The organism is Enterovirga rhinocerotis, from assembly GCF_004363955.1.
GTDB classification, from domain to species: Bacteria; Pseudomonadota; Alphaproteobacteria; order Rhizobiales; family Beijerinckiaceae; genus Enterovirga; species Enterovirga rhinocerotis.
Genome location: NZ_SNZR01000013.1, coordinates 108,471 through 338,206 on the forward strand (window position 1 = coordinate 108,471; position 229,736 = coordinate 338,206).

Below are 229,736 nucleotides of genomic sequence, written 5' to 3' on the forward strand. Positions count from 1 at the left end.
TGCGTCGTGATGGCCGTGGAGACGTCGGACGGCATGAGATCGAAGGCGACCAGCTTCTCGGGATCGAGCCAGACCCGCATGGCGTATTGCGAGCCGAACAGCTGGAAATTGCCTACCCCCGACGTCCGGGAGATCGGATCCTGCGCGACGGAGCCGATGTAATCGGCGATGTCGTTCACCGTCAGGGTCCCGTCCGTGGACACGAACGAGATGATCATCAGATAGCTCGTCGCGCCCTTGCTGACGCGGACACCCTGCTGCTGCACGGCCTGAGGCATGCGCGTGAGCGCGAGCGCGAGCTTGTTCTGGACCTGCACCTGGGCGGTGTCGGGATTGGTGCCCTGGGCGAAGGTCAGGGCGATGCGGGCGGAGCCGTCGCGGTTGCTCTGCGAGCTGAAGTAGAGCAGCCCGTCGAGGCCGTTCAGCTGCTGCTCGATGATCTGCACCACGGTGTTCTGCACCGTCTCGGCCGATGCCCCGGGATAGACGGCGTTGATCTGGATCGTCGGCGGGGCGATGGTCGGATATTGCGAGATCGGCAGGCTCCGCAGGGCGAGCAGCCCGACCAGCATGACCCCGAGAGCGATCGCCCAGGCGAAATTCGGGCGGTCGATGAAGAAGCGGCTCATCGCTCAGATGCCGCGTCCGGCCGCGGGGGCCTCGACGCGGCCCAGGACCGATGGCCCGCGCCGGTCGAATTCGCGGGCCGAGATCTCGCGGACCTCCGGCTTCACGCCGTCGCGCACGCGCTGGACCCCTTCGACGACGACGCGGTCGCCGGGCGACAATCCTTCATCGACGAGCCATTTGTTGCCGATCGTCTGCCGCGTCCGGATCACGCGCTGGCGGACCACCCCCTGCTCGTCGACCATGAGGGCGGTCGCTTCGCCGCGCGGATTCCGCGTGACGGCCTGTTGCGGCACGAGCAGAGCCTGATCGGCGACCCCGACCTCGATCCGCGCCCGGACGAAGAGCCCTGGCATCAGGATGCCGTCGGGATTGGGGAAGGTGGCGCGAAGCGTGACGGAGCCCGTATCGGACGCGACAGTGACCTCCGAGAACTGGAGCCGTCCGGGATGCGGATATTCCGTCCCGTCCCCGAAGACGAGGCGGACCTGCGCGGCATCGCCGCCCGTGCGGCGCAGGCGTCCCTCCTGCAGATCGCGGCGCAGCCGCAGCATCGTATCCGCAGGCTGGGTCAGATCGACGAGGACGGGATCGAGCTGCGTGACGGTCAGCAGGGCGGTCGGCTGGTTCGCCGTGACCAGGGCGCCGACCGTCAGCATCGACCGGCTCGCGCGCCCGTCGATCGGCGACACGATCCGTGTGCGTGCAAGGTCGATCCGCGCCGCGTCGAGCGCCGCCCGCGCCGAGGCGACGTCGGCTTCCGCCTGGTGCTGGTTCGCCATCGCCGTCTCGTGATCGAGCGCGCTGATGACGTTCCTGCCGACGAGCTGGCTGTAGCGGCTCGCCCTCGCCTTGGCGGCTTCGAGCGAGGCTTGCGCGCGTGCCAGTGCAGCCTCCGCGGTGCCGAGGGCTGCGCGATACGGAGCCGAGTCGATCTGGAAGAGCTCCTGGCCCGCCTTGACCTCCTGCCCTTCGCGATACAGCCGCTCTTGCAGGACGCCGCTGACCTGAGGGCGGATCTCGGCGGATTGGAAGGGTGACACACGCCCCGGAAGCATGGCCTCGATCACGACGGGCTCGACTTCCAGACGGATCACGGTGACGGGAGGGGCGGGAGCCTGGGCGACGGGCGTTGTCGCTTGGCTCGGCTTCGGCGCGCCGAGCAGCCACGCCGTGGCGCCGAGCGCCAGTGCAATCGCGCACAGCAACGCGATACTCCGACGCTTCGGCAGAACGCTCCCAGCATGCCGCGCACGCATCAACCCGACCCTCTGAGTTCAACGGACGCCTGGCGGAAGTGTCGCCGCACGGGAGCAGTATCTCGGCATGCAAATGAGATACCCTTTATGATCCGGTGTCGCGACTTTCGGCAAGGGGACGATCTGGCGCAGCGCCGGTTCGTCCGCTGAGATCGTCCGGTCTATGACACTGCTGCAACAGGGTATCTGCGCATTCGAGCGCGGGAGCGACCCGGGGCAGGACGTTCCCGCGCCGGACCTGCGGATCTGGACACCGCTTCTCTACATCTGGGGTTTCCCACAGGTGTCTGAGCGCTAGATGTTGCGGATCATCCGCCATGCCGTAGTCTCGGGGCGTCGAGGTTCCTGTCGGTTTCGGCCGGCAGGCTAAGATGGAATCCGGTGAGTGGCGGTCCTTCGGGGCCACGCAAATCCGGAGCTGCCCCCGCAACTGTAAGCGGCGAGCTCCCGTCCACCATGTCACTGGGCCTGCAAGGGTCTGGGAAGACGGACGGAGGTGACGACCCGCGAGCCAGGAAACCTGCCCCGACCTGTTGACGTCTCTCGGGCGGGGTGCCCCGACGGGTCGCTGAGGCTTTTGCCGCGCCCGTCGGGATTGCGGCCGGGCCTGCGTCCTTTCGGCACGAAGCCCCCAACATTTTGGGGTTGCCGATGTCTCTCTCAGTCCAGTCCACGGCGGGCGATCACGATGCTCGCCTACCTTTCGCGGGTCCATCCCGCGATCCGGTCGCCGCGATGCCGGCATTCAAGGTCATCCGCCGGAACGGATCGTCCTCACCCTTCGATCCGGTGAAGATCACCGTCGCCGTGACGAAGGCCTTCCTCGCCGTCGAGGGGCAGGCGGCGACGGGCTCGCGCCGGGTGCATGACGCCGTCGAGGCGATCACCGAGAGCGTGGTCGCCGCGCTGACCCGGCGCGCGGATTCGGAGCGGATCCTTCACATCGAGGACATCCAGGACCAGGTCGAGCTCGCCCTGATGCGGGGCGGCCATCACAAGGTCGCTCGCGCCTACGTGCTCTACCGCGAGGAGCGGGCGAGGGCCCGCCGGGCGGAGGAGGCCGAGATGCCGTCCGCCGCGCCGGCTCTCGGCGTGAAAGGCGCGGACGGGCAGCTGCGCCCCCTCGACGAGCGGCGGCTCGCCGCCCTGCTGGCCGAGGCGGCGTCGGGGCTCGACGGCGTCTCGGTTGACGCCATCGAGGCGGAGACCCGGCGCAACCTCTATGACGGCATGAGCGCGGACGAGCTCTCGCTCGCGACCATCATGGCGGCTCGCACGCTCGTCGAGCGCGAGCCGAACTATGCCCGCGCCAGCGCGCGCCTCCTGCTCGACAAGCTGCGCCGGGAAGCGCTCAGCCACGTCTTCCGCGAGCCTCGCGAGGCCGGCGGGGCGGAGATGTCCGATCTCTATGCCGAGTACTTTCCCGCCTATCTCGGACGGGCGGTCGAAGCCGGCCTCGCCGATCCCGAGCTGCAGCGCTTCGACCTCCCCCGCATCGCGGCCGCGCTCAGGCCCGAGCGCGACGGGCTGTTCGAGTTCCTCGGGCTCCAGACGCTCTACGATCGCTATTTCCTGCACGAGGGCGGCGTGCGCTTCGAGCTTCCGCAGGCCTTCTTCATGCGCGTCGCGATGGGGCTCGCGCTGCGCGAGATCGACCGCGAGGCGAGGGCGATCGAGTTCTACGAATTGCTGTCGTCCTTCGACTTCATGTGCTCGACGCCGACGCTCTTCAATTCGGGAACGACCCGGCCGCAGCTCTCGTCCTGCTTCCTGACGACGGTGCCGGACGATCTCGACGGCATCTTCAAGTCCGTGAAGGACAATGCCCTTCTGGCAAAGTATTCGGGCGGGCTCGGCAACGACTGGACGCGGGTGCGCGGCCTCGGCGCGCATATCAAGGGCACGAACGGCGACAGCCAGGGCGTCGTGCCGTTCCTCAAGGTCGCGAACGACACCGCCGTCGCCGTGAACCAGGGCGGCAAGCGCAAGGGCGCGGTCTGCGCCTATCTCGAGACCTGGCACGTCGACATCGAAGCCTTCCTCGACCTGCGCAAGAACACGGGCGACGAGCGGCGGCGCACCCATGACATGAACACCGCGCATTGGGTGCCGGACCTCTTCATGCAGCGCGTCGCCGAGGACGGTCCCTGGACCCTGCTCTCCCCCGACGAGGCGCCCGACCTGCACGATCTCTACGGGCCGGCCTTCAAGACCGCCTACGAGGCCTACGAGGCGAAGGCGCGCGCGGGAGGCATCAAGGTGTGGCGGGAGGTGCGGGCCCTCGACCTCTGGCGGCGCATGCTGACCATGCTGTTCGAGACCGGCCATCCCTGGATCACCTTCAAGGATCCCTGCAACCTGCGCTCGCCGCAGGGCCATGCCGGCGTGATCCACTCCTCCAACCTCTGCACGGAGATCACGCTCAACACCTCCGACAGCGAGGTCGCGGTCTGCAATCTCGGCTCGGTCAACCTCGCCGCGCATGTGACGCCGGAGGGGCTCGACCATGACCGGCTCGCCCGCACCGTGAAGACCGCGATGCGGATGCTCGACAACGTCATCGACATCAACTTCTACACGATCCCCGAGGCGCGCCGCTCGAACCTGCGCCACCGTCCGGTGGGGCTCGGCCTGATGGGGCACCAGGATGCGCTGCACAGGCTGCGCCTGCCGGTCGCCTCCGAAGCCGCGATCGCCTTCGCGGACGAGAGCATGGAGGCGATCTCCTTCCACGCCATCTCGGCCTCGGCCGATCTCGCCGCCGAGCGCGGGCGCTACCCGTCCTTCGAGGGTTCGCTCTGGTCGCGTGGCGTGCTGCCGATCGACTCGGTCGAGATCCTGGCCGAGGCGCGGGGCGGCCTCGACCTCGATCGCTCGCGGCGGCTCGACTGGGAGCGGCTGCGGGAGCGCGTGACCCGCACCGGGATGCGCAATTCCAACGTCATGGCGATCGCGCCGACGGCCACGATCTCCAACATTTGCGGCGTCGCCCAGTCGATCGAGCCCGCCTACCAGAACCTCTACGTCAAATCGAACATGTCGGGCGACTTCACCGTTGTGAACGCCGCGCTCGTCCGCGACCTCAAGGCCCGTGGGCTCTGGGACGAGGTGATGATCTCGGATCTCAAGTATTTCGACGGCAGCCTCGGCCAGATCGACCGCGTGCCGGACGATCTGAAGGCGCTCTACGCCACCGCCTTCGAGATCGACACGGTCTGGCTGATCGAGGCCGCGGCGCGCCGGCAGAAATGGATCGACCAGGCCCAGTCGCTGAATCTCTATATCGCGACGCCGTCCGGCAAGAAGCTGGACAGCCTCTATCGCCTCGCCTGGGAGCGCGGTCTCAAGACGACCTACTATCTGCGCTCCCGGGGCGCGAGCGCGGTCGAGAAATCGACGCTGAAGGGGACGGACGGCAAGCTCAACGCCGTTTCGGCGACGGCCCTCGCGGCCGCGCCGGAGCCGATCCTCCTGCCGGAGCGGGCGGCCCCTCAGGTCTGCTCGATCGACGACCCGACCTGCGAAGCCTGCCAGTAAGGGCAGCCCGCCGATCCGTCATGGCCGGGCTCGACCCGGCCACCCCATCGCCATCTCGCCGTCATTGCGAGCGGAGCAAAGCAACCCAAGGGGCCGTGTGCCGCCCCTGGTTTGCTTCGTCGGCTCCGCCTCCTCGCAATGACGGACAAGCGAAAGCAGACATCATGCTCGACTGGTCCGAACCCCAAGCCCCGAAACCCGCCCCTCTCCATCCGGCCTTCGCGCCGCCGCTGGCCGATGCCACCGGCCTCGGCGCCATCGATGCCGGCGCGGCGCGCGTCCGCGTCGACGAGAAGGCGATGATCAATGCCCGCGCGGACGTGAACCAGCTCCTTCCGCTCAAGTACAAATGGGCCTGGGAGAAGTACCTGGCCGGCTGCAACAATCATTGGATGCCGACGGAGGTCGGGATGCAGGCCGATATCGCGCTCTGGCATTCGCCGTCCGGACTGACCGAGGACGAGCGCCGGGCGGTGAAGCGCAATCTCGGCTTCTTCGCCGCGTCGGAAAGCCTCGTCGCGAACAACATCGTGCTGGCGATCTACCGCCACCTCTCGAATCCCGAATGCCGGCAATACCTGCTGCGGCAGTCCTTCGAGGAGGCGGTGCATACCCACACCTTCCAGTACATCGTCGAAAGCCTCGGGCTCGACGAGGGCGAACTCTTCAACATGTATCGCGAGGTGCCCTCGATCACGGCCAAGGCGGCCTGGGCCCTGAAGCACACGCAGAGCTTGGAGGATCCGGGCTTCCGGACCGGCACGCCAGAGGCCGACCAGGCCTTCCTCCGCGATCTCGTCGCCTTCTACGTCGTGTTCGAGGGGATGTGGTTCTATACGGGCTTCGCCCAGATCCTCTCGCTCGGCCGGCGCAACAAGATGGTCGGCATCGCCGAGCAGTACCAGTACATCCTGCGGGACGAGAGCCTGCATCTCAATTTCGGCATCGACGTCATCAATCAGATCAAGGCCGAGAACCCGCATCTGTGGACGCCGTCCTTCCAGGAGGAGATCCGATCCATGCTGCGGGAGGGTGCCGAGCTCGAGGCCGCCTATGGCCGGGACACCATGCCCCGTGGCTTCCTCGGCCTCAATGCCGGGCTGTGCGAGCAGTACATGCACGTCATCGCCAATCGCCGCTGCGCGCAGCTCGGGCTCGGCCCCGTCTTCGCCGAGACCGAGAACCCGTTCCCCTGGATGAGCGAGGCGATGGACCTGAAGAAGGAGAAGAACTTCTTCGAGACCCGCGTCATCGAGTACCAGAACGGCGGCGCGCTCGCCTGGGATTGATCGTCCCGCGCCGTGATGGACGCTCCTCGGCGTCGGCTGCCGGGGTGGAGTGCGGGGGATGGTGCGGAGCCGGGCGGCACCGCACCATCCGCGGATATCAGTGCAGTCCGCCGCCGCAGGCTTCCCGCATCTTCTCGATCGCCTGGTCGACAGTGAAGCTGTTGGGCTTCTGGATCGGCGGGAACTCGGCGAAGGTCTCCGCCCATTTGCCGACGATCGCCTGCGCGCCGAGCAGGATGAACAGGTGCCTCATCAGCCACTCGTTGTACGAGTTCGAGGTCCGGTCCGCCCTCTCATAGGGGTCTGTCCGCAGGTTGAAGAGCTTCGGCAGGCGCAACCGCACGAAGGGCTCCGCCCAGACCTGCAGCGTGCCCTGGCAGCGCTGCTCCATGAACACGACCTTCCAGTTGTCGTACCGGACCGCCAGCACGTCTCCGTCGTCGCTCAGATAGACGAACAGGTTGCGGGGGCTCTTGTCGGTCTCGCCGGTGAGGTAGGGCAGCAGGTTGTAGGCGTCGAGATGGTTCTTGTAGGTCCGCCCGATCGCTTCGTACCCCTTCTTGGCCTTTTCGATGATGTCGGGCTCGCCAGCCATGGCGAGGAAGGTCGGGAACCAGTCGTGATGCTGGACGATGCCGTTGGCGACCGAGCCGGGCGCGATCCTGCCGGGCCAGCGCACCATCATCGGCACGCGGAAGGCACCCTCCCAGTTGGTGTTCTTCTCGGAGCGGAACGGCGTCGTCGCCGCATCCGGCCAGCTGTTCATATGCGGGCCGTTGTCGGTCGAGTACATCACGAATGTATCGTCGGCGATGCCGAGTTCTTCGAGATAATCCAGCACCTGGCCGACCAGCTTGTCGTGGTCGATCATCGTGTCGTGATAGTCGGACTGCCAGCGCCCGGCCTGCCCTTTGTTCTCGGGCTTGGGATGGGTGTAGAGGTGCATGTGCGTGGTGTTGAGCCAGACGAAGAACGGCTTCTCGTCGTCATGCGCCCGCTTCATGAAGTCCTTGGCGGCGTCCGCGAATTCGTCGTCGCAGGTCTTCATGCGCTCGGCGGTGAGGAAGCCCGTATCGACGATCTTCTGCTTGCCGACGCGGCCCCAGCGCGGCTCCTCGGTCGGATCGTCGACATCCGTCGCCCAGGAATGGATCACGCCGCGCGGCCGGAAGGCCTTGTGGAATTCGGGGAAGTCCGCCTCGGTCGGATAATCCTCCATCTCCGGCTCCTCGTCGGCATTGAGATGGTAGAGGTTGCCGAAGAACTCTTCGAAGCCGTGGTTCGTCGGCAGATGCTCGTTCCGATCGCCGAGGTGGTTCTTGCCGAACTGGCCGGTCGCGTAGCCCTGGTTCCTGAGCGCCGCCGGGATCGTCAGCAGCTTCTCCGACATGCCGGCCCGGGCGCCGGGAACGCCGACCTTGGACAGGCCGGTGCGCAGCGTGCTCTGTCCGGTCAGAAAGGACGAGCGACCGGCGGTGCAGGATTGCTCGCCGTAGCAGTCGGTGAACAGCATGCCTTCCTGCGCGATCCGGTCGATGTTGGGCGTCCGGTAGCCCATCAGGCCCTGCGTGTAGCAACTCAGGTTGGAGATGCCGATGTCGTCACCCCAGATGACAAGAATATTCGGCTTTTTTCCTGCTACCATATCTTACGACTCCCACTGAATCGATCGAGGGCTAAAGGCGTCAACTAAGAGGGCCTATGTGAAAGACCATGCTGGCGATGGCCATGATGCCGATCGCGAGCAGGAGAGCGGCGGCGATCAGGGTCAGGGATGGCGGAAAGCGGCTTTCGCCGTGGATCAGGCCGTCGGCCACCATGGCCGCGCGCTGGCGGCGCAGTTCGAGCATGAACCGGACATGATACGCGATGCCGAGGGCGAGCATCGCGATCCCGAGCATGACGAGCGCCGTCCCGAAGTTTCGGCCGGGAGCCGAGCTCGCCAGGAAGGCCTGATCCTTCAGCTTCTGGAAGAGCTGGAAGATCGTGAAACCGAACGAGATCAGCGAGAGCGAGGTCCTGATGACGGACATGAGCGTGCGGTCGGCGCTCAGCCGGGTCCGCTGGAACGACATCCCCGTCCGGCGCGCCGACAGCTCCTCCGAGACGGTGAAATCGCTCAAGCCGCCCATGATTCACGTACCTGCCCGCAGTGGCTCGGCCCGAACGAGGACGGTGTCGGCGCCGAAGTGCCTCGATGACGGATCATTCGGTGGGCTCATCGATCAGAAATTCGGCAGCACCCTCGCATGGAGCGCGGTCGTGAATTGTCCAGAAGGGGACAATCGGCCAAAAAAGGCCGCTGTCGTAGCCGAGATGAGCCAAACGTGATCACGCGCGCCCGGGCGGAAGCCGTCCTCACCGAAACCGGCTGGCTTTCGCATCAGCCAGCGAGCGTCCAGAGCGAGGTTCTGCGCAGGTCGATCCTCGTCTTCTTCGCGGGCGGCGAGGCGATCTATCGCTTTGGGGACGATCCCGGCGGCATCTTCGGCCTGGTGGCGGGAACCTTGAGCGTGAACACGTCGCCGCGCGAGCACGCCCCGCAGTTGATCCATGTGGGTGCCATCGGCTCCTGGACCGGCGAGGGGGGCTTCATCGTGCGCGAGCCGCGGCGGATCGAATTGCGCGCCCTCGTCGACACCTGGATGATGCATCTGCCGCTCGACCAGATGGAGCAGATGGCGCTCGCCGACCCGTCCGTCGTCCGGAACTTTGCGAGCATCCTGATGCTGAGCGCCGAGACGCTGATGCACGTCATCCACGACCTGCAGAAGCCGGTCGCGGCCTGTCGCATCGCCTCGGTGCTGGTTCGCGCCGCCGGCCCCCTTGCCCGCGCGATCCCGCTGACACAGAGCGAGATCGGCCTCATGGCCAATGCCTCGCGCAAGCAGGTGAACGCGGCGCTCCGTCGGTTCTCGGAGGCCGGCTGGGTCAAGGCGGATTATCGGTCCGTCACGATCCTGGACTCGGATCAGTTGAGGCGCTTCAGCAACAGCGAAGTGTAGGGCGAACCGGGCGCGGATGGGCCGCGTGCGTTTCTCACCCCCGAGGGCGCAGGATCAGCCAGCCTGCGAAGGAGGCGGCCATGGCGGCGAGGGCGAACCAGGTCAGCGCATAGACGAGATGCGTGTTGCGGAACGCGACGACCGTCAGCCCCCCGACGGGGAAGCCGCCGGGGTTCGGCGTCGCATCCGCATCGACGAAATAGGGTGCGATGCGATCGAGGCCTCCAGCGGCCGCGATCGCCGCGACGTCGCGGGAATACCAGCGGTCGGCATCGGGATCGTTGGATCGCAGGAAGCCGCCGCCCGGCTCGCTCAGCCGGAGCAGTCCCGCCACCGCGGTGGATCCTTCGATCTGGCCCGTGCGCCGGTCCGCCGCCGCGCGCCGGTCGGTGGGCACGAAGCCGCGATTGACGAGAACGGTGAAGCCTCGATCGCTCCGCAGCGGCGTCATCACCCAGAAGCCCGGCCCGAGCTCGGTCACGGCCTGGACGAGCGCCTCGCGGCCATGATCGAACGTGCCGCGCAGGAGGATGCGGCGGTATTCGTCGCGCTGGCGCTCGATCGTCGGCCAGACATCTGGCCCGGGAGCGGCGGCGGGTTCTGCGCCGAGGCGTGCCTCGACGCGCGCGATCAGATCGAGCTTCCAGGCCCGCCTCTCGATCTGCCAGATCCCCAGACCGAGGAAGAGAAGCGAGGCCAGGGCCACCAGGGCGACGGCGGCCCATCTCTTCGTCAGGCCCGGCGCCATGGTGTGGCTCGGGCGCGGATCAGGGCCGGACGCGCATGTCCGGCAGGTGGGACGGCATCATGTTCGTGTTGAGGTGGTACATCACCCAGAGCGAACCCGAGAGGGTGATCACGACGACGACGATCGTGAACATGAAGGCGAGCATGATCCAGCCGCCTTCGGACTTCGTGTTCATGTGCAGGAAGTAGATCATGTGGACCACGATCTGGATCGCGGCGAGCGCCATGATCGCGAGGGCGGTCAGGCTCGATTTGCCGAGCACGTTGCTCATCACGAGCCAGAACGGGATCGCCGTCAGGATGACCGACAGGACGAAGCCGGTCATGTAGCTCTTGAAGGAGCCGTGGCCGGCGCCCTCGTGATGGTCGCCCTGATGGGCGGAATGTCCCTCGTCCGTGGGCGTCGCCGCGCCGTGCGTCGTGCTCATGGCAGCACTCCCATCAGATAGACGAAGGTGAAGACGCCGATCCAGACGACGTCGAGGAAGTGCCAGAACATCGAAAGGCACATCAGGCGGCGCCGGTTCGCGGCGATCAGGCCGCGCTGGTGCACCTGCGCCATCAGCGTGACGAGCCAGAGGATGCCGAAGGCGACGTGAAGCCCGTGCGTCCCGACCAGCGCGAAGAACGCCGAGAGGAAGGCGCTGCGCTGGGGCGTCGCGCCCTGGTGGATGAGATGGGAGAATTCGTAGAGTTCGATCCCGAGGAAGGCGAGGCCGAACAGGCCCGTGACGGCGAGCCAGATCTGGGTCGTCCGGGTATCGTTCCTGTCCATCGCCAGCATGGCGAAGCCGAAGGTGATCGAGGACAGGAGCAGCATCGCGGTGTTCACCGCGACGAGCGTGAGGTCGAAGAGGTCGGCGCCCGACGGGCCGGCCGCATAGGAGCGGCCGAGCACGCCGTAGGTCGCGAAGAGGACTGCGAAGATCAGGCAGTCGCTCATCAGGTAGATCCAGAAGCCGAGCGTGGTCGAGCTTTCCTGATGCTCGTGCTCGTCCCGGACGTAGAAGTCGACGGGCTCGGCAGCCGTGGCCGCCGCCTTGACGTGTTCGCTCATGGTCAGGCCCGCCCCGTTACGCGCGTCCGAGGAGGCGCGTCCGCTCCTCCTCCGCCCGGACGACCTCCTCGGCCGGGATGTGATAGTCCCGATCGTAGTTGAAGGTGTGAGCGATCGTGGTCGCGATGATGGCCGCGAAGGAGAGGGCCGCGAGCCACCAGATGTACCAGATCAGGGCGAAGCCGCAGACCATCGCGAGGCCGGCCAGCACGATCCCCGCCCAGGTGTTGTGCGGCATGTGGATCGGCCGGAAGCCCGTCAGCGGCCGCTCGTAGCCGCGCCGCTTCATGTCGTACCAGGCGTCGTGGTCGTGGATGACGGGCGTGAAGGCGAAGTTGTAGTTCGGCGGGGGCGAGGAGGTGGACCATTCGAGGGTCCGGCCGCCCCACGGATCGCCGGTCGTGTCGCGCAGCCGCTCGCGGTCGCGGATGCTGACGACGATCTGGATCAGGAAGCAGGCGATGCCGAGCGCGATCAGGATCGCGCCGAAGGCGGCGAGCAGGAACCAGATCTGCAGCGACGGGTCCTCGAAGCGGTTGAGCCGCCGCGTCACGCCCATCAGGCCGAGCACGTAGAGCGGCATGAAGGCGAAGTAGAAGCCGATGACCCAGAACCAGAAGGAGCACTTGCCCCAGAACGGGTCGAGCTTGAAGCCGAAGGCCTTCGGGAACCAGTAGGCGATGCCGGCGAACATCCCGAACACGACGCCGCCGATGATCACGTTGTGGAAGTGGGCGACGAGGAACAGGCTGTTGTGCAGGATGAAGTCGGCCGGGGGCACCGCCAGCAGCACGCCCGTCATGCCGCCGATGACGAAGGTCAGCATGAAGGCGATCGTCCACATCATCGGCAGCTCGAAGCGGATGCGGCCGCGATACATCGTGAAGAGCCAGTTGAAGATCTTCGCTCCCGTCGGGATCGAGATGATCATCGTCGTGATGCCGAAGAAGGAGTTCACGCTCGCGCCGGACCCCATCGTGAAGAAGTGGTGCAGCCAGACGAGGTACGACAGGATGGTGATGCAGACGGTCGCGTAGACCATCGAGGTGTAGCCGAAGAGGCGCTTGCCGCTGAAGGTCGAGACCACCTCGGAGAAGATGCCGAAGGCCGGCAGGATCAGGATGTAGACCTCCGGATGGCCCCAGATCCAGATGAGGTTGACGTACATCATGGCGTTGCCGCCGAGATCGTTCGAGAAGAAGTTCGTGCCGACGTAGCGGTCGAGCGTCAGCAGCGCGAGCGTCGCGGCGAGGACGGGGAAGGTCGCGACGATCAGGACGTTGGTGCAGAGCGCGGTCCAGGTGAAGACCGGGATCTTCATCATGGTCATGCCCGGGGCGCGCATCTTCACGATGGTCGCGACGAGATTGATCCCCGACAGCGTCGTGCCGACGCCGGCGATCTGGAGCGCCCAGAGGTAGTAGTCGACCCCCACCCCGGGCGAATAGGCCGGCCCCGACAGCGGTGGATAGGCGAGCCAGCCCGTGCGTGCGAACTCGCCGACGAAGAGCGACATCATCACGAGGATGGCGCCGCTCGCCGTCATCCAGAAGCTGAAATTGTTCAGGAACGGGAAGGAGACGTCGCGCGCGCCGATCTGGAGCGGCACGACGTAGTTCATGAAGCCCGTGACGAGCGGCATCGCCACGAAGAAGATCATGATCACGCCGTGGGCGGTGAAGATCTGGTCGTAGTGGTGCGGGGGCAGGAAGCCCTCGTTCGCCCCGAAGGCCACCGATTGCTGGGCCCGCATCAGGAGCGCGTCGGCGAAGCCGCGCAGCAGCATGACGATGCCGAGGATCATGTACATGATCCCGATCTTCTTGTGGTCGATGCTGGTGAACCACTCGCGCCACAGATAGCCCCAGGCTCCGAGCCAGGTGATGGCGCCGAGCACGACGAGGCCGCCGATCGCGACGCCGATGAACGTCACGACGAGGATCGGGTCGTGATACGGGATCGCCTCGAGCGTCAGGCGCCCGAAGAGGATCTGCTGGAGGCTGTGGCCTGAGAACATGGGACTTTCGCCGGGTTCAGCACCGGGCCGGCGGGCGGCCCGTGACGGGAGAGGGTGGCGGCGGCGTGCCGGGCATGGGCGCGCCTATCGGTCCTGCACCTGGGGCGGCGCAGGGCCTCCGCGGCCGGAATCCTGATCGTTCGTGCCGGTCGGCGGCGCGTCCGACCGGGCGGGCTGGCCGGAGGCCGGCACCGTCGGCGCGCCGTGCCCCGCCTCGTCGCGGACGCGATCGTAGCGCAGGCGGTCGCGGTTGGCATGGCTGTCGAGGCCCGCGCCGCCTTTCGCGTCGATCATCATCATCTCGTGCATGCACATGCGGCCCTCGGCCGCGCACAGGTTCAGGATGGCCTGGTAGAGGCCCCCCTCGACCGAGCCGAAATAGCGGACCGGCACGGCCTCGCTCGGCTTTTCGAGCTCCGCGAAGGCGGCGCGGTCGAGGCGCTGGCCGCCCTTCGCCTTCGCCACCCAGGCCTCGAACCCGTCGCGGTCGAGGCCGTGGAAGTTGAAATGCATCTGCGAGAAGCCGGCGCCGCTGTAATTGGCCGAGAAGCCCTTGAAGGAGCCGGGCTTGTTGATGACCGCATGGAGCTGCGTCTCCATCCCCGCCATGGCGTAGATCTGGCCGGCGAGGGCGGGGATGTAGAAGGAGTTCATCACCGTCGAGGAGGTCAGCTTGAAGGAGATCGGCCGGTCGACCGGGGCGGCCAGCTCGTTCACCACCGCGATGCCCTGCTCGGGGTAGAGGAACAGCCACTTCCAATCGAGCGCGACGACCTGCACCTCGAGCGGGCGGGTGCCTTCGGGGATGCGCGTCTGCGCGTCGATCCGGTCGAGCGGGCGGAACGGGTCGAGGAGGTGGGTCGAGAGCCAGGTCATCGCGCCGAGCGCGATGATGATGAGCAGCGGCGCCGTCCAGATCACCACCTCGAGCGGCAGCGAATGGCTCCATTCCGGATCGTACTCGGCCTCGGCCTCGCGGTTCGCGGCCCGGTAGCGCCAGGCGAAATACACCGTCAGCGCCATCACCGGCACGATGATGATCATCATCAGGGCGGTCGAGGCGATGAGGAGGTTGCGCTGCTGCATCGCGATGTCGCCGGAGGGCGCGAGCAGCACGAGATTGCACCCGCCGAGCAGCGGCAGGGCGAGGAGCAGGAGCGCGAGGGGAAGAAGCCGTCTCAAGGGAACCCCGACCGGTTCGTCATCGAATCGCACCTCTATGCCCTCTCGGCCCCGCTGGGCATCGGACGCTTTGTCCTAGCCCCGAACGTTTGACGCGGCCACGACAGACATCCTATCCCGTGACCGAGCTGGGCCGCCAGCCGCTGGGGCGCGGACCGGGCAGCGAATCGAGGAATGCGGATGTCCAGCGCCGATGTGGCCGTCCCCACCACCGCCGAGCTCGAGCGGGATGCGCGGCGGGTCTCGTCCGAACACGAGCGCGTCGGCCCCGGCGAGATCGCACTCGGCGTCATCATCGGGCGCACGTCGGAATTCTTCGACTTCTTCGTCTTCGGCATCGGCTGCGTGCTGGTCTTCCCGCAGCTCGTCTTCCCCTTCACCGACCGGCTGACGGGGACGCTCTACTCCTTCCTCCTGTTCGCGCTCGCCTTCGTGGTGCGCCCGCTCGGGTCGGTCATCTTCATGGCCATCGACCGCAAGCACGGGCGCATGGCGAAGCTGACCATCGCCCTGTTCCTGCTCGGCTTCTCGACCGCGGCCGTCGCCTTCCAGCCGGGCTACGAGGTGATCGGCTACTGGGCGATCGTCGTGATCGCCCTGTGCCGGATCGGCCAGGGGCTCGCGCTCGGCGGGGCCTGGGACGGGCTGTCCTCGCTGCTCGCCCTCTACGTGCCCGAGGACCGGCGCGGCTGGTACGCGATGCTGCCGCAGCTCGGCGCCCCCTTCGGCTTCATCCTGGCGAGCTGCCTCTTCGCCTTCTTCAAGGCCTCCCTGTCCGACGCCGACTTCCTGAGCTGGGGCTGGCGCTATCCCTTCTTCGTCGCGATGACGATCAACGTCGTCGCGCTCTTCGCCCGGCTGCGGATCGTGGCGACGCAGGAATTCGCCGAGCTGTTCGCCTCGCGCGAGCTGCAGCCGAAGCCGGTCGCCGAGGTGGTGCGCGCGACGGGCGGGACAATCCTGATCGGCGCCTTCGTGCCGCTCGCGAGCTATGCCCTCTTCCACCTCGTGACGATCTTCCCGATCTCGTGGATCAGCCTGTTCACACAGCGCTCGGTGCCCGAATTCCTCATGGTGCAGGCCGCCGGCGCCGTGGTCTGCGCGGGCGCCATCATGACCTCGGGCCTGATCGCGGACCAGATCGGCCGGCGCAACCTCCTCGCGATCGCCGCGGTGCTCATCGGGCTGTTCAGCCTCTGCAGCATCGCCGCGCCGCTCCTCTTCGGCGACAGCCTCGCCGGGCAGACGATCTACGTCATCCTCGGCTTCGGCCTTCTCGGCCTCTCCTACGGCCAGGCCGCCGGCGCCCTCGCCTCGCATTTCGGCACGGCCTATCGCTACACCGGCTCGGCCCTGACGGCGGACCTCGCCTGGCTCATCGGCGCCGGCTTCGCCCCGCTCGTCGCGCTCACGGTCTCGAGCGAGCTCGGCCTCGCCTGGGTCGGCGTCTACCTCCTCTCCGGAGCCATCTGCACCCTCGCCGCCCTCGCCCTGAACCGGAACCTCCAGTTCCACCGGTAGGGGAAGCGCGCCTTCCTCTCCCCTTGCGGGAGAGGGCGGACGCAGTTGGCGCGTCCTGCGACACAGGCAGGCAAGCGCCATCGCCCGCGCCGTCCGGTGGGTGATCCGATCCGTGATTCAAAGAGCCGAGGGGACCCGAAACGCCGGGGACTCGATCAGATTGTTGTTTGGAGAGCCGTCCGGCGTCTCGGGTTCGGCGATTTCAGTCCGGGCCGGCCACTCGTCACGGGATCGGAGACGATCCTGCGGTTTGGCCTCCACTCCCCTTGCGGAGAGGATTCGACCAGGGACCGCAGGGCATCTCCGCCCGATCTAGCCGCACTAGCGGCGCCCGGACCGTAGTATCCGGAGGGCGGCATTCGACCCGGCCTCCCGAGCGCGGGGCCGCGAACCCCGCCCGCAGGCGCCGATCCGGCCGGCTCGGGCTGTTGCCCGTTCCGGCCATCCGAAGATCGTCCCACAATCACGACGCCTCATGAGCGCGCCCCTCGTGGACGGGACGGCAGGTGCAAAAACTCCAAACTTGGCTCGGTCAGATAGGAATACATTCGTATTATCGGCCTTTGCGCGCCCCGAAAAGGGGTCTTGCGCGTAGCAACACCGATGCCAGCCCAATTTATGGAGTCCGTTAACCGTTATAGAGTCTAGACTCGACTCCAGAGTCCGACTCCGATATGGTTACCGAACTTGAGGGTCGCTACATGGTCACAAAGGTCGAATCAGTCCTCCTTGCGCGGCGCAGAGCAGTTTTGCGCGAAATTTCAAAGCTAAAATCGGAGCTTTCTGAAATCGAACAAGCAGTATCGTTGATTAAGAGCGCTCCGAGCAAGAATAATGCTTATCCAAGCGATCGCCTAACCATTAAGTCGATGGTGATTGATGTTTTGTCGCGATTGCCTGAGGGGGCTCACCATCTAGATATTTTAAGAATTATAAAAAGTAGATGGGGTGTCCAGATATCAAGAACAAGCTTGTCCCCCCAACTTTCTCGGCTCCAAAAAGAAGGAAAAATAGAGAACAGTGACGGTGTGTGGCGGATCTGTGATTCTTCTAAGAGATCAACGGACGGAGGGGGTTGACATGCCTGATCGATTCCTTGCCATATTCTTTTCTGTACTCATTCTCACTGTGCTTTGCGGAATAACAGCGCTGTGGCTGGCGTTGGTGAGTCCTTCGCCTGCCGCACCTTACATAGATCGGGTATTCAATGCGGTAGTGCATCTGTTCTCGATCGGGGCAGGCGCAATGTTCGGCCTGATTGGCGCAAAGGCAAACAGATTACTCTGAGTCGCAGAGTGAGTGACTATGAGTTATGTGGCTAGTGCACGATTGGCCCTTGCGCCAGCGCAAGCTGGTGAAGTCGGGCCAACGAGCTTTCCCAAATGTCCCCAGAAAACTTCTCATTATCAATAAGGGCAAAGGTCGCCGCCTCCGGCGTCGGAAAGTAGTCGGGTCCGTCGAGGTCGGCGAACCGCTTCATCGTGGGTTTAAAGCCGCCGTTCAGATTGAAAGTCGCATCCATGGGCGAGAGCCCGGCCATGACGCGGATGAGTGACGCTGTCGCTCAGGTGCCCGCCTCACACATACAACTTCCCACCCCCCGCCTCGAACTCCGCGCTCTTCGCCGCCATCCCAGCCTTCCGCTCGGCTTCCGTCAACCCGGCCGCCTTCGCGGCCAAATCCGCCGCGGCGTTGTCGCCCATTTCCAGCACCTCGCGGCGGAGGTCCTGGGTGATCTTCATCGAGCAGAATTTCGGGCCGCACATCGAGCAGAAATGGGCGACCTTGTGGGCGTCCTTGGGCAGGGTCTCGTCGTGATACGACCGCGCCGTGTCCGGATCGAGGGAGAGGTTGAACTGGTCCTCCCAGCGGAAGTCGAAGCGGGCGCGGGAGATGGCGTCGTCGCGCAGCTGCGCGGCCGGGTGGCCCTTGGCGAGGTCGGCGGCGTGGGCGGCGAGCTTGTAGGTGATGACGCCGGTCTTGACGTCGTCGCGGTTCGGCAGGCCGAGATGCTCCTTCGGCGTCACGTAGCAGAGCATCGCCGTGCCGAACCAGCCGATCTGCGCCGCGCCGATGGCCGACGTGATGTGGTCGTAGCCGGGCGCGATGTCGGTCGTCAGCGGGCCGAGCGTGTAGAACGGGGCTTCGCCGCATTCGCGGAGCTGCTTCGTCATGTTGACCCGGATCTTGTGCATCGGCACGTGGCCGGGGCCCTCGATCATCACCTGGCAGCCCTTGTCCCAGGCGATCTTGGTGAGTTCGCCGAGCGTCTCGAGCTCGGCGAACTGGGCGTCGTCGTTCGCGTCCGCGATCGAGCCCGGCCGCAGGCCGTCGCCGAGCGAGAACGAGACGTCGTAGGCCCGCATGATGTCGCAGATCTCGTCGAAGCGTTCGTAGAGGAAGCTCTCCCGGTGCCCGGCGAGGCACCAGCGCGCCATGATCGAGCCGCCGCGGCTGACGATGCCGGTGACGCGCTTCGCGGTGAGCGGCACGTGGGCGAGGCGGACGCCCGCATGGATGGTGAAATAGTCGACGCCCTGCTCGGCCTGCTCGATCAGCGTGTCCTTGAAGACCTCCCAGTCGAGCTTGAGCGGATCGCCGTCGACCTTCTCCAGCGCCTGGTAGATCGGCACGGTGCCGATCGGGACGGGCGCGTTGCGCATGATCCAGGAGCGGATGTTGTGGATGTTGCGGCCGGTCGAGAGGTCCATGACCGTGTCCGCGCCCCAGCGGATGGCCCAGACGAGCTTCTCCACCTCGTCGGCGGCCGTCGAGACCACGGCCGAATTGCCGATATTGGCGTTGATCTTGACGAGGAAGTTCCGGCCGATCGCCATCGGCTCGACCTCGGGATGGTTGATGTTGGCCGGGATGATGGCGCGGCCGCGCGCGATCTCGTCACGGACGAATTCGGGGGTGATGAATTCGGGCACGGAGGCCCCGAAGCTCTCGCCGTCGGCGAGCTTCTCCGCCGCCTGGGCGAGCGCCTCCTCGCGCGCGAGGTTCTCGCGGTGGGCGACGTAGCGCATCTCCTGCGTGATGATCCCCGCGCGGGCGAATTCGAACTGCGTCACGGGCTGGCCCGGCCGGCCGCGCCGGATGACGCGCTCGGCCGGGCAGGCGGCGACGAGCTTGTCGGCGGCGATGTTGCCGTTGTCCTCGGGCTTCACCGCGCGGCCGGCGACGGTCTCGAAGCCGCGGCCCGCGATCCAGCCCTTGCGCACGAGCGGGGCGCCGTTGTTCAGGTCGATGCCGCCATCGGTCTCGGTATAGGGGCCGGAGGGGTCGTAGACCCGCACCGGCGCCTCGTTCGGATCGGAGAGCACGATCTCGCGGAAGGGCACGCGGATGTCCGGGTGCCCGGCGGGCGAGGCGTAGACCTTGCGCGAGCCCTGGATCGGGCCGGTCGTTACGCTCTGCGGGGTGACGGGGCCCTTGCCCATCTTGGTGTCGTGGATCGTCATCGCGTTTGCTCCGCCCATTTTATAGGTCGGCGAAGCCTCCGCTTCGCCGACACGCATTCGCGCTTGCGAAACGGCAAGCCGCTTCGGGCGCAGGGGGAGTCATGTGCGGAGGATGGAATACGGCCGTGGAGAGATGAGAATTCGGCCCGTTCGCGTCCCTACGCCGGCATGACCCGGATCAGGTTCAAGGGTCACGGCCGGTCAGCCGTATCTCAGCCGCTCGTGCGGCCCCCCTCGGAACGGCTCCAAGGTGAGCGGAAGGGGCGGGCGATGTCAATCCAGGACTTGTGAAGACGCGGCGGCGATCCCCCGCTCATCCCGGCGAAGGCCGGGATCCAGGGAGCGCCGCGTCGTGGTGATCGGCTTTCGCCGTCATGGGCACCGGCTGTCGCCGGTGCGAGCGGGAAGCGGGGCCCTCAGGCCCCGTCGTCGTCGCTGTCCCTCGTCGGCGTGATGCCGATCTCGCCGAGCTTCGTGCGCACCTGATCGACGGGGCGCTTCAGCTTGAGGCTCATGGTCTCGACCGGGATGCGCTCCTTCGCCATCTCGCGCAGCTGCGCGACGGCTTCGAGGCTCCAGCTCTGCTGCTGATCCATCTCGCTTCTCCTTTCGGATCCGTCTGATGAATCAACCCGCAGCGCGCGCAGAGGTTCGCGCCGAGGCGGCGGGAGGCCGCGATTTCGGGCCGCGGCGGGCCGCGGCCGAGGGCCGGCCGCTCAGGCCGCGACCAGAACGCGGTTCGACTGCACCGTCCGCCCGTAGAGATGGATCACGTCCTGGTTGACGAGGCGGATGCAGCCCGACGACACGTTGGTGCCGATCGTGTCGGGTTCGGTCGTGCCGTGGATGCGGTAGCCGGAATCCTGCCCGTTCGCGGCGAGGATCATGGCGCGCGCGCCGAGGGGGCTGTCCAGGCCGCCCGGCACGCCCATGCCGCGCGCGGTCTGCGTCAGGCGGGGCGCCACGGTCGGGTCGCGCTCGATCATCTCGCGCGGGGGGATCCAGTCCGGCCAGGAGCGGCGCACGGCGACCTTCGCCTCGCCGTTCCAGCCGAAGCCCTCCTTGCCGACGCCGACGCCGTAGCGCGTCGCCCGTCCGCCGCCCTCGACGTAATAGAGCGCGTAGTCGGCGGGCTCGATCACGATCGTGCCCGCCGGCTCGTGGGAGCTGTAGGCGACGCTGCGGCGCAGATGCCGCGGATCCATCTGGGTGTAGTCGAAGGCGGCGATCGGGAAGGGCTCCCCGGGGAACTCGCCGTAGATCGCGTCGTAGCGGGCCGAGCGCGGGGTATGCGGCCGGGGGGCCGGAGGCGGCGCGGCCGAGGCCTCGGGCGCGACGCTGCCGAAGACCGGCAGCCCCCCGCCGTTGCAGGCCGAGAGTCCCGCCGAGACCCCCGCCAGACCCATGATTCCGAAGACGCGACGCGTGACCGACATGACCGGCTCCAACAAGTGCCGATCATTCTCGCCCGACCGCCTTTACGATCCGTTGACTCTGATCGCGGTTTTGCGGGCCGCGTCCGGATGACCGAATCCGTTATTGCCCGACGCCTTTTATCGTCATACAAAAAGCTGTGACGATCAGCTATGATCCGGCCAAGAACGAACGGAACATCCGCGAGCGCGGTCTTCCGTTCGATCGTGTCGCGGACATGGACTGGGCCGGTGCCATCGGCGGGCTGGGCCGCAAGCAGGACCCGTTTCTGCCCACCCGGTTCTTCAGCATCGGGCGGATCGGGCGGGCCGTCTACATGGTCGTCTTCACCCTGGAGGGTGACGGCATCCGCGTCGTGTCGTTGCGTCGAGCCAGCAAGAAGGAGCGCGCTCAATGGGCCGCAAGCCGAACCCCTACCTGATCGACGAGGACGCGCCCGAACTCACCGACGAGGAACTGGCCTCGGCGCGGCCGCTGAGCGAGGTTCTCCCGCGGCAGGTCTTCGACGGGCTGGCGAAGCGCAAGCCCGGCGAGCGCGGGCCGGGCAAGGCGCCCGCGAAGGTCGCCCTGACGATCCGGGTCGAGCCGGATGTCCTTCAGGCGTGGCGCGCCTCCGGCGAAGGCTGGCAGGCGCGCGCCCGCGAGGTGCTGGCCCGCGAGGCTCCCAAGATCAAGCGGCGGGCCTGAACCGGCAGACTCCCGCCGGCAGTCTCTACCTGCGGCCTCACATCAGGACGACGACCGTCGTGCCCTCGGGGGTGCGGGCGTAGAGGTCGATGATGTCCTGGTCGATCAGCGCGATGCAGCCGGCCTTGGCCGGCCCGCCGATGGCGATGGGGTTCGGCGTGCCGTGGATCATGAAGCCCGTCTCCCGGCCCCCCGAGGCGAGGCTCAGGGAGCGGGCGCCGAGGGGGCTGCGCGGCCCGCCGGGGATGGCGCGCGCCGCCGTCTCGCCGGCCGGCCTCTCGCTCGCGGCGGCGGGCGAGCCGAGCTGGGCCCAGGCGGCGAAGCCGCGCGAGGCGAGGACGGGGGCGGGCGACCAGTCCGGCCATTCCCGCCGCGTCGCGACGACGCCCTGTCCGGAGAATCCCTTCGCCTCCGGCCCGACGGCGATGCCGTAGCGGCGGGCGCGGCCCCGGCCCTCGACGCGGTAGAGGTGGTGGTTCTTCGGATCGACGACGAGGGTGCCGGCCGGCTCCGTCCCGGCATAGGCGACCTCGGCCCGCAGGAAGGCGGGGTCGGTGTTGGTGAAGTCGAAGGCGGGGACGCGGTGCTTCTCGCCGGGGATGGCGGCGTAGATCTTGGCGTAATCCGGGGTCTGGAGCGGCCCCGCCGCCTCGCGCGACCAGCCGGCGAAGAGGTCCTCGGGCAGAAGGGCGCAGCCGCCGAGAAGCCCGGCCGACGTGCCGAGCCCGGCCAGCACCACGGCGCGGCGGGTGAGGGGACGCATGGAACACTCCGAACGCAACAGACGGAGGGAGTGTGCCAGGGGATGGTTGACGGGGGGTTTGCGGGGGAGGGGGCGGCCGCCTCAATGCGAGTTCCCGCCTCCTTCACCTCGGTGCCGGTCCGCCGCGCTCATGGGCTGGCGGATGCGCCTGGTCCCGGCATGTCCGGCAATCCCAACAGCAGCAGCGCGATGTCGGTCCCTTCCGGCCCGTCGATGAGATCGGCCAGGGTGTATCGATCGAGAACGGTGAGGAAGGCCGACAATGCCTCTCCGAGAACGCGCCTCAGTCGGCAGGGTGCGGTGATGGCGCAGGCCCCGCCGGCAAAGCATTCCACCAGAGCCAAGTCGTCCTCCGTCGCACGGACGACCGCACCGATATTGATCTCGGCCGAAGGCCTGGCCAGCCTCAGGCCGCCGCCTCGGCCGCGGATGGTTTTGACGAGCCCGAGCCGCCCCAACTGGTGGACCACCTTGGTGAGATGGCTCTCCGAGATGCCGTAGGCCCTGGCGATCTCCGCGATCGAGCTCTGCTGGGGTTCGCGCAGGGCGACATACATCAGCGCCCGCAGCGCGTAGTCCGTGTAACGCGTCAGCCTCATGCGGCATAAGGTACATCTGGCTTGCACCTTTTCCAAGGAGGGGCCATAAGGTTCATATCAAATGTACCTTTAGGACTTTCGATGCCCACCCCCCTCAGTCCGTCCACGATCGCCATCGTCAAGGCCACCGTTCCCGCATTGGCCGAGCATGGGCTGACCGTCACCCTGCGCATGTACGAGCGGCTGTTCCGGAACTCCGAGATCCGCGACCTCTTCAACCAGTCGCATCATGGCGAGACCGGGTCCCAGCCGAAGGCTCTCGCCCAGGCGGTGCTCGCCTATGCCCGCAACATCGACAATCTCGGCGCGCTGAGCGGCGCCGTCGAGCGGATCGCGCAGAAGCACGTCGCGCTCAACATCCTGCCCGAGCACTACCCCTATGTCGCCGACGCCCTTCTCGGTGCGATCCAGGATGTCCTGGGCGCGGCGGCGACGCCGGAGGTGTGCAACGCCTGGGGCGAGGCCTATTGGTTCCTGGCCGAACTCCTCATCGGCCGAGAGGCGACGATCTATCGTGACCTCGCCGGCCGCCCCGGCGGCTGGAACGGCTGGCGGGAGTTCAGGGTCGACCGTGTCGTGCCCGAGAGCGATACGATCCGTTCGTTCTGGCTCAAGCCCACGGATGGGCGGCAGGTGCTCCGTCACGAGCCCGGCCAATATCTGGGCTTCCTCTTCGACCTGCCCGAACATGGTCGACTGAAGCGCAACTACTCGATCTCCTGCGCTCCGAACGATCGTGCCTATCGCATCACCGTCAAGCGGGAGGCAAAGCCCGATGAGCCCGCGGGCATCGTCTCGAACTGGCTGCACGACCATGCCGAGCCTGGTCAGATCGTCCGCGCGGCTCCTCCGGCCGGGGACTTCTTCCTCGACCGCGCGACCGACCATCCCATCGTTCTCGTCAGCGGCGGGGTCGGTCTGACACCGATGATCAGCATGCTGGAGACCGTCGCGGCGGAATCGCCGCAACGTCCGACCTGGTATGTGCACGGGGCCCTGAACGGGCGGGTTCATGCGATGCGCGAGCACGCGCGCTCGCTCGTCGCCAACAACGAAAACCTGCGGCTGCACACCTTCTATGCGGAGCCGGAGGGAGGGGACCGGCTGGGTGAATCCCACGATGCGTCCGGCATCATCTCCGCGAAATGGCTCGCCGAGCACACGCCCCACCAGCTCGCGACCTATTATCTGTGCGGGCCGAAGCCGTTTCTTCGTTCGCTCGTGAACGGCCTTCTCCGGGAGGGCGTACCGCCGAGCCGCGTGCGCTATGAGTTTTTCGGCCCCGCCGATGAACTGCTCGAAGAGGCCGCGCAAGCGGCGTGATCGAGACGGTGCGCCGCGAGGCCTTGACGTTGTCGGGGCCTCGCCTCGCAACGGCGGCGTCGGGCGCCATCTCCTCCCTTCGCCCCGTATTTTCTTCCGCGCGGCCTCCTCCACCCTGCCCGAAAATGGTCTACGACTCGGCAAAGTCAGAGGTTGCGGAGGGTCGTCGATGTCCACCACCATGCCGAGCGCGCGGCCGCCCTCCCGCATGTCGCGCTTCTTCGCGCCCGGGCCGATGACCTGCATCGAGGATCTGCGGCGGCTGGCGGAGCGGCGGGTGCCGCGCATGTTCTACGATTACGCCGATTCCGGCTCCTATACCGAGGGCACGTACCGCTCGAACGAGGCCGATTTCGCCAAGATCAAGCTGCGCCAGCGCGTCGCGGTCGACATGACGAACCGGACGCTCGCCTCGACCATGGCCGGCCAGCCGGTGGCGATGCCGGTCGCCCTCGCGCCGACCGGCCTCACCGGCATGCAGCATGCGGATGGCGAGATCCTCGCCGCGCGGGCGGCGGCGAAGGCGGGCGTGCCCTTCACGCTCTCGACCATGTCGATCTGCTCGATCGAGGACGTCGCCGAGAACAGCGACCAGCCGTTCTGGTTCCAGCTCTACGTCATGCGCGACCGGGACTTCATCGACCGGCTGATCGAGCGGGCGCGGGCGGCGGAATGCTCGGCCCTCGTCCTGACGCTCGACCTCCAGATCCTCGGCCAGCGCCACAAGGACGTGAAGAACGGCCTCTCGACGCCGCCGAAGCCGACGCTGCGCAACCTGATCAACCTCGCGACGAAGCCGCGCTGGTGCTTCGGCATGCTCGGCACGCAGCGGCGCACCTTCCGCAACATCGTCGGCCATGCCCAGGGCGTCGGCGATCTCTCCTCGCTCTCGTCCTGGACGGCGGAGCAGTTCGACCCGTCCCTCTCCTGGGACGACGTCGCCCGCATCAAGGACAGGTGGGGCGGCAAGCTGATCCTGAAGGGCATCCTCGACCCGGAGGATGCCGAGCTCGCCGCCAGGAGCGGGGCGGATTCCCTCATCGTCTCGAACCATGGCGGCCGGCAGCTCGACGGGGCCATGTCCTCGATCTCGGCCCTGCCGGCGATCGTGCAGGCGGTCGGCGACCGGATCGAGGTCCTGTTCGACGGCGGCATCCGCTCGGGGCAGGACGTGCTGAAGGCGCTCGCGCTCGGCGCCCACGGCACCTTCATCGGCCGCGCCTTCCTCTACGGGCTCGGGGCGGGCGGGGAGGCGGGCGTGACCCAGTGCCTCGACATCATCCGCAAGGAGCTCGACGTCTCGATGGCGATGTGCGGCGTGCGCGACGTGCGCCAGGTCGATGCCCGCATCCTCGCCGATACGGACGACCTCGTGCCCCGCGCCCAGCGCCCGTCGCCCGGCGCGCCGCGGCGCGTGGCGGCGGAATAGGCGAGGCCGGCGGGGTGGGGTGACACCCACCTGTTCTCGTCGTCCCACGTCGTCGAGGCGGAGGCCGCGCGTCACCCCATCCCGGACCTTCGGTCCGACCCTCCCCCTCCAGGGGAGGGTGAGGCGGCCGTCGACGGTCGCGGCCCCTACCGGCACAGCTCCGCATAGAGCGGCCGGTAATAGTGCCGCAGATCGCTGAGGTGGAGGTTGTCGGTGGCGATGCCGGGCTTCGCACGCCAGAAGGCGCCCGGCTCGCGGGCCTCGGCGAAAGGATCGAGCACGGTGCAGCCGCGGGCGGTGCAGATCTCGCGCAGGACGTCCGTGTAGCGCGCGATGGAGGGGGCGTCGAAGACGGTGCCGCCCCCGGCCGGGATCGGCGGGACGGCGAGCACCGTCACGCGCGTGCCGCCCGCGCCGAGGCGCCCGACCAGCGTCTCGACATCGGCGCGGAACGCCTGGACGGCGTCGGGACGGTCGGGCTTGCCCTTCGCGAGGAGGTGGTTGAGGCCGACCGACAGCAGCACGGCGGCGGGCCGGGGTTCGAGCCGGAGCTCGTCGAGGAGCCGCAGCGTCTCGCTCGCCTTGGCCCCGCTGACGCCGGCATTGACGACGTCACGGCCGCAGGGCAGCGGCTCGGGCAGGAAGAGCTCCATGTAGGAATCGCCGGCGAGGAGCACGTAGGGCGCCCGCGCCTGGGCGAGTTGCGCCTGGATCGGATGCGCGCGCGAATGGCCGTAATTGGCGGCGTTCGGGGCCTCCGCGGGCCGGAGCGCCCAGCCGAGGCCGAAGCCTCCGGCGAGAAGCCCGATCGCGGCCAAAGCGGCGAGCGGCGAGCGTATCCGTCGGCCTTGGGCCGGGCGCGGCTCCGACGCTGCGTTTCTCGCCGAAATCAACTCGGTCATGATGTCCCGAAGGGTGCGACAGGGTGAGGCGCTCGCGGGTGTGATCCGCGATGCGCTTCGGGCGTTAGCCCCCCGCCCATCGGGAGGAAAGACCTTGGCCCATTATCATCGCCGCGCGCTGCTCGCCGGTGCGACAGCGCTCACCTTTGCCGCATCGATCCGCCAGGCCTCGGCCCAGGCCGCGCCGGCGGGTCCCTACAAGCTCGATCCGCTGCCCTATCCGGCCAATGCGAACGAGCCGCATATCGATGCGAAGACGATGGAGATCCATCACGGCCGGCACCATCAGGCCTATGTGACCAATCTCAACGCGGCGCTGAAGGAGCATGCCGACCTCGCCAAGAAGCCGCTGCACGAGCTGCTGGCGAGCCTCGACCAGGTGCCGCAGAGCGTGCGGACCGCCATCCGCAACAATGGCGGCGGCCATGCCAACCACGCCATGTTCTGGCAGATCATGGGCGGCAAGGGCGGGGAGCCCGGCGGCGAGCTGAAGGCCGCGATCGACCGCGATCTCGGCGGCTTCGAGGCGATGAAGAAGGCCTTCAACACGGCCGGCGCCGGGCGCTTCGGCTCCGGCTGGGTCTTCGTCACCGTCGACAAGGCCGGCAAGCTCGCCATCACCTCGAAGCCGAACCAGGACACGCCCCTGATGGACGGCGAGCGCGTGCTGTTCGGCAACGACGTGTGGGAGCACGCCTATTACCTGACCTACCAGAATCGCAGGCCCGATTACCTTGCGGCCTGGTGGAATGTGGTGGACTGGTCGAAGGTCTCGGAGCGTTTTGCCGCCGCGAAGGCGGGAACGCTCACCATCTGACCCGAGGACCTCATGGCGCAGCCCATCGTCAACACGCGCAAGCCGGCCCATCCGATCGAGCCGATCTTCACGGAGCGCTGGTCGCCCCGCTCCTTCACCGGGGAGGAGATCCCGGCCGAGACGCTGCTGACGATGCTGGAGGCGGGGCGCTGGTCGCCCTCCTCCTACAATTCCCAGCCCTGGCGCTTCGTCTATGCGCGCCGGGGCACGGCGGCCTTCGACACGTTCCTCGATCTGCTGGTTCGGGGAAACCAAGCTTGGTGCAAGGACGCATCCGCTCTCGTCTTCATCGCCTCCTCGAAGACGATGTCCGTGCCGGGGAAGGACGAACCCGTGCCGTCGCGCACGCATTCCTTCGATGCGGGAGCGGCCTGGATGGCGGTCGCGATCCAGGCCCATGCGATGGGCTGGCACGCCCACGGCATGATCGGCCTCGATTACGACAAGGCCGCCGAGACGCTGGGCATCCCGGACGGCTACGCCCTCGACATCGCCTTCGCCATCGGCCGGCGGGACGAGCCGGGCAAGCTTCCCGAAGGGTTCAAGGCGCGGGAGGCGCCGAACGACCGGAAGCCGCTCGCCGAGACGGCCTTCGAGGGTCGCTTCCCGGGCTGAGCGCCGCAGCATGATCGCGCCGGGCCTCATCCGATCGTCGAGGACGGTCATGCACTGACGGAGAGGGGTGATGGTGGTTCAGCGAAGCGCCGTCACCGACCGGGCCCGCCGGCTCGATCCGGCCTGGATCGTGTTCCGCAGTATCGAGAACGATCATCACGATCGCTGCGTCGACCTGTTCCGGCGTCCCGACGGCAGCTTCGGTTTCGAGGAGTTCCGGCGGGACGTCGAGGATCGGGGACACTGGACGCCGGTGGCCTGGTTCTCCGGCCTGTCCCATCCGACGGAGGAGAGCGCTCTCGCCGCGGCGCGTCGGGCCGTGCCGTGGCTGGCGGAGGCCGCCCGGTGATCCTGTTCGCGCCGGCCCGGGCGCTGGCGGCGCGGCCCCGTCTGCTGATCGCCGGCGCCTTCGGGGCGCTGCTCGGCATCCTGGTGCCGGTCGAGCCTCTGTCGACGCGTCTCCTGATCGCCTGGGACGGAGGGATCCTCCTCCATCTCGTGCTGCTGGCGATCATGATGGCGCGTGCGACGAGCGCGGACCTGCAGCGGCGGGCCGAGCGGGAGGATCCGGGCGCCGCCCTGATCCTCGCGCTGTTCCTCCTCGCCTCGCTCGCGAGTGTCGTCGCCATCGGCGCGGAACTCTATGGCAGCCGGCAGGGCGGGGAGCAGCCGGGGCTCGGCCGGCTGGTGCTCGTCGTCGCGACGATCCTTTTGTCGTGGCTGTTCGCCCATGCGATGTTCGGGCTGCATTATGCGCACGACTACTATGCCGGACATCGTGACCGCAAAGGCTTGAAGTTTCCGGGCGAAAAAGAGCCCGATTATTGGGACTTCATGTATTTCTCCTTCAACCTCGGCGCGGCCGCGCAGACCTCGGACGTGCAGGTCGAATCCCGCCGCATGCGCCGCGTCGTCCTGCTGCACACGATCATATCCTTCCTGTTCAACACCTCGATCCTGGCGCTCGCCATCAATGTCGGCGCCGGAATGCTCGGCGGGTGACGGGCGTCGCCAGGGGGGCGTCCGGGGGCCGTCCGTGGCGCGACGGCGGGCTTGCAACGGCGGTCGATTAGACATAAACATATCTTTATGTCTCTTTCTGACCTGCGAGCGAGGCCGGCGATCGGCCTCCAGGAAGCGGTGTCGGCCCTCCGGGCGGCCGCCGAGGAGACGCGGCTGCGCGTCCTCGTCCTTCTGGCGGAGGGCGAATTGTCGGTCTCCGACCTCACCGACATCCTCGGCCAGTCCCAGCCGCGAATCTCGCGTCATCTGAAGGTCCTGGTCGAGGCCGGGCTCGTCGCGCGCCACCGCGAGGGGGCCTGGGCCTTCTTCCGCCTCGCGGAAGGCGCGGCGAGCGAGTCGGTGCAGACCCTGCTGGACGCGCTCGACCGCGCCGATCCCCGCTTCGCGGAGGATCGGGACCGGCTCGCCGCGGTGCGGGGCCGCCGTTCCGAGGCGGCCCAGGCCTTCTTCGCCCGGCTGGCGCCGCGCTGGGACGAGCTGCGCTCGCTCCACGTCTCCGAGGACGATGTCGAGGCGGCGATCCTCGCCGCCGTCGGCCCCGCGCCGATCCGCAATCTCCTCGATCTCGGCACCGGGACAGGCCGCATGCTGCGGCTGCTCGCGCCGAAGGCCGAGCGCGCGGTCGGGCTCGATGCGAGCCACGACATGCTCGCCGTCGCCCGCGCCAGCCTCGCCCGCGAGGGGCTTCACCGCGTCGAGCTGAGGCAGGGCGACCTACACGCGCCGCCCTTCCCGCGCGGCGGCTTCGACCTCGTCGTGATGCATCAGGTGCTGCATTATCTCGACGATCCCGCCCGCGCCGTGGAACAGGCCGCGCGCCTCCTGGTGCCGGGAGGCCGATTGCTGGTCGTCGATTTCGCGCCCCACGGGATCGAGCAATTGCGCGAGACGCAGGCCCATCGCCGGCTCGGCTTCGCGCAGGATCAGATGGCGGCCTGGTTCGACGAGGCCGGCCTCGCGCCCGAGATCGGCCGCGACCTGCCGCCGCCCGCCGGCGGCGGTGCCGACCGGCTCACCGTCTCGCTCTGGCTCGGCCGGGATCGCCGGGCCGCGCATTCCACCGGAACGGCCCTGCGCCGGGAGGTCGCCTGATGTCCGCCGTGTCATTCCGCCCGAGCCGGCACGCCACGAGGCCGATCCGCGTCTCCTTCGAGTTCTTCCCGCCGAAGAGCGAGGAGATGGAGAAGACGCTCTGGTCCTCGATCGAGCGCCTCGCGCCGCTGCGTCCGAACTTCGTCTCCGTCACCTACGGTGCCGGCGGCTCGACCCGCGAGCGCACGCACCGCACGCTCGAGCGCATCCTCGGCGAGACGGCCCTCCGGCCCGCCGCGCATCTCACCTGCGTCGCGGCGACGCGCGAGGAGGTGGACGAGGTCGTCCGCGGCTATCGCGACACGGGCGTGCGCCACATCGTGGCTTTGCGCGGCGACCCGTTGGCGGGCATCGGTGCGGCCTACGAGGCCCATCCCGGCGGTTATGCCCAGACCAGCGATCTCGTCGCCGGCATCAAGGCGATCTCGCCCGATTTCGAGGTCTCGGTCTCGGCCTATCCCGAGAAGCATCCCGAAGCGCCCTCGCTCGAGGCCGATCTCGACGCGCTCCAGAAGAAGGTCGATGCCGGGGCGGACCGGGCCATCACCCAGTTCTTCTTCGATAACGACCTCTATCTGCGCTACCTCGACAAGGTGCATGCGCGCGGCATCGACGTGCCGATCGTGCCCGGCATCCTGCCGGTCCAGAACTTCAAACAGGCGAAGAGCTTCGCCGAGCGGGCCGGCGCCAGCGTGCCGGAATGGCTCGGCGCCCGCTTCGAGGGGCTGGAGAACGATCCGGAGACGCGCAAGCTCATCGCGGCCGCGGTCGCGGCCGAGCAGGTCTTCGACCTCGTCGACCGCGGCGTGCGCGACTTCCACTTCTACACCATGAACCGCGCCGACCTCGTCTACGCCATCTGCCACCTCCTCGGCCTCAGGGCCGAGGCGGGGCCGGCGGCAGAGAAGGCGGCCGCGTAACTCCACGGCAACCCTCCCCCTAGCGGGGAGGGCGGGCTCGGGCGACAGCCCGAGCCGGGTGAGGGTGGTGCCGGTTCGCACGAGCGTGCCGTCCCGGTTCCACCCCCACCCCGGTCCTCCGCTTCGCTCCGGCTCGGCCCTCCCACAAGGGGAGGGAAGGCGGGGCGCCGAGCTTCAGGCTCACCCGAAAGACGACGTGATGACCGATCACACCGCCGACCCCGCCTCCGCTCTCCGCGCCGCGGCGCGCGAGCGCATCCTCGTCATGGACGGGGCGATGGGGACCGAGATCCAGAACCTGAAACTGACCGAGGCGGATTTCCGGGGCGAGCGCTTCCGGGATCACGGGCACGACCAGAAGGGCAACAACGACCTCCTGATCCTGACCCAGCCCGAGGCGGTGCGCGACATCCACCTCGCCTATTTCATGGCCGGGGCGGACATCGTCGAGACCAACACCTTCTCCTCGACCTCGATCGCCCAGGCCGATTACGGCCTCGAATCCGCCGTGCACGACCTCAATGTCGAGGGCGCCCGGCTCGCCCGCGAGGCCGCGCGGATGGCGGAGGAGAAGGACGGCCGACGCCGCTTCGTCGCCGGCGCGGTCGGACCGACCAACCGCACCCTCTCGATCTCGCCGGACGTGAACGATCCCGGCTTCCGCGCCGTCACCTTCGACCATGTCCGCGATGCCTATGCCGAGCAGGTGCGCGGGCTGATCGAGGGCGGGGCGGACCTCATCCTCATCGAGACGATCTTCGACACGCTGAACGCCAAGGCGGCGATCGTCGCCTGCAAGCAGGTCTTCCGGGAGGTCGGCCGCGACCTGCCCATCATGATCTCGGGCACCATCACGGACCTCTCCGGCCGCACGCTCTCCGGCCAGACGCCGACGGCCTTCTGGCATTCGGTGCGGCACGCGGAGCCGATTACGATCGGCCTCAACTGCGCGCTCGGCGCGAAGGAGATGCGGGCGCATATCGCGGAGATCGCGAAGGTCGCCGACACCCTCGTCTGCGCCTATCCGAATGCGGGCCTGCCGAACGAGTTCGGCCTCTACGATGAGAGCCCCGAGGCGACGGCCGCGCTCGTCGGCGAATTCGCCGCGAGCGGCCTCGTCAACGTCGTCGGCGGCTGCTGCGGCACGACGCCGGCGCATATCCGGGCGATTGCGCAGGCCGTCGCCGGCAAGGCGCCGCGCGAAATCCCCGAGATCGCGCCCCTGATGCGCCTCTCGGGCCTCGAGCCCTTCACGCTGACGAAGGACATCCCCTTCGTGAATATCGGCGAGCGCACGAACGTGACCGGCTCGGCGCGGTTCCGGAAGCTCATCACCAACGGCGACTACGCGGCCGCGCTCGACGTCGCCCGCGATCAGGTCGCGAGCGGCGCCCAGGTCATCGACGTCAACATGGACGAGGGCCTGCTCGATTCGCTGCGCGCCATGGTCGATTACCTCAACCTCGTCGCCTCCGAGCCCGACATCGCGCGCGTGCCGGTCATGGTCGATTCCTCGAAATTCGACGTGATCGAGGCCGGCCTCAAATGCGTCCAGGGCAAGCCGATCGTGAACTCGATCTCGATGAAGGAGGGGATCGAGAAGTTCAAGGCGGAGGCCTCGATCTGCCGCGACTACGGCGCGGCGGTGGTCGTCATGGCCTTCGACGAGGTCGGGCAGGCCGATACGCAGGCGCGCAAGGTCGAGATCTGTACCCGCGCCTACAAGATCCTGACCGAGGAGGTCGGCTTCCCGCCTGAGGACATCATCTTCGATCCGAACGTCTTCGCGGTCGCGACCGGCATCGAGGAGCACGACAATTACGGCGTCGACTTCATCGAGGCGACGCGGATCATCACCTCGACCCTGCCGCATTGCCACATCTCGGGCGGCGTCTCGAACCTGTCGTTCTCGTTCCGCGGCAACGAGCCGGTGCGCGAGGCGATGCACGCGGTCTTCCTCTACCATGCCATCCAGGCGGGCATGGATATGGGCATCGTCAATGCCGGCCAGCTCGCGGTCTACGACAACCTCGATCCCGAATTGCGCGAGCTCTGCGAGGACATCGTCCTCAACCGCCGCAAGGGCGAGGTGCCGAGCCCGACGGAGAAGCTGCTCGACGCGGCGGAGCGCTTCAAGTCCGGCGGCGGCGTGCAGGCCCGCGTCCAGGACCTCGCCTGGCGCGAATGGCCGGTCGGCAAGCGGCTCGAACACGCCCTCGTGAACGGCATCACCGATTTCATCACCGTCGATACCGAGGAGGCCAGACAGGGCGTCGCCCGGCCGCTCCACGTCATCGAGGGGCCGCTGATGAGCGGCATGAACGTCGTCGGCGATCTGTTCGGCGCGGGCAAGATGTTCCTGCCGCAGGTCGTGAAGTCGGCCCGCGTGATGAAGCAGGCGGTCGCCTACCTGATGCCCTTCATGGAGAAGGAGAAGGAGGAGACTGGCCAGTCGCAGATGGCCGCCGCCGGCAAGGTGCTGATGGCGACCGTCAAGGGCGACGTGCACGACATCGGCAAGAACATCGTCGGCGTCGTCCTCCAGTGCAACAATTACGAGGTGATCGATCTCGGCGTGATGGTGCCGGCCCAGAAGATCCTCGACACGGCGCGGGCCGAGAAGGTCGACGTGATCGGCCTCTCGGGCCTCATCACGCCCTCGCTCGACGAGATGGCGCATGTCGCCGCCGAGATGGAGCGCGAGGGCTTCTCGATCCCGCTCCTGATCGGCGGGGCGACGACGAGCCGCGTCCACACCGCGGTGAAGATCCACCCGAATTACGGGGCCGGCCAGGCGATCCACGTCAACGACGCGAGCCGGGCCGTCGGCGTCGTCTCCTCGCTCCTCAGCACCGAGCAGAAGGTCACGTATATCGACCAGGTCCGGGCGGAATATGCCAAGGTCGCCGAGTCCCATGCGCGGGCCGAGGCCGAGAAGAAGCGCCTGCCGATCGCGGCCGCGCGCGCCAATGCCCACAAGATCGACTGGCCGTCCTACCGGGCGACGAAGCCGAGCTTCACCGGCACGCGCGTCTTCGGCAGCTACGACGTCGCCGACCTCGTGCCCTATATCGACTGGACGCCCTTCTTCCAGACCTGGGACATGCGCGGCCGCTTCCCGGCCATCCTCGAGGACGAGAAGCAGGGCGAGGCGGCGCGCCAGCTCTACGAAGATGCGAAGGTGATGCTCGACCGCATCGTGGCCGAGCGCTGGTTCAACCCCAAGGCGGTGATCGGATTCTGGCCGGCCAACGCGGTCGGCGACGACATCCGCCTCTATACGGGCGAGAGCCGGGCGGAGACCCTGACCACGTTCCACGGGCTGCGCCAGCAGCTCGGCAAGCGCGACGGGCGCCCCAATCTGTGCCTGTCGGACTTCGTCGCGCCCGAAGGCACGGTGCCGGATTATCTCGGCGCCTTCGTCGTCACGGCCGGGATGGAGGAGGTTCGCATCGCCGAGAAGTTCGAGCGGGTGAACGACGATTACCGCTCGATCCTCGTCAAGGCGCTGGCCGACCGCGTCGCCGAGGCCTTCGCCGAGCGCATGCACGAGCGCGCGCGCCGCGAGTTCTGGGGCTACGCGCCCGACGAGGCCCTGTCGCCCGACGACTTGCTGCGCGAGACCTATCGCGGCATCCGCCCGGCGCCGGGCTATCCCGCCCAGCCCGACCATACCGAGAAGGAACAGCTCTTCGCGCTTCTCCAGGCCGAGCGCCGCATCGGCGTGCGGCTGACGGAAAGCTACGCGATGTGGCCGGGCTCCTCGGTCTCGGGCCTCTATTTCGGCCATCCCGACGCCTATTACTTCGGCGTCGCCAAGGTCGAGCGCGACCAGGTCGAGGATTATGCCCTGCGCAAGGGCATGGCCATCGAGGAGGTCGAGCGTTGGCTCTCGCCGATCCTCAACTACGACCCGGCCGCCTATCGGCTGCGCGAGGCGGGGTAGTTCCAACCTCGTCGGGATGAGGAGGCCGGGCGCCCCTCAGAAGATCGTATAGGCGCCGTCGATCACGAAGCTGTCGCCGGTGTGGTAGCGGCTCGCCTCGCTCATGAGATAGGCGGCGATGCCGGCGAAGTCGTCGCCGGTTCCCCAGCGGCGGTGCGGGATGCGCGGCAGGACGTTGCCGGAGAAGCGCTCGTCGGCGATCTTGCCGGCCGTCATCTCCGTCTCGATCCAGCCCGGCACGATGGCGTTGGCGGTGATGCCGTAGCGGGCATATTCCACGGCGAGGGCCCGCATCATCACGTTGAGCGCGCCCTTGCTCGCGCCATAGGCGACGGCGCCGGCCGGGCCGTGCACCGTCGAGGTCGAGGAGGTGGCGACGAGGCGCCCGCCCGGATCGCCGGCCTTGGCGCGCGCCACCATGTGCCGGCTCGCGGCGCGCAGCGTGAAGAAGGTGCCGTCGAGATTGACGTCCATCACGCCGCGCCAGGCCTCCGCCGTGAGCTCGTGGAAGGCCGTGCGCTCGAGCGAGCGGCCCGCATTGGCGAAGCAGCCGTCGAGCCGTCCGAACTCGGCGAGGAGCTCCGCCATCCGCTCCTCGACCTCGTCCTCGCGCGAGACGTCGCAGCGTTGGACCAGGACCCTGCCGCCATGCTTGCGCAGCTTCGCGCCGGCGGCCTCGTTCTTGTCGGGATTGCCGCCCCAGATGGCGATTCCGGCTCCGCCCCGGGCGAGTCCCTCGGCCATGCCGAGCCCGATGCCTCCATTGCCTCCCGTCACGAGCGCGACCTTCCCGGTCAGATCGAACATCCTCATCCCCTCGTTGTCGGCCGGCCGGCCAGGACCAGGATCGCAGCCCCGGTCATGAGGATCATGCAGGCGATCACCGGCACCGCATAGCCTCCCGTCGCGTCGCGCAGAATGCCGAGGGTCAGCGGCCCGAAGGCATAGAGGAACTGGTTGAAGGCGGTGACGAGACCGACGACCACGCCGAAGGAGCCGGCGGCGAACTCGTCGAGCACGATCAGGGCCGGCAGGACATTGGCGTTGCCGAGCGCGAGCCCGATCAGGAAGCAGCCCCCGTACAGGACGGGCGCGGCGGGCCAGATCAGCATCGCGCCGAGCGCCGCGGCCTGGAGCGCGAAGCTCGCGGCCGCGACGGATCGGCGATCGAGCCGGTCGACGAAGGCAGCCATCGCGACGCGGCCGACCAGCGCCCCGCCGGTCGTCAGCGCGATGGCGAAGCCGGTGCCGTCGACCCCGAGCGTCGGCAGCAGGAACGCCACCTGGTGGACCAGGAAGCCGACCTGCGCCAGCAGGCCGAACCCGAAGGGCAGGGTGATGAGCCAGTAGCGCCGGGAGGCGAAGACCTCGCGGCGGCGCAGCGGTGCGGGGAGCGGGCCCGGATCGCGCCTCCGGGGCGACGACGGATCGGCGGGCCGGCTGCGCTCGGCGTCGAGCCAGGAGGCCGAGGGCGGTCGCACCAGCACGACGACCAGCGTCGCCGCGAGCAGGGCCGAGACGGCGGCGGCGAGCCAGGTGCCGTGCGCGAAGCCATGGGAATCGATGGCCTTGATGAGCAGCGGGGTGACGGTGAAGCCCGCCACGCTCGCACCGTTGAGGGCGATCGAGATCGCAAGTCCCCGGCGCCGGTCGAACCATGGCCCGAGGACATTGGCGATCGCGGTGCTGCCGGTGAGCGCCCAGCCGGCCGCCATCGCGACCTGGACGACGAAGAGCTGGGGGATGGTGGTGACGAGGGGCAGAAGCGCGACGCTCCCCGCCATCACCCCGATCCCGATGACGATCGCGGCCCGCCGGCCGAGCCGGTTCTGCGCCTCGGGCACGAAGGCGAGGAAAAGGGCGCCGACGACGTAATGGAGCGTGATCGCTCCGGAGACGAGCGATGCCGGCCAGCCATGGATGCGCTGCAGGGCGGCGAGGAACACGCCCTGCCCGTAGAAGCCGAACCCCCAGGCGAACAGAGCCATGGAGAAACAGGCGACGACGGCGGGCCAACCCGTCCGCCCCGCATGCCCGTGCCCCATGACGCTCCTCGACGCTCCTCGACGCACCGGTCGGGGAAGCTTGAGCATGCCGGTGGAGGCTTGACCAGCGTCGAGGCGTCATGACGGGACGGCTTGAGCGGCGGCCCTTCCCGAACTAGTCAGGGGGCATGAGCCGCATTCCCGACATCGACCCCGCCACCCTGAATCCGGAGGGACGCGCCGTCTACGACGCCATCGCCTCGGGGCCGCGCGGCGTGGTCCAGGGTCCGCTGCGGGTCTGGCTGAACTCGCCCGGCCTCGCCGACAAGGCCCAGGCCCTCGGCGCCTTCTGCCGCTACGGCACCTCGCTGCCGACGCGGCTGTCGGAGCTGGCGATCATCGTCACCGGCGCGCATTGGCGCTCGGGCTTCGAATGGCATGTCCATGCCCCGATCGGCATCGAGGCCGGCCTCGATCCGGTCGCCGTCGAGGCGATCCGCACCGGCGCCGAGCCCGTGCTGGAGAAGGCGGACGAGCAGGCGGTCTACGCCTTCGCGTCCGAATTGCTGCGCAACAGGGTGGTTTCGCAGGCGACCTACGACCGGGCGGTCGAGGTCCTCGGCGCGAAGACCGTCGTCGAGCTGGTCGGGATCCTCGGCTATTACGGCCTGATCTCGATGACCATCAACGCGTTCGAGGTGCCCGTGCCGGAGGGCGCGAAAGAGCCTTTCGCGCCCTGACGGCTGCGATCCCGCGACCTTTTCTCGTTCCATAGTGTGGAATCTCGTTGCGGGCGTCATCGCATCTTGACGATTTTGCCTGCCGCAACTCGGTCCATATTGTGAAACTGTGCTGATTTCTGGGTACGATCCCGGCTGGTTTCGGATCGCGACCCAGAATTCACTTGAACCGTCGTTTCAAGCTCGTTAGCCGTGCCTCAACATCGTCGGCCCGCCAAAGGACCGCGAAGAGGGAGTCCAGGCGCTCGGCGCCTGCCGAGGAGAGCATGGATGGACGGATCGCGACGCCGCCTGTCGGCAAGGGCAATGTCAGTCGGCAAGGCGCCGGCCCCGCCCCCCGTTCCTGTCGAACCGGTCCGCGCATCCCGCTTCGGCGCCGCCGCTCTCGCCCCGATCCCGACCTGACGCCGTCCTGACGCGAACAGCCGGCCGGTCCTCGATCCGGCCGCTTCCGCCCCCTGACCGGGCCATCGGCGAGTGCCCGACGAGAGAGTTCATGACCGCCACGCTTGATCCCATCGCCGCCCCGCTCTCCTTCAATGCCGAGAGCGAGGCGCCGCATCGCGGCTCGAAGCTGCTGAAGCCCATCGAGATGATCTCGGCCGCGCTGCTGGTCGTCGTCATCCTGCTGCTGCTGGCCGGCGTGATCTCGCGCTACGTGTTCTCGCTGCCGATCGTCTGGGTCGACGAGGCCGCGTCGATCTCCTTCCTCTGGCTTGCGATGCTGGGTTCGGCCATCGCCTTCGACCGCAACGAGCACCTGCGGCTGACCTTGTTCCTGAACAAGATGCCGCCCCGGCTCCAGCGCTTCGTCGACGCGTTCGCGCCGCTCTGCGCGGTCGCGTTCCTGCTGGCTCTCGTCATGCCCTCCCTCGAATATGCGATGGACGAGTGGTACATCACGACGCCGACGCTCAACATTCCGAACGCGTTCCGCGCCGCGGCCATCCCCTTCGGCATCATCCTGATGCTGGGCATCGTGCTGCGCTACACGTTCAAGGTCGCGGACCGGCGCCAGATCATCCTGGCCGCGCTCGTGATCGCCGCCATCACGCTGGCCCTGTGGTATTTCTCGCCGAGCCTCGTGCGCGCGGGCAACGTCAAGCTGGCGCTGTTCCTCGTCGTGTTCGTCGCGGTGGGGCTTGCGGCCGGCGTGCCCATCGCCTTCTGCTTCGGGCTCGGCACCCTGTCCTATCTCGCCTTCGGAACGAACGTGCCGACCATCGTCATGGTGGGACGCATGGACGAGGGCATGAGCGGCATCATCCTGCTCTCCGTGCCGATCTTCGTGCTGCTGGGCTGCGTCCTCGACGCGACCGGCATGGGCAAGGCGATCGTCGACTTCCTCGCCTCCCTGCTGGGGCACGTGAAGGCCGGCATGTCGTACGTGCTGCTCGGCTCGCTGTTCATCGTCTCGGGCATCTCTGGCTCGAAGGTCTCCGACATGGCGACCGTCGCGCCCGCCCTCTTCCCCGAGATGAAGCGGCGCGGTCATTCCCCGCGTGAGATGATCGCGCTGCTGGCGACCGGCGCGGCGATGGCGGACACGGTGCCGCCGTCGATCGTGCTGATCGTGCTCGGCGCCGCCGCGGGCGTCTCGATCGCCGGATTGTTCACCTCGGGCATCGTGATCGCCGCGGTCCTGCTCGCGGCCCTCGTCGGGCTCGCCCGCTGGAAGAGCCGCCACGAGGACATGCACGGCGTCCGCCGCGCCACGATGGGCGTCATCGGCCGCGCCATGGTCATCGCGGCCCCCGCCCTCGTCCTGCCCTTCATCATCCGCTCGACGGTTGCGGGCGGCGTCGCCACCGCGACGGAGGTCTCGACCATCGCCGTGCTCTACGCGATGTTCATCGGGATCATCCTCTACGGCGGCATCTCCTGGAAGACCTTCTACGGGATGCTGGTCGAGACCGCCTCGCTGACCGGCGCGATCCTGCTCATCCTCGGCACCGCCCTCGCGATGGCCTGGGCCATCACCCAGGCGGGCGTCGCCCAGAACATCGCCTCCTTCATGACGGGCCTGCCGGGCGGCTGGATCACCTTCATGGCGCTGACGATCGTGGTCTTCCTGGTCCTGGGCTGCATCCTCGAGGGCCTGCCCGCCATCGTGCTGATGGCGCCGCTGATGTTCCCGATCGCCAAGAACCTCGGCATCAACGACATCCACTATTCGATGGTGGTCGTCACCGCGATGAATATCGGCCTGATGACGCCGCCGATCGGGATCGGCTTCTATCTCGCCTGCCGCATCGGCGACGTCTCGCCCGACGAGGCCATCGGCGCGATCTGGCCCTATCTCATCGCGCTGATGGTGGGCCTCGTCGTCATCGCCTACGTGCCCTGGCTGTCGACCGCCTTCCTCTGACCGTCTCGGGATCCGGCGGCGTCGCGGCGTGCCGGCGCCTTGCCAGCGGGAAGCGCGAGGCTATGACGAGACGGCGTTCCTCCCGGCGACGAAGGGCATGACGATGCTGAGAGCCGTGTGCGTCCTTCTCGGTGTCGCCATGCTCCTCGCCGTCCAAGGCGCGGCGCATGCCGAGGCCCCGGCCACGATCATCGTGCTCGACGGATCGGGCTCGATGCGGGGGAAGATCGGCGGCCGCGCCAAGCACGAGATCGCGCGCGAGACCGTGATGGACGTGCTGCAGCGCTTCCCGCAGGGGCGGGCGCTCGGATTGATGGCGTATGGCCATCGGACCAAGGGCGAATGCGGCGATATCGAATTGATGGTCCCGCCGGCGAAAGGCAGTGCCGCCGCCATCGGCGAGGCCGTCAAGGGCATGCGCTTCCTCGGGATGACGCCGCTCTCCGAGGCCGTCCGGCAGGCGGCTGCCGCGCTCCGGCACACCGAGCAGGCCGCGACCGTCGTTCTGGTCACGGATGGGCTCGAGACATGTCGGGCCGACCCTTGCGCCGTCGGCGCGGAACTCGAGGCCTCGGGCGTCGATTTCACGGCGCATGTGATCGGGTTCGGCCTGACGGCGGCGGAGGGCGCGAAGGTGGCCTGCCTCGCCGAGAAGACGGGCGGGCGCTACATCGCCGCCGGCGACAGGAAGGCCCTCGCCGAGGCGCTGCAGGAGGCCGTCGCCGAACCCTCTCCGGCTGTCGCTCCCGCTCGGCGGACCTATCATCCCGGCCGACCCCTGATGCCCGACGTGGCGCTGGAGCCCACGGGGGGAACGACCGGCGACACGGCCGAGGCCCCTCCGCAGGTGACGTTCCCGCCGACGGGCACGATCGCGCAATGTGCCAAGGTCTGCGAGGACCAGACGCTCTGCGCGGCCTGGCGCTACGAGCCCAAGGGCAGCCATTTCATCGATGACGCCCGTTGCTTCACGTTCGGAGCCGCCACAGAATTCGACTGGAAAACCTACGATCCGGCCGAGGGCTGGGCCTCGGGCATCAAGGACGGCGCGCGCCTCCTGATCCGGCCCTATCCGGAACCGTAGCGCGTCAGGATCATCCCCAGGAGCTACGATTGAGTCTTCCAGAATCGCCCAAGGGCGGTGTCGCGCCCTGCACGCGGCGGGTGATGAACCTCGCCCATTTCCTGCGCCAATCGGCCCGCCGTCATCCCGACGACGTCGCGATCGTCTGGGGCGAGCGGAGCTGGACCTGGCGCGAGATGGATCGGCGCGTCGACGCCATGGCGGCGGCGCTCGCGGCCCGGGGCGTCACGAAGGGCGACCGCATCCTCGTCCAGGCCCGCAACTCGAACCAGATGTTCGAATCGATGTTCGCCGCCTTCCGCCTCGGCGCGGTCTGGGTGCCGACGAATTTCCGCCAGACCCCGGCGGAGGTCGCCTATCTCGGCGAGGCGAGCGGCGCCACCGCGATGATCTGCGACGCCGTCTTCCCGGACCACGCCACGGCGGCCCGCGAGGCCGCGCCCGGCATCCGCTTCGTGATCGCGATCGGCGGCGGGGCGGAGGGCGCGCTCGGCGAGGATTACGATGCCGTCGTCGCGGCCCATGACGGCGAGGCGGCTCCCGTCGCCGATGTCGAATACGACGATCCCTGCTGGTTCTTCTTCACCTCGGGCACCACGGGCCGCCCGAAGGCGGCCGTCCTGACACATGGGCAGATGGCCTTCGTCGCGACGAACCATCTCTGCGATCTGATGCCCGGCACGACGCATCGCGACGCCTCGCTCGTCGTCGCGCCGCTGTCGCATGGCGCGGGGGTGCACCAGCTCGCCCAGATCGCTCACGGCGCGACGACCGTCCTGCTGCCCGGCGAGCGCTTCGACATCGCCGAGGCCTGGCGGCTGATCGAGCGATGGCGCGTGACGAACATGTTCACCGTCCCGACCATCGTGAAGATGCTGACCGAGCATCCCGCGATCGACCAATACGATCATTCGTCCCTGCGCTACGTCATCTATGCCGGCGCGCCGATGTATCGGGAGGACCAGAAACATGCGCTGAAGAAGCTGGGCAAGGTTCTCGTCCAGTATTTCGGGCTCGGCGAGGTGACGGGCAACATCACCGTCCTGCCGCCCGCCCTGCACGAGATCGAGGACGGCCCGGCGGCGCGCATCGGAACCTGCGGCTTCGAGCGGACGGGGATGCAGATCTCCATCCAGGACGATCAGGGCCGCGAGGTTCCCGCCGGGCAGCAGGGCGAGATCTGCGTCTGCGGCCCGGCCGTCTTCGCGGGCTATTACGACAACCCCGAGGCCAATGCGAAGGCGTTCAGGAACGGCTGGTTCCGCACCGGCGATCTCGGCCATCAGGATGAGGAAGGCTTCCTCTACATCACCGGCCGCGCCTCGGACATGTACATATCCGGCGGCTCGAACGTCTATCCGCGCGAGACCGAGGAGAAGGTCCTGACCCATCCGGCGGTGGCCGAGGTCGCGATCCTCGGCGTGCCGGACAAGACCTGGGGCGAGGTCGGCTACGCGGTCTGCGTCCTGCGGCCGGGCGAGAGCCTCGCGGAGGCCGATCTCCTCGCCTGGCTCGAGCCGAAGATCTCCCGCTACAAGCTGCCGAAGCGGGTCTTCTTCTGGGACGAGCTGCCGAAATCGGGCTACGGCAAGATCACGAAGAAGAACATCCGCGCCGAGCTCGAGGCGAGGGGGCTGCTGCCGGAGGCGTAGCGTCCCGGCACCGCTTCTCCCGCAAGGGGAGAGGCAGCCCGCATGACGCCGAGCGCGCGGCGTGCTTGATACGCGTCGGGAGGAGCGGGACGGCGACCATGGCCATCATCAGCGAGGACGACCTCATCCAGAGCGTGGCCGACGCGCTCCAATTCGTCGCCTCCTACCACCCGGCCGATTTCATCGCGCATCTCGCCGAGAGCTATCGGCGGGAGGAGAGCCCGGCGGCGAAGGACGCGATCGGGCAGATCCTGGTCAATTCCCGCATGGCCGCCTTCGGCCGCCGGCCGATCTGCCAGGATACCGGTGTTGCGACGGTGTTCATGAAGGTCGGGACGGGCGCCCGCCTCGACACGAGGCGGTCGCTCCAGGACATTATCGACGAGGGCGTCAGGCGAGCCTGGCGGGAGGAATCGAACCCGCTCCGCGCCTCGATGGTGGCCGAGCCTCTCTTCGATCGCCGCAACACGGGCGACAACACGCCGGCCAATCTCCATGTCGAGCTCGTGGCCGGCGACCTCGTCGAGGTGCATGTCGCGGCCAAGGGCGGCGGTTCGGAGAACAAGGCGAAATTCGCGACGCTCAATCCCAGCGACTCGGTGGTCGAGTGGGTGCTGCGCACGGTCGAAGGGCTCGGGGCCGGCTGGTGCCCGCCGGGCCTCCTCGGGCTCGGCATCGGCGGCTCGGCCGAGAAGGCCATGGTGATGGCGAAGGAGGCTTTGTTCGAGCCTCTCGACATGCAGGCGCTCAAGGCGCGAGGGCCGCGCACGAAGCTCGAGGAGCTGCGGATCGAGATCTGCGACAAGGTCAACGCCCTCGGCATCGGCGCGCAGGGCCTCGGCGGGCTGACGACGGTGATGGACGTCAAGATCCGGACCTTCGGCGTCCATGCCGCCTCGCTTCCGGTCGGGCTGATCCCGCAATGCGCGGCCGACCGGCATGTCCACTTCACGCTCGACGGCTCGGGCCCGGCGAGCTTCGTCCCGCCCTCGCCCGACCTCTATCCCGAGATCGTCCTCGCCGGCGCGGGCACGGCCCGGCGCGTCGATCTCGACCGCCTGTCGCGGGAAGAGGTCGCATCGTGGCGCGCGGGCGAGACGCTGCTGCTGTCGGGCCGCCTTCTGACGGGCCGGGACGCCGCCCATCTGCGGATGACGCGGATGCTCGCGGCCGGAGAGGCGCTCCCCGTCGATCTGCGCGACCGCGCCATCTATTACGTGGGCCCGGTCGACGCCGTCCGGGACGAGGCCGTCGGCCCCGCCGGTCCCACCACCTCGACCCGCATGGACAAGTTCGTCGAACCGCTGCTCGCTGAAACCGGGCTTCTCGTCATGATCGGCAAGGCCGAGCGCGGGCCGGCCGCGACCGAAAGCATCGCCCGCCACGGCGCGGCCTATCTGATCGCGGTCGGCGGCGCGGCCTATCTCGTCTCGAAGGCGATCCGGTCGTCCCGCGTCCTCGCCTTCGCCGATCTCGGCATGGAGGCGATCCACGAATTCGTGGTCGAGGACATGCCGGTCACGGTGGCGGTCGACGCCGCTGGCGGCTCCGTCCATCGGGACGGGCCCGCCCTCTGGCGCCGCGCTGCGGCGGGGTGAGGCGGAGCGCCGTCACGGCGCCCCGCTTCCGGTCATCCGGTCCCGGTTACTCGGGATTGCAGCGTTCCTGGCGCACGGTCGTCGAGGTGCCGTCCGGGCCTTCCTGGCGCGTCACGGTGGAGGCGCAGCCGGGCGGCGTCGCGGGTGCGATCGAGCCCGTGGTCGGCGGATTGTCCGGCATGACGCGATCGACCACCGGGGGCGGTCCCATCTCCGCCGGGCGCGTCATGACGGGCCCAGGATCGCGTTCGATGATGGTCGTCGTGCCCTGCGCCAGAGCAACGCCCGGCAATGCGACGGCCGACAAGGCAAGAAGGCCAAGGAATCCGGCTCTCATGTCATGATCTCCTGCTGATGGGATCATCAACAGGCATCCGCAGATCCGGTTCCGTCGATGTCGACGCGGATCATCCGGCGAGCGAGCGGCCGAACAGCTTGGCCGTTGGCGCTCTCGTCTTCCGGATACGCAGACGGTCCGCGCGATCCGGCAGCTATGCGAGGACGGCCGGGCTCCGGATCCGTCGCACGCCCGCCTCCGCCATCGCGGTCCAGGCCCGGTCGAGCGAGCCGTCGAGGTCGATCGCGCGGCAGCCATCCTCCACCACGCTCACCGCGAACCCCGCCGCGCGCCCGTCGAGGGCCGTCCAGACGACGCAGAAATCGGTCGCGAGACCGCAGAGGTAGAGATGCTCGATCCCGCGCTCGCGCAGATAGCCGGCGAGGCCCGTCGGCGTGGTGCGGTCGGCCTCGACGAAGGCGGAATAGCTGTCGATCGCCAGATGGTGGCCCTTGCGGATGACGAGCTGGGCCTTGTCGATGCGCAGGGCCGCGGCGAAGGCGGCGCCGTCCGTTCCCCGCACGCAATGGTCCGGCCAGAGGACCTGCGGCCCGTATGGCATCGCCACCGTCTCGAAAGGCGCCTTGCCCTCGTGCGAGCTCGCGAAGGAGAGGTGGCCCGGCGGATGCCAGTCCTGCGTCGCGACGACGACCTCGAAACGCTCGACGAGCGCGTTGGCGAGGGCAATGACGGCGTCGCCGTCCGGAACCGCGAGGCGTCCGCCGGGGAGGAAGTCGTTCTGCACGTCGACCACGAGCAGGGCGTCGGTTCGGGAGATCGTCATGATGGGGTACGCATAGAGTCAGATCGCGCGCATGGCGATCCGTCGGCCGCGTTCGGCGTTGCCTGCGGTCGAGACTGGGATTTGCATCGGCGCGGCGGGCGCCGGACGGGGAGAGGGCCATGCCGACGATCGAGGCCAACGGGGTCACGCTGAACTACCGGATCGACGGCCCGCCCGACGCGCCGGTCATCGCCTTCTCGAACTCGCTCGGAACCACCCTGGCGATGTGGGACGCACAGGTCGCGGCGTTGTCGGGCGGCTTCCGCTGCCTGCGCTACGACACGCGCGGCCATGGCCAGTCGAGCCTGCCGCGCGGGAAATTCTCCGTGGAGGTGCTCGCCGAGGACCTCGCCGCCCTGATGGAGGGGCTCGGCATCGGGCATGCCCATGTCGTCGGCCTCTCCCTCGGCGGCATGACCGGGCAGGCTCTGGCGGCGGCGCGTCCCGACCTCGTCGACAGGCTGATCCTGGTCGCGACCTCGTCCTACCTCCCGCCGGTCGATCTGTGGCTCGATCGCGCCCAGATGGTGCGCGCCCGCGGCATGGGATCGGTGGCCGAGAACGTCGTCGGACGATGGTTCACGCCGCTGAACCAGACCAGCGACGGTGCGCTCGCGACGCGGCGGCGGCTCGAGGAGGAGATCTCGCCCGAAGGCTACGCCGCCTGCTGCGAGGCGATCGGTGCCATGGACCTGCGCGAGCGGATCGGGGCGGTCACGGCGCCGACCCTCGTCATCTCCGGAGGAGCCGATCCCTCGACGCCGCCGATCATGGGCGAGGAGATCGCGGCGCGCATTCCCGGCGCCGAGTTCATCGTCGTCCCGGAGACGGCGCATATGATCGCGGTCGAGCGCGCCGAGACGCTGAACGGGCTGATCCTGTCCTTCCTCGGCGGCAGCGCGGCCGCCGCTCCGGATCGCACGGGGTCCGGCGGCCCCGCGACGGAGATCGCCGATGGGCTCGGGCGAAGCCGGACCCTCCTCGGCGACGCGGAGGCCGACCGCATCCGCGCCGAGGCGGGAGCCTTCGGCGCGCCCTGGCAGGATTTCGTGGCGCGCTATGCGTTCGGCGAGGCCTGGGGCGACGAGACCTTGCCCTGGAAGACCCGCTCGCTCGTGACGCTCGCGCTGACGGCAGCGCTCGGACAAGAGGACGAGTTCAAGCTCCACCTGCGGCCCGCTTTGCGGAACGGTGTCACGCCCGACGAGCTGCGGAGCCTCCTCAAGCACAGCGCCGTCTATGCCGGCCTCCCCGCCGGAACCGCCGCCTTCCGCTGGGTCCGGGAGGTGCTGGGCGAGGAGCTCGCGTGAGGGAGGCTCAGGGCTCGATGGATGGCCGATCTCCGACAGCCGGAACGTCGAGCGCGTATCGCGTGTAGCGCCGCTCCCCGGTGCGGACGAGGGCGCCCAGTTCGACGAGGTCCTGCAGGTCCCGTGTCGCGCTGGCGCGCGAGGTCCGCGCGATGCTGATGTAGTTCTCGGCGCTGAGGCCGCCGGCGAAGCCGTCCGGTCCTGCCCGGAACAGGCGTGCGACGACCTTCTCTTGCCGGTCGTTCAGCCGTCCGCGAAACCTGTCGTAGAACCGCGTCTTGGCGATGGCGAACTCGACCCGCGCGATCGTCGTCCGCTGCGCGTCGAGGACGAGATCGCCGAAATATCGGAGCCACCCGTCGATCTCGAGCGACTTGTTGCCGTCTTCGAGCGCCGCATAATACGCCTTGCGGCCGCGTTCGATCGTAGAGGCGAGGGCGATCAGGCTCGGATGCCCGAGGCACTGGGCCAGCGCCTTCTCCGAGAGCGCCCTGCCGATGCGGCCGTTCCCGTCCTCGAAGGGGTGGATGCATTCGAAATGGAGATGCGCGATGGCCGAGCGGGTCAAAGCGGGCAGGGGGGTCGCGCCGTCCGGCGCCGTCGCATTGAACCAGTCGACGAAAAGCTCCATGTCCGCGGCGACGCGGCCGGAAGGCGGCGCCTCGAAATGGACGCGAGGCCGATAATCGGGGCCTGAGACGACGCGCATCGGCTCGGCATGCCTGCGCCACCCGCCGACGACCCCGATGGAACGGTCGGCCGAGAGCAGCATGCTGTGCCAGTCGAAGAGCGTTCGATCGTCGAGCGGACGCGCGAAGTGGCGATAGAGATCCGCCATCATCCGGGAGACGCCGCGCTCGATCGGTCGAACCCCCGGCCTCTCCGCGCCGAGGCCGAATTGCTGGCGCAGCGACGATTGAACGCTGTCCCGGTCGAGGATCTCGCCCTCGATGGCCGAGGTCTGCACGGCCTCGTCGCTGATCAGGTCGATCCTGAGCGTCTCCTGATCCTCGGCGTCGACATGCCGATAGGCTCCGACCAGCTCTCCGGAACGGACGAGGAAGGCCCGCTCGCGCGCCTCCATCGCGGCAGGGTCGTAGGAGAAGCTCGGCCAGGAGGCCTGCTGCCAGATCCAGGTCATGAGCGATAGACCGCCGTTCTATAACTCATAATACGCCGATTATTGAGTTATAGAAGGAGGCGGCGGTGCCATTGCCGGCCCGGCAAACGAAAAGGGCCGGCTTTCGCCGACCCTTCCGTAGTGCAGGGACTGGGTTGGAGTGGACTTAGAAGTCCATTCCGCAACCCAGGTCCGGCTTGCCGGACCTGGGCCTGAGACTTGGGTTGGAATGGACTTAGAAGTCCATTCCGCCCATGCCGCCCATGCCGCCGCCGGGCATGGCGGGGGCCGATTCCTTCTTCGGCGCTTCGGCGATCATGGCCTCGGTGGTCACGAGGAGACCGGCGACCGACGCGGCGTTCTGGAGCGCGGCGCGGACGACCTTGGCCGGATCGACGATGCCCGCCTGGAGGAGGTCACCGTACTCTTCGGTCTGGGCGTTGAAGCCGAAGGTCTCGCCGCCGTTGTCGAGGATCTTCCCGACGACGATCGAACCCTCGACGCCCGCGTTCGAGGCGATCTGACGGACCGGAGCCTCGAGCGCCTTCAGGACGATGTTCACGCCGGCCTGCACATCGGCATTGTCCGACTTGATGCCCGAAGCCGCCTTCTTGGCGAGCAGCAGAGCGACGCCGCCGCCGGGGACGATGCCTTCCTCGACCGCCGCGCGGGTGGCGTGGAGGGCGTCGTCGACGCGGTCCTTCTTCTCCTTGACCTCGACCTCGGTCGAGCCGCCGACGCGGATGACCGCGACGCCGCCCGCGAGCTTGGCCAGGCGCTCCTGGAGCTTCTCACGGTCGTAGTCCGAGGTGGTCTCCTCGATCTGCGCCTTGATCTGCGCCACGCGGCCCTCGATGTCCGACTTCTCGCCGGCGCCGTCGATGATCGTGGTGTTCTCCTTCTCGATGCGGACGCGCTTGGCGCGGCCGAGCATCTGGAGCGTCACGTTCTCGAGCTTGATGCCGAGGTCCTCGGAGATCGTCTGACCGGCGGTCAGGATCGCGATGTCCTCGAGCATGGCCTTGCGGCGATCGCCGAAGCCCGGCGCCTTGACGGCCGCGACCTTGAGGCCGCCACGGAGCTTGTTGACGACGAGCGTGGCGAGAGCCTCGCCCTCGATGTCCTCGGCGACGATCAGGAGCGGCTTGCCGGTCTGAACGACGGCCTCGAGCACCGGCAGCATGGCCTGGAGCGACGAGAGCTTCTTCTCGTGGATGAGGATGTAGGGGTCCTCGAGCTCGGCGACCATCTTCTCCGCATTCGTGATGAAGTACGGGGAGAGGTAGCCGCGGTCGAACTGCATGCCCTCGACGACGTCGAGCTCGGTCTCGGCGGTCTTGGCCTCCTCGACGGTGATGACACCCTCGTTGCCGACCTTCTGCATGGCGTGGGCGATCATCTCGCCGATTTCCTTGTCGCCATTCGCCGAGATCGTGCCGACCTGGGCGACCTCGTCGGAGGAGGCGACCTTCTTGGAGCGGCCCTCGATGTCCTTGACGGCCGCAGCGACGGCGAGATCGATGCCGCGCTTGAGGTCCATCGGGTTCATGCCGGCGGCGACCGACTTGGCGCCCTCACGGACGATGGCGGCGGCGAGAACGGTCGCCGTCGTCGTGCCGTCGCCGGCGACGTCGTTCGACTTCGAGGCCACTTCGCGCACCATCTGGGCGCCCATGTTCTCGAACTTGTCGGCGAGTTCGACTTCCTTCGCGACCGTCACGCCGTCCTTCGTGATGCGCGGAGCGCCGAAGGACTTCTCGATGACGACGTTGCGGCCCTTGGGGCCGAGCGTGACCTTGACCGCGTCGGCCAGGATCTCCACGCCGCGGAGCATCTTGTCGCGGGCGTCGGAGGAGAAGCGTACGTCTTTGGCTGCCATGTGTCAGACCTCTGATTGATGGGGTTGCGGAAAGGCGGGGCCTGCTTACGCGGCGACCACACCCATGATGTCGCTCTCCTTCATGATGAGGAGATCTTCACCGTCGATCTTCACTTCGGTGCCGGACCACTTGCCGAAGAGGATGCGGTCGCCGGCCTTCACGTCGAGCGGATTGACCTTGCCGTTCTCGTCACGCGCGCCGGGGCCGACGGCGACGATCTCGCCCTCTTGCGGCTTCTCCTTGGCGGTGTCGGGAATGATGATGCCGCCCTTGGTCTTCTCTTCGCTCTCGATGCGACGGACGACGACGCGGTCGTGCAGCGGACGGAACTTCATGCGTAACCTCGTGGACGCTGTAGGTTGGAGAGCGGCCGATCCGTGAGATGCAACCGTCTGGCCTTGGATTAGCACTCTCGGCCCGAGAGTGCCAAGGCTGCGGCGGACATAGGCGCGGAGGGGTGGAGCGTCAAGGGGATTCGCCAGCATGTCCGGCTGTGAAGCACGGGCGCGGGCCTCGATGTCCTGCCCGCGACGGCTGCCCACACGTGCTGTCCAATACGCCCTGCCCATGTAGGGCCGTGGCGGAGAGGGTCAAGGAGGAGGGAATGCGAAGGGTTAACCGTCCCGCAGCTTGACGCGGGCCCGCCTGAACAGGCGTATATGCGCTTTTTGAGAGGATCGTCATGAAGGCTGGGACCGAAGCAGGCCTCGTCGCGCGCGAGACGGTGCTGGGCGAGAGCGGGCTCGAACTGCTGCGCGGGATCCTCGACGGCCGCCACCCGCCGCCGCCCTTCGCGCTGACCACGCAATGCGTGCTCGACGAGGTCGAGGAGGGACGAGTCGTCTTCCGCGGCACGCCGACCGCGGCCTTCCTCAATCCGCTCGGCTCGGTCCACGGGGGCTGGACGGCCGGCATCATGGACAGCGCCATGGCCTGCGCGGTCCATTCGACCCTGAAGGCCGGCCAGGGCTATACGACGCTCGAATTCCGGGTCCATCTCGTCCGGGCGGTCCTGCCGAGTTCGGGCGAACTCGTCTGCGAAGGCCGCATCGTCCATCGCGGCGGCCAGGTCGCGACCTCCGAGGGCTATCTGAGGGATGCCGGCGGCCGGCTCTATGCGCACGGCACCGAGACCTGCCTGATCTTCGATGCCGCCGCGCGGGCGGCGCGGGGATGAGGCGAGGGGCAGGACGGGAGGGGCAGGAGGCGAGGGACGGGATGGCCCCTCCTACCGCTGCAGGAGCGCCTGCATCGAAATGGGCTCGATCGAGATCTGGCCGATGAAGGGCCGGTCATGCGCCAGGATCACGAAATAGGCGGCCGAGACCACGACGACATAGATGTGCCCGGCCACGATCTGCATGCGGAAGGCGTGGTTGTTGCAGAACAGGATGGCCAGCAGGGTCGCGGTCGAGATGAGCCACATGGCGATCCATTGCGCCCAGGTGATGCCGGCATTGGAGGCGGCGATGCGGGCCAGCCGCGCATGCCGAATGTCGAGGAGCTGGTTCAGCAGCGGCGTGTAGGTCGTCGGGCTGCCGGTCGACGCCTCGCGCGAGACGAGCGTGATCGCCGAGAGCAGATGGGCTTCCGCGCGCTCGAAGACCGGGTCCTCCTGCGGGGTGCTCAGCTTCATGGCCGGCCAATCGACCGCGACGACCTCCCGCAGATACGCCCTCAGAGACCCGCCGATCGTCGCTTGCGCGTCCGCCGGCAGGGTCGCCGCCAGGACCATCGCGTTCTCGACCGCGTCGGCCTCGCGCTGGACGGCGTTCCTCGCGGCGACCGCGTCGTTCCAGATCCCCGCCGCCGAGAAGGCGACGATGAGGGCGAACAGGCCGCCGCAGGCGTTGATGAGCGACTCGCGGAGCGGCAGCGGCTCATGAGGCTCGTATCCCAGCAGCGGGACGGTGATGCGCACGAGCCCGATCAGAAGCCAGCACGACGCCGTTCCCATCGCCAGGACGACGAAGAACATCACGGACAGCGGAAGCTGATGGAAGGCGATGAACATGCGGATGACCGTGACGCGACAGAGCTTACCAAATAGAGCAGGATCTGTCGCCGCGAATGGCGTCCGTATGACAGAACAAGGAAGGCGCGCTCAGAGCAATCCCGCCGCGCCGAGCGCAGCCGCTGTTCCGAAGCACCAGAGCGGATTGATCTTCGTCAGATAGCTCACCGCCGCGGTCACCACCGCGACGGCGACCAGCGGGGAGCTCGTTCCCGTGGCCCGCGTCAGGATCCAGGCGGTCGCCGCGATGAGGCCGACCGTCACGGCCGAGAGGCCGTTCTGAACGGCCGGGCGCCACGGAGCGTTCTTCATCCTGTTCCAGAGGTGGAACACGCCGTAGGTCAGAAGGCTGGTCGGCCCGACCATCGCGACCGTCGCGACGAGGGCGCCCGGAATGCCGGCGACGCGCCAGCCGATCAGCGTCACGATGAGGACGTTCGGTCCCGGCGCCGCATTGGCGATGGCGAAGAGCGCAGCGAATTCGGCATTCGTCATCCAGCCCTGGGTCTCGACGACCATGCGGTGCATCTCGGGCACCACGGCATTGGCGCCGCCGATCGCGAGGAAGCCGATCAGGAAGAAGCGCCAGGCGAGCTGAGCGAGCAGGAGAGACGTCATGAGAGCTGAGCGAGCAGGAGGGACGTCATGGTGCCCGCTCCCGCCAGGCGAGCGCGATCGAGAAGGGCGCCAGCACGACGACGGCCAGCAGCAGCGGCCAGCGCAGGAGCGCGACCAGGACGAAGGTCACCAGGATGATGGGCGCCGCGCCCCAGGGCCTTCGGCGCAGCATGGGCATGGCCATCTTCGCCGCCATCGCGATGACGAGGCCGGCTGCGGCCGCCGCCATGCCGTCGAGCGCGCGGTCGACGGCCGGCACGTCCTTGAACCCGGCATAGAGCGTCGCCAGCGCCAGCACGATGACGATCGGCAGCAGCGTCAGGCCGAGGATCGCGGCGAGCGCGCCGCGGGCGCCGTGGAAGCGGGCGCCGATCGCGACGGACATGTTGACGATGTTCGGCCCCGGCAGGAGCTGGCAGAGCGCGAGCATGTCGGTGAACTCGTCGGAGGTCAGCCAGCGCCGGCGCTCGACGAGGACGAAATGGGCCCAGGGCAGGACGCCGCCGAACGAGAAGGCCGCGACCCGCATGAAGCCGAGGAAGAGTTCGAGGCTGGTCGGGACCGGCGCGGGTTCGGCGGGCTGCGAGGCGGTCATGCGGCCTCCTTTCCGGAGGCGCGATAGCGGGACGCCGCTCCCTTGTCGATCACCGCCGGGCGATGGTCCAGGCGGAGCCGACGATCAGGATGGCGCCGCACCAGGCCCAGAGCGTCGGCACCTCGCCGAAGACGACGAGGCCGAAGAGAACCGCCCAGATCAACGCCGTGTAGTCGAGAGCGGCGAGCCGCGCCGCCTCCGCGGCGGCATAGGCCCGCGCGAGAAGGAGATGGCCCGCGACGCCGAGGGCCCCGATCGCGATGAGGGCCGGCCACAGGCTCCCCGAGGGCGGGAGCCAGACCCACCCCGCCGGGCCGACGAGGATCAGCGCCGGGCCGATATTCTGGATCGCGACGATGGTCACGAGCGGGTCCCGCTGCGCCCGCGCCCGCAGCAGCACGTTCGAGGCGGAATAGCCGACCGCCGAAACCAGCACGGCGGCGACGCCGAGCAGGGAGCTCGTCCGGTCCCCCGCGCCGCCGGACAGGCCGCCCCACACGATCAGTGCGACGCCCGCGAAGCCGGCGGCGAGGGAGGCGAGAACCCTGGGGCCGATCCGCTCGCCGAGGATCAGCGACGCGAAGACGACGGTGACGGCCGGCGAGATGAAGGACAGGATCAGCACCTCGGCGAGGGGAAGCTGGCCGAGCGCGTAGAAGAAGCTCGTCGCGGTGATCACGACGATCACCGCCCGCAGGCCGTTGGCGACGATCGCCTCGCGGCTCGGCCAGCCCGGCCGCTCGATCGCCAGCAGCACGATCATGACGGCGGTGCCGACGAGATAGCGCAGGAAGGCGATCTCGAGGACGGGCAGGCGGGCCACCGCGCCCTTGATGATCGCATCCATCGCCGACAGGAGGGCGATGCCGAGGATGGCCTGGACGACCGGGCGGGACACCGGACCCCTCCGAGGAAGCGGGCGGGCCGCGACCGCCGAGGCGTTATCGCGCCTGCCGCGAGAAGACCAGCGCCCAGCCGGCCGCTGTCAATGCGTGCCGGCGCCGAGGGTGTCGAGCACGCGTTTCAGCTCGCCGGTCGCCCCCTCGATCCGGATGCGGATGCCCTTCGCGCGGGCCCGGGCGACATATTGGGAGAGCAGGCTCGCGGCCGTGCTGTCGAGGAAGGGAACGGCCGAGAGATCGATGACGATCGAATCCGGCTTCTCGCCGATCCGGTCGAGCGCGGCGGCGACGGCGGAGACCGAGCCGAAGAAGAAGGCGCCCGAGATCCGGATGACGGCCTCGCGCGGGTCGTTGGTCCGCGCGGCATCGTAGGGCGCGCGCGCCTCCGCCGCGTCGGCCTCGTCGGGTTCGACGAGGGCGGTGCCGGTCTCGACGGCGATCGTCTGCGACATGCGGTGGATGAAGAGGAGCGAGCCCAGCGCGAAGCCGGCGAGGATGCCCTCGGTGAGGTCGCGGAAGATGACGAGGCCGAAGGTCACGAGCAGGACCAGCGCATCGCCCCAGGAGGTCCGCAGCAGCGCGGCGAATTCGTGCCTCTCCGCCATGTTCCAGGCCACGACGACGAGCACGGCGGCGAGCGCGGCCAGCGGCACATAGGAGGCGACCGGGGCCGCGATCAGGATGAAGAGGAGGAGGAAGCAGGAATGCAGGATGCCTGCGATCGGCCCGCGCGCTCCGGCCCGCACATTGGTGGCCGTGCGGGCGATGGTGCCGGTGACGCAGAGGCCTCCGAACAGCGACGAGGCGACGTTCGCCGCGCCCTGGGCGACGAGTTCGCAATTCGAGCGGTGGCGGCGGCCGGTCATGCTGTCGGCGACCACGGCAGAGAGCAGGCTCTCGATGGCGCCGAGCAGCGCGAAGGACAGGGCGGCCGGCAGCATCTCGACCACGCGCGCGGCCGAGAGGTCCGGCAGGCGCGGCGCCGGCAGCGAGCCCGGAATGCCGCCGAAGCGCGTGCCGATCGTCTCGACGGGCAGGTTCAGCGCGAAGGCGGCGAGCGAGGCGACCGCGACGGCGATCAGGAGCCCCGGCCAGTGCGGGCGGAAGCGGCGCACGGCGAGGATGAGGCCGATCGCGAGCGCGGCCACCCCGAGCGCGGGCGCGCTGACGGTGGGCAGGGCCGACCCCAGCGCGACGAGCTTCGGCAGGAGCGGCCCCGGCTCGGGGCCGTCGAGGGTCAGGCCGAAGAGGTCGTGCAGCTGGCTCGCGAAGATGATGACGGCGATGCCCGCGGTGAAGCCGACCGTGACGGGGTAGGGGATGTATTTGATGAAGGTGCCGAGGCGCAGGAACCCGATCGCCGTGAGGATCAGGCCCGACAGGAAGGTGGCGATGATCAGCCCGTCGACGCCGTGCCTGTGCACGGTCGCCGCGACGAGGACGATGAAGGCGCCGGCGGGGCCGCCGATCTGGAACCGGCTGCCGCCGAGGGCCGAGACGATCATGCCGCCGATGATGGCGGCCGTCAGGCCTCGGTCGGGCGTGACGCCGGACGCGATGGCGATCGCCATGGACAGGGGCAGCGCGACGACGGCGACCGTGAGGCCCGCCAGGATGTCCGCCTTGAGGTCTGCCGCGCCGTAGCCCTCGCGCAGAACCGTGACGAGCTTCGGCGTGAAGAGCTCCGCGAAGCTCGGCCGTGCCGGCCCTGCCGTCATCTCGCTCATGGCGTCACCCTTGGGGGTCTTTCGAGGGGGCAGGCCTCAGCCGCACGCCGCGGCCGCCCGCAGGGCTCGGCGCGTTCTCGCCGATCAGTTCGATCCCGGCCCGTTCGAAGGCCTCGACGACCTTCATCAGCGTGTCGACGACCCCGCGCACCGTGCCGTCGCTCGCCTCCATGCGCTGGATGGTCGGCAGCGACACGCCCGACATCTCGGCCAGCTGACGCTGGTCGATGCCGAGCAGGGCGCGTGCGGCGCGCATCTGGGAAGCGGTGATCAACGATGCCTTCTCCGGACGGCCGTGTATCCCGTTTGAGCCTTTGATGATGATATATGAAACATCAATAGTGCCTGTCTAGACAGCAATCATGATGTTTTTGCGAGGCAGGGATGCGCCGCGTGCGGAACCGGTCCGTCCGGAACGTCCCGAACTCCCCGGGGTTGGCCGGACAGGAGGATGATCATGGCTACAGACGACAGGACCGATCGCGGTCGCGACGTCGGAGAATCCGGTGCCCCGAAGCTCGGACCCGACGAGGTCGCTGCGGGCGTGACCACGGAGCAGTTCGAGGCGCGGCATCCCGAGGATCCCGCCAGCCGGCCCGGCTGGGACGCCCATGTGAAGGACTTCTTCGACCGGGAGGTCTTCCCCGGCGAGAAAGTGAGGAAGGCGACCGATGCGATGAAGGAGAAGTAGCGCGAGCGGCCGCTCGATCCTCGAGGCTCGCACAGGAGGGCGTCTGCCAAACCGGCAGCATGGCCGCGCGAAAAGTCGCCGGGACACTTGCCGTCGCGGCCGGATCGGACTATGAGGCCGCCTCTGCGATGCCCAACCGGGCTCGCGTCGATTCCGACATCGGTGGAGAGGGGTTCCGGGTCCCAGCGGCTCGACCTAAGGCAGCGCCATGAAGATCCGTCACTCGCTCAAGTCGATCCGCGGCCGTCACCGCGACAACCAGCTCGTTCGTCGCAAGGGCCGCATCTACATCATCAACAAGACCCAGAAGCGCTACAAGGCGCGCCAGGGCTGATAGCCCGCGCCTGATCGCTTCCCTCTCGCCGCCCTTTCGGGCGTGCGAGCGCGCACCGTCATGGCCGTGACCGCATGACAGGTTCCTTCCGAATGGAGGAGCTTGACGATGTGGTCATGGCTGTTGCGCGTATTCGGCCGACGTCGCTCCGGTCTCCGGGCGCCTGATCGTCCTCCGGCGCCGCGGATCGTCGGCGCCTTGCCGCGTCCGGTCGATACCGATGACTGGAACGGCACCGTCCTCAGCGCCGAGCAGTATCGCTGAAGGCTCGTGCGGCCATCGCCGTCTCTTGCCGGTCCGGACATCTTGCCAAGCCGAGCCGGGGCCGCTTAGACCGCCTCGGCGACCGGCCGCTCGGGTCGTCGCGTTGCGAGAGGCCCCATGGCGACCCATAAGATCCTGCTCCTGCCCGGCGACGGCATCGGCCCCGAAGTGGCCGCCGAGGCGAAGAAGGTCCTCAAGCTGTTCGAAGAGGCGGGGTACGGGTCGTTCGAGACCGAGACCGATCTCGTCGGCGGCGCCGCGATCGACGCGCACGGCAAGCCGGTGACGGATGCGGCCGTGGCCCTCGCCAAGGATGCGGACGCGGTCCTGTTCGGCGCGGTCGGCGGGCCCAAATGGGACAAGGTCGCCTACGAGATCCGGCCCGAGGCGGGCCTCCTGCGCCTGCGCAAGGATCTCGGCTTGTTCGCCAATCTGCGCCCCGCCATCTGCTACGGCGCGCTGGCCGAAGCCTCCTCGCTGAAGCGCGACCTCGTCGAGGATCTCGACATCCTGATCGTGCGCGAGCTCACCGGCGGCGTCTATTTCGGCGAGCCGAAGGAGATCGTGACGCTGGAATCGGGCGAGAAACGCGCCGTCGACACCCAGATCTACACGACCGGCGAGATCGACCGCATCGCCCGCGTCGCCTTCGACCTCGCCCGCACGCGCCGGAACAAGGTCTCGTCCGCCGAGAAGCGCAACGTGATGAAGTCGGGCGTCCTCTGGAACCAGGTCGTCACGGCGATCCACGCCAAGGATTACGCCGATGTCGAGCTGGAGCACGTCCTCGCCGACAATTGCGCCATGCAGCTCGTGCGCAAGCCCAAGCAATACGACGTCATCGTCTGCGACAATCTCTTCGGCGACATCCTGTCGGACGTCGCGGCGATGCTGACCGGCTCGCTCGGCATGCTGCCCTCCGCCTCGCTCGGTGCACCGGACGCGGCCGGCCGCCGGGCGTCGCTCTACGAGCCGGTGCACGGCTCGGCGCCCGACATCGCCGGGCAGGGCCTCGCCAACCCGCTCGCCATGATCGGTTCGGTTGCGATGGCGCTCCGCTATTCGCTCGGCCTCGGCGAGGCGGCGGACAAGCTCGAAGCCGCGATCGGCAGCGTCCTCGCCTCCGGTGCCCGCACCCGCGACATCGCGCCGGCGGGAGCGAACGCGATCGGCACGGGCGAGATGGGCGATGCGGTCGTCGCCGCGCTGAAGCCGCTGCTCCGGGCCTGAGGCCAGGCGCGGATGCCGGCCCGTCTCGCAGCGGGCCGGCCAGAGCATGCTCCAACAAAGCCTTGGACTACGCCTCCTCGCCCGGCAGACGGATGCCCGCCATCCGGGCGTAGAGGCGCGCGACGGAGGCATCGTCGTCCCGCCCCATGCCTGAGGCAGCCGTGGCGAGGAACATCTGGAGCGCCGCGGCGCTCATCGGCACCGGGAAGCGGTGGCTACGCGCCATGTCCTGGACGATGCCGAGATCCTTGACGAAGATCTCGACCGCGCTCCGCGGCGCGTAATCCGCCTCCAGCACGTGGGGCATGCGGTTCTCGAACATCCAGGAATTCCCCGCCGAGGCGGTGATGACCTCGTAGACCTTGGGCAGGTCGAGCCCCTGCCGTGCGGCGAAGGCCATGGCCTCGCAGGCCGCCGCGATATGCACGCCCGCCAGCAGCTGGTTGATCATCTTGAAGGCGGCGCCCTGGCCCGGCTCCGGCCCGAGTTCGTAGAGCTTCGCCGTCATCGCATCGAGAGCGGGGCGCGCCGCGGCGAAGGCCGCGGGGCTGCCGGAGGCGAGCATCGTCAGGGCGCCCTCGGAGGCGCGCTGGGCGCCGCCGCTCATCGGTGCGTCGAGGTAATGGCGGCCCGTCGCCTCGAGCCGGGCGGCGAGCCGGCGCGCGACATCCGGATCCATGGTGGCGGAGGAGACGAAGACCGCACCGTCGGGCATGGTCGCGGCCGCGCCGCCCTCGCCGAACAGGACGGCCTCGGTCTGGGCGGCGTTGACCACGACGCTCACGACGATCGCCGCCCCCGCGGCGGCCTCGCCGGGGGTGCCGGCGGGCCGTCCCCCGCCCTCGGCGAAGCGGGCGAGGCTCGCGGCATCGACATCGAACCCCGCGACCTCGAACCCCGCCCGCAGGAGCGAGGCCGCCATCCCGAACCCCATCGAGCCGAGCCCGATCACCGCCGCGCGCTTCGTTTCGACCGGCATCCTCGTCCCCCCTGTTCGGCGGGACTGTGCATCAGGCGCCGGCGGGCGCCAAGATCGGGCGCCGTTCAGCCCTCGAACCGGCTCGCCAGCGCCGTGGAGAGGCCGACCGTCTCGACCCGGGGTGTCGGAGCGAAGGAGCCCATGGCGGGCTTCCGCGTCGCGCGTCGCGCGGCCGCGACGGTCGCCTCGAGGCCCGCCGCGAGCGAGCAGATGACCGGGACCGGCACCTCCGGCGCGATGCGTTCGGCAAGCCCCGCGAGCCCGGCGCCGCCGAGGATGACCGCCTCGGCCCCATCCTTCTCGGCGGCGGCGCGGCAGGCCGAGGCGAGGGAGGCGAGGGCGCGGTCCGGATCGGCCGCGATCTCGGCGCCGGTCGGCGCGACGGTGCGGATCGAGGCGAGGCGGGCCGAGAGGCCGAGCGCGGCGACGAATTCCTCGAGCATCACCTGCCAGCGTTCCCCGCCCGTGACGATCGAGAAGCGGCGGCCGGCGAGGCAGGCGAGATGGCACGATGCCTCCGCCATCCCGACGACCGGCACGGACGCCATTTCGCGCAGGGCCAGCAGGCCCGGATCGCCGAAACAGGCGATGAGCACGGCATCGCAGCCCTCGCCATGCTCGGCATAGGCGTCGAGGGCGGCATGGCCCGCCACGGCCGATGCGGCGCGGCTCGCGATGTAGCGGCCGCCGAACCGTCCGGTCGCCGTCCGCAGGGCGACCTCCGGCCCGAGCAGGGACGCGGCGCGCGCGGCCATGAGCTCCGTGATCGAGGGCGAGGTGTTGGGGTTGATGAGGAGGAGGCGCATGCCGGATTCCCGTGGCTCGAATCCGTGCCGCAACTCCCGAGCCAACCCGCGCCGGCCGGGACCGGCCGTGTGACCCTGCGCTGTTGCCTCAGGCTATCATTCTGATTCCGAAGCGGATTTCAAAATCTGGGATACTCGTTCTTAGACTTGCTCTCGAAGTTGGCACGCCCATTGCGGAGGCAGTTTCAACGGCAGAGAGCCGGGAGGGAGAACGTATGTTGTCGCGTCACACACTTGCGCTCGGCCTCGGTCTGATGATGACCACGGCCCTGGCCGGCATCGCTTCGGCCCAGGAGAAGACGCTTCGGATCGCCATGACGGCGGCCGATATCCCCCGCACGCTCGGGCAGCCCGACCAGGGCTTCGAGGGCAATCGTTTCACCGGCATCCCGATCTACGATTCCCTCGTCCAGTGGGACCTGTCGAAGGAGAAGGAGCCATCCGTTCCGATCCCGGGCCTCGCGACCGAATGGAGCGTCGGCGAGGACAAGACGAAATGGACCTTCAAGCTGCGTCCGGGGGTCAAGTTCCATGACGGCTCGCCGGTGAATGCGGCGGCGGTGGTCTGGAACGTCCAGAAGGTCCTCGACAAATCCGCCCCCCATTTCGATGCGAGCCAGGTCGGCGTGACGGCCTCGCGCATGCCGACGCTGCGGTCCGCCAAGGCGATCGACGACATGACCGTCGAGCTCACGACCTCCGAGCCGGACAGCTTCCTGCCGATCAACATCACCAATCTCTTCATGGCCTCGCCCGCCCATTGGGAGGCGAAGTTCAAGGCGGCGAGCGCCTCGGATCCGGCCGAGAAGGCCAAGCAGGCCTGGACGGCCTTCGCAGCCGACCCGTCCGGCTCCGGCCCGTTCAAGGTGACGCGTTTCGTCCCGCGGGAGCGGCTCGAACTCGCCGCCAACGACGCCTATTGGGACGAGAAGCGCCGGCCGAAGATCGCCAAGGTCGTGCTGATCCCGCTGCCGGAGGCGAATGCCCGCACCGCGGCGCTCCTGTCCGGCCAGGTCGATTGGATCGAGGCGCCGGCGCCGGACGCGGCCGCGCAGATCAAGAGCCGCGGCTTCAAGATCTACCAGAACGTCCAGCCGCATAACTGGCCGTGGCAGCTCTCCTTCGCGGAAGGCTCGCCCTGGCTCGACAAGCGGGTCCGCCACGCCGCCAATCTCTGCATCAACCGGTCGGAGCTGAAGGAGGCGCTGAACGGCATGATGGCGGAGGCGACCGCCACCTACGAGCCGGGCCATCCCTGGTACGGGAACCCGACCTTCAAGGCGAAATACGATCCCGCCGCCGGCAAGAAGCTGATGACGGAAGCGGGGTTCTCGGCCTCGAAGCCCCTCAAGGTGAAGGTGCAGACCTCCGCCTCCGGCTCGGGCCAGATGCAGCCCCTGCCGATGAACGAGTTCGTCCAGCAGGCGCTCAAGGACTGCTATTTCGACGTCGAGCTCGACGTCGTCGAGTGGAACACCCTGTTCAACAGCTGGCGGCTCGGCGCCAAGGACCCGGCGGCGCGCGGCTCGCACGCGACCAACGTCTCCTTCGCCTCCATGGACCCGTTCTTCGGGATGGTGCGGTTCTCCTCCACCAAGGCGTTCCCGCCCGTCTCGAACAACTGGGGCTATTACGGCAACGCCGAGATCGACAAGCTGATCGCCGACGCCCGGACGACCTTCGACGACAAGGCCCGCGATGTCGCGCTCGCCAAGCTGCACACGCGGATCGTCGATGACGCGCCCTTCGTCTGGATCGCCCACGATGTCGGTCCGCGGGCCATGTCGGCCAAGGTGAAGGGTGTCGTGCAGCCGCAGAGCTGGTTCATCGACATCGCCACGATGTCCATGGACTGAACGGCCGAGGGCCGACGCCGCCGCGACGGGTGAGGGCGAAGTTCCGAACCCGTCGCGTGTCTCCTCTCAACCGGCCCTCGCCGATGCGAGGGCCACCTTCTCCCCCGAGGGAAGGCTTCGCGTGGAGCTCCGATGCTCGTCTATCTTGCCCGCCGCGTCGTCTACACGATCCCGATCCTGCTCGGCGTCTCGCTGGTCTGCTTCGCCCTGGTCCATATCGCGCCGGGCGATCCGCTGGTCTCGGTGCTGCCGCCCGATGCCTCGGCCGAGCTGCAGGCGCAGCTCCGCGCTCTCTACGGGTTCGACCAGCCCTATATCGTGCAGTTCCTGCGCTGGCTGGGGCGCGCTCTCCAGGGCGATCTCGGCACCTCGATCGCCTCGGGCCGGTCGGTCACGACGGAGGTCGTGACGGCCGTCGGCTACACGCTCCGCATCGCGGTCCTCGCGACGCTGATCGGCTTCTTCTTCGGCTCCCTCTTCGGCTTCGTCGCCGGGTATTACCGCGGCTCGGCCATGGACCGCATCGCCTCGTTCGTCTCGGTGCTCGGCGTCTCCGTGCCCCATTACTGGCTCGGCATGGTCCTGGTGATCATCTTCGCGGCCATCCTCGGCTGGCTGCCCCCCACGGGCAAAGGCGACGAGAGCAGCCTCTGGGAATCCTTCCGCCACATGATCCTGCCGGCCGTGACGATGTCGGTGATCCCGATGGGGATCGTCGCGCGGACGGTCCGGGCGCTCGTCGCCGACATCCTGTCCCAGGAATTCGTGGTCGGCCTGCGCGCCAAGGGCCTGACCGATGCCGGCATCTTCCGCCACGTCGTCAAGAACGCCGCCCCGACCGCGCTCGCCGTGATGGGCCTCCAGCTCGGCTATCTCCTTGGCGGCTCGATCCTGATCGAGACCGTCTTCTCCTGGCCCGGCACGGGCTTCGTGCTCAACAACGCGATCTTCCAGCGCGATCTGCCGCTGCTCCAGGGCACGATCCTCGTGCTCGCGCTCTTCTTCGTCATCCTCAACCTGCTGGTCGACATGCTCCAGACGGCGCTCGACCCGCGCATCCAGCGGAGCTGACGCATGGCCGCTCTCGCCCAACACACCCTCGCCGCCCCCGCTCCGGCCGAGAAGGCCGACGGCTACTGGATCGGGGTCTGGCGCCGTCTCCGGCGCGATCCCGTCGCGATGGTCGCGCTCGCGGTCATCGTCGCCCTCATCCTGATGGCGATCCTGGCGCCCTATCTCGCGCCGGCCGACCCCCTGCGCGGGCAGAGCCTTCGCCGGCTGCGCCCCATCGGCACGGCGGGCTTCCCGCTCGGCACCGACGAGCTCGGCCGCGACATGCTCTCGCGCCTGATCTGGGGCGCGCGCCTGTCGCTCTTCATGGGCATCACGCCCGTCATCCTCGCCTTCTTCGTCGGCTCGGCCATCGGCATCACCGCCGGCTATGCGGGCGGCCGGGTCGGCACCGTGATCATGCGGACGATCGACGTCTTCTACGCCTTTCCGTCCGTCCTGCTGGCGGTCGCGCTCTCCGGCGCGCTCGGGTCCGGCACCGGCAATGCGCTCGTGTCGCTCACCGTGGTCTTCGTGCCGCAGATCGCGCGGGTGGCGGAGGCCGTGACGACGCAGGTGCGCCAGCGCGACTACGTCGAGGCCGCACGGGCCTCGGGCGCGGGGCCCGTCACGATCGTGCGGGTGCATGTGCTCGGAAACGTGCTCGGGCCCATCTTCGTCTACGCGACGAGCCTGATCTCGGTCTCGATGATCCTCGCCTCGGGCCTCTCCTTCCTCGGGCTCGGCGTGCAGCCCCCGAACCCCGAATGGGGCCTGATGCTGAACACGCTCCGGACCGCGATCTACGTCCAGCCGTGGCTGGCCGCGCTGCCGGGCGTGATGATCTTCTTCACCTCGATCGCCTTCAACCTCCTGGCCGACGGCCTCCGCAACGCCATGGACGTCAAGCAATGATCATCGGCGCTCCCGCACACGACCCCTTCGAACGAGACCGGGGAGGGCCGGCGACGCCGCTCCTCACGGTCAAGGGCCTCCTCAAGCATTTCCCGATCCGGGGCGGGGCGCTGGGGCGCGTCCAGGCCCATGTCCGGGCGGTGGACGGCGTCGATTTCGAGGTGATGAAGGGCGAGACGCTCGGCGTCGTCGGCGAATCCGGCTGCGGCAAGTCGACGACGGCGCGGCTTCTCCTCAGCCTGATCGACCCGACCGCCGGCGAGGTCTTCTTCGACGGCATGAAGGTCGGCTCGCCCGAACTCAGCCTCAAGGAGTTCCGGCGCCAGACCCAGATGGTCTTCCAGGACAGCTACTCGTCCCTCAATCCGCGCCTGACGATCGAGGCCTCGATCGCCTTCGCGCCGCAGGTCCACGGCGTGCCGAAGCGCGAGGCCGTCGCCCGGGCGCGTGATCTCCTCGCCCGCGTCGGCCTCGATCCGGTGCGCTTCGCGGGCCGCTATCCGCACGAGCTGTCGGGCGGCCAGCGCCAGCGCGTCAACATCGCCCGCGCCCTCGCCCTCCAGCCGCGCCTCGTGCTGCTCGACGAGGCGGTCTCGGCGCTCGACAAGTCCGTCGAGGCCCAGGTGCTGAACCTCCTCATGGACCTCAAGGACGAGTTCGGGCTGACCTACCTCTTCATCAGCCACGACCTGAACGTCGTGCGCTTCATCTCGGACCGGGTCATGGTGATGTATCTCGGCCAGGTCGCCGAGATCGGACCCTCGGACGTGGTCTTCGACCGGGCCTGTCATCCCTACACGACGGCGCTGCTCTCCTCGATGCCGTCCATCGATCCGGACCACCGGACGATGGAGGCCCCGCTCGCGGGCGATCCGCCCAATCCGATCAATCCGCCCTCCGGCTGCCGCTTCCATACGCGCTGCTCATTTGTTGAGCAGGTGTGCTCAAGCGTTCAGCCGAGGCTCACCGAGGCGGGGCCGCAGCATGAGGCGGCCTGCCTGATGGTCGTGCCGGGATCCGGGCATTCCAAAGCGCCGGTCGGAACGGGAGTGGCCGCATGAGCGCCGTCGATATCCGAGACCTTCGCGTCACCTTCGGCGGCGTCGTCCGCGCCGTCGACGGCGTCACCCTGTCGATCGAGCGCGGCGAGGTCGTCGCGCTGATCGGCGAATCCGGCTCGGGCAAGAGCGTCACCCTGCGCTCGCTGATGCGCCTGCATCCGCCGCGCGCGACGAAGATGGAGGGCACGATCGCGGTCGAGGGCCGGGACGTCCTCGCCATGACGCCGCGCGCGCTCGCCGATTATCGCGGGCCGATCGTGTCCATGATCTTCCAGGAGCCCCTGCTCGCGCTCGACCCGGTCTACACGGTCGGCGAGCAGATCATGGAGATCATCCTGCGGCACGAGAAGGTGTCGCGGAAGGAGGCGCGGGCCAGGGCGCTCGCCCTGTTCGAGCGCGTGCGCATTCCGAGCCCCGAGCGCCGACTCGACGCCTATCCGCACGAGATGTCGGGCGGCATGCGGCAGAGGGCCATGATCGCGCTCGCGCTCGCCTGCCGGCCGAAGGTGCTGCTGGCGGACGAGCCGACGACCGCCCTCGACGCGACGGTCCAGATCCAGATCCTGCTGCTGCTGCGCGAGCTGCAGCGCGATCTCGGCCTGTCGATCATCTTCGTGACCCACGACCTCGGCGCCGCCGTCGAGGTCGCCGACCGGATCGCCGTCATGTATGCGGGGCGCATCGTGGAGGAGGGCACGGCCCGCGAGCTGATCCGCAATCCGCGCCACCCCTATACGATCGGGCTCCTCAAGAGCCGCGCGCACGGCGTGATGGAGAAGGGCACGCGGCTCGACGCCATTCCGGGCGCGCCGCCCGATCTCGCCCGTCTGCCGCCCGGCTGCTCCTTCGCGCCGCGCTGCGCGGCCGCGATCGAGAGCTGCCAGATCGAGCAGCCGCCCTCCTTCGTCGTCGAAGGCGGCCATCGGGCTCGCTGCTTCCGCTGGAAGGATGCGCCGGCCCAGCTCGGCGCGCAGGCGCTCGGGGCGGCCTGACCGGGGCGTCGGTCGTCAGTACACGGCCGGCGTCACCACCCAGATCAGATCCACCGGCTGGTCGCCGATGCACCAGAAGCGGGCGAACTTCGTCGCGGCGAAGGCGAAGCTGTCTCCGACGCCGATGACGTATTCCTGGCCCTCGACCTCGAGTCCGAGCGTGCCCGAGACGACGACGCCGCATTTCGACCCGCTCTCGTTGTTGTAGGGCTGCTCGCCCGACGAGCCTCCGGGCTGCACGACGATCCGCAGCATCTGAATGCCGGGGACGGAATCGGGGGACAGCAATTCCTTCGTCATGCCCTTCGGGCCGATGGTCATGACGCGCCGGGCCGAGGCGCGGACCACGACCTCCTCGTGCTCGGCCTCGGGCACGTCGAACAGCCAGCCGACCGGCATGTCGAGCGCCGCGCAGATGTGCCGGAGCGATTTCAGCGACGGTGTGGTCACGCCGCGCTCGATCTGGCTCAGCAGCCCGATCGAGATCTCCGCCTTGTCCGCGACCTCCTGCAGCGAGCGCCCCTTGATCGAGCGGCGCAGGCGCAGCTTGCGCCCGATCCCGTCCCCGGAATCGCTGTCCGAAAGCGGGGCCACGCTCTGTCCCTGACGTGCCATGCGTCTGGTTCTCCGCGAAGCACGGGAGCGACCCATGCTGCATGATAAGTGAAATTATTGATCCGCGTTTTCAACCGTGTTGCAATCACCGTCAACATCTGGTCTTATAAATGAAACACGTCGGATGGAGCCATGCGGGTCGGAATCGAAGTCGGGGGAACCTTCACGGACTTGGTCGCGATCGATGGATCGCGCGTCGAAGTGGTGAAAGTTCCGAGCACGCCGGGCAATCCCGAGATCGGCGCCTTCAACTCGCTCGAGGCCGCCGGGATCGAGGCGGCGAGCGTCTCTGATCTCGTCCACGGCTCGACCGTGGCCACCAACGCGATCCTCGAGCGCAAGGGTGCCAGCGTCGCCTTCGTCACGACGCAGGGCTTCCGGGACATTCTGTTCTTCCAGCGCCATGATCGCCGCAACATCTATGATCTGCGCTATAAGAAGCCCGCGCCGCCGCTCCGCCGCAAGGATTGTCTCGAGGTTGCCGAGCGCGTCGATTCCCAGGGCAACATCGTGCTGCCGCTCGACGAGCAGGCGATCCGCCGGGATCTGATCCCGGCTCTCGCGGCCGGTGGGTACCAGGCCGTCGCGGTCTGCCTTCTCTCGGCCTACTCGGCGCCTGCGCACGAGGCGCGGGTGAAGGAGCTCATCAACGCCGCGCTGCCGTCCGTGCAGGTGGCCTGTTCGCACGAGGTCGCGAGCGAGTTCCGCGAATACGAGCGGGCGACGACGACGGTCCTGTCGGCCTATGTCCAGCCCGTGATCGACGGGTATCTCGCCCGGTTCGAGGCGACGCTCGCCAAGGCGAATTTCGCCGGCGGCTTCTCGGTCATGCAGTCGAATGGCGGCCGGCTCCCGTCCGTCGCCATGCGCAAGAATTCGATCACGGCGCTCTTCAGCGGACCTGCAGCCGGCGTCGTCGGCGCGATCCGCCAGGCCGAGCGCTCGGGCCGCAAGGACCTCATCACCTTCGACATGGGCGGCACGTCGACCGACGTCTGCCTCGTCGTGGACGGCGTCCCGTCCGTCTCCCCCGAGACGGAGGTCGACGGCCTGCCGATCCGCACCCCCGTCCTCGACATCGTCACGGTCGGCGCCGGCGGCGGCTCGCTCGTCTGGATCGACGACGGCGGCATGCTGCGGGTCGGCCCGCGCAGCTCCGGCGCGACGCCGGGCCCGGCCTGCTACGGCCGCGGCGGGACCCTGCCCACCGTCACCGATGCCCATGTCGTGCGCGGCACCATCCGGGCGGACGCCTTCCTCGGCGGCACGATGACGCTCGACGTCGACAAGGCGCACAAGTCCTTCGAGGAGGTCGCCGGCAAGCTCGGCATCTCGGTGCGCGATGCGGCCGCCGCCGCGATCCGGCTCGCCGTCGCCAATATCGTGCGCGCCGTCCAGCTCGTCTCGACCGAGCGCGGTCGCGATCCGCGCAGCTACGCCCTCCTGCCGTTCGGCGGGGCGGGGCCGCTCCTCGCCGCCGAGATCGCCGAAGAGCTCGGCTGCCGCGAGATCGTGGTGCCGCCCAATCCGGGCGTGATCTCGGCCTTCGGTCTCCTCGCCGCCGATTACGTGCGTGTCGCGAGCGTGACGCGCCGGACGGCCCTGTCGGACGACGCGCCGACGGTGCTCCGCGAGGAGTTCCAGCGCTTCCGCGAGAAGGCCGAGACCGAGTTCCGCTCGCTCGGGCTCGACGGCGCGCTCGCCTTCGAACTGACGGCGGAGATGCGCTTCGTCGGCCAGGCCTTCGAGATCCCGGTCGAGATCGATCCGGCGCGGCTCGCGGGCCTCAAGCCCTCCGACCTCGCCGACGAGTTCAGCGCCGCGCACCGGCGCATCTATTTCCATGGCGGCGAGCCGGGCCGCAAGGTCGAGATCGTGGGGCTGCGCTTTGCCGTCCGCCGCCGCCTCGACAGCCTGCCCGACTTCCGTGAGCGCGTGTCCCGGCTCGAGCATCCCCCGGAGATCGAGGTCTGGACGCCGAACGGCGCCGCCGCGACGGCCCTCATCGACGCCGATACCCTGGCGCCGGGCCGGCCGGTCAACGGCGCGGCCATGATCGAGGGCTATTCGTCGACCCTCTGGGTCCCGCCCGGCTGGTGTGCCGAGCGCGACGAGCCCGGCAACATCATCATGCGGAGGGCCTGAGCGATGGCGCTCGATCCGAAATCCCTCGATCCCGTCGACTACGCGATCATCAGCCAGTCGCTGATCGCCGCGGCCCGCGAGATGGGCGCGAAGCTGATCCGGTCGGCCTATTCGACCGTCCTGCGCGAGGCGCGCGATGGTTCGGCCGCCCTGCTCGATGCGAAGGGCAACACCATCGCCCAGGCCGAGCTGATCCCGATGCAGCTCGGCACGATCGGGCACGTCTTCCAGCCCTGCACGAAGCTCTATCCGAACGAGACGCTCGTTCCGGGCGACTTCTTCGTCATCAACGATCCCTATTCGGGCGGCCAGCACCTGCAGGACGTCTTCCTGTTCCACCCGATCTTCTATGACGGCAAGGTGATCGGCTTCTCGGCCTCGGTCGCCCACCACCTGGACGTCTCGGGCGGCGATCCCGGGCTCAACATCGCGGCGCCGGACGTCTATGCCGAGGGGCTCATCATCCCGCCGCTGAAGTTCAACATGGAGCGGGACTGGCACGGCGGGCCGTTCGAGCGGCTCCTGCGCGCCAACGTGCGCGTGCCGCACCAGACGATGGGCGATTTCGACGCGCAGATCGCGGCGAACGCGATCGGCGCGCAGCGCGTCGTCGAGCTCGCCGACCGCTACGGCGCGGAGAAGATCGCGGCCGTGATGGCCGCTCTGCTCGACTATTCGGAAGCGCGGATGCGGGCGGCGCTCCGCGAGATCCCGGACGGGGTCTATACGGGCGAGGACGCGGTCGACGACGACGGTCTCTCCGACGAGGCGCTCCCCGTCCGGGCGACGGTGACGATCACGGGCGACCAGGCGACGATCGACTTCACCGGCACGGCCCCGCAGGTGCGGCGCAACCTGAACGCGCCTTTCGCGGCGACGGTTTCGGCGGCGCTGTCCTGCCTCAAGGCGGCGCTGACCAGCCCCGACATCCCCTTCAATGCCGGCGCCTTCCGGCCGATCGAGGTGACGGCGCCGAAGGGCAGCATGCTGAACCCGAACCATCCGGCGCCCGTGCGGGCCCGCATGGAGGTCTGCTCGCGCGCCTGGAACGCCATCATGAAGGCACTGTCCCAGGCCGTTCCGGACAAGGTCATCGCCTGCGGCTTCGATACGACGACCTCCTTCGTCCTCTCACATCTCGGCGAGAGCGGCTGGTCGGTCTATCTCGAAATCTATGGCGGCGGCTTCGGGGCGGCGAACGACACCGACGGCTGCGACGGCGTCGACAATCCGCTCTCGAACTGCTCGAACACGCCGGTCGAGGCGCTCGACCAGGACTTCCCGTTCTTCCGCGTCGTCGAATACGCCCTGCGCACCGATAGCGGCGGTCGCGGCCGCCAGCGTGGCGGGCTCGGCTTCACGCGCAGCTTCGAGGCCCTGAGGGACGGCGTGCGCGTCGCGCTCTACAGCGACCGCTTCAAGCTGTCGGCCGACGGTCTGTTCGGTGGCGGCGAGGGCGCGACGGGCTTCTGCGAGGTGCGCCGCGGCGACACGGTGATCAAGCTGAAGTCGAAGGACGCGATGGACCTGCAGCGCGGCGACATCGTCACGCTCGGCACCGGCGGCGGCGGCGGCTACGGCGATCCGGCCGAGCGGACCGAAGCCCTGATCGCCGAGAACCTCGAGGACGGGATCATCTCGCCCGAGGTCGCCCGGACCTGGCGGGATGCCGGGGCGGCCGGACAAGGTCAGGCCGGCCCCTGATGGGCTCGTCCGCCGACAGCATCCGGAACGCCCTCTGGCCGGCGACGGCCCGCGAGGCGGCGCCGGTATCCGACGCCTTCGCGCCCGGCCGGAGCGTGGATGTCGCGATCGTCGGCGGCGGCTTCACCGGCGCCAGCGCCGCGCTCTCCGCGGCATCGCAGGGCGCGAGCGTGGCGCTGATCGAGGCGCGGACGATCGGCTGGGGCGCCTCCGGCCGCAATGGCGGGCAGGTCATTCCCGGCCTGAAGCTCGACCCCTCGGAAATGCGCGCCGCTTACGGCGAGGATCGCGGCAGCCGCCTCGTCCAGGCGGTCGGCAACGGCGCCGACGACGTCTTCGGCCTGATCGAGACGCTCGGCATCGACTGCGAGCCCCAGCGCTCGGGCTGGATCCAGGCGGCGCATGCCGAGACGGCGCTCGCGCGCGTCCAGAAGCGCTGCGACGAATGGGCGGGGCTCGGCGCTCCCGCCGAGCGCCTCGACCGTGCGGCCGTCTCTCGCCTCACCGGAACGGACGCCTATCTCGGCGGCTGGATCGACCGGCGCGCGGGCACCATCCAGCCCCTCTCGTATGTGCGCGGCCTCGCCAAGGCGGCGCAGCGGCTGGGTGCGACCCTGCACGAGGGCACGACGGCGACCGGTCTCGCCCGGAAGGGCAATCGCTGGGAGGTCGCGACCTCGGCCGGGCCGATCTCCGCCGGCCGCGTCATCGTCGGCCAGGACGGCTATGCGGACGGCCTCGTGCCGGGCCTCGCGAAGTCCCTGATCTGCGTGCAGAGCGCCCTCCTCGCGACGGAGCCGCTGCCGGAGGCGCTGCGGGCCAGGATCGTGCCCGGGGGGATCTGTTCGTCGGAGACGCGCCGGCTCGCCTTCTACTTCCGGCAATCGGCCGACGGGCGTCTCGTCTTCGGTGGGCGCGGGGCGGTGGGCGACACCGAGAACCCGGCGTTCTTCTCGGCCCTGACCACGGCCATGCACCGAACCTTCCCGGAGACGAAGGCTCTGGCCATCGCCCATCGCTGGTCGGGCCAGGTCGCGATGACGCTCGACGGGCTGCCGCATATCCACGAGCCGGAGCCGGGGCTCCATATCGGCATCGGCTATAACGGGCGCGGCATCGCCATGGCGACCCTGATGGGCCGCTGGCTCGCCGACCGCGCCCTCGTCGGCACGGAGCCGCCGCTTCCGATCACGCCGCTGACGCCGATCCTCTGGCACAGCCTCAAGGGTCCTGCAGTCCAGCTCGGGATCACCTGGGCCTGGATCCGCGACAGGCTGGGATTTGCAGGATGACGACCATGAGTACGCTCTTCTCGCCCCTCGCGCTCCGCCGCGTCACGCTCCCCAATCGCGTCGTCGTCTCGCCGATGCAGCAATACATGGCGGGGGACGATGCCCTGCCGAACGATTTCCATCTCCAGCATTACGGCCGTCTGGGCCTCGGCGGTGCCGGGCTCGTCTTCACCGAGGCCCTCGCGGTCAGCCCCGAAGGCCGGGTGACGCATCACGATCTCGGCATCTGGTCGGATGACTACGTCGCCGCGCTCAAGCCCATCGTCGCGGCGATCGCCGCGGGCGGCGCCGTCCCCGCGACGCAGCTCATCCATGCCGGCCGCAAGGGCAGCGTCGGCCGTCCTTGGGAAGGCTACAACCCGCTCGACGCGGCCTCCGCGGAACGCGGCGAGGCCCCCTGGCAGACGGTGGCGGCGAGCGCCATTCCCGCCAATCCCGGCTGGCACGTGCCCGAGGCGCTGGACGAGAAGGGCATCGCCCGGCTCATCGCGGCCTATGCCGACGGCGCGCGCCGGGCGGCGGCAGCCGGGTTCCGCGTGCTCGATATCCACGCGGCCCACGGCTACCTGATCCATTCCTTCCTCTCGCCGATCGGCAACAAGCGCGAGGATGGCTGGGGCGGCGATTTCGACGGCCGCATCCGCTTCCTGCTCGAGATCACGAAGGCCGTTCGGGCGGCGTGGCCCGCAGACCTGCCGCTCTTCGTGCGCCTGTCCTGCATCGACGATCAGCCGGATGGCTGGACGCTCGAGGACTCCGTCGAATTGTCGCGGCGCCTGAAGGCGCTCGGCGTCGACGTCATCGACTGCTCGTCCGGCGGTCTCGGCGAGCGCACCACGACGAAGCTGATCAGCCGCCCCGAGGGCTATCAGGTGCCCTTCGCCGAGCGCATCCGCGCCGAGGCCAAGGTCCCGACCATGGCGGTCGGCCTCATCACGACGCCGGCCTTCGCCGAGTCGGTGGTCGCCGAAGGCCGCGCCGATCTCGTCGCGATCGGCCGCGAGGCGCTCATGAACCCGCATTGGCCCTTGCAGGCGGCCCGCGCTCTCGGCCACGATCAGAACTTCGGCGCCTGGCCTCCCGCCTGGGGCTGGTGGCTCGAGAAGCGCGCCCGTGCGGCCGCCGCCCGGGCGCCTCAATCATAAGCCGACAACCGCAACCATAAGCCGAGAACGAAGAGAGGGGTTCGCCATGACGATCGAACGCAGGACAATTCTCAAGAGCCTCGCGGCCGCCCCGGCCGCGCTCGCCATGCCGGCCTATCTGCGGCAGGCCTCCGCGCAGGGCGGCACGCTCGACATCGCCGCCGTCTACTCGCTGTCCGGTACCTTCGCCAATGTCGGCACGCTGCTGAACAGCGGCAGCAAATGGGCCATCGAGAAGTACGATACGGTTCTCGGCAAGAAGCTGAACTACGTCCTCATCGACGACCGTGGCGATGCCGGCGAGGCGGTCCGCCGGGTGCAGGAAGTGATGACCCAGCGCGGCATCAGGCACATCCTCGGCTGCACCAACTCGGCCATCGCGCTCGCGGTGCAGAAGGAGGTCTATGCGCGCGGCGGCATCTACGTGCAGATGGCCGGCGCGGACGAATCGACCGGCAAGGATTGCAACAAGTCGAACTTCCGCTGGCCGGTGGCGAGCTACAGCGCCGTCAATGCGACCGTCCGGCCGCTGATCGAGAAGTTCCCGGACGCGAAGAAGTGGTACACGATCACCGGGCAGTACGTGTTCGGCGACAGCCTTCTCACCAACGTCAAGGACGTCCTGAAGGAGAAGGGGCTCCAGCACGTCGGCAACAGCTACCATTCGCTGTCCGACCGCGAGTATTCCGGCTACATCGCGACGGCTCTCGCCGCGCAGCCCGACGTCCTCGCCATCTGCAACTTCGGCAACCAGACGCTCGACGTCGTGCGCCAGGCGATCAGCTACGGCATGAAGCGCAACACCAAGATCCTGGCGGTCTGGTCGACCGGTCTCGATCAGTTCCAGGCGCTCGGTCCCGAGAATTGCGACGGCATCTATTTCGGCTGCAACTTCTGGCACGGCGTCGACAGCCCCGGCGGCCGCGTCGTGGCCGAGGTCGTCAAGGCGAAGACGGGCGACGTGCCGAACTACCTCCACGCCTGCGGCTATGCCGTGGCACAGGTCCTGCTGGAGGGGATCAAGAAGGCGGGCACCGACGACGTGCCGGCCGTGATCAAGGCGCTCGAGGGCATGACCTACGAAGGACCGACGGGGACCGAGACCGTGCGGCCTGAGGATCATCAGGTGATCAAGGACTACTACCTGATGCTCGGCAAGGCGAAGAGCGCCATGAAGGACAAGAACGACTTCGCCGACGTCGTCGCTGCGACCAAGGCCTTCCTGCCGCCGGAGAAGACCGGCTGCAAGATGAGCTGAGCGGCTCCGAACGCGAGACCCGGCCGCCGACGCTCCCCTTCTCCCGACGCGGGGACGGGGAGCTGTCGACGCGCCGACGGATGAGAGAAGAGACCCGACCTTGACGATTGTGTCGAACCCCTCGCCCGACCCCGCCGCGCAGGTCTGCCTCGTTCCCCTAGGGGATGAGGCGCTGCGCGCTCCATCCTGACATCTGGCCCGATCCATCATGTCGATGCAGCTTCTCCTGTTCCAGGTCCTGAACGGCCTCGGCATCGGGATGATCTATTTTCTGCTCTCGGTCGGCCTCACGCTGATCTTCGGGCTGATGCGCTTCGTGAACTTCGCTCACGGCGCGTTCTACCTCGTGGCGGCCTATATCGCCTTCGCGCTGACCCGGTGGACGGGCAGCATCTGGCTGTCTCTCGTGATCGCGCCGCTGGCCGTGGCGGCCCTTGCCATGGTCGTCGAGCGGGTCCTGCTGCGGCACACCTATCGGATGCCGCACGAGGCGCAGATCCTCATCACCTTCGCGATCGCGCTGCTGATGCAGGAGATCGTCATCCTCATCTTCGGGCCCCTCGGCCAGAACGTCCCGGTGCCGAGCGCGCTCTCGGGCATCGTCTTCCTCGGGCCCTACGTCTATCCGGCATACCGCCTCTTCGTGGTCGGGGTGGCCGTCCTCGTCGCGATCGCGCTCTGGCTCGTGGTCGAGAAGACGAAGCTCGGCTCGGTCCTGCGGGCAGGCTCGGAGAGCGCCGAGATGGTCGGCCTTCTCGGCATCAATGTCGACCGCGTCTTCATGGCGACCTTCGCGCTCGGCGGCGCGCTCGCCGGCCTCGCGGGCGTCCTGTTCGCTCCGATCCGGGGCGTCGAACCCTTCATGAGCGTGGAAGCGCTCGGCATCGCCTTCGTCGTGATCGTCGTCGGCGGGCTCGGAACGCTCTCCGGAGCGCTCGTCGGCGGCCTGCTGATCGGCCTCGTCCAGTCGATCATGAGCACGCTCTGGCCGGAAGGTGCACAACTCATGATCTACGCCGCGATGGCGCTCGTCATCCTTGCCCGCCCCGCCGGGCTGCTGGGGCGGTTCTGACATGGCCTCCTCCACTCCCCAAGCCTGGCGCTTTCCCGACCTGACGACCGCGATCGTGGTCGTCATCCTGGCCGTCATGCCGTTCCTAGTGCCGACGACCCTCGCGAGCCAGGTCGCGATCTTCGCCACCGCCACCCTGTCGGTGACGCTGCTGCTCGGCTCCGTCGGCCTCCTGTCCTTCGGCCAGGGCCTCTATCTCGGCTTCGGAGCCTATCTGACCGGGCTCCTCCTGCGCGATGCGGGCCTCGGCCTCCTGCCGACCCTGGTCCTCGCCACGACGGCGGGGACCGTCCTCGCCGGTCTTCTCGGCATCCTGATGGTGCGGCGGCAGGGCGTCTATTTCGTCATGCTGACCCTCGCCTTCGCGCAGATGGGCTACTTCGCCATGCTGTCGCTGAAGGACATCACGGGCGGAGAGAACGGGCTGACGGATCTGCCGCGGACGATGAGCCTCGCGGGTCTGCCGATCGGCTCGCCGCTCTCCTTCTACCTACTCACGGCAGGGGCCTTCCTCCTCGCCTTCCTGGCCGTCCAGCGGCTCAACGCCTCGCCTTTCGGCAGCGTCCTCACGGCCATCCGGGAGAACGAGGGCCGTTCGGAAGCGATGGGCTACGACGTCAAGCGCTACAAGATCGCGGCCGTCGCGATCGCCGGCGGCATCGCCGGCCTCGCCGGCGGTCTGCATGCGGCCTTCCTCGGCTTCGTGCCGCCGAACGACATCGAACTCGAGATCAGCCAGCGCATCCTCGTGATGGCGATCATCGGCGGCGTCGGTTCTCCGGCCGGCGCCCTCGTCGGCTCTGTCTTCTACACCCTCGTCTCCGAGGCTCTCTCCGAGCTCTGGGCGCGCTGGATGGCGCTGATCGCACTCCTCCTGATCGCGATCGTGCTCTATCTGCCGGGCGGCCTGTGGAGCATCGGCAGACGTCTTGCGGAGCGTTTCGGCGGGAGGTCGGCCGATGCCTGATCCCATTCTCAAGGTCGACGAGATCGGCGTCCGCTTCGGCGATTTCCAGGCGCTCACCGCGATGTCCATCGCGGTCAAGCCGAACACGATCCACGCCCTGATCGGTCCGAACGGCGCCGGCAAGACGACGTTCTTCAACGCCGTCACCGGTGTCAGGCCGCCGAATTCCGGCAAGATCGCCTTCGACGGCCACGTCGTGACGAAGGCCTCGGCCCACCGGCGCGTCCATTACGGCATGGCGCGGTCGTTCCAGGTGACGAACATCTATCCGAACCTGACGGTGGCGGAGAATCTGCGCCTCGCGGTCCAGGCCCGTCATCACAGCGAGGGCTGGGTCTTCTGGCGCTCGCCGGCTGCGCGCGGCGACATCGCGGCCGAGGTCGAGGAGATCATGGGCAGGGTCGGCATCCTCGACCGGGCCGGAACGCGCTCGGGCGATCTCTCGCACGGCGCCCAGCGCTCGCTCGAGATCGGGATGGCGCTCGGGGCGCAGCCGAAGATGATCTGCCTCGACGAGCCTCTGGCGGGAATGGGCATCGACGACGTCCACCGCACCAAGGAGCTGATCGTCAGCCTGAAGGAGCGGATGGCCGTCCTCCTCATCGAGCACAACATGTCGGTCGTGCTGTCGATCTCGGACTTCATCACCGTGATGGCGCAGGGCAAGAAGATCGCCGAGGACACGCCCGAGCGCGTGCGGAACGACCCGGCCGTGCGCCAGGCCTATCTCGGGAGCCAGGCATGAGCGCCGCGTCCGACAACGCCGCCCGCCCCGTCCTTCTCGAGGCGCGGGGCCTCAATGGCTGGTATGGCAAGAGCCACATCCTGCAGGGCGTCGACATCACCATCCGCGACGGCGAGCTCGTCGCGCTGCTCGGCCGCAACGGTGCCGGCAAGACCACCACCATGCGTGCGCTCACCGGCCTGCTGCCGCGGGTCGAGGGGCGGCTCGCCTTTGCCGGCGAGGACGTCCTCGGTCTGCCGACCCACGAGATCGCCAAGCGCGGTCTGTCGCTCGTCCCGGAGCATCGCGGCATCTTCGGCACGCTGACGGTCGAGGAGAACCTCGCCCTCGCCGCGCGGAGCGGCGCCCGCTGGAGCATCCAGAACGTCTACGAGATGTTCCCCGCCCTCGCGGGCCGTCGGCGGACGCCGGGCGGCAAGCTCTCCGGCGGCGAGCAGCAGATGCTCTCGATCGGCCGTGCCCTCGTGACGGGGCCGAAGGTGCTGCTTCTCGACGAGCCGACCGAGGGCCTCGCCCCCGTCATCGTCGACCGGCTCGTCGACTTGATCCGCGATCTCAAGGCCTCGGGCCTCTCGATGCTGCTCGTCGAGCAGAACCTCGACGTCTGCATGGCCGTGGCCGACCGGCTGCTCATCATCGACGGCGGCACGATCGTCTGGGAGGGCAGCGGTGCGGAACTGGCGGCTGCCGAGGAGGTCCGCGGCCGCCATCTCACGCTCGAACACGCCTGAGGCGCGGTCCGCGCCTCGGCGGGTCAGACCCAGCGGCCCCCGACGGTGCGCGAATGGCCGCGGAACTCGGCGATGGTCTCCTCGCCGACCGAGACGTTGATGTCGTAGATCCCCGAGCGGCCTTCCTGGAAGACCTCGTGGGCCGTCGCCACGAGACGCTCTCCGAGGCGTCCGGGCTTGAGGAAGCTGACCTGGCAATGCTGGGCGACCGTCTTCTCGCCGCGCGAGTTGCAGGCGAAGGCGAAGGCGGAATCGGCCAGCAGGAAGATGAACCCGCCATGTGCGAGGCCGTGGCCGTTCGTCATGGCCTCGGTGATCGTCATGGCCATGGTCGCATAGCCGGGACCGACATCGAGGAGCTGCATGCCGAGCCCCGCGCTCGCCTTGTCGCCGGCCCACATCGCATCGGCCGAGGCGCGCGCGATCTCGTCGGCATCCGGCCCGTCCGCATCGTGATCCGGGAGGTCTTCGCTCATGACGGGCGTCCTGTGAAGCGGGCCGGACGCTTCTCCATGAAGGCCTGTACGCCTTCGCGGAAATCCGGCAGCGCGCCGGCGACCTTCTGAAGGTCGCGCTCGAGATCGAGCTGCGCATCGAGGGTGTTCGCGGCGGAGCCGTCGAAGGCGCGCTTGATCAGCGCCAGCGCCGCCGTCGGCTGGGTCGCGAGATGGGCGGCCAGCGCCTCGGCTTCGACCGGGAGGGCGGCATCGTCGACCGCCTTCCAGATCATGCCCCAGTCGGCCGCCTTGTCGGCGCCGACGGCCTCGCCCGTCAGGGCGAGGGCCCTCGCCCGCGCCTCGCCGACGAGCCGCGGCAGGAACCAGGTCCCGCCCGAATCCGGGACGAGGGCGATCTTGGCGAAGGCCTGGATGAACTTCGCGGAGCGTGCCGCCAGCACGATGTCGCAGGCGAGTGCGATATTGGCCCCGGCCCCGGCCGCGACGCCGTTGACGGCGGCGATCACGGGCTTCGGCATCGCGCGGATGCGCCGGACGAGGGGGTTGTAGAAGCGCTCGAGGGTCTGGTCGAGCTCGGTATCCGTCCCGACGGCCTCGAGGTCCTGGCCGGCGCAGAAGCCGCGGCCCGCTCCCGTCAGGACGATGGCGCGGCAATCCTCTTCGGAACCGAGGCGGTCCAGGGCCTCGGCGAGGGCGCGGTGCATGTCCGGGTTGAAGGCGTTCAGCCGGTCGGGACGGTTGAGCGTGACGATGCTCCAGCCCCCTCTGTTCTCGACCAGGATCGGGTCCACGGGCGTCTCCGTTTCCTCTGGGATCCGCGCCTCCTCGTGGAGCGGTGCGGTTCGGCGCCCTGCTTTAGAGCATGCCACGGCAAAGCGGTATCCGGCCGACCGATCGCCCGTGCCGGCGCGGGTCGTCCGATGAGGCGACCGGGTGTGGAAAAGAGGTCACATGATGCGACCGATCATCTCGCCGCCACGCGCAGGGCGCTGATCGACCGAGGGACTGTCGCATCCGGGAACGAAACTGGCATAAGAAGTCCGCTATCAGACGGGACCGCCTTTCCATGCGATTGATCCGAGTGAGCCTTGTCGCCGTCGCGCTTTGCGCCGTGGTGTCGCCGCCGGCCGTGGCACAGTCGCGCGTGAAGGCGCTGATCGACCGGCTGCGCGGCGATGCGATGCCGCAAGGGGTGGTCAAAACGAACGGCCGCATCGAGGCGACCCAGATCGACGTCTCCTCGAAATATCCGGGCCGCCTCGCGGAGGTGACGGTCAAGGAAGGCGACGAGGTCACGGCCGGTCAGGTCGTCGCCCGGATCGCCTCTCCGGAATACGAGGCCCAGCTGCGGGCCGCCCAGGCGCAGGTCCTGCGGGCGCGGCAGGCGCTGGCGGAGGCCGAAGCCCTCATCGCCCAGCGCAAGAGCGACCAGACCCTGGCGCGCACCGACGCCGAACGCGGCGCCCAGCTCGTCGAGAAGGGCTATCTGAGCAAGCAGGTCTACGATCAGCGCGTGGCGAAGGCCGACGCCGCCGACGCGGCCTTGCGGGCCTCGGAGGCGCAGCGCGATCAGGCGCAGTTCGCCATCCGCGCGTCGGAGGCCGATGCCGAGCAGATCAAGGCGATCCTGGTCGATCTCGTCCTCGTCGCGCCCCGCAGCGGGCGGGTCCAGTACCAGCTCGCCCGCGCCGGCGAGGTGGTCGGAGCGGGCTCGCGCGTGCTCACGATCCTCGATCTGTCCGATGTCTACATGACGATCTACCTGCCCGCCGGCCAGGCGGGGCAGCTCGCGCTCGGCGACGAGGCGCGGATCATCCTCGATCCGGTTCCCCAATTCGTGATCCCCGCGAGCGTCAGCTTCGTCGCCGCCGACGCCCAGTTCACGCCGAAGACCGTCGAGACCGCCGAGGAGCGCGAGAAGCTCGTCTTCCGCATCAAGCTGCAGGTCGATCGCGACCTGCTCGCCAAATATCATCGCCATGTGAAGACCGGCGTGCGCGGGCTCGGCTTCGTGCGCACCGCACCCGACGTCGCGTGGCCGCCGACGCTGGCCGTCAAGCTTCCGTGACCGACATGGAGCCCGTTGCCCGGCTCGCGGCGGTGACGCACCGCTACGGCCGCAGCCTCGCTCTCGACGACCTGACCCTCGACATCCCCGCCGGCCGCATGATCGGCGTGATCGGGCCGGACGGGGTCGGGAAATCGACCTTGCTCGCGCTGGTTGCGGGGGTGCGGATCATCCAGACGGGCATCGTCCGGGTTCTCGGTGCCGACATGGCCGTCACGACCGAGCGCGAGGAGCAGCGCGGGCGCATCGCCTATATGCCCCAGGGGCTCGGGCGCAATCTCTACCCGACGCTGAGCGTCTTCGAGAATATCGATTTCCATGCCCGCCTGTTCGGGCAGGGCGCGGCCGAGCGCCGGCACCGCATCGACGAGCTGCTGCGGGCGACGGGCCTCGACGGCTTCGAGGCTCGGCCTGCGGCGAAGCTCTCGGGCGGCATGAAGCAGAAGCTGAGCCTCTGCTGCGCCCTGATCCACGACCCCGATCTGCTCGTGCTCGACGAGCCGACGACCGGCGTCGATCCCCTGTCTCGCGGCCAGTTCTGGGACCTGATCGACTCCATCCGCGCGCGCCGGCCGACCATGAGCGTCATCGTGGCGACGGCCTATATGGAGGAGGCGGCGCGGTTCGACTGGCTGGTCGCGATGGATGACGGCCGGGCCATCGCGACGGGCACGGCTGCCGAGCTCCGCGAGAAGACCGGCGAGGCCGATCTCGACGACGCCTTCGTCGCCCTGCTGCCGGAGGCGAAGCGGGCGGCCCACCGCAAGGTCGAGCTCAGGCCCCGAACGGAGAGCGCCGACGAGACGCCCGCCATCGAGGCGGAGGGGCTGACGCGGCGCTTCGGCGATTTCGTCGCGGTCGACCATGTCAGCTTCCGCATCGGCCGGGGCGAGATCTTCGGCTTCCTCGGCTCGAACGGCTGCGGCAAGTCGACGACGATGAAGATGCTGACCGGGCTCCTGCCGGCGAGCAGCGGCACGGCGAAGCTGTTCGGGCAGCCGATGGGCGGGGACGACATGGAGACCCGGCGCAACGTCGGCTACATGTCGCAATCCTTCTCGCTCTACAGCGAGCTGACGGTGCGGCAGAACCTCGATCTGCACGCCGCGCTCTATCACCTGCCCGCCGCCGAGATCCCGACGCGGATCGCCGAGCTGCTGACGCGGTTCGACCTCGCGGACGTCGCCGACGAGCGGCCCGAGAGCCTGCCGCTCGGCATCCGCCAGCGGCTGCAACTCGCCGTCGCGGTCCTGCACCGGCCGGCGATGCTGATCCTCGACGAGCCGACCTCGGGCGTCGACCCGGTCGCGCGCGACGCCTTCTGGCGCACGCTGATCGACCTCTCGCGCGACGATGGCGTCACCATCTTCCTGTCGACGCATTTCATGAACGAGGCGGAGCGCTGCGACCGCATCTCGTTCATGCATGCGGGCAAGGTGCTCGCGGTCGGCACGCCGCAGGAACTCGTGCGGCAACGCGGTTCGGCGACGCTGGAGGAGGCCTTCATCTCCTACCTCAAGGAGGCCGCGGGGATGGACGATGCCGCACCCGCGCCCGCGCCGGAGGGCGGCGCCGAGACGCTCGTCCCCTCGGAGCAGCCCCTCCCGTCGGCGCGCCGCTTCGATCCGCGCCGGCTCTGGGCCTGCACGCGCCGCGAGACGATGGAGCTGCTGCGCGACCCCATTCGCCTCGCCTTCGCCTTCCTCGGGCCTCTTCTCCTGATGCTGGCCTTCGGCTTCGGCATCTCCTTCGACGTCGAGAACCTGAAATTCGCGGCCTACGACCAGGACAACACGCCCGAGAGCCGCCAATTGGTCGAGGCCTTCTCCAGCTCCCGCTACTTCGACGAGCGGCCGCCGATCCGCTCCCCCGCCGAACTCGAAGAGCGCCTCAAGAGCGGCGAATTGCAGCTCGCCATCGAGATCCCGCCCTCCTTCGGCCATGACCTCATGGCCGGGCGCGTGCCCGAGCTGTCGGTCTCGCTCGACGGTGCCATGCCCTTCCGCGCCGAGACCACGCGCGGCTACGTCACGGGTCTCGCGACCCAGTATGCGCGCGACCTCTCCGCGTCGAGCGCCGCGTCGAGCCACGCGCCGACCGCCGCCGCGATCGAGACCCGCTTCCGCTACAATCAGGCCTTCAAGAGCGTGAACGCCATGGTTCCGAGCGTGATCATGCTGATGCTGATCCTGATCCCGGCCATCATGTCCGCGATCGGCGTGGTGCGGGAAAAGGAGACGGGCTCGATCGCCAATTTCCGCTCGACCCCGATCAGCCGCTTCGAATTCCTGTTCGGCAAGCAACTGCCCTACATCGCCATCGCCATGGCGAATTTCGTCATGCTCGCGCTGATCGCCCTGTTCGTCTTCGACGTGCCGATCAAGGGCCCGGCCTGGGTGCTGTTCGTGGCGACGCTCTTCTACGTCGCGGCGACGACCGGGTTCGGGCAGCTCGTCTCGAGCTTCACCCGCACGCAGGTCTCGGCGGTCTTCGCCACCGCGATCCTGTCGGTCGTCCCGGCCGTGAACTTCTCGGGCCTGATGGCGCCCGTCTCGTCCCTGTCCGGAGGGGCGCGGCTGATCGGCCTCAGCATGCCGCCCGCCTGGTACCAGCCGGTCAGCGTCGGCGTCTTCACCAAGGGGCTCGGCTTCCCGGAGCTTTGGCTCAACCTCGCCGCGCTGGCGGGGTTCTTCCTGCTCTTCCTCGTCGCCGCCCAATTCACCCTGCGCAAGCAGGAGGCCTGAGATGCGCGCGCTCGCCATCCATCTCAAGAACGTCGCCCGGCTGGCGGTCAAGGAACTGCGCAGCATCCGGGCCGACCGGATGATGATGATCCTGGTCGCCTACACGTTCACGGTCGCCGTCTATACGGTCGCGACCGGAGCCAAGCTCGAGGCGCGCGACCTGACGATCGGCATCGTCGACGAGGACGAATCCGATTTCGCGCGTCGGCTGACCGATGCCTTCGGCCCGCCGCTCTTCAAGACCGTGGACCGGATCTCGGCGCGCGAGATCGATTCCGCGATGGATTCCGGTCGCCTCGTCTTCGTTCTCGAGATCCCGCCGAAATTCGAGGCCGATCTCCTGGCGGGCCGGCAGACCGGCCTGCAGCTCAGCGTCGACGCGACCGCCATGACCCAGGCCGGCAACGGCTCGGTCTATATCCAGGAGATCATCGCCCGCGAGATCGCCAATCTGAAGGCCGGCCGGGAGACGACGACCGCGCTGCCGATCAACCTCGTCGTGCGCGCCCGCTTCAACCCCAATCTCGATTCGAGCTGGTTCAGCTCGGTCATGCAGATCCTGAACAACATCACGCTGCTCACGATCGTCCTGACCGGGGCTGCGCTGATCCGCGAGCGGGAGCAGGGCACGGTCGAGCACCTCCTCGTGATGCCCGTGACGCCGGTCGAGATCATGCTCGCCAAGATGATCGCCAATGCCGGGGTCATCCTCGTCGCCGCGATGGTCTCGCTCGTGGTCATCGTGGAATGGGCGCTCGGCGTGCCGGTCGCCGGCTCGCTGCTTCTCTTCGCGACGGGGGCTGCGATCTACGCCTTCTCGGTCGCGGCCCTCGGCATCCTGCTCGGCACGCTCGCGACGACGATGGGCCAGTTCGGCCTCCTCGCCATCCCGGTCTTCGTCGTCACCCAGCTCCTCTCGGGGGCGACGACGCCGATGGAGAGCATGCCCGTCTGGCTGCAATGGGGGATGCGGATCTTCAGCCCGACGCCGCATTTCGTCGCCTTCTCCCAGGGCGTGCTCTATCGCGGTGCCGGCCTCGGTGCCGTGTGGACGGACCTCGCCCAGGTCATCGCCATCGGCGCGGCCTATTTCGCCATCGCGCTCAGCCGGTTCCGGAAGGTGATCTTCTCGTGAGGGGCCGCGGCCGCGAGGGCTGCCTATGCGCGGCTGCGTGACCGCGCGGGATCGGAGCGGGCATGAGGGGGCCGGCGTCCCGCTCGCCCGGCTCCTGCGTGCTCCAGAGACAGAGGCCCGATGACGGATTTCCTGCGCAACCGCACCTTCGAGGATCTGAAGCCCGGCGACGCCGCCTCGATCGCCCGCACGGTCGGGCGGGACGACATCGACCTCTTCGCCGCCGTCTCGGGCGATGCGAACCCGGCCCATGTCGATGCGGCCTTCGCCGCGACCGACCTCTTCGGCCACATCGTCGCCCACGGGATGTGGACCGCGGCCCTCGTCTCGGCCGTCCTCGGCACGCGGCTGCCGGGACCCGGCACGATCTATCTCGGGCAGGATCTGCGCTTCCTGAAGCCGGTCGCTCCGGGCGACACGGTGACGGCGACCGTCACCGTCCGGGAGAAGCAGGCGAAGCGCCGGGTCGTGCTGGATACGGTCTGCACCAACGGGCGCGGCGAGGAGGTCCTGCGAGGGACCGCGACCGTCATCGCCCCGGAGCATCCGATCGAATGGCCGGCGACGCGGCTGCCGGACGTGACCCTCCGGCGGCACGACCGCTACGAGAGCTTCGTCAAGGGCGCGCGCGACTTGCCGACCGTGCGGGCCGCCATCGTCCATCCCTGCTCCGCCGCCGCGATGAAGGGGGCGATCGAGGCGATGGAGGAGGGGCTGCTGGACCCCATCCTGATCGGCCCGGAGCGGAAGATCCGTGCCGCGGCCGAGGCGGCGCAGGTCTCGATCGAGGGCATTCCGATCGAGCCGGTCGAGCACAGCCACGCCGCCGCCGCGCGGGCGGTGGAACTCGCCGTCGCCGGCAAGGTCTCCGTCCTCGTCAAGGGGAGCCTGCATACGGACGAACTGCTCGGCGCCGTGGTCGGTCCCGCTTCGGGCATCCGCACCGACAGGCGCATCAGCCATGTCTACGCGATGGACGTGCCGGCCTACCGCAAGCCCATCATCGTCACGGATGCGGCGATCAACATCCTGCCGACGCTCGATCAGAAGCGGGACATCTGCCAGAACGCGGTCGACCTCATGCGGCTCCTCGGCATCGAGGAGCCGCGCGTCGCGGTGCTGGCAGCGGTCGAGACGGTGAACCCGAAGATGCCGGCGACGCTCGATGCGGCCGCCCTCACGGTGATGGCCGCGCGCGGCCAGATCACCGGGGCGCGGGTCGACGGCCCGCTCGCCTTTGACAACGCCATCAGCCCGGATGCCGCCCGCACCAAGGGCATCGTCTCGCCGGTCGCCGGAGAGGCCGACATCCTGCTCGTGCCCGATCTCGAGGCCGGCAACATGCTGGCGAAGCAGCTGATCTACTTCGCGGGCGCGACGGCGGCGGGCCTCGTCCTCGGCGCGCGAGTCCCGATCGTCCTGACCAGCCGGGCCGATCCGCTCTCGGCCCGCATCGCCTCGGCGGCCCTCGCCAAGATCGTCGCGAACCGCTCGCCGCTGAAGGCGGGATCGGCGGCATGAGCGGCGATCTCCTCCTGACGTTCAATGCCGGCTCCTCGACGGTCAAGCTCGGCCTCTATCGCGCGCAATCCGGCCGGCCGGTCCGCGTTGCCCGCGGCATCGTCGATTTCCGGCAGGATCCGCTCACGCTGCGCGTGACCGAAGGCCCCGAGCCGTTCGAGACGACCATCCCCTCGAAGGCCGACGCCCTGACGGAGATCCTGGCGGATATCGCGGAGATCCTCGGCCGGCACGTCGATATCGGCCGGCTCGCCGTCGCGGGGCACCGCATCGTCCATGGCGGCGACCGCTTCGCCGGGCCCGTCCGGCTGGACGAGGAGGCGATCGGCGCGATCGAGGAACTCGTCCCGCTCGCGCCGTTGCACCAGCCGCAGGGGCTGAGGCTGATCCGTTCGGTCCGGGAGCTCTGGCCGCATCTCGTCCAGACGGCCTCCTTCGACACCGCCTTCCACCGCACGAACAGCGACACCGTCCGGCGCTTCGCGCTGCCGCGCGCCCTGCACGACGAGGGCATCAAGCGCTACGGCTTCCACGGCCTGTCCTACAAGTACATTGCCGGCGAACTCGCGCGCCGCGCCCCGCCTCTCGCCCGATCGCGGATCGTCGCCGCCCATCTCGGCAGCGGCGCGAGCCTCTGCGGGATGGCGGACGGCGAGAGCCGCGACACCAGCATGGGTTTCTCGACGCTCGACGGCGTGCCGATGGCGACGCGCTGCGGCGCGCTCGATCCGGGCGTCCTGCTCCATCTTCTCGGGGCCGGAGGACGCTCGCTCGCCGAGGTCGAGGACCTCCTCTATCACCGCTCGGGCCTCCTCGGCCTGTCGGGCATCAGCGCGGATAGCCGCCGATTGCTCGAGAGCGCCGAGCCGGCGGCGAAGGAGGCGATCGACCTCTTCACCTTGCGCATCGCGGGCGAGGTCGCGCGGCTCGCGGCGACGCTCGGCGGGCTCGACGCCCTCGTCTTCACGGCCGGGATCGGCGAGCATCAGCCCGCGATCCGTGCCGCGATCTGCGACCGCCTCGCCTGGCTCGGCCTCGATCTCGATCCGCAGGCCAATGCCGGCAACGCACAGACGATCACCCGGCCGGGCAGCCGGGTCGCGGCCGTCGTGATCCCGACGGACGAGGAGCAGGTGATCGCCGAAGAGGCCTGGACCGCCCTCGGCCACGAGGCCTGATCGCGAGACCTCGGCACCGGCCTCAGCGCGGGCGGTTCCAGTGGTTGGGGCTGCCGGGCATCGGCGGCCGGCGGAACGACTCGCGGAACCGCTCCGGATTCCGTGTCCGCTGGATGCGCCAGGCGACCGCGACGACGGCGACGAAGGCCGTCGCGACCATGCCGACAAAGACGACCATCTCCCAACCGGACATTGCGTGTTCCCCGGGCCGGTTCGCGCGCCGGTCTCGTTGCGCCGGTCTGCTTTGGCATCCGCGCGGCGTCTCGTCGACTCGCGCGGCGACGCCCTGTCATCCGTGCCGGATCGTGCTCCGGCGGGTATCGAATCGGGCGTTCCTCCATCAAGTTGACACGATGGTCGGCCACCGTCCGGTTGCATCGGCGGATGTCCGGCCGAGGTGGCCCGGCGGTTTCGGGCGGAAATGGGAACATGAACGGGTCGGGTTTTCGCATGCGCCTTCTTCCGGGGCGCCTCCGGGCGGGACGGGGGCTCGGGATTGTGGTCGGCCTCGTCCTGGCTCTCGCCGCGGCGAGCCCTGCGGTGGCGCAGGACGCGTCCGAGCTTCTCGTGCGGCTGAACCGCATCGAGGGCCAGATGCGCCAGCTCTCCGGGCAGGTCGAGCAGCTCGGCCACGAGAACCGTCAGCTCAAGGACCAGCTCAAGCGCTTCCAGGAGGATGTCGAGTTCCGCTTCCAGGAGCAGAAGGGAAGCGGCGGCCGCTCGGCCGCTCCGCCGACCCCGGCGCCGAGGCCCGAACGGCCGCAGCGGCGCAGCGACGCCTTCGATTCCGAGACGAGCCCGGCCGCGCCCGGTGCGCCCAAGGCGCTCGGCTCCACGCCGGCCGGCCGCGACGGCATCGCGGCGCTCATCGAGAGCGACCGGCCGCCGAGCGGCGCCGCGGCTCCGCGTCAGGTCGATCTCGGCCCGCAGGCGAAGGGCGTCGCGGGCCTCAATCCCGATTTCGCCAAGCGCTCCGGCGCTCCGGCCACGACCGGCAGCGCCGCGGCCTCCTCGCAGGGCGGGTTCGAGACGGCCTATGCCGCCTATACCCAGCGCCGCTACGCCGAGGCCGAATCCGGCTTCCGCGACGTCATCAAGGCCGGCCCGCGCGACCGTCGCGCGGGGGAGGCGACCTATTGGCTCGGCGAGACCTATCTGCGCCAGAACCGGACGCGCGAGGCGGCCGAGCAGTTCCTCAAGGTGACGCAGGAGCATGCGCGCTCGCCGCGGGCGGCCGACGCCATGCTCAAGCTCGGCGTCTCCCTCGCCTCGCTCGGCGCCAAGGATCAGGCCTGCGCGACCTTCGCGGAGCTCGGGCGCAAATATCCGTCCGCCTCGGCCGCGGTGAAACAGGGCACCGACCGGGAGCAGAAGAAGGCGCGCTGCGCGAGCTGAGGGCTTGTGCGGGGATGTCCTCCCTCCTCATCCCGCGATGCGGGCCGAAGGATGCCTAAGCCGGCAACAGACGACTTGGGTGCCGAACCTCGGAGGACGCACCACCGTCAGCCGTGCTTCGAGGGCCGCGTTCCGCGGCCACCTCAGCATGAGGAAGGCGGGACTTCCTCTTTCGGATCAGGCTCAGGGGTGACGGCGCCGCGAACACGTCGTCCTGCGGCCGCGGACATTCCCGATGCCGCCTTCGCCGCTGCCTTCGCCGCATGCGGCTGCGCCGATGCGGGCTCTGCCATCCTGCTCGCCGTCTCCGGCGGTCCGGATTCGATGGTGCTGCTGCAGGCCGCGGCCTCGTGGGCGCGCGAGCCGGGGCGGCCGCTTCTCCTCGTCGCGACAATCGATCACGGCCTCCGGCCGGAGGCGAGGCGCGAGGCCGAGGCCGTAGGCGCGCTCGCCGCCTCGCTCGGGCTCGGCCACGCGATCCTGACCTGGGACGAGCGTCCGGGGCGGGTCTCCCAGGAGGCCGCGCGGGACGCGCGCTATCGTCTCCTCCGCGACCATGCCCGCGCGATCGGCGCGCGCCGCCTCGCCACCGCCCATACCGCGGACGACCAGGCCGAGACGCTTCTCATGCGCATGGCATCGGGGTCGGGGCTCGCCGGGCTCGCGGGCATGGCGCCGGAGAGCGCGCGCGGAGACATCCTCCATCTCCGCCCCTTCCTCGGTTTCGCCAAGGCGGACCTCGTCGCGACCTGCCGGGCGCGGGGCTGGGCGTTCGTCGAGGACCCGTCCAACGCCGAGCCCCGCTTCGCGCGCGTGCGCTGGCGGCGCCTGATGCTGCCCCTCGCCGCCGAGGGGCTCGACGCGCGGCGGCTGGGCCGTCTCGCCGAGCGCCTGCGCCGGGCCGACCGGGCGCTCGAGGCGGCGGCGTCCGTCGCCGAGGCGCGTCTCGTCGCGAGCCGTCCCGAAGGCGGCCTCTCGATCGCCTTCGGGGACCTCCTCGCCGAGCCGGAGGAGATCGCGCTGCGCGTCCTCCTGCGGGCGCTTCAGCGTGGCCGCCCCGACGTGCCGATCCGGCTCGACCGGGCGGAGACGGCGCTCGCCGCCCTTGCCGCCGCCCATCGCGAGGGCCGGCGCGCGCGGCGCTCGCTGGCCGGCTCCGTCCTCACCCTGACGCGCGAGGGAATGCTCGTGCTCGACGCGGAGCCTTCGCGAAACAGAGGTCGCTAACCGCGATTGCCGCAGGGCCGCCTCTTTCCCTTGGCATCCTCGCCGCTGATCCTTAGATTACGAGACGTTCGCCGGCTCCCCGTCGAGCCCTCCAGGACCGCGATGAATCCGAACTTTCGCAATTTCGCCCTCTGGGTGATCATTTTTCTTCTGGTTCTGGCGCTCGTCACGCTGTTCCAAGGCGGCGCCAATCAGCGCGGCGGCGGCAGCGACATCGCCTATAGCCAGCTCCTGACGGATGCCGAGACGGGCCGTATCTCGACCGTGACGATCTCCGGCAACGAGATCTCCGGCACCTATACGGACGGGCGGACCTTCACGACCTATGCGCCGTTCGATCCGGGCCTGATCAACCGCCTGCAGCAGAAGGGCGTCCAGATCACCGCGCGCCCGGCCGGGGAATCGACGCCCTGGTTCATCGCGCTCCTCGTGAACTGGCTGCCGATCCTCGTCTTCATCGGGGCCTGGATCTTCCTGTCGCGCCAGATGCAGTCCGGCGCCGGCCGCGCCATGGGCTTCGGCAAGTCCAAGGCGAAGCTCCTCACCGAGGCGCATGGCCGCGTCACCTTCGAGGACGTCGCCGGCGTCGACGAGGCCAAGGACGACCTCCAGGAGATCGTCGAGTTCCTGCGCGACCCGCAGAAGTTCCAGCGGCTCGGCGGGCGCATCCCGCGCGGCTGCCTTCTCGTCGGCCCGCCCGGCACCGGTAAGACGCTCATCGCGCGCGCCGTCGCGGGCGAGGCGAACGTGCCCTTCTTCACGATCTCGGGCTCGGACTTCGTCGAGATGTTCGTCGGCGTCGGCGCGAGCCGCGTGCGTGACATGTTCGACCAGGCCAAGAAGAACGCGCCCTGCATCATCTTCATCGACGAGATCGACGCGGTCGGCCGCCATCGCGGCGCCGGCCTCGGCGGCGGCAACGACGAGCGCGAGCAGACCCTGAACCAGCTCCTCGTCGAGATGGACGGCTTCGAGGCCAACGAAGGCATCATCATCATCGCGGCGACGAACCGCCCCGACGTGCTCGACCCCGCGCTCCTGCGTCCGGGCCGCTTCGACCGTCAGATCGTCGTCCCGAACCCGGACGTCGTCGGCCGCGAGAAGATCCTGCGCGTCCACGTCCGCAAGGTGCCGCTGGCGCCGGATGTCGACCTGCGCACCCTTGCCCGCGGCACGCCCGGCTTCTCCGGCGCCGACCTCATGAACCTCGTCAACGAGGCGGCGCTGCTCGCGGCGCGGCGCGGCAAGCGCATCGTCACGATGACCGAGTTCGAGGACGCCAAGGACAAGGTGATGATGGGCGCCGAGCGCCGCACGCTCGTCATGTCCGACGACGAGAAGCGGCTGACCGCCTATCACGAGGCGGGCCACGCCGTCGTCGCCTTCAACGTCCCCGCGACCGACCCGGTGCACAAGGCGACCATCATCCCCCGCGGCCGCGCGCTCGGCATGGTCATGCAGCTCCCCGAGCGGGACAAGCTGTCCATGTCCTTCGAGCAGATGACCTCCCGTCTCGCCATCATGATGGGCGGCCGCGTCGCCGAGGAGATGATCTTCGGCCACGACAAGGTCACGTCGGGCGCTCAGTCGGACATCGATCAGGCGACCCGTCTCGCCCGGATGATGGTCACGCGCTGGGGCTTCTCGCCCGAGCTCGGCACCGTCGCCTATGGCGAGAACAACGACGAGGTCTTCCTCGGCATGCAGGTCAACCGGCAGCAGAACATCTCCGAGGCCACCGCGCAGAAGATCGATTCGGAGGTCCGCCGCCTCGTCGAGACCGGCCTCATCGAGGCGCGCCGCATTCTCGAGGAGAAGAACAACGACCTCGAGGTTCTGGCCCAGGGCCTCCTCGAATACGAGACGCTGAGCGGCGACGAGATCCGCGACCTGATCGACGGCAAGCCGCCGATCCGCGACGCGAGCGAGCCGCCGCCCCGGCGCGGCTCGGCCGTCCCGAGCACGGGGCGCCCGCGTCCCCGCAACGAGCCGCCGGGCCTCGAGCCGCAGCCGACGGCCTGACCCGACCATCGATCATCGAAGCCCGCTCCGGCGGGCTTCTTTTTTGAGCACGCCGCGGAAAACCGGTCGTGCGGTCACGGCCTGCTCTCCGTGCGAACGGCCTGGACGTGGTCCCCACCTCGAGCGATCCAACATCCCGCTTCGTCGTGCTCACCGGCGGTCCCGGCTCGGGCAAGACGACGCTGATCGACCGGCTCGCCGCGCGAGGCCATGTCACGATGCCGGAGGCGGGCCGGGCCATCATCCGCGATCAGATGGCGATCGGCGGGCAGGCGCTGCCCTGGGCCGATCGCGCGCTCTTCGCGGAGGCCATGCTCGCCTTCGAGATGCGCTCCCACCGCGCGGCGGAGGACCTCGCGGGACCGGTCCTGTTCGACCGCGGCGTGCCGGACGTGATCGGCTATCTCCGGCTCTGCGGCCTGCCGGTGCCGCCCCATATGGAGGAGGCCGCGCGGCGTTTCCGCTATGGGCAGCCCGTCTTCGTCGCCCCACCGTGGCGGGAGATCTTCGTGCAGGATGGCGAGCGGAGGCAGGATTTCGACGAGGCCGTCCGGACCTTCGAGGCGATGCTGAAGGTCTATCGCGATTGCGGCTACGATCTCGTCGAACTTCCGTGCGCCTCCGTCGCGGAACGGGCCGACTTCGTGGAGAACAGACTGCGCGTGGGCGCTGCCTCTAGCCGGGATCGATGATCGGCGGCGTGGCCTGATCTGCCCGGCTGACATCCTGCGGGAGCGCGTCGAGGCTTGATTATCGAGGGTCGATCGGCTCTTGCATCGACCCATGGAAAACTTCTTTCGACTCGACGGGCAGACGGTGCTTCTCACGGGAGCGGCCGGGGGAATCGGGCGCGCGAGCGCCGTCGCTTTGGCCGCGCAGGGCGCGCATGTCGTCCTGACCGATGTCGGTGCGATCGATCCCGACTTCGTGGCGTCGCTCGGCGACCGAGCGACGGCGATGCGCTGCGACGTGACCGACCGGGCGTCGGTCGCGGCTCTTCAGGAGGCACTGCCCCAGGTCGACGCGATCGTGCTGGCCGCCGGCATCCTGCCCTTCGACGATTGGCTGGATGACGGCTGGGATGCCTCGTTCGAGCGGGTGATGGCCGTCAACGTCAAGGGCGGCCTCAACATCCTGCGCGCCTATTTCCCGGGGATGTGCGAGCGGGGTTCCGGGCGCGTCGTGTTCGTCGGATCGGCGTCGGGGCGGATGGGCGGGATGCAGGCCGGGCCGCATTATGCCGGCTCGAAGGGAGCCGTTCACACGCTGGTGCGCTGGTTCGCGCAGCGTGGAGCGCCGCGCGGCGTCGGGGTCAACGGCATCGCGCCGGGCAGCATCGAAACCGACATGCTCGCCGGACAGCCCTTCACGGCCGACCGCGTGCCGGCAGGCCGGATGGGCCGTCCCGAGGAGATCGCCTGGCCGATCGCCTTCCTCTGCTCGCCGGCCGCAAGCTATATGAGCGGCGCCGTGCTCGACGTGAATGGCGGTTTGATTTTTTCATAGCGCCCGACAAACGGACAGGGCGCGACAACAGGGGAAACGGAATGAGGGTAGGGGTGTTTGGGCTCGCGGTCGCGTTGGCGATCGCGGGGAGCGCGGTTGCGCAGGCTCAGGTCAAGGTCAAGATCGGCGTCCTGAACGATCAATCCGGGATCGGGGCGGCTCTCGGAGGGCGCGGGTCCGTCGTCGCCGCCCAGCTCGCGGCCGAGGATTATCAGAAGGCCAATCCGGGTGCCGTGGTCGAGGTCGTGACGGCCGATCACCAGAACAAGCCCGATATCGGCGCCGCCATCGCGCGCCGCTGGTTCGACCAGGAGGGCGTGCAGGCCATCTTCGACGTGCAGACCTCGTCCGTCGCGCTCGCGGTGCACGATCTCGCCCGGCAGGGCAACAAGGTGCTCATCGCCTCGGGCGCCGGCACGGCGGATCTCACCGGCGCGCGCTGCACGCCCAACACCGTCCACTGGACCTACGATACCTGGGCGCTCGGCAACGCGCTCGGCCGCGCCACCGTGCGGGCCGGCGGCAAGTCCTGGTTCTTCATCACCGCCGATTACAGCTTCGGTCATGCCCTGCAGAGGGACACGAGCGCCGCCGTGAAGCGTGAAGGCGGCACGGTCGTCGGGCAGGTGCTGCATCCTTTCGCGACGACGGATTACTCCTCGCTCATCCTGCAGGCCCAGGGCTCGAAGGCGCAGGTCGTCGGCCTCGCGACCTCGGCCGGCGATCTCGTCAACATCATCAAGCAGAGCGCCGAATTCGGCGTGACGCAGAGCGGCCAGCAGGTGGCGGCCCTCCTCATGTTCATCTCGGACGTCCATGCCCTCGGCCTCGAGGTGACGCAGGGCATGACGCTGGTCTCGCCGTTCTACTGGGACCAGAATCCCGAGACCCGGGCCTGGTCCGAGCGGGTGGCGGCGAAGAACGGCGGCCAGATGCCGACCATGGTCCATGCCGGCGTGTATGCGGGGCTTCAGCACTACCTGAAGGCGCTCGAGACCATGCCGGAGGCGAAGCGGACGGATGGTGCCGCGTCGGTCCAGGCCATGAAGACGCTGCCGACCGAGGACATCCTCTTCGGCAAGGGCAGCATCCGCTCGGACGGACGCAAGCTCCACGACATGCACCTGTTCCAGATCAAGAAGCCGAGCGAGTCGAAGGGGCCCTACGATTATTACAAGCGCCTCTCCACGGTCTCCGGGCAGGATGCGTTCCGGCCTCTGTCCGAAGGCGGCTGCACGCTCGCCGCGAACTGATCGCGGGGCCGGTCGCGTCAGGGCGCGACCGGCAGTTCCAAGGAGCAGCGCGCGAGATCGAGCGTGAGGAGGGGCGGGCGGCCGTGCGGCACCTGCCCGCAATGGTCCGCATCCGCCCCGGCGATCGAAAGATGCAGCCGGCTTCCCGCCGCGATCCGCCAGGAGACCGGCAGGCAGGGGATGCGGATGCGCTCGAAGGCGCCCGGCACGAGGGGCTTCGCATCCGTGCGGGCGAAGGTCCGGAACGGCCAGCTCGTGCGGTAGGCGGGCGGGCAGGGCGTCTCGGCCCGGTGCAGGGCGCGGAGCAGCCCTTCGGTGACGTAGCGGGCGGTCCCGTCCGCCTCGATCTCGGTGATGTAGACGAAGAGCGCGGCGTCGGGTTCGCTCGATGCCAGCGTCAGGTCGACGAGGGCGTGGCCCGTCAGCGTCAGCGCTTCCGGGAACGGCCCGCTCTCCCATCCGGAGAGGCGGGCGACACGCTCCGTCCAGTCGGGATAGTAGTCCCGGCTGTCGATCCCCGCGATGCGCTCGTAGCGCGTGCCCGCGCCGGTGCCGAGCGAGAAATCGACCTGGACGGTGGCGAGGCTGCGATCCCTCCCCGCAGGGGAGGGCGAGTCGGCGTCAGCCGACCGGGGTGGGGCGCCGCAGCCGGGTTCTCCCCACCCCGGCTCGACGCTCCGCGTCGACTCGGCCCTCCCCTGCGGGGAGGGATCAGGACCCGACGGGAAGGCTCCAAGCCTCCCGCCATCCGCGAGCCCGAAAACCCGCGTCTGCCGCGTCGGCGGCCACGCCTCCGCCGCGTGCCAGGCCTCCTCGTGCATGGCGAAGGCGTGGACCTTGGCCTCGGCGTCGAGCCCGGTCTCGCGGCCCATCAGGTAATGGTCGAAGAAGCGCAGCAGCTCGGCGAGCCAGGGGAAGCCCGGCTCGGTGTTGCGGCGCCAGGGCGAGGTATCGATCCGGGCGCCGTGGTCCCAGGGGCCGAGGAGGAGATGGCGGGGGTTGTCGGTCAGCGTCAGGTGGCGCGCGATGGCGCCGTTCGCATAGCCCGCGCCGTCCCGCCAGCCCGAGACCGAGTAGATCGCGACCTCCGGCCGGATGCCGTCGCGGACCGAATAAGGGCTGAAGCTCGCCGAGGTGAACGAGGAGTCGTAGGGGAGGGCATCGTCCCGGTAGCGGAACTCGGCCATGAAGTCCGTCTGCCGGAAATTGCCGAGATGCTCGCGAACGGCCTCGCGCACGAGGAGGCCGTCCGGGTCGTCGTCGACCGGCTGCGGGCCCTCGAAGGTCGGGTCCGAGAAATAGGCGAATTGCTTCAGCACGTCCCGCCGGTCGTGATCGAGGCCGATCATGATCTCGTCGTAGACGCGCGTCAGGCCCGTCAGCAGGATGCCGCCCGGATAGTAGTTGTCGGCATAGGTGTCCCAGACCGAGAAGAGCGGCGCGATCGCCTTCACGGCCGGATGGCCGGTCGCGGCGAGGAAGTCGGCGCCCGCGCCGAGATAGGAGATGCCGGTCGAGCCGATCGTCCCGTCCGACCAGGGCTGGGAGACGATCCAGTCGGCGATCTCGCGCGAATCCTCGCGCTCGCGGGGCGAGCGGAAGCTGTCGCGCGTGCCGAAGCTCGCCCCCGTGCCGCGCGTGTCGACGACGACGACGGCGTAGCCGTAGGGCACGAAGGCGTCGCGATACTTGCCGGCATTGGGCGAGGGTTCGGAGGCCGAACCCGGCGCGAGCATGAAGCGGCGGTAATAGGGCGTGAGGATCAGGATGGTCGGCACCCGCCTCGTCTCGCCGTCGAAGCGCTCGGGCAGGTAGAGATCGATCGCGAGCCGGCAGCCGTCGCGCATGGTGAGATAGCGCGAGGCCGGCGCGCCGATCGCGGCGTCCTTGGTTCGCGTCTCGCGATAGGCGCCCGGCGGGATGCGCCAGGCTTCGGCGCCCTCGTGTGTGGTCATGGATTCCAACCCGGCTTCCTTCTCCCCTTGCGGGAGAAGGTGGCCCCCGGGCTTGTCCCGGGGGACGGATGAGGGGTGAAACACCTCGGTCGACGTGGAGTCTCCACCCCTCATCCGACCCTGCTACGCAGGGCCACCTTCTCCCGCAAGGGGAGAAGGGAGCGAGCTACCCGCAAGGAGACGGGTTCGCGCCCCTCACGGCGCCGCGCAGGCGAAGTTCGCTGGGTCCTTCGCGTCGCCGGAGCCCTTGTACTTGGCGACCTGCGGATAGGCGCAGACCGGGCGTGCCCAGAGCGTCCGGCCGCCCGCGACCTTCCTCATCTCGATCTGGTCCGGCGCTTGGCCCTGCTCGACCCAGCGCTCGAGCGCCGTCAGCGGGTCGATGCCGGTATCGGCGATGCCCGGCCCGTCCTGGCCGATGCCGCAATGGTCCATGCCGGGCACCATGAAGAGGCGTGCGAAATCCTTCGCGTCGCCGCCGGCCTTCCTGGACAGCGCCTCGTAATAATCGACCGTGAGGAAGGGCGTGACGAGCGGGTCGCCCCAGCCGTGATAGAACAGGATCTTGCCGCCGGCGGCCTTGAAGGCGGAGAGGTCGGCGCCCTGCACCTCCGCCGGCTTGTCGGGATCGAAGGTCGCCGCGTTGTAGACGCGCGCCATCGAGCCCATGCGGGCGGGATCCTTGTCGAAGTCGAAATCCGTGATCTTGAAGGCCGAGCCGGCCGCCGGATCGAAGGCCATGTAGCGGATGAAGTCCTGGCCGAAGAGCGGCAGGATCGCGGGCGCCGCGCCCGCGCCCGTGATCCAGCGGGCCCAATGGGGCTCGGAGCCCAGCGGCACGCCGCCGGGATAGAGCTGGCGGCCCCGGCTGTCCTTCGGACCCTGGTAGATCTTCGTCAGCGCGCCGACCTCCGTCTCGGTCAGGCATTCGGAGTTCTGGCCCGCCTTGCACTGGAGCGCGGCCGGCTTGAAGTCGCATTTGCGCGGGTCGGCGATCACGCCGTCCTTGACGCCGTCGGCCTCGTCGCAGGCGGCATAGACTTCGCGGCCGATGAACTTCGCCTTGTCGGCGGTGATGATGGGCTTGCCGTCCGCGCCGAGATTGGCCTTGGCCGTCCAGGCGAAGAAGGTCGCGACGAGGCCGGTATAGTCGAGCGCCGGCGCGCCGGAGATGATGCCGTCGAAATCCTTCGGGAAGCGCGAGGCCTCCATCGCGGCCATGCGCCCGCCGGTCGAGCAGCCGGCGAAATAGGCCTTCGTCTGCGGCTTGCCGTAGAAGGCGGCGACCATGGCCTTGCCGACCTTCGCGGTCTCGGTCACGGCGCGCTGGCCCCAATCCATGCGGGCGACGAGGTTGTTCTCGGCCCAGCGGCCATCCACCACGCTCGCGCCCCAATGGCCGCCATCCATGGTGGCGACGGCGTAGTTGCGGCGCAGGCCGTGATTCATCGCGTTGGTGAAGCCGGGGCTGTCGCTGAGGAGGCGTCCGCAGAAGCCGCCGCAGCCGGCCATGTAGAACTTGCCGTTCCAGTTCTGCACCGGCAGCCGGATCTCGAAATTGATCGCGGGACGGACATAGCCGAGCACGCGGCAATAGCCGGGCAGGTCGCCCGCCGCCGGCACCTCCGTCGAGGACAGGAGGTTGACGTCGTCGATCTTCTGGCCGGCGAGGGCGGCGCAGGTCTGGGCCTGGGCCGAGGCGGCCGTGCCGAGCAGCAGGAGCGCCGCCGCGCCCGCAAGGTGGATGAACCTCATCGATGTCCTCCCATCGTCCTGGCCGGGCTGGCCCGTTCTACCGCCGAAACCTGATCGTCCCTCGGGCACCGAACCGTCTTTGCGAGCGCAGCGAAGCCATCCGGACCGTCGGAGCACAGGGCCCCTCGGTTGCTTCGTCGGCTTCGCCTCCTCGCAAGGACGGCCCCCTCGTCACTCCGCCGCTTGCGCCATCCGGGCCGCGTTGCCGCCGAGGTAGTCCATCGCCGCCTGGACCCCGCCCGGCTTGTGCGGGATGCCGCAGGCGGCGAGGCCCATCTCGACGCCGGTCAGGACGCCCGTGACCATGAGCTCGTGGAAATCGCCGAGATGGCCGATGCGGAAGACCTTGTCGGCGAGCGGTCCGAGCCCGTTGCCGAGGGACATGTTGGAGCGCTCGAGGATCGTCGCACGCAGGGCGTCCGCGGAATGCCCCTCGGGCAGCCGCACGGCGGTCAGCGCGGAGGAATACTCGGCCGCATTCGCGCATTGGATCTCGAAGCCCCAATGGCGCACGCAGCGGCGCGTCGCCTCGGCCGCGCGGTCGTGGCGGGCGAAGACGTTGTCGAGGCCCTCCGCATGCAGCATCTCGATCGCGACCTTGAGGCCCTGCAGCAGGTTGGTCGAGGGCGTATAGGGGAAGTAGCCCTTGCCGTTGATCGCGATCATCTCCTCCCAGTCGAAGAAGGAGCGCGGCAGCGTCGCGGCCTTCGCGGCGGCGCGGGCCTTGTCCGAGACGGCGTTGAAGGAGAGGCCGGGCGGCAGCATCAGCCCCTTCTGCGAGCCGCCGACCGTGACGTCGACGCCCCATTCGTCGTGCCGGTAGTCGATCGAGCCGAGCGACGAGATCGTGTCGACGAGGAGAAGGGCCGGATGCCCGGCCTGGTCGATCGCCTTCCGCACGGCCGCGACGCCCGAGGTCACGCCCGTCGAGGTCTCGTTATGGACGACGCAGACCGCCTTGATGGCCTTCGCCTTGTCCTCGGCGAGCTTGGCTCCGATGACGGCGGCATCCACCCCGTGGCGCCAATCGCCGGGGATCACCTCCGCCTCGAGGCCGAGCTTCTTCGCCATGCGGCTCCAGAGGGTCGAGAACCAGCCGGTCTCGACCATCAGGATGCGGTCGCCGGGTGACAGCGTGTTGACGAGCGCCGCCTCCCAGGCTCCCGTCCCGGAGGCCGGGTAGATGACGACCGGGCTCTCCGTCTTGAAGATGGTCTTGATGCCGGAGAGGACCTCGAGGCCGAGCTTGCCGAATTCCGGGCCGCGATGGTCGATGGTCGGCTTCGCGATGGCGGCGAGGACGGGGAGGGGCGTGTTGGTCGGCCCCGGAATCTGCAGGAAATGGCGGCCGGGCTGATAGCTCACAGGCGTCTCCTCAAGATGCCGTTCTCTTTCACTTGGCCAGTGATCCGGTATTGCTAGGGGATGGTCAATCGTCCCGCCCCCGCCAGAGCATCCCACTTTCGGCCTCGCGGGGAGCGGCTGCGTGATCCCTCCCCTTCAGGGGAGGGCGAGTCGGCGCCAGCCGACCGGGGTGGGGTGCTGCCGCGGGCGGGTCGTCCCCACCCCGGATCGCTCCTTCGGAGCGACTCGGCCCTCCCCTGCGGGGAGGGATCAGGCGCGCGAAAGGCGGTCCGATGACCCTCTCCCGCGACACGGCGCTCGAGCGCCGGCTCGTCAACGCGCTCGAAGGGGAGGTGCGGTTCGACGCCTTCACGCGCGGGCGCTACGCGACGGATGCCTCGATCTACCAGATCATCCCGGCGGGCGTCGCCTTCCCGAAGACGCGGGACGACGTCGCCGCCGCGCTCGGCATCGCGCGGGAGGCGGGCGTGCCCGTGATCGCGCGGGGCGGCGGCACCTCGCAGAACGGCCAGCCGATCGGGTCCGGGCTGGTGCTCGATTTCAGCCGGCACTTCAACGCGGTCGAGGAGTACGACCCGACGGCCGGCACGGCGAAGGTCCGGCCCGGTCTCGTGCTCGAACACCTGAACACGCGCCTCCGCAAGGACGGGCTGTTCTTCCCCGTCGAGCCCTCGACCGCGAGCCGCTGCACCATCGGCGGCATGACCGGCAACAATTCCTGCGGCGCCCGCTCCATCCGCTACGGCAAGATGGTCGACAACGTCCTCGCCATCGAGGCGCTGCTGGAGGACGGGCAGGCGATCCGGGCCGGGATCCGGGGAGACAATGATCCAGGGATCACAGGATCACAGGATGCGGGCGACCTCGCCGACCGCATGGTCCGCCTCGCCGATCGGGAGCGGTCCGAGATCGAGCGGGTCTTCCCGAAGGTGCAGCGCCGCGTCGGCGGCTACAATCTCGACGCGCTGCTGCCGGCGCAGCCGAACCTCGCGAGCCTCCTCGTCGGCTCCGAGGGCACGCTGGCCCTGACGACGGCGGTGACGCTGAAGCTCTCGCCGCTGCCGACCCATCGCGTGATGGGCGTCTGCCACTTTCCCTCGTTCCGCTCCGCGATGGAGACGACGCAGCACCTCGTCGCGCTCGGCCCCGTCGCGGTCGAGCTCGTCGACGAGAACGTGCTGGTTCTGGGCGCCGACATCCCGCTCTTCCGGCGCACGCTCGCCGACATCACGCGCGGCCGGCCCAACTGCCTCCTTCTCGTGGAATTCGCGGGGGCCGATCTCGACGGTCTGAAGCGGGACCTGAAGCGCCTCGATGCCTGCATGGCCGATCACGGCTTCCCGAATGCCGTGGTCGAGGTCGTCGAGCCGGCGCGGCAGAAGCCGGTCTGGGATGTGCGCGAGGCCTGCCTCAACATCATGATGTCGATGAAGGGGGAGGGGAAGCCGATCTCCTTCATCGAGGATTGCGCGGTGCCCCTCGCGCATCTCGCCGATTACACGAGCGCCATCACCGACCTCTTCGCCCGCCACGGCACGCGCGGCACCTGGTACGCCCATGCCTCCGTCGGCTGCCTGCACGTGCGGCCGATCCTCAACATGAAGGAGGCGGGGGACGTCTCGGCGATGAAGGCCATCGCGGAGGAGGCCTGCGACCTCGTCCGCCGCTTCGAGGGCTCCCATTCGGGCGAGCACGGCGACGGCATCTCGCGCTCCGAATTCCACGAGCGGATGTTCGGCCGCCGCCTTGTCTCGGCCTTCGAGGAGGTCAAGGACGCCTTCGACCCGACGAACGGGCTGAACCCGAACAAGATCGTCCGACCGCACCGGATGGACGACCGCTCCCTGATGCGCTTCCCGCCCGGCTACGCCGTCGCCGAGCCGAAGCGCGCCGCGCTCGACTGGTCCGATTGGGGCGGCTTCGGCGGCGCCGTCGAGATGTGCAACAACAACGGCACCTGCCGGAAGATGGCCGGCGGCACGATGTGCCCGTCCTGGCGCGTCACGGGCGAGGAGCAGCATCTGACGCGGGGCCGGGCGAACTCGCTGCGGCTCGCGATCTCGGGGCAGCTCGGGCCGGGCGCCTTCACCTCCCCCGCGATGAAGGCGACCCTCGATCTCTGCGTCTCCTGCAAGGGCTGCCGCCACGAATGCCCGACGGGCGTCGACATGGCGCGGATGAAGATCGAGTTCCTGAATCACTACCATGCCGAGCACGGCCTGCCGCTGAAGGACAGGCTCATCGCCCATCTGCCGCGCTACGCGCCGATCGCGGCGAAGCTCGCGCCGCTCCTGAACCTTCGCGACCGGATCGGGCCCATCGCGAAAGCGACCGAGGCCTGGCTCGGCCTTTCCTCGCGCCGGACCCTGCCGCGCTGGGGCAAGCCCTGGCGGGAGACGGGCGAGCCCGCCCGGCCCGAGGCGGTGATCGGGGACGGGCGCGACCTCGTCCTCTTCGGCGACACCTTCAACCGCTATTACGAGCCCGAGAACCTCGCCGCCGCGACGCGCGTCCTCACGGCTGCCGGTTATCGCCTCCACCGCGTCGAGGCGAAGGGCGGCGGGCGGCCGCTCTGCTGCGGGCGGACCTATCTCTCGGCCGGCATGGTGGACGAGGCGCGGGCCGAGGCGCGCCGGACGCTCGATGCGCTGTCGCCCTTCGTCGCGAAGGGCGCCCGGGTCGTCGGGCTCGAACCCTCCTGCCTCCTCACCTTCCGCGACGAGTTCACGGCGCTCCTGCCGAAGGACGAGGCGAAGCCGCTGGCGGAGGCCGCCCTCCTGTTCGAGGAGGCCCTGGCCGCCGATCTCGCCGCGGGAACGGTCACGCTCCCCGCCGCCGACCAGGGCGGGCGCGTCGCCCATCTTCACGGCCATTGCCACCAGAAGGCGTTCGGCGCGATGGGCGCGGTCGAGACGGTTTTGCGGGCCGTGCCGGGCCTCACGGTCAAGCCGATCGAAAGCTCCTGCTGCGGCATGGCGGGCGCCTTCGGCTATGGTCGCGACACCATCGACGTCTCGCTCGCGATGGGGGAACTGTCCCTCCTGCCGGCCGTGCGGGCGGCGGGGGAGGACGACCTCGTCGTCGCCGACGGCACGAGCTGCCGCCACCAGATCCATGACGGGACCGGCCGCGAGGCGCTCCATGTCGCGCGGGTGCTGGATGCGGCGATGGCCGGCGGGTGAGAGGCGCACGACTCGACTTCGCCCCGTTTCACGGAAAGAAGCGGGAGCGACGAGCCTTCCGGAGCCCGCGATGACCTCAGCCCCCCTCACGCTTCCCGAGACGATCGCGCGCGATTACGGCACACCCTGCGCGGTGGTCGATCTCGACCGGGTCGACCGCAACATCGCGCGGCTCCAGGAGCGCTGCCGGGCGGCGGGGATCGCGAACCGGCCGCATATCAAGACGCACAAGAGCCCGGTCATCGCCGCGATGCAGAAGGCCGCCGGCGCGGAGGGCATCACCTGCCAGAAGCTCGGCGAGGCCGAGATCTTCGCCGAGGCCGGATTCTCCGACATCCTGATCAGCTACAACATCCTCGGCGAGGAGAAGATCAGGCGCCTCGCCCGGCTCGCCCAGCGGGCGGAGCCCATCGTCGCCGCCGACAATCCGGTCACGGTCGCAGCCGTGGCGGAGGCGGCACGCCAGGCCGGGCGCAGCCTGCAGATCGTCATCGAATGCGATACCGGCCGCAGGCGCGCCGGGGTCGAGACGCCGGCCGAGGCCGTGGCGCTGATGGAGGCGATCAAGGCCACCGGCCGTCTCGACTTCGCGGGCTTCCTCCTCTACCCGCCGGAGGGCGGGGTCGAAGGGGCCCAGGCCTTCCTCGACGAGGCGACGGCCGGCGCCCGCGCGCTCGGCCTCGAGCCGCGCATCGTCTCGACCGGGGGCACGCCGAATCTGCGCGATCTCGGCCGCGTCGCCGGCACGACCGAGCACCGGGCCGGCACCTATGTCTTCAACGACCGGATGATGATGGCGGCGGGCGCGGCGACGCTCGAGGATTGCGCGCTGACGATCGTCGCGACCGTGGTCAGCCGGGGCGGCGCGACACGCGGCATCCTCGATTCCGGCTCGAAGACCCTGTCGTCCGACACCGGCAAGCTCGACGGGTTCGGCCTCATCGTCGAGCATCCCGAGGCGCGCATCCACGCCTTCGCCGAGGAGCACGGCTTCCTCGACCTCTCGCGCTGCGCCGCGCCGCCGGACGTGGGGGACGTCGTGAGCGTCGTCCCGAACCATGTCTGCGTGGTGGTGAACCTGATGGACCGGCTCGTCGCGACGCGCGGCGGACAGGTGGTGGGAGAGATCCCGGTGGCCGCAAGGGGGCGGATCAGCTGAGCAGATCGCTCGGTGCCGCTGCGCGTCAGACGCAGCGCAGGCCGATGACCGGCGCCATGAGCGAGAAATCCCGGTCGTCATGCAGCAGCGAATGGCCGCGCAGCAGGCAGAAGGCCCCGATGATGATGTCGGCCGTCTTGCGCACGGTCACGCCTGACGCCCTGAGCCGTCGGTAGAGCCGCGCGCCCTCGACGGCGATCTCCTCGTCCAGCATGGCGACGATCGGGAACCGGCGCAGGTGTCGCTCCAGCCTCGCGGCATGGGGGTCGTCGCGAGCGCCCTGCAGGATTTCGAGGAGGATCAGGTCCCCCACGATGATCGAGCCTGGATCGATCAGGCTTCGAAGCCGCGTCACCGCCGCCGTGTTCTGCGATCTGAGCAGGGCGATCCAGACCGAGCTGTCGACGAGGATCATCGGCTGAGGATGTCGCGTTCGGCACGCATCTCGTCGAGGTTGCCGTCCCACCCCAGGCCGAGCATGTCTTCGATCGCCTGTCTCTGTCGCCGCGAGGACAGCAGCTCCCTCAGGGCGATTTCGACGGTTTCCTTCTTCGTCCGCGCGCCGGATACGGCCATCGCCTCGCTCATCAGGAGATCGTCGATCTCAATGTTGGTGCGCATTCCCCGCTCCTGATGTGTATTGAAGGGAGGAACTATACACCACTTCGTCATCCCGGCGATATCGTGTCGGCCGTTGGTATACGTTCGCCGCGCGCCGGCCTCGTCCCTAGGAGAGCCAGCCCTGCGCCGCCCGTCGGTTGTCCCGGCGCGGTCGCGAGTCCATATCCCCTTCATGCGTCTGACCCTCAGCCTGTCCGAGCCCCACGAGCGCACGAGCGTCGAGCGCGCCATCGCCGAAATGCGGATGGGCCGCCCCGTCCTGCTCGACGGGCAGGAACGCGGGAGCATTCTCGTCCAGGGCCTCGAGGATCTGACGCCCGAGCGCGCCGCCGAGCTCGACGTCATCGCGGCGGGCGCGGCCCGGCTCGTGCTGCCGGCCGCCCGGCTGCGCCGCCTCGGTCTCCAGCGCGAGGGTAACGGCGCGGTCGCCCTGCCCTCCGTCGACCCTGCCCGCATCGCGACGCTCGCCTTCGAGATCGATGCGCGCGTCGATGCGCCGGTCCATGCGACCGAGGCGCTCGACGAGGACGCGCTCGAACTCGCGCGGCTCGCCCTCTCTCTCCCGGCCATCGTCGTGATCCCGCTCGGGCCGTCCGTCGCGGCGGATGCGTCGGTCCTGCGGGTCGCCGCCTCGGCGGTGCACGGCTACCGCGCGGACCGCGTGCGCGATCTCGTCATGGTGGCGCGCTCGCCGGTCCCGCTCGCCGATGCGCACGAGACGGAGTTCGTGGTCTTCCGCGGGGGCGAGGGGCTCCGGGACCAGGTCGCGATCATCGTCGGCAAGCCCGACCCGGCCGAGCCGGTCATCATCCGCCTCCATTCGGCGTGCCTCACGGGGGATCTGTTCGGCTCGCTCAAATGCGATTGCGGCGACCAGCTCCGCACGAGCGTCCGCTACATGGCCGAGCAGGGTGGCGGCGTGCTGCTCTATCTCGACCAGGAGGGGCGCGGGAACGGCATCGCCAACAAGATCCGCGCCTACAAGCTCCAGGCCCAGGGCTACGACACCTACGACGCCGACGAGATGCTCGGCTTCGGCCCGGATCAGCGCCGCTTCGACTTCGCCGCGCGGATGCTGGAGCAACTCGGGATCCGGCGCGTCCGGCTCATCACCAACAACCCGGACAAGATCGAGGCCCTCGCGAAGTCCGGCATCCAGGTGGTCTCGCACGAGCGCGTCTTCGGCCGCACGACGGCCGAGAACACGCGCTACCTCACCTCGAAGCGCGACCGCTTCGGCCACCTGATCGAACTCGCCGGCGAGCGCCCGCGCAAGGACGGCTGAGGACGACCCTCAGCGTGGCGGCGGCGCGTCCGGAGGCACTTCGGGGCCGCGCCCCCGTTCCGGTTCCACCTGGCCGCGGCGCTGGAGCAGCAATGCTATGTACCAGCACAGGCAGGCCCAGGCCGCCCCGACGCACCAGCCGGCCAGCACGTCGCTCGGCCAATGGACGCCGAGATAGAGGCGCGAGAGGCCGATCGCGAGCGTCAGGATCACGGCGAGGGCGAGGAAGAACAGCTTGACCGGCAGCGAGGCGTGAATGCGCGCGAGAAGCGCGCCGATCGTGAGGTAGGTCACGGCCGAGAGCATCGCGTGGCTCGACGGGAAACTCGCCGTGTAGACCTGCATGCCGTGCGGCACGATGTCGGGCCGGGGCCGGTCGAAGCCCATCTTCAGCAGGGTCGAGATCAGCGTCCCGCCGCCGATGGCGGCCAGGACGAAGAGCGCCGCATGCCGGCGCCCCGTGAGCGCGAGGTAGATGACGGTCGAGAGCGTGATCAGGACCAGGATCGTGTTGCCGCCGAGTCCCGTCAGGTCCCGCGCCGCCTCCCGCACCCAGCCCGGCCCGATCGGCGTCGCCGGATCGGCCGCCGTCCGGAAGGCGAGGAGGATCGCGCGGTCGAGCGTCATCGTGTGGCCGTCGACGACCTGGCCGGCGATCGCGACGAAGGACCAGCCGAAGAGGCCGATCAGGGCGAAGGACAGGAGAGGCACCGCCTCGTTCAGGCGCAGGCGGCCCGTCACGTCACGGGCGAAGGCGACCGGCATATGTCCTCCGTCGACGCGCCCACGTCAGCCGCGCTGCGAATAGATGAAATAATCGAACGGGAATTCCCCGATCCGGAACCATTGCAGCTCCTTTTCGCGGAAGGCGTTCCAGTGATCGTGCATCGCCTTGAATTTCGGGTTCTTGGCGGCGATCTCGGCGTAGAGCTTCTGGGCCTCGCGATAGGCCGCCTCCATCACCTCGCGCGGGAAGGGCTTCAGCACCGCGCCCTGGGCCACGACCCGGCGCAGGGCGTCGGGGTTCTCGGCGTCGTATTTCGACAGGCACCAGAGATTGGCCTCCGCGCAGGCCGCTTCCAGCACGTTGCGATAGGCGTCGGGAAGCGCGGCGAGCTTGTCCTTGTTGGCGTAGAGCGAGAGCCCCGCCGTCCCCTCCCAGAAGCCCGGATAATAGTAGTACTTGGCGACCTTCATGAAGCCGAGCTTCTCGTCGTCGTAGGGCCCGGCCCATTCGACGGCGTCGAGTGCGCCGCGCTCCAGCGCCGGATAGATGTCGCCGCCGGCGAGCACCTGCGGCACGACGCCGAGCCGGGCGAGGATCTGCCCTCCCATCCCGGCGATCCGGAACTTCAGCCCCTTCAGGTCCTCGACCGAGTTGATCTCGCGCTTGAACCAGCCGCCCATCTGGGCGCCGGTATTGCCGGCGGGGAAGTTGACCACGTTGTAGTCGGCGAGGAAGGCACGGACCATCTGGAGCCCGCCGGCATGGAGCATCCAGGCATTGTGGTGGCGCGAATTGAGGCCGAACGGCACGGAGGCCTCGAACATGAAGGTCGGGTCCTTGCCGATATAGAAGCTCGACAGGGTGTAGCCGCACTCCACGGTGCTGTTGCCGACCGCGTCGAGGACCTGGAGCCCGCCGACGATCTCGCCGGCGGCGAAGACCTGGATCTGAAACCGGTTGTCGGTCGCCGCGGCGACGCGCTTGGCGATATAGGCGCCGGCTCCGTAGAGCGTGTCGAGGCTCTTCGGATAGCTCGATGCCATCCGCCATTTCACCTCGGGTGCCGCCTGGGCGAGGGCCGGGGTCGGAAAGGCGGCGGCGGTTCCCACCGCGCCGAGGCCCGCACCCGTCAGCAGCGAACGCCGATCCATCTCGATCCTCCCGATATCATTGCCGCCTGTTTAGCCGCTTATCGGAGCCGGCGGAACGACCCACCGGACCGGATCGGCCGAGATCGACGGGATCGGGAGACGAGACGGGCGGCGTCAGGCCGCCCGGGGCGCCTGTTCCTGGGTCAGCACGGCATAGAGCGCGCTCGCATCGCGCGCGGCACGGATGCGTTCATGGATGCCGGGCTCGCGCAGCATGCGCGCGATTCGGGCCAGGGCCTTGAGATGATCGGCGCCCGCGCCCTCGGGCGCGAGCAGCAGGAAGAGCATGTCGACGGGCTCGCCGTCGATCGCCTCGAAATCGATCGGGCGTTCGAGCCGTGCGAACAGGCCGAACAGCCGATCGAGCTTCGGCAGCTTCCCGTGCGGGATGGCGATTCCCTCGCCGATCCCGGTGGAGCCGAGACGCTCCCGCTGGAGGAGCGTGTCGAAGATCTCCCTCTCGTCACGGCCGACCAGGCGTGACGCCTGGGAGGCCAGATCGTGGAGCGCCTGCTTCTTCGAGGCGGACTTGAGCGCCGGGGCAATCGCCTCGGGCGACAGAAAGTCGAGCTGTCCCATGGGTTTCTGTGCGGATCCCGTTCCGAGGCGCGCCTCGACGGAGCTCGTAGCAAGCTCCCGGCCAATCGGCTTATCAACTATCCGTGGCTGGCGGGTCGACCCACCCGATCGAGCCATCGGTGCGGCGATATACGACGTTCATGCGCCCATTGCCAGCGTGCCGGAAAACGACGACCGGAACGCCCGACAGATCGAGCTCCATGACCGCCTCGCTGACGGAGAGCCGGTCGATGGGCCGCGTCGTCTCGGCGATGACGATGGGGTGATACTCGGGCGTATCGTCCAGCTCGTCCTCTTCGGGCGGCGCGGCGAAGATCGAATAGGCGCTCTCGACAGCGGCGGCGCGTGGGCCGTTCTCGCTGCCCAGCCGGTCCTTGATTCGCCGCTTGTGGCGGCGCAGCCGCTTCTCGATCCGCAGGGCCGACTGATCGAAGCTGGCATAGGCGTCATTGGCGAGACCGGCCGATTCCAGCCGCATGCCCGTTCCGAGATTGACCACGCAATCGGTCCGGAAACCGGATCCGTCGCGGGATACGACGACATGTCCCGACCCGCGGCCATCGGCATATTTCGCGAGGGCGGCGGTGACGCGCGTCTCCACCTGGGTACGAAGGCTCTCCCCGATATCGAGGTTCTTGCCGGACACCCTGATCGTCATGGTGCTTCCACCTCATTGTCTCGACGCGGAATCCGCGTCGAGGACTAACCTGGGTCCGCCGCCTCCCGTCGTCAATTCCGCGACGGCCGGATGACGGTTCCGCACGCCGCATGGAGGGCGATGCCCGAGGCCGTGGCGAGGTTCAGCGAATCGAAGCCCGGCGCCATGTCGATCCTGACGCTGCGCAGGCGCGAGAGGAGGGACGGCGGCAGCCCCTCGCCCTCCGTGCCGACCAGGAGCGCGCGCCGCGCCGGCCAGGCGACGTCGTGCAGCGATTCCGGCCCGGCCGGGCTGAGCGCGAAGACCTCGAAGCCGTGGCCGGCGAGCGTTCCGACCATCTCGTCGGCGGAGCCGCCGCGCGAGAAGGGCACGGTGAGGGCGGCGCCGACCGAGACGCGGATCGCCTTCCGATAGAGCGGATCGCAGCTTTGCCCATCGAGCAGCACCGCCGCCGCGCCGAAGGCTGCGGCGTTGCGGAAGACCCCGCCGACATTGTCGTGATTGGCGATGCCGACGAGGCCGAGGACCAGGGCCGGCCCGGCCGGCAGAAGGGCCGCCGGCTCCGGATCGGTGCCGCGGCGGCCGAGGGCGAGCAGTCCGCGATGGATCGGAAAGCCCGCGATCGAATCCATCACCCGGCGGCTCGCGACATGGATCGGTAGTTGGATCGGCAGGTCGATCGCCCCGCGACGTTCGGCCTCGGCCCGAAGTTCGAGGGCGGTCGCCGCGCGGCCTTCCGCCGCGAGGATCGACAAGGGCCGGAAGCGCGAGTGGGCGGACAGGAGAAGCCGCAGCACGACCTCGCCTTCCGCGATGAACAGCCCGTCCCGGCCGATGAGATCACGCTCGCGGATGTGACGGTAGGGCTCGATCCGCGGATCCTCCGCATCGTCGATCGGAATGAGGTCCACCTGCGATTCCCTGCCAACGTCCTCTGACGGACACGTCCCCGTCGTCTGCCCGTGGCAGAAAGCCCGGATCGGGAATGAGGTAGCATGGCGCATCCGAATCACCGACCGGAGGTGTCCGCGAGGTCGCCCGGGGTCGAGAACAGGAGGCGAGGCGATGTCGAACCGACATCACGAGCGCGTGCAGGAGCGCGCCTACCATCTCTGGCGGGAGAGCGGGGGCGAACACGGCCGGGCTTTCGACCATTGGCTACAGGCGGAGGAGGAGATCCGGACGGATCGAGCCGAGGCCGCGGAAGCGGAGCCTGCGAAAGCCAAGGCCAAGTCGGCGAAGGCCCCGAAAAAGGCGGAGAAAGCCCCGGGCAAGGGAGCCAAGGCCGCCTCCAAGGAGGCTTCGAAATCCCGGCCGAAGCGACCGGCGAGCTCCGCGTGAAGGGACCGCGGGATTTGGACGCCCCCTGGGCGCTGTTCCTCGATTTCGACGGAACGCTCGTCGACATCGCCGAACGACCGGATGCGGTCGTGGTCGAGGCCGGCCTGCCGGCCTCTCTTTCCGCGCTGTGGCAGCGGCTGGACGGTGCGCTCGCCATCGTCACCGGCCGGACGGTCGAGGTCGTGACGGGCTTCCTCGGCGATCCGGGCTTCGACGTCTGCGGCATGCACGGCCTCGAACGGCGGGTGGGCGGGCGCCTGTCCCGCCCGGACGGGCTCGCCGATCTCGGCACGGACGTCGCAGCCCTGCGCAGCGCCTTCGCGGATCGGCCCGGCGTGCTCGTCGAGGACAAGGGGGTCGGCGTCGCCCTGCATTGGCGGCTGGCGCCCGAGGCCGAGGCCGACGCCCTCGCGGCGATGGCCGCCCTCGCCGCCCGGCTCGGCGAGGGGTATCGCATCCAGGACGGCAAGGCCGTGCGCGAGATCGTCCCCGCCGCCTCCGGCAAGGGCGGCGCGATCCGCGCTCTGATGGAGCATCCGCCCTATCTCGGCCGGATCCCCGTCTTCGCCGGTGACGACCGGACCGACGAGAGCGGCTTCGAGGCGGTGAACGCGCTCGGCGGCATCTCGATCAAGCTGGGCGACGGCCCCACCGCAGCGGCGCATCGATTGCCCTCCGCGCCTGCGTTCCGAGCCTGGCTGCACCGCTGGGCCGAGGGTGTGACCGGCCCCTCCGACCTCCCTGCTTCGTGACCGTTCGGCGGCAGACCCGCGGCAAAAGCGAGGAACCATCTCGTTCTGCCAAGGTTAAGCTCATGGTTCAAAGAATGGGGGCAGGCCGGGAATGCAGCTCGGAACAGTGGATCGGGCACGAAACATGCGTGGGGAATTCGGGGTCTCAGCCATGACGTCGCTTCCCAAGACAACGCTCTCCCGAGATACGTTTCCGGGCTTCCTCTCGCGACGATCCGTGTTCGGACCTGGCCCGTCCGGCGGCAATCAGCGCCTGATCGTGGTCTCGAACCGGGTTTCGGTTCCGCGCGCCGGTGCGAGCGCCGGCGGGCTTGCCGTCGCGCTCGAGGCGGCGCTTCAGTCGAGCGGCGGGATCTGGTTCGGCTGGTCGGGAGAGACGCGGACCGCGATCGACGCGGATTCGCTGCATACCCAGCAGGTCGGACCCGTCACCTTCGCGACCACCGATCTCACGCGCCGCGACGTCGAGGATTATTACCTCGGCTATTCCAACCGGGCGCTCTGGCCGGTCTGTCACTACCGGCTGGACCTGTCGCGCTTCAACGAGCGCGAGACGCAGGCCTATTTCCGCGTCAACGACCTCTTCGCGCGCAAGCTCGCGGGCCTCGTCGGTCCGAGCGATCTCGTCTGGGTGCACGATTACCATCTCATTCCGCTCGGCGCCGCGCTCCGCGACCGCGGCCTGACGAACCGGATCGGCTTCTTCCTCCACATCCCGTGGCCGCCGCCGGAGGTGGTCAGCGCGCTTCCGGGCTATCGCCGCCTGCTTCAGGGCCTGGCGGCCTACGATGTGGTCGGGTTCCAGACGGAGCGCGACGTCGAGCATTTCGTCCGCTGCCTCGAGGAGGAGGGGCTCGGCACGTCGGAGGACGACGGCACGGTCGTCGTGGGCGACCGGAGGATTGAGGTCGCGTCCTTCCCGATCGGGATCGATACCGAGGGCGTGGCCGAAATGGCCGACAAGTCCGTCGGGCTCTCCTCGACCCGCCGCATGTTGGCGAGCCTCGAAGGCAAGCGCCTCCTCATCGGGGTCGACCGGCTCGATTATTCGAAGGGGCTCCGCGAGCGGATCAGGTCCTACGTCGCCTATCTCGCCGCCCATCCCGAGGAGAAGGGGCGGGTCAGCTATCTCCAGATCACGCCGAAATCGCGCTCCGAGGTTCCGGAATATGCCGAGCTGGAGCGGGAGGTCGCGACGCAGGTCGGCGAGGCCAACGGCGCGTGCGGCGATTTCGATTGGACGCCGATCCGCTACCTGACCCAGAACGTGCCTCACGCCACGCTGATGGGCCTCTATCGGATGGCGGATGTCGGCCTCGTCACCCCGCTGCGCGACGGCATGAACCTCGTCGCCAAGGAATTCGTGGCCTCGCAGGATCCTCAGGATCCCGGGGTTCTGATCCTGTCCCGCTATGCGGGGGCGGCCTTCGAACTCGAAGGCGGCGCGCTCATCGTCAACCCCTACGATGCCGTCGGGACCGCCGAGGCCATCGACCGGGCCCTGCGCATGTCCAGGGGCGAGCGGCGCGAACGGTGGGAGACGATGATGGATGTGCTGCGCACGCACACCGTCAACGCCTGGTGGCAGAACTTCCTCGCAGCGCTCAGCCCGGCGGAGGATGAACGGAGCGCTCCCTCCTCCTCCGGCGGTGCCTTCGGCGCGACCGCCTGACGGCTTCGCGGGATCGCCGTGCAGTCTCGGCGACCGACCGACTTCGTCCTGACGGGAGGACGGCCGGAGCCGCTCGGGGCGACGGCGGATGCCGATGGCGTGAACTTCGCGCTCGTCTCGGCGCATGGGACCGCTGTCGACCTCTGCCTCTTCGATGCGCATGGGGCCGAGCATCGGTTCCGCCTCCCGGCCCGGACCGGCGATGTCTGGCACGGCCGGCTCGAGGGCGCGGCGCCGGGCCTGCTGTATCTCTACCGTGTCCACGGTCCCTGGCGGCCCGACGAGGGGCATCGCTTCGATCCTGGGCGGCCGGTTCTCGATCCCTATGCGCGGCTGCTCTCGGGGCCCTATCGACCGGGCCCGCCCGGCCGGCCGCCCTTCCCGGCGCCCGATGCCGTTCCGCGCGGCGTCGTGCTCGGGCCGGCGCTGCCCGAGCCGCACCAGCGCCCGATGCGGCCCTGGCGCGACACGGTGATCTACGAGGCTCATGTCCGGGGCCTGACGAAGCTCCATCCCGCCATCCCGCCCGCCATGCGCGGGACCTATGACGCGCTCGGCCATCCGGCGATCGTCGATCACCTCTTGCGGCTCGGCGTGACGGCGCTCGAGCTCCTGCCGATCCAGTCCATCGCCGACGAGCCGGCGCTGCTCGCGCGCGGGCTCTCCAATTACTGGGGCTACTCGACCCTCAATTATTTCGCGCCCGAGCCGCGCTATTTCGGGCCGGCCGGACCGATCGGCCTCAAGCAATCGATCCGCCGCCTGCACGAGGCCGGGATCGAGGTGATCCTCGACGTCGTCCTCAACCACACCGCCGAGATCGACGAGCCGGGGCCGGTGCTCTCGTTTCGCGGCATCGACAACGCGCTCTATTACAAGCACCGGCCGGGCGAGCCGGGGCGGCTGCTGGATGTGACCGGCTGCGGCAACAGCTTCGATCTCGGCCAGCCCGCCGCGCGGCGCCTCGCGCTCGACGCCCTGCGCCACTGGGCCGACGAATATGGCATCGACGGGTTCCGCTTCGATCTCGCGACGACCCTCGCGCGCGACGACGGCCCCTTCGATCCGAACTCGGCCTTCTTCGCGGAACTGCGGGCCGATTCCGTGCTGTCGAGCCTGAAACTGATCGCCGAGCCCTGGGATCTGGGCGAGGACGGCTATCGGCTCGGGGCCTTCCCGGCTGAATGGTCGGAATGGAACGACCGCTTCCGCGACGGCGTGCGCGGGTTCTGGCGCGGCGATGCCGGCCAGCTTCCGCGCCTCGCCCAGGCCCTGTCGGGCTCGCGCGAGATCTTCGCCGGGCGCAGGCGCGGCCCCCGCGCCTCGGTCAACTATGTCGCCTCTCACGACGGCTTCACGCTGCGCGATCTCGTCAGCTACGCGGAGCGGCACAACGAGGCGAACGGGGAGGGCAATCGCGACGGGCACGGCCACAACCTCTCGCAGAATTTCGGTCACGAAGGCGACACGGAGGATCGGGACATTCGCGCGCTCCGGGCGCGCGCCGTGCGCAACCTGATCGCGACGCTGGCCTTGTCCCAGGGAGAGCCCATGCTGCTGGCCGGAGACGAGCTGTCGCGCAGCCAGGGCGGCAACAACAACGCCTATGCCCAGGACAACGCGACGAGCTGGCTCGATTGGGAGGCCGGCTTCGCGCATGATCCCGATCTTCCGGATTTCGTCGCCCATGCCGTCTCGCTGCGCCGAGGCTTTGCCGCGCTTCGGCGCGAGAGCTTCCTGAGGGGCGAGGACCGCGACGGAAGCGGCCGGCGCGACGTCCACTGGCTGACCCCGCGCGGCACGCAGCTCGGCTGGGAGGATTGGCAGGACTCCGGCAGCCGGTGCCTCGGCATGCAGATCGGCGACGACGCGCCCGATGGGCGCCGCCTGCTGCTCCTCGCCAATGCCGGGCCCGAGGCGGTCGCGTTCCGGCTCGCGGCGGAGGTGCCCGGCGGGCCCTGGCGGCCGATTCTCGACACGACGGAGCCGACCGGGCGGCCGTCCGAAACCGCTCCGATCCTCGACGGCGGAGGAACCTTCCCCTTGGCGCCCCGTTCGCTGGTTCTATTCCAGCAAGCGGATTGAGGGGGCGGGGCTGATGCGGCACCGGCATGCCATGCCGTTCGGGGCCGAGATGGATCGGGCCTCGACCCGCTTCGCGCTCTGGGCGCCGAGCGCGGACGAGGTGACGCTCGTCCTCGACGGCCAGGACCATGCCATGCCGCCTGCCGGCGAAGGCTGGCGCCGCCTCGTCGTGCCGGGCGTCGCGGCCGGCGCGCGCTACGGGTTCCGCATCGGCGACCTCTTCGTGCCGGACCCTGCCTCGCGCTTCCAGCCGGACGACGTGAAGGGCGCGAGCGCCGTCGTCGATCCCGCCGCCTTCGACTGGCCCGACGACGATTGGCGCGGGAGGCCGTGGGAAGAGGCGGTGATCTCCGAGATCCATGTCGGCACGGCGACGCGGGACGGCACCTTCGCGGCCCTCGCCGAGACCCTGCCGGATCTCGCCGCGCTCGGGGTCACGGCCATCGAGCTGATGCCGATCGGCGAGTTCCACGGCCGGCGCAACTGGGGCTATGACGGCGTCCTGCCCTATGCGCCCGATGCGGCCTACGGCACCCCGGACGATCTGAAGCGCCTCGTCGCGCGCGCCCATTCGCTCGGGCTGATGGTCTTCCTCGACGTCGTCTACAATCATTTCGGGCCGGTCGGGAATTATCTCCACGGCTACGCGGCGAGCTTCTTCACCGAGCGGCATCCGACCCCGTGGGGCGCGGGCCTCAACGTCGACGGCGCGGACGGGAGGCCGGTCCGCGACTTCTTCATCGAGAACGCCCTGTTCTGGCTCGACGAGTACCGGATGGACGGTCTGCGGCTCGATGCCGTCCACGCCATCCGCGACGAATCCGGCGAGCATCTCCTCGGCGAACTCGCCCGGCGCGCGCGTGCCCTCGCGCCGGACCGGCACATCCACCTCATCCTCGAGAACGAGCATAACGAGGCGGGCTGGCTCGAACGCGACGCGGACCACGCCCCGATCTTCCATACCGCGCAGTGGAACGACGACATCCACCATTGCTGGCACGTCCTGCTGACGGGCGAGCGCGATTCCTATTACGCGAGCTTCGCCGACGATCCGGTCGGCCGGCTGCGGCGGGGGCTCGCGGAGGGCTTCGTCTACCAGGGCGAGGGCTCGCTCCACGGGGAGGGCGGCGCGCGCGGCACGCCCTCGGCGCATCTGCCGCCCGCGGCCTTCGTGAACTTCCTCCAGAACCACGACCAGGTCGGCAACCGCGCCTTCGGCGACCGGCTCGCGCCCGATCCCGACCGGCTCGCCCTCGCGCGCGCCGCGCTGCTCCTCGCGCCGCAGATCCCGATGCTGTTCATGGGCGAGGAATGGGGGGCCTCGACCCCGTTCCGCTTCTTCGTCGATTACGACGACGATCCGGACCTCGCCCGCGCGGTCCGCGAGGGCCGCCGCCGCGAGTTCCGCCACTTCCCGGCCTTCGCCGACGAGGCCGCCGCCGCGGCGATCCCCGACCCCAATGCCGAGGCCACCTTCGCGGCCTCGGTCCTCGACCGGGCGGAGGCGTCGCGGCCGCCGCACGACGCGATCCTCGCCGATACCCGCCGCCTCCTCGCGATCCGCAGCCGGGAGATCGTGCCGGTGACGCGGTCGCGGTTCCTCGAGGCCGAGACGCTCGTCAGCCCCCTTCCTCATGCCGAGGCCCCGCTGCGCGGGGCACCTCAGGATGAGGAGGGAGGGAGTGTTCAGCCCAGCGCTCAGCAGGATAGAGGAGGGGCATCGGCTCCTGCCGATCGCCTCGTCGACATCCGCTGGCGCTACGAGGCGGGCAGCCTGCGCCTCGCAATCCTGCCGGGAGAGGGCTCGATCGCCCGTTCCGTCGACCCCGGCGAGCGGATCGTCTGGCACTCGCCCGCGCTTCGTCCCGAGGCGGGCGGCATCCATCTCTTTCCCTGGACGGGGTTCGTCACCGTCGGAGCGCGCGCGTGAGCCTTGAAGCGATCGACCGGCTGTCCGGGCTCGTCGGCATTCCGTCCGGCTATCGCGACGCCTTCGGCGACTGGATCGAGGTCGGATCGGCCCGCCGCGCGGCGATGCTGGACCGTCTCGGCTTCCCGACCGGGGACGAGCGCGAGGCGGCCGCGAGCATCGCCCTCGCCGAGGACCTGCGCGGCCGGGTCGTTCCGCGCAGCATCGCCGTCCTGGCGGAGGCGGAGCCGTGCCTGCCGGTCGCGGCGGCAGCCGGGATGGTGGGCTGGCGGCTCACCGACGAGGCGGGGCGTATCCGCGAAGGACACGCCGCGGTCGTCGACGGGCGGATCACGCTGCCCGCCCTCCCGGCGGGCTATCACCGCCTCGCTCTCGACATCGCGGGCGCCGAGGCCGAGGCGACGATCATCGCCGCGCCCGCTTGCGCCTGGCAGCCGGACTGGATGAGCGACGAAGCCCGGCTGTGGGGGCTGTCGGCGCAGGTCTACGGCCTCCGCTCGGAGAGCGACCTCGGCATCGGCGGCTACGGCGAGGTGAAGCGGGCGGCGGCGGAGGCCGGCCCTCTCGGCGCGGCCTTTCTTGGCCTCTCCCCTGTGCACGCGCTGTTCGGCGCCGATCGCGCCAAGGTCTCGCCCTATTCGCCCTCCTCGCGCCTGTTCCTCGAGACGATCCATATCGACCCGCGCGCCCTGCCGGGTTTCGCGGGAAGCCGGGCCGCCGCGCTGCTCGAAGAACCGGGCCGCGCCGCCCGCATCGCCGCCCTGCGCGATCTCGCGCTCGTCGATCATGCCGGTGTCTGGGCCGAGCTGGCGCCGGTGCTGGAGGCCTATTTCGAGGATCGCCGCGAGGCGATCGAACACGGCCTCGCCGCCTTTCGCCGCGAATCCGGCCCTGCCCTCGAAGCGCATGCCGTCTTCGAGGCGCTGTCCGAGCATTTCCGGCGCGAGGGGCGCTGGTGGCTCGGCGACTGGCCGCCCGAATTCCGCCTCGCGGGCACGCCCGACGTGCAGGCCTTCGCGCGGGAGAACGCCGAGCGGGTCGCCTTCCATGCCTGGCTGCAGATGGTCGCGGACGACCAGCTCGCCGCCGCCCACCAGGCCGCCTGCGAGAGCGGCATGGCGCTCGGCCTCTACCGCGACCTCGCGGTCGGGTCCGACCGCGGCGGGTCCGAGGTCTGGTCGGCCCCCGACCTCTATGCCCAGACGCTGTCCATCGGCGCGCCGCCCGATCTCCTCGCGCCGCAGGGGCAGGATTGGGGTCTGCCGCCGCTGCACCCGCTCATGCTCCAGGCGAGCGGGCTGCAAGCGTTCCGGGCGCTGGTGCGGGCCAATCTGCGCCATGCCGGCGCGATCCGGATCGACCATGCGTTCCAGCTGAGCCGCCTCTACCTGATGCCGGTCGGCGCGCCGGGCTCGGAGGGCGCCTATGTCGAGTATCCCGTCGAGGCGATGCTGGCGGTCCTCCGTCTCGAAAGCCATCGCGCCAAGGCGCTCGTCATCGCCGAGGATCTCGGCACGGCCCCCGAGGGGTTCTCCGACGCGATCATGGCCTCGGGCATCCTCAGCTATCGCGTGCTCGCCTTCGAGCGGGAGGCCGACGGCGCCTTCAAGCCGCCGGCCGCCTATCCGCGCAACGCCATGGCGGTGGTCTCGACCCACGACCTGCCGACCCTCGCCGGCTGGTGGCGCGGGCTCGACACCGACCTCCGCCAGGGGCTCGGCATCTACGATCCGGACCGGGCCGACCACGAGCGCGCCGAGCGGGCGCGGGATCGGGCGAGCCTCGTCGCCGCGCTCGCGGGGGAGGGGACCTTTGCCGGCGATCCGGCGGAGCTGCCGGAGGCCGCGCCGTCCGAAGCCGTCATCCGCTATCTCGCTCGCACGCCCTCCGCCGTGATGGCGGTGCAATATGAGGACGTGCTCGGCACGCTCAACCAGGCCAATATCCCCGGCACGACGGAAGGCCATCCGAACTGGCGGCGCAAGCTCGAAGCCGATCTCGGCACGATCGACGCGCCGGGCGGCCCGCTCGCCAAGGTCGCGGCGGCGCTCGCCGCCGAGGGACGCGGGCCGCGCGAGGCGACGACGCCGCTCGCCGCGCCCCCGCCGCGCGCGACCTACCGGCTCCAGTTCCATGCCGGCTTCACCTTCGACGACGCGATCGCGATCCTGCCGTACCTGGCGAAGCTCGGGATCAGCCACGTCTACGCCTCGCCGATCCATCGCGCCCGGCCCGGCTCGACCCATGGCTACGACATCGTCGACCATGCCGAGGTGAATCCCGAGCTCGGCGGGCTCGACGGCTTCGTCCGGCTGACAGACGCCCTGCGCGACCGCGGCCTCGGCCTGATCCTCGACATCGTGCCGAACCACATGGGCGTTGGCGGAGCCGATAACGGGGATTGGCTGTCGGTCCTCGAATGGGGCGCGCTCTCGCCTTTCGCGTCGACCTTCGACATCGACTGGGAGCGGCTCGGGGCGGGCGGCAAGCTCGTCGTGCCCGTGCTCGGCGAGCGCTACGGCGAGGCGCTGGAGAAGGGCGATCTCCGCCTCTCCTTCGATCCGGCCGAAGGCAGCTTCAGCGTGCATCATCACGAGCACCGGCTGCTGCTCTCGCCACTCACCTATCCGCTCATCCTCGACCGGGCGCTCGCGGCCCTCGATTCCCTCGAAGGGCAGGGCGAGCTGATCGCGATCTCCGACCGCCTGCGGGCGATGCAGGAGGAGGCGGCTCCGGACCGCCGTGCCGCCTTTCCCGAGGAAGCCGAGGCGCTGAAGCGGCGTCTCGCCGAGGCGGTCGCGGGATCGGCCGCCCTCGCGGGCGCGGCGGAGCGCGCGGTGTCGGTGGTCAACGGCGTGCCGGGCATGGCCGAGAGCTTCGGCACCCTGCACCGCATCCTCGACATGCAGGCCTACCGGCCGGCGCATTGGCGGGTCGCGGCGAGCGAGATCAACTATCGTCGCTTCTTCGACATCAACGGCCTCGCGGGCGTGCGGATCGAGGAGCCGGAAGTCTTCAGCCGCACCCATGAGCTGATCTTCGACCTCGTGCGGCAGGGCCGCATCCAGGGCCTGCGCATCGACCATGTCGACGGGCTCGCCGATCCCGAGGGTTATCTGAAGGCGGTCCAGGCCGAGATCGGGCCGGGCTTCTATGTCGTCGTCGAGAAGATCCTCGAGCCCGGCGAGGAGCTCCGGCCCTGGCAGGTATCCGGCACGACCGGCTACGACGTCCTGAACCTCATCGACGGCATCATGATCCGCGAGGAGAACGGCGCCCGTTTCGAGACGATCTACCGCGCGGCCTCCGGGCTGGAGGGGCGCTATTTCGACCTCCTGCGGGAGGCCAAGACCGAGATCCTGCAATCCTCCTTCGCGAGCGAACTCGAGGTCCTCGTCTCGGACCTGAAGCGCATCGCCGATTCGGATCGCCGCACCCGGGACTACACGGCCCACGGCATGCGCATCGCGCTGTCGGAGATCATCGCGCGCTTCCCCGTCTACCGCTCCTATCTGACGGAGGGCGAGGTCTCGCCGGCCGATCTCGGCCTCGTCGAGGAGACGATCGCCTCGGCCCGTCGCCATTCGGCCCTGCCCGACCATTCGGTGCACGGCTTCGTCGCCGATTGCCTGCTCGGGCGGATCGAGACGAGCGGTCCCGGCCGTCCGACCGCCGAGCATGTCGCGCGCTTCCGCCGCCGCTTCCAGCAGCTCACCGGCCCGGTCATGGCGAAGAGCCTCGAGGACACGCTCTTCTACCGCTATGCCCGCCTGATCGCCCTCAACGAGGTCGGCGGCGATCCGGCCCATTTCGGCGTCTCGATCGAGCGCTTTCATGCCGAGAACGCCGAGCGCGCCCGCCTCTGGCCGGACGCCATGATCGCGACCGCGACCCACGACACGAAGCGCGGCGAGGATGCGCGTGCGCGACTCGCGGCGCTCTCCGAAGTCCCGGAGGATTGGGAGGCGGCGCTCGCCGAATGGGAGCGTCTTACGGCCCCGCACCTGCGCGATATCGACGGCGTGCCGGCGCCGGACGCGAATGACGGGACCATTCTTCTCCAGACGATCCTCGGCGCCTGGCCGCTGGAGCTGCTGGGGGAGGGCGTTGCTCACCCTCCCCTGGAGGGGGAGGGTGAACTGCTCGCCGCCTTCGCCTCCCGGCTGCACGGCTTCGTCGAGAAGGCTCTGCGGGAGGCGAAAAGGCATACGAGCTGGGTGAATGTCGACGAGGCCTACGAGAGCGCCGCGAAGGACCTCGTCTCGGCATTGCTCGCCCCTAGCTCGGAGTTCCTGACCTCGTTCCGCCCCCTCGCGGCCCGCCTCGCCGAGGCCGGGATGCGGAACGGGCTCGTGCGGACCGCGCTCAAGGCGACGCTGCCCGGCGTGCCGGACATCTACCAGGGCAGCGAGTTCTGGGATCTTTCGCTGGTCGATCCGGACAACCGACGGCCTGTCGACTACGCGGCCCGCGAAGCGGCCCTGGCAGACGGAGGGATGGCGGCCGATCTCGTCTCGCGCTGGCCGGACGGACGCGTGAAACAGGCCGTGATCGCGGCGCTTCTGGTCGACCGCGCCCGCAGCCCCGGCCTCTATGCCGACGGCGATTACCGCCCGCTTCTCGCCGGTGGCGGCGATGGCGGGCGCATTCTCGCCTTCGCCCGCGAGCATGGCGGGGAGGCGCTGGTGACGGCGGCGCTCCGCTTCCCCCTGTCGGGCGGGAGCATCGCGGAGAGCCGCGTCCCGGTTCCAGAGGGCAATTGGCACGACCGGCTGAGCGGCCGGACCTTCGATGTCGGACCGACGGGACTGACTGGACGGGAGCTTTTCGCGTCCCTACCCGTTGCCGTCCTGAGGAGAACTGTATGACGGCACCTGTCCGCCCGCCGAAAACCCGCGCCCGTGCTGCCGACGCACCGGCCGCGTTCAAGCCTGCGAAGGCCGGTCCGCGCATCTACAACCTGTTCCCCCTCCTCGTCGGCCCCGTCTCCGCCTGGAGCGCGGACCTGCCGCGCATCGCCGCGATGGGGTTCGACTGGGTCTATGTGAACCCGTTCCACGAATCCGGCTTCTCGGGCAGCCTCTACGCCATCCGCGATCCGGCGAAGCTCGATCCGCGCTTCCGCGACCCGGGTGACGACGACGAGTCCGGTGACGCCGCGATCCGGCGCTTTGTCGAGGCCGCCTCGGCGGCGGGCCTTCGCGTGATGGCCGACCTCGTCGTCAATCACGCCTCGAAGGACGCCGTGATGGCGAGCGCGGCGCCGGAAGCCTTCGTCCGCAACATGTGGGGCGAGCTCGAAAGTCCCTACGCGACCGATCCGGACGATCCGGGCAAGCGCACCGTCTGGGGCGACCTCGCCGAGTTCGACTGGCACGGCGAGGCGGGCCGGAGCCATCTTCTCGCCTATTGGGATCGCTATCTCGCCCGGATGCAGGGGCTCGGCATCGGGGGCTTCCGCTGCGACGCCGCCTACAAGGTGCCGCCCGAGGTCTGGCGCGAGCTGATCGGGAAGGCCAAGGCGCGCGATGCCGGCTGCCTCTTCGCGGCCGAGACGCTCGGCTGCAGCGATGCCGAGACCGCCGCGACGGCCCGCTCGGGCTTCGACTACCTCTTCAATTCCTTCGCCTGGTGGGACCTCCGGAAGTCCTGGGCGCTCGACCTCGCCGAGACGACGCGGCACCTCGCGCCCTCGATCGCCTTCCCCGAGAACCACGACATGGAGCGCCGCGCGGCCGCGCTCCCGGCGGAGGATCGCGAGGGGATCGCGCGCGACCTCGCCCTGCGCTACGCGCTCGCGGCCTTCTTCTCCTCCGGTGTCCTGATGCCGGTCGGCTACGAATGGGGCTACCGGCGCAAGCTGCACGTCGTCGAAACCAATCCCGGCGATCGCGAGGAGACCGGGATCGACATCTCGGACCGCATCGCGGCGATCAACCGCCTCAAGGCCGAGATCGGAACCGCCAATATCGAGGGTGCGGCGCAGCTTCTCTCGGCGCCCGACGCGCCGTATTTCGCCCTTCTGCGCCTGGATGGAGGCCATGTCGTCTCGGCCAGCTCCGGCCTTCTCGTCCTCGCCAATCCCGGCGAGGACAGCGTCACGCTCGATCCGGCGGCGATCCTCGCGCGGACGGGCGGCCTGTTCGGCCCGTTCCTCGATCGGACGCCGAACGGGGCGCCCGCGCTGTTCGAACCCGGGCGGCCGCTCATGCTCGCTCCGGGCGAATTCCGCATCCTGACGGCCGAGCGGGCCGCGGCCGGTGCCCGGCCGTCCAGCGAGCCGACCGGAGAGGGCCGGGTCGTCATCGAATCCGTCTGGCCCGAGCTCGACGGCGGCACGACGCCGATCAAGCGCGTCGTCGGCGAGAGCGTCGAGGTCTGGGCCGACATCTTCTCGGACGGCCACGACAAGATCGCCGCCGAGATCCAGTATCGCCCCTGGGACGAGACCGTATGGCGCAGCGCGCCGATGCGCTTCCTCGAGAACGACCGCTGGCACGGCGCCTTCCCGCTCGTGCGCAACACGCGTTTTCTCTACCGGATCGAGGCCTGGCGCGACCCCTTCGCCTCCTGGCACCACGAGATCGAGGCGAAGCGCGCCGCCGGGATCGACGTGCGCCTCGAGACGATCGAGGGCGCCCGCATCGCCGAACGCGCCGCGCAGGAGGCCGAGGGGGTCGACGGCGAGGCGCTCGCCGACCTCGTCGTGCAGCTCGAACGGGCCGGTGCGGGCGCGCCCGAGCAGCTCGCCCTCATCCTCGACCACGACCATGAGGCCCTGATCGGCCGCAACGCCGAGCGGGTGAACGCCTCCCGCTCGCGCGACCTCGCCGTCGTCGCCGACCGCCTCGCGGCGCGGTTCTCGGCCTGGTACGAACTCTTCCCGCGCTCGATGAGCCACGACACGGCGCGCCACGGCACCTTCGACGACGTGATCGCGATGCTGCCCTATGTGCGCGGGATGGGGTTCGACGTCCTCTATTTCCCGCCCATCCACCCGATCGGGCTCAGGAACCGGAAGGGCAAGAACAACTCGCTTACCGCCGAGCCCGGCGATGTCGGCTCGGTCTATGCGATCGGCGACGAGACGGGCGGGCACGACGCGGTCCATCCCGATCTCGGCGGCCTCGAAGGCTTCCGCCGCATGGTGGCGGCGTCGCAGGCGCATGGGCTCGAGATCGCACTCGATTTCGCCATCCAGTGCTCGCCCGACCATCCCTGGATCAGGCAGCATCCGGAATGGTTCGAGTATCGTCCCGACGGGACGATGAAATATGCGGAAAATCCGCCGAAGAAATACGAGGACATCTACAACGTCACCTTCTACGGGCAGTCGAAGCCCGGCCTCTGGCATGCGTTGCGCGATGCGGTCCTGTTCTGGTGCCGGGAAGGCGTGCGCATCTTCCGGGTGGACAACCCGCACACGAAGCCCCTGCCGTTCTGGGAATGGCTGATCGCCGAGGTGAACGGCGCCTATCCGGACGCGATCTTCCTGGCCGAGGCCTTCACGCGCCCGAAGATGATGCGGAAGCTCGCCAAGATCGGCTTCCAGCAGAGCTACACCTACTTCACCTGGCGCGACACCAAGAGCGAACTGACCGAGTACATGACCGAACTCGCCCATAGCGACATGGGCGAATATTATCGGCCTAACTTCTTCGCCAACACGCCGGACATCAACCCGATCTATCTCCAGACGAGCGGGCGGGCCGGCTTCGTCGTGCGGGCGACGCTGGCGGCGACGCTCTCCTCGGCCTACGGCATCTATAACGGCTTCGAACTGTGCGAGGCCGCGCTCTACCGCAAGGAAGAGTATCTCGATTCCGAGAAATACGAGATCCGCGTCTGGGATTACGACCGGCCCGGAAACATCCGCGAGCACATCACGAAGCTCAACGCCATCCGGCGCCAGAACCCGGCCCTGTGGGATTTCCGGAACATCACGTTCCTCAATGCCTGGAACGACCAGATCATCTCGTATCTGCGGATGACGCCCGCGAAGGACAACGTGCTGCTCGTCCTCGTCAACCTCGATCCGCACAACCGCCAGGACTGCACCTACGAGGTCCCGCTCTGGGAGTTCGGGCTTCCGGACGATGGCGCGATCGAGGTCGAGGACCTCCTCGGCGGCGGCCGCTTCGCGCTGCGCGGCAAGACCCACACCCTGGCGCTCGACCCTGCCGAGCGCTCCTGCGTCATCTGGCGGCTGGTGCCGCCGGCGCAGGGTTGAGCCGCTCGTGACATCCTTCTTCCCGCCGCGTCATGCTGAGGAGGCGCAGAGCGCCGTCTCGAAGCACGCACCAGATTCATGCGTCCTTCGAGACGCGGCTTCGCCGCTCCTCAGGATGACGCCGTCAGCAGAAAACCCATCATGATCGACCGCACCGACATTCATTGGTATCGCGACGCCCTGATCTATCAGGTCCACGTCAAGTCGTTCTTCGACGCCGACAACGACGGCGTCGGCGACTTCGTCGGGCTGACGGAGAAGCTGGATTACATCCGCGATCTCGGCGTCACGGCGATCTGGGTGATGCCGTTCTATCCCTCGCCGCTGCGCGACGACGGCTACGACATCCAGGATTATCTCGGCATCAACCCGTCCTACGGGACGATGGACGACTTCAAGGCCTTCATCGACGCCGCCCACGAGCGCGGCATCCGGGTCATCACCGAGCTCGTCATCAATCACACCTCGGACCAGCATCCCTGGTTCCAGGCCGCGCGGAACGCGCCGAAGGGCTCGCCCGAGCGGGATTTCTACGTCTGGTCCGACACCGACCAGAAATACACCGATACCCGCATCATCTTCCTCGACACCGAGCCGTCGAACTGGACGTGGGATCCGGTCGCGGGCCAGTATTTCTGGCACCGTTTCTATTCGCATCAGCCGGATCTCAACTTCGACAATCCGGCGGTGCTCGAATCCGTGATCGAGACCATGTATTATTGGCTCGACATGGGTGTGGACGGGCTGCGTCTCGATGCGATCCCCTATCTGATCGAGCGCGAAGGCACGAATTGCGAGAACCTCGACGAGACGCACACGGTCATCAAGGCGATCCGGGCCGCGCTCGACGCCCGCTATCCGGACCGGATGCTGCTGGCCGAGGCGAACCAGTGGCCCGAGGAGACCGCGCCCTATTTCGGCGACGGCGACGAATGCCACCTGTCGTTCCACTTCCCCCTGATGCCGCGCATGTACATGGCGCTGGCGCAGGAGGACCGGCACCCGATCACCGACATCATGCGCCAGACCCCGGAGATCCCGGAGGGCTGCCAATGGGCGATCTTCCTGCGCAACCATGACGAGCTGACGCTCGAGATGGTGACGGACAAGGAGCGCGACTATCTCTGGACCTTCTATGCGGCGGACCGGCGCGCGCGCATCAATCTCGGCATCCGCCGGCGCCTCGCGCCGCTGCTCGAGAACGACCGCCGCAAGATCGAGCTCCTGAACTCGCTGCTCTTCTCGATGCCCGGCACGCCCGTGATGTATTACGGCGACGAGATCGGGATGGGCGACAACATCTATCTCGGCGACCGCGACGGCGTGCGCACGCCGATGCAATGGTCGCCCGACCGCAACGGCGGCTTCTCTCGCGCCGACCCGGCGAGGCTGTTCCTGCCGACCATCCAGGATTCGATCTACGGCTACGACGCGGTCAACGTCGAAAGCCAGTCCCGCATTCCGGCCTCGCTGTACAACTGGATGCGCCGGCTCATCGGCGTCAGGCGCTCCTCCCAGGCCTTCGGCCGTGGCACGCTGCGCTTCCTCTATCCGTCGAACCGCAAGGTGCTCGTCTATCTGCGTGAATACGAAGGCGAGACCATCGTCTGCGTCGCGAACGTCTCGCGGGCGCCGCAGGCCGTCGAGGTCGACCTGTCGGAATTCTCAGGCGCGACGCCGGTCGAGATGACCGGCTCGACCGCCTTCCCGCGGATCGGCGACCTGCCCTATCTCCTGACGCTGCCCGCCTACGGCTTCTACTGGTTCCAGCTCGTGCCGACCGAGGCGGGCGCCGAGGACCGGTTCGGACCCCCGGCCCAGCCGGAGCTGTTCACGCTCGTCCTGACCAAGGGCCTGCGCTCGCTCCTCGAGGGACGCGAACGCGAAGCGCTGGAGCGGACCATCCTGCCGAACTACGTCACGACGCGGCGCTGGTTCGCCGCCAAGGGCGATCGCATCCGGTCCGTGCGGCTGGTCGATTACGCGGTCATGCCCAACGCGACCGGGCAGGAGAGCTTCCTCCTGCCCTCCTTCCGCGTCGAGCTGAAATCGGGCGCGATGCAGACCTATTCGATGCCGCTCGCCTTCGAGGAAGGCGAGAGCGAGGCCCTGCTCCCCTATGCGGTCGCGCGCGTGCGCCATGGCCGGCGGACGGGTTTCGCCTTCGGGGCCGCCTCGTCGTCCGAGTTCACGCAGGTCGCGCTCGACGCCATCCGCGATCAGCGCGAGATGGAGACCGTCGGCGGCGGCCGGATCGTCTTCCGCACCACCTCCGATTTCGAACCGGATCTGTCGGTCGATCCCGGCGAGATCCGGCGGTTGTCGGGCGAGCAATCCAACACCTCGATCCTCATCGGCGAGGACATGGTGCTGAAGATCTATCGGCGCCTGCAATCGGGGCCCCATCCCGAGGTCGAGGTCGGCCGCTTCCTGACGGAGGTCGCCGGCTTCCGGAACTCGCCCTCGACCCTCGGCACGATCGAGTATGTGAGCCCCGAGGGCGCGACCGTCGCGCTCGCCCTGCTTCAGAGTTTCGTGCGCAACCAGGGCGATGCCTGGCGCCTCACGGTCGAGACGCTCTCGCGCGAGCTCGACATGCTGGCGCTCATGCCGCCGGAGGACGACGAGGCGCTGCTCGAGGCGACCAAGCCCTATCTGCGCTACGCCGCCGTGATGGGGCGCCGCACCGGCGAGATGCATGCCGCCTTCGCCACGCCGACCGATGACGAGAACTTCGCCTCCGAACCCCTGACGGCGGAGGATGTCGCGGCGGCTGTGGCCGATGCCCGCGAACAGGCCGACCGGGCCTTCGCCGCGCTTGCGGCGATCCGCGACCAGGCCGGCTCCGTCGCCGATCTTCTGGGACGGCGCGACGAGTGCCTTGCCCTGCTCGATGGCCTCGCCATCGATCCGCGATCGGCCATCAAGAGCCGCATCCATGGCGACTTCCATCTCGGTCAGGTGCTGATCGCCCAGGACGACGTGATGATCGTCGATTTCGAGGGCGAGCCGTCGCGGCCGTCGAAGGAGCGGCGGGGCAAGTTCTCGCCCCTGCGCGACGTCGCCGGCATGCTGCGCTCCTTCGCCTATGCGGCCGATGCCGGCGCGCGGGACGTCGCCTCCCGGCTGCCGGAGACGAGCGAGCGCATCGCGCTCCTCGCCGGAACCTGGCTCGAACTGGTCGAGGCGCAGTTCCTGCACGCCTACGAGGAGGCGACGGAGGGCAGCCCAGCCTGGGTCGAGGACGATGCCACACGCCGGGCGCTGATGCGCCTGCACCTCCTCGGCAAGGCCTTCTACGAGATCAACTACGAGGCGAATAACCGCCCGGATTGGATCGAAATCCCGGTCCGGGGCGTTCTTGCCCTTCTCGACGAAGGAGCGAATGCATGACGGCTGCCCGAAAGGCTGCCCCCCGCGACGCGACCGCCGGACAGGCGGCATCGTCCTCCTCCATCCGCGTGGAGCCGGCCGCGATCGGCGCGATCGTCCAGGCCCGGCACGGCGATCCCTTCGCTGTGCTCGGCCCGCACGAGACGGCCCGCGGCGAATGGGAGATCCGTGCGATGCTGCCCGACGCCGTCTCCGTCTCGATCCTGCTCGACGGGCGCGAGGCCCCGGTGCCGACGATGCGGCTCGACCCGGCCGGGTTCTTCGTCGCCCGCCTGTCGTCTCCCGAAAAGCCGGGCTATCGCCTCAGGATCGAATGGCCCGGCGGCACCGTCCAGGAGAGCCGGGACCCCTACAGCTTCGGCTCCATCCCCGGCTTCGAGGAGATGGGCCGCATCCGGGACGTCGGATCCGATGCGCCCCAGCGCCTCCTCGGCGCCCAGCCGGCGAGCGTCGCCGGGATCGAGGGCATCCATTTCGCGATCTGGGCGCCGAATGCGCGGCGCGTCAGCGTCGTCGGCGGTTTCAACAACTGGGACGGCCGGCGGCACCCGATGCGCCGTCTCCACGACAGCGGCGTCTGGGCTCTGTTCCTGCCGGGCCTCGGTTCCGGCGAGCGCTACAAGTACGAGCTTCTCGGCGCCGACGGCGAGCGCCACGAGAAGGCCGATCCGATGGCCTTCGCCGCCGAGAAGCCGCCGGCGACGGCCTCGATCGTCCATGTCGCCAAGGACCATGCCTGGCGCGACGCCGCCTGGATGGCCGCCCGCGCCGAGGGCGACCAGCGGCACAAGCCGATCTCGGTCTATGAATGCCATCTCGGCTCGTGGGCGCGCGTTCCCGAGGAAGGCAACCGCTATCTGACCTACCGGGAGCTCGCGGAACGCCTCATCCCCTATGTGAAGGAGATGGGCTTCACCCATATCGAGCTGCTGCCGATCACCGAATTCCCGTTCGACGGCTCCTGGGGCTACCAGACCCTCGCCCTCTTCGCGCCGACGAGCCGCTTCGGCACGCCGGAGGATTTCATCCATTTCGTCGAGGCGGCGCACGAGGCGGGCCTCGGCCTGATCCTCGACTGGGTCCCGGGCCACTTCCCGAGCGATGCGCACGGCCTCGCCCTCCTCGACGGCACGCATCTCTACGAGCATGCCGATCCGCGTCAGGGCTTCCACCAGGATTGGGGAACCTACATCTACAATTACGGGCGCCAGGAGGTCGCGGCCTTCCTCGTCGCCAATGCCCGGTTCTGGCTCGAGCGCTACCATCTCGACGGGCTGCGCGTGGATGCCGTCGCCTCGATGCTCTATCTCGATTATTCCCGCCAAGCCGGCCAATGGGTGCCGAACAGGTTCGGCGGCAACGAGAATCTCGAGGCGATCGACGTCCTGCGGCGCATGAACGAGACCGTCTATGCGGCCGATCCGGGCGTCATGACGGTGGCCGAGGAATCGACCTCCTGGCCCGGCGTCTCGCACCCGACCTATACGGGCGGCCTCGGCTTCGGCTTCAAGTGGAACATGGGCTGGATGCACGACACGCTCCTGTTCATGTCGAAGGAGCCGGTGCATCGGCGCTACCACCACCACAACCTGACCTTCGGCCTCCTCTACGCCTTCTCCGAGAACTTCATGCTGCCGCTCTCGCATGACGAGGTGGTGCACGGGAAAGGCTCGCTGCTCGGCAAGATGCCCGGCGACCGCTGGCAGAAATTCGCGAATCTGCGCGCCTATTTCGGCTTCATGTGGGGCCATCCCGGCAAGAAGCTGCTCTTCATGGGCGGCGAGTTCGGCCAGGAGCGCGAGTGGAACCACGACCGCAGCCTCGATTGGCACCTGCTCGAGGACGGGCTGCATAGCGGCGTGCGCTCGCTGGTGCGCGACCTCAACCACGCCTTCCGCTCGGTGCCCGCCCTCCACGAGCGGGACACGGAGGCCGGCGGCTTCGAATGGCTCGTGGCGGACGACGCCGAGAACTCGGTCATCGCCTGGCTCCGGCGCGGCACGGACGAGGATCGCGTCGCCGTGGTCGTCTCGAACTTCACGCCCATGCCGCGCGAGGGCTACCGCATCGGCGTGCCGCTGCCGGGGACCTACCGGGAGGTCGTCAACACCGATGCCGCCGCCTATGGCGGCTCCGGCATGGGCAATGGCGGCTCGGTGCGCACCGTGGAGGCCGAAAGCCACGGCCGGCCCCACAGCCTGACGCTGACCCTGCCGCCGCTCGCGACGCTGATCCTGGAGCGCGAGGCCTAAGTTTGGCTCCGCGCCAGCGCTTTCGGACCCGATCTCTCCCGTCAGGCAAGATCGGTCAGGGAAAAGTCGTCGCCCTTGTACAGAAGCGGGACCTTGAGCGACTTGGCGCAGGCATAGGAATAACAATCCCCGAAGTTCAACGAGGCGGCATGGCCGACGGCCTTGCCGTAGATCGCAGCCGCCTCCAGCGCACCCCTGCCGATCTCGGGCGAGATCGCGATTTCCTCTGCCGCGATATCCTCGACGAAGGCCTCCACGGCGCGGGCGGCTCGGCGAATGGTTTCGACGGACGTTCGTCCGCCGGGCGATCTGAGACGAGCCAGCGCGACCGAAGCCTCGAACTTCACCAAGGGCGAAAGAAAGAACGGACCTTCACTCGCCGCGAGCCGGTTCTCGTACTCGTCCGAGCCCGACTCACGAGCGAGAATCGCGACGATGACGGAGGCGTCGAGGAACATCAGGCCTCGCCCCACATCTCGTCGCTGTGCCGTTTCATGTCGAAGGTCGGATCATTCGGGCCGATTACGTCCGCCAGGGCCTTCGACCGCGCCAGCCGCTCCTTCAAAGGCATCGATTGCCTGATCTCGGCCAGACGGGCCTCCAGCGCTTGGCGAACCACTTCCGTCTTGGTTCTCGCGTGAGTTAGCCGGCGGACCTCCTCCGCCAAGGCGGTCACAGCTTCGTCGCGGATGAATAGCGCCATTGCGATATCTCCTGAGGTCATCAAGATATCATCCAAGGAGACAAATTTCACCCATCGGGAGCCTTCCATGTCCCCCTTGACCCTCGACCTCTCGAACCATGTCGCGCTCGTGACCGGCGCGTCGTCCGGGATCGGCGCCGCGACGGCCAAGGCGCTCGGGGCTGCCGGCGCGACGGTGGTGGTGAACTACCGCTCCGAGCGCGAGGGCGCCGAGGCGGTCTGCGCGGCCATCCGTGCCGCCGGCTCGGAGGCTCTCGCCGTGCAGGCGGACGTGTCGTCGGAGGCGGATGTCGAGGCGCTCTTCGCGGCGGCGAAGGAGGCGTTCGGCACCATCCACATCCTCGTCGCCAATGCCGGTCTGCAGCGCGATGCCGCCGCGCACGAGATGACGCTCGATCAGTGGCGGCGCGTGATCGACGTGAACCTGACCGGTCAGTTCCTGTGCTGCCGGGCCGCCATCCGGGAGTTCCTGGCGCGTGGCCCGCAACCCGCGATCAGTCGCGCCACGGGGAAGATCGTCTGCATGTCCTCGGTGCACGAGGTCATCATGTGGGCAGGCCATGTGAACTATGCCGCCTCGAAGGGCGGCGTGAAGCTTCTGATGCAGTCGCTGGCGCAGGAATATGCGGATCGCGGGATCCGCATCAATTCGATCGCGCCCGGCGCCATCCGCACCCCCATCAACCGGGAGGCCTGGGACACGCCCGAGGCGCTGGCGAAGCTGCTGACGCTGATCCCCTATGGCCGCATCGGAGAGCCGGAGGACGTCGCGCGGGCCGCTCTCTGGCTCGCCTCGGACCTCTCCGACTACGTCACCGGCACGACGCTCTTCGTCGACGGCGGCATGACGCTGTATCCGGGATTCCGCGAGAACGGTTAGGCGGGCCAGCGCCTTTCTCCGCAAGGGGAGAAGGGAGCGCTCGCTCCCGTCACATCTGCTTGCGGTAGATCGTGAAGCCCGGATGATCGGCGACCCGGTCGTAGAGGGCGCGCGCGGTCGCGTTGCCCTCCTGGGTCAGCCAGTAGACGCGGCTCGCTCCGGCCTCTTTCGCCTTGCCGTAGACCGCCTCGATCAGCGCCCGGCCGACGCCCTGTCCGCGCGCCTCGGGTGCGGTGAAGAGGTCCTGGAGGTAGCAGTAGTTCCCCGGCGTCCAGGTCGAGCGATGGAAGATGTAATGCACGATGCCGAGCAGCATCTCGCGTCCATCCGCGCCCTGCCCGAAGGCGCCGATGACATGCATCGGCTCGGCGGGGTCGAGCAGCCTCGACCAGGTGATGTCCGTCGTCTCGGCCGGGACGCTCGTCTGGTAGAAGGCGAGATAGCCCTGCCAGTGCGGCTCCCACGCGGCGCGGTCGGCCTCGCCGAGGGGACGGAGGGTCAGGCTCGGCTTGTCGGTCATGCGGCGGTTCCTGCCGGCGGCACCGGGCCGGTCGCGAGAGTGACGGCCTTGCGCTCCCCGCGGAGCAGCGCCAGCGCCTCGACCGGGTCGATCCGCCCGTCATAGAGCGCGCGGCCCGTGATGGCGCCGGCGAGCCTCGCGCAATCGGGCGCGGTCAGGCGCTCGATATCGGCGAGCGAGGCGAGCCCGCCCGAGGCGATGACGGGGATCGAGACGGCCTCCGCGAGGGCGAGCGTCATCGGGATGTTGAGGCCTTTGAGGATGCCGTCGCGCGAGATGTCGGTGTAGATGATGGCGGCGACGCCGGCATCCTCGAAGCGCCGGCCGAGCTCCTCGGCGGTCATGCTGGAACTCTGCGCCCAGCCGTCGACCGCGACCCGCCCGTCCTTGGCGTCGATCCCGACCGCGATCTGGCCGGGGAAGACCCGGGCCGCCTCGCGCACGAGCCCGGGATCGCGCACGGCGGCGGTGCCGATGATGACGCGGCGCACGCCCTTCGAGAGCCAGCCCTCGATGGTGCGCATCTCGCGGATGCCGCCGCCGAGCTGGATCGGGATCGAGACGCGCTTGAGGATGGCCTCGACCGCCTCCGCGTTCATCGGCCGGCCGGCGAAGGCGCCGTCGAGATCGACGATATGCAGCCATTCGAAGCCCTGCTCGACGAAGGACGCTGCCTGGTCGGCGGGCGAGTCGCTGAAGACCGTCGCCTGCTTCATGTCGCCCTGGATCAGACGAACGCAGCGACCTTCCTTGAGATCGATCGCGGGAAAGAGAATCACGGATGCCACCGTAGGAAATTGGCGATGAGGGAGAGGCCGAGCGTCTGGCTCTTCTCCGGATGGAATTGCGTGCCGGCCATGTTGCCGCGCGCGACGATGGCCGTGATCGGGCCGCCATAGGCGGAGACCGCGACGAGATCCTCGGCCTGCATCGGCTCGAGCGCGTAGGAATGCACGAAATAGGCGTGAAGCCCATCGGGGCCCAGATCGATCCCGTCCGTCAGGGGATGCTCGCGCTGCAGATGGAGCGTGTTCCATCCCATATGGGGGATCTTGAGCGACGAATCGTTCGGCCGGATCGCTGCGACGTCTCCCGCGATCCAGTCGAGGCCCGGGGTCGTCTCCTTCTCGAGACCGCGCGTCGCCATGAGCTGCATGCCGACGCAGATGCCGAGGAAGGGGCGGCCCTTGGCCCCGACCGCCTGTTCCATGGCCTCGACCATGCCGTCCACGGCATCGAGGCCGCGGCGGCAATCGGCGAAGGCGCCGACGCCGGGCAGAACGATGCGATCGGCTGCGGCGACGGCGTCGGGATCGGCCGTGACCGCGATCTCGGCCGGAATCTCCGCCTCCCGCGCGGCCCGCTCGAACGCCTTCGCGGCCGAGTGCAGGTTGCCGGAGCCGTAATCGACGAGCGCGACCCTCATCGCCGGCCCTCCGCATCGGGGAAGAGGCCGATCACAGGTTCGGGGGCGGACCGCGCCCAAGGCGAGGGCGCGAAGGGACGCGCAAGGCCCTGGCCGGCCGCCGGCATCGATGCGAGGGCGTGGGGCGTCGCGAGCGGGGTGCCGTCGAGCCAGCGGGCGAAGGCCTTCGCCTCGGCCTCGGCCTCGTTCGCCGCGAAGACGACATCGACGGATGGCCGGCCCTGGCGCGCATAATCCCAGCGGCGCAGGCTCGCGCCTTCGAGGCCGAACAGGAGGCAGAGGAGCACCGTCGCCCAGAAGACGGCGTTCTCGGGGATGCCGACGGCGCGCAGGCCCATCCAGAAGCCCATCAGGAGGACGAGCGTCGCGAGCCCGATCAGCCAGTGGCGATGCGCGGCGAACCAGAGCGGGGGGACGAGGAAGGCCCACCACGAGAAGCCGTCGCGCACGAGCACGGCCCGATCGAGCGCGGTCTCGTCGCCGGGGGTGGCGAAGGGCGCGACGTGGAGAGTGTAGCTCGCGCTCACAGGTTGCCTTTCGTCGAGGGCACGCGGTCGCCCTCGCGCGGATCGCGCGAGACGGCCTGACGCAGGACCCGGGCGAGGCCCTTGAAGCAGCTTTCCGCGATATGGTGGCTGTTCGCGCCGTACAGCGTCTCGATATGCAGGGTGATGCCCGCATTCATCGCGAAGGCCTGGAAGAATTCGCGCACGAGCTCGGTGTCGAACTCGCCGATCTTCTGGGTCGGGAACTCGCTGCGGAATACGAGGAACGGCCGGCCGGACACGTCGATCGCGACGCGGGTCAGCGTCTCGTCCATCGGCAGGTCGAGGCTGGCGTAACGCACGATGCCGCGCTTGTCGCCGAGCGCCGTCCGCACGGCCTCGCCGAGGGCGATCCCCGCATCCTCCGTCGTGTGATGGAAATCGACATGCAGATCGCCCGTCACCTTCACCTCGAGATCGACGAGGGCGTGGCGTGCCAGGAGCTCCAGCATATGGTCGAGAAAGCCGACGCCCGTGGCGATGCTCGCCTTGCCGGTGCCGTCCAGGCCCACCGAGACCGAGACGTCGGTTTCGTTCGTGCGTCGGCTCACGCTCGCGGAGCGCATGATGTCCGTCCTGTTCTTCACTCGCGGTCGTCCCTCGCGACCGCCGCCGGGAGCCGATGCCTGAATTGCGGGCACTCTCTAGCAAGGCCGATGCCGCCGCGCCACAGCCCCGGTGCGGGGCTGCCTTGCCGCCGGCGGCCTGAATGGATTTTTTCGGACCGATGCTTAAGTGACGGCGAGTGCCGCCATTCGCCAGAGATACGTCCTTGGATCATTACGCTTCCCCGCAGCCTCCCTCCATGCACGCGACCACCATCCTCATGGTGCGCAAGGGCGGCCGCGTCGTGATCGGCGGCGACGGCCAGGTCAGCCTCGGCCCGACGATCGTGAAGGGGAATGCCCGCAAGGTGCGCCGTCTCGCCAAGGGCGCCGTGATCGGCGGCTTCGCCGGGGCGACGGCCGACGCCTTCACCCTGTTCGAGCGTCTCGAGGCCAAGCTCGAGCAATATCCGGGTCAGCTCACGCGGGCCTGCGTCGAACTGACCAAGGACTGGCGGACGGACCGCTATCTGCGCCGGCTGGAAGCCATGATGCTGGTCGCGGACAAGGAGGTCGGCCTTCTCCTGTCGGGCTCGGGCGACGTGCTGGAGCCGGAGAACGGCATCGCCGCCATCGGCTCGGGCGGCAATTACGCCCTCGCCGCCGCACGGGCGCTGTCCGATTCCGAACACGACGCCGAGGCCATCGTGCGCCGCTCGCTCGCCATCGCGGCCGAGATCTGCGTCTACACCAACGGCAACGTGGTGGTGGAAGCGCTCGAGGAGTGAGCGACGCCGCGCCTTTACGGCGATGTCGCAATACTAAATAATCCTGCATGCCCGGGCAGGATCGGAACATGGGAAGAGCAGCGGCTCAGGCCTTCGCCGACGTGATCGATGGCAAGGCGGCCATCGATCTCGCGAAGGCTCGCGCGATCGAAGGTGCGACGGTGTTCGGCCGACCGGGCGGCTGGAACGTTCTCGTACGCTACGCTGGCGGCGAGCGCGCCGTCGCTGCCCGGCGGGCTCGTACCCCCCGCTTGTGGCGCAACCTGTCCACGGCGGCGGATTTCGTCCGGGAAGAACTGGGACTGGGTCGGTTCGATGTCGATGCCGAAGGGCATTCGCAGGATTCGCTGAGGCGCCGTCCCGATCAGTCCGCCCGGATGAAGTCACGTCATGAAGCGGCCGCGCACGATTCCTGGTTCCGAGCCGAGGTCGAGACGAGAACCCTCGAAGCCGACGGCTCGGACGCGAGATGGGTTTCACACGAGCGCGTGATGGACGACCTCGCCGCGCGCATTGCACGGCTCGATGCTCGCCGCTCTTGAGCGCGCCGATTGCCTGGCTTGCCTCGGCCGCTGCCGATCTGGACCGCATTCTTGATCACATCGAACGTGACAGCCCTCAGGGCGCGCGCCGGGTCGCCATGGCGATCCGCAAGGGTGCGAACACGCTCCTGCACGAGCAGCCGCTCGCCGGGCGAATGGGGCGTGTTGAAGGAACGCGCGAACTCGTGATCTCGTCGACGCCCTATATTCTCGTCTATCGCCTGCGAAAGGAACGCGTCGAGGTTCTGCGCATCATGCACGGAAATCAGAAATGGCCTCCATGACGAACACCACTCTTTCCGTGGCCAAGCCGACGAGGGCCGCATGATCTCTGCGCGCGTCCTTGACCTCGCGGTCGAGAAGGGCCTCGTCTCCGACGGCCAGCGGCTGGCGCTCCTCAGCCTTGCCCGCGAGGTCGAGGGACCGGTCCAGGCCCCGCCCGTCGACGAGGAGCGGCTGCGCTTCATCACGGGCTTCGCCGATATCTTCGTGACGATGGGCATCGCGCTCTTCCTCGGCGCGGCGATGTACCTGATCGGCATGTCGCTGCCGCCTGCCGCCGGGCTCGCCCTGCTCGCGGCGATGAGCTGGGGCCTCGCCGAGTTCTTCACCCGGCGGCGGCGGATGGCGCTGCCCTCGATCGTGCTGCTCGCGATCTTCGTCTGCTCCGCCTTCATGGCCCTGAGCCTCTTCCTCGGAGCGCAGAAGGGATCCTCGTTCCTTGCGCTCTGGGCCTGGGGCTGGGGACGCGGCTGGGGGATCGGTGCGCTGCCGAACCTCGCCGACGCCCGGAGCGTCGCGCTCGCGGCGATCGGCACCTCGGCCCTCGCGGCCTTGCATTACTGGCGCTTCCGCGTGCCGATCACGATCGCGGCGGGCGTCTCGGCTCTGTCGCTCGCCGCCATCACGCTGCTCATGGCCGCCGCGCCCCAGCTCATGGCGGCCTCCGCGACGCCCATCGTCTTCGGCCTCGGCCTTGCGATCTTCGCGCTCGCCATGCGCTTCGACCTCAGCGATCCGCTGCGCGAGACCCGCCGGACCGATATCGCCTTCTGGCTGCACCTGCTCGCCGCGCCTATGATCGTCCATTCGGTGTTCCAGGCGGTCGGCGCCACCCAATACGGGATCGGGCCGGCCTCGGCCGCCCTCGTCCTCGCGATCTTCGCGATCCTCGCCGCGGTCGCGATCCTCGTCGATCGGCGAGCCCTCCTGGTCTCGGGGCTCGTCTATGCGGGCTGGGCCTTCGCCTCGCTGTTCCGCACCATCGGCTTCAACGACTACACGGGGCCGGTGACGGTGCTGCTCCTCGGCGCCTTCGTGCTCGTGCTCAGTGCCGGCTGGACGCCGCTTCGGGCGGCGGTGGTCTCCCGCCTCGGTCCCGCCTGGGCGGCCCGCCTGCCGCCCCACGCGCCGCGGTAGGTTTCAGGCTTCCGCGCAGGCCGGCAGGTGTTCGAGGATCGCGGTCAGGGGGGAGGGGAGGCCATCCGTCGCCCCGCGATAGGCGATGCAGCCGGCGCGCCCTTCCGCCGCGACCTTCGGCTGACCGCCGTTGTTGTCGAAGACCCGCCACATATCGGCGAGCGCGACGTAGCGCGGGACATTCGCGATCGAGCGCGCGAAGCGCCGTCGCGCATCGGCCTCCGGCACCGCGTGGCCGCCCTCGCTGACGCGGCGGGCGATCCGCGCCAGCGCCGCCTCGGGCGTGGCGACGACGAAATAGAGGAGGTGAATCCGCCAGCCGAGGGATTTCGCGTGCTGCAACCGACGCAGATACGTCAGTCCCGCAAGCGTGGTCTCCATGGAGAAATCACCCCCCTCGCCCTTGGCGCCCAGATAGGCGTCGAACCGATCGAGCGCGATGCGGGCGGCCGTATTCTTCTCGGCCTCGGGATCCATCGGCGAGAGGCCTCGCGCGATCTCGTCGAGATTGATGAACCGCACCGTTCCGGCGACCGCGCGGATATGTCGGAAGGCGTAGGTCGTCTTGCCGACGCCGTTCGGGCCGGCCAGCATCCAGATCGTCGGTTGCTTGTTCATCCTGCCCGGCCGGCATGAGGTGACAGCGCGGTGCTGCATGCCTATCTCCGGGCTTCTACTTCGCCCGGACGGACATGACCACCTTCTCCCCCCGCGAGATCGTCTCCGAACTCGACCGCTTCATCGTCGGCCAGCAGGACGCGAAGCGTGCGGTCGCCATCGCGCTCCGCAACCGCTGGCGCCGCCAGCAGGTCGAGGGGCCGCTCCGCGATGAGATCGCACCCAAGAACATCCTGATGATCGGACCCACCGGCTGCGGCAAGACGGAGATCTCGCGCCGTCTCGCCAGGCTCGCGGGCGCGCCCTTCATCAAGATCGAGGCGACGAAGTTCACCGAGGTCGGCTATGTCGGCCGCGACGTCGAGCAGATCGTGCGCGACCTCGTCGAGATCGGCATCGGGCTCGTGCGCGACGAGAAGCGCCGGTCCGTCCAGGCCAAGGCCCAGCTCGCGGCCGAGGAGCGCGTCCTCGACGCTCTGGTCGGCCAGACCGCGTCCTCGGCGACGCGCGAGAGCTTCCGCAGGAAGCTGCGGGCCAGCGAACTCGACGACAAGGAGATCGAGATCGAGGTCGCCGGCGGCCAGCAGGGCATGCCGATGTTCGAGATCCCCGGCATGCCCGGCGCCTCGATGAGCGCGATCAACCTCAACGACGTGCTCGGCAAGGCCTTCGGCGGCGGCCAGAAGAAGACGCGCCGGACCACCGTGAAGGAGGCGTACGAGCCCCTGATCGCCGAGGAATCCGACAAGATGCTCGATCAGGATACGATCGTGCAGGAGGCCATCCGGCAGGTCGAGGATAACGGCATCGTCTTCCTCGACGAGATCGACAAGATCTGCGCCCGCTCCGAGGGCGGGCGGGCCGGGGCCGACATCTCGCGCGAGGGCGTCCAGCGCGACCTCCTCCCGCTGATCGAGGGAACCACGGTCTCGACCAAGCACGGACCGGTCAAGACCGACCACGTGCTCTTCATCGCCTCCGGCGCCTTCCACGTCTCGAAGCCGTCGGACCTGCTGCCGGAATTGCAGGGGCGCCTGCCGATCCGCGTCGAGCTGCAGCCGCTCACGGCCGACGATTTCCGCCGCATCCTGACCGAGACCGAAGCCTCGCTGATCAAGCAATCGGTGGCGCTGATGGAAACCGAGGGCGTCGAGCTCGCCTTCACGGAGGATGCGATCGACGCGCTCGCCAAGGTCGCGGTCGAGGTGAACTCGACGGTCGAGAATATCGGCGCGCGCCGGCTCCAGACGGTGCTGGAGCGGGTCCTCGACGACATCTCCTTCACCGCGCCCGACCGGAGCGGGCAGGTCTTCACGGTCGATGGCGCCTATGTGCGCCAGGAGGTCGAGCAACTTGCGGCGAACACGGATCTCAGCCGCTTCATCCTGTAGCCCTCACTCTCCTTCTCCCCTTGCGGGAGAAGGTGGCACGGCGAAGCCGTGACGGATGAGGGGTGGAGACACGACGTTGATGGTTGTGTTTCACCCCTCATCCGCCCCCTGCTGACGCAGGGGCCACCTTCTCCCGCAAGGGGAGAAGGGGTGAAGGGCGGCGTCCCTCAATAGCCGAGCGCACAGCCGTCCTTGCGCGGGTCGGAGCCGCCCTGCAGCGTGCCGTGCTCCGCGTCGATCCAGATCGCCTGGCCGCCGCCGATCGCGGCCGCGGGCACGACGACCTCGTAGCCGAGCCGCTCGAAGGCGGGGCCGACCGTCTCGCGCAGCCGCTTCTCCATCTCGACCTTCACCGAGCCGCCCGGCAGCGGGAAGAGACGGGGCAGGTCGATCGCGCTCTGAACGTCGAGCCTGTAATCGAGCACCTTCGAGACGAGATGGGCATGGCCCATCGCCTGGTAGTGGCCGCCCATCACGCCGAAGGGCATCACGGCACGCCCGTCCTTCGTCATCATGCCGGGGATGATGGTGTGCATCGGCCGCTTGCCCGGTGCGATGGCGTTCGGATGGGCCGGATCGAGCACGAAGCTCTCGCCGCGATTGTGGAACAGCACGCCCGTCTTCGGGCTCATCAGGCCCGATCCGAAGTTGTGGAAGATCGAGTTGATGAAGGAGACGGCGTTCCGGTCCTTGTCGACCACGGTGATGTAGACCGTGTCCTTATGCGCGGGCTGGGGCACCGCCGGCAGGGGGGCGAGCGCGCGGCTCGGGTCGATGCGGCGGGCGAGATCGGCGGCGAGGTCCTGCGAGAGCAGCCATTCGGCCGGGACCTCGGCCTTGGCCGGATCGGCGAGATGGACATCGCGCGCGGCATAGGCGAGGCGCGTCGCCTCGACCTCGATATGAAGCCGCTCGGGCGAGAGCGGATCGCCTCGCCCTTCGAAATGCGACAGGATGTTCAGGATCATGAGGGCGATGATGCCCTGCCCGTTCGGCGGGCATTCCCAGATGTCGTAGCCGCGGAAGCCGGTCTTGATCGGCTCGACATATTCGCCGCGCGCCGAGGCGAAATCCTCGAGCGTGTGCAGGCCGCCGAGACCGGAGAGGCAGCCGACCATGTCCTCGGCGACGCGGCCCTCGTAGAAGGCGCGCGAGCCGCCCTCCGCGATCGCCTGCAGCGTCTCGGCGAGTTCCGGCTGGCGGTGCAGCGAGCCGAGCGCCGGCGGCTTGCCGCCCGGCAGGAAGATGCGAGCGGCATTCGCATCGCGCGCGAGCAGCGCCTCCTGGGCGCGCCAGTCGCGGAGGGTGCGCGGGGCGACGGGGTAGCCGTCGCGGGCATAGGCGATGGCCTGTTTCAGGACCTCGCGCAGGCTGAGCGTGCCGTGATCGGCGAGGAGGCGTTCCCAGGCCTCGACGGCTCCCGGAACCGTGACGGTATGGGGCGTCTGGCGCTCGAGCTTCGTGACGCCGATCTCGGCGAGCCGTGCGGGCGTCGCGGCGGCCGGGGCCCGGCCCGAGCCGTTATAGGCGACGACTTCGGCGCCGCCCTTCGGAGCGATGAGCGCGAAGCAATCGCCGCCGATCCCGGTCGAGCCCGGCTCGACCACGCATTGCACCGCGCAGGCGGCGACGGCGGCATCGAGCGCATTGCCGCCGGCGCGCAGGATGTCGAGCGCGGCGAGCGTGGACAGCGTGTGCGAGGTCGCGGCCATGCCGCGTTGGCCGAGGGCGAGCGAGCGCCCTCCATTCTCGAAATCGCGCAGCATTCCCGTCTCCCCGTGCGGCCCATGGCCGCGATAGCCGAGAACGGAACGCCGGACCAGCGGCGATCAGCCGATGACCATCGCCCAGTAGCGCGTGGTCAGACCGTCGGCCCGCCCGACCCCGATCCGGCTCGCACCGGGCATCAGGAGGTTGTTGAGATGGGCCGAGGAGCCCTGCCATTGCGCGATGGCGCCGCCGACATCGTTCGCGCCATAGGCGAGGTTCTCGGCCATCGCGCCGCGAAGCCCGAACTGGCGGACCCGGCCGGCGAAATCGCCGTGAGAGAGCGAGCCGATCCGCGCGATCGACCCGGCCTGATATTGTGCGGCGGCGTTCATGCGCGGATCGATACCGACCGGCCCGCGACCGTAGCGGGCGCGGATGGCGGAGATCATCTGCGCGGCCGCCGCGGCGTCGGACGAGGCGCCGCGCGGCGCGGCACGGGCGGCCTCAGCCGCTCCGGCCAGGATGACCGGGGGCAAGGAGAGAAGAGATAGGCTGAATTGGCGGCGATCCATGGCGTCTCTCGCGAAGAGGATGGGCCTGATGCAGCATGCAGGCGCAATCCGGACATCGAGGTGTCCCGGCAGACTGTCGAACAGGCGTTGACGAATTCGGTCTGCCATTCCAGGCAATTGTGGAGAGTTTTCGGAAATCGGGCCGTCTGTACGGACAAAGACTTGTCTGCAGCGCATTGGAATAGGCGGCTGAAGCGTCTCCTCGTCATGGCCGGGCTCGGCCCGTCCATCCACGCCTCTGCGGCGCGTCAGACGTCAACGGGGTCGCAGCCGGCACGCTCCGTCGTGGATGGCCGGGCCAAGCCCGGCCAGGACGGTGGAGAGAAGGGTCGCCCCCGTCAGCGCAGCTCTTCCTTCACGAAGCGGCCGGCCTTCATGATGGCCGGCATATGCGCGCCCTGATGCGTCAGGAGCGCGAGGTCGGAGAGCGGATTGCCCTCCACGACGATCAGGTCCGCCTGCGCCCCCTCGGCGATCGTCCCGATCTCGCCCTCCATGCGAAGCAGCTTCGCCGCATCCCGCGTCGCGGATCGGATGACCTCGATCGCCGGCAGCACCTGGCCGCGGATGACGAACTCCTCCGATTGATGCCGGTGCATCGGCCCGAGGAGGTCGGTGCCGTACGCCATGGTCACGCCGGCCTTGCGCATGATCTCGAGCGATTCGAGGCCGGCGAGGCGGACGTCGTCGATCTTGGCGACGGAGGCTGGCGGCAGGCCGAGGCTCGCACCCTCGTTCTTCAGCGCCTCGAAGGTGACGAGGGTCGGGCAGGCGATGGCGCCGCGCTCCTTCATCAGCCGGGCGGTCTTGGGCTGGATCAGGTTCGCATGCTCGACGGAATGAACGCCGCATTCGACGGCCCGTCGGATCGCCTCGTCGGTATAGAGATGGGCGGCGACGTAGGTCTGGGCGTTCTGTGCCTCCTCGACCAGCGCCGTGATCTCCTCGCGCGAGAAGCCGAGGAAGGCGATCGGATCGGTCGGCGAGGCGACGCCGCCATTGGCCATGATCTTGATGAACTTGGCACCGCGGCGGATTTCGTCCCGCGCCGCGGCGCGGCAGGCATCGACGCCGTCGGCGATGCGCCCGAGCGCTCCGAGCCGCCGGGCCTGATAGCCGAAATCGCGCTCGTCGACGGGGCCTCGGAGATCCGCATGGCCGCCGGTCTGCGAGATCGACTTGCCGCAGATGACGAGGCGCGGCGCCTCGATCAGGCCCTCCTCGATCGCCTCGACGAGGGCGTGGGTCGCGCCGCCGAGATCGCGGACGGTCGTGAAGCCGCGCATGAGCATGCCGCGCATGATCTGCGCCGAGCGGAAGGCGACGATCGCGTCCGGCAGGAGGGCGTTGGCGCCGAGATCGGCGATCGTCGCGATGACGTGGACATGGCAGTCGATCAGCCCCGGCATCAGGGTCCGGCCGGCGAGGTCGATCACCCGGGCTCCGCGTGCCGTGATCGGGCGATCGGAGACCTCCCGGATCACCCCGCCCTCGACGAGGACATGCCCGCCGGGCCGTGCCTCGTCGGCGACGCCGTCGATCAGGGCGGCGTTGGTGAAGAGGATGGGCGAAGCTTGCTTCGGCATGGCGCGATCCGTGTCGAGACCTGTCCGTGCCATGATCGACGCTCCCGGCGCGCGCGGCAAGGCGCCGAGAAGCGGGGCCGTTCGCCATGCTTTCGCCGCCGATCGGCCCTCGGAGGGCCGCTTTGGGGGTCGAATCTCCGGCTCAGCGTCCAGCCGCTTCCGATCCGTCAGCCCCCCTGGATCGGAGGCTCCGCGACGAGTTAAGGCCGCCTCGCGAGAGGCGGCCTTTTCCTTGGCGCAGCCCGGCTCAGCCGCCGAGGCCGAGCGCGTTCCGGACGCGGCGATGGATGCCGTAGACGTCCTCCGCGCTCGAGACGCGGCCGGTAGCCTCGTCCACGCTCGTCGTGAAATAGGCGAGGTGGATCGGCATGCGCTCTTCCAGGAAGATCGTCCGCTCGCCCCGGCCGATCAGGCTCTTGAGACGCGCCTCGCTCCACCCGTTGCCCAGGATCTTGCCCGCCAGCGAGAACGGGTTCTGCACGCGAACGCAGCCATGGCTGAAGGCGCGCCGCGCGGAGGAGAACAGGTTCCGGTTCGGAGTGTCGTGCAGGTAGACCGCGTGGTCGTTCGGGAACATCAGCTTGATGTAGCCGAGGGCGTTCCGCGGCCCCGGCGGCTGGCGCACCGAGGTCACGTTGCCGCGCCGCGTCACCGTGTAGCCGCGCTTGGCGGCGTAGTCTGGATCCTTGGCGAGCCCCGGCAGGATCTCCTTCCGGAGGATCGACGGCGGGATGTACCAGGACGGGTTCACGACGGCGTGGTCCATCGTGTCCGAGAAGATCGGGGTCGGCGTATTGGGCTTGCCGATGATGACGCGAGCCTCGTGAGCCACGGCGCCGTTCTCGACGAGACGGACCTGGTATTCGGGCACGTTGACGAGGATGTAGCGATCCGCGACGCGCGACGGCAGCCAGCGCCAGCGCTCCATATTCGCGACGATGTCGCCTTCGAGCCGGGGCGACCAGCCGCTCGGCAGCCGGGTGTCGGAGGCCGAGGCGACGACGGCGCCCTTCGCCTTCACCATGCCGGCCGGCCGGTGCGACCGGATCTCCGCCAGCTTCTCGCGGAGCGCGCGATAGCCGGGATAGGCCGGGTTGAAGCCCTGCAGGGCCTCGCCCGCATCGGTGCTGCCTCCGACCTGGCTCAGCACCCGCTCCGGGCTCGGCAGCTCGAGCTGGGGCGTGACGAGGGCCGAGACCCGGTTGGGCTCGAGCCGGCCGCCGCGTGCGGCGCGGGCGTAGAGATAGGCGGCCGCGCTGAGCTTCAGTTCCGCATCGGCGAGTTCGGCGATGTCGAGCGCGCGCCCGCCGCCGCTGAGGTTCGGGACGGGATAATCGGCCGGGTCGAGCCCGTCCTCCTCGGCGCGGCCGAGACGGTCGATCAGCGAATCCGCCGCCCGCGTCCAGGCGCCGTCGGCGATCCAGAGCGGCCGGTGATCCGTCGCGGCGTAGAAGGCCGCGATCCCCTCGCGCTCGCGCGCCGTCACCTTCGGCGGCAGAGGCAGTTGCGGGTCGGCAAGGCGCCGTTCGAGTTCGGTGGCGAAGCGGAGGCCCTCGCCGGCAGCCGCGTCCACCGCGAGGACGGTCGGCTCGGGAGGCAGGTCTGGACGGATCTCGATGGCAGGGGCCGCGACCTCCGCCTTCGGCTGCGGCGCCGATCCGGCCTCGACCGCGAGCAGGCCCGGCTCCGGCGGCAGATCGAGGCGGATCTCGGCCGATGCCGACGTCTCGGGCGAAGCCGGCGGCACGATCACCGTGACGTCGGGCGGAAGCGGGAGCCCCAGGCCGGGCTCGGTCTCAGCCAGCGCGTATGCCGTGGGGCCGATCGCCGTCAGCGCGATCCCGGCCAGAAGGCCGGCCAGACGACGGCGTCGGGGCGCCGCAGGCATCCCGGCCCGCATCGCGCCCTGACCGTCACCGCCCTGCATGAGCGTGCCCATTCGTATCCCCGAAATCCCAGGCCGGTAGCATTGTCCGCCGCTGCGGCGCTTCGCAATCACACCGATGCAACAGTGCCGCCCTCTCAGGCGGCCTCTTCGGCGTCGCCGTCCTCCAGCCCCAGATCCTTGAGCTTGCGGTAGAGCGTGGAGCGTCCGATCCCGAGGCGTCGGGAGATCTCGGACATATGGCCGCGGTAATGGCTGAGCGCGAAGCGGATGATCTCGGCCTCGAGCTCTTCGAGCCGCTTCACCTCCCCGGAATCGGCGACGAGCGAGGTCGCGTTCGGATCGCGCACCTCGACCCGGACCACCTCGCGGATGGGCTCCGCCGGCAGCAAGGCGGGGCCGCTGGGAAGGGGGGCCGCGGGGATGCGGATGTCGAAGCCCTCGACCTGTCCCGCGATCTGCGGGAATTCGGCGAGGGTGAGTTCGTCCCCGTCGGCGAGGACGACCGCGCGGAAGACGGCGTTCTCAAGCTGCCGGACGTTGCCGGGCCAGGCGTAGCTCGTCAGGAGGGTCATCGCGTCGGAGGCGATACCGCGCACGCGCTTGCCCTCCTCGGCGGAGAAGCGGGCCATGAAGGAGCGCGCGAGATCGGGGATGTCGGCCCGGCGCGCGCGGAGCGGCGGCAGCGTGATCGGGAAGACGTTGAGGCGGTAATACAGGTCCTCGCGGAACCGGCCCTCGCGCACCATGTCGAGCAGCGAGCGGTTCGTGGCCGAGATCAGGCGGATATCGACCCGCACCGACCGCTTGCCGCCGACCGGATCGACCTCGCCCTCCTGGAGCGCGCGCAGGAGCTTGACCTGCGCCGATGGCGGCAATTCGCCGATCTCGTCGAGGAAGAGCGTGCCGCCCGACGCCTCGACGAACTTGCCGGCATGTTTCTCGGTCGCGCCCGTGAAGGCGCCCTTCTCGTGGCCGAACAGGGTCGACTCGACGAGGTTCTCGGGGATCGCACCGCAATTGACCGTGACGAAGGGCTTGCCGCGCCGCTCGCCCGAGCCCTGGATGGCGCGCGCCAGCACCTCCTTGCCGACGCCCGATTCCCCTTCGATCAGGACCGGGATCGAGGATTTCGCAGCCCGCTCGGCGAGCCCGATGACGCGCGTCATGTCGGGGCTGCGCGTGGCGAGGTCGCGGAAGCCGAGCGCGTTGCCGGCCCGCCGGCGCATGCGCCGCACCTCGTCCTCGAGCGAGCCGAGGCGGAGCGCGTTCTTGATGGAAACCTGGAGCCGCTCGGCCCCGACCGGCTTGACGACGAAATCGACCGCGCCCGCGCGCATCGCGTTGACGACCGTCTCGATCGAGCCGTGGGAGGTCTGGACGACGGCCGGAATCTCGATGCGCGATTCGCGCATGGCGGCGAGGACGCCGAAGCCATCGAGGCCCGGCATGACGAGATCGAGGATCGCGAGCGCGAGCGGCTCGCCCGATTTCATGACGGCGAGCCCGGCCTCGCCGTCCTCGGCGACGATCACCTCGTAGCCGAATCGGCGCACCATCGCCTCGAGCAGGCGACGCTGGACGGGATCGTCATCGACGATCAGGATGGTTTGCGACATTCGGTCCGGGCGGGCGGTCATGAGGCTTTGGGGCGGTGTCCGGATCGTCGGTCATAAGGGTAAACCCGGTGTTAATTCCGGGGTTCCTCCGGACATCGTCGGCGGGCTTCGTCCGATGTCCGGACGGCCCCCCGCTCTGCCTGCTTCAGGCTGAGGAGCGGGCGGGACGAGGATCGGCGCCGCCTTCCGAGTTGAAGCCGGGCGCGGTCCGGCCGATATGTCGGCCATGACGATGAATCCCTCGCCCCTCGCAAGCGCCCGATCCGCCGCGGCCAAGGCCGGTTCCGATGCGGTCGGCCCCCTGCCCGAATGGAACCTCGCCGATCTCTATCCCGGCATGGGGAGCGAGGCCTTCATCCAGGACCTCGCGCAGGCCGAGGCCGAGTGCAAGGCCTTCGCCGAGACGTATCGGGGCCGCCTCGACGCCCTGGCGCGGGAGGGCGGCACGGCGCTCGGCCCGGTGGTCGAGCGCTATGAGGGGATCGAGGACCGGCTCGGCCGCCTCGCCTCGTATGCGGGCCTCGTCTATGCGGGCGACACGACCGATCCGCAGCGGGCGAAGTTCTTCGGCGACACGCAGGAACGGCTCACCACGGCGTCGAGCGACCTCCTGTTCTTCACGCTCGAGCTGAACCGCATCGACGATGCGGCGATGGAGGCGGCGATGAACGCGCCGCCGCTCGACCGCTTCCGGCCCTGGATCGAGGATCTGCGGCGCGACAAGCCGTATCAGCTCGAAGACCGGATCGAGCAGCTCTTCCACGAGAAGTCCGTGACGGGCCGCGCGGCCTGGAACCGGCTCTTCGACGAGACGCTGGCCTCGCTCCGCTTCCGGATCCGGGGCGAGGAGCTGACGCTCGAGCCCGCCCTGAACAAGCTCCAGGATGCCGATGGCGACCTGCGGCGGGACGCGGCGAAGGCGCTGGGCGAGGTCTTCGGCGCGAATCTGCGCGTCTTCACCCTCATCACCAACACCCTCGCCAAGGACAAGGAGATCTCCGATCGCTGGCGCGGCTTCGAGGATGTCGGCGATTCGCGCCACCTCGCCAACCGCGTCGAGCGCGAGGTCGTCGACGCGCTGGCGGAGGCAGTGCGGCAGGCCTATCCGCGCCTCTCCCACCGCTATTACCGCCTCAAGGCGAAGTGGTTCGGCCGCGACGCGCTCGATTACTGGGACCGCAATGCGCCCCTGCCGAAGGTCGAGCAGCGCACCATCGCCTGGCCCGAGGCCCGCGACACGGTGCTGTCGGCCTATCGCGATTTCGCGCCCGAGATGGCCGGGATCGCGCGGCGCTTCTTCGACGAGAACTGGATCGACGCGCCGGTGCGGCCGGGCAAGGCGCCCGGCGCCTTCGCGCATCCGACCGTGCCCTCGGCGCACCCCTATGTGCTGCTCAACTACCAGGGCAAGCCGCGGGACGTGATGACGCTCGCCCACGAGCTCGGCCACGGCGTGCATCAGGTGCTGGCGGCGAAGCAGGGCGCGCTCATGGCGCCGACCCCGCTGACCCTCGCCGAGACCGCGAGCGTCTTCGGCGAGATGCTGACCTTCCGGCGCCTCCTCGCCGGGACGACGAACGTCGTGCAGCGCCGCGCCATGCTCGCCGCCAAGGTCGAGGACATGATCAACACGGTCGTGCGCCAGATCGCGTTCTATTCCTTCGAGCGGAAGGTCCATCTCGAGCGCCGCAAGGGCGAGCTCACGGCCGAGCAGCTCTGCGATCTCTGGATGTCCGTCCAGGCCGACAGCCTCGGCCCGGCCATCCGGCTCGGCGACGGATACCGGCCCTTCTGGACGTATATCCCGCACTTCATCCACTCGCCGTTCTACGTCTACGCCTATGCCTTCGGCGATTGCCTCGTGAACTCGCTGTACGGCGTCTACGAGCGGGCGGAGCCGGGATTCGTCGAGCGCTATTTCGCGCTGCTCTCGGCGGGCGGCACGAAGCCCTACGACCAGCTCCTCGCCCCCTTCGGCCTCGATCCGAAGGATCCCGGCTTCTGGCAGATCGGCCTCTCGGTGATCGAGGGCATGATCGCGGAACTCGAGGGGATGGAGACGGCCTGAGAACCGGCCGCGAGGCCGATCCCGCGACCGCGGGCTCGCGCGCCGATCGGATCACGGAGGCTCCGGCCTTCGCGATCCGGCGTCTGCGCCCTACGGCTCGAGTTCGGTGTCCCAGTAGAGATAGTCCAGCCAGCTCTCGTGCAGGAAGTTCGGCGGGAAGAGGCGGCCGTTGCGGTGGAGGTCGTGCAGGCTCGGCGCATACGGCATCTGCCGCGGCCACATCTGGGCGTCCCGGGGCATGGCGTCGGCCTTCCTCAGGTTGCAGGGCGAGCAGGCCGCGACCACGTTCTCCCAGGTGGTGAGGCCGCCTTTCGAGCGCGGGATCACGTGATCGAAGGTGAGGTCCTCGCGGGCTCCGCAATATTGGCAGGTGAAGCGGTCGCGCAGGAAGACGTTGAAGCGGGTGAAGGCCGGGTTGCGCGTCGGCTGGACGTAGGTCTTGAGGCAGACCACCGAGGGGAGCCGCATCTGGAAGGACGGCGAACTCACGGTCGTCTCGTATTCGGAGACGATGACGACGCGGTCGAGGAAGACCGCCTTGATCGCGTCCTGCCAGCACCAGACCGACAGGGGATAATAGCTCAGCGGCCGATAATCGGCGTTCAGCACCAGTGCCGGGCAGGCTTCGGCCCTGGGTGGTTGGACGTGGACCGTCACACAACATCCTCCGTCAGGATGAAGGCCTAAGGGTTCGCACGGACGGCATAATACCCATTCGACGACGACAATGTGAAGCTGTCGCGGGGACGTGCGGATGTCGCATGCACAGCTTCGACAGGACGGCGCGACGCGAAGGTCATGCGCCAAGGCGGATCGGGCGCCGCGAAGACCTGGCCGATACGCCGCTCGACATGAAGCGACGCGGCCGAATCATGCCCGCATCACGCCATGGCGCTGCCGCCTTCAGGGCTCGTCGCAGGTCTCCCGCACGCCATAGGCCTTCTTGAAGGCGCGGGTCAGCTTCTCTTCCATCGCCTGCCGCCGCTTCGCTCCCTCGCCGTTGAAGGCAGCGAACTCGGTCGCGCAGTTCCCCCAGCCGAAACTGACGAGATAGAGCCGCTTGCGCGCCTCTCCGTCCGGCCGCGCACCCTCATCCTCCCGCCGCTTCCGGCAGGAGGCGGGGTCGACGTTGCGCGCGCAGGTCTCGGTGATTCGGGCCCGCCACGTCGCCGTGAGGTCGGCCCGCCCTTCGAGCGCGTCGACGAAGCGGTCGCAGCGGCCGGCGGCGGGCGCATAGCGGCGCAGCGCCGAGGGATCGCGGTGGCTGCGCAGCTGGGCGGAGCCGAAGGCGCAGGCATCGTCGATCTGGCGGGCCCGCTCGGTCCGATACTCCTCGATGCCCGGAAGAGGGAGCAGGCGATGGGCGCGCATCCGCGCCGCCGTCGCCGCGCACTGGGTCTCGAATCCCGCCGGATCGAGCTTTTCGGCGTCCGCGGGCGTCAGGGGGCTCATCGCGATCGGGACGCCCTGCTCGGTATTGAGGATCTCGGCGGTGCTCTTGAGCGCCTGCTCGTCCACCTTGCGCGGGTCGTAGCGGACGCTGTGCCGGCACAGGCCGTCCTCCCAACGATAGGTTTTCGTCTGAGCCGCGGCCTCGGCGAGCGGTGCGGACAGGGCGAGGAGGGTGACGAGGACGCGAATCAGGACCGGCTCCATCGAGGTTCGGGACAACCGCAGGACCTCCGAGGCTGCCTCGCGGTTGTTTCGGCATGATGTTGCGCCCGGCGCGGCGCGCCTGGGCGAAGGGAGAGCACGATGCCGGTGACGCTGGAAGGGGCCTGCCGCTGCGGGGCGGTTTCGTTCTCGGTCGAGAGCCACACGCCGCAGCCCTATCAGCTCTGCTATTGCGCCATCTGCCGCAAGACGGCCGGCGGCGGAGGCTATGCGATCAACCTCGCGGCGGATGCCCGGACGCTCTCCGTCAAGGGCAAGGCCGCGATCGGCATCTACCGGGCCGAGATCGCGGACGAGGACGGCGCCTGCCGCAAGAGCACGGGCGAGCGCCATTTCTGCCGGCGCTGCGCGAGCGCGCTCTGGCTGCAGGATCCGAGCTGGCCGGATCTCGCCCATCCTTTCGCCTCGGCGATCGACAGCGAGTTGCCGGTGCCGCCCGAACGGGTCCATCTCATGCTGCGCTACAAGGCGAGCTGGGTGAGGCCGCGCTTCGGCCGCAAGGATCGCCGGTTCGATCTCTATCCCGAGGAATCGATCGAGGCCTGGCACAAGGCGCGGGGCCTCTGGGTCGCCTGAGGGGCCGCGTCACACCCTGCGATCGAGGGCGATCCCCTGTCCTGCCGGCAGCGCTGCCGCGCCCGTCTGCGCGGCGGCGGCCAGCATGTCGGCGAGCGCCTGGTCCTGCCGGGCCGCCTGCTTGACCATCGCCGTCGCCATGCGGTCCGCGCGCGCCTCCGCCTGGAGGACGAGCGCGGCTTCGACGGTGGCGGCAGGCGAGACGCTGGACATCCCGGCAGTCTCGCCGCGCCGCCTCACCGATCGGTAAACGGCAGCGCCGATCTCAGGGATCGTTCGGGCCGAAGGGCGGCTCCTTGCCGGCCGGCACGCCCTGCTCGGCCATCGCGAGCATCATCGCGACCGTGACGTAGGTGCCGCTGATGACCGTCAGGTCGACGACGCCCTGATCGCCGAGCAGCGCCTTCGCACGGGCGAAGGTCGCGTCGGAGACCTTGTGCTGCGTCGAGAGCTCCATGCAGAAATCGTAGACCGCTGCCTCGTCCTCCTGCATCGCGGCCGGGCGCTTGTTGGCCTTGAGGTCGGCCATGACCTCCGGCGAGAGCCCCGCCTTCAGCGCGATCGGGTAATGCGCGAACCATTCCACCTGCGAGCGCCAGAGCCGCCCCTGGATGAGGATGGCGAGCTCGGTGAGCTTGGTCGGGACCGTGCTGTTCCAGCGCAGATAGGCGAGGAGGTCGAACATGTGCTGGCCCATCACCGGGCTGCGGATGAGCGGGTTGTAGGGCCCGCCGAGCCCGACGCTCGAGATCTTGACGATCTGCTCCCCGAGCGGGCGCTGGGCCTCGCTCAACTCGTCGAGGGTCATTTGCGGAAAACGCGGTCCCGTCACGTGGTCATCCTCCCTGCCGCCGATCGATGTGCCGGCACCGTCCGCTCTTGCGCGTCCGATGCCGGTCGCGCAAGCGGGGCCGCCCACAGGCGGCACGGCGCGGACCCCGCGCCATTCGGCTGCACTGGCGGGTGGCGCGGGACGTGCTATCGTCGGAGGATGAGACGCAAACCGACCGCGCGTCGTGAGGCAGCCCTCTGATGGGGGGCGGCGCCGCGTCGGGCGGCAGCCCCTCGGACGGTGGCGGGCTTGACCCGATCGTCCGTCGTCGTCTCGATGGCCTGATCCGCCGGGCGAGCGCGGCCTTGGCCTGGGAGCGGCTGTGGCCGGCCCTGTGGTGGCCGCTCGGCGTTCTCCTCGCATTCCTCGCGGTCTCCTGGCTCGGCCTCTGGGGCGAATTGCCGGTGGTCGGCCGGCAGATCGGCCTCGGCCTCTTCGCTATCCTGTTCCTCGCCGCCTTCTGGCCGGCCGTCCGGCTGCGATCGCCGGGCCGGGCCGGCGCCCTCGACCGGATCGACCGCGATTCGGGGACGGGCCACCGCCCCGCCCGCGCGCTCGAGGATTCGCTCGCGCTCGGCGGGCAGGATCCCGGCTCGCGCGCGCTCTGGGAGCTTCATCGCCGGCGGGCGGAGGCCGATCTCTCGCGGCTGAGCGTCGCGGCGCCGAAGCCGGGCATGGCCCGGCGCGACCCCTTCGCCCTGCGCGCCGCGGCCATCACGGCCGCCGTCGCCGCCGCTTTCGTGGCCGGTCCCGAACTCGGCTCGCGCCTCGGTGCCGCCTTCGACTGGCGCGGGGCTCCCGAGCCCGGCTCCGCCTTCCGCATCGACGGCTGGATCGATCCGCCGCTCTACACGCTCCTGCCGCCGCTGATGATCGACTTCGCCTCGGGCCAGCAGCGGCTCCGTGCGCCGGTCGGCTCGACGATCGTCGTGCGCATGGCCGGACAGGGCGAGGCCTCCGTCGCGGCCGGTCCCGGGCTCTCCGAGCAGAAGGCCGGAGAGGCGCCGAAGGACGGCCTGAGGGAACGGCGCTACAAGCTCACCGGCTCGTCGGAACTCGGCATCAAGACGGGCCTCGCCGCGCGGACCGGCCTTCCCGGCGGCCTGTCGCTCGCCATCGAGGCCATCCCGGACCTCGCGCCCGAGATCGTCGCCACGGCCCCGCCCGAAGTGAATGCGCGCGGCACCTTCAACCTGACCTACAAGGCGAAGGACGATTACGGCATCGCCTCGGCCGAGGCCCGGATCGAGCGGGCGGAGAGTGCCGGCGGCCGGCGCTCGCTCGTCGCGGCGCCGGTGGTCGGCCTGCAGCTCCCGCCCGACCATCGATCGGGCGAGGAGACGAAGACCGTCGCCGACCTCACCGAGCATCCCTGGGCCGGCGCCCGCATCCGCATGACGCTCGTCGTGCGCGACGAGGCCGGGCAGGAGGGGACCAGCGCGCCGGTCGAGTTCACCCTGCCGCAGCGTCCCTTCACGAAGCCCCTCGCCAAGGCATTGGTCGAGCAGCGCCGCAACATCATCCTCGATCCGGACCATCGCCGGCAGGTCCAGACGGCGCTCGATTCGCTCCTGATCGCGCCGGAGCGGTTCACGCCCGAATGGGGCATCTTCCTCGGTCTGCGCTTCGCGGCCGACCGCTACCGCGCGGCGCGGACCGACGCGGACCTGACCGAGGTCGCCGAATGGCTCTGGGCCATGGCGCTTCAGATCGAGGAAGGCGACCTCTCCGAGGCCGAGCGCGAATTGCGGGCGGCGCAGGAGCGCCTGCGCGAGGCGATCGACAGGGGCGCCGACGAGAAGGAGATCGCCCGGCTCACCGACGATCTCCGGCGGGCGATGGACCGCTTCCTGCGCGAATTCGCCGAGCAGATGCGCCGCGACCAGCAGAACGCCGAGCGCCAGCCGCCGAACGGCCAGGAACGGGTCATCACGCAGAACGACCTCAACCGCATGATCCAGGAGATGCAGGAGGCGATGAAGCGCGGCGACGTCGCCGAGGCGCAGCGCCTGCTCGATCAGCTCCGCAACATGCTGGAGAATCTCAAGACCGCCCGGCCGAGCGGCCGCATGAGCGATCCCATGGCGCGCGAGATGAACCGGCAGATGGAGGAACTCGATTCCATCATCCGCGAACAGCAGCGATTGCGCGACGAGACCTTCCGGCAGGGCCAGGGCGAGCGGAGCCAGCCCGGGCAGAGGGGTCGGCAGCAGCAGGGCCAGCGCGGACAGCAGGGCCAAGGCCAGGAGCAGGGTGAGAGCGGGGAGGGCGGGCAACAGGGCCAGGGCAGCCTCGCCGACCGCCAGCGCGCCCTGCGCGACCGGCTGGCGGAGCTGCAGCGCCGGATGCGCGGCATGGGTATGCAGGGCGAACAGGGCTTCGGCGACGCCGAAGGCGCCATGCGCGATGCCGAAGGCCAGATCGGCCAGGGCCGCGACGGCCAGGCGGTCGACAGCCAGGGGAGGGCGCTCGAAGGCCTCCAGCGCGGCATGCAGGGCATGGCGCAGCAGATGCAGCGCATGATGGGCGAGAATAGCGGCGACGATCAGGGCGGCGAGCCGGGCGGCCCGGGCAACCCGCAGGGGCGTGCCTCGAACGATCCGAACCGGGACGATCCGCTCGGGCGTCCGACCCGCTCGCGCGACTATTCGGACGGCCGCGTCCGCATCCCCGGTGCCGACGAGACCGCCGTCGCCCGCGCCCGCCGCATCCTCGAGGAGTTGCGCCGCAAGCTCGGCGACCCGACGCGGCCGCAGGAAGAGCTCGACTATTTCGAGCGGCTGCTGCGGCGGAACTAGAACACGCTGCTGCGGTCGGCGCCGCCCTGAGAGGCGGGGAGCGCAGAATCCCCGCCGCGCCCTCCGTCCGACCGGGTCCGCTCCATCGATCGGCCTCTTGCCCCTGACTGGAGGGTCGACGGCGCAGCCGTCGGGCGGTGTGAAACCCGCGTCGCCGCGCGCATCCGCCTCGATGAGGCCTCGAGTTCCATCCTTCGCGCTTTGCGAAAGGCCACCGCCTCGGGGCCGCCCTATGATCCGTCAGGGGAGCGGCTCCCTGGCGCGACATCGCCATGGCCGGCCGCCGGACGCGGACCATCACGACGACGAGGGACGAGGCGCGATCGATCTGGCGGAGGGAGGCTTCCATGGCGGGTTTCGGCGTTTCCGATGCACCGGCGGACCTGTTTCCAGAGCCCGATCCGACGACGCCGCCCATCGCCTCCCTCGATGGCGCCGCAACGCTCGCGATCAAGGCTCAGCTCGGGGAATGGGCGAAGGTCGAGGTGGCCGGGCCGCCCGTCCTGACCGGCTGGATCCCGCGGGCGAGGATCGCCGAGCGCGACGCTCCTCCCCTCCAGCGCATCACGGTCTTTCCCGAGCCGCTGGCCGAGATCGGGGCGGCGGTCGAGGCGCGCGCGATCCGTCGCCTCCTCACGATCGAGAGCTGGGCCAAGATCGCGTTCGAGACCGCGCGCGGCGAGGCCCGGACGGGGTGGATCCGGCTGGCACCGCAGGTCGATCCGCCGAAGGCCGATCCGCCAGCGGCGGCCGAGGCCCCGCCTTCGCTCGTCCTCGGCATCAACGACATCTACCGGGAGGCCTTGCTCAAGGCGCAGGAGACGACCGGGATCGACGCGGCGGCGCTCGCATCCGTCATCGATGCCGAAGCGGCGCGGATCGGCGAGGGCGCTGATCGCGGCCGCTGGAACCCCCGGTCGCTGAATGCGGGCAGCGGCGCGGCGGGCCTGACCCAGTTCCTCGCCTCCACCTGGATCGACCAGGCCGGCCGGTCCGGCACGATCCTGAGGAGCCATTGTCAGCGCGAGGGCCTCGTCGATGCGCAGGGCATCGTCGTCGCCGGCCGCCGCGACGCGCTGCTGGAGCTGCGCTTCGATCCGACGCTCTCGATCGTCGCGGCAGCGGAATACGGCGCCGCCAATCTGCGCGTGCTCGTCGCGCGCGGCCTCGCCGCCCCGGACGAGCCGGACGACCGCAAGGCCTGGCTGATGTATCTCGCGCATCACGAGGGTCCCGGCGGCGCCGCGGGCTTTCTCGGCGGGAGCCGGCGCTACAGCCTCGACGACCTGCGCGGCCAGGTCGGCGCGACCAGGGCGCAGCAGCTCGCCGAACGCGCCGGCGGCGATGCGAACAAGGCCTATCGCGACTGGCTGACCGGCTACATCGACGGCAAGATCCGGCCCGCGCGCTTCCGCGAGGCGCCCCGGCCGCCCGCGAGCGGCGGGGGAGCACGGTCTGACGGCGGCGCGGCGGCTGAGATCAGTCCCGCGAAGAACCCCGAGGAGATCCGCAGCTACACCTTCCTCGAGGCGGGGATGCGCGACCTCCTGACGGCCTATGACGGCCCGGCGCTCTCCGTCGACACGATCGGCGACAATCCCCGCCTCGCCATCGCCGTCCAGACGGCGCTCTCGCTCCACGGCTATCTCGATCCGCCTGCGGACGGGGAGTTCGGGCAGGTCTCGCGCTGGGCGCTCGCGCGGTTCTGCAAGCGCATGCGGCTCGACCTCGCGGAGGGCGCGACGCGGCGGCTCACCCGGCACCTCGCCGATCCGGAGAACGCCCTCCCGCCCGTGGCGCGGACGGGCGAATGGATCGATTCCGTGATCGCCTGCATGCAGCGCCAGGGCTACTTCATCTGCCGGGATCCGGACGGCGTGAACATCGTCTATGTCGAGGGCATGGACGATCGCGGCATCCTCAACGCCGACCGCCCGAACGAATTCAACGACGTCCGGCTCGTCTTCTCGCTCGACGAGGCCGGCAGGCCCGAGGCGACGGCCTGGCTCGCGACCAGCGAGCCCGGCGACTTCTACACCGTCCAGCCGCTCAATCCGCAGGGCGCCGCGCGCATCGCCTTCAACCAGTACAAGTCCTGGTCGCTCGGCACCCACAAGGCCGGCTCGCCCGGGGCGCACGAGGCGCTGGTCCAGTCGAAGCCCGTGACGGTGCACCGCGATTTCAACGAGGACCACAAGCGCATCGGCGACCGCCTCGAGCGCGGCCTCTTCGGCGTCAACCAGCATTGGGGCTACGACCTGCCGAGGACCGATATCGGCAAGGCCAGCGCCGGCTGCCTCGTCGGGCGCACCAAGGACGGCCATCGCGCGTTCATGGCCGCGGTCAAGCGCGACGGACGCTTCAAGGCGAGCGCCGGCTACCGTTTCGTGACCACGATCCTGCCGGGCGACAAGCTCGGTCTTTGAGGCCGGGCGCGCGGATGCTCTCCTCCGTCAGCCGATCGGATTCACGCATCCGCGCGTGAAGGCTCGCACCTTTCCTCCCCCTTGGAGGTCGGCTGTTGCCGACCTCCAATCCTTGCTCTGCGGAAGTCGGCAACAGCCGACTTCCGTCGGGGAGGGCCGAGTCGAAGCGCGGCTTCGAACCGGGCTGGGGGTGCCTCGGCAGAAGGCACCGCCGTGCAAACCGGCACCACCCCCACCCGGCTCGGCCTGCGGCCGAGTCCGCCCTCCCCACAAGGGGGAGGGAAGGTGTAGGCGGCGCTCTCGCGGCGATAGGAGAACGCCATGGCCCCGCCGTCGGCGCAGGGACGACGCCTCCGGCATCGCTCGACCTTCGCCGCCACCGGCGGAGAGAGCTTGCCAAGCCGCCCATCGCGGCCGTAGCGTCGGGATGCGGTGCAGGCCGCGCCCGGGCCCGCGGGAAGGGTTGAACCCACCTGCCTCGATGATCTGATCATCCCGACCTTTGTGCAGCCGGATTGCGGGCCGTCGGCGTCGACGCACGGAGGTCCTTCATGACCCGGCTCCCAGAGCGGCCCGATCTCGACCATGTGAAGAAGCAGGCCAAGGACCTGCTCGCCGCCTGTCGGCGCGGCGATCCGCGCGCATTCGCCCGCTTCCGCGACGCGCTCCCGGCCGCCGCCGGACGATCCGACGAGGCGATCGGGGTGCTGGGCTTGCGCCTTCACGACGCCCAGTCCTGCATCGCCCGCGAATACGGCTTTCCCTCCTGGGCGGAGCTGCGCGGCTTCGTCGAGGCGCGCCGCGCCCTCGCCGATGACCGGCCCGGCTCCGTGCTCGCGTGGCTGCGCCTCGTCTATGCGGGCGACGTCGCCGGCGGCATGAACCGGGCGCGGCCGGAGGCGGCATCCCGCATGCTGGAGGAGCGGCCGGGCCTCGTCTCGGGCGATCCCGCGCTCGCCTGCGCGGTCGGGGATCTCGGGGCGATCCGGGCCGCGATGGCGGCAGATCCCGGCTGGCTCGGCCGGCCCGGCGGTCCGCTCGCGCTGCCGCCGCTGATCGCCGTGACCCATTCGGGCCTCGTCCGGCTGCCGGCCTTCCGCGAGCGGCTCCTGGCGGCGGCAAAGCTCCTGCTCGATGCCGGCGCCGATCCGAACCGCACGATCGGCAGCCGCTCCCCGCCCGGATCGGTCGAGGAGCCGTCGAGGGAGACCCCGCTCTCCGCCCTCTACGGGGCCGCGGGGCAGAACCGCGATCCGGCGATGACGGCACTCCTGCTGGAGGCGGGCGCCGATCCGAATGACGGCGAATCCCTCTACCATTCGCTCGAGAATCCCGCCTGCACGCGACTTCTGCTGGAGGCCGGGGCCCGCGTGACGGGAACGAACGCGCTCTATCGCGTCCTCGATCTCGACGATGTCGAGACCCTGCGCCTTCTCCTCGCCCATGGCGGCGATCCGAACGAGGGTGCGGGAGGCGGCCCGACGAACTCCCTGGGCCGGCCCCTGTTCTGGGCCATCCGGCGGCGGCGCTCTCCCGCCCATATCGAGGCGCTCCTCGCGGCGGGAGCCGATCCGTCCGTCCGCATGCCTGACGGCACTGGCGCCGAGGCGCTGGCGCTCCGTTTCGGCCTGATGGAGGTCGCGGCGCTGCTGGCGCAGCGCACAGGCGGCGAGGCCCTGTCCGAGGAGGATCGCTTCGTCGCGGCCTGCGCGGCCGGGGACGCGGAGACGGCCCGCTCGATCCGGGCGCGACGCCCCGACCTCCCGTCGGCTCTGCCGGAGGCGCGGCTGCGGCTCCTGCCGGACCTCGCAGGCGCGGGGGCCGGGGACGCGGTGCGGGTCATGGTGGAGCTCGGCTGGCCGATCGCGATCGCGGGCGGCGACTGGGGCGCCTCGGCGCTGAACCATGCCGTGTTCCGGGGCGACGCGGATCTCGTCCGCTTCCTGCTCGCCCACGGCGCGAGCTGGGAGGAGCGGCACGGCTTCGGGGACAATGCCTGCGGCACGCTCGCCTGGGCCTCGCTGAACGAGCCGGAGGGCGGCGGCGACTGGGTCGGCTGTGCCGAGGCGCTCCTCGCGTCGGGAATGCCGGCCGGACGCCCGGACACGGCCGGGACGGACGGCATCGTCGTCGCGGGGCAGGTGCGCCGGTTCTCGGACGAGGTCGGCGACGTGCTGCTCGGCCGCTGACGGTCGGCACCTCTGTCCCTTGTCATGCCTTGAGGCATTCACACTTCGCAGCCGCCACAGGAGGCCCTCACCCTCCCCTGGAGGGGGAGGGTCGGACCGAAGGTCCGGGGTGGGGTGACGAGCGGTCTCCGCCTCGATCCGCCCTTCTCGCATGATGGGAAGGAATGCGAATCCCGTGGCGGCCGACAGCCGGTGCGCGCTACGCCGCCGCGGCGGTCGGGGGCGCTCCGGCCGCGATCTCGCGCCAGCGCCGGCAGGCGACCTCGTGGCCCGGGGCGACCGCCTGCAGCACCTGCTCCTCGGTGCGGCAGGCCGGCTCGGCATAGGGGCAGCGGCCGGCGAAGAGGCAGCCGGCCGGCAGGCGCGCGGCGGAGGGCGGCTCGCCGCGGATCGCGATGGTGCGGCTCTCCCCCGGCTCGAGCCGCGGCGCGGCCGCGAGCAGGGCCTGCGCATAGGGGTGAAGGGCGCGCTCGAACAGGCTCGCCGCCGGCGCGAGCTCGACGATGCGGCCGAGATACATCACCGCGACCCGGTCGCAGAGGCGGCGGACGACGGACAGGTCGTGCGAGATGAAGAGATAGGTGAGGTCGCGCCGCGCCCTGATCTCGAGGAGGAGGTTCAGCACCGTCGCCTGGACCGACATGTCGAGGCCGGAGGTCGGCTCGTCGAGGATGACGATGTCCGGGTCGAGCATCAGGATGCGCGCGAGGCCGATGCGCCGGAGCTGGCCGCCGGAGAATTCGTGCGGATAGCGCCGCTGCGCCGTCGGATCGAGGCCGACGGCGGCGAGGGCCTGCTCGATGATCTCGCGCCGCCGGCTGCGCTCGCCGTGGCCCGTGATCACGAGGCCTTCTTCCAGCGAATGGCCGATGCTCCACCACGGGTCGAGCGCGGCGCCCGGGTCCTGGTGGACATATTGGATCGCCCGGCGGAGCTTGCGCGCGTCGCGAGGCCTCGCCCCGCTCACGGTCTTGCCGCGCAGGCGGATGGAGCCGCGGGTCTCGCGCTGGAGGCCGAGGACGGTGCGGCCGAGCGTGGTCTTGCCGCAGCCGGATTCGCCGACGAGGCCGAGGATTTCGCCGGCCGCGACCGTCAGCGTCACGCCGCCCACCGCCTTGACCGGCGGGATGTCGGGCTGGAACCAGCGCTTGCGGCCACCGAGATGGACGTGGATGTCGTCGAGTTCGAGGAGCGGGGTCATGGGATCATCGCCACCGGAAGCGGAGGTCGGCTCACCCTCCCCTGGAGGGGGAGGGTCGGACCGAAGGTCCGGGGTGGGGTGATGCGCGGGTTCAGCTGCGGCGACGCCCTAGATGAGGAAAGGCGGGTTTCACCCCACCCCGCCGGCTTCGCCGGCGACCCTCCCCCTCCAGGGGAGGGTCGGAGCATCGCCGCCAGGTCGTCGAAGACCCGACGTCGTCTCACGCGCCGCTCCCCTCGTGCAGGATGCAGTCGACGGCGTGGCCTTGGCCCGCCGCGACGTAATGGGGCGGGCGTTCGGGGCAGGCGGGCCTTGCGCTCGTGCAGCGCGGCGCGAAGCGGCAGCCCGGCGGCGCCTTGAGCGGGGAGGGCACGAGGCCGGGAATGCCGGTGAAATGCTCGCTGCGATCCGGGTGGCAGGCGAGAAGCGCGCGCGTGTAGGGATGGGCCGGCTCGCGCAGCACCTGCACGGTCGGGCCGGTCTCGACGGATTGCCCGGCATAGATGACGCAGAGATCGTCGCAGAGCTCGGCCACGACGCCGAGATCGTGGGTCACGAAGAGCATCGAGAGGCCGAATTCCTCGACCAGCTCCCGCAGGAGGACGAGGATCTGGCCCTGCGTCGTGACGTCGAGCGCGGTCGTCGGTTCGTCCGCGACGATCAGGGTCGGCGCGCAGGCGAGCGCGCCGGCGATGACGAGCCGCTGGCGCTGGCCGCCCGAGAACTGGTGCGGATAGCGGTCGAGCGCCGCTTCGGGATCCGGAAGCTGCACCCGCCGCAGCAGCGCGATCAGGTGCTCGCGGTGGTTCCGCACCGATTTCGGCGCATGCCAGCGCATGATTTCGAGCAACTGCGCCCCGACCGTGAAGACGGGGTTCAGCGCGAGGTAGGGATCCTGCGGGATGAAGCCGATCCGGCTGCCGCGGATCTCGCGGTTCAGGCGCTTGTCGCCCATGGCGAGGAGGTTCTCGCCCTCGAAGCGGATCTCGCCGCGCTCGATCCTGGCGCCGCTGGAGAGGATGCCGAGCACCGACTTGATCAGGGTGGACTTGCCGCAGCCCGATTCCCCGACGATGCCGAGGATGCGCCCGCGTTCGAGCCGGAACGAGATGTGGTCGAGGATCTTCGCGATGCCTTCGTCGCCCCGGATGGAGACGCGGAGATCGGCGACGTCGAGGACGGGGGGCGCGGTCATGGCGCTCCTCCCGCCGTCCTCATGCTGAGGTGCTCGCCGCAGGCGAGCCTCGAAGCATGCGCGACATCGGGTCCTTCGAGGCCCCGCTTCGCGGGGCACCTCAGGATGAGGATGTCAGTGTGACCCCTCATCGCGAGCGCCTCAGGCGCGGGTCCATGATGTCGCGCAAGCCATCGCCCAGAAGGTTGAAGCCGAGCACCGTGACGAGGATCGCGAGGCCCGGGAAGGTCGCGTACCACCAGGCGCCGGGCAGGAAGGTGCGGCTCTGCGAGATGGCGAGGCCCCAATCGGGATCCGGCGGCGTCGCGCCCATGCCGAGGAAGCCGAGCGTCGCCGCGACGAGGATCGTGAAGCCGAGCCCGATCGTGGCGCGCACGATGATCGGCGAGGCGGCATTCGGCAGGATGTGCAGGAAGACGATGCGCGTCGGGCTGGCGCCGAGCCCCTCCAAGGCGTCGACGAAGAGCGAGGCGCGCAGCCGGCGCGTCTCGGCATAGACGATGCGCGTGAAGAAGGGCCAGTAGGTCGCGACCAGCGCGATCATGGCGCTTTCGAGCGAGGGCCCCATCAGCTGCGCGAGCGCGAGGGCGAGAATGAGCTGCGGGAGCGCCAGGAAGACGTCGGTCACGCGCATGATCGCTTCCGACAGCCAGCCGCGCGAATAGCCGGCGGCGAGGCCGAGCGGCACGCCAATCGCCATCGAGGCGCCGACGACGAGGAGCGAGACCTTCAGCGCGCCGCGCGCGCCGAGGATGACGCGCGAGAGGATGTCGCGTCCGAGGTTGTCGGTGCCGAAGGGGAAGGCCCAGCTCGGCGGCCGCAGGCGCCGCGTCAGGTGCGACATGGTCGCGTCCTGCGGATAGGGCGCGAGCCAGGGGCCGAAGACGGCGATGAAGACCACGGCGACGACGATCGCGAAGCCGATCACCGCCGACTTGTCCTGCGCGAACTTCTTCAGGATCAGCATCAGGCCTGGTCCCGGAGGCGCGGATCGATGAGGCCGTGCACGATGTCGGTGAGGATGTTGACGGCGGCATAGATGACGCCGACGAGCAGGGTCACGGCGAGCATCACCTTGAAATCGGCCGTGAGGATCGCGTTCACGGTGTAGGAGCCGAGGCCCGGCCAGTCGAAGATGGATTCGACGACGACGGCGCCCGCGATGAGCGAGCCGAACAGCAGCCCGATCTGGGTGACGCTCGCGACGACGGAGTTCCGCAGCACATAGACCCAGACGAGCCGCCGATGCGGGTAGCCGACCGCGCGCTCGTAGGTGACGAAGTCCTTCTGCATCGTGTCGAGCACGCCGGCACGGGTGAAGCGCGTGATGGTCGCGATGCCGCCGAGCGAGAGGGTCAGGGCCGGCAGGACGAGGTGGCGGAAGGCGTCCCAGAAGACGTCGAGGCGGCCCTTGAGGAGGGCGTCGAGCATCAGGAAGCCGGTCGGGCCGCCGGCGAAGGAGATGCCGACCGAGCTTCGCCCTCGCAGGGGAAGCCAGTCGAGCTTCATCGCGAACAGCAGCTGGAACATGATCGCGATCCAGAAGGTCGCGAGCGCGACGCCGCCGATCGAGACGATGCGCAGCACGAAATCCGGCCAGCGATTGTGGTTCAGCGCCGCGACCACGCCGAGGGGGATGCCGAGCGCCGTCGCGAGAAACAGGGCGGCGAAGGTCAGTTCGAGCGTCGCCGGCAGGCGCTGGACGATGTCGATTGCGACCGGCCGCGAGGAATAGACGCTGTCGCCGAAATCGAAGCGGGCGACGTCGGAGAGGTATTTCAGGAACTGGACCGGCAGCGGCTGGTCGAGGCCGTATTGCGCGCGGATCTGCGCCACCTGCTCGGGCGTCGCGTTATCGCCTGCGAGCGCGGCCGCGGGATCGGCCGGCACGAGGCGGATCATCACGAAGGTGATGATCAGGAGGCCGAGCAGAGAAGGAACCGCCAGCAGGGTGCGGCGGGCGATGAAGCGGAGCATCAGGGTGCGGTCCCCGCTTCTCCCCTTGCGGGAGAAGTCGAGTTGCGCGCGAGCGCAACCGGATGAGGGGCGAGCGCGCGGCCCCCCTCATCCGACCCTTGCTGACGCAAGGGCCACCTTCTCCCGCGAGGGGAGAAGGAACCTGTGAGACGCACGAACCTCACGACGTCATCTGCACCCAGCGCATCTCCGTGCCGCTGCCGACGGGGCAGAAGCGCATGGTGGAGAGGCGGTTCGAGACGCCCTTCAACTCGACCGTGTTGTAGATGAAGATGTCCGGCGACTGCTCGACGATCAGGCGTGTCGCCTGCTCGTAGAGCGGTGCCCGCTCCTCCTGCTTGACGAGGCCGCGCGCCTTGCGGAGCAGCTCGTCGACCTCGGCGTTCTTGAACCAGGACGAGGCCTTCCAGGTGCCGTGGAACTGGCTGTCGTACATCTGGCCGACCCAGTTCTCGGGATCGGCGAAATAGGTCGAGACCCAGTGCACCCACATGTCCGGCGAGGTCTCGGGCTTCGCCGTGTTGGTGGTCATGTTGGCCCAGGTGTCGTTGACGATCCTGAGGTTCACGCCGATCTGCGCGAGGTCGCTCTGGAAGAGCTGGGCGGCCTGGTTGGTCTGTTCCAGCGTGTTCTGGATGTGGATCTGGATCGGCCGGCGCATGGGCGCGCCTTCGGCCATCGCCTTCTTGAAGTAGTCGCGCGCCTTGTCGAGGTCGTACTCGTAGCCCTTGACGTCCTTCGGGAAGCCCCAGAGCGTCGTCGGCATCGGCGTCGGGTCGCGCTCGGCGTAACCCTTCAGGATGTCTTCGATGAAGCCCTTGTAGTTGAACGCGTGGGCGAAGCATTTGCGCGCGTTGATGTTGTCGAACGGCGCCTTCGAATTGTTCATACGGATGATGAAGGTGCGAGCCGAGACGTTCTTCTCGACGCGGGCGACCTTGCTCGCCGAGATCTGCTCGACCTGATCGGTCGGCAGATAGCTGTCCGTCATGTCGATCGAGCCGTTGAGGAGGCCGAGCACGCCGGTCGAGGTCTCCTTGACCGTCCGCGAGGCGATCTTCTGGACCGGCTTCGGGTTGTCCTTCCAGCCGTACCAGTGACCGTCCCAGCGGTTCATCTCGTACTTTTCGTTCGGCGCGTAGCTCGCGGCATCGAGCTTGTAGGCGCCCGATCCCGCCTCGTTGGAGGCGAGCCAGGACGCGCCCCAATCGTCGTTCTTCTCGTTGGCCTTGAGGACCCGCGGATTGACGATGGCGACGATCGGGATCGCGGCCAGGAACGGGCCGTAGGGCCGCGAGAGCGTGAAGCGAACCGTCGACGGATCGGGCGCGGTGATCTGCTCGGCCGTGAGGATCGGCCGGAACGCCGCGGCGGGCGCGCGGGCGATCTTCAGGACGCGCTGGAAGCTCCAGACGACGTCGGCGGCGGTGAGGTCGCTGCCGTCGTGGAATTTCACGCCGGGCCGGATCTTGAAGTCCCAGATGAGCCCGTCCTCGGACGAGGTATGGCTCTCGGCGATCCAGGGCGTCAGCTTCGGCGGATTGTCGAGGTAGCGGTACAGCGTGTCGTAGGCGTTCAGCGAATAGCCCATCATGGGCACGTCGAAGACCTGATGCGGGTCGAGGTTCAGCGGCTGGTTGTCCGAGCGCACCATGACGCCCGGCGTTGCCGCCTTGGCGCCGGCGGTGGCAGCGATGAGCGCCGCGATCGACAGCACACCGGCTTCGCGTCGGGTCAGGGTCATGGGGCGGCTCCTATTGGGCGGCGACAGGCAGGACGGCAGGGACGCGATGTCCGGTGCCGAGCGCGACCACCATCTCGGCGGTCTTGAGCGCGGCGAGCACCGGGTTGACGACGGGACAGCCGATCGCGGCTTGCAAGCGCTGGGCCACGCCGGGCAGGAAGGCCATCGACATGCAGCCGAGGACGAGGACCTCCGCCCCGTCCTCCTCGCGGCAGGCGCGGCCGGCCTCGACGATGCGCTCGAAGGCGCCGGGCTTCTGCGAGGCGAGGTCCATCACGCTCGCGCCGACCCCGCGCACGGAGGCGAAGAGATCGGCTAGGCCGAGCCCGCGCAGCCGCGCGGCGACCTTGCCGGGCGCGCGGCCCGAGGGCGAGAGGATGGAGATCGCGCTGCCCAGTTGCGCGGCAAGATGCAGGGAGGCCGCGCCCGGCCCGATCACCGGGATGGCGGTCCGCTCGCGCAGGGCATCGAGCCCCGGATCGCTGAAGCAGCCGATGATGGCGGCATCGTAGCCTTCTGCCTCCCAACGCGGCACGAGCGCGAGCATTTCAGGCACCACGACGGCCGCGTCGGCGGCGCCTTCGATCGCGGGCGGGCCCTCGCCGACCGGCTGGCAGAGGACCTCCGTGCCGCCCGCGGCGGCGGCCTGCAGCACGCCCCGGCGCCGCGCGATCTCACCGGTCCCGAGGGTCCGGTCCATGGGCGAGGTGAGTTGGTAGAGGATGCGCATCAGGCCCTCACGACAGTCCGCGCAGGGTCGTCTCGATCTCGCGGCGGCAATCGTCGAGGGCGTCGGCGATGCGGTTGCGCTCGCGCACGAGCTTCGTCTCGAGCATCCAGCGGGCCTCGCCGTCCGGCAGCTTGCCGAGGCCGGGCACCTCGAACAGCGAGGGGATCATGGAGCCCTGCGGCGTGAAGCCGTAGACGTCCTGGCCGTAGGTGCCCTTCGAGGTCGAGGCGAGCGGGATGAGGCTGCGCGACAGGCGCTTCATGCAGGCGTTCAGCGCCTCGGCGGCCGTCTCGTCCGAATAGCCGTCGGCGTAGCGCTTGCGCCAGGCGGCGGTCTCGGCGTCGAGTCGGGAGGCCGCGGCCTTGAACGCCTGTCCGAGCGACGTGGCGGAGGAGAGGCCGATCGGCTCGCCCGCGCCGCCGAACCCGCTCATGCGTTCGATGAAGGCATCCGCCACCGGCTCGAAGGAATAGGGCAGGACGACCGCCGTGCAGAGTTCCCACAGCCAGGCCGCGTAGACCTTGATGTGGTCCTGCATGTACCCCCAATCCATCTTGTCGATCGTGTTCTCGACGGAGTGGTGCCACCAGCCGAGGGTGGCGAGGGCCGAGGCGTCGAGCTCGGCCTTGGTGTAGTAGCCCTGGCCCGTCAGCATGGGGATGCCGAGGCCGAAGAACGAGGAATCGCCCGTCTTGGTCGAACGCCGCCAGGACAGGTCGCGGCCAGGCAGCAGGTCGCGCTCGATCGCCTGGTGGAAGGCCCGCATCTCGATCGCGGAGGCGGTGCTCCAGGCGGAGGTGCCGAGGCAGGAGGGCTGGTCGATCTGCAGGTAGCCGACCGCATGCTGGCGCAGCTTGTCCCAGTTGCGGTCCGCGTACCAGGAGGAGCCGACCATGGTGCCGGTCTCGTGGCCGGTCCAGAACCCGGCGACGACGCCGCGCCGGAGTTCGCTGCGGTGCTCGCCGAAGACGCGCATCAGCTCGAGCATGCAGGCATTGCCCGCCGCGTTGTCCGTCGCCTGCGGGCCCGGCCAGGAATCCTGGTGGCCGCCGATGAGGACGAAATCGTCGCTCCGGTCGCTCTTGATCTCGCCGATCGTGATCTGCACCGGGCGCCAGCCGTTCTCGACATTGGCGCGGAACCAGACCCGCACGGGGCCGGCCTGCAGCATCTCGCGGAGCTGGAGCCCGGCCGTGCGGGCGATGCCGATGCAGGGGAGCGTCGGCATCTCCGTCCGGGCGGTCTCCGGGGTCGGGTTGCCCCAGGCCGGTTTCACCGAGCCGAACGGGACCGCCGTATTCTCGGGATGGCCCCAGTTCATCATGATGCAGCCGGTCGAGCCGAGGATGCCGGCGATGCGCTGCTTCTCATGACGGGCCGGGTGGTAGGACAGCTCCGACAGCGTGATCCGGCCGGTGGCGTCGCGGCCCTCGTATTCCTCGAAGGCGCCCGTGCGGACGTCCATCAACTCGCCCGAGATGCCGTCGGCCGAGGTCGGCACGGAATGGCCGAGCGTATTGGCCTCGAACGCGATCTCGCGCGGGGCGAGGACGCGCAGCTCGCCCTTTTCCGGGAAGCTGACGAGGCCGGGCAACTCGTCGATCCGGGCATCTGCCCCGATCTCCTTCAGCGCATCGCGGCTGTATTCCGCCATGCGGCGGCCGTTCTCGGACCCGGCCAGCCGCGAGGGTATTTCCGTCGTGATCCGCTCGACATGAGCACGAACCCGATCCGCGCTGACAGCGCGCAAAATAGCGTCTTTGGACATGGACGAAGAACAAACTTCTCGTCGTCCGGTGTCAAGGAAGCAACCCTCTCACGGAGGCATTTTTTGCCCGTATTGTGTTCTGTATACACATCCGGGGGCGTCGGCGCGTCGTTGCGTCCCCGGCTGTGCGATAGCCGGCGGCGTCAGGCCGCGAGGCCGACTCCGACCGGGCACGACACGCCCGTCCCGCCGAGCCCGCAATAGCCGCCCGGATTCTTGGCGAGATATTGCTGGTGGTAGGCCTCGGCGAAATAGAAGGGACCGGCCGGCACGATCTCGGTCGTGACGGCGCCGTAGCCGGCCTTGCCGAGTTCGCGCGCGAAGGCGTCGCGGGAGGCGAGGGCCGGTGCGCGCTGGGCCTCGTCCGTCACGTAGATCCCCGAGCGGTACTGCGTGCCGACATCGTTGCCCTGGCGCATGCCCTGGGTCGGATCATGCCCCTCCCAGAAGGCTTTCAGCAGGCGCTCGTAGGGCACGATCTTCGGATCGAAGACGACGAGGACGACTTCGTTATGGCCGGTGAGGCCCGAGCACACCTCCTCGTAGGTCGGGTTCGGCGTCTCGCCGGCGGCATAGCCCACCGCGGTCACGTAGACGCCCGGAATCTGCCAGAAGATGCGCTCGACGCCCCAGAAGCAGCCCATGCCGAAGACGGCCGTCTCGAGGCCGTCCGGATAGGGCTCCGCCAGGTTGTGACCGTTCACGAAATGGGTCGTCGCGGTCGGGATGGGGGTCGGCCGGCCGGGCAGGGCCTCGCCCGGCTTCGGCATCTCGGCCTTCTTGCGGAAGAGGGAGAACATGGGCGGCTCCGCGTGTTCGGCGATGCAGGGATCGCCGAAATATGGGGAGGGGCGGCGCGTCTGTCACGAGGTCAGGCGCCGCCTATCGCCCGCACCGGCGAAAGCGGTGCCCCGGTGCGCGCTGTATCCCGGCTTTCGCCGGGATGGGCGGAGGGAAGCCCGGTCAGGCCTTCTTCGGCCAGAACGGCTTCGACAGCGCGAGATCGTCCGGGAAGACCGTGACGGGCGTGCCGTTCTGCCACTGGATCACGGTCAGGCCCGCGCCGACGCGGCGGCCCTTGTCGTCGAACTTCATCTGCCCGCCGGGGAAGTATTTCGCCGGTCCGAGATCGAGGTTGCGGAGCGCGTCCGCCACCGCGACCTTGTCCGCCTTGCCGGCCTTCTCGAGCGCCTCCTTGATGATCCACATGTCGCCGTAGGTGGAGATGGCGTTCTGGTCCATCCAGGGTTCGTTGTACTTCTGCTTCAGCTCCGCGATCAGCGGCTCCTGGCCCTTGGTGCCCCAATTGCCGACGCAGGAGAGGACGCCCTGGAGCAGGTCCTTCGAGACGGTGTTGAGGATGTCGGGCATGGCGATCGCGATGCCGAAGGAGATCGTCGGCACGCGGCCCTGGCCGAGGCCGAACTCGTTCATCTTCTCGAGGATGAGCTTGGCGTCGGAAATGACGGTCGGCAGGAAGAAGAGGAGGTCGGGCCGCGCCGCGCGCACCTTCTGCACGAGCGGCGTCGCATCCGCGATCGGCGGCGTGAAGGTCTCGTCCACGACGAGCTTGAGGCCGAGCTTCTGGAGGAGGCCCTCCTTCATCGGCTTCACCGAGGCGACGGAGGCGCCGGTATTGTCGGTGATGATGGCGACCGTCTGCGGCCTCTTGCCGGTGACGCTCTCCGCGAGCCTCATGATCTCCGGCAGGGCCTGTTCCGCCTGCGAGGCGGCGGTGGCCGAGGTCTGGAAGACGTATTTGAACCCCCGGCCGGTGATGAGGTCCGAATAGGAGAGGGTGAGGACCGGGATCTGCGCCCGCTCCGTCACCTCGGTCACGGCGAGGGTGAAGGAGGAGAGGTACGAGCCGCTCGCCGCGACGATGTCCGGCTCCTGCGCCACCATGCGCTGGGCGGCGTTCTTCGCCTTCTCGGTCGTGTCGCCGCAATCGAGGGTGAGCATGGTCATCTTGGCGCCGCCGAGCGCCTTGACGCCCCCGGCCGCGTTGATGTGCTCGATGGCCATCTCGCCGCCCATCTTCATGACCTGGCCGAAGCGGGAATAGAGGCCCGAGACGGGCACGAGCAGCGCCACCTTCACCTCGGCCGGGTTCTGCGCCCGTGCGATCGAGGGCATCGCGAGTGTTGCCGCCGCCGAGCCCATGAGCCCGCGGCGGGTGATGTCGAGATTCGCCATGTGTCGTTCCCTCCCTTTGGTCACCCGCTCCTCCCGGCGGAAGCCGGGATCCAGAAACCACCGTCCCGCTGGATCCCGGCTTCCGCCGGGAGGAGCGGGTGAAGTCATGGAGCTACCGATTGAGCGTCTCGTAGAGATCCTCCCAGTCGGGATTGTTCTTTTCGATCAGCTCCAGTTTCCAGCGCCGCTGCCACTCCTTCATCTGCCTTTCGCGGACGAAAGCGGCTTCGCGCGTGTCGAACACATCGTACCAGACCAGCAGCTTGACGTCGTACTTGCTCGTGAAGCCTCGGAGTTCCTTCGTCTTGTGCTGCCAAACACGCCGGGACAGGTCGTCCGTCGAGCCGATGTAGAGTGTGCCGTTCCGTTTGCTCGCGAGGATGTAGACATAGAACGCCATCCACCCCTCCGCTCATCCCGGCGAAAGCCGGGATGAGCGGTCGAGCGCCCGGCCTTCGCCGGGAGGAGCGGGTGGAAACATCACCCCCGCTTCGGCCAGAAGGGTTCGGCGACCGCGATCTCCTTCGGGAAGACCGTGACGGGCGTGCCGTTCTGCCACTGGACGATGGTGACGCCGGCGCCGACGCGGCGGCCCTTGTCGTCGAACTTGAGCTGGCCGCCCGGATAGAACTTGGCCGGGCCGCCATCCATCGTGCGCAGGGCCTCGGCGACGGCATCCTTGTCGGCCTTGCCCGCCTTCTCGAGCGCCGCCGCCATCAGCCACATGTCGCCATAGGTCGAGATGACGTTCTGCGTCGCCCAGGGCTCGTTGTAGCGCTTCTTGACCTCGGCGATCAGCGTCTCGTGGCCCTTGAAGCCCCAATTGGCGACGACCGTCATGACGCCCTGGAGAACCTCCGGCTTGACGCTCTGCAGCACGTCCGGCTCGGCGATCGTGATCGAGAAGGAGATGGTCGGGATGCGGCCCTGGCCGAGGCCGAACTCGTTCATCTTCTCGACGAGGAGCTTGGCGTCGGAGACCGCGTTCGGCATGGCGAAGAGGAGGTCGGGCCGGGCGGCGCGGACCTTCTGGATCAGCGGGGTCGCGTCCGAGAGCGGCGGCGTCCAGACCTCGTCGACGACGAGCTGGAGGCCGAGTTGCGGGAACAGCTTCTCCTTCAGCGCCTTCGCGGTCGCGACCGAGGTCGCGGTGTTGTCCATCACGATGGCGACGGTCTTGGGCTTCTTGCCGGAGGCGCTCTCGGCGAGCTTCATCAGCTCGGGCAGGCCCTGCTCCGACTGCGAGCTCGCGGTCGCGGCGGTCTGGAAGATGTACTTGTAGCCGCGGTCGGTGATGAGGTCCGAATAGGACAGGGTCAGGACCGGGAGCTTGGCGCGCTCCGTGACCTCGGTCACGGCGAGCGTGAAGGAGGAGAGGTAGGCGCCGGTCGCGGCGACGAGGTCGGTCTCCTGCGCGACCATGCGTTGGGCGGCGTTCTTCGCCTTCTCGACGGTGTCGCCGCAATCGATCAGCACGAGCTTGAGCTTGGCGCCGCCGAGGGACTTGATGCCGCCGGCCGCGTTGATGTCGTCGATGCCGATCTCGGCGCCCATCCGCATCACCGAGGAGGGGCGGGCATAGAGGCCCGACATCGGCACGATCAGCCCGACCTTGACCTCGGCCGGGTTCTGCGCGCGCGCGATCGAGGGCATCGCGATGGCCGCGGCTGTCGAGCCGATCAGCGCGCGACGGGTGAGGTCGAGTTTCGTCGTCATCGTTTCACTCCCTTGAGCGGGTCGAGGCCCGTTCGGCCTTTGCCCGCGACTTTATCGGCCGTCCATCATCACCCGGCTTTCGCCGGGATGACGCTTCCGTCACATTCCGAGATAGGCCTGCCGCACCCGGTCGTTGGCCCGGAGCGCCGAGTTCGGACCTTCGAGCACGACGCGGCCGGCCTCCAGGACGTAGCCGTGATCGGCCGATTCCAGCGCCTCCGCGACCCGTTGCTCGACGAGCAGGATGGTCAGCTTGGTCTCCTTGCGGATCTCGAGCAGGCGCTCGAAGATGAAATCGGCGACGGTCGGCGCGAGACCCATCGAGGGCTCGTCCAGCATCAGCAGCCGGGGCGAGGAGGCGAGACCGCGCCCGATGGCCAGCATCTGCTGCTCGCCGCCCGAGAGCGTTCCGGCGAGCTGCGAGCGACGCTCGGCGAGGCGCGGGAACCAGCCCAGGATGGCGTCGAGATTGCGCTTCCAGTCCCGCCGCCCGGCCTCGGTATAGGCGCCGAGCTCGAGGTTCTCGAACACGCTCAAGGAGGCGAAGACCTGGCGGCCCTCCGGCACATGGGCGATGCCGAGATGAGGCCGCCGGTCTGCCGGGACGTCCGCGAGGTCCAGGCCCTCGAAGGCGATCCGCCCGGCGCGCGGCTTCAGCGTGCCGGAGATGGTGCGGAAGATCGTCGTCTTGCCGGCGCCGTTGGGGCCGACGATGGCGACGAACTGGCCCTCCTCGACCTTGATCGAGACGCCATTGAGCACGGGCACGGCGGTGTAGCCCGCGTGAACGCCGTCAAGCGTCAGCATGGGTGCTCCACTTCTTGCCGAGATAGGCCTCGATCACACGGGGATCCTTCGTCACGGAATGGGGTTCGCCCTCGACCAGGACCATGCCGTGATCGAGCACGACGAAGCGGTCGACGAGCTGCACCATGGCGCCCATCGTATGCTCGATGATCATGATCGTGATGCCGGTCGCGGCGAGCTTGCGGATCACCGCCAGCACGTCGCCCACCTCGCCGTGGCCGAGCCCGGCCAGGGTCTCGTCGAGGAGGAGGATGCGGGGCTGGCCGGCGAGGGCGCGTGCCAGCTCCATCAGGCGGAGCTGCTTGGTGGTCAGCTCCCCGCCCAGCCGGTCGGCGACGTCGGCGAGGCCGACCGTCGCGACGGCCTCCTTGGCGCGCCGCAGGGCCTCCGCATCGGTCGCCGCATGGACGAAGGCGCCGGTGAGGACGTTCTCCTCGACCGACATGCGCAGGAACGGCCGCATGACCTGGAAGGTGCGTCCGACGCCCGCCGCGCAGAGCGCATGCGGCCTCTTGCCGATCATGTCCCGGCCGTCGAGCATCACCTTGCCCTCGTCGGGAGCGAGGAAGCCGTTCAGGAGGTTGAACAGGGTGGTCTTGCCCGCCCCGTTCGGCCCGATGATGCCGAGGATCTCGCCCTTCTTCACGTCGAAGGAGACGTTCTGCACCGCCTTGAGGCCGCCGAAGGTCTTCGAGATGCCCTGGACCGAGAGGATGGTCTCGCGCGAGACGTCTCGCCCGCTTCCCGCGCGCTCGTCCTGAGGTGCCGGGCGAAGCCCGGGCTCGGAGGACGCAAAGCCGTCCTGCGTGCCTCGAGGCTCGCCGTCGGCGAGCACGTCGGCAGGAGGAACGGGAGAGGAATCCCGCTTGCGTCCCCGCCAGGCGTCGCGAAGCCGCCAGTACAGCCCCTCGGGTGCGAGGAGGATGACCGCGACGATGGCGAGGCCGAAGATGACGCCCTGGATGCCCGGGATCTTGGCGCCGAGCTCGGCATGCAGGATCTCGCTGATCGGGATCAGGATGACGGCGCCGATGACCGGCCCCCAGACGGTGCCGATGCCGCCGAACATCGTCACGGTCAGCGCCTGGGCCGAGACCAGCATGCCGAAGACCGACGGCGGCGTCACGACGAGAAGGACGACCGTGTAGAAGGCGCCGACCATGCCCGCGATGGCGCCCGAGACGGTGATGGCGCGCAGCTTCCAGCGCAGGGTGTCGATGCCGGCCGCCTCCGCCGCCGCCTCGTTCTGCTTGATGGCGAGGAGGGCGCGTCCGAAGCGCGATTGCTCGATCATGCGCGTGATCAGCACCGTGCCGATGAGCATCGCGAGCGCGATCATCGTATAGGCGCGCGGATCCTCGAACTGCATGAACGCGAGGGGCGCGTCGCGCCGCATCGGGATCGTCAGTTCCTGGTAGCCGAGCCACTCGAACACGTAGAGGAGCGCCAGCGGATAGGCGAGCATGGCGAGCGCGAAGTAATGGCCGCGCAGGCGGAAGGTCGGGAAGCCGACCATCAGGCCGGCGATCCCGCCGAGCACGGCCGCGATCGGGATCGTGATCCAGGGCGTGAGGCCGAAATGGATCTGGCCGAGCACGGTCGTGTAGGCGCCGATGCCGAAGAAGGCGGCATGGCCGAACGAGACGAGGCCGGTATAGCCGGACAGGACGTTCCAGGAGAGGCCGAAGATCGCCCAGACGAGGACCAGCGTCAGCATGAGCTGGTAGTAGGAATTCGTCACCAGCATCGCGATCACCGCATAGGCGAGCGCGAAGAGGACGATGGGGAGGGTCTTCTTGAGCGCAGTCATCACGTGCGCTCCGAGACGCGGCCGAAGAACCCTTGCGGCCGGAAGAAGACGATGGCGAGGAAGACGACGAAGATCGCGGTATTCTGGAGCTGCGTCGGCAGGATCAGGGTCGAGAGCTGCTGGACGAGACCGATCGTCATGCCGCCGAGGAAGGCGCCGCCGATCGAGCCCATGCCGCCGAGCACGACGCCGGCATACATGACGATCACGTAGTCGAGGCCGACGAAGGGCTGGAAGGGAAGCGTGGTCGCGAGGAGGCCGCCGGCGACGGCGGTGATGCCGACGCCCATCCCGAAGGCGAGGCGGTGCGAGCGCGCGACGTCGATGCCCATATAGGTCGCCGCCTCGGGATTGTCGGCGGAGGCGCGCAGGGCCTTGCCGAGCATCGAGCGCGCGATCAGCAGCGTCAGCGCGACCATCACCGCGACCGAGACGATCGCCGCGACGCCGCGCGCCTGGTTGATGAAGAGCATGATCTCCTCGCCGATCGGCAGCGTCCAGGCCGAGGCCGAGAGCGACGTGCGGACGGAGATGAGCTGCGAGCCGAAGGCGATGAGCGCGCCGTTCTGGATGATGAGCGCGATGCCGAGCGTCAGGATGAGCTGGGCGTAGTGCCCGTCGCCGTCGAGCTTGGCCGCCCCCGCGCCCGAGACGCGCGAGATCAGCAGCGCGTGGATCGCATAGCCGAAGATGAAGAGCAGCGGCCCCGTCAGCAGGATCGCGGCATAGGGCGTGAGGCCGCCCGAGACGCCGAGCACCGCGGTCAGCGCGGCGAAGACGTAGAAGGCGCCGTACATGCCGAGCATCATGAAATCGCCCTGGGCGAAGTTGATGACCCGCATGACGCCGAAGATGAGCGCGAGGCCGACGCACATCAGCCCGTAGATGGCGCCGACCAGAAGGCCGGCGACCAGCGCCTGGAGGACGTTCTCGATCGCCTGGGCGGTCACGGCTTCTCTCCCGAACGCATCTCGACGCCCGCCCATTCCTCGAGGAGCTTCGCGATATGGGTGAAGTCGGAATCGGCGCCGTACCGGGCCTTGGTGACGGCCAGCATCTGGCGCACGGCCGAGCCCGCGACCATCGGAATGCCCATGGCCTCCGCCTCCTCGATGCACAGGCGCACGTCCTTGTAGGACAGCCCGGTGGTGAAGCCGAAATCGAAGGTGCCGGGCAGGATCGAGCGCGGGAACTTGTCCTGCGTCGCGCTGTTGCGGCCGCTCGAGATGTTGATGATGTCGATCATCACCTGCGGATCGACGCCGGACTTCACCGCCATCGCCATCGCCTCGGACGAGACGACGAGGGCGGAGGCGGCGAGGAGGTTGTTGGCGAGCTTCGCCGATTGGGCGAGGCCCGGCTTCTCGCCGACATGGAAGAGCTTGCCGAAGACCTTCAGCACCGGCTCGAGCGTGTCGTAGGTCGCGCGCGGGCCGGAGACGATGACGGCGAGCGTGCCGCCCTTGGCACCCGAGACGCCGCCGCTGACCGGGCAGTCGATCCAGGTGATGCCGCGCTCGGCCAGGGCCTCGGCGATGGCCTTGGCGGTGCTGGGGCCGGTGGTCGAGAAATCGACGATGGTCTTGGCGCGGCCACCGTCGATCAGTCCGCCGGGCGCGGTCACGACCGCCTTGACGATGTCCGGGGTCGGCAAGCTGACGAAGACGACATCCGCCTCGTCCGCCACCGCTTTCGCCGAGGACACGGCCGTCGCGCCGCGCGCGGCGAGCCGCTGCGGACCCGCCGGCTGGGTGTCGAAGACGACGAGATCATGGCCGGCATCGAGCAGCCGGCCGGACATCGGCTCGCCCATGCGACCGATTCCGACAAAACCGAGCCGTGCTCCGGCCATCCCTTCCTCCCAAGGCGCGGGTTATCCCCAATGCGCCGCTCTTACCTTATCGTCAGACGACCTGACAATCTCACGCAACAGACCATGCGCCGTCAATGGGCAAGGTGGCGCCCGTGATGTCCCGTCCACCGGAACCGCACAGGAAAACGACCAGCGCCGCGACGCCCTCGCCGGCGATGAAGCGCCGCGTCGGCTGGCGGGTGGCGAGATAGTCGCGCGTCGCCTCCTCCTCGCTCGTGCCGGAGGACGCGGCGATGCCGCGGATGCGCTCGGTGATCGCGTCGGTCGGCACCGTGCCCGGGCAGATGGCGTTGCAGGTGATGCCCGATTCGGCCGTCTCCAGCGCGACGGCGCGCGTCAGGCCGAGAAGGGCGGTCTTCGTCGTCACGTAGTCGGCGCGGTTGGCCGAGCCGATCAGGCCGTAGATCGACGAGACGTTGACGATCCGCCCGAAGCCGCGCGCCCGCATGCCGGGCAGGGCGAGGCGGATGAGGTGGAAGGGAGCCGTGAGATTGACCGCGAGCGACCGGTTCCAATCCTCGGGCGCCAGGGCCTCGATCGGCCCGAATTGACGCACGACGGCGTTGTTCACGAGAATGTCGATCCCGCCGAACGTCGTCGCGGCCGCATCGATCAGCGCCGCGATGGCGCTCTCGTCGGACAGATCGGCGCCGTGAAAGAGGGCCTCGACGCCGTGGCGCGCGGCCAGACCGGCCCGCGCCGCCTCGGCCCGCTCCGGGTCCTCGAGGCCGTTGAGGACGATGTTGCAGCCCGCCGCGGCCAGCGCGTCGGCCATGGTCAGGCCGAGCCCCGTCGTCGAGCCGGTTACGAGAGCCGTGCGCCCGCGAAGCATGCTGGATTGAACCCCTGTCGGACCCGGATGCGATCGTCGGATGCGGGATTGTCAGGTTGACAGACAAGAAAGCTCTCTGTCAAACGAAGGTCCGATCCTTGGAGGGCGTCATGGCTGAGCGGCCGGAATTCCAGAGCGAACTGTTCAAGCAGGGCAAGCAGAACCGCGGCGAGGTCGCCGGGATGGATCATCTTGAGCGCATGCTCGCGAAGGCGGACGATTTCTCCGCTCCGATCCAGCAACTCGTCACCGAATATTGCTGGGGCCATGTCTGGGGCCGGGACGGCCAGGACGGGCGCCCGGGCCTGCCGCGCAAGACGCGCTCGATGCTGAACCTCGTCATGCTCGCCGCGCTCGGCCGCGGCCACGAGTTCAAGCTTCACACCAAGGGCGCTCTCGTGAACGGCGTGACCCGCGACGAGATCCGCGAGATCATCATGCAGGTGGGCATCTATGTCGGCGTGCCCGCGATGATGGAATCGACCCGTCTCGCGCAAGAGGTCTTTGCCGAGGTCGACGCGAAGAAGTAGGACACCGGGACGAGCTTCGTCGCTCCTCACCCTCCCCTGGAGGGGGAGGGTCGGACCGAAGGTCCGGGGTGGGGTGACAAGCGGTCTCCACCTCGAAGACGTTCACGATGAGGCGAGGTGGTGTTCACCCCACCCCGCCGGCTTCGCCGACGACCCTCCCTCTCCAGGGGAGGGTGTGGCGGGCGGTTCATCCAGCAAGCAACGGATCGCGGCGGAGACTTCGTTCCGACACGCGGCTGAGAGGGAGGACATCGATGAGACGCTTTGCTGCCCTTGCATTGGCCGGCCTCCTGGCCCTCGCGCCGGGCCTCGCCCGCGCCGAGGTCGACGAGGTCAGGATCCCCGTCGGCGCCGGCGGGATCGGCTTCCTGCCGCTTCTCGTCATGGAGAAGCAGAAGCTGGTCGAGAAACACGCCGCCGCGGCCGGGCTCGACAAGCTCAAGGTGAGCTGGATCAGCTTCGGCGGCCCGTCGGTCGTGAACGACGCCCTGCTGTCCGGCGCCTCGCATTTCGCGCCGGCCGGGCCTCCCGCCTTCCTGACGATGTGGGGCCGCACGCGCGGCGCGCAGAAGGTCATGGGCGCCGCGGCCATGACCTCCATGCCGATGTATCTCAACACGAATTCCGATCGCATCAAGACGCTCGACGATATCGGCGGCACCGACAAGATGGCGGTGACGGGCATCAAGGTCTCGATCCCGGCCATCGTCATGCAGATGTATGCGCGGGACAAGTACGGCGCCGCCGACTATGCCCGCTTCGACAAGTACACCGTGTCGATGACGCATCCGGATGCGGTCGTCGCGCTGCTGTCGCGGCGCCTCGAGATCAATCTCCACTTCGCCTCGCCGCCCTTCCATCAGCGTGAATTGAAGGATCCCGGCATCCGCACCGTGATGAACACCGACCAGATCATGGGCGGCTCGACGACCTTCACGATGCTGTACACGACGCAGAAGTTCCACGACGAGAACCCGAAGACCTACGGCGCGGTGATGGCGGGGCTCCGCGAGGCGATCGCCTTCATCAAGGCGAATCCGAAGGAGGCGACCCGGATCTTCGTCGAGGCGCCGGGCGGGAAGGGCTGGGCCGAGGAGGAGATCCTGGCGGTGATCCAGTCGCCCGATACCGTCTTCACGACCTCGCCGCAGAACGTCATGAAATACGCCACCTTCATGCACGAGGTCGGCACGCTCAAGGTCAAGCCGGAGAACTGGAAGGAGCTCTTCCTGCCGGATGCCCACGATCAGGAAGGAAGCTGATCCGGGATGGCGGCGACCATCGTCGAGACGCTCGGCGCCTTCGTCGCGGAGCGATCCGGGTCGGACATCCCCGAGCGGGTCAGGCACGGCGGCCGGCGCGCGCTCCTGAACGGGTTCGGCCTCGCGCTCAACGCGGCGGCCGATCCCGCGATCGAGACCGCCGTCGCCGCCCTGTCCGCCTTCGGCCCATCCGCTCAGGCGGGCCTGATCGGACGGCCCGAGCGGCTCGATCCGCCGGCGGCCGCCTTCGTCAATGCGATCGGGATGAACCTTCTCGATTTCGACGACACCCATCTGCCGACGATCATCCATCCGACCGCCCCGGTCGCGCCTGCCGTCCTCGCCCTTGCCGAGGCGAGGGGCCTGTCGGGTGCGGAGGTCCTCGACGCCTTCGTGCTCGGGGCCGAAATCTGCTGCCGGGTCGGCGACGCCGTCTCGCCGGGCCATTATGCGCGGGGCTGGCACATCACCTCGACCTGCGGCGTCTTCGGCGCCGCCGCCGCCAGCGCGAGGCTCCTCGGGCTCGATGCGGAGCGGACGGCGCAGGCCCTCGGCGTCGCCTCGAGCCTCTCGAGCGGCACGATCGAGAATCTGACGACGGCCGGCAAGAATGCGAGCGTCGGCAATGCCGCCCGCAGCGGCATCCTCGCGGCTCTCCTCGCGCAGAGCGGCTATGTCGCCTCCCCGACCGCGATCGAGGGGAAGCTCGGCTGGGCCCGCGCCTCGGGCGACGAGCCGGATGTCGCGCGCGCCCTCGCTGGCCTCGGCGAGGACTGGGCCTTCGAGCTGAACGCGCTGAAGCCATATCCGGCGGGGATCGTCTTCCACTCGACCATCGACGCCGCCCTCGCGCTGCGCGAGACGCACGGCATCCGCGCGGAGGAGATCGACCACGCGATCGTGCGCGGCGACGCCCTGCTCCTCGCCCGCGGCAGCCGGCCGGTCGCGACGCATCGCGATGCCCGCGTGAGCCTCCACCATGCGGTCGCGACGGTGTTCCTCTATGGCGGGGCCGGGATCGCCGATTTCGAGATGCCCCGCGTCATGGCGCCGGAGGCCGTCGCTCTGCGCGCCAGGGTGCGCGGCGAACTCGACGCCTCGCTGCCGCCGGGCGCCTCGTCCGTCGAGATCGTCCTCTCCGACGGCCGGCGCCTCGTCGAGACGGTCGTCCATCCCCGCGGCAGCATCGAGCGGCCGATGTCCGACCGCGACGTCGAGGACAAGCTCCGCACCATCGCCGAGGGGCGCGTTTCTGCCGAGACGCTGGACCGGATCGTCGATCTCGTCTGGCATCTCGACGAGCAGCCGGAGATCGCGACGCTGATGCGCCTCGCGGCGGGCGGCTGAGGAGGCGGGCGTCTCGCTGAGGCGCATCCGTCCCGCACCGCGACCCACCTCACCCTCCCCTGGAGGGGGAGGGTCGGACCGAAGGTCCGGGGTGGGGTGACGCGCGATGTTCGCTTCGAAGAGGCTTGAGATGGGGAGAGGTGGGTTTCACCCCACCCCGCCGGCTTTGCCGGCGACCCTCCCCCTCCAGGGGAGGGTGAGGCGGGTGCTGGCATGTGAAGGCCAGGGCCATCCGCCATGGGCACGGAGCCGCGTTCGATGACGGCTTCTTGACAACCGCGGAGCCCATCCCCCACCTAGACCCGTTCCCAGGGGGGCCTCGGTAGGAGGCTGAGATTCCGCCGGCCCGGCTCCGGGCGACGCGGTGACCCTACGAACCTGATCCGGATCATGCCGGCGTAGGGATGCGGGACGGGCAGCCTTTCAAGCCCTCGATTGCTCCTCGTGCGTGGTCCGCGATCGACCTCCGCCCGGCCATGCCGGCGTGGACCGAGAGGGATGTCGTGACGCAGGCCGAGATCATCGAGGAACTGCTGGCCTTCCTGGACCTGCCGGAGGCCGACGAGGTCGCGTTCGAGGCGATGGCGCTGCGCGTCTTCGCCTATCAGTTCCGGAACAACGCGCCCTATCGCCGCTTCGCGACCCAGCGCGGCCGGACGCCGCTGACCGTGCGCCGCTGGCGGGACATCCCGGCGGTTCCGATCGACGCCTTCAAGACGCTCACCCTGAGCTGCTGCCCGCCGGACGAGGCCGAGCGGGTCTTCATGACGAGCGGCACGACGCAGGGCGTGCGCGGCCGGAGCCATCACCCGACGCTCGCCGTCTGGGAGCGCTCGATGCTGCCGACCTTCCGGCGCCGCGTGATGCGCGGGCGGGAGCGCATCCGCATGGGCATCCTCTTCCCCGACGAGAGCGAGCTGCCGAATTCCTCCCTCGCGCATTACCTCGCGCTGGCGCGGCGCGAATGCGGGGCGCCCGGGAGCCGGGTCTTCATCGGGCCGGACGGGCTCGATCTCGACGGCCTCCTCGCCGACCTCGCGCGGGCCGAGGCCGAAGGCGAGCCCTATGCCCTCCTCGGGGCGAGCTACGCTTTCGTGCCGCTGCTCGACGCGCTGGCCGAGCGGGGCCTGACCGTCCGGCTGCCGGAGGGAAGCCTCGTCTTCGATACGGGCGGCTTCAAGGGCCAGTCGCGCGAGTTGGGGCCCGACGAGTTCTACGACGCCCTCTCGGCCGCCTTCGGCGTCCCGCGCTCGGCCTGCCTCAACATGTACGGCATGACGGAGCTCAGCAGCCAGTTCTACGACGACGGCAACGAGACCTCCCCGCCCGTGAAATCCGGGCCGCACTGGGTCCGCAGCCGCGTCGTCGATCCCCTGACCGGCGCCGACCTGCCGGAGGGCGAGCGCGGCGTCCTCGTCCATCACGACCTCGCCCATTTCAACTGCGTCTCGGCGATCCTGACGGAGGATGCGGGACAGATCGTGCCGGGCGGTTTCCGGCTTTTCGGACGCGTCGACGGTGCGGATTCGCGCGGCTGCTCGGTCGCGGTCGCCGAGTTCCTCGCGGCGGCACGGGGCTGAGCGTGTGACCACCTTCGCGGGCCATCTGCCCGGCCTCGACCGGGAGGACGTCTCCTGGCGACGTGTCTCGTACGAGTCCTGGGGCGAGACGGCGGAGATCGCGCTGCCGGACCTGACCGAGGCGCAGGCCCGCGCCCTCTGCCGGCATGTCCGCGAGAACGCCCGCGCCCGCCTCAAGCGGATGGACGTCGCCCGCATCGTCGCCGCGATCGACGGCGCGTCGGAGCGTCTTCTCGACCGCACGCATCCCCTGCGCCGCGAGGCGGAGCGGATGCTGCCCGTCGTCACGGGCTACGACCGGGAGACGGTGAGGCTCGGGCTGACGAGCTACCTCAAGACCTTCCAGCGCCCCCAGCTTCTGCGTTTCCTCGCCGAGGATTTTGCCGATCCGGGCATGCTCGACGGCTTCCGGCCGGCCCGGAAGGGCGGCTTCGTGCGGGCGAGCGGACCCGACCTCCTCCTCCATGTCTGGGCCGGGAACGTGCCGGCCCTGTCGCTCTGGAGCCTCGTCTGCGGCCTCCTGGTGAAGGCGGGGACGGTCGGCAAGCTCGCCTCGGCGGAGCCGCTGACGGCCGGCTGGTTCGCAGGCCTCGTCGCCGAGATCGACCCGGAGATCGGCGAATGCCTCGCCATCGTCTGGTGGAAGGGCGGCGAGGAGGCGGGCGAAGCCGCCTTCCTCGCCGAGGCCGACACGGTGATGGCCTATGGCGGCAACGCCACGCTCGCGGCCCTGCGGGCGAAGATTCCGGTCACGACCCGCTTCCTGCCGCACGGGCACCGGATCGGCTTCGGCCTCGTCGCGCGCGAGGCGCTCGACAGCCGCCGGGCCATGGCGCTGGCGCGGCTCGCGGCGAAGGACGTCGTCCGCTACGAGCAGCAGGGCTGCTACTCGCCGCAGATGATCTTCGTCGAGCGCGGCGGAGGCGTCGCGCCGGGCGAGTTTGCGCGCTACCTCGCCCACGAACTCGCGGCGCTCGCGCACCGCCACCCGCGCCGGACGCTCTCGTCGGGGGAGGGGGCCTCCGTCGCGGCCTGGCGCGGCGCGCAGGAGATGCGCGCGACGGGCGACGCGGCCGTGCTGCTGGGCGCGCCGGAGGATCCGTTCAGCGTCGTCCACCTCGACGCGGCGACGCCGCTCGCCCCGACCGGCCTCAACCGCACGCTGGCGCTCGTCTCCGTCGACAGCCTCGACGAGGTCCCGGCCCTCGTCGCGCCCCATCGCGCCTTCCTGCAGACGGCGGCGATCGCGGCCGCGCCGGCCGCCCTGTTCCGGCTCGCCGAGAGCCTCGCTTCGGTCGGCGTCAGCCGCCTCGCCGCCTTCGGCGCCATGGCCTCGCCGGAGCCCGGCTGGCACCATGACGGTCGCTTCAGCCTGCTCGACCTCGTCACGATGACCGAGATCGACCAGGCGGCCGAAGCCGCGGCGGAAGGGTTCGCGCCCTATGTCGATTGAGAAACTCGCAGGCCGCGCAATCCAATCTCCCCCTCGCTCCGGCCGGACTCACGCCTCGGCGGATGACGGTTCGCACCTCCCCTCCCCCTCGCGGGGAGGGGCCGGGGGTGGGGGGCGTGCCGCTTGCGGAGACGTGGACGAGGGCGGCACGCCCCCCATCCGGCCCTCCGCTTCGCTCGGGACCACCTTCCCCGCAAGGGGGAAGGAAGATCCCGGGCTCGCGGCACGATGTGCGAACGCCGTAGCTCCTCAGGATGACGAGGGAGCAGGACTCCGGCAGCCAGCCCTGGACGGTCAGGCCCCCTTTGTCGCGATCGAAAACGCCTCCTATCGCTACCGCCCGGCCGGGCCGCCCATCGTCGACGGCATCGACTGGGCGATCCCGCGCGGGGCGATCCATTGCCTTCTCGGGCGCAGCGGCTGCGGCAAGACCACCCTCCTCAAGCTCGCTGCCGGCTTGCTCCTCCCGAGCGGCGGCGCGATCCGCATCGGCGGGGCGGCGCTCGGCGGACCGGATCCCCGGATCGGCTTCGTCTTCCAGACGCCGACCCTGCTCGACTGGCTGAGCGCGCTCGACAACGTGCTGCTGCCGGTCTCCCTGAAGCGCCGGCCCCGCGCGGCCGACCGGGAGGCGGCGCGGGAGCGCCTCGCGCTCGTGGGCCTTGGCGACCTTGCCGAGCGCCGCCCGCCCGAACTCTCCGGCGGCCAGCAGAGCCGCGTCGCGCTGGCGCGCGCCCTGATGGGCGAGCCGGATCTCCTGCTCTTCGACGAGCCCTTCGCGGCGCTCGACGCCATCACGCGCGAGGAGTTGCAGGACGATCTCCTGCGGCTCTGCGCGCTGCGCGGCTCGACCGCCCTCTTCGTGACCCACGACATCGCGGAGGCCGTCTATCTCGGCGACCGGGTCGCGGTGATGGCGGCGGGCCGCATCGTCCATGCGCAGGACCTCGACCTGCCCCGGCCGCGCCCGCACGGCCTGCGCTACGATCCGGCCTTCGCCGCCGCCTGCCGCACGCTGCGCGGCGCCATGGACGGCGCCGGATGAGCCAGCGGCTTCCCTCGCTCCTGCTCTTCCTCGCGCTGATCGCGGCCTGGGAGGCCTGGTGCCGTCTCGCGGCGGTGCCGGCCCTCGTCCTGCCGCCGCCTTCGGCGGTGCTGGCGACGCTCGGCAGCGAGATCGTCTCGGGCCGGCTCTGGCCGCATCTCGCCGTCACGGCGGCGGAGATGGCGCTCGGCCTCGCCTTCGGCGCGGTGCTCGGCCTCGGCACCGGCATCCTGCTCGCGGAAAGCCCGCGGTTGAGCCGGCTCCTGCGCCCCTACATCCTCGCGAGCCAGCTCGTGCCGAAACTCGCGCTCGGGCCGCTCTTCCTGATCTGGTTCGGCTTCGGCATGACGCCCGCCGTCGCGATCACGGCGCTGATCTGCTTCTTCCCGCTGATGGAGAACACCTTTACCGGCCTCACCGAGGTCGATGCCGGGCGGCGCGACCTCTTCCGCATGCTCGGCGCGAGCCGCCTCCAGACGCTCCTCCGCCTGAAGCTGCCGGCGGCCCTGCCGGTGATCATGGCGGGGTTGCGCGTCGCGGTCGTGCTGGCTCTCGTCGGGGCGGTGGTCGGCGAGTTCGTCGGCGGCCGCGCGGGCCTCGGCGCCTCGATCATCGCCGCCCAGAGCGTCATGGATACGAGCCTGATCTTCGCGCTCTTCGTCGTGATCACGGCTTTGGGCATGATCGTCTACGAGGCCGTCCGCGCCATCGAGCGCCGCGTGCTGCACCGCTATTCGAAGGGTTGAGAGATGGCTGCCGGTTCGGATCGTCCTGCGTGTTTCGAGACGGGTCGGTTTCCGCTGAACAGGAAACCCCACCGTCCTCATGCTGAGGTGGCGACCGGAGGTCGCCCTCGAAGCACGCAGGGCGGTCGTGCCTCCTTCGAGGCTCGGCTGCGCCGAGCACCTCAGGATGAGGAGGGAGGGAGTTTCCGGGGGCGTCGGCCCTCGGCCTATCTCTCGCTCCTGTTCCTCCTGCTCACCTGCCTCGCCGCCTTCCCGGCCGCCGCGCAGCAGCTCGACAAGTTCACCGTCGCCGGCTGGAGCCAGCCGATCAGCGAGATCACGAACCTCCTCGCCGAACCGGACAAGGGCTTCTTCAAGGCCAAGGGCATCGCGCTCGACTACGTGCCCGGCACGGGCGGCGGCTCGGCGATCACGACGATGCTGTCCGGGCGGGCCGACATCGCCTTCACCGATCCGGCCTCGCTCTATCTCGCGCTCGACAAGGGCGAGACGCTCGTCGCGATCTACAACATCTATCCGCAGAACGTCTTCAACGTCGTCGCGCCGAAGGCGAACGGCATCCGCAACGCCGCCGATCTCAAGGGCAAGCGGATCGGCGTCTACAGCCTCTCGAGCGGCACGCGGCAGAACCTGCAGGTGCTGCTGCACCAGGTCGGCCTGCGCGAGGCGGACGTCACGATCGAGGTGACGGGGCTGCTGAACTTCGCCCCGCTGATCCAGGGCCAGGTCGACGCGACCGCCGCGACCGATACCGGCCTCCTCGTCGGCCGTGCACGCGGCCTCGGCGAGGTCGACGTGATCGAGGTGCGCGACCACCTGAACCTGCCGAGCGACATCTTCGTCGTCACGCAGGCGACCTACGAGGCCAAGAAGCCGCTGCTGAAGCGCTTCCTCGAGGCCTATCGCGACAGCGCCGCCTGGATGATCGCGAGCCCCGAGGAGGCGGCGAAGCTCGCCATCACCCGCGCCATCAACGGGCGCGACGAGGCGGTCAATCTCGGCATCATCCGCCTGCGCAACGCCTCCACCGTCTCGCCGACCACGGACCGCGAGGGCCTCGGCCATTTCGACCTCGACGTGATGCAGAAGGGCGCCGACACCTTCCGCAGCCTCGGCCTGATCGGCCGGCCTCTCGACATGGGCGCGATCGTGAAGACGGACCTGATCCCCGCGAAGGATGCGCCGCGATGAGGTTCCGCGACCGGGCGATCCTCGTCACGGGCGCGAGCCGGGGCATCGGGGCGGCGATCGCGAAGGCCTTCGCCGCCGAGGGCGGGACGGTGATCGTCAATTACCGGCAGGATGCGGAGGCGGCCGAGGGGATCGCCGCGCGATGCCGGGCGGCCGGCGGAGAAGCGCTCGCGATCGCGGCTGACGTCACCTCCGAGGAGGCCGTCGCGGCGATGGCGGAGCGGATCGGGGAGGAGGTCGGCCGGCTCGACGTCGTCGTCAACAACGCCTTCGCCCCCTACCGCTTCGATCCGGACCGGCGTGCGCGTTTCCCGGACGTGCCCTGGTCGGCCTATGAGCGGCAGTTCGAAGGCGCGGTGAGGGCGACCTACCATGTCTGCCGCGCCATGCTTCCGCTGCTCGGACGCAGCAGTAGCGCCAGCATCGTCAATCTCGCGAGCGATCTCGTGACGCGGCCGAGCATCCCCTATCACGACTACACGACGGCGAAGGCGGCGCTCGTCGGCTTCAGCCGCAACCTCGCCGCCGAACTCGGCCCGCGCGGCATCCGCGTGAACTGCGTCGCGCCGGGGCTCGTCTCGCCGACCGAGGCCAGCGCCGCGACGAAGGAGGAGGTGCGCGAGATGCTGATCGCGCAGACCCCGCTCCGCCGGCTGGCGACGCCCGAGGATGTCGCCGGGCCCGTCCTGTTCCTGGCCGGACCGGACGGCGCCTTCGTGACGGGCCAGGTCCTCCACGTCGACGGGGGCCTGGTGATGGCGTGAGGCGGAGCGTCCGCCTCTCGCCCCCTTACGAGTTTCCGCCTTCCAGCGCCGTCACCGCGCGCCGGTTCTGCGACCAGCAGGAGATGTCGTTGCAGACGGCGACCGGCCGCTCCTTGCCGTAGGAGACGGTCCGGATGCGCGAGGAGGGAACGCCGCGGGAGGCGAGGTAGTCGCGCACCGTCTGCGCGCGGCGGGCGCCGAGGGAATAGTTGTATTCGCGCGTGCCGCGCTCGTCGGCATGGCCTTCGACGACGAAGGAATGGCTCGAATAGCGCTGCAGCCACTGCGCCTGACGGTCGAGCGTCGCGACGGCGGTCGAGGTGAGGTCCGAGGAATCGGATTCGAAGAAGACGCGGTCGCCGACATTGACCGCGAAGTCCCGCGCCGAGCCCGGCGTCGCGGGGCCGCCGGCCCCGCCGGCGCCATAGCCGCCGGCGCCGTAGCGGTTGCCGCCGCTGCCGCCCGCCCCGCCGGCGAGCTGGTCGGGCGTCGAGGAGCAGGCGGCGATCGACAGGGCCAGCGAAGCGGCCGTCACGAGCTTCAGGGCCGCACGCCGCGCATTCGGCATGGTCGTCATCTCACTACTCTCCTGATCCGGCCGCGGCGCCCGAGGGCCGGCTCGCGGCTCTCACCCCTCGTCAACCTTCACAGAACGTGAATCCGATTGCCGAGCCGTTACCGGTCCCAGAAACCGGCGGTCAGGGTTAATGCTCCGTCACTGGCCGGCGCGACCGCCGCCGAGAAGCGGCGACCAGGTCGGATCGGAGGCGAAGGAGGGCGTCGGCAGGGCGATGTTCACCCGGCCGGTGACGTCGATCATCCGCAGCTTGCCGCCGGATTGCCCGCCGGGATCCTGGAAGGCGACGATGTATTGCCCGTTCGGCGCCCAGGTCGGCCCCTCGAAATGGAAGCCCTCGGCGAGCAGGCGCTCATTCGAGCCGTCCGGCCTCATCACGCCGATGGCGAAGCCGCCCGGGCGCTGCTTGGTGAAGGCGATGAGGTCGCCCCGCGGCGACCAGGCCGGCTGGGAATAGGAGCCGTCGCCGAAGGAGATGCGGCGCTGTCCCGAGCCGTCGGCGCCCATGACGTAGATCTGCTGCTTTCCGCCGCGGTCGGATTCGAAGACGATCTGGCTGCCGTCCGGGGAATAGGACGGCGAGGTGTCGATCGCGCCCGAATTCGTCAGCCGCGTCGTCCCCTTGGAGGCGAGATCCATCACGTGGATGTTCGTGTTGCCTCCGTCCTGCAGCGCGATCAGCAACCGCCGCCCGTCCGGCGAGAAGCGCGGGCTCGACGTCATGTCGTTGAAATCGCCGACGACGCGGCGCGCGCCCGTCTCGAGGTTGATGACCGAGACGCGCGGCTGCCGGCCCTCGGGCTGCGACATGTAGGCGATGTCCTGGGTCGCGGGCGAATAGCGCGGCGAGACGACGGCACTGTCGCCCGGGGTCAGGTAGCGGACATTGGCGCCGTCCTGGTCCATCACGGCGAGGCGCTTGCGGCGCCGTTCCTTCGGCCCGGTCTCGTCCACGAAGGCGATGCGGGTGTCGAAGAAGCCGCCGACACCGGTGATCTTCGAGAAGACCGCATCCGAGATGATATGGGCCACGCGGCGCCAGGAATTGGCGTCCGTGCCGTATTGCTGGCCGACGATCTGCTGGCCGGCCATCAGGTCCCACAGGCGGAACTCCGCCCGCAGGCGGCCCGAGGCGTCGCGCGTCACGCGGCCGACGACGAGGCCCTGGGCGCCGGTGCCCTTCCAGGCGCCGAAATTGGGCGCGGCGTTGAAGGACGGGTTCTCGGGGAAGCGACCCCGGTCGAGGACCTGGAAATAGCCCGAGCGGCTGAGATTCGCGGCGATGATCCCGGCGAGTTTCGGCGCCATCTCGCCGTCGCCTCCGAAATCGGCGATCGCGATCGGGATCGGCTGGAAATTGCCGCGGCGCACGTCGATGTAGAGTTCCGCCCGCACGGGCGGCGCGAGGGTCGGCACGGCCACCAGGGCAGCGAGCGCGGCGGCGAGGAGGCGGAGAGGCAGTCGTTTCATCACGGAGGTCTTCGCAGGATCCTGGCTAGGGCGCGTACGGATGCGACGCGGCGATGACGGTGGGGTGGAGCCGGCTCAGCCCCTGGCGCGGGGATCGAAATCCACCACGAGGTGCTTCCAGTCGTTGTAGAACGGGGCAAATTGCGCGGGGATCCGGAGCGGGGCGCAGCGCCGCGCCGCGCGCAGAGCCGAATCCGCGACCGGCCGGAAGAGCGGGTCGCCCGAATTGTTCATGAGGGCGGGCTCGGCGATGAGCGAGCCGTCTTCGCGCAGCCCGACGCGGACCTGCGCGACCGGCGGCTTCGCCGCGGTCTCGGCGGCGATCGGCACCTGCCAGCAATTCATCAACTGGTCGCGGATCAGCCCGACGATCTGGGCGCGCTGGCTCGGGTTGAGCTTCGGCGCATTGCCGGCCGACGCCCCGAGCGACGCGGTGCGCTGGACCTCGCGGCCCGTCGAGCCGGAGGATTGCGACGGCGCGCGCGATTGCAGGACCCGCGAGATGTCGCCGGGATTGAAGCGGTCGGCGGCCTCGGCCTGGCGCCGGGCGCGCGCCTCGGCCTCGGCCTTGGCTTTCGCAGCCCGCGCCTCGGCCACCTTGCGGCGCTGCTCGGCGGCCTTGGCGGCAGCCTCGGCCCTGGCCTTTGCGGTCGCCTCGGCCTTCGCCTTGGCAGCGGCTTCCGCCTCGGCGATCTTGCGCTCGAGGGCCGCCTTCGCCTGGGCGTCCTCCTTGGCCTTCTTCGCCGCGGCCTCGGCCCTGGCCTTCGCGGCGGCCTGTGCCTTGGCCTCGGCCTGCTTGCGCTCGCGCTCCTCCGCCGCCTTCTCCTGGGCTTCGGCGAGCTGGGCCAGCTTGACCGCCTCGGCCTTCGCGGCGGCGTCTGCCTTGGCCTTCGCTTCGGCCTTCGCCTCGGCCCTGGCGATGGCTTCCCGGGCGGCGGCAGCCTTCGCGGCGGCAGCGGCCTGGGCGGCGGCCTCGGCCTTCGCCTCGGCTTCGGCGGCCGCGAAATCGGGCCGCGAGGGCGGCACGGGCGCGGGTTCGGCGGTCTCTTCCGGGGCCGGAGCGGGTTCGATCTCGCGCTCGGCCGTCTTCATCTCGACGGGCCGGGTCGGCGGGGCCGGGATGTCTGACGCCGCCTCGCCGGGATCGCGTTCCTCGGCGACCTCGGCCTGGCGGTCGACACGCGGCTTGTCCTGCGGCTTCTCGGCGTTGGTCTCGCCCTTGGTGATCTCGTTCACGGAATTGTCGGTCAGGATCTCGACCGGGATCCCTTCCTCGGGGTCGGGCAGTCTTTCGGCCGTGAACGCCATGATCCCGGCCCCCAGCAGCGCCACATGGGCGATGCCGGAGAGCCAGAAGCCGGGCTCGTGTCGATTGAAGGGAAGTGCCACCGGGCGCCCGTCAGCGCGGATCGGGTTCGGTCACGAGGGCGACGCGACGGAACCCGCCCTGGGTCACGATGGCCATCACCTGCGCGACACGACCGTAATCGACCCGCTTGTCGCCGCGAACGAGGACGCGCTCCTCCTGGCCGTTCTTGGCGACCCGGTTCAGGCTCGGCACGATCTGGTCGTCCGAGAGCTGCTCCTCGCCGAGATGGACCTGCCCGTCCTGGCGGATGGAGAGCGTGACCGGCTTCTGGTCGACATTGAGCTGGGCGGCCTTGGTCTGCGGCAGGTCGAGGGGCACGCCGACCGTCATCAGCGGCGCTGCGACCATGAAGATGATGAGCAGCACCAGCATGACGTCGATGAACGGCGTCATGTTGATCTCGTTGATGGGCGCCGCGCGGCGTCCCCGCCGCCTCCTGCGCCCGCCGCCCGAGGCGGCGCCGTGAACCATGGCCATGGCGTGGTTGTCCTTCCGCCGCCGTCAGGCCGCGAGCGGCAGGCGCTCGTCGATCTGCCGCGACAGGATCGCCGAGAATTCGTCCGCGAAGGCTTCCATGCGCGATTGCTGGCGGGCAACCTCCGCCTGGAGCTTGTTGTAGGCGAGCACGGCCGGAATGGCGGCGAAAAGGCCGATGGCGGTGGCGAAGAGCGCCTCGGCGATGCCGGGCGCGACGACCGCGAGGCTCGTGTTCTTCGAGGCCGCGATGGAGGTGAACGCGTTCATGATGCCCCAGACGGTGCCGAAGAGGCCGATATAGGGCGCGGCCGAACCGATGGAGGCGAGGAAGAGGAGGCGCGAATCGAGCCGCTCGACCTCGCGCTGGATGGTGACGTCGAGCACCTTGTCGATGCGCTGGGCGAGGCTCGCGATCTGCCGCCCGGAGCCCTCGAAGCTGCGCTTCCACTCGCGCATGGCCGCCACGAAGATCGCCGCCATGCCGGAGCCCGGATTCTCCTGGTGGTCCCGGTACAGCTCCTCCAGCGACTGGCCCGACCAGAACGTATCCTCGAACTGGTCCGAGGCCGCCCGCGTGCGGCGGAACAGCAGCGTCTTGTCGATGATGATCGCCCAGCACCAGACGGAGGCGACGAGGAGGCCGATCATCACGGCCTTCACGACGATATGGGCGTGCCAGAACAGTGCCCAGAGCGAGAAATCCGGGGGGGGCATCGCGGCGACGGCGTCAGCGGGGTTCATCGACGGTCTGTCCTCATGCCGGCGGCCGCACAGGGCCGTGCTCCTGTCCTGTACGGCTCGGATCCGGGACTGGTCATGTCCGAGATGGCTCGGCGGAAGCCTTCTCGCAATCGCGGAAAATTCTGTCGAAAGTAAGAGCCTTTGCCCCCGAGCCTTCGGCAGAACGCTTAACTTCTTTAGGCGGCCATCAGGGTTAAGAGAGCGTTACGGGGAGGCGGGAAGGGTTTCTCTCAATCGCCTCTCGCCCGCGCTGCGGCCGCCCAACTCGCGAGGTCCACCGGGTCGCTGTCGAGCGCCCGAAGCTGCTCGGGGCGCGCGTTCTCCGTCAGCACGACCACGTTGCTTGTCGGCCAGCGTGCGTTCGGCACGATGATCGCCTCGTATTCGTGGAAGAATGCGACCTCGGCGATCTCTTGCGGTGCAGGATACTCCTGGGTGCGCTCGCGATAGGACAGGCGCCCGTAATGAGCCATGTTCACACCGAGCGACGCGAGTTTGGCGCCGGTCGAGAGGTCCAGCACCCGATCCAGTGCGACGGCGATCCGGTGGATCCGCTTGTTGATTTTCGAGGGAACGATCGGTTGACCGCGCGACAGATGGTACCAAGCCTCCGCCAGCGCGCCGTCCCTCTCGCTGGACGTGTAGAGCACGTCGAAGGTTCCGTCGTCCCAGCGCCCTCCGGAACGTCCCGGCCGAAGAGGGTCGAACCCGTCTGTCACGACACGCCAGACCGTGCCGGAAAAGCTGATCGGCGCTTCGGCCTCGATCGCGTCGAGGAGCGCCTTGGGTCGCGGCGGACGATGGTCCGCTGTCAAAGATAGGCCCCGGATTCGAGGCGGTCGAGGATCGCAATCACCTCGGCCGTGCGATCGCCGACGATGAAGTCGATGGCCCGTTGTCCGTCGAGTTGGGGATGCGGCGCATAAAGCCACAGCCGCACTTCCTCGGGCGTGTAGTACTCGTCGAGCCGGTTGACGACGTAATGCAGCCTGGCAAGCAGCAACTGCGTGTTCGGATGCGGGACGTGCGAGCCGGACTTCCAGCGGTGAACCGTGGCCGAGGAGACATCGGCGAAATTGGCGATGTCGGTGCCTTTCAGGCCCCCGTTGTCTTGGATCGTGTCGATATATCGGGCGACGGCGGTCATCGGCAGACGTGCTCGTCAAAAGCGGCGGACTGAGAGTTGCATATCGTTTTCATGGGCGTGGGTCCATGAAAACGATATGTAGAGCGTCCTGGCAGCTCGCCCCGACGGTGGAACCTCACCGCCAGGTCAGCAGCCGCATGGCGTTGGCCGTCACGAGCACAGTCGCGCCCGTATCGGCGAGGATGGCGGGCCAGAGGCCGGTGAGCCCGACGACGGTCGTCACCAGGAACACCGCCTTCAGCCCGAGCGCGATGGCGATGTTCTGGTGGATGTTGCCCATCGTGCGCCGCGACAGCTCGACCATGCGGGCGAGGTCGAGCACCCGGCCGTGCAGCACGGCCGCATCCGCCGTCTCGAGCGCGACATCGGTGCCGCCGCCCATGGCGATGCCGATATCGGCCGCGGCGAGGGCAGGGGCATCGTTGATGCCGTCGCCGACCTTGGCGACCCGCTTCCCCGAGGCCTGGATCTCGCGGACGATGCGCTGCTTGTCCTGCGGCAGCAATTCGGACCGCACCGGCAGGCCGAGATCCCGCCCGATCGCCTCGGCCGTGAGCCGGTTGTCGCCGGTCAGCATCACGGGCTCGATTCCCGCCGCCTTGAGCGCCTCGAGACCCGCCTTCGCATCGGCGCGCGGCTCGTCGCGCATGGCGACGAGACCGGCGAGCACGTCGTCCACGAGGAGGACGGACACGGTCTTGCCTTCCCCGTTCAGGCGTTCGATCGACGCGCGCTGATCGTCCGATAGCGCGGCGCGCTCGGCGGCCGCGGCCGGAGAGCCGAGGAAGACGCGCTCTCCGCCGACCGTCCCGGTCACGCCCTTCCCTCCGAGCGCGGCCGCATCCGAGGCCTGCGGGACGGGGAGGGCCTGCTCCTTGGCGCGGCCGAGGATGGCGAGGGCGAGCGGGTGGCTCGATCCGCCTTCGAGAGCGGCGGCGAGCGACAGGACCTCCGCTTCGGGGCGTCCGAAGGCGATGAGGTCCGTGACCTTGGGCCGGCCCTCGGTGAGGGTGCCGGTCTTGTCGAGCGCGATGGCCTCGATGCGGCCGATCCCCTCCAGCACCGCGCCGCCCTTCATGAGGAGGCCGCGCCGCGCGCCGGCCGAGAGCGCCGCCGCGATCGCCGCCGGCGTCGAGATGACGAGGGCGCAGGGGCAGCCGATCAGGAGGATGGCGAGCCCCTTGTAGATCCATTCGCCCCAGGGCTGTCCGGCGAGGAGCGGCGGCAGGACGGCGACGAGCGCCGCGACCACCACCACGCCCGGCGTGTACCAGGTCGAGAAGCGATCGATGAAGCGCTCCGTCGGCGCCTTGCTCTCCTGGGCCTCCTCGACGAGCTTGACGACGCGCGCGATGGTGTTGTCGGCGGCGGCCGCCGTGACGCGGACCCGCAGCACGGAATCGGCATTGATCGTGCCGGCAAAGACCGCGTCGCCGACGACCTTGCGCTTGGGCGTGCTCTCGCCCGTGACGGGAGCCTCGTCGACCGCGCCTTCGCCCGCCACGACCTCGCCATCCGCCGCGATGCGGTCGCCGGGGCGGACGAGGATCACGGAGCCGATCGCGAGCCGTTCGGCGGGGACTTCCGTGGTCGCGCCGCCTTCTTCGACGAGAGCCGTCTTCGGCACCAGCGCCGCGAGACCCTGGATCGAGGCGCGCGCCCGGCCGGCCGCGACGCCTTCCAGCATCTCGCCGATGAGGAACAGGAACACCACCGCGGCCGCCTCCTCGGCGGCGCCGATGATCAGCGCGCCGATGGCGGCGATCGTCATCAGCATCTCGATGGTGAAGGGCATGCCGATCCGCGCCGCGGCGACGGCGCGCCGGGCGATCGGGACGAGGCCGACGAGGACGGCGGCGGCATAGAGCCACTGCTCGTAGCCGGGGACGGCCTTCGCCGCGATCCAGGCGAGCGCGAAGGCGAGGCCGCTCGCGAAGGTCAGCCGTGCCTTCGCGCTCCGCCACCAGGGACCCGCCGAGGTTTCGAGGCCGTGGACATGACCGGCGGCACCATGGCCGCGGTCCTCGGCGGGGGCATCGCCATCATGCCCATGCCCATGCCCATGCCCATGCGCGTGATCGTGCCCGTGATCGTGGCCGCCGCAGCAGCCGGCCTCCGCATCGTCCGGCGAGGCGGCCTCCGCGCTCGGGGCGGAGAGCGCCGTCGCCTCGTAGCCGCCGAGGCTCTGCACCTGCCGGATCACGGCGGCTCCGAGGGCGGGACTGTCGTCGTGTTCGACCGTCATCGTGCCGGCCGCGACCGAGACGGAGACGTCGGCGACGCCGGGAACGCGGCGCACGGCGGTCGTGATCTTCGCCGCGCAGGCGGCGCAATCCATGCCCTCGATGCGATAGCGGCTTCGGGCGGTGACTTCGGTCATCGGCTCGGTCCTTGTCGGCACGTCCTTTCGCGCTACATCCTCTAGCGACTAGAGGAGCAAGCCCCATGACAGCCTCGCAGAGCACGGCCAGCGAGGGCCTTCCCATCGGCGCTGTGTCCAAGCGCACGGGCGTGAAGGTTCCGACCATCCGCTATTACGAGGAGGTTGGCCTCATGCCGCCCGCTCCCCGCAGCGACGGCAATCGTCGCTTCTACGGGGAGGCCGCCATCCGCCGTCTCGCCTTCATCCGCCATGCCCGCGAACTCGGCTTCGAGATCGAGGCGATCCGCGACCTGCTCGCGCTCTCGGCCGAGCCGCAGGCCTCGTGCGAGGCCGCCGACGGCATCGCGCTCCGCCATCTCGCCGAGATCGACAGCAAGATCGCCCGGCTCACCGCGCTGCGGGCCGAGGTCGCGCGCATGACCGAGCAATGCTCGCACGGCCGCGTCGCGGAATGCCGCGTGATCGAGGTCCTGGCCAACCACGATGCCTGCCTCCACGCGACGCATTGAGGCAGGCAGGCGCGCTACCGCTTCACGGCCGCGATGATCGGCCCGATGGGCTTCAGCGAGATGTCCGTGCGGTTGAGATCGGCCGCGTGCAGCGAGGAGACCGAGCCGTCGAGGAACAGCGCGTTGCGGCAGCCGAGTTCGTCGCGGAACAGGCGCGCGAAGGCGCCGAAGCTGACGGGCTCGTCCGAGATCGCGAAGACGGCGCTGCGGCCGTCGCTCACGCCGACGCCATTGCGGTACTTCTTGGACGGGCCCTCATCGGAGAAGCGCGGATGGATGCGTCCGTCGATGACCAGCATCGGCCCCGATTGCGTCGCGAGCGTCGCCTTGGGGCGGCGCTTCACATAGGCATCGGTCTCCAGCACCCCGGCCCGGCTGCCCTCGACGAAGAAGACGCCGTTCGGCTTGAGATGGAAGTTCCCCGGCCCGCGCGCGCGGTTGAGGCGCTGCAACTCGCGCCCGTCCTGGATGAAGAGGCCCACCGGCGCGAGGTTCTCGTGATACATCCCGGCATTCATCGCCATCGTCACGCCGCGCGCCATGGGCGAGCCGACGAAGCGGGTGAGGCTGCCGAAGGCCTCGCCGTCCGGCCCCTTGAGGAACAGTTTGAGGTCGTGGGTGCGCAGGTCGACGCGGCAGATCGTGTAGCGCGCCTCCTCGTGGACGAGGACCCGGCAGCCGGAGGTCCCGGCGGCCTTCTGGGCGGCGGCTGGGGGAACCGCGGGCGCGAAGGCGCCGGCGAGGGCTGCGAGGAGGATCAGGCCGCGTCGGATCATGCGCATGATCAATCCCAGAATTCGGGCCGACTTTCGGCAAGGACGGGGCCGATCCGCACGGCGGCCACCTGTTTCGCGAGGCCCGTCGCGTCGTCCGTCTCGACGGCGAGGCCGCAGAGCGTGCCCTCGCCGAGCGCGACCTCGGCGCGCGAGCCCGGGATCTTCTCGATGAAACGCCGGATCGGCTCCTCGCGCTGGAGGCCGAGGATCGATTCGTAATCGCCGCACATGCCGGCATCCGACAGATAGGCCGTGCCGCGCGGCAGGATGCGATGGTCGGCCGTCGGCACATGGGTATGGGTGCCGACCGCGACCGAGACGCGCCCGTCGACATGATAGGCGAGGGCCTGTTTCTCGCTCGTCGCCTCGGCGTGGATGTCGACCAGGATCGCGTCGGCGACCTGCCCCATCGGGCAGAGCGCGAGCTCACGATCGACGGCGGCGAAGGGATCGTCGAGCGCGTCCATGAACAGGCGGCCCATCGCGTTGACGACGAGGAGCCGGCGCCCGTCCCGGAGGTCGATCAGGTTCGCGCCTCGGCCGGGCGTCCCGGCCGGATAGTTGCAGGGCCGGATCAGCCGCGGCTGGCGGGCGATGAAGACGAGCGCCTCGCGCTGATCCCAGGAATGGTTGCCGAGCGTGACGGCATCGGCGCCGGCCTCGATGAGCTCGTCGCAGATCGCCTCGGTGATGCCGAAGCCGCCGGCCGAGTTCTCGCCGTTGATGACGACGGCATCGAGCCGCCAGCGGTCGCGCAGGCCGGGAAGCTTGTCCTGCACCGCCTTGCGGCCGGGGCGCCCGACGATGTCGCCGAGGAAGAGGATGCGCATCTACGGACACTCACGGCGGATTCCTTCTCCCCTTGCGGGAGAAGGTGGCCCTGCGAAGCAGGGTCGGATGAGGGGAGGAGACTCGACGTCGACGGAGGCGTGTCCCCCCTCATCCGACCCCCGGGCCAAGCCCGGGGGCCACCTTCTCCCGCGAGGGGAGAAGGGGCGTCGTGGCGCCCTCAACGAACGCTCTCCCGCGCGCGGATCACCTCGCGCTCCGTCACGACGAGATCCAGCGGCCGGTCATGGCTCGCCATCGGCACCGCGTCCGCCTCCTGGACGGAGAAGGCGATGCCGATCGTCAGCAGCGGGTGGAGGGCCGAGAGGGCGGTGATGGAGCGGTCGAAATGGCCTTTGCCGTAGCCGATCCGGCCGCCCGTGCGGTCGAAGCGGCAGAGCGGGACGAGCAGCGCGCGCGGCGAGACCTCCGCCGCGTCCGGCCCCGGCTCCATGACGCCGAAGCCGCCATGCGCCAGCCGGTCGCCGGGCTTCCAGGCGCGCCAGACGAGCGTCGGCATCCGGGTCTGCGAAAGGGCGACGGCGCATCCCCGTCCGGCGAGAGCGGCGAGGGTCGGGCGCGGATCGACCTCGCTGCGCATCGGCCAATAGGCGCCGACGGGTTCGAGGTCGGCGAGATCGGGAAGGGCGAGGACGCTCGCGGCGATCCTGCGCGAGGCCTCCATGCGCCAGCCCGCGTCGAGGGCGTCGCGCCGTGTGAATCCCTCGCGCCGCAACGCGTCCTTCAGCGCGGCGATGCCGGTCTCGGAATCAGGATGGGTCTCATCGGTCATGCGGGGCCGTTATGCATGCGGATCGGGCGTCGGGCGAGCCCCGATCCGGCAACAGCCTCGGGCAAAGCGCGGAGCCGCGAAGGCCGTTGGAAGTCGATCCCGGGAACCTACAACGTAGGTGGGAACCGTATTGGCCAAGTCCACGGACGAGACCAGGGACAGCTCCCTTAAGGATCGATAAGGCCCCGGGGATAATGTTCCTGACGCACCCCGCAGCACCGCCCGTCAGATATAGGCGAGGCGCGCGGTCGGCGCCAGGGGCGCCCGCAGGTCATTCTCCGGGATTACACCGACGGCCGGCCTGCCATGGGCGGCGCCATGACCCAGACGATGCGGGCCACGTCGGGGCCGGGATTGTCGAATTGATGCGGGACCTTGCTCGGGAAGTGGAAGCTGTCGCCCTCGTCGAGGAGATGCTCCTCTCCGTCGAGCCAGAGGCGCAGACGGCCGGACAGGACGATGCCGGCCTTCTCGCCGAGATGGCTGTAGAAATCCGCTCCCGAGCGCCCGCCCGGCTGGAGGGCGAGTTCGTACATCTCGAACAGGTCGGGCGAGGACGGGCTCAGGAGTTCCTTCATCACGCCCGTCGGCGTGAGCCGGAGGAGGCGTCGCTCGGCCCTGCGCACGACATGGCGCGACTCCCGCCGCTCCGCTTCTTCCGGCTCGGCGAAGAACCAGGACATCGGCACGCCGAGCGCGCCCGCGAGCAGCCGCAGGGACCGGAGAGAGGGGCTGGAAATGCCGCGCTCGATTTGGCTCAGCATGCCGACCGAGAGACCGGACAGCTCGGCGAGCCGGTTCAGCGACAGCCGGCATTCGAGCCGGCGGGCCTTCAGCCGCATGCCGAGCCGGCGCTCGTCGCCGTCGTCGGCTCCGGGCTCGAGGGCGGCATGCTCGGGCCCGATCGTTCCGCTCACGCGCTGTCCCTCGCATCCAAGACCGGCAGGCTGCCGCGCCTCGCGGCAGCCGATGGCCACGCGTGCGTCACGCCAGCGTTGACGACGATTTTATGATCAGTGAAAGTCGCGGGCAATCATTCACTGAGAGTGAATATGTCTCGCGATCCAAGCACCCGATCCGCCGATCCTGCCGCCCGTTCCGGCATATCCGCCCGGCCGGCGCGTCGCGCCCGGCTCGGCTGACGGGACTGATCCGATGGCTTCGTCACCCTCATCGGTTTCCGCTCGCCTCGAAATCGGGGTCGATATCGGCGGCACCTTCACCGACGTCGTCTGCCGCGAGGCGGGTGGCGCGATGCATGTCTTCAAGCTGCCGACGACGCGCGGCGATCCGAGCGATGCGGTCATCCGCTCCGTCGCCGAGTTGCGCGAGCGCCAGGGCGTCGATCCCGCCGCGGTCACGCGCTTCGCCCACGGCACCACCGTCGCGACCAATGCCGTGCTCGAGCGCAAGGGCGCGCGGATCGGCCTTCTGACGACCGAAGGCTTCCGCGACGTCATCGAGATCGCGCGGCAATTGCGGATGCAGGTCTACAAGGTCATTCTCGAGCCGGAGGCGCCGGTCTTCCTCGCCCCTCGCCGGTTCCGGAAAGAGGTCCGCGAGCGCATCGGCGCCGCGGGGGAGATCGTCACGCCGCTCGACGAGGCGTGCGTGCTCGCGGCGGCCGACGAGCTCGTCGCGGCGGGCGTCGAGGCGATCGCCATCTGCTTCCTCTTCTCCTTCCGGAATGCGGCGCACGAGATCCGCGCCGCGGAGCTGATCCGGGCGCGTCATCCCGGCATCATGCTCTCGCTCTCGCACGAGGTGGACCCCGCCTTCCGCGAATATGAGCGGACGGTGGTCACGGCCTTCGACGCCTATGTGAAGCCGCGGGTCGACACCTATCTCGCCCGGCTCGAGGAGGGGCTGTCGCAGGCGGGCGTCGGCGCGCCGCTCCAAGTGATGCAGTCGCGCGGCGGGCTCGCCAGTTCGCGGACCGCGCGGGACCGGCCGGTGCGGCTGTTCCTGTCCGGACCCGCGGCTGGCGTGATCGGCGGGCAGATCGTCGGTGCCTCGGCGGGCGTCGACGATCTCATCACGATCGATATCGGCGGCACCTCGGCCGACATCGCGCTGATCTCCCGCCGGAAGCCCCTCCTGCGCGCCCAGGGCTCGATCACGGGCTATCCGGTCCGCGTCGCCATGGTGGACGTCAACGCGATCGGTGCGGGCGGCGGCAGCATCGCCAAGATCGACGCCTCGGGCGGCCTCCGCGTCGGCCCGGATTCGGCCGGCTCGGAGCCCGGTCCCGCCTGCTACGGCCGCGGCGGCACCGAGCCGACCACCACCGATGCCTCGATCGTGCTCGGCTGGCTCGATCCCGATTACTTCGCCGGCGGCCGGCTGAAGCTCCTGGCCGACAAGGCCCGCGAGGCCGTCGCCGAGAAGATCGCGAAGCCCCTCGGGATGACGCCGGAACAGGCCGCGCTCGGCATCCACCGCGTGCTCAACGCGCAGATGGCCGAGGGCATCCGCCTCGTCTCCGTCCGCCAGGGCGTCGATCCGCGCAAATACGCGCTCGTGCCCCTCGGCGGCGCGGGCGGGATCCATGCGACGGCGCTCGCGCGCGAGCTCGGCATCTCGCGGATCGTCGTGCCCCGCATTCCGGGCGTGCTCGCGGCGGCGGGGCTCCTCGCCGCGCCGATCGAGCACGAGGTCTCGGCCGATTTCGGCATCCTCACCGACCAGCTCGACCGTGCCGCGCTCGATGCGAAGCTCGCCGAACTCGACGCCAAGGCATCCGTGCTGATGAAGGCCGAGAACGCCGCGCCCGGCGAGGTCACGGTCAGCTATTCGGCCGACCTCTGCTATGTCGGACAGTCCTACAATCTCGAAATCCCGATCGACCTCGACGAGGCCGATATCGGCACGCGGCTCTACCGCGACTTCCTCGCCGCGCATGACCGCGTCTACGGCCACAGCGTCGAGAACCCGGTGCGGATCGTGGCACTGCGGAGCGTGCACCGCGCCGGCGGCAGCGAGACGATCGAGGAGATGCGCTTCGCCCCGACCGACGAGCCGGTCGAGATCGGCCATCGCGACATCGTCGTCACGGGCGAGGCGGGGCCTGTCCGGGCCGTCGTCTACCGGCGCGAGGCCCTGCCCGAGGGCTTCCGCTTCGAAGGACCCGCTCTCGTGCAGCAAACCGATACGACGACCCTGATCGAGCCCGGCTGGTCCGGCCTCGTCGATGCCGCCGGCAACCTCGTCCTCACCCGGAAGGGGGCCTGACGTCATGACGAGCCGAGATCTCGATCCGATCACCGTCGAAGTGGTCCGCAACAAGCTCGAAGGCATCGCCAACGAGATGCAGCAGACCCTGCTGCGCTCGTCCTTCTCGCCGATCGTGAAGGAGGGGCTCGACGCCTCCTCCTCCCTCTTCACGATCCGCGGCGAGACGCTCGCCCAGGCGATCGCGATCCCGATCCACCTCGCGACCCTGATCCCGGTGATCGAGAAGATGCTCGAGGTCTTCCCCCTGGCGGGGATGAAGCCGGGCGACGTGTATTGCCTCAACGACCCCTATCTCGGCGGCACGCATCTTCCCGACATCGCCCTCGTGCAGCCGATCTTCTCGAACGGGCGGCCGATCGCGATCTCGGCCACCATGACCCACCACCAGGACATGGGCGGCATGGCGCCGGGCTCCATCCCGACCAACGCGACCGAGGTGTTCCAGGAAGGGCTGCGCATCCCGCCGCTCAAGTTCCGCGACGAGGGCCGCTATAACGAGACCCTGGTCGCGATGATCCGGCAGAACGTGCGCATCCCGGACATCGTGATGGGCGATCTCAACGCCCAGCTCGCGGCCTGCAATGTCGGCGCGCGGCGCATCGCCGAATTGGCCGAGGAGATCGGCGACGACCAGCTTCTCGCCATCTTCGACGATCTCCTCGACCGCTCCGAGGCCCTCACCCGGGCGGCGCTCCAGAAGATCCCCGACGGGACCTACCGCTACGTCGATTTCAGCGACAACGACGGCATCGACCTCGACAAGGCGATCCGGTTCGAGGTCGCTGTCACGATCAAGGATTCGACCTTCCACTGCGACTTCACCGGCACCTCGCCGCAGGTGCGCGGGCCGTTCAACTGCGTGCCCTCCGGCTCGCTCGCCGCCGCCTGCTATGCGCTGCGCGCGGTGACGGACCCCAATATCCCGACCAATGCGGGCTGTTTCAGGCCGATCACGCTCTCGCTGCCCGAAGGCTCGGTCGTCAATCCGCGCGAGCCGGCGGCGGTGAATTCGCGCACCGCCACCATCAAGCGCATCACCGGCTGCATCCTCGGCGCGCTGAAGGACGTGCTGCCCGAGCGCGTGCCGGCCGACAATGCGGGCGAGATGCTGGCGCTGATGTTCGGCGGGCGGCATGCGGACGGCAAGGCCTTCGTCACGGGCGAACTGATCGCCGGCGGCAGCGGCGCGGGCCCCGATTCGGACGGCGTCGACGTGATCGAGACCGACGTCACCAACTGCATGAACCTGCCGGTCGAGGCGATGGAGATGGACGCACCGATCCGCGTCCACCGGATCGCGCTCCGCGAGGATTCCGGCGGCGCCGGCCGGCAGCGCGGCGGCCTCGGCATCGTCAAGGAATATGAGATCCTCGAAGGCGAGGTCCGCTTCACCTATCGCGGCGAGCGCCATTTCCATGCCCCGCAGGGCACGCAGGGCGGCGGCGAGGGCGAGAAGGCCGCGGCCGTCATCAAGCGCGCCGCCGGCGGCGAGGAGGTCATTCCCTCGAAACAGATGGCGACGCTCTGGCGCGGCGACCGGGTCGTGATCGAGACGGCCGGCGGCGCCGGCTACGGCCCCCCCGCGACGCGCGATCCCGAGGCCCTCGCGCTCGACATCGAGGACGGCAAGGTCTCCGCCGGGGTCGCGGCGGGTCGCTACGGACCGGTCTGACGACCGGACATCCCATACCTCCTCATGCTGAGGTGGCGACCGGAGGTCGCCCTCGAAGCACGCACGACCGTTGTGCGTCCTTCGAGGCCTCGCTCCGCGAGGCACCTCAGGATGAGGAGGGAAGGAGTTGCCGGCGACACTCCAATCCGACGAAGGCGAGTGAAATCAGCGTCGCTGTCCGAAGCCCATAGCCGCCTCTACGCTTTCCTCCCGGCAGCCATCTCTCCAAGGAACGACCGCCCCGCCTCGAGAGGAGCCACGCCCAGATGCTCGGCGAGCGTCGCGCCGATATCGGCATAGGTCTCGCGCGCGCCGAGGGGGCGCGCCGGGATCCCCGGCCCGAAGGCGAGGATCGGCACCTGCTCGCGGGTATGGTCGGTGCCGCGGAAGGTCGGGTCGTTGCCGTGATCGGCGGTGACGATGGCGAGATCGCCGGGCCGCAGGAGACGGGTGATCTCGGGCAGGCGCCGGTCGAAGGCCTCCAGAGCCGCCGCATAGCCCGGAACGTCGCGGCGATGGCCGTATTCGGTGTCGAAATCGACGAGGTTCGCGAAGGCGAGGCCGCCATCGGCGAGGCCCGCCATGGCGGCGAGGATCGCCTCGATCCCGGCCGCGTTATCCGCCGTCTTGATCTCGCGCCCCGTGCCGCGATGGGCGAGGATGTCGCCGATCTTGCCGATCGTCACGACCGCGCGCGCGGCCTCGCACAGCCGGTCGAGCAGGGTCGTGCCGGGCGGCGGCATGGCGAAGTCGCGCCGACGCGGGGTGCGCACGAAACCGGCCTCCGCCGAGCCGAGGAAGGGCCGTGCGATGACGCGCCCGATCCGCAGGGGATCGCAGAGGCGGCGCGCGATGCGGCAGGTCTCGTAGAGGCGCTCGAGGCCGAAGGCCTCTTCATGCGCCGCGATCTGGAAGACGCTGTCGACCGAGGTGTAGCAGATCGGCTTGCCCGTCCGCAGATGCTCGGCGCCGAGATCGTCGAGGATGGCCGTGCCCGGGGCATGGCGGTCGCCGAGGATTCCCGGCAGTCCGGCCTCGCGGATCAGGGCCTCGGTGAGCGAGGGCGGGAAGGCGGGGCGGGCGTCGGGGAAGTAGCCGAAGCCGCTGACGAGCGGCATGCCGGCGATCTCCCAATGGCCCGAGATCGTGTCCTTGCCGCCGGCGATCTCGCGCGCCGCGCCGAAGGAGCCGATCGGGCGCTTCGGGGGCGCGAGCCCCGGCGGCACGCGGCCGGTCGCGATCTCGCAGGCGCGGCCGAGGCCGAGGGCGACGAGGTTCGGCAGGCGGAGCGGCCCCGCCCGTAGCCCGGCCCGGTCGCCGTGCCCGGCCGCGCAGGCCTCGGCGATGTGCCCGACCGTATCGGCACCCTCGTCCCCATAGCGCGCGGCATCGGGAGCCCCGCCGATCCCGACGGAATCCAGGACGACGAGGAGCGCGCGGCTCATTCGCGCACGGCTCCGTTCGTCCCGGCCGCCTCGAGACCCATCGCCGCGGCGATGAGGGCCTTCGTATAGGCCTGTTCGGGGCGCTCGAAGATGTCGTCGGCGCTGCCCTCCTCGACGACCTTGCCGTCCTGCATCACGAGGACGCGGTTCGAGAGCGCGCGCACGACCTTGAGGTCGTGGCTGATGAAGAGATAGGCGAGTTTCCGCTCGGCCTGGAGCCGCCGCAGGAGGGCGACGATCTGGGCCTGGACCGACTGGTCGAGCGCCGAGGTCGGCTCGTCGAGCACCACGAGCCGGGGACCCAGGGCCATCGCGCGGGCGATGGCGATGCGCTGGCGCTGGCCGCCGGAGAATTCATGCGGATAGCGGTCGAGCATCGTCGCCGGATCGAGCCCGACATCGGCGAGCGCCCGCGCCGCAGCCTCCCGCCGCTCGTCCGCGCCGAGGGAGCGGTTCTGGACCGCGAGCCCTTCCTCCACGATCTCGGCCACGGAGAGACGTGGCGAGAGCGATCCATAGGGATCCTGGAAGACGATCTGCATGTCCCGCCGCAGCGGCCGCAGCGCCTTCTCGGCGAGGCCGTCGAGGCGCCGGCCCAGCACGACGATCGGCCCGTCCGAGCGCGTCAGCCGCAGGAGGGCGAGGCCGAGCGTCGTCTTGCCCGAGCCCGATTCCCCGACGATGCCGAGGGTCTCGCCCTCGCGCACCGAGACCGAGACGCCGTCGACGGCCTTCACATGCCCCACGATCTTGCGCAGGAAGCCGCGCCGGATCGGGAAATGGACCTTGATCGGCCCCGCCTCGACGACCTGCGGCGCATCCGGCGCGACCGGGTTCGCCCGGCCCGCCGGCTCGGCCGCGAGGAGGCGCTTCGTGTACTCGTGCTGCGGATCGGCGAAGACCTCGGCCACCGGCCCCGTCTCGACGATCCGCCCCTTCGTCATCACGCAGACGCGGTCGGCGACCTTCCGCACGATGCCGAGATCGTGGGTGATGAACAGCATCGCCATGTTCGAGCGCGCCTTGAGCTCGGCGAGAAGGGCGAGGATCTGGGCCTGGACGGTGACGTCGAGGGCCGTCGTCGGCTCGTCGGCGATGAACAGCTCGGGCTCGTTGGCGAGGGCCATCGCGATCATGACGCGCTGGCGCTGCCCCCCGGAGAGCTGGTGCGGATAGGCGCCGAGCCGGCTTTCGGGCTCGCGGATGCCGACGAGGTTGAGGAGTTCGAGCGTGCGCGCCCGCGCCTCATGCCGCCGCAGGCCGCGATGGAGTTCGAGGGTCTCCCCGATCTGGCTTTCGATCGTGTGGAGCGGGTTCAGCGACGTCATCGGCTCCTGGAAGACCATCGAGACGTCGTCGCCGCGCACGCGGCGCATCTCGTCGTCCGAGGCCGCGAGGAGATCGCGGCCCTTGAGCAGGATGCGGCCCGAGGGATGATGGGCGGCGGGATAGGGCAGGAGGCGCGGGATCGAAAGCGCCGTGACGGACTTGCCCGAGCCCGATTCCCCGACGAGGGCGAGGGTCTCGCCCGCCGCGAGATCGAAGGAGATGCGGTCGACGACCGTCGTCTCGACCGTCTCCCCGCGCTCCCCGCGCGAGCGGAAGGCGACCGAGAGGTCCTGGACGGAGAGGAGAGGGGAGGTCAGCAAAACGAGGTCACATCCGTGAGGTCGGGCCGGCCGAGGCCTGCGGGCAGCTTCTGCCGCAGGCGCTCGTCCCTGGTCAGAAACGCGCCGCAGCCCTCGGTGAGGGCGGTCGCGATATGGATCGCGTCAGGAGTCGCGCTTCCGCTCGACGCTCTGAATTCAGCTGCGCGCATAAGGACGGCGCGGCTGACCGGTGCGATCCTGAAGGTCGGTCGTGACACGAGCAGGCGGCGGTAGGAATCCGCGATCGCACCCCGGCCATGGGCGAGCGGATGCGGCAGGACTTCGACGAGCGAGAGTTCGCTCGTGACGGCGGAGATCCGGCCCCCGTCGATCTCCGTCAGCCACCGGCGCGCCCAATCCCCATCTTCGCCGGCTGACTCCATGGCGTAGATCAGGATGTTCGTGTCGAGATAGACCGGCCGGTCAGAGACGGCCACCGGACCGGATCCGATCGGCCGCCTCGCCGCGACCATCCCATTCCGCCCGCGCGGCCCGCGTCCGGGCGACGGGATCGGCATCCGGCAAACGATAGGGCCGGGCCTCGTCCAGGATCCGCGCGATGGGATCGTCGGAGGTCGTGGCGCCGAGGCCGCGCAGCACCGCGGCGACATTCGCATAATGGGGTTCTGCTTCTGCGGCGATCCGAGCCACGTCGCCGCGCCGTCCCCGGACGATCGCGAATTCCACGAGGTCGCGCGCGCGCGATTCGGGCACCGCGCGGGCCAACCTCCATCGGCGGACGGCCTCGGGCGTTTCGTGTAGAGCGGCAGCCACGTCGTCCGGCGGCCAGAGGTCCAGGAGATCGGCGACCGACGTCATGACTCGACAGCCCTTCCCGCGGAGACGATCCGCATTCTAGCCGAACGTCTTGCGCGGGTCGAACGCGTCGCGCACCGCCTCGCCGACGAAGATGAGGAGGCTCAGCATCAGCGAGACGACGAGGAAGGCGGTGAGGCCGAGCCAGGGCGATTCCGGGCTCGACTTGCCTTGCGCGAGGAGTTCGCCGAGCGAGGGCGAGCCGGGCGGCAGGCCGAAGCCGAGGAAGTCGAGCGAGGTCAGCGTCGCGATCGAGCCGTTGAGGAGGAAGGGCAGGAAGGTCAGCGTCGCGACCATGGCGTTCGGCAACAGGTGCCGGAACATGATGGTCCGGTTCGGCAGGCCGAGCGCCCGCGCCGCGCGCACATATTCGAAGTTCCGCGCCCGCAGGAATTCCGCCCGCACCACGCCGACGAGGGCGACCCACGAGAACAGGAGCAGGATGCCGAGCAGCACGAAGAAGCTCGGTGTGATGATCGAGGCGATGATGATCAGGAGGTAGAGTTCCGGGATCGCCGTCCAGACCTCGATGACGCGCTGGAAGACGAGATCCACCCAGCCTCCGAAATAGCCCTGCACGGCGCCCGCCAGCACGCCGATCACCGAGGAGACGATCGTCAGGATCAAGGCGAAGACGATCGACAGCCGGAAGCCGTAGATGACGCCCGCGAGCACGTCGCGGCTGTTGCCGTCGGTGCCGAGCCAGTTCCATTCGAGATCGCCGCAGGTGCCGGGCTTGCCGGTGCGCTGTTCGAGGTAGTCGCTGCAGGTCTTCTGCGACAGCGCCCAGGTCGGCGGGGCTGGGGCCGGGGCCGGGCTGTCGGTGAGGAAGGTGTCGTAGCGGAAGCGGACGGGCGGCCAGATCGCCCAGCCGTGCTCGGCGAGTTCCTGCTGGATGACGGGGCTGCGGTAGTTCGTGACGGCGAGGAAGCCGCCGAACTTCTCCTCCGGATAATCCTTCACGATCGGAAAGATCAGCTCGCCCTTGTAGCTCGCGACGATGGGCCGGTCGTTGGCGATGAGTTCGGCGCCGAGGCTCAGGGTGAAGAGCGTGAGGAAGATCCAGAAGGACCAGTAGCCGCGCCGGTGGGCGCGGAAATTCGCCCAGCGGCGGCGGTTCAGCGGCGACAGCCAGCCGGAGCGCTTGGGCGCGAGCGGCACGGCCGGCACGGCTGCCGGGACCGCGGCCACCGGCCCGAGATCGGAGGGCAGGGGGGCGCTCATGCCTCCCTCGTCTCGAAATCGATGCGCGGGTCGATGCGGGTATAGATGAGGTCCGAGAGGAGGTTCACCATCAGCCCGAGCAGGGAGAAGATGAAGAGGCTCGCGAAGACGACCGGATAGTCGCGCTTGACGACGGATTCGAAGGTGAGGAGCCCGAGCCCGTCGAGGTTGAAGATCTGCTCGATCAGGAGCGAGCCGGCGAAGAAGGCGCCGATGAAGGCGGCCGGGAAGCCCGCCACCATGATCAGCATCGCGTTCCGGAAGACATGGCCGTAGAGGACGCGGCGCTCGGAAAGGCCCTTCATGCGGGCGGTGAGCACGTATTGCTTGCGGATCTCGTCGAGGAAGGAGTTCTTGGTCAGCAGCGTCGAGGTGGCGAAGGCGCCGAGCACCATCGCGGTGATAGGCAAGGTGATGTGCCACAGATAGTCCGGCACGACGGTCGTGACGCAGTAGCCGAGGTCGAAATGGGGATTGGCGTTTGCCGGCCACAGGAAGGGCGCGCAGGCGGCGCCCCTCACGCCTTCCGACAGGAGGCCCTTCAGCGGGAAGATCTGCCAGAACGAGCCCCCGGCGAAGAGGACGATCAGCAGGATCGCGAACAGGAAGCTCGGGATCGCGTAGCCGACGATGATGACGGCCGAGGTCCAGGTGTCGAAGGCCGTGCCCTCGCGCGTCGCCTTGCGGATGCCGAGCGGGATCGAGATGCCGTAGGAGAGCAGCGTCATCCACAGGCCGATCGTCATCGAGACCGGCAGCTTCTCGCCGATGAGGCTGATGACCGAGACGTCGCGGTAGAAGCTCGTGCCGAAATCGAAGGTCGCGTAGTTCCCCAGCATGATGAGGAAGCGCTGCCAGGCGGGCTTGTCGAAGCCGAATTGCTGCTCAAGCTTCTTGATGAAGGCCGGATCGAGCCCCTGCGCCCCGCGATAGATGGACGAACCCTCGCCGCCCGTCGGCGCGCGCGCCGGCCCGGCTCCGAGATCGCCCCCGCCACCCGCGCTCCGGGCGAGCGCGCCCGGATCCTGCCCCTGAAGCTGCGCGAGGATCCGCTCGACCGGGCCGCCGGGCGCGAATTGCACGATGACGAAGGAGACGAGCATGATCCCGAGAATGGTCGGGATCATCAGCAGCAACCGCCGCAGCGCATAGGCGGCCATCAGCAACCCTCTCCAGGGGAGGGTGAGGCGCCTGAAACGATGTGCGACCACCTCATGTGCGGCCGATCCGGCGGGCCTTGTCGGAATCGTGCCACCAGGTCTCGGGGGCGGCGAGGCCGTAGGGCGGCGTCTCGGGGTGACCGAACATGTCCCAATAGGCGATCGTGTGGCTCGCCTTGTACCACATCGGCACCCAATTGCGGCCGGCGCGCAGGACCCGGTCGAGGGCGCGGCAGGCGGCGACGAGGTCGGGGCGCGACTTTGCCGAGACCGCGGCGTCGATCAGCGTGTCGATGGCGGGGTCGGAGATGCCCGCGATGTTGGGCGAGCCGCGGGTCGCCGCTGCCCGCGAGCCGAAGACCTGCCGCAGGCTCTCGCCCGGCGTCGCCGCGTGCGAATAGCGCCGCGTCGTGACGTCGAAGTCGAAATCCTCCGTGCGACGCTGGTATTGCGCCGCGTCGACCACCCGCGAGGTGGCCTGGATGCCGAGCAGCCCGAGATTGGCGATGAAGGGCAGGGTGTGCGGCTGGAGGGCCTGCTGGAAGTCGAGGAACTCGAAGGCCAGCGGCTCGCCCGACGGCAGCTTCAGGACGCTGCCCTCGCGCTTGCAGCCGGCCTCCGTGAGAAGGGTGTTGGCGCGGCGCAGGAGGGCACGGTCCTGGCCCGATCCGTCGCTCTTCGGCGGTGAGAAGGGCTCGCCGAAGACCTCGTCGGGGACCTTGCCGCGGAGCGGCTCGAGCAGCGCGAGTTCCTCGGGCGTGGGCTTGCCCTCGGCGCGGTAGGGCGAGTTCTCGAAGAACGAGGCCGTGCGCGCATAGGCGCCGTACATGATGGTGCGGTTGATCGCCTCGAAATCGAAGGCGAGGCCGATCGCTTCGCGAATGCGCGGATCGGCGAATTTCGGGCGGCGCTGGTTGAAGAACCAGCCCTGCATGCCCGACGGCGTCCTGTCCTGCACCGTCTCGCGCGTGACGCGGCCGTCCTTGGCGGCCGGGAAGTCGTAGCCCGTCGCCCAGATCCGGGCCGTGAACTCCTCGCGGAAGGTGAAGACCCCGCCCTTGAAGGCCTCGAAGGCGACCTGACGGTCGCGAAAATACTCGTAGCGCAACTCGTCGAAATTGTTCTGGCCGACATTCACCGGCAGGTCCGCCGCCCAGTAATCCTTCACCCGCTCGAAGGCGATGAAGCGCCCGGCCTCGAAACGGCCGACGCGATAGGGGCCGGAGCCGAGCGGCGCCTCGAGGGTCGAGGCCTCGAAATCGCGGGTTTTCCAATAGGCTTCGCTGAAGATCGGCAGGCCGGCGACGAGGAGCGGCAGGTCTCGCGCGCGCTCCGGCGCGAAATCGATCCGCACGACGTCCTCGGCCTCGGCCTCGGCGCCCGCGACGTAGCGCAGCGCCTGCGAGAGGGTGGGATGGCCCTTCTCGCGCAGGAGATTGACCGTGAAGGCGACGTCCCGCGCCGTGAGCCGCGAGCCGTCATGGAAGCGGGCCTCGGGCCGCAGCCGGAAGCGGAAGACGCGCCGCTCGGCATCGGCCCGGACGGAGCGGGCGACGAGCCCGTACATGGCGTCGGTCTCGTCGAGCGCGCGCACCATCAGGCTGTCGAAGGTGAGCGGCATCCCGGCCGCGCCGTCGCCCTTCAGCACATAGACGTTCAGCGTGTTGAAGGTGTCGAAGTTCTGGTTCCCCGTCAGCGAGGCGATCTGGAACGAGAAGCTGCCGCCCTTCGGCGCGTCGGGGCGCACGTAGCCGAAATGCCGGAAATCCGCCGGGTATGTCAGGTCGCCGAAGCTCGACAGGCCATGGCTCTCGGCTTCCTGCGCCCGGGCGCGCGAGGGGATCGCGGTCGAAACGCCGAGAGCGGCGAGGCCGGCCAGGACGGCGCGGCGGTGGAGGTGAGCCGGCCCGTTCGAGAAGGGCGCACGACCACCCTCCCTCTCCAGGGTAGGGTGTGTCGCCCTGTCCCCCCTCAACGGCCGCCTCCGGTCTTCGCGGCCTTCGCCTCGTCCCACCACCAGATGGTGGGGAAGGCGGCGGCGCCGTATTTCGGCATCGGGTCCGGATGGGAGAAGCGGTCCCACCGTGCCGTGCGCTGCACGCGCGAGGTCCATTGCGGCACGACGTAATCATGCGCGAGCAGGACGCGGTCGAGGGCGCGCGTCGCCGCGACGAGATCCTCGCGATCGCTCGCGTAGATGATCCTCTCGATCAGCGCGTCCACGGCCTCGTCCTTGATCCCGGCCGCGTTCTGCGAGCCCGGCCGGTCGGCCGCGGCCGAGCCGAAGAAGTCGCGCTGCTCGTTGCCCGGCGAGAGCGATTGCGGCCAGAGCTTCGTGATGGCGTCGAAATCGAAGGCGCGCGTCCGGTTCTGGAACTGGGCGGCATCGACGATGCGGAGCTCGACCGTGATGCCGATCGCGTTCAGGGCCTGCCGATAGGGCAGCACATAGCGCTCGAGCGAGGGGTCCGAGCCGAGGAACTCGATCCGGAAGGATTCGCCCTGTTTCGAGACGAGCTGGCGTCCCTTCAGCTCCCAGCCCGCGGCACGGAACAGGCCGAGCGCTTCGCGCAGGTTGTTCCTCGCCGCCTCGGGCGAGCCGTTGACCGGGTTCGTATACGGCGTCGTGAAGACGGCGGGCGGCACCTTCGCGCGGAGCGGTTCCAGGATCGCGAGCTCGCGGCCCTCCGGCAGGCCTGAGGAGGCGAGTTCGGTGCCGTAGAAGAAGGAATCGATGCGCTCGTAGAGGCCGTAGAACAGGGTCCGGTTCACATCCTCGAAATTGAAGGCGAGGTTGAGCGCGCGGCGCACGCGGGCATCGGCGAAGCGCGGACGCCTGAGGTTGAAGCAGAAGCACTGCATCACGCCGGAATTGCGGATCGGGAATTCCTCCCGCACCACTCGCTTCTCGGCGACGGCCGGGAAATCGTAGCCGATCGACCAGTTCCGGGCGATGTTCTCCGTCCGGTAGTCGATCTGGTCGCCCTTGAAGGCTTCGAGGAGGACCGTGCCGTCGCGATAATACTCGTAGCGGATCTCGCCCAGATTGTTGTGGCCGCGCGTCGTCGGCAGGTCGCGTCCCCAGAAATCGGGATTGCGCTCGTAGATGCAGTAGCGGCCCGGCTCGAAGCTCCGGATGCGGTAGGGGCCCGAGCCGACAGGCGCTTCGAGCGTCGTCTGGCCCGGATTGCGCGGCTTCCCGTCGGGTCCGGTCCCGGTCCACCAGTGCTTCGGCAGGACGGGAAGCTGGCCGAGGATCTGCGGCAGTTCCCGGTTGCCCTTCTCCGCGAAGGAGAAATGGACCTCGCGGCCCTCCCGCGCCTCGGCCTTCGTCACGGTCTGGTAGTAGAAGCCGTAGAAGGGGCTCGTCGCCTTCAGGGTGTCGAAGGAGAAGACGACATCCTCGGGCGTGATGGGCCTGCCGTCCTGGAACCGGGCGGCCTCGTTCAGCCGGTACGTGACCGAGGAGAAGTCGTCGGGATGGGTCACGGCCTCGGCGATGAGGCCGTACTCGGTCGCGACCTCATCCTGGGACGCGGTCATGAGCGTGTCGTGGAGGAGGCTTCCGATCCCGGCCTCGAGATCGCCGCGGATGCCGCTCGTGAACAGGTTGAAGTTGTCGAAGGAGCCCTGGACGCCGAGCCGGACCGTGCCGCCCTTCGGCGCATCGGGCCGCACGTAGTCGAAATGCGGGAAGCCCGGCGGGTATTTCGGTTCGCCCAGCAAGGCTAGGCCGTGGAGCCAGCGCCGATCCTGAGCGCGCGCCTGCCGGAAGCCGCTCGGGGCGATGAGGGTTGCGGAGCCGGCTGCGGCTCCCGCGATCAGGACGCGGCGCGTCGGGCCTCGATGGATCGGCACCGTTTCTCCTGGGCTGAGCGGCGGATCGTCGCCTCCCGTCGAACGGTGTTACGAATCTTCGGCCGCGACGACAACAGCCTGTCGTCTGCCGGCAGGGGCGTCACGATGTCCGCCGCCGGGGCGAGCTCACTCCGGCTTCGGGAACTCGACCGGGCTGTCGGACAGCGTCTTCAGATAGGCGAGGATGTTGGCGCGCTCCTGCGCGTTCGGAATGCCGGCGAAGGCCATGATCGTGCCCGGCGCGAAGCCCCTCGGGTTCTCGAGGAAGTGATCGAGATCCTCGTAGGTCCACTTGCCGCCCTTGGCCTTCAGCCCCGACGAATAGTTGAAGCCGGCATGGGTGGCCTTGTCGTGCTCGACGACGCCGTAGAGGCCGGGGCCGATCTTGTTCGGGCCGCCCTTCTCGAAGACGTGGCAGGCGATGCACTTCTTGGCGGAGGCCTGACCCTTGGCCGGGTCGGCGGCGGCGAGGCGCACCGGGAGCGGCTCGGTCGGCGCCGCGGCCGCGGCCGGCGCGCCCGCTTCGGGAGCCGGCAGATCGTAGCCCGGGATGGCCGGCTTCTTGGGCGTGAACAGCTCCGTGGAGAAGACCTGCAGGCCGACGGCCAGCGTCGCGGCCGCGAGAATGCCGCCGCTCACCTTGTTCCAGAAGAGCGGATCGCCCCCCGTCAGCTTGTCGAGGAGGCTCTTACCGTTGGCGTCACCCGAGGCCATCTGCAATCCTGTTCCCGCGCACGTCACAAACCGTCCGAGGCCGCGCCCCGCTCGGTTTGGCTGAAATCCGTTACGAACCTTAGACACCGTCCAAGGTTCGCAACAGCCTCTAGCCGCATTCCCGCCGTCTTGACAACGCGGCTCGTCAAATTCCAGGGCGCGGAGGGTCGCAGGGCCGGCGCCGCGGCTGACAAGCGGGGCGCCGGTTGCTACAGCGCCCCGCCCGCCCCGGATCGCGAAAAGCCGTGCCGAACCCGCTCGTCCTCATCCCCGCCCGGATGGAAGCCACCCGCCTGCCCGGCAAGCCGCTGGCCGAGATCGGCGGGGCGCCGATGATCGTGCAGGTCTGGCGGCGCGCGCGCGAGGCGGCGATCGGACCCGTCGTCGTCGCGACCGATTCGGAGGCCGTCACGGACGCCGTGCGCGCCCATGGCGGCGAGGCCGTGATGACGCGCCGCGATCACCCCTCGGGCTCCGACCGGATCGCGGAGGCCGCCAGGCTCGTCGATCCCGAGGGCCGGCACGACGTCGTCGTCAACGTGCAGGGCGACTTCCCGACCATCGCCCCGGCGACGATCGCCGCGGCGATCGCTCCGCTCTCCGATGCCGCCGTCGACATCGCGACGATCGCCTTCGCGATCACGCGCGAGGAGGAGCGGACGCATCCGGACATCGTCAAGGCGGTCGGCAGCGAGGTCGCGCCGGGACGGCTGCGCGCGCTCTACTTCACCCGGGCCACCGCCCCCTACGGCGAAGGTCCGCTGCTGCACCATGTCGGTCTCTACGCCTACCGGCGGGCGGCCCTCGCGCGGTTCGTCGCGCTGCCGCCCTCGCCGCTGGAGCAGCGCGAGAAGCTCGAACAGCTCCGCGCCCTCGAGGCCGGCATGCGGATCGACATCACCCTCGTCGAGGACGAGCCCTTCGGCGTCGACAACCCCGAGAGCCTCGCGCGAGCGCGGGCGCTTCTGTCGGTTTAGGGTCTCGTCATGTCGACGCCGATCGAGACGGGCCTACCATCCCCCCGCTCAGGCAGAGCACGGCCTTCCCGATCGACCGCGACAGTGCCGTTTGCACGTCCCCTCCCCACAAGGGGGAGGGACGGTGCGAACCGCCTCGCTCATCCCCGTTCAGCAGCCCCCACGCGGACCCCATGAAAATCTCCTTCCAGGGCGAGTTCGGCGCCAATTCCCACATCGCCTGCGAGGAGGTGCGGCCGGATTTCGAGCCGCTGCCCTGCGCGACCTTCGAGGACGCCTTCTCGGCGCTCACCGACGGGCAGGCCGATCTCGCGATGATCCCGATCGAGAACTCGATCGCCGGCCGGGTGGCGGACATCCACCACCTGCTGCCGACATCGGGGCTGCATATCGTCGGCGAGCATTTCCTGCCGATCCATTTCCAGCTCCTCGCGCTGCCGGGCGTCGCGATCGACGATCTGAAGTCTGTGCACAGCCACATCCATGCGCTGGGCCAGTGCCGCAAGATCATCCGGCGGCTCGGCCTCAAGCCGATGGTGGCGGCGGACACGGCGGGCGCCGCCCGCGAGATTCGCGATTCGGGAGATCGCACGCGCGCGGCCCTCGCGCCGCGGATCGCCGCCAAGGTCTACGGTCTCGACATCCTCGCCGAGGACGTCGAGGACGAGGCCCACAACACGACGCGGTTCGTGATCCTCGCACGCGAGCCGGCCGCGGTCCCGGCGGGCCACGGACCGACGGTGACGAGCTTCGTCTTCCGCGTGAAGAACCTGCCGGCCGCGCTCTACAAGGCGCTCGGGGGCTTCGCCACGAACGGCGTCAACATGACGAAGCTCGAATCCTACATGGTGGACGGCGAGTTCACCGCGACCCAGTTCTATGCCGAGGTCGACGGCCGTCCCGAGGATCTCGGGCTCGCGCGGGCGCTGGAGGAGCTGCAGTTCTTCTCGCGCGAGTTCCGGCTGCTCGGCACCTATCCGGCCCATCCCTACCGCGCGAGCCTCGCCGGGAGGGCGTAGCGGCCCGGTGTGAGCCTCCGCACGGCCCGCGCCCGCTGCGGAGGAGGGAGCCCGACAGGCGCATAGGCGCCTCGCCCCGCCTTCGGCTAGGGTCGGGGCCGAGGCGGGCCTTGCCCGCGGGGAGAAGCAGCGATGAGCGACGATACCGGCTACGTCCCGCCGAAGGTCTGGACCTGGGAGAAGGGCAATGGCGGCCGCTTCGCCAACATCAACCGCCCGACCGCCGGAGCGACGCACGAGAAGGAGCTGCCGGTCGGCAAGCACCCGCTCCAGCTCTATTCGCTGGCGACGCCGAACGGGCAGAAGGTCACGATCCTGCTCGAGGAGCTTCTCGCCCTCGGCCACAAGGGCGCCGAATACGACGCCTGGCTGATCAAGATCGGCGACGGCGACCAGTTCGGCTCGGGCTTCGTCGGGGTGAACCCCAACTCGAAGATCCCGGCCCTCCTCGACCGCAGCGGGCCGACGCCCGTCCGCGTGTTCGAATCGGGGGCGATCCTGACCTATCTCGCCGAGAAGTTCGGCGCCTTCCTGCCGACCGATCCGGCCGCCCGGGCCGAATGCCTGTCCTGGCTGTTCTGGCAGATGGGCAGCGGGCCCTATCTCGGCGGCGGCTTCGGCCACTTCTACGCCTATGCGCCGTTCCCGATGGAATATCCGATCAACCGCTTCGCCATGGAGACGAAGCGCCAGCTCGACGTGCTCGACCGGCGTCTCGCCGAATCGGAATTCATCGCCGGGCCGGACTACACCATCGCCGACATGGCGATCTGGCCCTGGTATGGCGGGCTCGTGAAAGGCTGGCTCTACGGCGAATCCGCGACCTTCCTGTCCGTCGATGACTACAAGCATCTCGGACGCTGGGCCGAGGCGATCTTCCAGCGTCCCGCCGTCCAGCGCGGCCGCAAGGTCAACCGCGTGACGGGCGAGCCCGCCGATCAGCTCCACGAGCGGCACGACGCGAGCGATTTCGACACGAAGACGCAGGACAAGATCGCGTCGAGCTGAGGGGAGAGCCGCTCAGGCGATCTCGTCCGGCCGCAGCAGGGGTTCCGCCCCCGGCTGCGCGGCGAGCACCGCCTCGCGGTTGAGCGCCCGCAGCCGGGCGAGGCGAGGGCGGTCCGTCGCCAGCGTCTCGATCGCCGCCATCCAGGGCGCGGGCTCGGCGGGCACGCACATGCCGAGGGCCTCCTCCTCCGGGCCGGGCCGGTAGATGGCGGGGTCGGAGACGAGCAGCGCCGCCCCGAGCCGCATCGCCTCGATGCGCTTCGTCGGCGAGCGGCCGGCATTGCCCTCGTTGTCGAGGAGCGGCGCGAGCAGGAGGTCGGCGCCGTCCTCGCGCGTCCTCTGCCGGAAGAGCGGCCAGGGCAGGGCGGTGCGCAGCAGCGTCTGCGGCACGCCCTGCCAGAGGGGCTGGAGGCTCGTCTCGGCATAGACCTCCAGCATCGTGCCAGGCAGGCGCGGCATCAGCTCCCGCATCAGCGCCGCGAGCCAGCGATGCTCGCCCGCGTGGACGCGGGTCGAATGGAAGGCGAGCCGCAGAGGCCTCTCCCCTGCATCGCCGGGGTGAGCGGCAGGGACGTGGAAAGCCGGCTCGTCCTCCGGTCCCGCGAGCGGCGCGAGGATGCGCAGCCCGCCGACATCGTGCCGCCGCCCGATCACGGGGCTCGAGGCATAGGCGAGGTCGAGGCTGCGCGAGAGGCGGCGGCGGTGGATCAGCGCACGCCAGGCGATGGTCAGCCGGTAGGACAGCGGCACCGTGCGATCCGCGAAGAGCGCGTCGAGATCGTCGTCGATGAAATAGCCGATCCCCGCGATCCGATCCGCCATCGCCTCCGCCGCGGCGAGCCAGGGGCGGTTCAGGTAGCGGCAGAAGAGGACGAGGGCGCCGTCGAAGCGATCGGGCGCAATCGCGCCGGGCGAGGCGGCGAGGCTGTGCACCTCATGGGCCGGCATGCCCGGCGCGGCGAGGCGAGGCGCGAGATAATAATCGTGCGAGGGGTTCGGCTTCGCCTGCACGACGATCACCCGCCGCACGGGCCGCCGCAGCCGGCCGGCCGCGCGAAGCGGCGGGAAGCGCAACAATCGCAACATCGTCCTTCCAACCGCAGCAGGTCCGGGTCCGCTTCTCCCCTTGCGGGAGAAGTCGAGTTGCGCGTCAGCGCAACCGGATGAAGGTCAAGGAAACACGCCGTCGGCGGAAGGTGCGCCCCCCTCACCCGGCCGACGCTTCGCGTCGCTCGACCTCTCCCGCAAGGGGAGAGGCGTGGCGCCCCGATCCGAAGACCATCCCATACCCCCGGCTCCCGTCTGCACAAAGCCTGCACGCAATGACCTGAGGCTCTGCGGCGGGCCGACAACGCCCGTGCACCGGCCGGCCTCAGAGAGAGGGCGTGACCACGCGCCGCCGCCCCCCATCGCCGACCCGCCTCCCGGACCGCCTGACCTCGGACGGCTGGTGGCTCGCGCCTTCGCCGAAGCCCCCCGGCGAGGGCGGGGTCGTCATCGCCTTCCCGACGAGGCGGCGTGAGCCGGCCGGGGCGGAGCGCGTGGTCATTCCCTTTCCCCTGCGGCCCTCGGCGGGGCCGCGCACCAAGACAGGCGCATGACTCCCATCACGACATCCGAACCGGCGAAGCCGGCGCCGCCCGCTCTCCTCGCCACCTGGCCGGGCCGGATCTTCGTCGCCGCGATCCTCGTCGCGCTCGGCGACTGGCTGTTCTACAGGCAGCATGACGGCGTCACCGCGATGCTGTTCGCCCTCGCGCTCGGCGCGGCGCTGCTTGCGGTGAACGACATCCGGGTCCCGCCCCGGCGCCTCGCCGCCTCCGTCGCGCTGCTGTTCCTCGCCTGCCTGCCAGGCCTCGAACATTCCGGTGCCCTGTCCCTCGGCTTCGCCTATCTCGGGCTCGCGCTCGTCGCGCTTCTGGTCACGCGCCAGGAGGGAGGCTCGCCGGCCGAAGCCGTCTTCGGCGGGCTGCGCCTGCTGCTCTCCGGCCCGTGGCGCCTGATCCGGGACGCCACCGCCTTCGTCAGCCAGCCGGCCGAAAGCCGCCCGGGCGGCGCCGTCCTCAATCCGCGCGTGCTCGCCGGCTGGATCGTGCCGGTCGGGCTCCTTGCCGTCTTCGCGCTTCTCTTCGCCGACGCCAATCCCTTCATCGAGACCTGGCTGCGGGCCTTCGATCCGGTCCGCCTGCTGAACGGGCTCTCGCCGAACCGCGTCGCCGCCTGGGGCCTGCTGCTCCTTCTGGTCTGGCCTTTCCTCGAGATTCGGCTGCCGGCTTCGACCGGATGGCACGCGCTGTCCTGGTCGGAGCTTCAGGCGGGAGCGGCCGTCTCACCCGCCCCGCTCATGGACGTCCTGCTCGGTCGTGACGCCATCGCCCGCTCGCTCGTCCTCTTCAACCTCCTCTTCGCCGTCCAGACGGCGATGGACGCGACCTTCCTGTGGGGCGGCGTCGCGCTGCCGGAGGGCATGACCTATGCGAGCTACGCCCATCGCGGCGCCTATCCCCTGGTCGCGACGGCGCTCCTCGCCGCCGGCTTCGTCCTCGCCGCGATGCGGCCGGGCGGTCCCGCCGAGGAGGCGCCGTGGCTGCGCGCGCTCGTCTATCTCTTCGTCGCGCAGAATGTCGGCCTCGTCCTCTCCTCGATCCTGCGGCTCGATCTCTACGTCTCGGTCTATTCGCTGACCTATTGGCGCGTCGCGGCCTTCATCTGGATGGGGCTCGTCCTGATCGGGCTGGTGCTGATCGCCCTTCGCATCAGGCTCCGCCGCTCGAATAGCTGGCTCGTCGGCGCGAACCTGATCGCGGCGACGGCGGTCCTCTATGCCTGCTCCTTCGTGAACGTCGCGAACCTCGTCGCGAGCTACAACGTCGCCCATCAGCCGGAGGAGACGCGACGCCTCGATCTCTTCTATCTCGTCAGGCTCGGCCCGCAGGCCATCCCCGCGATCGACCGCGCTCTGCCGACCGTGTCGGAGACCGACCGGATGTTCCCGGATGACCGCGGCGTGGGCTCGCGTCGGGAATGGCTCCTCCGCGCCCGCCAGGGCCTCGCGGAGGAGCATCGGAGGGCGATGGCCGATTGGCGCCGCTGGAGCCTGCGGGGCGCGCAGCTCTCGCGCTATCTGGATGCCCATCCGCAGGCGCCGACGGTCGCCCCCGCCGGAATGCCGGCCCCGGCTCCCGCAGGCGAAGCCGCGCCCGTACCGCCGCAGGTTGAAAGCGGCGAAGGCGCCCGATAGGACCTCGCCATGCACCGCATCCTCGTCGCCGACGACGATCCGCACATCCGCGAGGTCATCTGCTTCGCCCTCAGGAAGGCCGGGATGGAGCCCGTCTCGGCCGCGACGGGGGCCGAGGCCCTCGCCTCCGCGAGGGCCGACGAGCCGGCCTTAATCGTCCTCGATATCGGCATGCCCGAGATGGACGGGCTCGACGTCTGCCGGACGCTCCGCAAGACCTCCGACGTGCCGATCCTGTTCCTGTCGGCGCGGGACGAGGAGATCGACCGCATCGTCGGGCTCGAGATCGGCGCGGACGACTACGTCACGAAGCCCTTCAGCCCGCGCGAACTCGTCGCCCGCGTCAACGCCATCCTCAAGCGCGGCCGCGCGGCGCCGGCCGCTCCGGCCCTGACGCATGGCGCGCTCCGCGTCGATCCCGAGACGCATTCCGCCGCCTTCGAAGGCCGCGACCTCGCTCTCACCGCGACCGAACTCGCGATCCTCTTCAAGCTGATGCGGCGCCCCGAGGCGGTGCTGAGCCGCAACCAGATCATGGACGCCGCCTACGGCCCGGCCATCCACGTCTCCGACCGCACCATCGACAGCCATATCCGCAACATCCGCGCGAAGCTGGCCGCGTTCGGCTGCGAGGATGGGGTCGCGACGATCCACGGGGTCGGCTTCCGCCTCGGCTCCTGCAGACGGCCCTCCGCTTGAGCGACGGGCGGCCTCATACGCCGGGGAAATGGCGGCCGTCGCTCGCTCTGATCATCGGCCTCGTCCTCGCGACGGTGCTGGCGCTGCCGCTCGTCGGCCTGTTCTTCTTCCGCTTCTACGAGAACCAGCTCATCCAGCGCACCGAGGCCGAGCTGATCGGACAGAGCGCGGTGCTGGCGGCCGTCGCGGCCCAGATGGCGGGCGAGGCTCCCGAACTGCCGCTGGGGGCGGAGCGTCCGAGGGCGCCTCCGGGCCGGGCGCCCGACGAGCCCTACGATCCCATCGAGCCGCGCCTCGATCTCGCGCAGGGTCCCATCCTCGGCCGCCGGCCGGATGCGCTGCCGTCGGCGAAACCGGCCGACCCGGCGTTCCTGGAGATCGGCCGCCGTCTCGGCCCCATCCTCGTCCAGGCCCAGGCGTCGACGCTGGCTGGCTTCCGCATCCTCGATCCGCGCGGCGTCGTGATCGCGGGACGCGAGGAGGTCGGGCTCTCGCTGGCCCATGTGCCCGAGGTCGCCGCGGCCCTCCGCGGCGAGGTCCGCAGCGTCCTGCGCACGCGCATCTCGAGACACCCGCCGCCGCCCGTCTATTCGGTCAGCCGCGGCACCTCGGTGCGCGTCTTCACCGCGATGCCGATCGTCGTCGGAGACCGGCTCGCGGGCGTCGTCTACGCGTCCCGCACGCCCAGCAACGTCGTCAAGCAGCTCTACGAGGAGCGCGGTAAGCTCGCCCTCGCGGCCGCTGCGATCCTCGCCGTCACCGCCCTGATCGGGCTCCTCTTCTCCCGCTTCGTGACGCATCCCGTCCACCAGCTGATCCGGCGCACGGCCGAGATCGGGCGCGGCGACCGCTCCGCCATCAAGCCGCTCGAACGGCACGGCACGCGCGAATTCGCGCAGCTCTCCGAGAGCTTCCTCGCCATGGCCGCGAGCCTGCAGGAGCGTTCGGACTACCTCCGCACCTTCGCCGCCCATGTCTCGCACGAGCTGAAATCGCCGCTGACCGCCATCCGGGGCGCGGCCGAACTGATGCTCGACGCGGCCCCCGGCAGCATGACCGAGGAGGAGCGCCGCCGCTTCCTCGGCAACATCCTCGCCGATGCGGGCCGCCTCGCGGCCCTGGTCAACCGGCTGCGCGAACTCGCCCGCGCCGACAACCCTCCGATCGAGGGCGAGACGAATCTCGGCGCGGCCGCCGCGGCGCTGCGGACGGCTCAGCCGGGCCTCGCGATCCGGCTGGACGGCGACCCGGCGCTGCGCCTGCCGCTCTCGGAGGAGAATGCGGGCATCGTGCTCGGCCATCTCGCCGACAACGCCGCACGCCACGGCGCGGGAACGCTGACGCTCTCCGCGCGCCGCGATGCCGCCGGCCTCGCGCTCCTCGTCCGCGACGACGGGGGCGGCATCGCGCCCGGCAATCGGGCCCGCATCTTCGACACCTTCTTCACCACCCGCCGCGAGGAGGGCGGCACCGGGATGGGGCTCGCCATCGTCCGCTCGCTCGTCGAGCGCCATGGCGGCACGATCGCCCTCGACGAGGAAACGGGGGACGGCGCGGCCTTCCGCATTCGGCTGCCGTGACAAGCAGGGTATGAGAGCACGATCCCGAAGAGTGGTGGCCGGTTTTCGGATAAGATCATGCTCAGACAAAAGAACGACCCATGGCCTCCTTCACCTTCCTTCACGCGGCGGACCTGCATCTCGCGAGCCCCCTCGCCGGGCTCGCGGCGAAGGATGCGCGGCTCGCCGAACTCTTCGCCGCCGCGAGCCGCGACGCCTTCACGGCGCTCGTCGACCATGCCCTCGCGGAGAAGGTCGCCTTCCTCCTGATCGCGGGCGACGTCTTCGACGGCGACTGGCCCGACCTCTCGATCGGCCTCTTCTTCGCCCGCGAACTGGCGCGGCTCGACCGGGCCGGCATCCCCGTCGCCCTCGTGAGGGGCAACCACGATGCCGAGAGCGTCGTGCGGAAGGCCGTGCCGCTTCCGGGCAACGTGCTGGACTTCCCGAGCGCCAAGGCGGCGACGCACCGCCTCGCGGAGCTCGGCGTCGCGCTGCACGGTCGTTCCTTCGCCGATCGCGCCGTGCCCGATGAGAGCTTCGCGCGCTCGTATCCGGAGCCGGTGGCGGGCCTGTTCAATATCGGCCTCCTCCACACCTCCTGCGCCGGCTATGCCGAGCACGCGACCTACGCGCCCTGCACCCCGGCCGAACTGGCGCTGCGCGGATACCAGTACTGGGCGCTGGGCCATGTGCACGAGCACCAGCGGCTCTGGGACGATCCGCCGATCGTCTATCCGGGCAACCTCCAGGGCCGCTCGATCCGCGAATGCGGGCCGAAGGGCGCCGTCGCGGTGGAGGTCGTCGACGGACGCGTCGCGGGCCTGCGCCATCTCGTCTTCGACCGCGCCCGCTTCGCCCATCTCGACCTCGCTGCGGGCGACGACGAGGCGGCGCTGATCGGGACGATCGAGGAGCGGCTGCGCGCGGAGACGGAGCAGCTCGGGGAGCGCCCGCTCGCCTTCCGCGTGACGCTGCGCGGACCGAGCGCGCTGCACGAGCGGATCGCGGGCGACCGCGAGCAATTCGCCGCCGATCTCCAGGCCGCCGCCCACCGCCTCCACGCGGAGGCCTGGCTCGAAGCCCTGCGGGTGCGCACGACGCGGCTCGCGGCGCCCGCCGCCGGCGAGGCCGGCCTCCTCGACCCCGCCGCCCTCATGGCGAGCCTCGATCACGATCCCGCCCTGCGGGAGAAGGCCATCGACATCCTGCGGGACGTCGCGAACCGTCTGCCGGGCGGGATGACGCCGACGGGCGAGCCCGACCTCGCCGAGGATCTCGACCAGCTTTTCGCGGAGGCGGAGGCGCTGGTCATGGCGCGGCTGCCGGGGCGCGGCTGCTGATGCGCCTCCTCTCCCTCGACCTCGAACGCTACGGCCCCTTCACCGGGCGCCGCCTCGCCTTCCGCCCCGAGGCGCGGCTGCACGTCGTCCTCGGCCCGAACGAGGCGGGCAAGAGCTCGGCCCTCGCGGCCGTGACCGACCTTCTCTTCGGCATCGAGGAGCGGACCCGCTGGGACTTCCTGCACCGGGAGGAGGGCCTGCGGCTCGGGGCCGAGATCCGAGGGCGGGACGGACAGGACCTCGCCTTCTTCCGCCGCAAGGGCCGCAAGAACCTCCTCTCCGATCCGTCCGGGGGCGCGCTGCCGGACGACGCGCTCGCCCCCTTCCTCGGCGGGCTGACGCGCCCGGTCTTCTGCAACGCCTTCGGCCTCGATGCCGCGCGGCTGCGCGAGGGGGCGGAGGAGATGCTGAAGAGCGACGGAGAGCTTGGCCGCACGCTCTTCGCCGCCGCCTCGGGACTGCGCGGGGTGCGCGACCTCGCCCGCAGCCTCGACGAGGAGGCCGCCGCCATCCACACGCCGCGCGGGCGGGAGCGCACGCTCACCCTCGCCATCGGCCGCTTCAACGACGCCAAGCGCGAGATGGGCCAGGAGAGGATCGGCCAGGATGCCTGGCGTCGGCTCGGCGCGGAGATCGCGGCGGCCGAGGAGCGCCTCGCGGAGATCGGCGAGCGTCGCCGCGCCATCGGCCGCGAGAGCGCGACCCTGCGCCGCCTCAAGGCGGCGGCGCCGATCCTGCGCGACCTCGACGACAGGCGTGCCGCGGAAGCGGCCTTCGAGGGCCTCGTCGAGATGGACGATGCCGCCATCGCCGACCTCGCCCGCCTGCACCGCGAGGCCGAAAGCGCCGCCGAAAGCCGCAGGAAAGCGGAGACGGCGCTCGCCGAGGCCGAGGCGGCGCTTGCCGCCGTGCGGCTCGACCCGGCCGTCGCCCCCCACGAGGCCGCCATCCGCTCTCTCCAGGCCGATCTCGGAAAATACCGCCAATCCGTCGAGCAATTGCCGCGCGTGCGCGCCGAGGCGGATGTCTTCACGGACGACCTCGCGCGGATCGCGACCCGCCTCGGCCTGCCCGACGCGCAGGCGGTCGAGGCGCATCAGCCGACCGACATGGCGTTGAGGCGCCTCGAAGGCCTCGTCGCCGAGGGTCGCGAGATCGAGGCGGAGAGCGGCCGGCTCGCCCGCGAGCGCGCGCGTCTCGATCGGACCCTCGCCGACCTGCGCAAGGCGGCCGAGGAGACGGGCCCTCTTCCGGACCTCGCCGCGCACCGACAAAGCCTCGCGGCGCTCGATCCCGTTCTCGCCGAGATACCCCGGCGCGATGCCTGGGAGGCCGAGACCGCGCGCGAGGAACGGGCCCTCGCGGCCGCGCTCCAGCGCCTCGTCCCGGCTCTCCCCGGCGACATCGCGGCCCTGGCCCTGCCGTCCGCCGAAACGATCCGCCGCTTCGCTCAGGTGCTGGAGATTGCGGCGCGCGCGCGGGACCGGGCACGGGAGCGGCTCGTCTCCGCGCGGGACGATCTTGCCGCCATCGAGGCGCGGATGAGCGCGCGGGCGGAAGCCGGCGATCTGCCCGACCCCGCCTCGCTCGCCGCCCTCCGGCGGGACCGCGGCGCGCTCTGGACGGCGTTGCGCGGCGCCCTGCTCGGGGAGGCGGAGGCGCCGTCAGGGTCGACCCTCCTTGGCGCCATCGCCGACCACGAACGCCTGACGGCCGAGGCCGACCGGCTGGCGGATCGCCTCGCGGCGGACGCGGCCCTCGCCGCCGAACACGCCTCCGACAGCCGCCGCCGCGACGGCTCACGGCGCGCTCTCGGGGAGGTGGAGGCCGCACATGCCGAGGCCGTCGCCGCGCTCGCGGAGGCCGAGGCGGAGTGGGCCATGCTGTGGGCGCCGCTCGGCATCGCGCCGCTCCCGCCCGCCGAGATGGCGCTCTGGCGCGCCGATGCCGAGGCGCTCGCGCAGCGGCAGGCGGCGCTGGAGACGAAGCGCGTCGATCTGGCCGGGCTGAAGGACCGGATCGAAGGCCTGCGCCCCGCTCTCGCCGCGCTTGCCGAACGGCTCGGCCTCGCGCCCCTCGTCGGGCTCGACGTCGCCCTCGGCGCGAACCAGGTCCGCGAGCGGCTGCGGCAGCTCGACGAGAGCTGGGAGGCGGCGCGGGACCGTCTCGCGAGCCTTCGGGCCGCGGAGGACGCGCTCGCGACCCTGCGGAATGCGCAGGAGGGGCTGAGCGAGCGCTCGGACGCCTGGCGCGACGCCTGGGGCGAGGCTCTTGCGGCTCTGGGCCTTCCGCCCGGAACCGGCCTCGCCGAGGCGGATGCGGCCCACAAAGCCTGGGGCGAGGTTCCGACCCTCTTGAGAGAACGCGGCAACCGGCTGCGCCGCGTCTCCGGCATCCGCCGCGACATCGACGCCTACGAGGAGGAGGCGCGCGCCGTCCGGCAGGCGCTGGGCCTCGCCGACGACCTGCCGGCCGTCGACGCCGCCCGCGCGCTTCAGCAGCGCGTCGAGGCCGCGCGCGCGGCCGCGATCCAGCACGAAGCACGCGAGGCCGGGCGGGCCTCCGCCGCCGTCTCGCGGGTGGCGGCCGTGGAGGCACATGAGGGCGCGACGAAGGGGCTGGAGACCCTGACGAGCCGTTTCGCCATCCCCGCCGGGACCGATCTGTCGGCGCTGGGCCGGCAGCTGGCCGAACGCAGCGCGATCCGCTCCGACCTCCGTCGGCTCGGCCAGGAGCTTGCGCGCGCGGCCGAGGGCGCGGCCGAAGCCGAGCTGCGCGCGCAGCTCGCCGAGCAGGATCGCGACGCGCTCGCGGCACGGCTCGTCGAGCTCGACGAGGAGCGCGAAGGGCTCGAGCGGGACAGCCAGCACGCCTTCGCGGAGAAGTGCGCGAAGGAGGCCGAGCGGACCCGCCTCGAAGGCGGGCGGGGGGCGGAGGACGCCGCCGCGCGCAAGGCCGGGGCCGAGGTCGAGATCCGGGAGGCCGCGCGCCGCTATGCGGTGCTGCGGCTCGGCAGCCTGCTGCTCGACGCAGCCGTCGACCGTCACCGCGCCGGGCGGCAGGATCCGCTTCTCACGCGGGCGGGAGCGCTCTTCGCGCGCCTGACGGGCGGCGCCTTCTCGGGGCTCGACCAGGGGTTCGACGAGAAGGATCAGGCCGTCATCCAGGGCGTGCGGGCCGCCGGCGGCCGGACGCTCGGACAGGCCGAGATGAGCGAGGGCACGCGCGACCAGCTCTTCCTCGCGCTCCGCCTCGCCTATCTGGAGGATTTCGCCCGACGGGCCGAGCCGGCCCCCTTCGTCGGCGACGACGTCTTCGCGAGTTTCGACGACGAGCGCACCGGCCACGGCCTCGAAGCCCTCGCCGCCATCGGCGAGAGCGTGCAGCCGATCCTCTTCACGCACCACGGTTCGGTCGCCCGCATCGCCGAGGCACGGCTCGGCGGGAGCGTCGACATCGTGGCGCTGTAGCGGGGGCTCGGCTCACGCCCTGGCCGGGAGTGTTGCGTCCCCTCCGGCGGGCTCGATGCCCCGGCGCGCCCGCGCCATCGCCTCCCGCAGCACCGCGGGATCGCCGACATGGTTCGCGAGGAGGAGGATCAGCCGGGCATTGACCTGCCGGCTCTGCTCCGGCGTCAGGTCGCGGTGGAGGGCGACGAGCTCCTCGTAGAAGTCGTCGGGCGAAGGCAGATTGGTCTCGGTGTTCAGCATCGCCCGATCTCCCCTCCGGCCGCGCGCTGCAGGGCGGCCGCGACCGCCGCGGCATCGAAGCTCCGCCAGCGCGCGCAGACATGCTGGTCCGGCCGCAGCAGGTAGACGGTGCCGGGCGCGGCATCGAAGCGCCGGGCGAGAAGGCCCTCGCGATCCTCGACCGCTCGCGCATGGAGAGGTGGATCGCCGTCCTGGCCCGGCGGCGTGACGACGATCCGGTCGAGGGGCAGCGGATCGGGCCGCAGGGCGTCGGTATCCGGGAGCGCTCCCTGCCCGGCGAAGACGATGAGCGTGAAGGCGCCTCCCACCTCGTCGAGGAACCAGCCCTCCCTGCCGCCGATGCGGATCGGCGCATCCGGCACGGGCGCGCCGGGTTCGAGGGGGCCGGCGAAGGCGTCGCGATCGGCCGTCGTCAGCGGCGAGGTTCGATAGGTGCTCGGCACCGACAGCCGACCGCTATTCACGAGGCGGCGGGCGAAGGGGCAGTCGCGCGCGAGGTCGAGCGCCGCGTCGCGGAAATCCCGGCTCGCCTCGCTCTTCGGCGTGATGAAATCGGTGCTGCGGGTCGAGGCGAGGATGTTCTCGTCCGCCGCTTCGACGCGCTCCGCATCGTAGCTGTCGAGGAGGGTTTCGGGGGCGAGGCCCTTCACGACGAGGCCGAGCTTCCAGGCGAGGTTCTCGGCATCCTGGATGCCGCTATTGGCCCCGCGCGCGCCGAAGGGCGAGACGCCGTGCGCGCTGTCGCCCGCGAAGAGGACGCGGCCGTGCCGGAACCTGTCGAGGCGGAGGCACGAGAAGGTGTAGACGCTCACCCATTCGAGCTCGAACTCCGCCGCCTCGCCGAGCAGCGCCCGCAGGCGCGGCATGACCTTCTCCGGCTTCTGCTCCTCGATCGGATCGGCCTCCCAGCCGAGCTGGAAATCGACGCGCCAGACCTGGTCCGGCTGCTGGTGCAGGAGCACGGACCGGTTCGGGTGGAAGGGCGGATCGAACCAGAACCAGCGCTCGGCCGGGAAATCGGCCTCCATCCGCACGTCCGCGATGAGGAAGCGGTCTCGGAAGGTGCGGCCGCTGCTGACGAGGCCGAGGGCCTTGCGCGTCGCGCTGCGGGCGCCGTCCGCGGCGATCAGCCAATCGCAGGCGAGGCTTTGCGTGCCTTCGGGCGTCTCGACCTCGATCGTGACGCCATTCTCGTCCTGGCTGATCCCCGTGAGGCGATGGCGCCAGCGGATGTCGATCGCAGGCAGGGCGAGGGCGCAATCGAGGAGGAAGCCCTCGACGTAATATTGCTGGAGGTTGACGAAGGCCGGCCGGCGATGGCCGCCTTCCGGCAGGAGGTCGAAGGCATAGACCTCCTCGTCCCGGACGAAGACCTTGCCGCGGTTCCAGGTGACCCCCTTCTCGACCATGCGCTGGCCGCAGCCGAGCCGGTCGAAGATCTCGAGCGTGCGCTTGGCGAAGCAGATGGCGCGCGAGCCTTGGGACAGCTTGTCGTCGTCGTCGATGAGGAGGACGGGCACGCCCTGCCGGGCGAGGTCGATCGCCGCCGCGAGCCCGACCGGGCCGGCTCCGACCACGATGACGGGCCGGCGCTCCCCGCGTCCGGCCATCGGCTCGTAGCGGAAAGCGAGGCGCTGATAATCCGGCTCTCCGGGCGCGCGAGACGCCATGATTCCTCCCGGCGGTCTCGGACGGACCTTTGCGCCAGGGATAGAACGAGGCGCGTCGCGGGCCAAGCCGGGAGCGGGCTATGCGCTGCACCAATCCTCCCGCGGAGGGGAAGGGTCGGACCGAAGGTACGGGGTGGGGTGACGCGCGGTGTCCGCCTCGACGAGGCCG

197 protein-coding genes, 1 other RNA gene and 3 riboswitches (1 of these 201 only partly in view) are annotated in these 229,736 nt (G+C 69.5%); of the genes, 95 read left to right on the top strand and 103 right to left on the bottom strand.

Going from position 1 to position 229,736, the window contains the following annotated elements:
• Both EV668_RS12285 and EV668_RS12290 read right to left on the bottom strand, forming a co-directional pair.
• Nucleotides 1-629 carry the start of an efflux RND transporter permease subunit gene (locus EV668_RS12285; protein ID WP_133770416.1) on the bottom strand. The gene continues 2,524 nt to the left of window position 1, outside the view, so only the first 629 of its 3,153 coding nucleotides appear in the window; it begins with the start codon at nt 627-629; its stop codon lies beyond the left edge, outside the window.
• A gap of 3 nt (nt 630-632) precedes the next feature.
• Nucleotides 633-1,835, bottom strand: coding sequence for an efflux RND transporter periplasmic adaptor subunit (locus EV668_RS12290; RefSeq protein WP_208111528.1), 1,203 nt, complete (start codon nt 1,833-1,835; stop codon nt 633-635).
• 373 nt (nt 1,836-2,208) lie between these two features.
• A riboswitch (cobalamin riboswitch) is annotated at nt 2,209-2,428 on the top strand.
• Between the two features lie 109 nt (nt 2,429-2,537).
• Here EV668_RS12290 and EV668_RS12295 point away from each other — a divergent pair.
• Nucleotides 2,538-5,423 carry a ribonucleoside-diphosphate reductase subunit alpha gene (locus EV668_RS12295; RefSeq protein WP_133770421.1) on the top strand — a complete coding sequence of 962 codons (2,886 nt, stop codon included), beginning with the start codon at nt 2,538-2,540 and terminating at the stop codon, nt 5,421-5,423.
• 164 nt (nt 5,424-5,587) lie between these two features.
• Nucleotides 5,588-6,712 carry a ribonucleotide-diphosphate reductase subunit beta gene (locus EV668_RS12300; RefSeq protein ID WP_133770423.1) on the top strand — a complete coding sequence of 375 codons (1,125 nt, stop codon included), beginning with the start codon at nt 5,588-5,590 and terminating at the stop codon, nt 6,710-6,712.
• 97 nt (nt 6,713-6,809) lie between these two features.
• On the opposite strand, the gene EV668_RS12305 is transcribed toward EV668_RS12300, so the two are convergent.
• Both EV668_RS12305 and EV668_RS12310 read right to left on the bottom strand, forming a co-directional pair.
• Nucleotides 6,810-8,357: an arylsulfatase gene (locus EV668_RS12305; protein WP_133770424.1), complete on the bottom strand. Its 1,548-nt coding sequence runs from the start codon at nt 8,355-8,357 to the stop codon at nt 6,810-6,812.
• A 40-nt stretch (nt 8,358-8,397) separates the two neighbouring features.
• On the bottom strand, nt 8,398-8,835 hold the full coding sequence (locus tag EV668_RS12310; RefSeq protein WP_245513135.1) for a YidH family protein: 438 nt from the start codon (nt 8,833-8,835) through the stop codon (nt 8,398-8,400).
• 204 nt (nt 8,836-9,039) lie between these two features.
• On the opposite strand from EV668_RS12310, the gene EV668_RS12315 reads away from it, so the two are divergent.
• Nucleotides 9,040-9,717 (top strand): Crp/Fnr family transcriptional regulator, encoded by a 678-nt coding sequence (locus tag EV668_RS12315; protein ID WP_245513137.1) that lies wholly within the window; start codon nt 9,040-9,042, stop codon nt 9,715-9,717.
• Nucleotides 9,718-9,751: 34 nt separating this feature from the next.
• Here the strand turns inward: EV668_RS12315 and EV668_RS12320 are convergent, their stop codons facing one another.
• The 5 genes from EV668_RS12320 to cyoA form a co-directional block, all read right to left on the bottom strand.
• Entirely contained in the window at nt 9,752-10,465 is a 714-nt protein-coding gene (locus EV668_RS12320; protein WP_133770429.1) for an SURF1 family protein, read from the bottom strand.
• Nucleotides 10,466-10,484: 19 nt separating this feature from the next.
• Nucleotides 10,485-10,892 (bottom strand): cytochrome o ubiquinol oxidase subunit IV, encoded by a 408-nt coding sequence (gene cyoD / locus EV668_RS12325; RefSeq protein ID WP_133770431.1) that lies wholly within the window; start codon nt 10,890-10,892, stop codon nt 10,485-10,487.
• Nucleotides 10,889-11,521, bottom strand: a complete 633-nt coding sequence (gene cyoC, locus EV668_RS12330; RefSeq protein ID WP_133770433.1) for a cytochrome o ubiquinol oxidase subunit III — start codon at nt 11,519-11,521, stop codon at nt 10,889-10,891. Before cyoC ends, cyoD begins: the two co-directional genes overlap by 4 nt.
• A gap of 16 nt (nt 11,522-11,537) precedes the next feature.
• Nucleotides 11,538-13,538 carry a cytochrome o ubiquinol oxidase subunit I gene (cyoB, locus tag EV668_RS12335; protein ID WP_133770435.1) on the bottom strand — a complete coding sequence of 667 codons (2,001 nt, stop codon included), beginning with the start codon at nt 13,536-13,538 and terminating at the stop codon, nt 11,538-11,540.
• 84 nt (nt 13,539-13,622) lie between these two features.
• Entirely contained in the window at nt 13,623-14,720 is a 1,098-nt protein-coding gene (cyoA, locus tag EV668_RS12340; RefSeq protein ID WP_166652443.1) for a ubiquinol oxidase subunit II, read from the bottom strand.
• A 174-nt stretch (nt 14,721-14,894) separates the two neighbouring features.
• Between cyoA and EV668_RS12345 the strand changes: the two genes are divergently transcribed.
• Together EV668_RS12345 and EV668_RS12350 are read left to right on the top strand one after the other, a co-directional pair.
• A complete protein-coding gene (locus EV668_RS12345; protein WP_425359620.1) occupies nt 14,895-16,241 on the top strand; it encodes an MFS transporter in 1,347 nt (448 codons plus the stop codon).
• A gap of 1,080 nt (nt 16,242-17,321) precedes the next feature.
• Nucleotides 17,322-17,528, top strand: coding sequence for a hypothetical protein (locus EV668_RS12350; protein ID WP_133770441.1), 207 nt, complete (start codon nt 17,322-17,324; stop codon nt 17,526-17,528).
• 31 nt (nt 17,529-17,559) lie between these two features.
• Here the strand turns inward: EV668_RS12350 and EV668_RS12355 are convergent, their stop codons facing one another.
• The 4 genes from EV668_RS12355 to EV668_RS12370 form a co-directional block, all read right to left on the bottom strand.
• Nucleotides 17,560-17,763 (bottom strand): hypothetical protein, encoded by a 204-nt coding sequence (locus EV668_RS12355; protein WP_133770443.1) that lies wholly within the window; start codon nt 17,761-17,763, stop codon nt 17,560-17,562.
• Between the two features lie 55 nt (nt 17,764-17,818).
• Nucleotides 17,819-19,705: a phosphomethylpyrimidine synthase ThiC gene (gene thiC, locus EV668_RS12360; protein WP_133770445.1), complete on the bottom strand. Its 1,887-nt coding sequence runs from the start codon at nt 19,703-19,705 to the stop codon at nt 17,819-17,821.
• A 138-nt stretch (nt 19,706-19,843) separates the two neighbouring features.
• Nucleotides 19,844-19,950, bottom strand: a riboswitch (TPP riboswitch).
• 171 nt (nt 19,951-20,121) lie between these two features.
• Nucleotides 20,122-20,301, bottom strand: a complete 180-nt coding sequence (locus EV668_RS12365) for a hypothetical protein (protein ID WP_133770447.1) — start codon at nt 20,299-20,301, stop codon at nt 20,122-20,124.
• Nucleotides 20,302-20,421: 120 nt separating this feature from the next.
• The gene (locus EV668_RS12370; RefSeq protein ID WP_245513139.1) at nt 20,422-21,141 is read right to left on the bottom strand and encodes a L,D-transpeptidase; all 720 of its coding nucleotides are present in this window, start codon (nt 21,139-21,141) and stop codon (nt 20,422-20,424) included.
• A 137-nt stretch (nt 21,142-21,278) separates the two neighbouring features.
• Here EV668_RS12370 and EV668_RS12375 point away from each other — a divergent pair, with 137 nt between their 5' ends.
• Nucleotides 21,279-21,560: a BrnT family toxin gene (locus EV668_RS12375; protein ID WP_133770449.1), complete on the top strand. Its 282-nt coding sequence runs from the start codon at nt 21,279-21,281 to the stop codon at nt 21,558-21,560.
• Complete coding sequence (locus EV668_RS12380) at nt 21,533-21,826, top strand: BrnA antitoxin family protein (protein ID WP_133770451.1); 294 nt, start codon at nt 21,533-21,535, stop codon at nt 21,824-21,826. The genes EV668_RS12375 and EV668_RS12380 overlap by 28 nt, the downstream gene beginning before the upstream one ends.
• A 37-nt stretch (nt 21,827-21,863) precedes the next feature.
• On the opposite strand, the gene EV668_RS12385 is transcribed toward EV668_RS12380, so the two are convergent.
• Nucleotides 21,864-22,589, bottom strand: coding sequence for a L,D-transpeptidase (locus tag EV668_RS12385; protein ID WP_133770452.1), 726 nt, complete (start codon nt 22,587-22,589; stop codon nt 21,864-21,866).
• 128 nt (nt 22,590-22,717) lie between these two features.
• Nucleotides 22,718-23,188, bottom strand: a complete 471-nt coding sequence (locus EV668_RS12390) for an RrF2 family transcriptional regulator (RefSeq protein ID WP_133770455.1) — start codon at nt 23,186-23,188, stop codon at nt 22,718-22,720.
• A gap of 81 nt (nt 23,189-23,269) precedes the next feature.
• On the opposite strand from EV668_RS12390, the gene hmpA reads away from it, so the two are divergent.
• Together hmpA and EV668_RS12400 are read left to right on the top strand one after the other, a co-directional pair.
• Nucleotides 23,270-24,511 (top strand): NO-inducible flavohemoprotein, encoded by a 1,242-nt coding sequence (gene hmpA, locus EV668_RS12395; RefSeq protein ID WP_133770457.1) that lies wholly within the window; start codon nt 23,270-23,272, stop codon nt 24,509-24,511.
• A 208-nt stretch (nt 24,512-24,719) separates the two neighbouring features.
• The gene (locus tag EV668_RS12400) at nt 24,720-25,940 is read left to right on the top strand and encodes an alpha-hydroxy acid oxidase (RefSeq protein ID WP_133771970.1); all 1,221 of its coding nucleotides are present in this window, start codon (nt 24,720-24,722) and stop codon (nt 25,938-25,940) included.
• Nucleotides 25,941-26,086: 146 nt separating this feature from the next.
• Here the strand turns inward: EV668_RS12400 and EV668_RS12405 are convergent, their stop codons facing one another.
• Entirely contained in the window at nt 26,087-26,842 is a 756-nt protein-coding gene (locus tag EV668_RS12405) for an SGNH/GDSL hydrolase family protein (protein ID WP_133770459.1), read from the bottom strand.
• A gap of 94 nt (nt 26,843-26,936) precedes the next feature.
• On the opposite strand from EV668_RS12405, the gene EV668_RS12410 reads away from it, so the two are divergent.
• The 7 genes from EV668_RS12410 to metH all read left to right on the top strand — a co-directional run bounded on the left by EV668_RS12410 (nt 26,937) and on the right by metH (nt 35,255).
• Nucleotides 26,937-27,659 carry a superoxide dismutase gene (locus tag EV668_RS12410; RefSeq protein ID WP_280960106.1) on the top strand — a complete coding sequence of 241 codons (723 nt, stop codon included), beginning with the start codon at nt 26,937-26,939 and terminating at the stop codon, nt 27,657-27,659.
• A 12-nt stretch (nt 27,660-27,671) separates the two neighbouring features.
• A complete protein-coding gene (locus EV668_RS12415; protein WP_133770461.1) occupies nt 27,672-28,274 on the top strand; it encodes a nitroreductase family protein in 603 nt (200 codons plus the stop codon).
• Between the two features lie 70 nt (nt 28,275-28,344).
• Nucleotides 28,345-28,623, top strand: a complete 279-nt coding sequence (locus EV668_RS12420; RefSeq protein ID WP_133770463.1) for a hypothetical protein — start codon at nt 28,345-28,347, stop codon at nt 28,621-28,623.
• The gene (locus EV668_RS12425; protein ID WP_208111529.1) at nt 28,620-29,276 is read left to right on the top strand and encodes a DUF1345 domain-containing protein; all 657 of its coding nucleotides are present in this window, start codon (nt 28,620-28,622) and stop codon (nt 29,274-29,276) included. The genes EV668_RS12420 and EV668_RS12425 overlap by 4 nt, the downstream gene beginning before the upstream one ends.
• Before the next feature lie 87 nt (nt 29,277-29,363).
• Nucleotides 29,364-30,389, top strand: coding sequence for an ArsR/SmtB family transcription factor (locus EV668_RS12430; RefSeq protein ID WP_133770466.1), 1,026 nt, complete (start codon nt 29,364-29,366; stop codon nt 30,387-30,389).
• Entirely contained in the window at nt 30,389-31,309 is a 921-nt protein-coding gene (metF, locus tag EV668_RS12435) for a methylenetetrahydrofolate reductase [NAD(P)H] (protein WP_133770468.1), read from the top strand. The genes EV668_RS12430 and metF overlap by 1 nt, the downstream gene beginning before the upstream one ends.
• 199 nt (nt 31,310-31,508) lie before the next feature.
• Entirely contained in the window at nt 31,509-35,255 is a 3,747-nt protein-coding gene (metH, locus tag EV668_RS12440; protein WP_133770470.1) for a methionine synthase, read from the top strand.
• Nucleotides 35,256-35,291: 36 nt separating this feature from the next.
• Here the strand turns inward: metH and EV668_RS12445 are convergent, their stop codons facing one another.
• Nucleotides 35,292-36,068 carry an SDR family NAD(P)-dependent oxidoreductase gene (locus EV668_RS12445; protein ID WP_133770472.1) on the bottom strand — a complete coding sequence of 259 codons (777 nt, stop codon included), beginning with the start codon at nt 36,066-36,068 and terminating at the stop codon, nt 35,292-35,294.
• A complete protein-coding gene (locus tag EV668_RS12450) occupies nt 36,065-37,300 on the bottom strand; it encodes an MFS transporter (RefSeq protein WP_166652444.1) in 1,236 nt (411 codons plus the stop codon). Before EV668_RS12450 ends, EV668_RS12445 begins: the two co-directional genes overlap by 4 nt.
• A gap of 128 nt (nt 37,301-37,428) precedes the next feature.
• On the opposite strand from EV668_RS12450, the gene EV668_RS12455 reads away from it, so the two are divergent.
• The 5 genes from EV668_RS12455 (at nt 37,429) to EV668_RS12475 (ending at nt 44,682) form a co-directional block, all read left to right on the top strand.
• Nucleotides 37,429-37,980, top strand: coding sequence for a carboxymuconolactone decarboxylase family protein (locus EV668_RS12455; RefSeq protein ID WP_133770476.1), 552 nt, complete (start codon nt 37,429-37,431; stop codon nt 37,978-37,980).
• 496 nt (nt 37,981-38,476) lie between these two features.
• Nucleotides 38,477-40,348, top strand: coding sequence for a TRAP transporter large permease (locus EV668_RS12460; protein ID WP_133770478.1), 1,872 nt, complete (start codon nt 38,477-38,479; stop codon nt 40,346-40,348).
• 97 nt (nt 40,349-40,445) lie between these two features.
• Entirely contained in the window at nt 40,446-41,432 is a 987-nt protein-coding gene (locus EV668_RS25665; RefSeq protein WP_133770480.1) for a VWA domain-containing protein, read from the top strand.
• Nucleotides 41,433-41,461: 29 nt separating this feature from the next.
• Nucleotides 41,462-43,084, top strand: coding sequence for an acyl-CoA synthetase (locus EV668_RS12470; RefSeq protein WP_133770482.1), 1,623 nt, complete (start codon nt 41,462-41,464; stop codon nt 43,082-43,084).
• Between the two features lie 98 nt (nt 43,085-43,182).
• On the top strand, nt 43,183-44,682 hold the full coding sequence (locus EV668_RS12475; protein WP_133770484.1) for a fumarate hydratase: 1,500 nt from the start codon (nt 43,183-43,185) through the stop codon (nt 44,680-44,682).
• 46 nt (nt 44,683-44,728) lie between these two features.
• Here EV668_RS12475 and EV668_RS12480 read toward each other — a convergent pair whose 3' ends face one another.
• Nucleotides 44,729-45,019: a hypothetical protein gene (locus EV668_RS12480; RefSeq protein WP_133770486.1), complete on the bottom strand. Its 291-nt coding sequence runs from the start codon at nt 45,017-45,019 to the stop codon at nt 44,729-44,731.
• A gap of 154 nt (nt 45,020-45,173) precedes the next feature.
• Nucleotides 45,174-45,803, bottom strand: a complete 630-nt coding sequence (gene pncA, locus EV668_RS12485) for a bifunctional nicotinamidase/pyrazinamidase (RefSeq protein WP_133770488.1) — start codon at nt 45,801-45,803, stop codon at nt 45,174-45,176.
• A 119-nt stretch (nt 45,804-45,922) separates the two neighbouring features.
• Between pncA and pcaDC the strand changes: the two genes are divergently transcribed.
• Nucleotides 45,923-47,113, top strand: coding sequence for a bifunctional 3-oxoadipate enol-lactonase/4-carboxymuconolactone decarboxylase PcaDC (gene pcaDC, locus EV668_RS12490; RefSeq protein ID WP_133770489.1), 1,191 nt, complete (start codon nt 45,923-45,925; stop codon nt 47,111-47,113).
• A gap of 7 nt (nt 47,114-47,120) precedes the next feature.
• Here pcaDC and EV668_RS12495 read toward each other — a convergent pair whose 3' ends face one another.
• From EV668_RS12495 to groES, 3 genes are all read right to left on the bottom strand, one after another.
• The gene (locus EV668_RS12495) at nt 47,121-48,254 is read right to left on the bottom strand and encodes a Fic family protein (protein WP_133770491.1); all 1,134 of its coding nucleotides are present in this window, start codon (nt 48,252-48,254) and stop codon (nt 47,121-47,123) included.
• Nucleotides 48,255-48,468: 214 nt separating this feature from the next.
• Nucleotides 48,469-50,112: a chaperonin GroEL gene (groL, locus tag EV668_RS12500; RefSeq protein ID WP_133770493.1), complete on the bottom strand. Its 1,644-nt coding sequence runs from the start codon at nt 50,110-50,112 to the stop codon at nt 48,469-48,471.
• A 45-nt stretch (nt 50,113-50,157) separates the two neighbouring features.
• The gene (groES, locus tag EV668_RS12505) at nt 50,158-50,448 is read right to left on the bottom strand and encodes a co-chaperone GroES (protein WP_133770495.1); all 291 of its coding nucleotides are present in this window, start codon (nt 50,446-50,448) and stop codon (nt 50,158-50,160) included.
• A 347-nt stretch (nt 50,449-50,795) separates the two neighbouring features.
• On the opposite strand from groES, the gene EV668_RS12510 reads away from it, so the two are divergent.
• Nucleotides 50,796-51,290, top strand: coding sequence for a PaaI family thioesterase (locus tag EV668_RS12510; protein WP_133770497.1), 495 nt, complete (start codon nt 50,796-50,798; stop codon nt 51,288-51,290).
• Nucleotides 51,291-51,341: 51 nt separating this feature from the next.
• On the opposite strand, the gene EV668_RS12515 is transcribed toward EV668_RS12510, so the two are convergent.
• The 6 genes from EV668_RS12515 to EV668_RS12540 all read right to left on the bottom strand — a co-directional run bounded on the left by EV668_RS12515 (nt 51,342) and on the right by EV668_RS12540 (nt 56,243).
• Nucleotides 51,342-52,127 carry a bestrophin-like domain gene (locus EV668_RS12515; RefSeq protein ID WP_133770499.1) on the bottom strand — a complete coding sequence of 262 codons (786 nt, stop codon included), beginning with the start codon at nt 52,125-52,127 and terminating at the stop codon, nt 51,342-51,344.
• 90 nt (nt 52,128-52,217) lie between these two features.
• Complete coding sequence (locus EV668_RS12520; RefSeq protein ID WP_133770501.1) at nt 52,218-52,745, bottom strand: chromate transporter; 528 nt, start codon at nt 52,743-52,745, stop codon at nt 52,218-52,220.
• Between the two features lie 25 nt (nt 52,746-52,770).
• Complete coding sequence (locus EV668_RS12525; RefSeq protein WP_133770503.1) at nt 52,771-53,340, bottom strand: chromate transporter; 570 nt, start codon at nt 53,338-53,340, stop codon at nt 52,771-52,773.
• Nucleotides 53,341-53,389: 49 nt separating this feature from the next.
• Entirely contained in the window at nt 53,390-54,238 is an 849-nt protein-coding gene (locus EV668_RS12530; protein WP_245513140.1) for a DMT family transporter, read from the bottom strand.
• A gap of 87 nt (nt 54,239-54,325) precedes the next feature.
• On the bottom strand, nt 54,326-55,960 hold the full coding sequence (locus EV668_RS12535) for a SulP family inorganic anion transporter (RefSeq protein ID WP_133771977.1): 1,635 nt from the start codon (nt 55,958-55,960) through the stop codon (nt 54,326-54,328).
• A gap of 13 nt (nt 55,961-55,973) precedes the next feature.
• Nucleotides 55,974-56,243, bottom strand: coding sequence for a helix-turn-helix domain-containing protein (locus EV668_RS12540; protein WP_133770505.1), 270 nt, complete (start codon nt 56,241-56,243; stop codon nt 55,974-55,976).
• 183 nt (nt 56,244-56,426) lie between these two features.
• Here EV668_RS12540 and EV668_RS12545 point away from each other — a divergent pair, with 183 nt between their 5' ends.
• The 3 genes from EV668_RS12545 (at nt 56,427) to leuB (ending at nt 58,488) form a co-directional block, all read left to right on the top strand.
• Entirely contained in the window at nt 56,427-56,660 is a 234-nt protein-coding gene (locus EV668_RS12545; protein ID WP_133770507.1) for a hypothetical protein, read from the top strand.
• Between the two features lie 208 nt (nt 56,661-56,868).
• Complete coding sequence (ykgO, locus tag EV668_RS12550; protein WP_133770509.1) at nt 56,869-56,994, top strand: type B 50S ribosomal protein L36; 126 nt, start codon at nt 56,869-56,871, stop codon at nt 56,992-56,994.
• A 381-nt stretch (nt 56,995-57,375) separates the two neighbouring features.
• Entirely contained in the window at nt 57,376-58,488 is a 1,113-nt protein-coding gene (gene leuB, locus EV668_RS12555) for a 3-isopropylmalate dehydrogenase (protein WP_133770510.1), read from the top strand.
• 67 nt (nt 58,489-58,555) lie between these two features.
• Here the strand turns inward: leuB and ltnD are convergent, their stop codons facing one another.
• Nucleotides 58,556-59,467, bottom strand: a complete 912-nt coding sequence (ltnD, locus tag EV668_RS12560) for an L-threonate dehydrogenase (protein ID WP_133770512.1) — start codon at nt 59,465-59,467, stop codon at nt 58,556-58,558.
• Between the two features lie 65 nt (nt 59,468-59,532).
• The gene (locus EV668_RS12565) at nt 59,533-60,273 is read right to left on the bottom strand and encodes an aspartate/glutamate racemase family protein (protein ID WP_133770514.1); all 741 of its coding nucleotides are present in this window, start codon (nt 60,271-60,273) and stop codon (nt 59,533-59,535) included.
• Nucleotides 60,274-60,527: 254 nt separating this feature from the next.
• On the opposite strand from EV668_RS12565, the gene EV668_RS12570 reads away from it, so the two are divergent.
• The 5 genes from EV668_RS12570 (at nt 60,528) to EV668_RS12590 (ending at nt 66,147) form a co-directional block, all read left to right on the top strand.
• A complete protein-coding gene (locus EV668_RS12570; protein WP_245513245.1) occupies nt 60,528-62,129 on the top strand; it encodes an ABC transporter substrate-binding protein in 1,602 nt (533 codons plus the stop codon).
• Between the two features lie 132 nt (nt 62,130-62,261).
• Nucleotides 62,262-63,200: an ABC transporter permease gene (locus EV668_RS12575; RefSeq protein WP_133770518.1), complete on the top strand. Its 939-nt coding sequence runs from the start codon at nt 62,262-62,264 to the stop codon at nt 63,198-63,200.
• Between the two features lie 3 nt (nt 63,201-63,203).
• Nucleotides 63,204-64,094, top strand: a complete 891-nt coding sequence (locus tag EV668_RS12580; RefSeq protein WP_133770520.1) for an ABC transporter permease — start codon at nt 63,204-63,206, stop codon at nt 64,092-64,094.
• Complete coding sequence (locus EV668_RS12585) at nt 64,091-65,155, top strand: ABC transporter ATP-binding protein (protein WP_133770522.1); 1,065 nt, start codon at nt 64,091-64,093, stop codon at nt 65,153-65,155. Before EV668_RS12580 ends, EV668_RS12585 begins: the two co-directional genes overlap by 4 nt.
• Nucleotides 65,152-66,147, top strand: a complete 996-nt coding sequence (locus tag EV668_RS12590) for an ABC transporter ATP-binding protein (RefSeq protein ID WP_133770524.1) — start codon at nt 65,152-65,154, stop codon at nt 66,145-66,147. Before EV668_RS12585 ends, EV668_RS12590 begins: the two co-directional genes overlap by 4 nt.
• A gap of 15 nt (nt 66,148-66,162) precedes the next feature.
• Here the strand turns inward: EV668_RS12590 and EV668_RS12595 are convergent, their stop codons facing one another.
• Nucleotides 66,163-66,762: a helix-turn-helix domain-containing protein gene (locus EV668_RS12595; protein WP_133770526.1), complete on the bottom strand. Its 600-nt coding sequence runs from the start codon at nt 66,760-66,762 to the stop codon at nt 66,163-66,165.
• Between the two features lie 132 nt (nt 66,763-66,894).
• Between EV668_RS12595 and EV668_RS12600 the strand changes: the two genes are divergently transcribed.
• From EV668_RS12600 to EV668_RS12640, 9 genes are all read left to right on the top strand, one after another.
• Nucleotides 66,895-68,907, top strand: a complete 2,013-nt coding sequence (locus EV668_RS12600; RefSeq protein ID WP_133770528.1) for a hydantoinase/oxoprolinase family protein — start codon at nt 66,895-66,897, stop codon at nt 68,905-68,907.
• Between the two features lie 3 nt (nt 68,908-68,910).
• A complete protein-coding gene (locus tag EV668_RS12605) occupies nt 68,911-70,611 on the top strand; it encodes a hydantoinase B/oxoprolinase family protein (protein WP_133770530.1) in 1,701 nt (566 codons plus the stop codon).
• Nucleotides 70,611-71,903: an NAD(P)/FAD-dependent oxidoreductase gene (locus EV668_RS12610; protein ID WP_133770532.1), complete on the top strand. Its 1,293-nt coding sequence runs from the start codon at nt 70,611-70,613 to the stop codon at nt 71,901-71,903. Before EV668_RS12605 ends, EV668_RS12610 begins: the two co-directional genes overlap by 1 nt.
• Before the next feature lie 5 nt (nt 71,904-71,908).
• Nucleotides 71,909-73,048, top strand: coding sequence for an NADH:flavin oxidoreductase/NADH oxidase (locus EV668_RS12615; RefSeq protein ID WP_208111530.1), 1,140 nt, complete (start codon nt 71,909-71,911; stop codon nt 73,046-73,048).
• A gap of 46 nt (nt 73,049-73,094) precedes the next feature.
• Nucleotides 73,095-74,306, top strand: coding sequence for an ABC transporter substrate-binding protein (locus EV668_RS12620; protein ID WP_208111531.1), 1,212 nt, complete (start codon nt 73,095-73,097; stop codon nt 74,304-74,306).
• Nucleotides 74,307-74,514: 208 nt separating this feature from the next.
• Entirely contained in the window at nt 74,515-75,378 is an 864-nt protein-coding gene (locus EV668_RS12625; RefSeq protein WP_245513142.1) for a branched-chain amino acid ABC transporter permease, read from the top strand.
• A gap of 1 nt (nt 75,379) precedes the next feature.
• Nucleotides 75,380-76,345, top strand: coding sequence for a branched-chain amino acid ABC transporter permease (locus EV668_RS12630; protein WP_133770536.1), 966 nt, complete (start codon nt 75,380-75,382; stop codon nt 76,343-76,345).
• On the top strand, nt 76,338-77,090 hold the full coding sequence (locus EV668_RS12635; RefSeq protein ID WP_133770538.1) for an ABC transporter ATP-binding protein: 753 nt from the start codon (nt 76,338-76,340) through the stop codon (nt 77,088-77,090). The genes EV668_RS12630 and EV668_RS12635 overlap by 8 nt, the downstream gene beginning before the upstream one ends.
• Nucleotides 77,087-77,821 carry an ABC transporter ATP-binding protein gene (locus EV668_RS12640; protein WP_133770540.1) on the top strand — a complete coding sequence of 245 codons (735 nt, stop codon included), beginning with the start codon at nt 77,087-77,089 and terminating at the stop codon, nt 77,819-77,821. Before EV668_RS12635 ends, EV668_RS12640 begins: the two co-directional genes overlap by 4 nt.
• A 23-nt stretch (nt 77,822-77,844) precedes the next feature.
• Here the strand turns inward: EV668_RS12640 and paaI are convergent, their stop codons facing one another.
• Complete coding sequence (gene paaI, locus EV668_RS12645) at nt 77,845-78,297, bottom strand: hydroxyphenylacetyl-CoA thioesterase PaaI (RefSeq protein WP_133770542.1); 453 nt, start codon at nt 78,295-78,297, stop codon at nt 77,845-77,847.
• Nucleotides 78,294-79,070: a 2-(1,2-epoxy-1,2-dihydrophenyl)acetyl-CoA isomerase PaaG gene (paaG, locus tag EV668_RS12650; protein WP_133770544.1), complete on the bottom strand. Its 777-nt coding sequence runs from the start codon at nt 79,068-79,070 to the stop codon at nt 78,294-78,296. Before paaG ends, paaI begins: the two co-directional genes overlap by 4 nt.
• A 275-nt stretch (nt 79,071-79,345) precedes the next feature.
• Here paaG and EV668_RS12655 point away from each other — a divergent pair, with 275 nt between their 5' ends.
• From EV668_RS12655 to EV668_RS12675, 5 genes are all read left to right on the top strand, one after another.
• The gene (locus EV668_RS12655) at nt 79,346-80,347 is read left to right on the top strand and encodes an HlyD family secretion protein (RefSeq protein ID WP_133770546.1); all 1,002 of its coding nucleotides are present in this window, start codon (nt 79,346-79,348) and stop codon (nt 80,345-80,347) included.
• A gap of 5 nt (nt 80,348-80,352) precedes the next feature.
• Nucleotides 80,353-83,091, top strand: coding sequence for a ribosome-associated ATPase/putative transporter RbbA (rbbA, locus tag EV668_RS12660; RefSeq protein ID WP_208111532.1), 2,739 nt, complete (start codon nt 80,353-80,355; stop codon nt 83,089-83,091).
• Between the two features lies 1 nt (nt 83,092).
• The gene (locus EV668_RS12665; RefSeq protein ID WP_133770550.1) at nt 83,093-84,226 is read left to right on the top strand and encodes an ABC transporter permease; all 1,134 of its coding nucleotides are present in this window, start codon (nt 83,093-83,095) and stop codon (nt 84,224-84,226) included.
• Between the two features lie 120 nt (nt 84,227-84,346).
• Nucleotides 84,347-85,747 carry a bifunctional enoyl-CoA hydratase/phosphate acetyltransferase gene (locus EV668_RS12670; RefSeq protein WP_133770552.1) on the top strand — a complete coding sequence of 467 codons (1,401 nt, stop codon included), beginning with the start codon at nt 84,347-84,349 and terminating at the stop codon, nt 85,745-85,747.
• Entirely contained in the window at nt 85,744-86,925 is a 1,182-nt protein-coding gene (locus EV668_RS12675; protein ID WP_133770554.1) for an acetate/propionate family kinase, read from the top strand. The genes EV668_RS12670 and EV668_RS12675 overlap by 4 nt, the downstream gene beginning before the upstream one ends.
• A gap of 22 nt (nt 86,926-86,947) precedes the next feature.
• Here the strand turns inward: EV668_RS12675 and EV668_RS24795 are convergent, their stop codons facing one another.
• Nucleotides 86,948-87,118 (bottom strand): hypothetical protein, encoded by a 171-nt coding sequence (locus EV668_RS24795; RefSeq protein ID WP_166652445.1) that lies wholly within the window; start codon nt 87,116-87,118, stop codon nt 86,948-86,950.
• A gap of 257 nt (nt 87,119-87,375) precedes the next feature.
• Between EV668_RS24795 and ybgF the strand changes: the two genes are divergently transcribed.
• From ybgF to EV668_RS12705, 6 genes are all read left to right on the top strand, one after another.
• Complete coding sequence (gene ybgF / locus EV668_RS12680; protein ID WP_133770556.1) at nt 87,376-88,320, top strand: tol-pal system protein YbgF; 945 nt, start codon at nt 87,376-87,378, stop codon at nt 88,318-88,320.
• 189 nt (nt 88,321-88,509) lie between these two features.
• Nucleotides 88,510-89,547, top strand: a complete 1,038-nt coding sequence (tilS, locus tag EV668_RS12685) for a tRNA lysidine(34) synthetase TilS (RefSeq protein ID WP_166652446.1) — start codon at nt 88,510-88,512, stop codon at nt 89,545-89,547.
• A gap of 102 nt (nt 89,548-89,649) precedes the next feature.
• Entirely contained in the window at nt 89,650-91,569 is a 1,920-nt protein-coding gene (gene ftsH / locus EV668_RS12690; RefSeq protein WP_133770560.1) for an ATP-dependent zinc metalloprotease FtsH, read from the top strand.
• Nucleotides 91,570-91,676: 107 nt separating this feature from the next.
• Nucleotides 91,677-92,261 (top strand): AAA family ATPase, encoded by a 585-nt coding sequence (locus EV668_RS12695; RefSeq protein WP_133770562.1) that lies wholly within the window; start codon nt 91,677-91,679, stop codon nt 92,259-92,261.
• Nucleotides 92,262-92,352: 91 nt separating this feature from the next.
• A complete protein-coding gene (locus EV668_RS12700) occupies nt 92,353-93,075 on the top strand; it encodes an SDR family NAD(P)-dependent oxidoreductase (RefSeq protein WP_133770564.1) in 723 nt (240 codons plus the stop codon).
• Nucleotides 93,076-93,128: 53 nt separating this feature from the next.
• Nucleotides 93,129-94,328 (top strand): ABC transporter substrate-binding protein, encoded by a 1,200-nt coding sequence (locus tag EV668_RS12705; protein ID WP_342636831.1) that lies wholly within the window; start codon nt 93,129-93,131, stop codon nt 94,326-94,328.
• Nucleotides 94,329-94,345: 17 nt separating this feature from the next.
• Here the strand turns inward: EV668_RS12705 and EV668_RS12710 are convergent, their stop codons facing one another.
• From EV668_RS12710 to EV668_RS12720, 3 genes are all read right to left on the bottom strand, one after another.
• Nucleotides 94,346-96,283, bottom strand: a complete 1,938-nt coding sequence (locus EV668_RS12710) for a CocE/NonD family hydrolase (protein WP_133770568.1) — start codon at nt 96,281-96,283, stop codon at nt 94,346-94,348.
• A 195-nt stretch (nt 96,284-96,478) separates the two neighbouring features.
• Nucleotides 96,479-98,038: a tannase/feruloyl esterase family alpha/beta hydrolase gene (locus EV668_RS12715; protein ID WP_166652447.1), complete on the bottom strand. Its 1,560-nt coding sequence runs from the start codon at nt 98,036-98,038 to the stop codon at nt 96,479-96,481.
• Between the two features lie 171 nt (nt 98,039-98,209).
• Complete coding sequence (locus tag EV668_RS12720) at nt 98,210-99,403, bottom strand: pyridoxal-phosphate-dependent aminotransferase family protein (protein ID WP_133770569.1); 1,194 nt, start codon at nt 99,401-99,403, stop codon at nt 98,210-98,212.
• Between the two features lie 272 nt (nt 99,404-99,675).
• Between EV668_RS12720 and EV668_RS12725 the strand changes: the two genes are divergently transcribed.
• Entirely contained in the window at nt 99,676-102,585 is a 2,910-nt protein-coding gene (locus tag EV668_RS12725) for an FAD-binding and (Fe-S)-binding domain-containing protein (RefSeq protein WP_133770571.1), read from the top strand.
• A 70-nt stretch (nt 102,586-102,655) separates the two neighbouring features.
• Nucleotides 102,656-103,744 (top strand): alanine racemase, encoded by a 1,089-nt coding sequence (locus tag EV668_RS12730; protein WP_133770573.1) that lies wholly within the window; start codon nt 102,656-102,658, stop codon nt 103,742-103,744.
• Nucleotides 103,745-103,769: 25 nt separating this feature from the next.
• Here EV668_RS12730 and vapC read toward each other — a convergent pair whose 3' ends face one another.
• Nucleotides 103,770-104,159, bottom strand: coding sequence for a type II toxin-antitoxin system VapC family toxin (gene vapC / locus EV668_RS12735; protein WP_133770575.1), 390 nt, complete (start codon nt 104,157-104,159; stop codon nt 103,770-103,772).
• Nucleotides 104,156-104,653, bottom strand: a complete 498-nt coding sequence (locus EV668_RS25755) for a type II toxin-antitoxin system VapB family antitoxin (protein ID WP_425359621.1) — start codon at nt 104,651-104,653, stop codon at nt 104,156-104,158. The genes vapC and EV668_RS25755 overlap by 4 nt, the downstream gene beginning before the upstream one ends.
• On the opposite strand from EV668_RS25755, the gene ribA reads away from it, so the two are divergent.
• On the top strand, nt 104,538-105,650 hold the full coding sequence (gene ribA / locus EV668_RS12745; RefSeq protein WP_133770579.1) for a GTP cyclohydrolase II RibA: 1,113 nt from the start codon (nt 104,538-104,540) through the stop codon (nt 105,648-105,650). The genes EV668_RS25755 and ribA overlap by 116 nt on opposite strands.
• A 9-nt stretch (nt 105,651-105,659) precedes the next feature.
• Here the strand turns inward: ribA and EV668_RS12750 are convergent, their stop codons facing one another.
• The 5 genes from EV668_RS12750 to EV668_RS12770 all read right to left on the bottom strand — a co-directional run bounded on the left by EV668_RS12750 (nt 105,660) and on the right by EV668_RS12770 (nt 109,676).
• On the bottom strand, nt 105,660-106,415 hold the full coding sequence (locus tag EV668_RS12750; protein WP_133770581.1) for a phosphatase PAP2 family protein: 756 nt from the start codon (nt 106,413-106,415) through the stop codon (nt 105,660-105,662).
• A gap of 24 nt (nt 106,416-106,439) precedes the next feature.
• Entirely contained in the window at nt 106,440-107,528 is a 1,089-nt protein-coding gene (locus EV668_RS12755; RefSeq protein ID WP_133770583.1) for a TRAP transporter substrate-binding protein, read from the bottom strand.
• Between the two features lie 114 nt (nt 107,529-107,642).
• Nucleotides 107,643-108,107, bottom strand: coding sequence for a PTS IIA-like nitrogen regulatory protein PtsN (gene ptsN, locus EV668_RS12760; RefSeq protein WP_133770585.1), 465 nt, complete (start codon nt 108,105-108,107; stop codon nt 107,643-107,645).
• A gap of 73 nt (nt 108,108-108,180) precedes the next feature.
• Nucleotides 108,181-108,765 carry a ribosome hibernation-promoting factor, HPF/YfiA family gene (hpf, locus tag EV668_RS12765; protein WP_133770587.1) on the bottom strand — a complete coding sequence of 195 codons (585 nt, stop codon included), beginning with the start codon at nt 108,763-108,765 and terminating at the stop codon, nt 108,181-108,183.
• Between the two features lie 71 nt (nt 108,766-108,836).
• Complete coding sequence (locus tag EV668_RS12770) at nt 108,837-109,676, bottom strand: TrmH family RNA methyltransferase (RefSeq protein ID WP_245513144.1); 840 nt, start codon at nt 109,674-109,676, stop codon at nt 108,837-108,839.
• 154 nt (nt 109,677-109,830) lie between these two features.
• Between EV668_RS12770 and EV668_RS12775 the strand changes: the two genes are divergently transcribed.
• The 9 genes from EV668_RS12775 to glgB all read left to right on the top strand — a co-directional run bounded on the left by EV668_RS12775 (nt 109,831) and on the right by glgB (nt 130,420).
• Entirely contained in the window at nt 109,831-110,106 is a 276-nt protein-coding gene (locus EV668_RS12775) for a DUF2934 domain-containing protein (RefSeq protein WP_133770591.1), read from the top strand.
• 14 nt (nt 110,107-110,120) lie between these two features.
• A complete protein-coding gene (gene otsB, locus EV668_RS12780; protein WP_133770593.1) occupies nt 110,121-110,858 on the top strand; it encodes a trehalose-phosphatase in 738 nt (245 codons plus the stop codon).
• Between the two features lie 217 nt (nt 110,859-111,075).
• Nucleotides 111,076-112,530, top strand: coding sequence for an alpha,alpha-trehalose-phosphate synthase (UDP-forming) (locus EV668_RS12785; RefSeq protein WP_245513146.1), 1,455 nt, complete (start codon nt 111,076-111,078; stop codon nt 112,528-112,530).
• 18 nt (nt 112,531-112,548) lie between these two features.
• Complete coding sequence (gene glgX / locus EV668_RS12790; protein ID WP_133770597.1) at nt 112,549-114,615, top strand: glycogen debranching protein GlgX; 2,067 nt, start codon at nt 112,549-112,551, stop codon at nt 114,613-114,615.
• Between the two features lie 13 nt (nt 114,616-114,628).
• On the top strand, nt 114,629-116,545 hold the full coding sequence (treZ, locus tag EV668_RS12795; RefSeq protein WP_133770599.1) for a malto-oligosyltrehalose trehalohydrolase: 1,917 nt from the start codon (nt 114,629-114,631) through the stop codon (nt 116,543-116,545).
• Nucleotides 116,542-121,413: a malto-oligosyltrehalose synthase gene (locus EV668_RS12800; protein WP_133770601.1), complete on the top strand. Its 4,872-nt coding sequence runs from the start codon at nt 116,542-116,544 to the stop codon at nt 121,411-121,413. Before treZ ends, EV668_RS12800 begins: the two co-directional genes overlap by 4 nt.
• Nucleotides 121,410-124,775 carry a maltotransferase domain-containing protein gene (locus tag EV668_RS12805; RefSeq protein WP_133770603.1) on the top strand — a complete coding sequence of 1,122 codons (3,366 nt, stop codon included), beginning with the start codon at nt 121,410-121,412 and terminating at the stop codon, nt 124,773-124,775. The genes EV668_RS12800 and EV668_RS12805 overlap by 4 nt, the downstream gene beginning before the upstream one ends.
• Before the next feature lie 141 nt (nt 124,776-124,916).
• Nucleotides 124,917-128,168, top strand: coding sequence for a maltose alpha-D-glucosyltransferase (treS, locus tag EV668_RS12810; protein ID WP_133770605.1), 3,252 nt, complete (start codon nt 124,917-124,919; stop codon nt 128,166-128,168).
• A complete protein-coding gene (gene glgB, locus EV668_RS12815) occupies nt 128,165-130,420 on the top strand; it encodes a 1,4-alpha-glucan branching protein GlgB (protein WP_133770608.1) in 2,256 nt (751 codons plus the stop codon). The genes treS and glgB overlap by 4 nt, the downstream gene beginning before the upstream one ends.
• Before the next feature lie 41 nt (nt 130,421-130,461).
• On the opposite strand, the gene EV668_RS12820 is transcribed toward glgB, so the two are convergent.
• Together EV668_RS12820 and EV668_RS12825 are read right to left on the bottom strand one after the other, a co-directional pair.
• Nucleotides 130,462-130,878 (bottom strand): type II toxin-antitoxin system VapC family toxin, encoded by a 417-nt coding sequence (locus EV668_RS12820; protein WP_133770610.1) that lies wholly within the window; start codon nt 130,876-130,878, stop codon nt 130,462-130,464.
• The gene (locus tag EV668_RS12825) at nt 130,878-131,144 is read right to left on the bottom strand and encodes a type II toxin-antitoxin system VapB family antitoxin (RefSeq protein ID WP_245513148.1); all 267 of its coding nucleotides are present in this window, start codon (nt 131,142-131,144) and stop codon (nt 130,878-130,880) included. The genes EV668_RS12820 and EV668_RS12825 overlap by 1 nt, the downstream gene beginning before the upstream one ends.
• A gap of 46 nt (nt 131,145-131,190) precedes the next feature.
• Here EV668_RS12825 and EV668_RS12830 point away from each other — a divergent pair, with 46 nt between their 5' ends.
• Nucleotides 131,191-132,003: an SDR family oxidoreductase gene (locus EV668_RS12830; protein ID WP_133770612.1), complete on the top strand. Its 813-nt coding sequence runs from the start codon at nt 131,191-131,193 to the stop codon at nt 132,001-132,003.
• Nucleotides 132,004-132,052: 49 nt separating this feature from the next.
• Here the strand turns inward: EV668_RS12830 and EV668_RS12835 are convergent, their stop codons facing one another.
• From EV668_RS12835 to hisB, 5 genes are read right to left on the bottom strand one after another with little or no spacing between them, the layout of a single operon-like run.
• On the bottom strand, nt 132,053-132,523 hold the full coding sequence (locus EV668_RS12835; protein ID WP_133770614.1) for a GNAT family N-acetyltransferase: 471 nt from the start codon (nt 132,521-132,523) through the stop codon (nt 132,053-132,055).
• On the bottom strand, nt 132,520-133,311 hold the full coding sequence (gene hisA / locus EV668_RS12840; protein WP_208111533.1) for a 1-(5-phosphoribosyl)-5-[(5-phosphoribosylamino)methylideneamino]imidazole-4-carboxamide isomerase: 792 nt from the start codon (nt 133,309-133,311) through the stop codon (nt 132,520-132,522). The genes EV668_RS12835 and hisA overlap by 4 nt, the downstream gene beginning before the upstream one ends.
• Nucleotides 133,299-133,949 carry an imidazole glycerol phosphate synthase subunit HisH gene (hisH, locus tag EV668_RS12845; protein ID WP_133770618.1) on the bottom strand — a complete coding sequence of 217 codons (651 nt, stop codon included), beginning with the start codon at nt 133,947-133,949 and terminating at the stop codon, nt 133,299-133,301. Before hisH ends, hisA begins: the two co-directional genes overlap by 13 nt.
• Nucleotides 133,946-134,476 carry a DUF2628 domain-containing protein gene (locus EV668_RS12850; protein WP_133770620.1) on the bottom strand — a complete coding sequence of 177 codons (531 nt, stop codon included), beginning with the start codon at nt 134,474-134,476 and terminating at the stop codon, nt 133,946-133,948. The genes hisH and EV668_RS12850 overlap by 4 nt, the downstream gene beginning before the upstream one ends.
• Nucleotides 134,473-135,060, bottom strand: a complete 588-nt coding sequence (hisB, locus tag EV668_RS12855; RefSeq protein WP_133771988.1) for an imidazoleglycerol-phosphate dehydratase HisB — start codon at nt 135,058-135,060, stop codon at nt 134,473-134,475. Before hisB ends, EV668_RS12850 begins: the two co-directional genes overlap by 4 nt.
• A gap of 239 nt (nt 135,061-135,299) precedes the next feature.
• On the opposite strand from hisB, the gene hslV reads away from it, so the two are divergent.
• The 4 genes from hslV (at nt 135,300) to EV668_RS12875 (ending at nt 137,788) form a co-directional block, all read left to right on the top strand.
• A complete protein-coding gene (gene hslV, locus EV668_RS12860; protein WP_133770622.1) occupies nt 135,300-135,827 on the top strand; it encodes an ATP-dependent protease subunit HslV in 528 nt (175 codons plus the stop codon).
• A gap of 68 nt (nt 135,828-135,895) precedes the next feature.
• The gene (locus EV668_RS24800; RefSeq protein ID WP_166652434.1) at nt 135,896-136,369 is read left to right on the top strand and encodes a hypothetical protein; all 474 of its coding nucleotides are present in this window, start codon (nt 135,896-135,898) and stop codon (nt 136,367-136,369) included.
• Nucleotides 136,366-136,653, top strand: coding sequence for a type II toxin-antitoxin system RelE/ParE family toxin (locus EV668_RS12870; protein WP_245513150.1), 288 nt, complete (start codon nt 136,366-136,368; stop codon nt 136,651-136,653). Before EV668_RS24800 ends, EV668_RS12870 begins: the two co-directional genes overlap by 4 nt.
• 40 nt (nt 136,654-136,693) lie before the next feature.
• Nucleotides 136,694-137,788: a hypothetical protein gene (locus EV668_RS12875; RefSeq protein ID WP_133770628.1), complete on the top strand. Its 1,095-nt coding sequence runs from the start codon at nt 136,694-136,696 to the stop codon at nt 137,786-137,788.
• Nucleotides 137,789-137,791: 3 nt separating this feature from the next.
• On the opposite strand, the gene EV668_RS12880 is transcribed toward EV668_RS12875, so the two are convergent.
• Nucleotides 137,792-138,445: an ATPase gene (locus EV668_RS12880; RefSeq protein ID WP_133770630.1), complete on the bottom strand. Its 654-nt coding sequence runs from the start codon at nt 138,443-138,445 to the stop codon at nt 137,792-137,794.
• A 35-nt stretch (nt 138,446-138,480) separates the two neighbouring features.
• On the opposite strand from EV668_RS12880, the gene hslU reads away from it, so the two are divergent.
• A complete protein-coding gene (gene hslU / locus EV668_RS12885; RefSeq protein WP_133770632.1) occupies nt 138,481-139,797 on the top strand; it encodes an ATP-dependent protease ATPase subunit HslU in 1,317 nt (438 codons plus the stop codon).
• A 167-nt stretch (nt 139,798-139,964) separates the two neighbouring features.
• Here the strand turns inward: hslU and ggt are convergent, their stop codons facing one another.
• From ggt to EV668_RS12915, 5 genes are all read right to left on the bottom strand, one after another.
• The gene (ggt, locus tag EV668_RS12895; RefSeq protein ID WP_133771990.1) at nt 139,965-141,560 is read right to left on the bottom strand and encodes a gamma-glutamyltransferase; all 1,596 of its coding nucleotides are present in this window, start codon (nt 141,558-141,560) and stop codon (nt 139,965-139,967) included.
• Nucleotides 141,561-141,626: 66 nt separating this feature from the next.
• Nucleotides 141,627-142,079, bottom strand: a complete 453-nt coding sequence (locus EV668_RS12900; protein ID WP_166652448.1) for a CAP domain-containing protein — start codon at nt 142,077-142,079, stop codon at nt 141,627-141,629.
• A gap of 338 nt (nt 142,080-142,417) precedes the next feature.
• Nucleotides 142,418-143,665 (bottom strand): metal-dependent hydrolase family protein, encoded by a 1,248-nt coding sequence (locus tag EV668_RS12905; RefSeq protein WP_133770636.1) that lies wholly within the window; start codon nt 143,663-143,665, stop codon nt 142,418-142,420.
• Nucleotides 143,666-143,912: 247 nt separating this feature from the next.
• Nucleotides 143,913-145,604, bottom strand: a complete 1,692-nt coding sequence (locus tag EV668_RS12910) for a L,D-transpeptidase family protein (protein WP_133770638.1) — start codon at nt 145,602-145,604, stop codon at nt 143,913-143,915.
• Between the two features lie 83 nt (nt 145,605-145,687).
• Nucleotides 145,688-147,169, bottom strand: a complete 1,482-nt coding sequence (locus EV668_RS12915; RefSeq protein WP_133770640.1) for a sigma-54-dependent transcriptional regulator — start codon at nt 147,167-147,169, stop codon at nt 145,688-145,690.
• Nucleotides 147,170-147,401: 232 nt separating this feature from the next.
• Between EV668_RS12915 and EV668_RS12920 the strand changes: the two genes are divergently transcribed.
• Nucleotides 147,402-149,237 carry a M3 family oligoendopeptidase gene (locus EV668_RS12920; protein WP_245513247.1) on the top strand — a complete coding sequence of 612 codons (1,836 nt, stop codon included), beginning with the start codon at nt 147,402-147,404 and terminating at the stop codon, nt 149,235-149,237.
• A gap of 90 nt (nt 149,238-149,327) precedes the next feature.
• On the opposite strand, the gene EV668_RS12925 is transcribed toward EV668_RS12920, so the two are convergent.
• Together EV668_RS12925 and EV668_RS12930 are read right to left on the bottom strand one after the other, a co-directional pair.
• Nucleotides 149,328-149,894, bottom strand: a complete 567-nt coding sequence (locus tag EV668_RS12925; protein WP_133770644.1) for an HNH endonuclease — start codon at nt 149,892-149,894, stop codon at nt 149,328-149,330.
• Between the two features lie 246 nt (nt 149,895-150,140).
• On the bottom strand, nt 150,141-150,908 hold the full coding sequence (locus EV668_RS12930; protein WP_133770646.1) for a hypothetical protein: 768 nt from the start codon (nt 150,906-150,908) through the stop codon (nt 150,141-150,143).
• 84 nt (nt 150,909-150,992) lie between these two features.
• Between EV668_RS12930 and EV668_RS12935 the strand changes: the two genes are divergently transcribed.
• Nucleotides 150,993-151,487 (top strand): GFA family protein, encoded by a 495-nt coding sequence (locus tag EV668_RS12935; protein WP_133770648.1) that lies wholly within the window; start codon nt 150,993-150,995, stop codon nt 151,485-151,487.
• A gap of 9 nt (nt 151,488-151,496) precedes the next feature.
• On the opposite strand, the gene EV668_RS12940 is transcribed toward EV668_RS12935, so the two are convergent.
• Nucleotides 151,497-151,700 carry a hypothetical protein gene (locus EV668_RS12940; RefSeq protein WP_133770650.1) on the bottom strand — a complete coding sequence of 68 codons (204 nt, stop codon included), beginning with the start codon at nt 151,698-151,700 and terminating at the stop codon, nt 151,497-151,499.
• A gap of 52 nt (nt 151,701-151,752) precedes the next feature.
• The gene (locus EV668_RS12945) at nt 151,753-152,319 is read right to left on the bottom strand and encodes a carboxymuconolactone decarboxylase family protein (RefSeq protein WP_245513151.1); all 567 of its coding nucleotides are present in this window, start codon (nt 152,317-152,319) and stop codon (nt 151,753-151,755) included.
• 200 nt (nt 152,320-152,519) lie between these two features.
• Here EV668_RS12945 and EV668_RS12950 point away from each other — a divergent pair, with 200 nt between their 5' ends.
• The 3 genes from EV668_RS12950 to EV668_RS12960 all read left to right on the top strand — a co-directional run bounded on the left by EV668_RS12950 (nt 152,520) and on the right by EV668_RS12960 (nt 159,732).
• Nucleotides 152,520-155,117, top strand: coding sequence for a TIGR02302 family protein (locus EV668_RS12950; protein ID WP_133770652.1), 2,598 nt, complete (start codon nt 152,520-152,522; stop codon nt 155,115-155,117).
• A 347-nt stretch (nt 155,118-155,464) separates the two neighbouring features.
• Entirely contained in the window at nt 155,465-157,543 is a 2,079-nt protein-coding gene (locus EV668_RS12955; protein WP_133770654.1) for a peptidoglycan-binding protein, read from the top strand.
• A gap of 551 nt (nt 157,544-158,094) precedes the next feature.
• On the top strand, nt 158,095-159,732 hold the full coding sequence (locus EV668_RS12960) for an ankyrin repeat domain-containing protein (RefSeq protein ID WP_133770656.1): 1,638 nt from the start codon (nt 158,095-158,097) through the stop codon (nt 159,730-159,732).
• Between the two features lie 199 nt (nt 159,733-159,931).
• Here EV668_RS12960 and EV668_RS12965 read toward each other — a convergent pair whose 3' ends face one another.
• From EV668_RS12965 to EV668_RS13040, 16 genes are all read right to left on the bottom strand, one after another.
• Nucleotides 159,932-160,933 carry an ABC transporter ATP-binding protein gene (locus tag EV668_RS12965; protein WP_133770659.1) on the bottom strand — a complete coding sequence of 334 codons (1,002 nt, stop codon included), beginning with the start codon at nt 160,931-160,933 and terminating at the stop codon, nt 159,932-159,934.
• Between the two features lie 220 nt (nt 160,934-161,153).
• A complete protein-coding gene (locus tag EV668_RS12970) occupies nt 161,154-162,128 on the bottom strand; it encodes an ABC transporter ATP-binding protein (protein WP_133770661.1) in 975 nt (324 codons plus the stop codon).
• A 127-nt stretch (nt 162,129-162,255) separates the two neighbouring features.
• Entirely contained in the window at nt 162,256-163,095 is an 840-nt protein-coding gene (locus tag EV668_RS12975) for an ABC transporter permease (protein WP_133770663.1), read from the bottom strand.
• A complete protein-coding gene (locus tag EV668_RS12980; RefSeq protein ID WP_133770665.1) occupies nt 163,095-164,105 on the bottom strand; it encodes an ABC transporter permease in 1,011 nt (336 codons plus the stop codon). Before EV668_RS12980 ends, EV668_RS12975 begins: the two co-directional genes overlap by 1 nt.
• Nucleotides 164,106-164,265: 160 nt before the next feature.
• Nucleotides 164,266-165,849 carry an ABC transporter substrate-binding protein gene (locus EV668_RS12985; protein ID WP_133770667.1) on the bottom strand — a complete coding sequence of 528 codons (1,584 nt, stop codon included), beginning with the start codon at nt 165,847-165,849 and terminating at the stop codon, nt 164,266-164,268.
• Nucleotides 165,850-165,859: 10 nt separating this feature from the next.
• Nucleotides 165,860-166,579 carry an aspartate/glutamate racemase family protein gene (locus EV668_RS12990; RefSeq protein ID WP_133770669.1) on the bottom strand — a complete coding sequence of 240 codons (720 nt, stop codon included), beginning with the start codon at nt 166,577-166,579 and terminating at the stop codon, nt 165,860-165,862.
• A gap of 7 nt (nt 166,580-166,586) precedes the next feature.
• On the bottom strand, nt 166,587-168,329 hold the full coding sequence (locus tag EV668_RS12995) for a M28 family peptidase (protein WP_166652449.1): 1,743 nt from the start codon (nt 168,327-168,329) through the stop codon (nt 166,587-166,589).
• Nucleotides 168,330-168,490: 161 nt separating this feature from the next.
• Nucleotides 168,491-169,147 carry a peptide-methionine (S)-S-oxide reductase MsrA gene (gene msrA, locus EV668_RS13000; protein ID WP_133770673.1) on the bottom strand — a complete coding sequence of 219 codons (657 nt, stop codon included), beginning with the start codon at nt 169,145-169,147 and terminating at the stop codon, nt 168,491-168,493.
• A 163-nt stretch (nt 169,148-169,310) separates the two neighbouring features.
• Complete coding sequence (locus tag EV668_RS13005; protein WP_133770675.1) at nt 169,311-170,543, bottom strand: ABC transporter substrate-binding protein; 1,233 nt, start codon at nt 170,541-170,543, stop codon at nt 169,311-169,313.
• Nucleotides 170,544-170,655: 112 nt separating this feature from the next.
• Nucleotides 170,656-170,943: a GIY-YIG nuclease family protein gene (locus EV668_RS13010; protein WP_133770677.1), complete on the bottom strand. Its 288-nt coding sequence runs from the start codon at nt 170,941-170,943 to the stop codon at nt 170,656-170,658.
• Nucleotides 170,944-171,023: 80 nt separating this feature from the next.
• The gene (locus EV668_RS13015) at nt 171,024-172,259 is read right to left on the bottom strand and encodes an ABC transporter substrate-binding protein (protein WP_133770679.1); all 1,236 of its coding nucleotides are present in this window, start codon (nt 172,257-172,259) and stop codon (nt 171,024-171,026) included.
• Nucleotides 172,260-172,358: 99 nt separating this feature from the next.
• A complete protein-coding gene (locus EV668_RS13020; RefSeq protein ID WP_133770681.1) occupies nt 172,359-173,066 on the bottom strand; it encodes an ABC transporter ATP-binding protein in 708 nt (235 codons plus the stop codon).
• A complete protein-coding gene (locus EV668_RS13025) occupies nt 173,053-174,876 on the bottom strand; it encodes a branched-chain amino acid ABC transporter ATP-binding protein/permease (RefSeq protein WP_133770682.1) in 1,824 nt (607 codons plus the stop codon). Before EV668_RS13025 ends, EV668_RS13020 begins: the two co-directional genes overlap by 14 nt.
• Nucleotides 174,876-175,826 (bottom strand): branched-chain amino acid ABC transporter permease, encoded by a 951-nt coding sequence (locus EV668_RS13030; RefSeq protein ID WP_245513153.1) that lies wholly within the window; start codon nt 175,824-175,826, stop codon nt 174,876-174,878. The genes EV668_RS13025 and EV668_RS13030 overlap by 1 nt, the downstream gene beginning before the upstream one ends.
• A complete protein-coding gene (locus EV668_RS13035; protein WP_133770684.1) occupies nt 175,823-176,728 on the bottom strand; it encodes an NAD(P)-dependent oxidoreductase in 906 nt (301 codons plus the stop codon). Before EV668_RS13035 ends, EV668_RS13030 begins: the two co-directional genes overlap by 4 nt.
• 70 nt (nt 176,729-176,798) lie before the next feature.
• A complete protein-coding gene (locus EV668_RS13040) occupies nt 176,799-177,581 on the bottom strand; it encodes a 3-hydroxybutyrate dehydrogenase (RefSeq protein ID WP_133770686.1) in 783 nt (260 codons plus the stop codon).
• A gap of 110 nt (nt 177,582-177,691) precedes the next feature.
• Between EV668_RS13040 and EV668_RS13045 the strand changes: the two genes are divergently transcribed.
• The 9 genes from EV668_RS13045 to EV668_RS13085 all read left to right on the top strand — a co-directional run bounded on the left by EV668_RS13045 (nt 177,692) and on the right by EV668_RS13085 (nt 187,499).
• Entirely contained in the window at nt 177,692-178,111 is a 420-nt protein-coding gene (locus EV668_RS13045; RefSeq protein ID WP_133770688.1) for a carboxymuconolactone decarboxylase family protein, read from the top strand.
• A 254-nt stretch (nt 178,112-178,365) separates the two neighbouring features.
• Nucleotides 178,366-179,373 (top strand): ABC transporter substrate-binding protein, encoded by a 1,008-nt coding sequence (locus tag EV668_RS13050; RefSeq protein WP_166652450.1) that lies wholly within the window; start codon nt 178,366-178,368, stop codon nt 179,371-179,373.
• A 6-nt stretch (nt 179,374-179,379) separates the two neighbouring features.
• Nucleotides 179,380-180,720 (top strand): MmgE/PrpD family protein, encoded by a 1,341-nt coding sequence (locus tag EV668_RS13055; RefSeq protein ID WP_133770692.1) that lies wholly within the window; start codon nt 179,380-179,382, stop codon nt 180,718-180,720.
• A gap of 300 nt (nt 180,721-181,020) precedes the next feature.
• Nucleotides 181,021-181,143: riboswitch (TPP riboswitch) on the top strand.
• 80 nt (nt 181,144-181,223) lie between these two features.
• Nucleotides 181,224-182,300, top strand: a complete 1,077-nt coding sequence (locus EV668_RS13060; protein ID WP_208111534.1) for a LuxE/PaaK family acyltransferase — start codon at nt 181,224-181,226, stop codon at nt 182,298-182,300.
• Between the two features lie 4 nt (nt 182,301-182,304).
• On the top strand, nt 182,305-183,753 hold the full coding sequence (locus EV668_RS13065) for an acyl-CoA reductase (RefSeq protein WP_208111535.1): 1,449 nt from the start codon (nt 182,305-182,307) through the stop codon (nt 183,751-183,753).
• Between the two features lie 133 nt (nt 183,754-183,886).
• Nucleotides 183,887-184,798 carry an ABC transporter ATP-binding protein gene (locus EV668_RS13070; RefSeq protein ID WP_208111536.1) on the top strand — a complete coding sequence of 304 codons (912 nt, stop codon included), beginning with the start codon at nt 183,887-183,889 and terminating at the stop codon, nt 184,796-184,798.
• Nucleotides 184,795-185,544 (top strand): ABC transporter permease, encoded by a 750-nt coding sequence (locus EV668_RS13075; RefSeq protein WP_133770700.1) that lies wholly within the window; start codon nt 184,795-184,797, stop codon nt 185,542-185,544. Before EV668_RS13070 ends, EV668_RS13075 begins: the two co-directional genes overlap by 4 nt.
• An 87-nt stretch (nt 185,545-185,631) precedes the next feature.
• Nucleotides 185,632-186,735, top strand: a complete 1,104-nt coding sequence (locus tag EV668_RS13080; RefSeq protein WP_208111537.1) for an ABC transporter substrate-binding protein — start codon at nt 185,632-185,634, stop codon at nt 186,733-186,735.
• On the top strand, nt 186,732-187,499 hold the full coding sequence (locus tag EV668_RS13085) for an SDR family oxidoreductase (RefSeq protein WP_133770702.1): 768 nt from the start codon (nt 186,732-186,734) through the stop codon (nt 187,497-187,499). Before EV668_RS13080 ends, EV668_RS13085 begins: the two co-directional genes overlap by 4 nt.
• Nucleotides 187,500-187,524: 25 nt before the next feature.
• Here EV668_RS13085 and pal read toward each other — a convergent pair whose 3' ends face one another.
• The 8 genes from pal to EV668_RS13125 form a co-directional block, all read right to left on the bottom strand.
• On the bottom strand, nt 187,525-188,076 hold the full coding sequence (gene pal / locus EV668_RS13090; protein ID WP_425359622.1) for a peptidoglycan-associated lipoprotein Pal: 552 nt from the start codon (nt 188,074-188,076) through the stop codon (nt 187,525-187,527).
• Between the two features lie 138 nt (nt 188,077-188,214).
• On the bottom strand, nt 188,215-189,546 hold the full coding sequence (gene tolB / locus EV668_RS13095; RefSeq protein WP_133770704.1) for a Tol-Pal system beta propeller repeat protein TolB: 1,332 nt from the start codon (nt 189,544-189,546) through the stop codon (nt 188,215-188,217).
• 75 nt (nt 189,547-189,621) lie between these two features.
• Complete coding sequence (tolA, locus tag EV668_RS13100) at nt 189,622-190,935, bottom strand: cell envelope integrity protein TolA (RefSeq protein WP_133770706.1); 1,314 nt, start codon at nt 190,933-190,935, stop codon at nt 189,622-189,624.
• 10 nt (nt 190,936-190,945) lie between these two features.
• Nucleotides 190,946-191,392, bottom strand: coding sequence for a protein TolR (gene tolR, locus EV668_RS13105; protein ID WP_133770708.1), 447 nt, complete (start codon nt 191,390-191,392; stop codon nt 190,946-190,948).
• 24 nt (nt 191,393-191,416) lie between these two features.
• The gene (gene tolQ / locus EV668_RS13110; protein ID WP_133770710.1) at nt 191,417-192,133 is read right to left on the bottom strand and encodes a protein TolQ; all 717 of its coding nucleotides are present in this window, start codon (nt 192,131-192,133) and stop codon (nt 191,417-191,419) included.
• A 230-nt stretch (nt 192,134-192,363) separates the two neighbouring features.
• Nucleotides 192,364-192,948 carry an RES family NAD+ phosphorylase gene (locus EV668_RS13115; RefSeq protein WP_166652451.1) on the bottom strand — a complete coding sequence of 195 codons (585 nt, stop codon included), beginning with the start codon at nt 192,946-192,948 and terminating at the stop codon, nt 192,364-192,366.
• Entirely contained in the window at nt 192,945-193,280 is a 336-nt protein-coding gene (locus tag EV668_RS13120; protein WP_133770715.1) for an antitoxin Xre/MbcA/ParS toxin-binding domain-containing protein, read from the bottom strand. Before EV668_RS13120 ends, EV668_RS13115 begins: the two co-directional genes overlap by 4 nt.
• Before the next feature lie 115 nt (nt 193,281-193,395).
• A complete protein-coding gene (locus tag EV668_RS13125) occupies nt 193,396-195,660 on the bottom strand; it encodes a heavy metal translocating P-type ATPase (protein ID WP_133770717.1) in 2,265 nt (754 codons plus the stop codon).
• Between the two features lie 65 nt (nt 195,661-195,725).
• Here EV668_RS13125 and EV668_RS13130 point away from each other — a divergent pair, with 65 nt between their 5' ends.
• A complete protein-coding gene (locus EV668_RS13130) occupies nt 195,726-196,172 on the top strand; it encodes a MerR family transcriptional regulator (protein ID WP_133770719.1) in 447 nt (148 codons plus the stop codon).
• Between the two features lie 14 nt (nt 196,173-196,186).
• Here EV668_RS13130 and EV668_RS13135 read toward each other — a convergent pair whose 3' ends face one another.
• The 5 genes from EV668_RS13135 to EV668_RS13155 all read right to left on the bottom strand — a co-directional run bounded on the left by EV668_RS13135 (nt 196,187) and on the right by EV668_RS13155 (nt 199,486).
• The gene (locus EV668_RS13135; protein ID WP_133772000.1) at nt 196,187-196,948 is read right to left on the bottom strand and encodes a phosphodiester glycosidase family protein; all 762 of its coding nucleotides are present in this window, start codon (nt 196,946-196,948) and stop codon (nt 196,187-196,189) included.
• Nucleotides 196,949-196,956: 8 nt separating this feature from the next.
• Nucleotides 196,957-197,778: a TIGR00282 family metallophosphoesterase gene (locus EV668_RS13140; RefSeq protein WP_133770721.1), complete on the bottom strand. Its 822-nt coding sequence runs from the start codon at nt 197,776-197,778 to the stop codon at nt 196,957-196,959.
• Nucleotides 197,779-197,957: 179 nt separating this feature from the next.
• Complete coding sequence (locus EV668_RS13145; protein WP_133770723.1) at nt 197,958-198,569, bottom strand: 5-formyltetrahydrofolate cyclo-ligase; 612 nt, start codon at nt 198,567-198,569, stop codon at nt 197,958-197,960.
• A gap of 67 nt (nt 198,570-198,636) precedes the next feature.
• Nucleotides 198,637-198,791: non-coding RNA, 6S RNA (ssrS, locus tag EV668_RS13150), on the bottom strand.
• Between the two features lie 62 nt (nt 198,792-198,853).
• A complete protein-coding gene (locus EV668_RS13155) occupies nt 198,854-199,486 on the bottom strand; it encodes a helix-turn-helix domain-containing protein (RefSeq protein WP_245513155.1) in 633 nt (210 codons plus the stop codon).
• A gap of 238 nt (nt 199,487-199,724) precedes the next feature.
• Between EV668_RS13155 and EV668_RS13160 the strand changes: the two genes are divergently transcribed.
• On the top strand, nt 199,725-201,800 hold the full coding sequence (locus EV668_RS13160; RefSeq protein ID WP_133770725.1) for a hydantoinase/oxoprolinase family protein: 2,076 nt from the start codon (nt 199,725-199,727) through the stop codon (nt 201,798-201,800).
• Between the two features lie 4 nt (nt 201,801-201,804).
• On the top strand, nt 201,805-203,475 hold the full coding sequence (locus EV668_RS13165) for a hydantoinase B/oxoprolinase family protein (RefSeq protein ID WP_166652452.1): 1,671 nt from the start codon (nt 201,805-201,807) through the stop codon (nt 203,473-203,475).
• A 197-nt stretch (nt 203,476-203,672) separates the two neighbouring features.
• On the opposite strand, the gene EV668_RS13170 is transcribed toward EV668_RS13165, so the two are convergent.
• From EV668_RS13170 to EV668_RS13205, 9 genes are all read right to left on the bottom strand, one after another.
• Nucleotides 203,673-204,920, bottom strand: coding sequence for a phosphopentomutase (locus tag EV668_RS13170; RefSeq protein ID WP_133770729.1), 1,248 nt, complete (start codon nt 204,918-204,920; stop codon nt 203,673-203,675).
• On the bottom strand, nt 204,917-206,566 hold the full coding sequence (locus EV668_RS13175; protein ID WP_133772004.1) for an ABC transporter ATP-binding protein: 1,650 nt from the start codon (nt 206,564-206,566) through the stop codon (nt 204,917-204,919). Before EV668_RS13175 ends, EV668_RS13170 begins: the two co-directional genes overlap by 4 nt.
• The gene (locus tag EV668_RS13180; RefSeq protein ID WP_166652453.1) at nt 206,563-207,006 is read right to left on the bottom strand and encodes a type II toxin-antitoxin system VapC family toxin; all 444 of its coding nucleotides are present in this window, start codon (nt 207,004-207,006) and stop codon (nt 206,563-206,565) included. The genes EV668_RS13175 and EV668_RS13180 overlap by 4 nt, the downstream gene beginning before the upstream one ends.
• Entirely contained in the window at nt 206,993-207,283 is a 291-nt protein-coding gene (locus EV668_RS24805) for a hypothetical protein (protein WP_166652454.1), read from the bottom strand. Before EV668_RS24805 ends, EV668_RS13180 begins: the two co-directional genes overlap by 14 nt.
• Before the next feature lie 141 nt (nt 207,284-207,424).
• Entirely contained in the window at nt 207,425-208,609 is a 1,185-nt protein-coding gene (locus tag EV668_RS13185) for an ABC transporter permease (RefSeq protein WP_133770733.1), read from the bottom strand.
• Complete coding sequence (locus EV668_RS13190; RefSeq protein WP_133770735.1) at nt 208,606-209,769, bottom strand: microcin C ABC transporter permease YejB; 1,164 nt, start codon at nt 209,767-209,769, stop codon at nt 208,606-208,608. Before EV668_RS13190 ends, EV668_RS13185 begins: the two co-directional genes overlap by 4 nt.
• A gap of 52 nt (nt 209,770-209,821) precedes the next feature.
• The gene (locus EV668_RS13195) at nt 209,822-211,714 is read right to left on the bottom strand and encodes an extracellular solute-binding protein (protein ID WP_425359628.1); all 1,893 of its coding nucleotides are present in this window, start codon (nt 211,712-211,714) and stop codon (nt 209,822-209,824) included.
• Between the two features lie 26 nt (nt 211,715-211,740).
• Nucleotides 211,741-213,627 carry an extracellular solute-binding protein gene (locus EV668_RS13200; protein WP_133770739.1) on the bottom strand — a complete coding sequence of 629 codons (1,887 nt, stop codon included), beginning with the start codon at nt 213,625-213,627 and terminating at the stop codon, nt 211,741-211,743.
• A 126-nt stretch (nt 213,628-213,753) separates the two neighbouring features.
• Complete coding sequence (locus EV668_RS13205) at nt 213,754-214,341, bottom strand: c-type cytochrome (protein ID WP_133770741.1); 588 nt, start codon at nt 214,339-214,341, stop codon at nt 213,754-213,756.
• Between the two features lie 245 nt (nt 214,342-214,586).
• Between EV668_RS13205 and EV668_RS13210 the strand changes: the two genes are divergently transcribed.
• The 3 genes from EV668_RS13210 to yghU all read left to right on the top strand — a co-directional run bounded on the left by EV668_RS13210 (nt 214,587) and on the right by yghU (nt 217,345).
• Nucleotides 214,587-215,318 (top strand): 3-deoxy-manno-octulosonate cytidylyltransferase, encoded by a 732-nt coding sequence (locus EV668_RS13210; protein WP_133770743.1) that lies wholly within the window; start codon nt 214,587-214,589, stop codon nt 215,316-215,318.
• Nucleotides 215,319-215,491: 173 nt separating this feature from the next.
• A complete protein-coding gene (locus EV668_RS13215) occupies nt 215,492-216,337 on the top strand; it encodes a prephenate dehydratase (protein ID WP_133770745.1) in 846 nt (281 codons plus the stop codon).
• A 132-nt stretch (nt 216,338-216,469) separates the two neighbouring features.
• Nucleotides 216,470-217,345 (top strand): glutathione-dependent disulfide-bond oxidoreductase, encoded by an 876-nt coding sequence (gene yghU / locus EV668_RS13220; RefSeq protein WP_133770746.1) that lies wholly within the window; start codon nt 216,470-216,472, stop codon nt 217,343-217,345.
• A gap of 12 nt (nt 217,346-217,357) precedes the next feature.
• Here the strand turns inward: yghU and EV668_RS13225 are convergent, their stop codons facing one another.
• The gene (locus tag EV668_RS13225; RefSeq protein ID WP_133770748.1) at nt 217,358-218,431 is read right to left on the bottom strand and encodes a hypothetical protein; all 1,074 of its coding nucleotides are present in this window, start codon (nt 218,429-218,431) and stop codon (nt 217,358-217,360) included.
• A 299-nt stretch (nt 218,432-218,730) separates the two neighbouring features.
• Between EV668_RS13225 and EV668_RS13230 the strand changes: the two genes are divergently transcribed.
• The 6 genes from EV668_RS13230 (at nt 218,731) to EV668_RS13255 (ending at nt 227,657) form a co-directional block, all read left to right on the top strand.
• Nucleotides 218,731-218,946, top strand: coding sequence for a hypothetical protein (locus tag EV668_RS13230; protein WP_133770750.1), 216 nt, complete (start codon nt 218,731-218,733; stop codon nt 218,944-218,946).
• Nucleotides 218,943-220,586 carry a DUF4153 domain-containing protein gene (locus tag EV668_RS13235; RefSeq protein ID WP_133770752.1) on the top strand — a complete coding sequence of 548 codons (1,644 nt, stop codon included), beginning with the start codon at nt 218,943-218,945 and terminating at the stop codon, nt 220,584-220,586. Before EV668_RS13230 ends, EV668_RS13235 begins: the two co-directional genes overlap by 4 nt.
• A 9-nt stretch (nt 220,587-220,595) precedes the next feature.
• Nucleotides 220,596-221,285 carry a response regulator transcription factor gene (locus EV668_RS13240; RefSeq protein ID WP_133770754.1) on the top strand — a complete coding sequence of 230 codons (690 nt, stop codon included), beginning with the start codon at nt 220,596-220,598 and terminating at the stop codon, nt 221,283-221,285.
• On the top strand, nt 221,282-222,865 hold the full coding sequence (locus EV668_RS13245) for a sensor histidine kinase (RefSeq protein ID WP_133770757.1): 1,584 nt from the start codon (nt 221,282-221,284) through the stop codon (nt 222,863-222,865). The genes EV668_RS13240 and EV668_RS13245 overlap by 4 nt, the downstream gene beginning before the upstream one ends.
• A gap of 80 nt (nt 222,866-222,945) precedes the next feature.
• Nucleotides 222,946-224,187 (top strand): metallophosphoesterase family protein, encoded by a 1,242-nt coding sequence (locus EV668_RS13250; protein ID WP_133770759.1) that lies wholly within the window; start codon nt 222,946-222,948, stop codon nt 224,185-224,187.
• A complete protein-coding gene (locus EV668_RS13255) occupies nt 224,187-227,657 on the top strand; it encodes an ATP-binding protein (protein ID WP_133770761.1) in 3,471 nt (1,156 codons plus the stop codon). The genes EV668_RS13250 and EV668_RS13255 overlap by 1 nt, the downstream gene beginning before the upstream one ends.
• A gap of 12 nt (nt 227,658-227,669) precedes the next feature.
• Here EV668_RS13255 and EV668_RS13260 read toward each other — a convergent pair whose 3' ends face one another.
• Entirely contained in the window at nt 227,670-227,897 is a 228-nt protein-coding gene (locus EV668_RS13260; RefSeq protein WP_133770763.1) for a DUF2783 domain-containing protein, read from the bottom strand.
• A complete protein-coding gene (locus EV668_RS13265; protein ID WP_133770765.1) occupies nt 227,891-229,567 on the bottom strand; it encodes an FAD-dependent oxidoreductase in 1,677 nt (558 codons plus the stop codon). Before EV668_RS13265 ends, EV668_RS13260 begins: the two co-directional genes overlap by 7 nt.
• Between the last annotated feature and the right edge of the window lie 169 nt (nt 229,568-229,736).

What these genes read in the sequence shown, in the direction of transcription:
- EV668_RS12295 (WP_133770421.1), top strand. Translation starts at nt 2,538, where the DNA reads ATGTCTCTCTCAGTCCAGTCCACGGCGGGCGATCACGATGCTCGCCTA.
- EV668_RS12300 (WP_133770423.1), top strand. Translation starts at nt 5,588, where the DNA reads ATGCTCGACTGGTCCGAACCCCAAGCCCCGAAACCCGCCCCTCTCCAT.
- EV668_RS12305 (WP_133770424.1), bottom strand. Translation starts at nt 8,357, where the DNA reads ATGGTAGCAGGAAAAAAGCCGAATATTCTTGTCATCTGGGGTGACGAC.
- EV668_RS12320 (WP_133770429.1), bottom strand. Translation starts at nt 10,465, where the DNA reads ATGGCGCCGGGCCTGACGAAGAGATGGGCCGCCGTCGCCCTGGTGGCC.
- cyoD (WP_133770431.1), bottom strand. Translation starts at nt 10,892, where the DNA reads ATGAGCACGACGCACGGCGCGGCGACGCCCACGGACGAGGGACATTCC.
- cyoC (WP_133770433.1), bottom strand. Translation starts at nt 11,521, where the DNA reads ATGAGCGAACACGTCAAGGCGGCGGCCACGGCTGCCGAGCCCGTCGAC.
- cyoB (WP_133770435.1), bottom strand. Translation starts at nt 13,538, where the DNA reads ATGTTCTCAGGCCACAGCCTCCAGCAGATCCTCTTCGGGCGCCTGACG.
- EV668_RS12345 (WP_425359620.1), top strand. Translation starts at nt 14,895, where the DNA reads ATGCGGATGTCCAGCGCCGATGTGGCCGTCCCCACCACCGCCGAGCTC.
- EV668_RS12350 (WP_133770441.1), top strand. Translation starts at nt 17,322, where the DNA reads ATGCCTGATCGATTCCTTGCCATATTCTTTTCTGTACTCATTCTCACT.
- EV668_RS12355 (WP_133770443.1), bottom strand. Translation starts at nt 17,763, where the DNA reads ATGGATGCGACTTTCAATCTGAACGGCGGCTTTAAACCCACGATGAAG.
- thiC (WP_133770445.1), bottom strand. Translation starts at nt 19,705, where the DNA reads ATGACGATCCACGACACCAAGATGGGCAAGGGCCCCGTCACCCCGCAG.
- EV668_RS12365 (WP_133770447.1), bottom strand. Translation starts at nt 20,301, where the DNA reads ATGGATCAGCAGCAGAGCTGGAGCCTCGAAGCCGTCGCGCAGCTGCGC.
- EV668_RS12370 (WP_245513139.1), bottom strand. Translation starts at nt 21,141, where the DNA reads ATGTCGGTCACGCGTCGCGTCTTCGGAATCATGGGTCTGGCGGGGGTC.
- EV668_RS12380 (WP_133770451.1), top strand. Translation starts at nt 21,533, where the DNA reads ATGGGCCGCAAGCCGAACCCCTACCTGATCGACGAGGACGCGCCCGAA.
- EV668_RS12385 (WP_133770452.1), bottom strand. Translation starts at nt 22,589, where the DNA reads ATGCGTCCCCTCACCCGCCGCGCCGTGGTGCTGGCCGGGCTCGGCACG.
- EV668_RS12390 (WP_133770455.1), bottom strand. Translation starts at nt 23,188, where the DNA reads ATGAGGCTGACGCGTTACACGGACTACGCGCTGCGGGCGCTGATGTAT.
- hmpA (WP_133770457.1), top strand. Translation starts at nt 23,270, where the DNA reads ATGCCCACCCCCCTCAGTCCGTCCACGATCGCCATCGTCAAGGCCACC.
- EV668_RS12400 (WP_133771970.1), top strand. Translation starts at nt 24,720, where the DNA reads ATGTCGCGCTTCTTCGCGCCCGGGCCGATGACCTGCATCGAGGATCTG.
- EV668_RS12405 (WP_133770459.1), bottom strand. Translation starts at nt 26,842, where the DNA reads ATGACCGAGTTGATTTCGGCGAGAAACGCAGCGTCGGAGCCGCGCCCG.
- EV668_RS12415 (WP_133770461.1), top strand. Translation starts at nt 27,672, where the DNA reads ATGGCGCAGCCCATCGTCAACACGCGCAAGCCGGCCCATCCGATCGAG.
- EV668_RS12420 (WP_133770463.1), top strand. Translation starts at nt 28,345, where the DNA reads ATGGTGGTTCAGCGAAGCGCCGTCACCGACCGGGCCCGCCGGCTCGAT.
- EV668_RS12430 (WP_133770466.1), top strand. Translation starts at nt 29,364, where the DNA reads ATGTCTCTTTCTGACCTGCGAGCGAGGCCGGCGATCGGCCTCCAGGAA.
- metF (WP_133770468.1), top strand. Translation starts at nt 30,389, where the DNA reads ATGTCCGCCGTGTCATTCCGCCCGAGCCGGCACGCCACGAGGCCGATC.
- metH (WP_133770470.1), top strand. Translation starts at nt 31,509, where the DNA reads ATGACCGATCACACCGCCGACCCCGCCTCCGCTCTCCGCGCCGCGGCG.
- EV668_RS12445 (WP_133770472.1), bottom strand. Translation starts at nt 36,068, where the DNA reads ATGAGGATGTTCGATCTGACCGGGAAGGTCGCGCTCGTGACGGGAGGC.
- EV668_RS12450 (WP_166652444.1), bottom strand. Translation starts at nt 37,300, where the DNA reads ATGGGGCACGGGCATGCGGGGCGGACGGGTTGGCCCGCCGTCGTCGCC.
- EV668_RS12455 (WP_133770476.1), top strand. Translation starts at nt 37,429, where the DNA reads ATGAGCCGCATTCCCGACATCGACCCCGCCACCCTGAATCCGGAGGGA.
- EV668_RS12460 (WP_133770478.1), top strand. Translation starts at nt 38,477, where the DNA reads ATGACCGCCACGCTTGATCCCATCGCCGCCCCGCTCTCCTTCAATGCC.
- EV668_RS25665 (WP_133770480.1), top strand. Translation starts at nt 40,446, where the DNA reads ATGACGATGCTGAGAGCCGTGTGCGTCCTTCTCGGTGTCGCCATGCTC.
- EV668_RS12475 (WP_133770484.1), top strand. Translation starts at nt 43,183, where the DNA reads ATGGCCATCATCAGCGAGGACGACCTCATCCAGAGCGTGGCCGACGCG.
- EV668_RS12480 (WP_133770486.1), bottom strand. Translation starts at nt 45,019, where the DNA reads ATGAGAGCCGGATTCCTTGGCCTTCTTGCCTTGTCGGCCGTCGCATTG.
- pncA (WP_133770488.1), bottom strand. Translation starts at nt 45,803, where the DNA reads ATGACGATCTCCCGAACCGACGCCCTGCTCGTGGTCGACGTGCAGAAC.
- pcaDC (WP_133770489.1), top strand. Translation starts at nt 45,923, where the DNA reads ATGCCGACGATCGAGGCCAACGGGGTCACGCTGAACTACCGGATCGAC.
- EV668_RS12495 (WP_133770491.1), bottom strand. Translation starts at nt 48,254, where the DNA reads ATGACCTGGATCTGGCAGCAGGCCTCCTGGCCGAGCTTCTCCTACGAC.
- groL (WP_133770493.1), bottom strand. Translation starts at nt 50,112, where the DNA reads ATGGCAGCCAAAGACGTACGCTTCTCCTCCGACGCCCGCGACAAGATG.
- groES (WP_133770495.1), bottom strand. Translation starts at nt 50,448, where the DNA reads ATGAAGTTCCGTCCGCTGCACGACCGCGTCGTCGTCCGTCGCATCGAG.
- EV668_RS12510 (WP_133770497.1), top strand. Translation starts at nt 50,796, where the DNA reads ATGAAGGCTGGGACCGAAGCAGGCCTCGTCGCGCGCGAGACGGTGCTG.
- EV668_RS12515 (WP_133770499.1), bottom strand. Translation starts at nt 52,127, where the DNA reads ATGTTCATCGCCTTCCATCAGCTTCCGCTGTCCGTGATGTTCTTCGTC.
- EV668_RS12520 (WP_133770501.1), bottom strand. Translation starts at nt 52,745, where the DNA reads ATGACGTCTCTCCTGCTCGCTCAGCTCGCCTGGCGCTTCTTCCTGATC.
- EV668_RS12525 (WP_133770503.1), bottom strand. Translation starts at nt 53,340, where the DNA reads ATGACCGCCTCGCAGCCCGCCGAACCCGCGCCGGTCCCGACCAGCCTC.
- EV668_RS12535 (WP_133771977.1), bottom strand. Translation starts at nt 55,960, where the DNA reads ATGACGGCAGGGCCGGCACGGCCGAGCTTCGCGGAGCTCTTCACGCCG.
- EV668_RS12545 (WP_133770507.1), top strand. Translation starts at nt 56,427, where the DNA reads ATGGCTACAGACGACAGGACCGATCGCGGTCGCGACGTCGGAGAATCC.
- ykgO (WP_133770509.1), top strand. Translation starts at nt 56,869, where the DNA reads ATGAAGATCCGTCACTCGCTCAAGTCGATCCGCGGCCGTCACCGCGAC.
- leuB (WP_133770510.1), top strand. Translation starts at nt 57,376, where the DNA reads ATGGCGACCCATAAGATCCTGCTCCTGCCCGGCGACGGCATCGGCCCC.
- ltnD (WP_133770512.1), bottom strand. Translation starts at nt 59,467, where the DNA reads ATGCCGGTCGAAACGAAGCGCGCGGCGGTGATCGGGCTCGGCTCGATG.
- EV668_RS12565 (WP_133770514.1), bottom strand. Translation starts at nt 60,273, where the DNA reads ATGCGCCTCCTCCTCATCAACCCCAACACCTCGCCCTCGATCACGGAG.
- EV668_RS12570 (WP_245513245.1), top strand. Translation starts at nt 60,528, where the DNA reads ATGATGACCACGGCCCTGGCCGGCATCGCTTCGGCCCAGGAGAAGACG.
- EV668_RS12575 (WP_133770518.1), top strand. Translation starts at nt 62,262, where the DNA reads ATGCTCGTCTATCTTGCCCGCCGCGTCGTCTACACGATCCCGATCCTG.
- EV668_RS12580 (WP_133770520.1), top strand. Translation starts at nt 63,204, where the DNA reads ATGGCCGCTCTCGCCCAACACACCCTCGCCGCCCCCGCTCCGGCCGAG.
- EV668_RS12585 (WP_133770522.1), top strand. Translation starts at nt 64,091, where the DNA reads ATGATCATCGGCGCTCCCGCACACGACCCCTTCGAACGAGACCGGGGA.
- EV668_RS12590 (WP_133770524.1), top strand. Translation starts at nt 65,152, where the DNA reads ATGAGCGCCGTCGATATCCGAGACCTTCGCGTCACCTTCGGCGGCGTC.
- EV668_RS12595 (WP_133770526.1), bottom strand. Translation starts at nt 66,762, where the DNA reads ATGGCACGTCAGGGACAGAGCGTGGCCCCGCTTTCGGACAGCGATTCC.
- EV668_RS12600 (WP_133770528.1), top strand. Translation starts at nt 66,895, where the DNA reads ATGCGGGTCGGAATCGAAGTCGGGGGAACCTTCACGGACTTGGTCGCG.
- EV668_RS12605 (WP_133770530.1), top strand. Translation starts at nt 68,911, where the DNA reads ATGGCGCTCGATCCGAAATCCCTCGATCCCGTCGACTACGCGATCATC.
- EV668_RS12610 (WP_133770532.1), top strand. Translation starts at nt 70,611, where the DNA reads ATGGGCTCGTCCGCCGACAGCATCCGGAACGCCCTCTGGCCGGCGACG.
- EV668_RS12615 (WP_208111530.1), top strand. Translation starts at nt 71,909, where the DNA reads ATGAGTACGCTCTTCTCGCCCCTCGCGCTCCGCCGCGTCACGCTCCCC.
- EV668_RS12620 (WP_208111531.1), top strand. Translation starts at nt 73,095, where the DNA reads ATGACGATCGAACGCAGGACAATTCTCAAGAGCCTCGCGGCCGCCCCG.
- EV668_RS12625 (WP_245513142.1), top strand. Translation starts at nt 74,515, where the DNA reads ATGTCGATGCAGCTTCTCCTGTTCCAGGTCCTGAACGGCCTCGGCATC.
- EV668_RS12630 (WP_133770536.1), top strand. Translation starts at nt 75,380, where the DNA reads ATGGCCTCCTCCACTCCCCAAGCCTGGCGCTTTCCCGACCTGACGACC.
- EV668_RS12635 (WP_133770538.1), top strand. Translation starts at nt 76,338, where the DNA reads ATGCCTGATCCCATTCTCAAGGTCGACGAGATCGGCGTCCGCTTCGGC.
- EV668_RS12640 (WP_133770540.1), top strand. Translation starts at nt 77,087, where the DNA reads ATGAGCGCCGCGTCCGACAACGCCGCCCGCCCCGTCCTTCTCGAGGCG.
- paaI (WP_133770542.1), bottom strand. Translation starts at nt 78,297, where the DNA reads ATGAGCGAAGACCTCCCGGATCACGATGCGGACGGGCCGGATGCCGAC.
- EV668_RS12655 (WP_133770546.1), top strand. Translation starts at nt 79,346, where the DNA reads ATGCGATTGATCCGAGTGAGCCTTGTCGCCGTCGCGCTTTGCGCCGTG.
- rbbA (WP_208111532.1), top strand. Translation starts at nt 80,353, where the DNA reads ATGGAGCCCGTTGCCCGGCTCGCGGCGGTGACGCACCGCTACGGCCGC.
- EV668_RS12665 (WP_133770550.1), top strand. Translation starts at nt 83,093, where the DNA reads ATGCGCGCGCTCGCCATCCATCTCAAGAACGTCGCCCGGCTGGCGGTC.
- EV668_RS12670 (WP_133770552.1), top strand. Translation starts at nt 84,347, where the DNA reads ATGACGGATTTCCTGCGCAACCGCACCTTCGAGGATCTGAAGCCCGGC.
- EV668_RS12675 (WP_133770554.1), top strand. Translation starts at nt 85,744, where the DNA reads ATGAGCGGCGATCTCCTCCTGACGTTCAATGCCGGCTCCTCGACGGTC.
- EV668_RS24795 (WP_166652445.1), bottom strand. Translation starts at nt 87,118, where the DNA reads ATGTCCGGTTGGGAGATGGTCGTCTTTGTCGGCATGGTCGCGACGGCC.
- ybgF (WP_133770556.1), top strand. Translation starts at nt 87,376, where the DNA reads ATGCGCCTTCTTCCGGGGCGCCTCCGGGCGGGACGGGGGCTCGGGATT.
- ftsH (WP_133770560.1), top strand. Translation starts at nt 89,650, where the DNA reads ATGAATCCGAACTTTCGCAATTTCGCCCTCTGGGTGATCATTTTTCTT.
- EV668_RS12700 (WP_133770564.1), top strand. Translation starts at nt 92,353, where the DNA reads ATGGAAAACTTCTTTCGACTCGACGGGCAGACGGTGCTTCTCACGGGA.
- EV668_RS12710 (WP_133770568.1), bottom strand. Translation starts at nt 96,283, where the DNA reads ATGACCACACACGAGGGCGCCGAAGCCTGGCGCATCCCGCCGGGCGCC.
- EV668_RS12715 (WP_166652447.1), bottom strand. Translation starts at nt 98,038, where the DNA reads ATGAGGTTCATCCACCTTGCGGGCGCGGCGGCGCTCCTGCTGCTCGGC.
- EV668_RS12725 (WP_133770571.1), top strand. Translation starts at nt 99,676, where the DNA reads ATGACCCTCTCCCGCGACACGGCGCTCGAGCGCCGGCTCGTCAACGCG.
- EV668_RS12730 (WP_133770573.1), top strand. Translation starts at nt 102,656, where the DNA reads ATGACCTCAGCCCCCCTCACGCTTCCCGAGACGATCGCGCGCGATTAC.
- vapC (WP_133770575.1), bottom strand. Translation starts at nt 104,159, where the DNA reads ATGATCCTCGTCGACAGCTCGGTCTGGATCGCCCTGCTCAGATCGCAG.
- ribA (WP_133770579.1), top strand. Translation starts at nt 104,538, where the DNA reads ATGCGTCTGACCCTCAGCCTGTCCGAGCCCCACGAGCGCACGAGCGTC.
- EV668_RS25755 (WP_425359621.1), bottom strand. Translation starts at nt 104,653, where the DNA reads ATGCTCCCGCGTTCCTGCCCGTCGAGCAGGACGGGGCGGCCCATCCGC.
- EV668_RS12750 (WP_133770581.1), bottom strand. Translation starts at nt 106,415, where the DNA reads ATGCCGGTCGCCTTCGCCCGTGACGTGACGGGCCGCCTGCGCCTGAAC.
- EV668_RS12755 (WP_133770583.1), bottom strand. Translation starts at nt 107,528, where the DNA reads ATGGATCGGCGTTCGCTGCTGACGGGTGCGGGCCTCGGCGCGGTGGGA.
- ptsN (WP_133770585.1), bottom strand. Translation starts at nt 108,107, where the DNA reads ATGGGACAGCTCGACTTTCTGTCGCCCGAGGCGATTGCCCCGGCGCTC.
- hpf (WP_133770587.1), bottom strand. Translation starts at nt 108,765, where the DNA reads ATGACGATCAGGGTGTCCGGCAAGAACCTCGATATCGGGGAGAGCCTT.
- EV668_RS12775 (WP_133770591.1), top strand. Translation starts at nt 109,831, where the DNA reads ATGTCGAACCGACATCACGAGCGCGTGCAGGAGCGCGCCTACCATCTC.
- treZ (WP_133770599.1), top strand. Translation starts at nt 114,629, where the DNA reads ATGCGGCACCGGCATGCCATGCCGTTCGGGGCCGAGATGGATCGGGCC.
- EV668_RS12805 (WP_133770603.1), top strand. Translation starts at nt 121,410, where the DNA reads ATGACGGCACCTGTCCGCCCGCCGAAAACCCGCGCCCGTGCTGCCGAC.
- treS (WP_133770605.1), top strand. Translation starts at nt 124,917, where the DNA reads ATGATCGACCGCACCGACATTCATTGGTATCGCGACGCCCTGATCTAT.
- glgB (WP_133770608.1), top strand. Translation starts at nt 128,165, where the DNA reads ATGACGGCTGCCCGAAAGGCTGCCCCCCGCGACGCGACCGCCGGACAG.
- EV668_RS12820 (WP_133770610.1), bottom strand. Translation starts at nt 130,878, where the DNA reads ATGTTCCTCGACGCCTCCGTCATCGTCGCGATTCTCGCTCGTGAGTCG.
- EV668_RS12825 (WP_245513148.1), bottom strand. Translation starts at nt 131,144, where the DNA reads ATGACCTCAGGAGATATCGCAATGGCGCTATTCATCCGCGACGAAGCT.
- EV668_RS12830 (WP_133770612.1), top strand. Translation starts at nt 131,191, where the DNA reads ATGTCCCCCTTGACCCTCGACCTCTCGAACCATGTCGCGCTCGTGACC.
- EV668_RS12835 (WP_133770614.1), bottom strand. Translation starts at nt 132,523, where the DNA reads ATGACCGACAAGCCGAGCCTGACCCTCCGTCCCCTCGGCGAGGCCGAC.
- hisH (WP_133770618.1), bottom strand. Translation starts at nt 133,949, where the DNA reads ATGAGGGTCGCGCTCGTCGATTACGGCTCCGGCAACCTGCACTCGGCC.
- hisB (WP_133771988.1), bottom strand. Translation starts at nt 135,060, where the DNA reads ATGCGCTCCGCGAGCGTGAGCCGACGCACGAACGAAACCGACGTCTCG.
- hslV (WP_133770622.1), top strand. Translation starts at nt 135,300, where the DNA reads ATGCACGCGACCACCATCCTCATGGTGCGCAAGGGCGGCCGCGTCGTG.
- EV668_RS24800 (WP_166652434.1), top strand. Translation starts at nt 135,896, where the DNA reads ATGGGAAGAGCAGCGGCTCAGGCCTTCGCCGACGTGATCGATGGCAAG.
- EV668_RS12875 (WP_133770628.1), top strand. Translation starts at nt 136,694, where the DNA reads ATGATCTCTGCGCGCGTCCTTGACCTCGCGGTCGAGAAGGGCCTCGTC.
- EV668_RS12880 (WP_133770630.1), bottom strand. Translation starts at nt 138,445, where the DNA reads ATGCAGCACCGCGCTGTCACCTCATGCCGGCCGGGCAGGATGAACAAG.
- hslU (WP_133770632.1), top strand. Translation starts at nt 138,481, where the DNA reads ATGACCACCTTCTCCCCCCGCGAGATCGTCTCCGAACTCGACCGCTTC.
- EV668_RS12900 (WP_166652448.1), bottom strand. Translation starts at nt 142,079, where the DNA reads ATGGATCGCCGCCAATTCAGCCTATCTCTTCTCTCCTTGCCCCCGGTC.
- EV668_RS12905 (WP_133770636.1), bottom strand. Translation starts at nt 143,665, where the DNA reads ATGCCGAAGCAAGCTTCGCCCATCCTCTTCACCAACGCCGCCCTGATC.
- EV668_RS12910 (WP_133770638.1), bottom strand. Translation starts at nt 145,604, where the DNA reads ATGGGCACGCTCATGCAGGGCGGTGACGGTCAGGGCGCGATGCGGGCC.
- EV668_RS12915 (WP_133770640.1), bottom strand. Translation starts at nt 147,169, where the DNA reads ATGTCGCAAACCATCCTGATCGTCGATGACGATCCCGTCCAGCGTCGC.
- EV668_RS12920 (WP_245513247.1), top strand. Translation starts at nt 147,402, where the DNA reads ATGAATCCCTCGCCCCTCGCAAGCGCCCGATCCGCCGCGGCCAAGGCC.
- EV668_RS12935 (WP_133770648.1), top strand. Translation starts at nt 150,993, where the DNA reads ATGCCGGTGACGCTGGAAGGGGCCTGCCGCTGCGGGGCGGTTTCGTTC.
- EV668_RS12940 (WP_133770650.1), bottom strand. Translation starts at nt 151,700, where the DNA reads ATGTCCAGCGTCTCGCCTGCCGCCACCGTCGAAGCCGCGCTCGTCCTC.
- EV668_RS12950 (WP_133770652.1), top strand. Translation starts at nt 152,520, where the DNA reads ATGGGGGGCGGCGCCGCGTCGGGCGGCAGCCCCTCGGACGGTGGCGGG.
- EV668_RS12955 (WP_133770654.1), top strand. Translation starts at nt 155,465, where the DNA reads ATGGCGGGTTTCGGCGTTTCCGATGCACCGGCGGACCTGTTTCCAGAG.
- EV668_RS12960 (WP_133770656.1), top strand. Translation starts at nt 158,095, where the DNA reads ATGACCCGGCTCCCAGAGCGGCCCGATCTCGACCATGTGAAGAAGCAG.
- EV668_RS12965 (WP_133770659.1), bottom strand. Translation starts at nt 160,933, where the DNA reads ATGACCCCGCTCCTCGAACTCGACGACATCCACGTCCATCTCGGTGGC.
- EV668_RS12970 (WP_133770661.1), bottom strand. Translation starts at nt 162,128, where the DNA reads ATGACCGCGCCCCCCGTCCTCGACGTCGCCGATCTCCGCGTCTCCATC.
- EV668_RS12975 (WP_133770663.1), bottom strand. Translation starts at nt 163,095, where the DNA reads ATGCTGATCCTGAAGAAGTTCGCGCAGGACAAGTCGGCGGTGATCGGC.
- EV668_RS12980 (WP_133770665.1), bottom strand. Translation starts at nt 164,105, where the DNA reads ATGCTCCGCTTCATCGCCCGCCGCACCCTGCTGGCGGTTCCTTCTCTG.
- EV668_RS12985 (WP_133770667.1), bottom strand. Translation starts at nt 165,849, where the DNA reads ATGACCCTGACCCGACGCGAAGCCGGTGTGCTGTCGATCGCGGCGCTC.
- EV668_RS12990 (WP_133770669.1), bottom strand. Translation starts at nt 166,579, where the DNA reads ATGCGCATCCTCTACCAACTCACCTCGCCCATGGACCGGACCCTCGGG.
- msrA (WP_133770673.1), bottom strand. Translation starts at nt 169,147, where the DNA reads ATGTTCTCCCTCTTCCGCAAGAAGGCCGAGATGCCGAAGCCGGGCGAG.
- EV668_RS13005 (WP_133770675.1), bottom strand. Translation starts at nt 170,543, where the DNA reads ATGGCGAATCTCGACATCACCCGCCGCGGGCTCATGGGCTCGGCGGCG.
- EV668_RS13010 (WP_133770677.1), bottom strand. Translation starts at nt 170,943, where the DNA reads ATGGCGTTCTATGTCTACATCCTCGCGAGCAAACGGAACGGCACACTC.
- EV668_RS13015 (WP_133770679.1), bottom strand. Translation starts at nt 172,259, where the DNA reads ATGACGACGAAACTCGACCTCACCCGTCGCGCGCTGATCGGCTCGACA.
- EV668_RS13020 (WP_133770681.1), bottom strand. Translation starts at nt 173,066, where the DNA reads ATGCTGACGCTTGACGGCGTTCACGCGGGCTACACCGCCGTGCCCGTG.
- EV668_RS13025 (WP_133770682.1), bottom strand. Translation starts at nt 174,876, where the DNA reads ATGACTGCGCTCAAGAAGACCCTCCCCATCGTCCTCTTCGCGCTCGCC.
- EV668_RS13035 (WP_133770684.1), bottom strand. Translation starts at nt 176,728, where the DNA reads ATGGCCGGAGCACGGCTCGGTTTTGTCGGAATCGGTCGCATGGGCGAG.
- EV668_RS13040 (WP_133770686.1), bottom strand. Translation starts at nt 177,581, where the DNA reads ATGCTTCGCGGGCGCACGGCTCTCGTAACCGGCTCGACGACGGGGCTC.
- EV668_RS13045 (WP_133770688.1), top strand. Translation starts at nt 177,692, where the DNA reads ATGGCTGAGCGGCCGGAATTCCAGAGCGAACTGTTCAAGCAGGGCAAG.
- EV668_RS13050 (WP_166652450.1), top strand. Translation starts at nt 178,366, where the DNA reads ATGAGACGCTTTGCTGCCCTTGCATTGGCCGGCCTCCTGGCCCTCGCG.
- EV668_RS13055 (WP_133770692.1), top strand. Translation starts at nt 179,380, where the DNA reads ATGGCGGCGACCATCGTCGAGACGCTCGGCGCCTTCGTCGCGGAGCGA.
- EV668_RS13075 (WP_133770700.1), top strand. Translation starts at nt 184,795, where the DNA reads ATGAGCCAGCGGCTTCCCTCGCTCCTGCTCTTCCTCGCGCTGATCGCG.
- EV668_RS13085 (WP_133770702.1), top strand. Translation starts at nt 186,732, where the DNA reads ATGAGGTTCCGCGACCGGGCGATCCTCGTCACGGGCGCGAGCCGGGGC.
- pal (WP_425359622.1), bottom strand. Translation starts at nt 188,076, where the DNA reads ATGACGACCATGCCGAATGCGCGGCGTGCGGCCCTGAAGCTCGTGACG.
- tolB (WP_133770704.1), bottom strand. Translation starts at nt 189,546, where the DNA reads ATGAAACGACTGCCTCTCCGCCTCCTCGCCGCCGCGCTCGCTGCCCTG.
- tolR (WP_133770708.1), bottom strand. Translation starts at nt 191,392, where the DNA reads ATGGCCATGGTTCACGGCGCCGCCTCGGGCGGCGGGCGCAGGAGGCGG.
- tolQ (WP_133770710.1), bottom strand. Translation starts at nt 192,133, where the DNA reads ATGAACCCCGCTGACGCCGTCGCCGCGATGCCCCCCCCGGATTTCTCG.
- EV668_RS13120 (WP_133770715.1), bottom strand. Translation starts at nt 193,280, where the DNA reads ATGACCGCCGTCGCCCGATATATCGACACGATCCAAGACAACGGGGGC.
- EV668_RS13125 (WP_133770717.1), bottom strand. Translation starts at nt 195,660, where the DNA reads ATGACCGAAGTCACCGCCCGAAGCCGCTATCGCATCGAGGGCATGGAT.
- EV668_RS13130 (WP_133770719.1), top strand. Translation starts at nt 195,726, where the DNA reads ATGACAGCCTCGCAGAGCACGGCCAGCGAGGGCCTTCCCATCGGCGCT.
- EV668_RS13135 (WP_133772000.1), bottom strand. Translation starts at nt 196,948, where the DNA reads ATGATCCGACGCGGCCTGATCCTCCTCGCAGCCCTCGCCGGCGCCTTC.
- EV668_RS13140 (WP_133770721.1), bottom strand. Translation starts at nt 197,778, where the DNA reads ATGCGCATCCTCTTCCTCGGCGACATCGTCGGGCGCCCCGGCCGCAAG.
- EV668_RS13145 (WP_133770723.1), bottom strand. Translation starts at nt 198,569, where the DNA reads ATGACCGATGAGACCCATCCTGATTCCGAGACCGGCATCGCCGCGCTG.
- EV668_RS13160 (WP_133770725.1), top strand. Translation starts at nt 199,725, where the DNA reads ATGGCTTCGTCACCCTCATCGGTTTCCGCTCGCCTCGAAATCGGGGTC.
- EV668_RS13165 (WP_166652452.1), top strand. Translation starts at nt 201,805, where the DNA reads ATGACGAGCCGAGATCTCGATCCGATCACCGTCGAAGTGGTCCGCAAC.
- EV668_RS13170 (WP_133770729.1), bottom strand. Translation starts at nt 204,920, where the DNA reads ATGAGCCGCGCGCTCCTCGTCGTCCTGGATTCCGTCGGGATCGGCGGG.
- EV668_RS13185 (WP_133770733.1), bottom strand. Translation starts at nt 208,609, where the DNA reads ATGAGCGCCCCCCTGCCCTCCGATCTCGGGCCGGTGGCCGCGGTCCCG.
- EV668_RS13190 (WP_133770735.1), bottom strand. Translation starts at nt 209,769, where the DNA reads ATGGCCGCCTATGCGCTGCGGCGGTTGCTGCTGATGATCCCGACCATT.
- EV668_RS13205 (WP_133770741.1), bottom strand. Translation starts at nt 214,341, where the DNA reads ATGGCCTCGGGTGACGCCAACGGTAAGAGCCTCCTCGACAAGCTGACG.
- EV668_RS13215 (WP_133770745.1), top strand. Translation starts at nt 215,492, where the DNA reads ATGAAAATCTCCTTCCAGGGCGAGTTCGGCGCCAATTCCCACATCGCC.
- yghU (WP_133770746.1), top strand. Translation starts at nt 216,470, where the DNA reads ATGAGCGACGATACCGGCTACGTCCCGCCGAAGGTCTGGACCTGGGAG.
- EV668_RS13225 (WP_133770748.1), bottom strand. Translation starts at nt 218,431, where the DNA reads ATGTTGCGATTGTTGCGCTTCCCGCCGCTTCGCGCGGCCGGCCGGCTG.
- EV668_RS13235 (WP_133770752.1), top strand. Translation starts at nt 218,943, where the DNA reads ATGACTCCCATCACGACATCCGAACCGGCGAAGCCGGCGCCGCCCGCT.
- EV668_RS13240 (WP_133770754.1), top strand. Translation starts at nt 220,596, where the DNA reads ATGCACCGCATCCTCGTCGCCGACGACGATCCGCACATCCGCGAGGTC.
- EV668_RS13250 (WP_133770759.1), top strand. Translation starts at nt 222,946, where the DNA reads ATGGCCTCCTTCACCTTCCTTCACGCGGCGGACCTGCATCTCGCGAGC.
- EV668_RS13255 (WP_133770761.1), top strand. Translation starts at nt 224,187, where the DNA reads ATGCGCCTCCTCTCCCTCGACCTCGAACGCTACGGCCCCTTCACCGGG.
- EV668_RS13260 (WP_133770763.1), bottom strand. Translation starts at nt 227,897, where the DNA reads ATGCTGAACACCGAGACCAATCTGCCTTCGCCCGACGACTTCTACGAG.
- EV668_RS13265 (WP_133770765.1), bottom strand. Translation starts at nt 229,567, where the DNA reads ATGGCGTCTCGCGCGCCCGGAGAGCCGGATTATCAGCGCCTCGCTTTC.